Here is a 229451-nt window from a genome sequence, read left to right as displayed (position 1 = left end):
CAACGGTAAACGCTGTAGTGAAAGCGCCCTGGCGTCAGGCAGCTGCGGCAACTACTGATTAGTTGACCAGATCCGCCAGTTTATAAGTCAGCGTATGCTGGCTGGTTTCCAGCACCAGCGTCTTTTGCGACTGGCTTACTTTGGCGCCCTGCGTCAACATTTCGCCAATCAGCGTATCCAGCTCGTTCAGGCGTGGCTCGGCACAGAGCATCCGCGTTGAGGCCATGCCTTTTACCTTCAACACATCACCGTGCAGTTCGCCCTGGCCCATAAAGCGGTTACACATGCTGCCTGCAACGTGAAGGTTCTCGCCAAAGCTGATTTCCGGCATGCGGGTAGAAGCGTCGAGCGGCGCGCCATCCACGGTAGAAAGCACATAGCGGTGGTGAACCAGCTGCTGTGCTGTAACGTTAGCTTTATGACCCGGCGTCGCGCATCCCGCCAGAACAACCGCGGCCAGTGCCGGAACAACATACTTTTTCATATCGCCTCCATGATATTCATATCATCAATGATTCACGCCAGTCTGCCTGCCAGCTGACGCGAATACATCGGATATATTCTTAAAAATCAGTACAACGCGTTTGGACAAGCTTCGCCTTTTTCCAGCTGGCGCAGGTTTTCAAGCGTAGTCTGGGAAATGCTGATGAGCGCCTCTTCGGTTAAAAACGCCTGATGACCGGTAAACAGGACGTTGTGACAGGCGGAGAGGCGACGGAATACGTCATCCTGAATCACGTCGTTAGACTTGTCTTCAAAGAAGAGGTCGCGCTCGTTCTCATACACGTCCATGCCCAGCGCGCCGATTTTTTGCATCTTCAGCGCTTCGATGGCGGCCTGCGAGTCGATAAGCCCGCCGCGGCTGGTGTTGATGATCATCACGCCATCTTTCATCTTCTCAAACGCAGTGCGATTCAGCAGATGGTAGTTATCTTTAGTGAGCGGACAGTGCAGGGAGATGACATCCGACTGAGAAAACAGCGTATCGACATCGACATACTCCACGCCAAGCTCAAGCGCCGCCGCGCTGGGGAAAGGGTCGGACGCCAGCAGACGCATGCCAAAACCTTTCAGGATGCGCAGCGCCGCCACGCCGATTTTCCCGGTGCCGATAACCCCCGCAGTTTTGCCGTACATCGTAAAACCGGTGAGTCCTTCCAGCGAAAAGTTAGCGTCGCGCGTGCGTTGATAGGCGCGGTGAATACGACGATTAAGGCACATCATCATGCCGACAGCATGTTCAGCAACCGCTTCAGGCGAGTAGGCCGGTACGCGTACCACCTGCATTCCCAGTTCTTTCGCCGCGTCCAGATCGACATTATTAAAGCCTGCGCAGCGCAGTGCGATAAATTTCACGCCATGCTTTTTCAGCTCTTCCAGCACCGGACGGCTGCCGTCATCGTTAACGAAAATGCAGACCCCTTCACAGCCGTTGGCGGTTTTAGCGGTTTTTTCCGTTAACAGGAAGTCGAAAAATTCAAGTTCAAAGCCAAACTCTTCGTTAACATGCTGCAAGTACTTTTTATCGTACTGCTTTGTGCTGTAGACGGCCAGTTTCATAAGACTTTCTCCAGTGTTGTACTGCATTCACGGTAGCATAGTTAAAATAATCTTACAAAGTTTAAAAAATAATTAATATTTCAGGCGCTTATCGCTGTTTTAAGCATAATAGTTTAGTTCAATGACGGTCGGCTTCACCTGCAGCGGCTAAACTGACACAATACGGCGCTCTGGCGCGTAATTTTATCAAAGAATCAGGATATTAACGGCCCATGAAGGGTAAATACAGAGCGGCTATCGCCTTAGCGCTATTGCTTATCTTATTGCCATTAACGCTGGTGTTTACGGTGGGTTACTGGCTGCCCGGCTTTGCCGGCATCTGGCTGCCGCCGGGCACCCGCATTGCGCTGGAGCAGCCCCCGCGCCTGACCCGCCACGCCATTATCCTTCCCGACCTACGTTACCTTGCAGGCGACTGCGAACTGGCTAAAGTGGATAACGCCATTCTCACGCATCCGAGCCGCTGGCAGCTTAATGTCGATGCCTTAACGCTTAACCCGGAATGCTTCAGCGACATGCCCGCCGGCAATGAAAACCCCGCCGCGCCGCGCACGCTCGCCGAATGGCAGGCGATGCTGCCGATGAGCTGGGTCACTATCAAAAAGCTGACGCTCACGCCCTGGCCGCAGTACGCCGGCGCGCTGGAAGCAAGCCTCACGCCTGAGCGGCAGCGCCTGCGTTTCGCAGGCGATAGCATTGCGTTCGACGCGCAGTTGCAGGGGCAGGCGCTGCGCGTAACAAAACTTAACCTTAACGTGGCGGACGCTCTCCCGCCGATTACGCTACTGGGCGATTTTACCCTGCCGCTGGTGCCAGACGGCCTGCCGACCCAGGGGCGCACCGTGGCCCGTCTCCATCTGCCTTTTGCGCCTCAGGAGGCCCAGGCGGAGCTGGAGTGGCAGGATAATCGCGGTCAGTTGCTGATAAGTGCGACAGGCGATGCGGACCCGCTGCTCGACCTCCCCTGGACCCTCACGGCACAAACGTTCACCCTGAGCGACGGGCGTTGGCGCTGGCCTTACCAGGGGTTCCCGCTAAGCGGCAGGGTGGCGCTTAAGGCGGAAAACTGGCGCGCAGGGCTGGAGGGCGCGCAGCTTAGCGGGCGCATCAACGTACTGACTGAAGGCGCGGCGGGCAAAGGCAACGCGGTCATGACCTTTGGGCCGGGGCGCTTAAGCATGACGCAGAGCGAGATGCCGCTGCGCATTACCGGCGAAGCCAAGCAGGACGCCATGGTGTTTTACGCGATGTTGCCTGCTGACCTGAACGGTCCGCTGCTTGCTCCACAGGTGCGTTTTCAACCCGGCGCGCTGTTGCGCTCACGCGGGCGGGTTATCGATTCGCTGAATATCGACGAAGTGCGCTGGCCTTTAGCGGGCGTAAAGCTGACTCCGCAGGGCGTAGATGGCCGTTTGCAGGCTATCCTGCGCGCGCACGAACAGGCCATGGGAGATATGGCGCTGCACCTGGATGGCCGCGCTGACAATTTCCTGCCGGATGCGGGCGTGTGGCGCTGGCGCTACTGGGGAGAGGGTAACTTCAAACCGATGCAGGCGCGCTGGGATGTGGCCGGGCGGGGCGAGTGGCGAGACAGCGTTATTGAGCTAAGCGAGCTTGCAACCGGCTTCGACAAACTGCAGTACGGCGCGATGCTGATGAGCAAACCGCGCCTGCGGCTCACCTCGCCGGTGCGCTGGGAGCGGCAGGACGCCGCCACGGACTTTAGCGGCGCGCTACAGCTTGACGCCGGACCAACAACCTTCAGCGGCGGCAGCGTCTTGCCGCCATCGACCTTAACGTTCAGCGTGAAAGGCAGCGGCCCGACCGCGTTTCAGTTCAAAGGCGACCTGCACGCGCAGGCTATCGGCCCGGTGCGGGTGCATGGCCGCTGGGACGGCGTACGCTTGCGCGGACAGGCGTGGTGGCCGGCGCAGCCGCTGGCGGTGTTTCAGCCCCTCATTCCGCCCGACTGGAAAATGGCGCTGCGCGACGGGCAATTTTACGCCCAGGTCGCTTTCTCCGCCGCAGGCGATCAGGGCTTTGAAGCGGGCGGGCACGGCGTGGTGAAAAAGGGCAGCGCCTGGACCACCGATAACAAAATCAACGGCGTCGATTTTGTGCTGCCCTTTCGCTACAGCGACGCCGTCTGGCAACTTGGCGCGCGCGGCCCGGTGCGGCTGCGCATAGACGACATCGAAAGCCAGGTCACGGCGCGCAACGTCACTGCGGATTTGCAGGGCAGCTACCCCTGGAGCGAGGCGCGGCCGCTGCTGTTGAGCAACGTCAGCGTCGATATGCTGGGCGGGCAAATTTCGCTACAGCAGTTGCGCATGCCGCAGCACGACGCGGCGCTGCTGCGCCTGCACAATCTTTCCGCCAGCGAATTTATCACCGCCACCAAAGTGAAGCAGGTCGCGCTCTCTGGCGCGGTTAACGGCGCCTTGCCGCTGTGGCTGGAAAACCCGCGATGGATAATCAAGGATGGCTGGCTTACCAGCCCCGGTCCGCTCACGCTGCGCCTCGATAAAGAGATGGCGGACGCAATGGCGAAAGACAACGTGGCGGCGGGCGCGGCGATAAACTGGCTGCGTTACATGGAGATTTCACACTCATGGACGACGCTGACTCTGGATAATCTCGGGGTGCTGTCGATGAGCGCGGAGCTGGAGGGCACCAGCCGCGTGAACGGGAAAAGCAACGCCGTGAGGCTTAATTACCGCCATCAGGAAAACCTCTTTACCCTGTGGCGCAGCCTGCGCTTTGGCGACAATTTACAGACCTGGCTTGAGCAGCACGCGCAGCTTCCCGGCGCGCCGTGTCAGCCAGCGGGTGCGGTATGCGAGGAAGAAAAATGAAAATAATGATGCTGGCGCTGCTGCCCGCAGCGCTTTTAACCGGCTGCACGCCGCGTATCGAGGTGGCGGCGCCTGAAGAGCCCATCACCATCAATATGAACGTTAAAATTGAACATGAGATCCATATCAAGCTGGATAAGGATGTCGAAGCGCTGCTGAAAAACCGCAGCGATCTCTTCTGAGGGGACGATATGGCCAAAAAAGCGCTACTTCTGCTGGCGATGCTGATGCTCACGCCGCCCGCGTTCGCCCTGACGCTGGAGGAGGCGCGCCAGCAAGGGCGGGTGGGCGAAACGCTGAGCGGCTACCTGGCCCCCATCGCACAGGACAGCGAAACGCTGACGCTTGTGAAAAACATCAACGCCGCGAGGGCTGAAAGCTACCAGCAGGTGGCGGACAGCAACCATCTGCCGGTGGATGACGTGGCGAAAATGGCAGGCGAGAAGCTGGTCGCCCGCGCGCGGCCTGGCGAGTACGTGCGCGGCCTCAACGGCCAGTGGCTGAAGAAATAGGCCCTTACCCCGCAGGGATAACAGACGTTATCCGCAATTTGTGTCAGGCTGAGGGCAGACAGGAGGAGACAACCATGGCAACGCAAACCTATACCCTGCCGCTTGACGGCGCGGCGGCGAACGATACGGCCTCGCTGGCGCGCTTGCTGCGCGAAAACGCGGCGCTGTTTAACAAGTTTGTCATGTCTGAATACCCGGAAGATATGCGCTATGCCTATCAGCCGGAAACGTTCGACGTCACGGCGATGGACGAGCGCCACTTTACCTTCCGCTGCATGATTCACTATTTCGAACCCTGCTGCGACCGGAACATGCACGACCCGCATACCTACACCGTGCCTTATGAAGTTCGTGATAACGCGCTGGTTTTTACGCTGGATGAAACGCCCTGGACGGTGGCGTAAGGCGGCTACCCGCTAGCAGCAAGCTGCCGCCGTTAAGGCCCAAAATCACGTTTTTACACCGCAAGCGCCGTAAAGCGCGCTCGCCGGGTCAGAAAGGATTACACAAGCTTCTTCATTGCTGACAGTAGGTTTGGGCTAAGCAGGGTAGGGGGAGGGGCAAAAATTATGGCTCTGTATCCCACTACGCCGGGCGGACGGCGCTTTTCCGCCACGGAGTACAACATTCTCTGGCGCCTCCATGCCGCTCCCGCGGCATTCAGGGGCGGGCTGCGCTGCCAGCCTGATCGTGCAGTACTAAGTAATGTCCGCTTTGTGCCAGGAGCGGACCTTGATTTTGGCTGCTACTAAATAACAGTTTTTTTAGATTATCTACGAAGACGTCGTCCAAATGCTTAAGTTTTTCATCGACAGAAATGTCTGATCTAACTTAAGCTTTACTAATGAGCTTTTAAACAGCGGGCGGTGGGCGCAAAACCGTTCCTGCAATTACCTATTTTGGTAAATGTGTCTAACAGTAGTTGAATGAGCTTAAGTTGAAAGTTTGCTTTCTTTGGGTAAAATTCATGAAAGAAGGCAACAAATATTTCGTCTAACGGTTTTTGCCGTTGAAAATAATGTTATATCAATAGGAGTTTCGTCCATTGAAAGAATTTAGGTTCAAAATCCTCCGAGAGGGAGACTGTTTGTACGGATTAACTGAAAACGAAATCGTTATTGTTTCAGGTGATGGAGACTACCGTATTTATAAAATTTTTGGATTTGACTTTGGGGAGCCAAATTTCTTTAAGGATTTTGAAAAAGTGACTATCCACAAAGAAGTTTCTTTTCCTGAAAATGTTGGAGTTGTCAAAACCGAAGGTGAATATCGAATATACAAAGTTTCTGAGCTGAGGAACGGCCTTCCTGTGTTTGATGATTCGTTCTGTATTGTATTGAAGCATGGAGTCGGAAAGCTTCAAATTTTTGACGTGGATAGTGAGGTGACGTTTAACCTCCCTGCCAAGGAGGGGAAGTGATGTCAGGTGATAAGAAGTGGGCTGCTAATATTGCGTTTGTAGGAAGCAAGGATAAGGTAAAAAAAATTCTGGAAATGGTTGAGCAATTAGAAGATGCGGGTGAGATTGAAGATTACACTGGGATCGAGGGGCCATATGATTCTTTGCAGCTAATGCTCAAAAGAAGGGTTGAGAATCTTTCCCTGGAAGCAAAAGGTGAACCAGAACCTCCGCAGCAAGACAGTCTTAAAGACGAATCTGACAGCGAAAGCTAGGAGAGCGTAATGAGCAGGCCAAGCGACCATCGTAGGTCACAAAACGAGCGCAGATTAAAAGATCTAAAAATGTGTCAGCTCTGCGCCTCAACAAACAGGGTGCAGGCTCACCATATCTTTGAGTATGCAAAGGGAGGCCCTTCAACTGTTGAAGGGATGATAAGCCTCTGTTTGGATTGTCATCAACGTATGATTCACAAAGATAGCGAGATTAGAATAAAGAAGAAGGAAAACCATATCACGACATTTGGGCGTGGTGGAAAATAATATAACGAAGACAAGCGCGCGGAAATATTAATCGCTGCAATCCTAGTTTTCCGGTGTGGGCTCTGTTGATGTCCTAGATTCGCTCATAGCGGATCTTCAGCATCATGCATATGTCCGTTCTTTGAATCGGACATATTTTTATTGACCTGCTCCCCGTTGATTAATACACCCCGATGTTAGTAATGTCTTCATAAGCCACATGAAGACATCCCTATGAAGAAGCGTTTTTCTGACGAACAGATCATTAGTATTCTCCGCGAGGCTGAAGCAGGGGTTTCTGCCCGGGAACTCAGCCGTAAGCATGCTATTTCAGACGCTACTTTCTACATCTATGGACTACCTCCGTTTTGCAAGTACTGAATCTGGTTTTGGGTTGTTGCTTACATCTATCCGGCATCAGGAAAATCAGTGCCCAAATGGGTGATCCGCACACAATCGCCTCAACAACTGGACGGCCTCTGAGGCCAGTATAAAAATCAGGTTCCGATTGTGCAGGTGCAACCTGTAACCATTTCTCAGTACGCTGCAACTTTTGCTGACAGGGTATTAATTTCATACTACCTGATACTCGGTCTCATTTCTCAGCTTCGACCAGATTATTCTCGCGTTTTTGTTAGCGACCGCCACGGTCGTTTTATTAAATCCGCGCCGTTCCTTTAACTGGTTAACCCGCTGATTCATATAACCATCATTGTTATTCGTAGCAACCCTGACGACAGCGCGGGCACCATGAATAAAAAGTGTCCGTAGATGCTTGTCGCCTTTTTTCGTCATATTCATCAGCACCTGCCTGTCGCCACTCGAGGGGATGGGGCTACGAAATACAACTCGGTTTTTTTCATTGCCCCGTTCTCTTCACAATGCTTAACAGTTTTGTTTACAACGGTCATAAAAATTAAAAATGCAAATATAATAATTCTATCTTTAATAAAATGTAATTAAACGCCCGAAAAATTAAATGAATTGATTAATCACCTCCTTATCGGAATTGCTTTTCAATGGATTGTACGTTATCAGTTTTTCAGGGTCTAGTATCCACATATCTCGCGGACCATAATTAGTAAGCCTTCGGCCCGATAAATATATGCTCGGTTCACTATCCATCCTGTTCATCCATAGAACACCAAGTTTTTGACTTGATAAATGTTCATAGATTTTTAGGGCTTGGGGCGCACCTCCAATTGATGAGTTTTTGAATTCATAAGAACTTTCATTAACCTTGTAAAGCATGTCTCGAATAACTTCAAATGGTTCCCATTCAAATTTAACAGTATTTTTTATGCCTCTTTCTAAATTATCCAGCTTCCCTCTTGATTTTAATTTTTCACGAAGCATCGCATTAGCTTTAATTACATGTTCTTCATCACCAGTAAATACAACAGGTGATCCATATATTTCACGTGCAGGATCCGCACGAAAACAGTTGGTACTCTTTTGGTAGGTGATGTGCCAAATCATGAATTTTTTTCTTATCCATGAATATCCCCCGAATATGAATTTTGCATCGGGTATATCCATGTCACCTATGGCATCGTGAATTTGCTCTCTCAGTCGTTCAAAAATCTTAAGAATATGGGTTTTGAGTTCTTTAATATCTTGGGTTCGTGAGGAGCAACGATCATATATATCAATTGCTGATGCCACTTGATGCATCAAAGGATATGCCCAACTAGTATCACCCGCGAAACAGATGAAAGCATCTGAACGAGGCAGAGTTATTATCTTCTGCCCACAATCCATTTTCATACCACCATTTAATCTACTATCTGATACTACAATCAATTCTTTGCAATTTCTTAAAGTTCTTACCCAAGCTGCGGCTATAGTCATCTCAAAATCCTTAATTAATTGATTTTGTAGCCTACTCCAGTTGTTAAACATAACACAATGCTTGGTTAGATTCTCACTCAGGACAGGCTTTCACCCCAAATGCTTGCCTAACTCGTACCAGATTGTGGTGCAAGATTGCGATCTGACCGCTTCTCGCTCATAGCAGACCCGAGGCAGCGCTGCTGGGTGCCAGAAGGAGCGTTTATAGAAAATTGAAGTTATTCGCAGAAGTAGCCGAAATATGTTGATTGCTTCAAAGAAGCATCGCCAGGAATACCAGGCAAAGTAGCAGCACATATATTCGCGCATGCAAAGTATCAGGTACAGCAGGAATAGCCCTGCGACTAAAAACAATACCAGCCCAGCCCGACAGTATTAGAATGCACAGAATTTTCAGACTTATAAACCCTATAAACCCGCTTCCGGGAATAGTGTGCCAACCGATAATTGCATACATCACGGCGCCACACAGCGCCACGGGCAACGAAAGCGGATTGGCTGCGCTGATGCAGTCACGCATCGCGTAACCATGTCGTCGCAGCAGTGGTACTGTCATAACGCTGCCGCCCACGCCAAGTAACGCGGCAATCATGCCGATCGCTATTCCGCCGCCTGTTGTTATAAAAGGCGACAGGCGACGCGGTGCTGTACCACTGAAAAAACCTTTGCGCAGCAGACAATCCCCAATTGTCACTAGCATGTAAAGGATAAACAGCGCGCGAACAAGACCCTCACTCAACATTCCCGCCAGCCAGGAACCTAAAAAAGCGCCGATGGCAATAAACCATAACAACGGGAACAACGTCTGTGATGATAGTTTACCGGCCCGCCAGTTTCGATAGCTGACCCAGCCCGCGTTAAATATCATCACCGCCGTTGAGGTGGCAACAGCGATATGCATCGCGTTTCCTGTCAGTTCAGGCTGGCGCCGCAGCAACTGGTAAACAAAGGGAACCACCACGAAGCCCCCACCAAAGCCAAACAGCACCGTAGTGACGCCGGTAGTGAAGCCTGCCAGCGCAATGATTACGATATCGTTCAAGATAATGTCCCGATCTGAAAAATGAGCCAGCAGCTTATACCGCAAGCGCGTTGCTTCCCATTTGCGCTGCGCTCAATTACCTTTGCAAATCGTTCAGACGGAGGCAGATGTGCGTAACGTAAAAATTGACGAAGTGGATGAGCTCGACCGTGACGTGGTGGCGTTAGGTAATGACTATGCGCAGGGATTTACATTGCCGCCCCATAAACATCGCCGCGCACAGCTGCTGTATGGCGCAACGGGCCTGATGTACGTCTCAACCCGTAACGGAGAGTGGGTGGTTCCGCCACAGCATGCGGTATGGATCCCACCCGACACGACGCACGCCGTCCGGTTTGTGGGCGTCACTACCCGTAGCTTGTATATTGAACCCGCATGCGTGACGGGGTTTATCAAACACCGTCGCTGTGAAGTGATAAGCGTATCGCCATTGTTACGTCAGTTATTGCTTGAAGCAGTTGATTTGCCACCGCTGTATGAAAGCGCACGTGACCGTGCGCTGGTAAATCTGATGTTACTGGAACTGGCGGCAATGCCGGTTCGCGAATTCGATATTCCGCTGCCGCAGCATCCGGCCCTGCTGACGCTATGTCAGGCGTTTTTAATCGCCCCGTCTATCCACGACCCGGCTGAGCGGTGGGCCAGTGCGCTGTTTATGAGCGCCAGTACCTTTCGCCGCCATTTCCTGCGGCAAATCGGTATGTCATTTTCCGCCTGGCGCCAGCGAGCCTGTGTCGTCAGCGCATTGGCGTTGCTGATAACAGGTAAACCAGTGAATGAAGTTGCACTTTTTCTTGGTTACGACAATGCCTCATCCTTCGCAACAATGTTCCGACGCGTTACGGGCCAGCCACCTTCATTTTATCACCCGACTTAATCTCAGAAGCGCTACGCATTCATTACGTCCGCTTCTCGCTCTTAGCAGATCATGCTTCACGCAAATGTCCACTCCGCGCCACAAGCGGACAAGGACGACGTTGAACGGCGCTCATCAATAACGAAACAGTCAGGCATAGCCATCATTTTTCAGCGTAGGAAATGCGGTATCCACTACCATTCCTGAGAACGCTGGCAAACCCGGCCTGACTTAAGTGCATGCCTGCAATGAGCAGTTTTTCGCTGACCGCTTTTTCCATCATCGATTTCCTTGTTTCCTCGGCCTGAGCGGGATCGGTGTCGAATAAAATAGAAACCGCCGGTTGTGCTGACTGAATATGGGGGTAATGGACGATGTCTCCCCATATTAATAAACATTGATCATCCGAATCGATGCGAAAACCTGTATGCCCGGGCGTATGGCCCGGCAACCATACCGGGAGAATGCCTTCTGCTATTTTATCCCCGTTAAAAAAACGCACCTTCCGGGCATAGGCGTGCAACATTTGGCGGACCAGCCGAAAATTACGTTGGCCACGCTCATTCGCTATGTTGAGTTTTTTATCATCCTGCCAGTGTTGCGCTTCGAGAGGATGAAGAATAATGTCAGCGCGTTTAAACACGGGCTGTTTTTCAGGATCCAGAAGGCCGCCAATATGATCCGGATGACAGTGCGTCAATAAAACGCTATCGACATCGTCAGGGCTGACCCCCGCTGCGGCAAGGTTTGCTGTGAGTTGGCCTCCCACGTTATTCAGCGGCCCTGCGCCGGCGTCGACCAAAATGACTCGACCCCGACCGCGGATAAGGTAACAGTTTATATGGATATCGCCGGGCCGATCGATTCCGGCACGGTATTGAATGACGTCGGCATCAGCTTTTTCAATGCCTGACAGTAAATCCAGACTGGCGGCCATATTGCCGTCACTCAGCGCAGTTATCTGAAAATCGCCAATCTGACGGAACGGAAGGGGATGGCTCATCAATACCTCAGAATTAGTTGCGGGCGAACAGGTGTTCTGCTGGGAATCCAAAGCAGCGGATACGGGTCGACAGACCAGAGGCCTCGTGAGTGGCGCAATCCAGTTCACGCATAAAGTTCTCCATTACTTCATGCGTTCGCCATGTTGTCAGACGATAAAAGAGTTCGGCATACACCGGTTGCCCGCATCCCGGCTTTACATCGACAAAAATGATATGAACATTTTTGGGTTCTGCGCCGAGCGTGGCGCAACAGAGGGCGCTGCATTGACGGGTAAAATCGGAAAGGTTTTTAAACTTGTCCGCGTGATTTTCAGAAATATAAAAAGTGAGATTAGGCATGCGTTATCACTTCCCTTTTTCAGCTGCCTGCAACTGCGGTGTAAGAGGCTCGTAGAGGTACACCCCGGGTATATCGGTAAATAGCGAGGCAATCTTAACCGGCAAAACATACGCAACCCGATATTCAGGAGATTTATCCAGCCCCACTGCAGCCATTTCCAGCCCCTGATATCCCAATTCTCTTTCTAAATAATCTACTGGCTTTGCGCTCAGTAGCAGAATTTCATCGCAAGACAGGGCTGGCGCGAGGCCTTCACCTGCATACAGATTACGATGCCAGTCAGTAATGCAGGCCTGCCAGCGAGAGAAATTACCTCCTCCTTTTAAACGGTAATTATCACTGCTGAGAATATCCGCATCATTAATGGTATGGATGGCAAGGTAAACAGGGCAGCCAGATTTGACGGCACGAAAGCGCTGAGAGGTGGTGAACCCGGTAACAGATATTAATGCGGGTAATTTTTGCTGGCTGTAAAACGCATTCCATTCTGCCTCGCTTTCAGGATCGTTATACGAGCATTCCACGATATAGAACATCCGCTCATCTCCAGATAAGTCATAAACGCAAGCAAACAGATTTGCTCAATGATTTTTCATCATGCTACACGCTGTATTTCCCATCTGAAATCGATAATATGTCACAGTTCAGTGACTTTAAGTCAATGAGCGCAGGTTACAGGCACAGGGAAAGGAACACGTGTTATGCGTAGAAAAATACCCAGTAGCGCTTCTCTGCAGGCTTTTGATGCCGCCGCAAGGCACGGTAATTTTGCCCGGGCCGCAGAGGAGTTGTCGTTAACGGAAGGGGCCATTAGCCGTCAGATTGCCCGTCTTGAAGCTTTGCTGAACTGTAAATTGTTTGACCGCGTGGGAAGCCGCGTAAAGCTTAATCCTGTCGGCGCGCGCTATGCACATCACGTGCGTGAAACGCTCGATCGGCTCGAAAGAGATACACAGTACATCATGGGAATGCCTGAAGGCAGTAAGAGTCTGGATATCGCTGTCCTGCCGACCTTTTCCAGCCGTTGGCTTATTCCCCGCCTGAACGGCTTTAACGCGTTGTTCCCGGACATAACGTTAAATATTGCGGCCAGAACGGATCCTTTTATTTTGCCCGGCAGTGGCTTTGACGCGGTCATTCATTTTGAACATCCCGCATGGGCAGGCATGCGTATGCAGTTTCTGTTTCAGGAAACGCTGGTGCCTGTTTGCCATCCGGCACTGTTAACAAAGAGTGACGTCAATCAACAGTTAAACGAACTCCCGCGGATTCACCGTCGACAGAATCCTGATGCCTGGCATCGCTATGCCCGGGAAAGTGGAATTGTCCTCGATAACCCGGCTCAGGGCGTGCGGTACGATCTTCATGAAATGGCAATCGCTGCCGTCATGGCCGGACAAGGCGTAGCATTGGTTCCACGTATGTATATTGAGAATGAACTGAGTAGCGGCATGCTTGTTTCACCCTGGCCTGCATCAGAGGGCCTGAGCAAAAAATTCTGTTTAGTAAAATCGAAGGAAACGGGAATAAATGAGGCTGCGCTGGAGAGTTTTGAGCACTGGTTGCTTGTCGAACTGAATACGCTCACCAGTACCGCTTAATGCCGGGCGATGACGTTGCGTCCGTTCTTCGCTGTGAGTTCAACGGGTCGATGCAACGCTATCCTTAATCAAGGGGGACGTTGCCATGAAACGAAGAACGCGCATTGACTACGCGCCAGAACAGAAAGCGATTATCCGGGACAGATATAAGCAAGGTGATTCCCTGCATGATATCGCCAGAATGTTCGACAGAAATCATTCTTCTATCATGCCCACTATCCACCAGACTGGTGGATACCGTCCCCCCTGTCCGAAAGCGGCACAAAATCAGGGACAACAAGACCATAACGGTTATATCAGCGCTCATCAAACAAGCACGGGAATTGCCTGTTGAGCTTTATAAAACATTAACATGAGATCGTGGCGCTGAAATGACCAACCACACTCGATTTACGGTAGCGACAGACATTCAGATTTATTTCTGCGATCTTCAATCCCCCTGGCAACGTGGCTCTAATGAAAATACGAACAGATTGCTCAGGCAGTATTTTCCAAAAGGAACTGACTTATCGGTTCACAGCCAGCAAAGACTGAACAGTGTTGCCGGGCAGCTCAACGAGAGGCCAGGAAAAACGCCAGACTAAGAATCACCCACAGAGCGGTTCAATAAGTGTGTTGCATCCATCGGTTGAACTCACAGCCATAAGCGGACATTAGAGAAAATGCGATACGTTAATTTATGAAGATTAGTTTATGCTCAGCACCCACTGTTGTATGCAGCATCCCGCTCAGAATCCTGTCAATAACATGCATAGTTTCAGTAACTTAATTCTGGCCCGCTTTGAGCCGGTTGCTTCGCATAGCACCCGGCGGATATCCATTGATACGTTTGAAAGCTCTGCTAAATGCTGCCTGTGAGGAATAGCCGAGACGTAAAGCTACCGTGTCGATTGAGATCTTATCGTGAATGATCCAGTGACCAGCGAGGCGCATTCGCACTTCCCTTGCATAGCGCTGGGGAGGTATCCCAATGATTGATGTAAAACGTTCAGCGAAAACAGAACGTGACATATGAGACTGGGCAGCAAGCTCAGCAACAGACCACTCCCGACTTGTATCGCGATGGAGAGTCAGAATCGCACGGGCAAGCCGCGGATCACGTAGTGCAGCGATAAGGCCAGCGGCATTCTCGCTGCCGTTTTCGATCCATCCACGCACAATCATGGCAGCAGCCACTTCTGCAAGGCGTGCCAGAATGCCCGCGAAGCCAGCGCGTCCGGAACAGATCTCAAATTTCATGGCACCCAGAATGGGAACCAGCCCTGGATATATCTGTTCGTTTGCCTCAACCACTATGGCTTGCGGCATCAGTTTACCCAGGCCCTGCATTCCACCGAGATCGAACTCCATACAGCCATAAAAGAGAACTGTGCTGGGGGTTGGATGTGTACTGGGGCAGGTATTGATTCCGCTGACGGCCTCGCCTAAAGGCGCAGAGCCTAGCGTATCGATATGCTGAATTGCACAGCCGATATCCGATATAAGCTGATGCTCGTCACCCTGTGGCATAAATACCATGCTTCCGGCTTTCAGCTCATGAATCGCACCTTCGTTTGTACGAAGCAGAGCCGTTCCCACAGCAACATAGTGAAAATAGGCATGGCCCGGTCTATTGCTAAAACTGACACCAAACTCAGAGCCAGTCTGTAAACGGCGGTACTGTACGCCACGCAGGCGCATTTCAAGCAGCAGTTCACTGATGAGTTCGGATGACAGAGCAAAATGTTTATTCACATCTATTTCCGGCGTTTCGGGTAAATAATCAGGATGTGACATCATAGATCGTCCGGCTTCTCAGCTCTAGACTTGGAACCTGAATTTTCCCTGAAAAGAGCGTGTTATGAGAAATGAAGCAACCGAAGCGATATCCGCTAGTCTGAATAGTTCAGAACCCAAAGAATCCGCATGGATGGCTGTTATTTCACTGACCATGGGAGTGTTTGGGTTGCTGACTGCAGAATATCTTCCTACCAGCCTGCTGACACCTATGGCCGCCGATCTTGGTGTGACCGAAGCCCTTGCAGGTCAGGCTGTGACGGTAACAGCAGTGGTGGCACTATTTGCAGGTCTGATGGTTCCCCGCCTGACGCGTAATTATGATCGCCGAAATGTGTTGCTTGGTTTTACCGTGCTAATGATTGCTTCCAACCTGCTTGTGGCACTTTCATCAAGCCTGTCAATCCTGCTGGTAATGCGTATTTTGCTGGGCATCGCGCTGGGAGGTTTCTGGAGTATGGCGGCCGCCGTAGCTATGCGGCTGGTCCCTGCAAAGAGCGTCCCGCGTGCTCTCTCCATTATTTTTAGCGGTATTGCCGTAGGCACCGTTGTTTCGATTCCTCTGGGAAGTTACTTAGGGGGGCTTTACGGCTGGCGCAGTGCTTTTATCGCTGCAACCGCAGTAGGCGTGCTGACACTGATTTTCCAGCTGTTTACGCTTCCTGGTATGGCTCCGCGCAGAATAATGGTAACAGCGTCAGTCATGGATGTTCTTCGCCGCCCAGGTATTGCAATCGGAATGACAGGATGTGTTATTGCCCATACTGGTCAGTATGCGTTGTTTACCTATATTCGTCCGGCTCTTGAAAATATTACGCATCTTGATATAGACCATTTGTCTTTAATATTGCTTGGATTCGGCGTGGCTAATTTTATCGGGACGCTGCTGGCCGGTTGGCTGATGGAAAGAAGCCTGCGTTTAACGCTTATAATGATGCCGGCACTTGTCGGTCTGGCAGCACTGGGCATGATTTTATTGCCACTTGAAGAAAACGGATTGATATTGTTCGTTGCGTTATGGGGGATGGCCTTTGGTGGCGTACCCGTGGCGTGGTCAAACTGGGTAGCACGTTCCGTTCCGGATCAGGCCGAAACCGCAGGGGGTATGGTAGTGGCAGCTGTACAGTCTTCAATTGCTGCTGGAGCTGCGTTGGGAGGCTTACTCTTTAGTATCAGCGGCGTAACGGGAGTTTTCATCACGGCTGGTTGCATAATGTTTCTTGCCGCACTTGTTATTGGACTGAAAGTGAAGGTCGCGAGATCCTGATTATTTCGAAAATGGCCCCGCTTTAAATAATGGCCAGCAGAATCCAATGGCTGGCCTGAATAGAAATATTGAAATTTCCTACGGCTTTGCGTTCAATTTAATGTCTGCAATTCGCTAATAAGGGACAACCATACTCAAATCTCCCATATTGCAGGAGATTTGAGTATGAATATGTCACCGTGGAACAAACGCGGTATCCAGATCGATGCCCAGTGCCGGCGTCAGACCATGATTAACGGCCTGCTGATAAGCGAAGCTCTCGTCGTCGAAGCCAAACAGCGCATCCGAACGCGGATTAACGGTGACGTTAACGCCAGCTTCGGCCAGCAGCTGCCATGTCTCCTGCGGAACCCGAGAACAATGGTTAAAGATGTTGTGCGTGCCCAGCACGCCCGGTTTGGCAAATTCAGGGCCGAGCCTTGCCAGATCGCCGATAAACTCCGTCAGAATACGCATGTCGAGATCGCGGGCGGCCTGCCACCAGTCCAGATTAAGCTGACCAAACAGGCCCACACGCACCAGGCTTTCTGCGGTATTCCAGCGCTGCGCCAGTCGTGGCAGATCGCCCGGCAGATGCGCGGCTGATGCTTGCTTATCCATCGCCGCACCCACCATATGTAATGCGCGAATGCCGCTCTCCTGCAGAGCATTCAGCGCGGCATCAGTGTGCGCAGGGCTGCGCGAATTGTGGCAAGCATCAATAACCGTGGTGATGCCCGCGTCCAGAGAGGCCGCCGCGGTCAGTCTGGTGCTCAGATACATGTCCAGCGGCCGGTAGTGGGCACCTAGCTTCTCAGCGACAACATCAATGTAAGCAAACAGATCATCCACATCCGGCATCATGCGTCGCATGACACCCAGCCACATGTGATGATGGGCATCTATCAGGCCTGGCATAACGATATGGCCGGTTGCGTCGATCACCTCAGCGTCATCCGTCTGCAGGACCGGACCAACCGCAGCGATCCGGTCGTCTTCGACAAGCACATCGCCGATGTCAAGATTGGGAATATTGGCATCCAGCGTAAGGATGATGCCGCCTTTGAAAAGAGTGCGCTTCGTTGACATATCGTATTCCTCAGAATTAAGGGGTGCCGTTCGTTGCGGAATTACCCGGCCTCAACCAGGTAAACTGCGAGTCGCAACGATGTGGACGACACGATAGGTTGCGCACCATCTTTGATAAAGGTAGTTTCATTAAAATTATATTTGCTAAAAATCAAAGGTGGATTCGTATGAGTTTTGACGGACGACTTCTGTCTGGACTGAGTGTGCTGGCCGCAGTTGTGGAGGCTGGCAATTTTAGCCGCGCTGGCGAGGTGCTGGGGCTATCTGCTTCCGGCGTAAGCCGATCCATAGACCGGCTTGAAGAGCGACTCGGTGTGCGCCTGCTGAACCGCACTACGCGCAACCTGAACCTGACGAGCGAAGGCAGAGCCTTATATGAGCGCGCCGCGCCGCATCTGCAAGGCATTGAGGTAGCTGCAAGCTATGTCTCAGGTGCAGCCGTGGCGGTGCGTGGAGCATTGCGCGTCAGCGTTAATCCCATCTTCGCCCGCTACATTCTGGCACCGAAAATGCCGCTGTTGCGCCAGCGTCACCCGGATCTGACGCTGACGGTGGTGCAGCAACCGGATGTCGGCGATCTGGTAAACGAGGGGATTGATATTGCGGTTCGCTTCGGACCCCAACTGCCCTCCACCATTACATCAAAGCTGCTGCTGAATACGCGCGTGCTGACGGTAGCAGCGCCGGTTTATCTGGCACAGCACGGAAGACCACAGCATCCCCAGGACCTTACCGGGCATGAATGCATTCAATATATTGATCCGCGCAGCGGTAAGCCGTTCGGGTGGGAATTTAGACGTGGTCGGGAGCGACTGTCAGTAGCAACACAAGGACATCTGACTACGACAGATGTCGATCTTATGGTACAGGCTTGTGTGAGCGGCACCGGCATTGCGCAGGTGTTGTCACTAAGCGTCGCGCAACTGATAGCGGATGGAAAGCTGGTAGAACTGTTTCCGGAATGGCCAGGCGAGACCTACCCGCTATATGTTGCCCGCCCATCACGTCGTCTGGCACCAGCAGCTGTCGAAGCCTTTCTGAATTTTTGCACTGAAATCTGTAGCGATTTTGAATAGTTCCAGATCTAAGCCAGAATAATCTGGTAATGAGAATAGACCCGGTCTGCTTCGATGGAGGTAGCTATTTAGCCGGAAGTCTAAGAAAGTCCTCTAAGACTGGGCCTGCGGAAGGGGGGCTGGTTCACGCTGCTTCACAGGGTGGTAGCGAATCACCACGCAGTGTTAGATAAAAGGAAGGGGCGAAAACAAAAACCGCCCCGGGCGGGGCGGTTTTAAGCAGGGTTGCGGCTTATGCAGCAACCAGACTGTCGATAGCGGTTTTCGCGTCGCTCTGCGCTTTCGCCGCCACTTCCGGACCGTACGCCACGCCTTCGGCGAAGACGAAGTTAACATCGGTAATGCCAATGAAGCCCAGGAAGAGTTTCAGGTACGGGACCACCAGGTCGGTCGGGGTGTCTTTATGGATGCCGCCGCGGCTGGTGAGGATCACTGCGCGTTTGCCGGTTACCAGGCCTTCCGGACCGTTTTCGGTGTAGCGGAAGGTCACGCCCGCGCGGGCGACCAGGTCAAAGTAGTTCTTCAGCTGCGTCGGGATGTTGAAATTGTACATCGGCGCCGCAATAACAATCACATCGTGCGCTTTGAGTTCAGCAATCAGCTCGTCAGAGAGGGCCAGCGCTTCCTGCTGACGCGGAGAGAGCGCCGCATCGCTCGGACGCATCGCGCCTACCAGCTCGCCATCCAGCACCGGGATCGGGTTAGCCGCCAGGTCGCGAACGGTAATTTCATCCGCGCCGTGCTTCTCGCGCCACTGCTCAACAAAATAGTCGGAAAGCTGGTTGGACTGGGAGTAACCTGCCAGAATGCTGGACTTCAGAACGAGTACTTTGCTCATGGGTAGTTCCTTTATTTGATTTGGTTGTCAGGGCCGTTGCCCCCGTTGCTTATTCACAACTCTATTCACAAACCGATTGCAGTGATAGCGCAATATATCGAAGTCTATGTTCGAAATTATTGAACAAGGCGCACCTGAAAGCAGTGTGGTACTCTACGCTTAATGAATTCCTTTGATTTGACAGGCCGTGTACAGGCCGCATAACCCGATGATGGAAAAACAAAATCTGACCCTTTCCGCGCTAACGTCTCGTCTGGAGTCGCTGATGCTGCGGGACAAATCACGCTTCTCGCGCCGTCTGCATGGGGCGAAGAAGGTTAAAAATCCTGAATCTCAGCAGGCGCTTTTCGCCGCGCTCGCCCAGGAGATAGACCAGGCGGCAGGGAAAGTCCTGCTGCGCGAAGCGGCGCGACCGGCCATTACCTACCCGGAAAACCTGCCGGTCAGCCAGAAGAAACAGGCGATCCTTGAGGCGGTACGCGACCACCAGGTGGTTATCGTCGCCGGTGAAACCGGCTCCGGTAAAACCACGCAGCTACCGAAAATCTGCATGGAGCTTGGCCGCGGCCTGAAAGGGTTGATTGGCCACACCCAGCCGCGTCGCCTCGCCGCGCGCACGGTGGCGAACCGCATCGCCGAAGAGCTGCAAACCGAGCCGGGCGGCTGCGTTGGCTACAAGGTGCGTTTTAGCGACCATGTCAGCGACAACACCATGGTCAAGCTGATGACCGACGGCATCCTGCTGGCGGAAATTCAGCAGGATCGTCTGCTGATGCAGTACGACACCATCATCATCGACGAAGCGCACGAGCGCAGCCTGAACATTGACTTCCTGCTCGGTTACCTGCGCGAGCTGCTGCCGCGTCGCCCGGATCTGAAAGTCATTATTACCTCGGCGACCATCGACCCGGAGCGTTTCTCGCGCCACTTCAATAACGCGCCGATTATCGAAGTCTCCGGCCGCACGTATCCGGTTGAGGTGCGCTATCGGCCGATTGTCGAAGAGGCGGATGATACCGAACGCGACCAGTTGCAGGCCATTTTCGACGCCGTGGAAGAGCTGGGGCAGGAAGGGCCGGGGGATATTCTCATCTTTATGAGCGGCGAGCGCGAAATTCGCGACACCGCCGACGGCCTGACGAAGCTCAACCTGCCGCATACCGAGGTGCTGCCGCTCTATGCCCGCTTGTCTAACAGCGAGCAGAACCGCGTGTTCCAGCCGCATACCGGGCGGCGCATCGTGCTGGCGACCAACGTGGCGGAAACGTCGCTGACCGTGCCTGGGATCAAATATGTCATTGACCCGGGTACGGCGCGCATCAGCCGCTACAGCTACCGCACCAAAGTGCAGCGCCTGCCGATTGAGCCGGTTTCTCAGGCTTCCGCCAACCAGCGTAAAGGGCGCTGCGGACGCGTTTCTGAAGGCATTTGCATCCGGCTTTATTCAGAAGATGATTTCCTCTCGCGCCCGGAATTTACCGATCCGGAAATTCTGCGCACCAACCTGGCTTCCGTCATTCTGCAAATGACCGCGCTGGGCCTTGGCGATATCGCCGCGTTTCCGTTCGTCGAAGCGCCGGATAAGCGCAACATCCAGGACGGCGTGCGCCTGCTGGAAGAGCTGGGCGCGATCACGACCGATGAACAGGCTTCGGTTTATAAGCTCACCCCGCTTGGCCGTCAGCTTTCCCAGCTTCCGGTGGACCCGCGCCTGGCGCGCATGGTGCTGGAAGCGCAAAAACATGGCTGCGTGCGCGAGGCGATGATTATCACCTCGGCGCTCTCCATTCAGGACCCGCGCGAACGCCCGATGGACAAGCAGCAGGCCTCTGATGAAAAGCACCGCCGCTTCCACGACAAAGAGTCCGACTTCCTGGCGTTTGTGAACCTGTGGAACTACCTTGGCGAGCAGCAAAAAGCGCTCTCCTCGAACCAGTTCCGCCGCCTTTGCCGCACCGATTATTTGAACTACCTGCGCGTACGCGAATGGCAGGACATCTATACCCAACTGCGCCAGGTGGTAAAAGAGCTTGGCATTCCGGTTAACAGCGAGCCGGCAGATTACCGCGCCGTACACACCGCGCTGCTCACCGGTTTGCTTTCGCATATCGGCATGAAAGACGCCGACAAGCAGGAATACACCGGCGCGCGCAATGCCCGCTTTGCCATCTTCCCAGGGTCCGGCCTGTTTAAAAAGCCGCCCAAATGGACGATGGTCGCGGAGCTGGTGGAAACCAGCCGCCTGTGGGGGCGCATCGCCGCCCGCATCGAGCCGGAATGGATAGAGCCGGTGGCGGGGCATTTGATTAAGCGCTCGTATAGCGAGCCGCACTGGGAGCGGGCGCAGGGCGCGGTGATGGCGAGCGAGAAAGTGACGCTCTACGGCCTGCCGATCGTGGCGGCCCGTAAGGTCAATTATAGCCAGATAGACCCGGTGCTCAGCCGCGAGCTGTTTATTCGCCATGCGCTGGTGGAAGGCGACTGGCAGACCCGTCACGCTTTCTTTCGCGAGAACCAGAAGCTGCGCGCGGAAGTGGAAGAGCTGGAGCATAAATCTCGCCGCCGCGACATTCTTGTCGATGACGACACGCTGTTTGAGTTTTACGACCAGCGCATCAGCCATGAAGCGATTTCCGCTCGCCACTTCGACAGCTGGTGGAAAAAGGCGAGCCGTGAAACGCCGGATCTGCTCAACTTTGAGAAGAGCATGCTCATCAAGGAAGGGGCAGAGCAAGTCAGCAAGCTCGACTACCCTAACTTCTGGCATCAGGGCAACCTGAAGCTGCGCCTGACCTATCAGTTTGAGCCGGGCGCCGACGCCGACGGCGTAACGGTGCATATTCCGCTGCCGTTGTTAAACCAGGTGGAAGAGGCGGGCTTTGAGTGGCAGGTGCCGGGCATGCGCCGCGAGCTGGTGGTTGCGCTGATTAAGTCGCTGCCGAAGCCGGTGCGGCGTAATTTCGTTCCCGCGCCGAACTACGCCGAGGCGTTTTTAGGCCGCGCCACGCCGCTTGAGCTGCCGCTGCTGGAGAGCCTTGAGCGCGAGTTCCGCCGCATGACCGGCGTGACCATCGACCGTGAAGACTGGCAGTGGGATCAGGTGCCCGATCACCTGAAAATGACCTTCCGGGTGGTGGATGAAAATAACAAGAAGCTGCGGGAAGGGCGCTCGCTTGAAGCGCTAAAAGCCGGGCTGAAAGAGAAAGTGCAGGAGACGCTCTCCGCCGTGGCGGATGACGGCATCGAGCAGAGCAACCTGCATATCTGGAGCTTCGGCCAGTTGCCGGAAAGCTACGAGCAAAAACGCGGCAACTACCGCGTCAAGGCGTGGCCGGCGCTGGTGGATGAGCGCGACAGCGTGGCGATTAAGCTTTTTGATAACCCGCTCGAGCAGCAAACCAACATGTGGCGCGGCCTGCGCCGCCTGCTGCTGCTGAACATTCCGTCGCCTATCAAATACCTGCACGAGAAGCTGCCGAACAAGGCGAAGCTTGGGCTTTACTTCAACCCTTACGGCAAAGTGCTTGATCTTATCGACGACTGCATCTCCTGCGGCGTGGATAAGCTGATTGCCGAAAACGGCGGGCCGGTGTGGACGGAAGAAGGCTTCGCGGCGCTGCACGATAAAGTGCGCGCAGAGCTTAACGACACGGTAGTCGACATCGCAAAGCAGGTAGAGCAGATCCTCACCACCGTGTTTAACATCAACAAGCGGTTGAAAGGGCGCGTGGATATGACGATGGCGCTGGGGCTGTCCGACATCAAAGCGCAAATGAGCGGGCTGGTTTATCGCGGTTTTGTCACCGGCAACGGTTATAACCGTCTGGGCGACACCCTGCGTTATTTGCAGGCGATTGAACGGCGTCTTGAGAAGATGGCTGTCGACCCGCACCGCGATCGCGCGCAGATGCTGAAAGTGGACGCCGTACAGCAGGCCTGGCAGCAGTGGCTTAACAAGCTGCCGCCAGCGCGGCGTGAGGATGAGGATGTCAAGGCGATCCGCTGGATGATAGAAGAGCTTCGCGTGAGCTACTTCGCCCAGCAGCTCGGCACTCCGTATCCGGTTTCCGACAAGCGCGTGTTGCAGGCGATGGAGCAGATAAGCGGCTAGCATAGTCCGCGGTTCTGGCTTTACGGGTGGGTGGCGCTGCGCTTACCCATCCCCTGCAAAACGCCCCTGGATTGGATAAAGATTTTCCCCGCCGCGCCGATGTCACCCTGACAGGCCCAGGGAAGCGGGTTCCCGAACGGGCCTAAAAGGAATGACTATGAACAATCGTCGCGTCCTGCTGTGGACGCTGGTGGGATGGGCTGGCATTGCATTACAGGCCAGAGCGGAACCAGCCTGCGATAAAACCCAGTATGCCATTAACAGCGCTAACGCTTTCATCCTCACCAATAACGCCTCCTCGCCGGACGATGTGGAAATCGCATCGTGGGTGGTAAAAGGCAAAGGCAAGGATATTAACGCGCAAATCGAGGCGGAAACGACCTTCGGGCGCTGCAATGTGCTGACGCATTCCACGGCCGACGTGCGCCGCGACGACGGCACGACGCAAATGGCCGTGCATACCGAAACCGCGTACAACGCAGGCGACTGGCAGCAAACGCAAATAATAAAGCTGGAATTTAAAGGAAAAATATTGACCCAGGGGAGCAGCACGAAGCGGTTTATCCGGGACGAGCGGGGGCGTATTACCGATGCCATAGAGCAGTTCACGCTGGACGAACGTCCGGGCGAAACGCGAACGCACTTTGACTATGACGGTGCCAACCGGGTTGTGCGCTCCGTTGCTCACAGTACGCTGCAATTCTTTGAAGAAACCATTGAATATCAGTACGACGAGAAGGGGCGGCTGGTTCGCGCCGCCAGCGGTAAAGAAATCAGAAAAACCATCTGGGATGAAAAGGGCGCTGGCTGCGGTCAGAGAAAGAAACCAATCACGCTTACAGCGTGCTGTTCACGGTAGATACGTGCGAAAAATGGGATGAGCACCAAAACTGTCTTTCCGGCATCAGTCAGGAGACAGAAAAGTACCCTAAAAAGACCACGCAATACCATACGGCCTTGCAGAACGAATACCGCTACTACTGAGCGCGTCGCTACAACCGTTTCAGAGCAGGGAAGCGTCAGGGCTAAAAAAAGATAGCGCGGCGCTACCTGCCGTTTTCAAGCGCGGCATTCGTTACAACGTCACTTAACTCTCGCCAGCGTAAACCCGTCCCACCCCTTGCTGCCCACGGTTTGCAGGGCTGTGACGGTGAGGCGCGGGTCCTGGCCAAGCATCTCAATAAACTTCCGCACGCCCTGAACCCGCTCGTCCGGGCTTTCAGGGTTAGTCACTTCGCCATCGCGCACCACGTTATCGCCAATTATCAGCGTACCGGAACGGCTGTATTTCAGCGCCCATTCAAGATAGAGCGGGTTATTGGGTTTATCCGCGTCGATAAAAATCAGGTCAAAGGGGGCAAGCGCGGCAAGGCCGGGCAGCGTATCCGCAGCCGGCCCCACGCGAATCTCGACGTTGTTAAGCCCGGCGCTGCGAATATTTTCCTGCGCCACGCGGGCATGATGCGCATCCGCCTCAAGCGTCACGACGCAGCCGTCCTCTGGCAGCGCTCGCGCCATCCAGACGGTGCTATAGCCGCCCAGCGTGCCTATCTCCAGCACCTTGCGGGCGCCTGAAATTTGCACCAGCAACGCCAGCAGTTGCCCCTGGTTAGGCGCGACGTCGATGGGAGGAAGACTGGATTGCTGATTGTGCAACAGAAGATTATCTAAAACCGGATCGGCAGGAAGGAGGGTATTAACCAGGTACTCATCAACAGCAGACCATTTCGCGTGCATCGTCAGGCTCCTCGGTTGTGAATTAACACAATCATAACATCGAGGCGGCGGAATAAGGCGCTGAAAAAAGGGCCAGAGTGTCAGACGCGGCGAAGAATGCGCGCTTTGCCGCGCCTGACGGAAAATTACGACGTCGCCAGCCCACCCCAGCCGCCGCCGAGGGAACGATACAGATCGATCTGCGCCTGCAGCAGGTTGTTTTTCACCTGCGCCAGGTTTAGCTCAGCCGAAAAGAGCGTGCGTTGGGCGTCCAGCACGTCAAGAAAAGAGGAGTAACCATTGCTGTAGCGGTTCTGCGCGATGCGCAGCGTCTCCTGCGCCACGTCCACCTGGCCCTGCAGTTCCGTCATCTGTTCCCGGTAGCGACGAATGGCGTCGAGACTGTCGTTTACTTCCCGGAAAGCGTTGCGCACCGTCGATTCATAGCTGTAAAGCGCCTGATTACGTTGCGACATCGCCACATCCACGCCCGCGTTAAGCGTTTCACGGTTCAGCAGCGGCGCCAGAATGCTGCCGCCGATGCTCCACAACCGCAGCGGGTTATCAAGCAGGCCTGCCAGGGTATCGTCCTGCAGGCTGCCGCTGGCGGTCAGGTTAATGGAGGGCAGCAGTCTGGCGCGCTGCGCGGCGAGCGAGGCGTCCGCCGCCACCAGCGTTCGCTCCGCCTGGACGATATCGGGGCGGCGATTCAGGAGCGTGGAGGGCAGTTGACCAGGCAGCGCAAGCGGCGTCAGCGTGTTGATATCGCCGCCGCGCGCCACCGCGCCCGGGTTAACGCCCAACAGCACGCTGAGCGCATTTTCCTGGCTTGCTATCTGGTGCTGTAACGGCGGGATTTGCGCCCGGGTGGCGCGCCGCTCGGAATCGGTCTGCATCAGCTCAAGGCGCGAGGTATAGCCGGTTTCATATTGCCGCTTCGCGAGCCGGAACGCCTCGTCCCACGCTTTTAGCGTCTCCTCTGTGACGCGCAACTGCTCGTCCAGCGCCAGCAGGGTGAGATAGCCGGAAGCGACCGAGGAGGCGACGGTTAAATCCGCCGCCGCCGCCGCGGCTCTTTGCGCCTCAAGGCTTGCCTGGGCGGCGTCGCTCGTCCGACGGTTCGCTCCCCAGAGATCCACATCGTAGCTCGCCGTCAGGCTGCCCCGCCAGAGCGTGCTGTGCGTCGGCAGGCCGGTGGCGGCAGACTGCGAGCGGCTGCGCGTGCCGCCCAGCTCTGCGCTGAGCGTCGGCCAGAGCGCGCTGTCGGCGGCGTTCAGCCGCGCCTGATATTCATTCACCCGCTCGCGGGCGGTCAGTACGTCGCTGTTATAGCGCAGCGCCTGGTCCACGTAGCGGTTAAGGGCGACATCGTGAAAATTTCGCCACCAGAACCCTTCGGCGGAGGATGATGGCCCAACGGCTTCGCGCCACTGGGCCGGGATTTGCAGCGACGGCTTAGCCTGCTGCACTTCAGTGCTCTGACACCCCGCCAGCAGAAGCGCGAGCGCAACCAGTGAGAGACGACGCATTACTCCGCCTCCTCACCGGTGTTGATATGCACCTGTACCGACATGCCAGGGCGCAGCCGCTGGCGCTGTTCATTGTCGCCAAGCACTTCAATGCGCACCGGAATGCGCTGGGCGATTTTTACGAAGTTGCCGGTGGCGTTATCCGGCGTGATGGCGCTGAACTCCACCCCTGTCGCCGGCGAGATACTCTGTACGCGCCCCTGGAATTTCTCGCCGTGCAGCGCGTCCACGCTGAAGGTGACAGGCTGGCCGATGCGCAGGTTCGCCAGCTGCGTCTCTTTGATATTGGCGATAACCCAGTTCTGCGGCGGCACCAGCGACGTCAGATGCGTGCCGGCGGTAACATAGGCGCCAAGGCGCACGGCTATCTGCCCAAGCTGGCCGTCGCGCGGCGCGATAATCCGCGTGTTTTGCAAATCGATTTGCGCCAGCTCCAGCGCTGCTTTGGCGTTTTCCACATCCGCCTCCAGCGCGGCGCGGTTGACAATCACGCTCTGCAAATTCTGCCGCGACACGTCGAGCTGCGCCCGGGCTTGTTCAACCCCCGCGCTGCCCTGAGCGGCGCTCGCAAGCGCCGCGTCGCGCTCGCGCACCGAAAGCGAGCCATCGGACGCCAGCTCCTGAACGCGGCGCAAATCCGCCTGGTTGCGTTTGTACTGCGCCTGGGCGTTGAGCAGCGTCGCTTTATTCTGGGCGATAGTCGCCTCAGCGCTGCGGCGCTGCTGAATGTTATTCGCCAGCGCCGCTTCGCGCATGGCGAGGGTCGCCTGCGCCTGATGTACGCGCTGGCTGTATATGCGATCGTCAATGGTCATCAGCACATCTCCCTTTTTGACGACCGCGAAATCCTGCACGTTCACGGCGGTGATATAGCCATTCACCTGCGGGCTGATAAAGGTCGTCATGCCTCGTACGTAGGCGTTATCGGTAAACTCCACGTTGCGGGTGAAAGGGGGAAATTTCCAGGCGTAGAGGATAATCAATACGCCAAGAATGCCGATGGCGGCGGCGGCGAAAAATGAAACCACGCGTAAATTGTTGCGTTCCGGGGTTTGAGCGGGCGTAGCGTCTTGCTGGCTCATAACTGCTCCATACAGGTGAACATTATGGGTTCTTCTCTTCAGGTTTAGCGGACATCGCCTGCTTCAGGGCCTTGCGCGCAGCGATGCGCAGGCGGATAAGCCGCCAGAAAATCCACAGCAGCGTTGACGCGGCGATAGTGGCGGTCAGCAGATAGGTGTCGTTATAGGCAAGGATAGTCGCCTCCGTGGTGCTGACGGTCTGCAACTGCTGTGAAGCCTGTACGCTTAACAACGCAGGGTCATTAATGCGGCTTTGAAATAGCTGGCTGTAAAGCTGTAACCGTTCGGTCACCAGAGGATTGAGCGTAGTGAGCTGATCGGCCAGCAGGTTTGAATGGTACTTCTCACGCCAGGTCTGGAAGGTGCCGAGCAGCGCTGAGCCAATCAGCCCCCCCAGGTTCTGGCTCATGCCGAACAGCACCGAAAAGCTCACCAGGTTGCGCGGGTCCGCGATGACGCCGCCAATCGCCGCCAGCGTCGCGGGCCCTAAGAAAAAGGCGCTGCTGAAGCCGAACAGGAACTGGCTAAGCAGCAGCTGGTTCGGACGGGTAAGGCTCGTGGAGTGGCTGTCCATCAGCGAGGCGATGACCATCAACACCAGCGACGTGACGATAGGCCAGGCGGTTTTTTGCGGATTGATAGTCAGCGCGCTTATCACGATGCCGCAAACTGTGCCGGCGAGAATAGAGAGCGCGAGCGTTGTCATCTGCTCATTTTGCAAGCCGACATACTGCAGCCAGCCGATAGCGCCGGTGTTCTGCTCCGCCAGCGCAATGCGAATCAGCACCATCACCAGCCCGAGCCGCACAATACTGCCGCTGGAGAGCCAGCGCGTGTTCAGCAGCGGGTTCGTGCGATTATGTTCAAAGGTGATGGCAGCGATAATCAGCACCACGGCGCCCGCTAGCGTCCAGCCAAGCCACGGCGTTTCAAACCACCACTCAATACGGCCTAGTGAAAGCACCGCGCAGAGCATCGCCATGCCCGGCGCCAGCAGAAAGAAGGTGAGAAAATCTTTTTTCTCAAAGACTTTACGCCGGTCGCCCGGCGGCAGCTTCAGCGCGATAACGCAGGCGAGCGAAATCAGCGCCAGCCCCAGCTCGAAGAGATAAAGCCCGCGCCACTCGTCAAGCTCCAGCAGTTCCGAGGAGAAGAGCCGGGCGATGGGAATCGCCAGTTGCGAACCGGTGATGCCGATGGTCAACGCCTTCAGGCGGTGCTTCGCGGGCCAGGCCTGGATTTGGTAATAAATGCCAAGCGAACTCAGGGCCGCCCCCACCATGCCGTGGGCGGCGCGCACCATGAGCGCTGATGAGAGATCGTTAACGAACAGGTGGAAGAAGGTGACCAGCACGTAGAGCACCAGAAAGCCTTCGGTAAACGCCCGCAGCCCGTACTGCTGGCGAAACTTCACCAGCAACAGGTTGATGGAGATATTGGTCATCACATAGACGGCGGGAAGCCAGGCTATCTCCGTCGACCAGGCGGCGAAGGTCCCCTGTAAATTTTGCAGGTTCGCCGTCACCATGGCGTTGCCAAGGCCGCCGGTCAGGCAGACCAGCAGACCGACAATGCCATAAGCAATGCGTCTGGGCGTCGGATGAACAGGCGTTGAGGGAGAGCCGAGCAGCATCGGCTTTTCGTGCGGCTGCCACTCGCGCGGCGCGTACGGGTCTGATTTCGGCAAACGCATTACTGTTTTTCCACTTCCTGCAGCAGGCGGCTCAGCACGCGGCGCGTGACGGCCTGGTCTTCGGGGCTAATCAGCGTTAGGATCTCTTCGCGCAGGCGGTCCGCCTCGACTTTCACTTTTTCATAAAGCGCCTCACCTTCGGGTGTCGCCACCAGCAGGCGTTTACGTTTGTCGCCGGGCGTAATGCGCGTTATCAACCCTTGCGCCACCAGCCGGTTCAGGAGCGGCACCAGCGTGGCGCTCTCAACGCCCAACTCCTGTGCAAGCTCGCTTTGCGAGAGCGGCGTTTCATGGCGGGCAATCGCCGAGACGGCGACCCAACTTGCCTGGCTCATTCCGAGCCCTTTAAGGCGTTTGTCAACCGCGCGGCGCCAGTGATGAGCGGTCAGATAAAGCAGGTGAGAAAAAGAAAGCCGATCGTGATCCACAAGACATACTCAATCGTTAGATATCTAACGAGTTTAGAGCCTGACTAATTCATAATTCAAGTGAATGATAAGAGGTATTGAATGGTTTGGCGTGAATAGCAGATAAATCTGCCTCCCCTGGTGGTGTAGAAGTGACGTTGTCACATATCCCGGTATTGTGCATGCCCCAACGCGTCCTGCATGAATGTAAGGGCTGAAAAAAGCGCAACTCGCGTCAGGCCTGCGTTTGCGGATACTGGCGGGCAGTTACACAACCCTGGCACGCTGGTCATCGCGATGAAGCAGAAAGAAGCATAAGCCCGCTTTGGCGAGACGTTATTTTTGCGCTATGTTCCTTGCAAACCCTGAATGAGGAAATGTGATGACGGAGTTCACCATTGAAAAGGCCGACCCTGAACACCCGGACGCGATTGTCCTGCAGGCGGCGCTGTCAAAAACTCTGGAGGCGATGACGGGCAGCTCCGGCGCCCAGTCGTTTAACCATCGCGACGTCAAGGTGGAAGGCGCCCGGTTTTTACTGGCGCGTGACGCTGGCGGCAGGGCGGTTGGCTGTGTCGCCTGTCGGCCGCTTGAACCTGGGATCGTTGAGATTAAACGCCTTTTCGCCTTACCCGGCAGCCGGGGCGCAGGCCGCGCGCTGCTGCGGCATATCGAAGCGTTCGCCCGGGACTACGGCTATCGCGAGGCCTGGCTCGAAACCCGCCGCAGCAACCCGGCGGCAGTCGACTTCTACCTGCGTAACGGGTATCGCATTATCGAAAACTATGGCCGCTACGTGGGTCAACAGGACGCGGTCTGCTTCGCCAGAACGCTCGGGGAGACAGACTATGCTGAGCGGGCTTAATCACCTGACGCTTGCCGTGCGCACACTGGATAACAGCCTCGCTTTTTATGTCGACCTGCTGGGGTTGAAACTGCATGCCCGCTGGGATAAAGGCGCCTACCTGAGCTGCGGTTCGCTGTGGCTGTGCCTTTCGCTTGACGACGCGGCGGGCGCCGCGCCCACCGATTACACGCATTATGCTTTCACGGTGAGCGAGACGGATTTCCCTGCGCTTGTCGAAACCTTAACCCAGGCAGGCGTGCGGATATGGAAAACTAACCGCAGCGAGGGCGAGTCATTCTATTTTCTCGACCCGGACAACCATCAGCTGGAACTGCATGTCGGGTCGCTCGCTTCGCGTCTCGCCGCCTGCCGCGAGAAGCCCTACGCCGGCATGCGCTTCTATCCCTGAAGCCCTCTTACAGCGGGCTGGTTTCGCCATTCAGGGGCGTTTTGCGCCCGATGCGGCTGGCGAAGAATATCGCTGCCAGCGAAATCGCCACGGTTACGCCCAGATACCATGCAACCGGCGTCCAGTCGCCCCCTGAATGGGCAAGCAGGCCGGTGGCGATAAGCGGCGCGGTGCCGCCCGCCAGCGCTGCGCCAAGCTGATAGCCGAGGGTAATGCCGGTGTAGCGAACGCGCGCTTCAAAAATCTCTGAACAGAGCGTGCCGAGCACGGCGGTGACCGGCGCCCACAATATGCCAAAGGCGACAACCGTTGCCAGCACGATGCCCCAGGTGGTGCCGGTATCCAGCAGCCAGAACCACGGCACAATAAACAGCCCCAGCAGCACAACGCTACAGGCGTACATCCGCCGACGTCCCGTTTTATCGGAGAGCAAACCCATCAGCGGGATCATCACCGTTGCTACCAGCGCGCCCAGCGTGACGGCTTCCAACGCCTGGGATTTTTGAAAGGCGAGCGTCGTGGTGGCATAACTCACTACGAACGTGGAGAAGATATAAAACGGCGCGGTTTCCACGACCTTCAGCCCGGCGGCGATCAACACTTCACGCCAGTGGTGCTTTACCGTGATGCTGAGCGGCGCTTTGCTAACCTGTCCGGCGCGTTTGACCTGCTTAAAATCAGGCGTTTCGTCGATATCTTTTCGGATCCACAGCCCCAGCAGCACCAGCACGGCGCTCAGCAGAAACGGGATGCGCCAGCCCCAGGAAAGAAACGCATCTTCGCTGAGCAGCGTCATCAGCGAGACGATAAACGTCGCCATCAGCATGCCGATGGTCACGCCTGCCTGCGGAATGCTACCGAAAAAGCCTTTGCGGTTCGCCGGCGCATACTCATAGGCCAACAGCAAAGCACCGCCCCATTCGCCGCCAATGCCCATGCCCTGGATAATACGCATCAGGATTAGCAGCACCGGCGCCCAGATGCCGATGGTTTCATAGGTCGGCAACAGGCCAATCATCACCGTCGCGCCGCCCATCAGCGAAAGCGTCAGCACCAGCGTTTTTTTGCGCCCGATCCGATCGCCGATATGCGCGAAAATCACGCCACCGATGGGACGGATAAAAAAGGTCAGCGAGAAAGAGAGATAAGAGAGGATAAGCCCGATAACCGGGTCCACCATCGGGAAGAACACCTTGTTGAACACCAGCGCAGCGGCGGTGCCGTAAAGAAAATAATCAAACCACTCTATGGCGCTGCCGGTGAGGCTGGCAATCAGCACTTTTTTGTTTTCCCGCAGAATCGCGGCGCTGCTTTTTTGCGTAGTCATAACAGGTAAATCCTCGCAGGTGAAAGTAGGCGAGGTGTCACCTGACGCGACAGGTGCAACCTCAGGCGGCAATAAAGTTGTAAATTTGTTAATTAAATAAGGGAGAGGTGTAACTTTTGGCAAGCGCAAGAGACGCGTTTCAGGCATTAAAGTGATTATTTATGCAGATATTTGTGCCAGGTCGTCGCTTGTAAAGCAAACAGTATGCGCATCTGGCTGGCGTTATCAGAATGGGCTACAGGTGCAACCTGTCGTTTTTTAGACAATTAACGTTATTTTCCAGTAACGCGACATTCTGCGCTTTTTCATACCCGGCTTGCAGGCTGCCCGGACAAGGAAAAGGAAAAACCGCTGGGCGTAGGATGCAAGGGGGGGCCTGCTAACGCGCTGCGCATTGAAAAGAGATACAGCCTGTATACGGCAAAGGAGGGCTGATAAACTTACGTCAATTGTTTAATTATCATGTAATAAGCGAAAAGATCGGATGCAAACAATAAAAGATCTGGCGACAGGGAGAATAAGCCTGGCGCAAACCTTCTGGGGGTATGGCGTCTGCGGGAATATTATTTTAGGCCTCGTCGGAACCTCGGCAATAAATAATGAATTTTTGGGATTTTTTATTCTCACGCTTATCTTAAAGTTTCTGCTATTCGCCACGGTGCTCTCGGGCATCACGTTTATCATGCGTAACGGTAAGATAACCGTCTGGCGCATACTGGCTTTCGCCGTGGTGCTTATTGAGGTTATCGTCGGGCTGATCATGGCCGCGGCGCTCGCCTCTGTCGCGTTCTGAAACCAATTTTTTCTGTGGGTTACAGCGATTTGTTTTATTTTCCCGCCATGCGGTGACAGTGGGTTTGCGCCCCTGCGCCTTTAAGGTTGATCCGATAGGGGAACAGCACAAACCTCGTTACTCTGGCGGCAGAATAGCAATTAAGGAGGCACTATGGAGCTGATGCCCATGCCAAAACTTTCTGAAAGCACGCTCAATGCGATCAATACGCTGGGCCAGTGGTTGGCGCAAACCGACATGGCTTCGCCTGCCGACGCCAGCGCAGCGCAACTGGTCGTGCTGGCGGGCAACGCGGCGCTGCCGACCCTGGAAACTGCCGCGCAGATTTCAAACGCCCACGCGCTGCCATTGTTGATTACCGGCGGGATCGGCCACTCCACCACCTTTCTTTACGCCGCCGTGGCGCGCCATCCCCGTTACAACAGCTTGCGCACTACCGGGCTGAGCGAGGCGGATTTGCTGGCGTCTATCGCCAGAAAGTACCTTAAAGTGCCTGAGGAGAGGCTGATAATCGAGCGACGCTCCACCAACAGCGGAGAAAACGCCAGCTTTACCCGCCAGCTGATGGAGGATAAAGGGCTGAAGCCGCAGCGCGCGGTGTTGATTCAGGACCCCACCATGCAGCGGCGCACGGCCGCCACCTTCGCGCGCGTCTGGCGTGACGCGCCAGCTAAGCCGCAGTGGTTAAGCTTTCCCGGTTTTGTGCCGCAGGTGATGAACGGCGAGCGGAACCTGACGTTCGCTAACCCTCAGGATGGGTTGTGGGAAGTGGCGCGTTATCTTTCCCTGGTGCTGGGCGAAATGCCGCGTCTTAACGATGATGAGCAGGGGTACGGCCCGCGCGGAAGAGGATTTATCGAACATGTCGATATGCCTGCCGACGTGCATGAAGCGTGGGAACAGGTGCAAAACGACGCGGCGCTGACGGGTCCCTTGCGCAGCCGCTCGCTCATTTAATTTCCCTGCCCGCCGTTTACAGCGCGCCGCTGTAAACGGTTTTCGCGACTCCTCGCCAAATTTTCTGCAACAGCGTTTCTTTTTTTAGATTTCCTTCACACATTCCTTTTTTTCACCGCGCCGGGTGAGGCAATGCCGTTTAGTTTTTAACAAACTGTTTACTTCTAACACACATCAATAACCTGACAAGGGAGTAAGGCATGACACGACCTGTGCAACACCCGATGTATATCGATGGCCAGTTCGTCAACTGGCAGGGCGATAACTGGCTTGATGTCATTAACCCGGCCACCGAAGAGGTGATTTCACGTATCCCGGACGGCACGGCGGAGGATGCGCGTAAGGCTATCGAGGCGGCTGAACAGGCACAGGCGCCGTGGGAAGCGCTGCCCGCCATTGAGCGCGCCGGGTGGCTGCGCAAAATCGCCGCCGGCATCCGCGAGCGGGCCGGGGAAATCAGCGCCATGATTGTTGCTGAAGGCGGAAAAACGCAGCAGCTGGCCGAAGTGGAGGTGGCTTTCACGGCGGATTATCTGGAATACATGGCGGAATGGGCGCGCCGTTACGAGGGCGAAATTATCCAGAGCGACCGCCCTGGCGAAAATATTCTGGTATTCAAACGCGCGCTCGGCGTCACCACCGGCATCCTGCCGTGGAACTTCCCGTTCTTCCTGATAGCGCGCAAGCTCGCGCCGGCGCTGGTGACCGGCAATACCATTGTGATTAAACCGAGCGAATTCACGCCAAACAACGCCATCGCCTTTGCGGAGATCGTTCATCAGGTGGGGTTGCCGAAAGGGGTGTTCAACCTGGTGCTCGGGCGCGGCGAAACGGTAGGACAGGAGCTGGCGGGCAACCCGAAAGTGGCGATGGTCAGCATGACCGGAAGCGTTGCAGCCGGGGAAAAGATCATGGCGGCGGCGGCCAGGAACATCACCAAAGTCTGCCTTGAGCTGGGCGGTAAAGCGCCGGCGATTGTGATGGACGACGCGGATCTGGAGCTTGCGGTGAAAGCGATTGTCGATTCCCGCGTTATCAACACCGGGCAGGTATGCAACTGCGCCGAGCGCGTCTATGTGCAAAAAGGCATTTATGACCGCTTTGTCAGCAAGCTTGGCGAAGCCATGAAAGCGGTGACCTTTGGCGACCCGGCGCAGCGTAACGATGTCGCGATGGGGCCGCTTATCAACGCCGCGGCGCTGGAACGCGTGGAGCAAAAAGTGGCGAAGGCGGTGAGCGAAGGGGCGAAAGTGGTTTTTGGCGGCAAAGCGGCGGAAGGCAAAGGGTACTTTTACCCGCCCACGCTGCTGGTGGACGTCAACCAGCAGATGTCCATCATGCATGAAGAGACCTTCGGCCCGGTGCTGCCGGTGGTGGCGTTCGATACCCTCGACGAGGCGCTGAAGATGGCCAACGACAGCGACTACGGGCTGACCTCATCGATTTACACCACCAATCTCAACACCGCGATGAAAGCCATCAACGGGCTGAAGTTTGGCGAAACCTACGTGAACCGCGAAAACTTCGAGGCGATGCAGGGTTTCCATGCCGGGTGGCGCAAGTCCGGCATCGGCGGCGCCGACGGCAAACATGGCCTGCATGAATACCTGCAAACGCAGGTGGTGTATCTGCAAGCGTAATAAAAGGGGGCATGGCCCCCCTAGTGGTTCTCAAGCTTTCGCGCCAGCCAGCGCATCAGCAGCTGCGGCCACGCCTGGGCGGGCAACCCTTCGGCATCGCGAATGCCAAAGCCGTGGCCGCCCTCCTCAAAAAGATGCAGCTCGGCGGCCACCCCTTTTTCACGCAGCGCGCTAAACATCGCCAGGCTGTTTTCCACTTTCACCGAAGGATCGTCCACGGCGTGAAACAGAAACGTGGGCGGCATCGCCTCCGGCAGCGATTGTTCTGGCGAATAACGTTTTATGTGGACGCTATCGGGATCCTCGCCCAGCAGTTGCTGGCGAGACCCGGCATGCGCAATGGGCGGAGTCATGGAGATGACCGGATAGCCGAGGGCCAGAAACGCCGGGCGGGCGCTCAGGTGGTCAATGTCATCAAGCTGCGCGCTGATCGCCTCGTCATAGCGGGTGGCGAGGCTTGCCGCCACATGGCCGCCTGCAGAGAACCCCAGAACGCCAATTTTTTCAGGCGTGACGCCAAACTCCGCCGCCCGGTGGCGCACCAGCCTTAGCGCGCGCTGCGCATCGGCGAGCGGCGCATCCGCCCCTTCGGCATGGCCGTCGCCGGGCAGACGATAGGCCATAACAAAAAGTGTATATCCCGCGTCGGTAAAGGCGGGGGCGAGCGCGCTGCCTTCTTTATCCAGCACAACGCGACGATACGAGCCGCCCGGCATGACCAGCAGTCCGATGCCATTCGGTTCATCAGGCTGGTAAACCGTGATTTGCGGGGCGCGCACGCCGGTCACGGCCCGGTCGAGCAGCGTTTCGCCGGTGTGTTGTTCTTCAAGGGTAAAATGGGCGTGTGATTGCCGCGCCCCAGGCGCTTCGCCGTCAGGCCACACGGGAAACGTGTCGGCGTGGGCGACGGCCTGCGCCATACGGTCGGAGAGTTCTGTCATAGGCTTTTGCCGTTACGATAAGGTCTTTTAAAGATAACGCATGCGCGCGATGACGCAGAAAAAAACCCGCGCGAGGCGGGTTTTATGTCACTAATCGGTCACCGTTTTAAGGCAGCCGCTCATAAAGGTTCGGCGGGCATCGCCGGAGAGCGACTGGTTGGTCGCCTGAGCGTTGCAGTCTTTCATTTTCTGCTGCTGCGTCATCGGTTTTTCATCGGGGGTTGTGGGGCTGTTTTTCAGGCAGTTGCCCATAAAGGTTTTACGGGCATCGCCGGAGAGCGACTGGCTGGCGGCCTGGGCGTTGCAGTCTTTCATTTTTTGCTGCTGAGGGTTGACGCTTTTTTCCACCTTAGCCGCGGCGCTGTTTTTCAGGCAATTGCTCATAAAGGTTTTACGATCGTCGCCGGAAAGCGACTGGGTTACGGCCTGAGTATTACAGTCTTGCATTCTTTTTTGCTGCGGCGTAACGGACTTTTCCGCCGCATGCAGCGCCGTTGCGCACAGCAGCGTGGCCAGAAACGTCGTTGTCGTGGTGAGTTTCATCATGTCGTCCTTTTTATGTTGAGGGGCACAGGATCGGGGCGCGAAGGCAAAAAAGCGATTTGCTGATTTCTGATTTCTTTTTTACCGGCGCCTGATAGTAGTTTACTCACTGTCGGAAAAAGCGCGTTTTCAGGTGCAAAACTTATTCATTTACAGGGGATTATCCAAATAAAGTTAATGAATTCTTAATCTACTCCCGCTATGGTGAGGCAATCCTCGCCTTGGTTCAGGATTTTCTTATGCGCAGCAAATACACCTCATCGCAAATTACACTTCACTGGCTGGTCTTTTTACTGGTGGTGGTCGCGTACAGCGCTATTGAGTTACGCGGGCTGGTGCCGCGAAGCGTAGGCCGTATTTTTATCTATACCCACTTTAGCTGCGGTATCGCCATTCTGGTGTTGATGGTGAGCCGGTTGCTGCTGCGGGCGAAATATCCTGAGCCGCCTATTGAGCCGAAGCCAAAAGCGCTCTATACCGGCCTTTCTCATCTCGTTCACGTGATTCTCTACCTGATGTTTATCGCGCTGCCGCTGCTCGGCGTGGCGGCGAAATATTATGGCGGACGCGAATGGTTCGCTTTTGGCGTCAGCATGCCGGTGGCGGCGGAAGGGGATGAAGATGTCGAAATGCAGCTGCGGGCGATTCACGCATTTATCGCCAATAGCAGCTATTTTGTGGTCGCGCTTCATGCCGGGGCGGCGCTGGTGCACCACTATTTCTGGCGCGACAATACGCTGCTGCGCATGATGCCCGGTAAACGCAGCCGGTAAAATGGACGATCTGTCTCTTTTTTGAACATATTTTCCATTGCAGTTCACACTTTACGCACTGCGCATTCGTGAAGTCCGCTCCGTTCGGCCTACAACTATATCTATTATAGAAACACTCAGGTGAGCGGGGGAGCTATGGCGCAGTCGATTCAACGTCCGGTAACAGAGGTAGCGATGCAGGAAGAAGCGCATGAGGCGCGCAGGCTGCGTAAGGTCTTGCTGGCGACCGGCGTTGGCCATTTTGTCGAGTGGTTTGACTTCGGCCTTTACGGGACGCTGGCCGCCATCATCGGCATGCAATTTTTCCAGTCGAGCAGCCCGGCGGCTGCGCTGCTCTCCTCATTTGCAGTATTTGGCGCGGGCTTTGTGATGCGTCCTCTCGGCGGGCTGTGGTTCGGATCGCTCGGCGACAGGATCGGGCGCCAAAAAGTGCTGGCGAACGTCATCCTGCTCACCTCGGGGGCTACCTTTGTCATGGGGTTGCTTCCCACCTGGCAGCAGGTGGGCTTGCTGGCGCCAGCGCTGCTGGTGATCACCCGTCTGGTGCAGGGGTTCGCCGCAGGCGGCGAGACCTCCGGCGCCACCACCTATCTTGCCGAATTCGCGCCCGCGCGGCGGCGCGGCTATTTCACCTGCTGGATAGACAACTTTGGCTTTATGGCGTTTGTTGCCGGCTCCGGCCTGGTTTTTCTGCTCACGGCTTCGCTTGGCGAAACGGCGATGAACGAATGGGGCTGGCGCATTCCGTTCCTGATTGCCGGGCCGCTCGGCATCGTGGGGCTTTATCTGCGCACCCGTCTTGAAGATTCCCCGGAGTTCACCGCCGCCGTTCGGGCGGGCAAAACTGCGCAGACGCCGCTGCGTACGGCGGTGACGTCCGCCTGGCGGGCGCTGCTGTTCTGCGTCGGGTTTGTGGTTATTAAAGCGGTAGGCCACTGGACGCTGCAAACGTTTATGCCAGGTTATCTCTCGACGGAGCTCCATTTCAGCAAGCTTGATTCCTACGCCATTACCACCCTCGGCCTGTTCGCTATCGCCGTGATGGTGCCGTTTATGGGCTATCTCTCGGACCGCTTCGGGCGCAAGCCGTTAATGCTGGCGGGCTGCGGCGGGTTTATTCTCTTCACCTGGCCCGCGATGATGGTGATGGCGCAGGGCGATATGCTCTCCGCCATGCTGGCGATGCTGGTGCTCGGCGCGTTTATCGCCGCCTTCGACGGCGCCTGCAGCGCGGCGATGGCGGAGCTTTTTCCCACCGGCGTGCGCTACGGCGGCATGTCGATAGCCTACAACTTCGCGGTCGCCTTTTTCGGCGGCATCACCCCCTGGTTTTCGGCTTACCTCATTACCACCACCGGCAATCCTTTCTCACCGGCGTTTTACGTCATGGGCGCGGCGCTGGTAACCTTCCTGACGGTGATGCGGGCGAAAGAGACGGCGGGTCAACCGCTGCGGCGATAAACAAAAAAAGCGCCTGCGGGCGCTTTTTTTGTCGCCGGGACTCAGGCCGCCGTTAAAGCTCTGGCTACAGCTGCGGCTTCCTAAAGCGCCGTCAAGGCGTGATCTTTTTACTTAAGCATCCCACCGGATCAAACGGCCTGTACGTCACTTCAGGTTTACACAGCATAATAGCGTGATATACCATACCCCCCTATAGTATATGGAGGCGTCTGATGCCGCATTCCCCTGAAGATAAAAAACGTATTCTCACCCGCGTGCGCCGCATTCGCGGCCAGGCCGAGGCGCTGGAGCGGGCGCTGGAGGCGGGCGAACCTTGTCTTGCCATTCTGCAACAGATTGCCGCCGTGCGCGGCGCCGCGAACGGCCTGATGGGCGAGATGGTGGAAATCCACCTGAAAGACGAGCTGGTCAGCGGCGACACGACCAGCGCCGAGCGCGCGGAGCGCATGGCGGAAATCGGCCAGCTTCTGCGCGCCTATCTAAAATAACAATGACCATCCACTCGAACGGAAAAGGACAAGTATGAAATCACGTGCAGCAGTTGCATTTGGTCCCGGCAAACCGCTGGAGATTGTTGAAATTGACGTCGCGCCGCCGAAAAAGGGCGAAGTGCTGGTGAAAATCACCCACACCGGCGTCTGCCATACCGATGCCTTTACGCTTTCCGGCGACGATCCGGAAGGGGTCTTCCCGGCGGTGCTCGGCCACGAAGGGGGCGGTATTGTGGTGGAAGTGGGCGAAGGCGTCACTAGCCTGAAGCCTGGCGATCACGTCATTCCGCTCTATACGGCTGAATGCGGCGAATGTAAGTTCTGTAAGTCTGGCAAAACCAACCTTTGCCAGGCGGTGCGCGCCACCCAGGGCAAAGGGCTGATGCCGGACGGCACCACCCGTTTCTCCTACAACGGCGAGCCGGTGTATCACTATATGGGCACCAGCACCTTCAGCGAATACACCGTCTGCGCGGAAATTTCGCTGGCGAAGGTCAACCCGCAAGCGCCGCTGGATAAAGTCTGCCTGCTGGGCTGCGGCGTCACCACCGGTATCGGCGCGGTGCATAACACGGCGAAAGTCAAAGAGGGGGATACGGTTGCGGTCTTCGGTCTTGGCGGCATCGGCCTTGCGGTTATTCAGGGGGCGGTGCAGGCGAAAGCGGGGCGCATTATCGCCATCGATACCAACCCGTCTAAATTCGCGCTGGCGCGCGAAATGGGCGCGACCGATTGCGTTAACCCGAACGACTACGACAAGCCGATTCAGGAGGTCATCGTCGAGATGACCGACGGCGGCGTGGAGTTCAGCTTTGAATGCATCGGCAACGTTAACGTTATGCGCGCGGCGCTGGAATGTTGCCACAAGGGCTGGGGCGAGAGCGTGATTATCGGCGTTGCGGGCGCAGGTCAGGAGATCCGCACCCGTCCGTTCCAGCTGGTGACCGGGCGCGTCTGGCGCGGCTCCGCATTCGGCGGCGTAAAAGGCCGCAGCCAGCTGCCGGGCATGGTAGAAGACGCCATGGCGGGCAAAATCCGCCTTGATCCGTTCATCACCCACCGCCTGCCGCTTTCGCAAATCAACGAGGCGTTTGATTTAATGCATGAAGGCAAATCGATTCGCACCGTGATTCACTTCGGCGACGAATAAATTCTCTTTAATGATAAAGCGGCCGTTGCGCCGCTTTTTTTTGCGCCGTTTCCGGACGCAAATAGTGAATCTGTGAGCCAGGTAGCGATCTTCGCACTAACCCTTCGCCGCGCTCTGCCGATGGTTCTCTTAAAGGCTTATTCCTGACCTACACACAAGAGAAAACTGGCCATGACTAAAACGACAACAAAGCAACAAACGGACGTCCTGAGTTTCTGGCACCATATCCGGCTGGTTCCGCTGTTCTCAGCCATTCTTGGCGGCATCTTGCTGCTTTTCGCGCTCTGCGTAGGGCTGGCGGGGTATTTCCTCGTCCAGAGCGACAGCGCGCTTAATGATGTAAAAGAAGAGATTCAGGTGCGAAGCGGGCTTGCCGACAGCGCCAGCCTGCTGCGCACTGCGCGCATCAATATGATCCACGCGGGCGCAGCCAGCCGCGTGGCGGAAATGGACGATATGCGTCGCAACATCAGCGATGCGGAAAAGAACATCAAGCTCGCCCGTCAGGGGTTTTCCAGCTATCAGGCGCGGCAGGAGCAGACCGGCGACGCGCTGGATAACGACCTGAAAACGCGTTTCGACGCCTATCTGCAAGGTTTGCAGCCGATGCTGAAGTTCGCTAAAAACGGCATGTTCGAGGCTATCATTAACCATGAAAACGAACATGCCCGCCAGCTTGATACGGACTACAGTGCCGTGCTGCAAAAAGCGGTTGCCTTGCGTTCCGAGCGGGTACAGGCGCTGAGCGATCAGGCGGCGAAACGCACCCACTTTAGCGTCATGATGATGGCCGGCGCGTTCGCCGTGGCGCTGGTGATGACGCTACTGACGTTCGTGGTATTACGCCGCATTGTGATTAAGCCGCTCCAGCACGCCGCCAGCCGCATTGAAACCATCGCCAGCGGCGACCTGACGCTGCCGGAAGAGCCGACCGGGCGCAGCGAAATTGGCCGTCTGAGCGAGCATCTGCAACTGATGCAGCGCTCGCTGGTAAAAACAGTCGGCACCGTGCGTGAAGGCGCTAACGCTATCTATCAGGGCACCAGCGAAATTTCCGCCGGCAATACCGATCTCTCCTCGCGCACCGAGCAGCAGGCGGCCGCGCTTGAGCAAACCGCCGCCAGCATGGAGCAACTCACCGCCACCGTGAAGCAGAACGCCGATAACGCGCATCACGCCACGAAGCTCGCCGAAGACGCCTCCGGCAAGGCAAGCGACGGCGGACGTATCGTCTCCGGCGTGGTGACCACAATGGGCAATATCTCCGCCAGTTCGAAGAAAATCTCTGAAATTACCGCCGTAATTAACAGCATCGCCTTCCAGACCAACATCCTGGCGTTAAACGCCGCCGTGGAAGCCGCCCGCGCCGGCGAACAGGGACGCGGGTTCGCTGTGGTGGCAAGCGAAGTTCGCACGCTGGCGAGCCGCAGCGCCCAGGCGGCGAAAGAGATTGAAGGGCTTATTAGCGAGTCTGTGGCGCTGATTGATAAAGGCTCCACGGAAGTGGTGCACGCAGGCGATACCATGAAAGGCATTGTCGAAGCAGTGAAGCGCGTCACCGATATCATGCTGGAGATCGCCGCCGCGTCGGACGAACAGAGCCGTGGCATCGAGCAAGTGGCGCAGGCTATCGCTGAAATGGATAACGTGACGCAGCAAAACGCCTCGCTGGTGGAAGAAGCCTCCGCCGCCGCCGTGTCGCTGGAAGAGCAGGCCGCTCGCCTGAATGAGGCGGTTGGCGCCTTCCGCCTGCGTCAAAGCGCCCCGGCTGTCGGGCAGCGCGCTGCGCCGGTTGAGCCGCGTCCGGTGGCAGCGGCGCCCCGCCCGGCGTTAGCGAGCGGGGATAACTGGGAGACCTTCTGAACAGAGCGTAAACCTGCCGATCACCCTTAGCCATCGGCAGGCTGACTTTTGTCGCCCTTCGGGGCGACTTTTTTTACTTTAGGAATATACTGCAACGTTTTCTGCCTTTGCCGCCTGGCTTATTTCCGGGTTCATCGTCCAGGCTTATCAGGGTCTGGATATGACATTCTGAAATAACTAACGGAGACAACGACATGCAGATTAAAACCGCTCAAGACCTTTTCGTTCATTTACTTTCAGACACCTACAGCGCCGAAAAACAGATTACCCGTGCGCTGCCGAAACTGGCGCGCGCCGCGTCAGATGAAAAATTAGCCGAAGCCTTCAAAATGCACCTTGAAGAAACCCATGGCCAGATTGAACGTATCGATAAAGTGGTTGAAAGTGTGCCGGAGCTGAAACTGCGTCGTATCAAATGTGTGGCGATGGAAGGGCTGATTGAAGAAGGCCAGGAAGTTGTCGATGAAATCGAAAAAGGGCCAGTGCGCGATGCGGGCCTGATCGCCGCCGCGCAGAAAGTGGAGCACTATGAAATCGCCGCGTACGGTACGCTCTGCACCCTGGCGGAACAGCTGGGTTACACCGAAGCGAAAAACCTGCTTGGCGAAACCCTGGCGGAAGAAAAATCAACCGACGGCAAGCTGACGACCATTGCGGAGGCTGGCGTAAACACTAAAGCCTCGACTAAATAAGGCTAAAAAGGGTTAAGCCGCTATCCTGTAGCGTAAAAAAAAACCACTCCTTCGGGAGTGGTTTTTGCTTTTTCAACGCTCATTAAGCCAGCGCGGGGTAATCGGTGTAACCCGTTGCGCCTGGCGAATAGATCGTGTCGGCATTAAGCGGGTTATAAGGCCCGTTTTGCGAGAAGCGCTCCACCAGATCGGGGTTGGCAATATAGAGCTTGCCGAAGGCGGCGGCATCCGCTTCGCCTTTTTCAATCAGCGCTTCGGCGCTCTCTTTGGTCAGGCCGTCGTTGGCAATCCATGCGCCCTGGAATTTAGCTTTGATCTGCGGGCCGATGCGGTTCGGGAAATCAAGCGCTTCACGCGCGAAGATAAAGGCGAGACGGCGTTGATTGAGCTGCTCCAGCACGTAGCCGAAGAGCGCCGCTGGCTGCGAGTCTTCCATCGAATAGGAGTTCGACATCAGGTTCAGGTGCACGCCGAGGCGGTCGGCAGGCCATTCGCCAAGCAGCGCGTCGACCGTTTCCAGCAGAAAGCGGGCGCGGTTTTCAATGCTGCCGCCATAGCGGTCGGTGCGCTTGTTAGAGCCATCATGCAAAAACTGGTCGAAAAGATAGCCGTTGGCGGCATGCACTTCGATGGCGTCGAAACCAGCGCGCTTCGCGTTGATAGCCGCTTTGCGGAAATCTTCCACAATGCCCGGGATCTCTTCGGTTTCCAGCGCGCGCGGCTCGCCGTAGGGGCGTTTAGGGCGCACGGCGGTAACATGGCCTTCCGGCGCGATGGCGCTCGGCGCGACCGGCTTTTCGCCGTCAAGAAAGACCGGGTCGGAAACGCGGCCAACGTGCCAGAGCTGAAGCACGATTTTGCCGCCTTTGGCGTGCACCGCCTCGACAATCTCTTTCCACGCTTCAACCTGCTTTTCAGACCAGATGCCCGGCGTATTGGGATAACCCACGCCCTGCGGCGTAACGGAGGTCGCTTCGGTGAAAATCAGCCCGGCGCTGGCGCGCTGCACGTAATATTCTTTGGTCACTTCGCCCGGCGAGCGCTCATCCACCGCGCGCATGCGGGTGAGCGGGGCCATCACGATGCGGTTGTTCAGCTCAAGCGCGCCTATCTTTACGGGATCAAACAGCGAAGGCATAACAAATTCTCCTGTCAGGAATGATGCGGTTCGGTCATTAATGCGTTATTGCGCAGCAATTCGCAAGGGCAGGGAATTAGCACTTTATGCGCTTAATTATGCCCTTACGTCATACACGCGCTCAGACAGGCATGGATTTGCGAATCGAAGCCAGCAGGGTTTGCGCGCCGCTGGAGAGCGGGCTGTCCACCCGCGTCAGGATGCCGATAGGCTCGCCCGCCCCCTGGGTGGGAACCGGCAACGCGGTCAGCGTTCCTTGGCGCAAATCCTCTTTTACCGCGCCGGAAGGAACAAACCATACGTAGTTGTAATCCACGGTGAGCTGGCGTGAGAGCGAGGCGGAAAGCGTTTCAATGCAGGTGGCGGGCAAGCGGCAGCCCTGGCTTGCCAGCAGCGTTTCGGCGTTCTGGCGCGGCACGGTGCCTTTGGGCGACACCACGGCGGGCCACTCCATCACCCGGCTTAAGGTAATGTTATCGTTCAACAGCGGGTGGCCTGGGCGCACCACCAGCTTCAGCGACTCGAGAAACAGCAGCTCATAATTAAGCCCGTTCATCAGTTCCGGGTCCGACATGCGCCCGATACCCAGATCCAGCTCGCCCGATTTCAGTCCCGCCAGCAGCATGGTGTTGTTCATGGTGGCGACCTGCAGGGTAATATCGCTCTGCTGCTGGTGAAACTGACCGATCACGGCGGGAAGAATGCCAAGGGCGGCGGTGGGAAGCGCGCCGATGCGCACCACGTCGACGCTGTCGTTCTCTTTGCGGGTCAGCGCCTGGCCTGCATGGTTCAGGGCGTCGAGCACCTTCACCGCGTGGGTGAGAAACTGCTCGCCGACCAGCGTTAACTGCGCGCCGAGCCTGCCGCGTTCAAACAGGCGGGTGCCGGTGAGCTGCTCGAGTTCATTAAGCGTTTTGGAAAGCGCAGGTTGGCTCAGGTTGAGGGTTTCTGCCGCGCGCCCCAGAGTTCCCTGCTGTGCGACGGCCACGAAGGTATGAAGATGGCGCAAGCGAATGCGCTGATTAAACAGACCATTTTTTTCCATAGCTGATGTTAAAAACAGAGCGGGAAGCGTGACAAGATAAGTTGTTTAATTTTGATAACTTGCTAGCAAAATAATATTAACAATAGGCCATTATTTTCAACATCAACGCGCCTGAAACAGGGCAGATGTCCATATGCCGTAATAAGAAAACAGAAAGGGCGCGCGAGGGGCGCGCCCGGGTGAAGGGTCAGACGTCGAAAAAGACCGTCTCTTTTTCGCCCTGCAGATGAATATCAAAGCGGTAAACCACCTCGCCGCCGCGCTGCTCGCGGACGCCGATAAGCGTGTTGCGGCGCACTTCCCATTCAATCAGGTTAAGTACCGGATCTTTTTCATTCGCCGCCTGCTCATCAGAGAAGTACATGCGGGTGTTCAGCCCGATGTTTATCCCTCGCGCCACGATCCACAGGTTGACATGCGGCGCCATGATGCGCCCGTCGCGCCCCGTTACCGCGCCTGGTTTGACCGTTTCAAAGCGCCAGACGCCGCTGTCGAAATCGGAGCAGGTACGGCCCCAGCCGCGAAAATCCGGGTCGAGCGCCTTTTCGTGCTGTAAATCCGCCGGGTGGTTATAGCGCCCGGCGGCATTAGCCTGCCAGAGCTCCAGCAGCACGTCGCGCACCGGCGTGCCCGAGCCGTCAATCACCCGGCCTTCGATAACGATGCGTTCGCCTACGGTATGGCTGTTGGTCAGCACGTGGTTGAAATTTTTCTCAAAAATGTGAAACCCCGCCGCGTGCGGCGCGAGGCCGATATGCACATAGGGCCCGGCGGTCTGCGAAGCGGTTTCCGGCAGATAATCTTTCATCGGGCGGCTCCTTGCGTACGGTTTTCAAACAGCGTGGCGCGTTGGCCGCGCAGCACCAGGTCGAAGCGGTAAGCCAGGCAATCCAGCGGCACCGCCGCGTGCGTATCCAGCTCGGCAATCAGCGTGCGCACCGCGTCGTCGTTATTAATAGTGCGGACAATAGGGCACTGGCGGATAAGCGGGTCGCCTTCAAAGTACATCTGGGTGATCAGCCGCTGGGCGAAGGCGTCGCCGGAAAGCGAAAAGTGAATATGCGACGGGCGCCAGTCGCTTGCCTGGTTACGCCACGGATAGGGGCCGGGCTTGATGGTACGGAAAAAATAGTAGCCGTTTTCGTCGGTCAGCACGCGGCCGCAGCCGCCGAAATTCGGGTCGATGGGCGCCAGGTATTGATCTTTCTTGTGACGATAGCGCCCGCCCGCATTCGCCTGCCACACTTCCACCAGCGTGTTTTTCATCGGGCGGCCGAAGCCGTCGCGCACATAGCCGTGCACAATGATGCGCTCGCCAATCGGCAGGCCCTCTTTGGCGTAATTCATGATGAGGTCGTTATCCAGCGGGCCGAGATCCTGCTCGCCGAACACCGGGCCGGTTATTTCGGAAAGCGAGCTTTGCAGCGAGATAAGCGCATTGCGCGGCGAGCGCAGCACGCTGGTTTTATAGCCCGGCGCAAACGCGGGCGGATGTTGATTGTAATCGCGGTGCACGACCTCGCGCGCGGGCCATTTTTCACTCATAGGGGACTCCATCAGGCAGGGTACAGGGTAAAGTTGTTTTAATCGCCTGCAGGCAGTCTGTGTAAACGCAATGTTAAATTAAAGTGAATTTATAGCGATATTTGCATAACCGATAGTTATGAATAATGGAAAAGGCATCACTAATCGTCACTGCCGCTGTAGATCACAATTTACACATTGTTCCCACCAGGCGCGTAAGTCGTTCTCTACACTCACATCAATACTCACTGGAGGCACGAGAATATGGCGAACAGCATCACGGCTGATGATATTCGGGAGCAATTTTCACAGGCGATGTCGGCGATGTACCAGAAAGAGGTGCCGCAGTACGGCACGCTGCTTGAACTGGTGGCGGACGTTAACCTTGGGGTTCTGGAGAATAACCCGCAGCTGCATGAACAGCTGGCGAACGCCGACGAACTGGCGCGCCTTAACGTGGAGCGCCATGGGGCGATCCGCGTCGGCACGGCGAAGGAGCTTGCCACGCTGCGGCGCGTCTTTGCGATTATGGGCATGTATCCGGTTGGCTATTACGATCTTTCCCAGGCGGGGGTGCCGGTGCACTCGACGGCCTTTCGCCCGGTCGACGACGTCGCGCTGGCGCGCAATCCGTTTCGCATCTTCACCTCGCTGCTGCGCCTTGAGCTGATTGAAAACGAAAAGCTCAGGAAACGCGCCGCCGCCATTCTCGCGAAGCGCGATATCTTCACGCCGCGCTGTTACGCTTTACTCGATATTTATGACGAGCAGGGCGGCTTTACGGAAGATCAGGCGAAGGAGTTTGTGCGCGAGGCGCTGGAAACCTTCCGCTGGCACAGCCACGCCACCGTAGACGCGCAGACTTACCAGGCGCTGCATGATGAACACCGCCTGATTGCCGACGTGGTCTGTTTTCGCGGTTGCCATATCAACCACCTGACGCCGCGCACGCTGGACATTGACCGGGTGCAGGCGTTGATGCCGGAGTATGGCATCACGCCGAAAGCGCTGATTGAAGGCCCGCCGCGCCGGGAGTTTCCGGTGCTGCTGCGCCAGACCAGCTTCAAGGCGCTGGAGGAGCCGATAATGTTTGCCGGCGAAAGCGCGGGCACCCACACGGCGCGGTTTGGCGAAATCGAGCAGCGCGGCATGGCGCTCACGCCGAAAGGCCGGGCGCTGTACGATGCGCTTTTGCAGGAAGCGGGCAGCGGCAAAGATAACTTTACCCACCAGTACCATCTGCAGGAGGTGTTCAGCCGCTTTCCGGACAGCGACGCGCTGCTGCGCCGCCAGGGGCTGGCCTATTTCCGTTACCGCTTAACGCCGGTGGGCGAAACGCACCGTCACGCCATTCATCCTGGCGATGACCCGCAGTTGTTGATTGAGCGCGGCTGGGTTACCGCGCAGCCTATCATTTATGAGGATTTTCTGCCGGTCAGCGCCGCCGGGATTTTTCAGTCCAACCTGGGAGCGGATAACCGCGCCCGCAGCCACGGCAACGCCAGCCGCGAGAGCTTCGAGGCGGCGCTCGGCTGCCCGGTGTTTAACGAGTTCACGCTATATCAGGAGGCGGAAGATCGCAGCAAGCGACGTTGCGGTCTGCTCTGAGCGCGCTACGCTCTCAGCAGTGATGCTGAAAAGGAAAAGTAAATGGAGAGTTCGCCGGAAGTCGCAGTAGCTCAGGGGCTGCTGTCGGGCGTGGTAGAAGAGAATATAGCAGTCTGGCGCGGCATTCCCTACGCCGCGCCGCCGGTAGGCGAATTGCGCTGGCGCGCGCCGCAACCCCCGGCCAGCTGGCAGGGGGTATTGCACGCCGACCGTTTCGGCGCGGCGAGCTGGCAGAATCGCGACTTTTGTAAAAACCTCGCAGGCGGCGACCCGGGCGCCTTTTCCGAAGATTGCCTTTATCTGAATGTCTGGTCGCCCGTTGAACGGCAGGGCGCGCTGCCGGTGATGGTCTGGCTCCACGGCGGCGGCTTCACGCTTGGTTCCGGCGGGCTGCCGCCTTATGACGGCAGGCGGCTTGCCGCACGCGGCGTGGTGCTGGTGACGGTGAATTACCGGCTGGGGCATCTTGGCTTTTTCGCCCACCCGTCGCTCGAAGAAGAGACGCCGGTCAATAACTTCGCACTGCTTGATCAGATAGCCGCGCTGCGTTGGGTGCAGGAGAACATCGCGGCGTTTGGCGGCGATCGTGACAATGTCACCTTATTCGGGGAGTCCGCCGGCGCGCGCAGCGTCCTCTCGCTGCTCGCTTCGCCGCTGGCGAAAGGGTTATTTCACAAGGCTTGCGTGCAAAGCGGCTATACCCTTGCGGATACGCCGCGCGAGCAGGCGCTGCGAAAAGGCGTGGCGCTGGCGACCCATTTCGGCCTTGAGAACGCCAGCGCGGCGCAGCTTCGCGCCTTACCCGCCGACGCCTTCTGGTCGCTTGCGGCACCCCATAATATCGCCCCGGTTCCCATCTGTGGCGACAGCGTGCTGCCACAACCGATGCTGGAGACCTTCTTCGCCGCGCAGCAGCATCCCATGCCTGTGCTGGTCGGCAGCAACAGCGACGAGGCGAGCGTACTGGCGTATTTCGGCGTTTCGCTGGAGGCGCAGATAGCGAAGCTGCGTCGGGAACGGCGGCTGGGGTTAGGGTTGATTCGCCTGCTTTACCCCGGCGTGCGGGAAGACAGAGAACTGGGCCGCCAGGTCTGCCGCGACATGGCTTTCACCACGCTCGGATTTGTGGTGATGCAGGCGCAGCAGCGCATTAATCAACCCTGCTGGCGCTACTGGTTCGACTATGTGGCTGAGGCGGAGCGGGAAACCTACGCCAACGGCGCGTGGCACGGCAACGAGGTGCCGTATGTTTTCGATACGCTGCGCCTCACCGAGCCTGCCTGCCAGTATGTCACGCCCGGCGACCTCGCTTTCGCGTCGCAGGTGGCGGACTACTGGGCGCGTTTCGCTCACTATCAGCCCGGCACGCCGCCGGTGCTGGAAGGGCCGGTGCGCTGGTGGGCGAGCCTGCGCGGGCGCGAGCGGCTGTTGCGCATTGGGCTTGATAAGCGGGCGGGGTTTAAGCTTGAGAACCGTTTTATGCGCGCCCGCATGCAGCTTTTTAAACGGGTGATGAAACACCACGTCAGCTTAGAGTAAGCAACTGTTCGCGAAAGGCGAGCAGCGGCGCCGCGTCCTCTGGCTGCTCGCGGATCACCAGTCGGTAAGCGGCACCGGTTTTTACGCTGCCAGGAAACGGGCGTAATAACCGGCCCGCGCGTAAATCCTCCTCCACCAGATTAAGATCGGCAATCGCGATGCCGAAGCCCTGGATTGCGGCGCTGATGGCGAGATCCATGGTGTCGAAGTGTTGATTTTTTCGCATGGCGGGCAGCGGCGCTGTTTGCTGAGAAAGCCATAGCGTCCAGTCGGTTTTATCGCGAGTGGGGTGCAGAAAAGTCAATCCTGAGAGCGAATCAAGCGCGATCGGGTTTTCGCCCGCCAGCGCAGGGCTGACGACGGGGGTGAGCGCCTCTTCAAACAGCAGATCGCCGCCCCGGTTGTGCGAGCCGAAAATAATCGCGGCGTCGAAAGGCTCGGTTTTAAAGCTCACGCCGTGGCCGATAGTGGTGGTGAGCGCCACCTGCATATCGGGCAGGCTTTTTTCGAGCCGCATCAGCTTTGGCAACAGCCAGCGCATGGCGCAGGTGGGCGCTTTAAGGCGCACCACGCTCTGCTTGTGCCGCGCCTGCTCCGCCGTGCGGATGAGCTCGCCATACGCCTGTTGCAGGTCGGGCAACAGCGCCTCGCCTTGCGGCGTCAGGTGCAGCCCGCGGGCGTGACGCTCGAACAGGGCGAAACCGAACCAGGCTTCCAGCGCGGCGATTTTTCGGCTTACTGCGCTCTGCGTCAGACACAGCTCGCGAGCGGCATGGGTAAGATTAAGAAAACGGGCGGTGACAAGAAAGGCATCCACCGCTGTGAGAGGAAAAGTGCGCCGCGACATGCTTGCTCCAGCTATGCGTTTTATGCATGGCTATTATGACAACAATTCGGTTGTGGCGGCAAACCATTCTGTTGAATAGTTATGCATATTTTGTGATTAAGTGAAGGTGTGATGATGCAAACTCCGGTACAGAGCCGCTCGAAACTGCCCGACGTGGGCACCACGATTTTTACGGTGATAGGCCAGCTTTCAGCGCAGCATAACGCCATCAACCTCTCTCAGGGCGCGCCCAATTTCCCCTGCGACCCGCAGCTCACGGCGGGCGTCACCCGGGCGATGCAAGCTAATCATAACCAGTATGCGCCGATGACTGGCCTGCTGCGCTTGAAGGAGCTGATTGCTGAAAAAGTGGCGCGCCTCTACCAGGCGCGCTATGACGCCGCAAGCGAAATTCTTATCACCGCCAGCGCCAGCGAAGGCCTCTACTCTGCAATAAGCGGTCTGGTGCATCCGGGCGATGAGGTCATCTATTTTGAACCCTCCTTCGACAGCTACGCGCCCATCGTGCGGCTGCAGGGCGCGACGCCCGTCGCCATCAAGCTGACGGTGCCCGATTTCAGCGTCGACTGGGATGAGGTGCGCGCCGCCATTACGCCGCGCACCCGCATGATAATCGTCAACACGCCGCACAACCCGAGCGGGCAGGTTTTCAGCCGTGCGGACCTGGAGCAACTGGCGGCGGTAACGAAGAACACCGATATCATTATTCTCTCTGACGAAGTGTATGAGCACATCGTGTTTGACGGTGAGCGTCACCATGGCATGGCGACGCACCCGCAGCTTGCCGAGCGCAGCGTGATTGTCTCCTCGTTTGGCAAGACCTTTCACGTTACCGGCTGGCGCGTGGGCTACTGTCTGGCCCCGGCGGCGCTGATGGAGGAGGTCTGCAAGGTCCATCAGTTTTTAATGTTTTCCGCCGACACGCCAATGCAGTACGCTTTTGCCGATTACATGGCTAACCCGGAAACCTATCTGGCGCTGGGTGACTTTTATCAACGCAAGCGCGACCTGATGCAGCAGTTGCTGGCGGCCTCGCCGTTTACACTGCTGCCGAGCGGCGGCGCGTTCTTTTTGCTGGCGAGCTACGCGCATTTCAGCGACGAGGCGGACAGCGAACTGGTCAAACGGCTTATCACCGATTACGGCGTGGCGACCATTCCGCTTTCCGCGTTCTACGCCGACGGAACCGATAACAAACTCATTCGCCTCTCTTTTGCCAAAGATGAAGCGACGTTAAGGGCAGGCGCGCAGGCGCTCTGCCAGGTAAAGCCACGTTAAGAAGGGGTGAAGATGAACAAAGTGAAAGTGTTGTGCCTGACGCTTGGGATGTTTTCCTGTGCGGCCTTTGCCGCAGACGAACTGCGCTATGGCATCGAAGCCGAATACCCGCCGTTTGAAAGCCGCAACGCTGCGGGCGAGCTGGAAGGGTTTGACGTGGATCTCGGCAACGCCATCTGCAAGGCGGCCAGGCTTAAGTGCTCATGGGTGGAAACCTCATTCGACGCGCTGATCCCGGGGCTGATGTCGAAAAAGTTCGACGCCATTAACTCGGCGATGAACATTACCGACCAGCGCCGCCAGAGCATCGACTTCACCCAGCCGATTTATCGTATTCCTTCACAGCTGGTGGGGAAAGCGGGCAGCGCGCTGGACGCCACGCCGCAAGCGCTGAAAGGCAAAACCATCGGCGTGCTGCAAGGCTCCATTCAGGAGACCTACGCCAGAGAGCATTGGGAAAAGCAGGGCGTGACGGTCATTTCCTATAAAGATCAGAATATGGCGTGGGGCGATCTGGTGAACGGGCGTATCGACGCTTCGCTGGTGATGTCCGCCGCAGGCCAGGGCGGTTTCCTCAGCAAGCCGCAGGGCAAGGGCTTTGGTTTTATCGGCAAGCCGGTAGAGGATGACAAGATCCTGGGTAGCGGCATCGGCTTCGGCCTGCGCAAAGGCGACGAGGCGACGAAAAAACAGCTCGACGCCGCTATCGATAAAGTGCGCGCCGACGGCACCATCGACCAGCTTGCGAAAAAGTATTTTCCCGGCATCGACGTCAGCGTGAAGTAACCTTCATAAAATTAAAAACCCCGGTTCGCTGAGCGCCGGGGTTTTTTTATCGGTGTTTCTCAAAGAGAACCCGGCCAGGCCGGGCCACCGCGAGCTATCATCATTAAATTCAGGTGTTATCCGGCGAGATTTTTATTGTGGCGCCGGACCCTCCCAGCGGGAGGAATAAAAGGCATATACAGCCGGTGCGATGACGGCGCATCACGCCGGACTGCGTCGCTGAAACTACCCTTCGGCGCTTCGTCTGGCAAGAGGAGCAGACATATTTTTTTTGAATACGTGCATGCTGCCATCGATGACGCGCAACCAGGAGGAATCGTCTGATAACGAAGCTGGTTTTCGCGTTTTATCCGGCGCTTTCCCGGCCGTCGCGCTGTCCTGAAATTCCTTTCACAATTAAGACGTTAGACTTAGCCCGTGCGGACGTTAGCTTGCCGTTTGCTGACAAATAACTTTCTGAAAAGTAAAAGAAAAATAAGTTTTCGGCTGGCTATTGGCTTCATTCTGAATTTTGTCTACAGTGTGCGGTCTGATCGCTTAACACTTGCCGTGTTCTGCCCGTGGGCAGGACAACCTGTATCGACAACTAAGGACGATTTCTCAGGCATGAACCGCAGACGTTTTATCAAAGCCTCATTCGCACTCGCCGCGGCGTGTGGCGCGCCCGGCATGGCCGGTCTCTTTTCCCGTACGGCCTGGGCGGACGAGGCCGGTATCGCCGACGGGCAGACCCGCGCGTTTGATTTCTCTGAGTTGCAGAACATGGCGAGCAGCCTTGCAAAGAACCCCTGGGGCGGCGCGCCACGACCGCTGCCGAACACGCTCGCTACGCTTACGCCGCAGGCCTATAACAGTATTCAGTACGACGCGGGTCACGCCTTGTGGAACAACATTGAAGGCCGTCAGCTCGACGTGCAGTTCTTCCACGTCGGCATGGGTTTTCGCCGCCGCGTGCGCATGTTCTCGGTCGACCCCTCCAGCCGCCAGGCGCGCGAAATTCACTTCCGGCCGGAGCTGTTTAACTATCATGACGCGGGCGTGGATACCCGCCAGCTGGAAGGGCAGACCGACCTCGGGTTCGCCGGTTTTCGCGCGTTCAAAGCGCCTGAGCTGGCGCGACGCGACGTTGTCTCTTTCCTCGGCGCAAGCTACTTCCGCGCGGTGGACAGCACTTACCAGTATGGCCTTTCCGCCCGCGGCCTGGCGGTAGACACCTTCACCGACCAGCCGGAAGAGTTCCCTGATTTCACCGCTTTCTGGTTTGAAACGCCGAAAGCAGATGACACCACGTTCGTGGTTTATGCGCTGCTCGACAGCCCCAGCATCACTGGCGCTTACAAATTTACTATCCATTGTGAGTCGACCCAGGTGATGATGGAGGTGGAAAATCACCTCTTCGCCCGTAAAGACATTAAACAGCTCGGCATCGCGCCGATGACCAGCATGTTTAGCTGCGGCACCAATGAGCGCCGCATGTGCGACACCATCCATCCGCAAATTCACGACTCCGATCGTCTCGCCATGTGGCGCGGCAACGGCGAGTGGGTCTGCCGTCCGCTGAACAACCCGCAGCGTCTGCAGTTCAACGCGTTTATGGATGAGAACCCGAAAGGGTTCGGTCTGTTGCAGACCGACCATAAGTTTGAGAGTTATCAGGACATTATGGGCTGGTATAACAAGCGCCCGAGCCTGTGGGTGGAGCCGCGCAACCGCTGGGGCAAGGGCACCGTTGGGCTGATGGAGATCCCGACCACCGGCGAAACGCTGGATAATATTGTCTGCTTCTGGCAGCCGGAGAAACCGGTCAAGGCGGGAGATAAGCTTAACTTCGAATACCGTCTTTACTGGAGCGGCGACGCGCCGGTCCATACGCCGCTTGCCCGCGTCTACGCCACCCGCACGGGCATGGGCAGCTTCCCGGAAGGCTGGGCGCCGGGCGAGCATTACCCGAGCCAGTGGTCGCGCCGCATCGCCATCGACTTTATCGGCGGCAAGCTGAAAGAGTCGGCGCCGAAGGGCATCGAACCGGTGATAACGCTCTCCAGCGGCGAAGCGAAGCAGGTGGAGATCCTCTACGTCGAGCCTTTCGACGGCTATCGCATCCTGTTCGACTGGTATCCGAATTCCGACTCGGTTGATCCGGTGGAAATGCGCATGTTCCTGCGCTGCCAGGGCGAGGCCATCAGCGAAACCTGGCTTTATCAGTATTTCCCGCCCGCGCCGGATAAGCGCAACTACGTCGACGATCGCCAGATGCGATAAGTTGACGACCGCCAGATGCGATGAGCTGACGCTCGCGAGAAGCGTTAAAAAAGCCCCGGCAGCGGGGCTTTTTTTCGTCTCAGCGCAGCTTCATGCGCCTCGCCAGCGTATCGACAATAAAACTGTTCACCGACATGTTTTGCTCAGCGGCGGCCACCGCCAGACGTTCGCTAAACGAGGCAGGGTAGCGCAGCGTGAATGTTTTTAGCTTATCTGCGCGCTCAAAAGGGGCGACTGAACGCGCCTCGCAATCCGCCAGATATTCAGCGAGCGAAATTTCCCCTTGCTCCTGCAATCCCTTCAGGCTGTCGGCCATAAAATCGCAGTAGCCTGTCAGCCCCAGAAAACGGCCGCGAAACAGCCGCAGCTCGGGCTCATAGGTGATGAGCGCTGGCTGGCCCTGAATCAGCAGCGTGTTGGGCGGTAACGTAGTGGTCATGGCATAACTCCTTGTTCCTGTAGCCAGTAGCGTAAACCGAGCACCGCGCCTTTGTCCGTTGTCGGGTCGGGGTGCGGGCGATGAAAATGGGCTACCGAGTCGTTGAGCAGAAACCGCACGCGCGAGCCTCGGCCCATGTTCACTTCGCCACCGAGCGCAATGATGAGCATTTCAATATCCTGCCATTTTATCGCCGTCGAAACCGGCGAGGCGAAAACCTGACATAACGTATGGTGGTGCTTTTTCCTTAAATATTCTTTGCCATAGCCCATAGTTCCTTCCGTGGCGTCAGTTTATGAAGTCATAGTAGCGTACAAAAAAATGACGTCAATTGCTGACGCCATTTTGCGAAGAGGATTCAGATTCTAACTACAACATGGGTGCAACGATGTCAGGCCAGCGGTCCGCCGAGAATGGTTTCCCGCATGCCCGCCAGAATGCGGTCGCCGGTTTCGCTCTTTAGCTCCTCATACCAGCCAGCAGTGACGCTCATCTCTTTGCCATGCGTGACGTCGCTGCGCTTGCGCGCTTTCAGCACCAGGTCTTTTACCCGCCAGGCGCGTTTGTCCTGATAGCGCAGCAGCGCGTCCTCTATGCCAAGGGAGTTTGTCTGCAAGGCTATCGCCAGCACCACCGCGTCCTCCATCGCCGCGCAGCCGCCCTGGCCGATATCCGGCGTGGTGCTGTGCCCGGCGTCGCCGAGCAACGCCACGCGCCCGCGCACCAGTTGCATAAAGGGTTCAATATCATGGATCTCAATGCGGTTAGTGGTTTGCGGATCGATTGCGTTAATCAGCTTTTGCACCGGCGCGGCCCAGCCGGAGAAGTACCGCTTAAGATCCTCGCGCACGGTAGTGCGATCTTCCGCCAGCCCTTTGGGCAGCGGCACGTCGAAAAAGAAATAGAAACGGTTGCCCGCCACCGGCATCAGCGAAACGCGTTTGCCCTCGCCGACAAACGTGGTCCACTGGTTCGCCGGCGCAATGGATTCATCAATCTCCACCAGCCCGTTCCAGTTAACATAACCGGCATAGCGGCGCTCCGTTTGATGGCCCAGCACCCAGGGGCGAATCACGGAATGGGTGCCGTCAGCGGCGATCAGCAGGTCGCCTTCGGCGATATGTCCGTCGCTAAAAAAGGCGCGAACGCCGCCGGGCGTCTCTTCAATATGCGTTACGCGTTTGCCAAACTGCACCGCGTCGCGACCATAGGCGGCGAGCAGCATAGCCTGCAATTCCGCCCGCGCCACGGGGTAGGGGCGCTCGCCCACGCTTTTCACTAAAGGATCAAGACTAAAGCGCGTCAGCGTCTGGCCCTGGCGGAACTCCTGATAAGCCATAAACTCCATCGGTCCGCCGAGGGAGGCTAAAGGTTCTTTCATGCCTAGCCAGTTAAGACACTTTACGCCATTCGGCCAGATGGATATGGCGGCGCCAACGGGTTTTATCTCCTTTACCGCCTCGTAAACTTCGGTGCTGATGCCGCAACGCTTGAGCGCTATCGCCGCGCTAAGGCCGCCTATGCCGCCGCCAATAATGATCGCTTTCATTCTTCGTCTCCTTCGTGGTTACGAAAACGTTAAGCAATTTCTATACCAGCCAGCCGCAGCCATAAGCGGGCACAATAGCGGCGCAAAGGCGTCGGCGCTGCGCCAGTTTGGTGAGCGAGCCTGGTGCAGTTGCCGCTTTTTACAGCAAACCATAAATTCTGGTGGTGTTGCTGCTCGCCAGGCTATGTTAACTATCAGGTTTATTCGCACGCATTCAGGAGCGCTCCCTTGCAGGACATCCCAAACTGGCAGGATGAGGTAATCATCGTAAACGACCATCTTAAGCTTCATTCCGTGAACGAGGCGTTTTCCGAAGCGCTGTATGACCTGGTAGTGCGCAATAAAGCCGCGCTGCAAAAAGCGATGGACTGGCCAAAGCAGGTGAAATCGGCGGAAGACACCCGCAAAACGCTCCAGGGCAACTATCTTTTGCACCACCGCGGCTATGCGAAAATGTTCATGATTCTACAGCAGGATCGCTTGATAGGCGTGCTGTCGTTTAACCAGATAGAGCCTTCCAACAAAACGGCTTACATTGGTTACTGGCTGGATGAGGCCTGGCAGGGTAAAGGGCTGCTGTCACAGGCGCTACAGGCGTTTATCGCCCGCTATGCGGATTCGGGCGAGGTGCGGCGCTTCGTTATAAAATGCCGCGTCGCCAATGAGGCGAGCAACCGCGTGGCCCTGCGCAACGGCTTCCGGCTGGAGGGCACGCTGAAAGAGGCGGAATACCTCAACGGCCAGTTTTACGATCAGAACATCTATGCTCTGATCGTCGACAAGCGGCGCTAGAGCGCGCCCAGCATCGGGGTGCGGGTAATATGCTGGTCGCCGTTGAGGGTTCTGCGCCCCCGCAGATGCAGCGGGTCGCCGTTGTAAGCTTCGACGACGGCGTTATCAAAAACCTGCACGCCATCTTCAATCAGCACGTTGCCTTTGATTTGCGCGTTACCGAAAATGCGCGCGCCGTCGTCCAGCATCAGCGGGCCGCCTGAGAGGCGGGCGTGGTCAAAAACTTCCACATGGTGCTTAAGCACGCAGTTGCCTTCCACGACGGCATGCCCGTAAACCTGCGCGCTGTAGCGAAGCGTCGGCACATCCTCTTCGCCTTTTCCCGCCACGATGCGGGCGTTGCCGTAAACCTGCGCGCAGTCGCATACCCAGACATCATTCTCTTCGTTGCCTTCCAGCATGGCGTTTTCATACACCTCCGCCCGATGCTCAACAAAGGCGTAGCTGAGCAGCGCATGGCCATAGATTTGCGCCTGATGCACCACCCGGGAAGCATTGACCGTTGCGTGCCCGTAGATATGCAATTGTTGCTCGCGATCGGGCGTCAACCCTTTCGCCGCCAGCACCAGGCTGCCGTTCATCACCCGCGCTTCGCCGAAGATGTGGCATTCGCCCCGCACCTGGGAGCGTTGCACCATGGCGTTGCCGCTGACGTGGGCATGGTCGCTTATCTGCGCGTGGTCAATCCAGGCGTTATCGCTGATTTTAGCGCCGTCGCGAATATCGCAGGGCTGGGTGAGGCGCGCGTTGCCGCTGACTCTGGCGCCGCCAAACACCACGCTGTTTTCATCGTAGATCCAGCAGTCGCCCTGCTGGCTGAGGCTGGCGTCATCCTCCACCCAGCCGCCAGGCGCGCCGGCTTTAACATCGGCAAAGTCGCGCAGGGCGCGGATCTGGCGCAGATCAACGCTCTTTTTCTCGCCCCCTTCAGACCAGGTAAACTTACGTATTTCGTGGCCCAGCTCATATTTGCTCATGGTTCCGCTTTCCTCATCACGCTCTGCAATAAACGTAGCAGAGTTTTTAGCGCTGGCGGCGCGCTGCCCGCTTCCTTAAAATGCAGATCAAATACATCTTAGAAACGACGCAGGAACCCTCGTAATGACTATTCGCGACGAAAATTATTTCACTGAAAAATATGGCCTGACCGCCACCCATTCAGAAGTGCTGAACGCCGTGCGCTATGTGCAGCCGGGCAAAACGCTCGATCTCGGCTGCGGCAACGGGCGCAACAGTCTCTATCTGGCGGCGCGCGGCTTTGACGTGACCGCATGGGACAAAAACCCGATGAGCATTGCGAATCTGCAACGCATTATTGAAGCGGAATCTCTGGCTAACCTGAAGGCGGATATCGCCGACCTGAACGCCATGACCTTTGACGGCGACTATGACTTTATCCTTTCTACCGTAGTGCTGATGTTTCTGTCGCCCGCCACCATTCCACGGCTGATAGAAAATATGCAGCGTTGCACGAAACCGGGCGGATATAACCTGATTGTGGCGGCGATGAATACTGAAGATTACCCCTGTAATGTCGGGTTTCCTTTCGCGTTTAGTGAAGGGGAATTAAAAAACTATTACGCCGGTTGGGAACTGATTAAATATAACGAGAACCCGGGCGAGCTTCATAAAACGGATGAAAATGGCAACCGCATTAAACTGCGTTTCGCCACGCTTCTTGCCAGAAAAGCATAATGGCAGGGCGGGCAAGCCCTTGCGTGCCCGCCATATTTATTGTTTTTGTGAATGTGTTATTTTGATTTATTAATTAAATAAATCTGGCTGCATTGAAAGTATTCAGTTAGCCTGAATTTATCAGTAAACCGCATTATTACGCCGTAATCCCGCCGCGCTTTTGCTATAACGTCCCGGTTAATTCGTCATAACAGGGAACAAAAAATGCGTAATAAATGTTTTATTAAGGCGACATTGCTTTCTTCGCTGCTGGTTCTGGCTGGCTGCGCGTCAAAAGTGGCTGAGCCTGAAAACTATTCCGGTTTTTTAAAAGATTACTCCAGCCTGCAGGAAACGAAATCGGCGACCGGCAAACCGGTGCTTCGCTGGGTGGACCCTGCCTTTAACAGCGCCAGTTACGACAGCATTGTCTATAACCCCGTGACCTTCTACCCCGAAGCCCGCCCGACAACCCAGGTGGGGCAGCAGGTGCTGGATGGGTTGCTCAATTACACCAACAATAAGCTGAAAACCGCCGCGCAGCAGCGCAAACCGCTGGTGACAACGCCGGGGCCGCGCAGCCTTATCTTCCGCGGCGCCATCACTGGCGTGGACAGCAGCAAAGAAGGGCTTCAGTTCTATGAAGTGGTGCCGGTGGCGCTGTTGGTGGCGGGCACGCAGATGGCGACCGGGCACCGCACCATGGATACACATCTCTATTTTGAAGGCGAACTGATTGACGCGGCCACCAACAAGCCGGTGGTGAAAGTCGTGCGCAAGGGCGAAGGCGAAACGCTCAACAATGAAAAAACGCCGATGACCCTGGCAACGCTTAAGCAGGTGGTGGACGACATGGCCGCCGACGCCGCCCTGTTTGATACAAAAAGCGGCGACAGCAAATAAAATAAAAGGGAGCCGCGGCTCCCTTTTTCATACCTGTTTCTCTTGTTTTAACGCCGGGCCACGGCGTGTCGTTGCCAGCACCGCGTAGCTTATTCCGCCCGCCATCAGCCCCCAGAATGCCGAGCCGACGCCCAGCAGCGTCACGCCGCTCGCGGTCACCAGAAAGGTAATAATCGCCGCGTCGCGCTCGTTTTCTCTCACCAGCGCCTGGTGCAGGCTGCCGCTGATGGTGCCAAGCAGCGCCAGCCCGGCAAGCGTCTGTATCCAGGGCAGCGGCAATGCGGCAAGCAGTGAGGTAATTGAAGCGCCGCACAGGCCCGCCAGCAGGTAAAAAACGCCCGCTGCCGCCGCCGCGAGCCAGCGCCTGTGGACATCCGGATGGGCGTCGGGGCTCTGGCAGATAGCGGCGGTAATGGCGGCGATGCAGATGGAAAAGACGCCGAAGGGCGACAGCAGCATCGCCAGCCCGCCGGTCATCGCCATAAGCGGCGAGACAGGTAAGCGGTAGCCCGCCGCCTGCATGGTCGCAAGCCCCGGCGCGTTTTGTGACGCCATGGTCACCAGGAAAAAGGGCAGACCAATGCCGGTCAGTGAAGCGAATGTAAATTCAGGCGCGGTAAAGGCGGGCGCCGCCACGCTGAAGTGCAACGCGGCGCTATCTACTTCGCCGCCAAGCCAGGAAACCGCGAGCCCCGCCAGCAGCGCAGCCACAATGGCATAGCGCGGCATCAGCGCTTTCGCCGCGAGCCACACGGCCAGCATGCTGCAGCACAGCCAGAAATGATCTTCCATCGCGCTGAAGGCCTGCAGCCCAAAGCGCAGCAGAATGCCGGCCAGCATCGCGGCGGCAAGCGAGGGCGGGATAATTTTCATAAGCCGTGCAAATAACCCCGTCACGCCGCAAAGCACAATCAGCAGATTGGCGAAGAGAAAGACGCCCACCGCCTCATTCAGCGTGCTGCCCTGCAGGCTGGTGGCAAGCAGCGCCGCGCCGGGCGTAGACCAGGCCGTCAGCACCGGCGCGCGATACCAAAGGCTCAGGGCAAGCGTGCTGACGCCCATGCCGATACCGAGCGCCGTCATCCAGCCCGCAATCTGCGCGATGTTCGCGCCCGCCGCCGCCGCGGCCTGCCAGATAATAGCGGCGGAACTGGCGTAACCGACCAGCACCGCCACGAATCCCGCCAGTACGGTGGGAAGAGGAAGAGAAAACTGACGCATGAAAGCTCCACTGTGCGTTATAACGTCCATGCAGAATAACATTGTGCGTTATAACGCACAATCCGGGCTGACTTTCAGCAGCTACGCGTCGCCAGGCGTTTATTTGCAAAAAACAGGCGGAGCGGGAAATAAATCGCAGGGCAAACGGCAATATTACTCGGATAACGTTTTTTGGTTACGGCGGAATTATCGTCAGGCTTATTCAGTTGAATACTAATAATAAGACGGGCAATCCCTTGCCGGGGTTTATTTACGCTCCTGGGGCGGATCGTTTGGCGGAGGCGTTGTTTTACCCGCTTTTTGCCCCGCATCGACCGATCTTTCATGGGTATTTTTGTAGCCAACGCCATCTTTATTGCCGCGCCGCCCGCCGGCGTGCAGCGGCAGAGGTGCGTACCCGGCAGAGTTTTCTGAACGGATTCTGTTCTCAGTCATACCAACCTCCTGAGAGTCATCGCTTCATTGCATAAACGCGCCGCGAAGTAAAAGTAATTGCGCGCGCATGAGTAACTAACTATAGCAGTCGAATTATCATGCGTAAGAATAATAGCCCGCCGCCTTAAGCGGCAGAGGGAATAATTTCCCTGAAGCGTCTGTAAGGTAAAAATATATTTTTTTCGTCATTGTTTTTGCGCCAAAAGATTTACGTTTATTGACTGGTCAGTAAAAGACGTGGCGGGGTAAACGACACGTGAAAAAGGGCGGCACGGCGGCGAGGGTTGCCAGCGGGCTGGAAGCAGACTGCGGCGCAGTGGTATCGTTAACGCCTCATCAACCCGCCCTGGAAGCCAGCCACCTTATGGATATCGCCACTTATCTTGCCGCCACGCTGAAAACCCTGCGCCTGAGCCGTAGCCTGAGCCTGACGCAGGCGGCGGAACTCACCGGCGTTTCAAAAGCGATGCTCGGGCAGATAGAGCGCAACGAGTCGAGCCCGACGGTGGCGACGCTTTGGAAAATCGCCACTGGCTTCAACGTGCCGTTTTCGCTCTTTATCGCGCCGCCCGCCGCGCACGCGCCCACCGCCTACGATCCGCAGCAGCAGGCGATGATCGTCACGCCGCTCTTCCCCTGGGATGAAGCGCTGCGCTTTGAGCTCTTCGCCATCACGCTTGCGCCGGGCGCCGTCAGCGAATCCACGCCGCACGAAAGCGGGGTGATTGAGCACGTGGTGGTGATAGAAGGCGAACTGGAGATGCAAACCCAGGGGCGCTGGCAACGCCTTGCCGCTAGCGAAGGGCTGCGGTTTCGGGGCGATGAGCCGCACGCTTACCGCAACGCCAGCGCGCTGCCGGTGCGCTTTCACTCGCTCATCCATTACGTGAAAACGGCATAAAAAAAACCGCAAGCAAGCTTGCGGCAAGTGACAACGACAAACTACAACGACTAGCGATACTGAGGTGAACAATCAGGAATACCGCCTCAGCATACCCACCGCGCTTTCCCGCAGGAAATAACAAATCCGCCCATGCTTTGCCGCCCTGTGCAATAGCCCGTAAAGCCAGGCGGCGAAACTATTTCTGATCTGCCGGGGTTCTGACTACAATAGCCGCCTTTCCATGACCAATAATGAACAAAATTTATGCGCCTGCAATCTCATCATCTCGAACTGCTCAGCCCCGCCCGTGACGCCAGCATCGCCCGTGAGGCCATTCTGCACGGCGCAGACGCGGTCTATATCGGCGGCCCCGGCTTTGGCGCGCGCCATAATGCCAGCAACAGCCTGAAGGATATCGCCGAGCTGGTGCCGTTCGCCCATCGCTTCGGCGCGAAAGTGTTTGTCACGTTGAACACGATTCTGCATGACAACGAGCTGGAGCCCGCGCAAAAGCTGATTACCGATCTCTACCAGACCGGCGTGGATGCGCTGATTGTGCAGGATATGGGCATTCTGGAGCTGGATATTCCGCCGATTGAGCTGCACGCCAGCACCCAGTGCGATATCCGCACGCCGGAAAAGGCGAAGTTCCTTGCCGATGCCGGTTTTACGCAGATTGTTCTGGCGCGCGAGCTTAACCTGAACCAGATTCAGGCTATCCACGACGCGGCTGACGCGACTATCGAATTCTTTATCCACGGCGCGCTGTGCGTCGCTTATTCCGGCCAGTGCTATATTTCTCACGCGCAAACCGGGCGCAGCGCTAACCGCGGCGACTGCTCCCAGGCTTGCCGTCTGCCTTATACGCTGAAAGACGATCAGGGCCGCGTGGTGGCATATGAAAAACATCTGCTGTCGATGAAAGACAACGACCAGACCGCGAACCTGGCGGCCCTTATCGACGCGGGCGTGCGTTCCTTCAAAATTGAAGGGCGCTACAAAGACATGAGCTATGTGAAGAACATCACCGCCCACTACCGCCAGATGCTGGATGCGATTATTGAAGACCGCGGCGACCTGGCGCGCGCTTCTGCAGGCAACACCGCGCACTATTTTGTGCCTTCCACCGAAAAAACGTTCCATCGCGGCAGCACCGATTACTTCGTCAACGCCCGTAAAATCGATATCGGCGCGTTCGATACGCCGACGTTTGTCGGCCTGCCGGTGGGCGACGTGCTGAAGGTGGGTAAAGATCATCTGGACGTGGAAACGACGGAGCCGCTGGCGAACGGCGATGGCCTGAACGTGATGATCAAACGCGAAGTGGTGGGTTTTCGCGTGAACGTGGCGGAGAAAACCGGGGAAAACCGCTACCGCGTCTTCCCGAACGAGATGCCGGAGGCGCTGAAAACCCTGCGTCCGCCTCATCGTCTGAACCGCAACCTGGACCACAACTGGCAGCAGGCGCTGCTAAAAACCTCCAGCGAGCGTCGCGTGGGGGTGGATATCGAGCTGGGCGGCTGGCAGGAGCAGCTTATCCTGACCGTCACCAGTGAAGATGGCGTGAGCGTAACCCGCACGCTGGAAGGGCAGTTCGACGTGGCGAACAACGCCGAGAAAGCAATGGCGAACCTCAAAGAGGGGCTGGCGAAACTCGGACAGACTATCTATTACGCCCGAAATATCACTGTTTCGCTGCCGGGCGCGCTGTTTGTGCCAAACAGCCTGCTGAACCCGCTGCGCCGCGAAGCGATGGACGCGCTGGACGACGCGCGTCTGGCGAATTACCAGCGCGGGCGCCGTAAGCCGGTTTCCGTACCGCCGCCAGTTTACCCCGAAACGCACCTGACGTTCCTTTCTAACGTGTACAACCAGAAAGCGCGCGATTTCTACCAGCGTTACGGCGTGCAGCTTATCGATGCCGCCTACGAGGCGCATGAAGAGAAAGGCGACGTGCCGGTGATGATCACCAAACACTGTCTGCGTTTTGCCTTCAACCTCTGCCCGAAACAGGCGAAGGGCAATATCAAGAGCTGGAAGGCGACGCCGATGCAGCTGGTGCATGGCGACGAAGTGCTGACGCTGAAGTTCGACTGCAAACCGTGTGAAATGCACGTGGTCGGCAAAATTAAAAATCATATCCTGAAAATGCCGCAGCCCGGCAGCGTGGTGGCATCCATCAGCCCTGACGAGCTGCTGAAAACCCTGCCGAAGCGTAAAAACGCCTGACGAAAAAGCCCGCGAAAGCGGGCTTTTTTATTGCGCGTGGCGGCCAGGCTTGCGTGAGCTGAACCAGCCGTGATGCTCGCGCAGGGTATCGGCAGATTCCTGCGCGGCGGCACGAATTTCATCGCTGTCTGCTTCATGGCGCAACTGCGAGTCGGGGTTCTTCACATTAAAGAATTCATGTGCGCCCGCGTGGGCGGCATATTGTCCGGAAAAGAGCGCGCCGCAAAGCAGCAGAGCGCTTAACGCCTTCTTTAGCATTTCTTTGTGTCCCTTTCTAATCAGCGGTGCGCGCACTATCGCAATAATAACGTCTGGTTATTATTGCGAATTTAAAAGCGATGAAAAGGCGTGTCAGGAATGCAAAGTTTCCACGGCAATCGTCTTTGTTGCATGCGGGTTTAACCGCGCTGTGCTTAGTGCGCCACGGAGCGGGAGAAGAGGTTTATCACCAGCACGCCCGCAATAATCAGCGCCATGCCGATAATTGCCGGCCAGTCCAGCTTTTGCCCAAGCAGCAGCCAGCTCACCACACCAATCAGCACAATGCCGACGCCTGACCAGATGGCATAAATGACGCCGGTCGGCAGCGTGCGCATGGGAAAAGTCAGGCAGTAGAACGACAGCGCGTAAAAGACCACGGTGGCGATGCTCGGCAACAGTTTCGTAAAGCTGTCGGAGAGCTTAAGGCAGGTGGTGGCGATAACTTCGCAAATAATAGCGACGCCGAGCAGTAAATAATGCATTTCACAGGCTCCGTTGTAAAAAAGAGTGGAAAGGATAGCGGAGGGGGTGGGAGAGGGGCAAGGCGAGAGACCCTGGCTGCATCAGGTGAAAACGTTGTTCTTACGCTTATTTTCCCACTTGAATCGGTAAGTTGTTGTAACGGGGCATCTGCAGTAGGCTTTGGCAAAACAAAACTGGGGTCGCTACCGTGGCAAAGCTGAACATTTTCTTTTCTGAAAAAACAACGCTGGCGCAAGAGGATGGTTTATACCTTGTGCCAGATAACGCTATCTCCGGCTACGCCAGACCCTGGAACGATTTTGGTCATGAAGTGCTGTTTGGGCTCTATTACAAAAAGCAGGCGTACCAGGAGCGGGTGGGCATGACGAAAATACTGCACAGGGATAATCCCGTTACCGCAGAGTATTTTCGCAGCGGTCGCGTGCAGGCGGATTCAGTCTGGAATATCACGTCGCTTATGTCGTCAGACAACGTAGTCTCGCTTGGCACAAAAATCGATTTTTATAAAAACATTAATTACCTGAGAACGCATTACGCTATTTCTGCGACGCAGGTTCTGCAATCGCTCTGCGACGCCAGCTTTTTAAAAGAGAGAGGAATTCAGGGCTGGCAACAGTGGAATGGTTACGAATTAGCGCTCATGCGCAATACCACCACCGCTGAGGCGCTGCTGGAAAAAGGGATGGATATCGCGCAGGGTATCGATAGCGGCCCCGCGGATATAACATTAAGCGGGATGCATTTACCTGCGTCGTTTGACTGTATTGAATTCGTTTTTGCCAGAAACTTCAGCATTAACCGCAGCAATATTAATGTGCTGATTGGCAAAAACGGCCTGGGTAAAACCCGTATCTTGCAGGAAGTCATTGATAGCGCGACGGGACTAAAGCCCACGCCTGAAGTAAAAGGAAAATTTCTGAAGGTGGTGGTGGCGGCATACAGCCCTTTCGAGGAGTTTTATACGCAACAGCAGTATATTGACTTAAAAGATAATGCTGCCGGCGATGTGCAGGATTCCAATGAGGATAAACTCAAACGCCAGAAAGAGATGCTGGACTCCTATACGTACATCGGCTTTAAAAATCCGCAGGGGCAGTTTGATAAAACCTGGCCGATGCAGCAAGCGGCGGCAGCGCTAAAAACGATTCTTGACTACGACGCCGTTAATAAACGCTGGAATCGACCCTCGCGCTTCACACTCCTTACCGACACACTTGGCCTTGCGCTGAAATTTGACGATATCGCGTTTATCTCTGCCGAAGAGAGTCTGGTTTCTGTTCATCAAGAGAATATCGATTTTTCAAAAATAGATCTGACGGCCGGGTTAATTTTTTTACGCAACGGCGAAGCGATTAAACTCAGCGCAGGGCAACGTATTTACACTTACCTCATCCCGCCGCTGATTGCGGAAATCGTTGACGAAACGCTGGTGGTGCTGGATGAGCCAGAGCTTTACCTGCATCCTGAGCTTGAGATCGGGCTCATCAATATGCTCAAGTCGTTGCTGAGCGAAACGCGCTCTTACGCGCTGATTGCCACGCATTCCGCGCTGATGGTACGGGAAACGCACAGCGACAGGGTAACGATATTGCAGCAGGGGCAAAAAGAAGAGGATGATAAGTCCGCGACCCGCGCCGTGAAACCGCAAAGCGAAACCTTTGCCGCGTCGCTGGAAAAGATTATTGGCGAGGCGTTCAACGACTATTACCAGAAAAAGCCGTTTGAAGACGAGATTGATAAAAAGGTAGCCGCCTACGGTTCGCTGGACGAAGCGATTGCGGAACTTTATCAAGAGGTGGGATCTTCAGGCCAACTCTATTTATTATCTAAACGCAGCGACACACCGTGGAAACTGAAAAATAACGATGAAGAATCTCACTGAACTGCGCACAAGTAGCGGCAGCGACTGGTTAACGCTGGCGATTGAATCAGATAAAGAGGAACGCGCAAAGCTCAAGGCTATTGAGCAGCAGTTACTCACGCGTTATGGCGACTACAAGGGAATAATAGATAACTTCGATAAGCAACCGGCGAAAAGTATCTATCTCCAGGCTAACGGCGAGTTCACCGCCGAGAAAAAACTATTAATGGATTTTTATAAGTGGCCGCCCGCTAAGCTTAAAGCCATATTTTATGATTTACGCAATAAAAACAAAATGAGGGAGTGCCCATACTGTGGCAACCCTGTCAGACCAAATACCCTGGACCATTTTGTTCCTGAGTCACACTGGCCGGAATTTGCGCTTTATCCGGATAATCTGGTGCCGCAGTGTCAGCAGTGCGCCAGCAAGAAAAGCAATCGCTATTATATGCTGCCCGATAAGGGCTGCTTCTTTATTCACCCCAAGTTTGTCGACGAGTTATCCCGGTTAGGTTTTAAAATTGAGATGAGGGCCAATAGCGATGCTATCGCCTACACACCCTCGATTAACATTAGTGGCGCGGTGACAGATAAATTAAAAGAGAGGATAAAGCGCCATATTACCGCCCTGGATATCCCGGCTTATATGGTGGCCTACTGCCAAAAGCAAGAGCGTGAGTTACTCGATATGATAGAGCAGGCGAACAGTAAAAAAATGCACTTCAGCGTGCAAGAGCATTGCCAGCGTCAGTACAATACGCAACGGCTAATAGCAGGCTTGTCGCTTGATGAAAACCCTGAATTTTACCCTAACTGGGCCTGTGCCTATTATTATGCATTGCTGGCTTCGCCTGTGATAATCAACGACTACCAGAAGCTGCTGAAGGCGACGCGCAATCCCCCTGTTACGAGCGCGGCTGTCGCTTCAAGCGTGCTCTTTCCCTGAGATAACCGCGCGTCATTGGCCCTCTTAACAAGATGAAGGGGGCCTGGCCCCCTTCGCATTAATGTGTTTTCAACCCCGCCGCCGTCATCAGCATGCGGAATACCATCGAAACCGCCGTGAGCGCCAGCACGCTGGCGGCCCAGATTGCCGCCATCCACAGCAGGCGTTTCCATAAAGGCGTTGACGAAGCCATCAATGGTAACCCTCCCCGTGCTGCACTTTGCCGCGAAACACGTAATAGCTCCAGAAGGTATACATCAGGATAACCGGCAGGATCAGCAGCGCGCCCACCAGCATAAAGCCCTGGCTTGCCGGCGGCGCGGCGGCTTCCCAAAGGGTAATATCAGGCGGAATAATATTCGGCCAGATGCTGATGCCAAGCCCGCTAAACCCTAAGAAAATCAGCCCCAGCGTCAGCACGAACGGCAGCGTATGGCTGGTGGGGTTGCTCAGGCGGCGCCAGAGCCCAAGGCTGAACAGCACCACCAGCACCGGCACCGGCAGCAGGAAGTAGAGGTTCGGCAAGGAGAACCAGCGCTGCGCCACGGCGGCATGCGCGAACGGCGTCCAGGCGCTGATGATGGCCAGCACTACCAGCAGCGCCAGCAGCAGCGTTTTCGCCACGCTGCGCATGCGGCTTAACAGCGGATCTTCGCTTTTCATTACCAGCCAGCTTGCGCCCAGCAGCGCATAGGCCACCACCAGACCGACCCCGCAAAAGAGGTTAAACGGCGTCAGCCAGTCAAGCGCGCCGCCGCTAAAGCGTCGGCCCGTCACGGAAAAACCGTTCAGCACCGCGCCCACCACGATGCCCTGGCAGAAGGTGGCGAGAATCGAACCGCAAACGAACGATTTGTCCCAGAAGGCGCGGTGCGCGGCGACCGCTTTAAAGCGAAATTCAAACGCTACGCCGCGGAAGATCAGGCCAATCAGCATCAGCGTCAGCGGGATGGTCAGGGCGTCGATAATCACCGCGTAGGCCAGCGGGAAAGCACCAAACAGCCCCGCGCCGCCCAGCACCAGCCAGGTTTCGTTGCCATCCCAGACCGGCGCCACGGTGTTTACCATTACGTCGCGGTCGTGCGGGTCGCGCACAAAAGGAAACAGAATGCCGATGCCCAGATCAAACCCGTCCATCACGATATACATCAGCGTGGAGAAAACGATTATCACAAACCAGATTAAAGAGAGATCGATACCCATTACGGTTTCTCCTGTTCCAGAGATTCGCCAGCCGCAGAGAGCGGGCGCGCCGGTGTACCGGTTGTGGAAGAGGGCAGGTGATCCACAGGCTCCGGGCCTTTCTTAATCAGCCGCACCATGTAGTAGTATCCCACCCCGAAGACCGCCGAATAGACCACGATAAAGGTCAACAGGCTCAGGCTCATCTGCAAATCGCTGTGGCCGGAGACGGCGTCCCGCGTGCGCAGCAGGCCGTAGACCACCCAGGGCTGACGGCCCACCTCGGTGGTCACCCAGCCCGCCAGTATCGCCACCAGCCCGGCGGGTCCCATCCACAGGGCGAAGTGATGAAAAGGCCTTGAGCGGTAAAGCGTGCCTTTATGACGCAGCCACAGGCTCAGCACGCCCATCAGAATCATCAGCAGCCCCATGCCGACCATAATGCGGAACGACCAGAAAATGATGGTGGAGTTAGGCCGCTCCTCTTTCGGGAAATCTTTCAGCGCCGGCACCTGCTGGTCCAGGCTGTGGGTCAGGATGAGGCTGCCGAGTTTGGGGATCTCCAGACCGTATTTCGTGCGCTCCTCTTCCATATCAGGCAGGCCGAAGAGCAGCAGCGGCGTCGCTTCGCCCGGCGGGTTTTCCCAGTGTCCCTCAATGGCGGCGATTTTTACTGGCTGATACTTAAGCGTATTCAGGCCGTGCATATCGCCGACGAACGCCTGTATAGGGGCGACGATAAGCGCCATCCACAGCGCCATGGAAAACATTCTGCGGATCGCCGGCGTGTTGTTGCCGTGCAGCAGATGCCAGGCGGCGGACGCGCCAACAAACAGCGCGCTGCTAAGGAAAGCCGCTATCGACATATGCAGCAGGCGGAAGGGGAAAGAGGGGTTAAAGACCACCTCGAACCAGTTCACCGGCACCACCTGGCCGTTATGGATCTCATAGCCCTGCGGCGTATGCATCCAGCTGTTGGAGGAGAGGATCCAGAAGGTCGACATCAGCGTGCCGAGCGCCACCATGCAGGTGGCGAGAAAGTGAAGCCCCGGCCCCACTTTGTTCCAGCCAAACAGCATGACACCCAGAAAGCCCGCCTCGAGGAAGAAGGCGGTCAGCACCTCGTAAGTCAGCAGCGGGCCGGTAATACTGCCGGCGAATTGCGAGAAGCCGCTCCAGTTAGTACCAAACTGATAAGCCATCACCAGCCCGGAGACCACGCCCATCCCGAAGTTTACGGCGAAGATCTTGACCCAAAAATGGTAAAGCGAACGCCATACCGGGTTATTCGTTTTGAGCCATAAGCCCTCCAGCACCGCCAGATAGCTGGCGAGCCCGATGGTAATGGCGGGGAAAATAATATGGAAAGAGACAGTAAAGGCGAACTGAATCCTTGCCAGGATAAACGCGTCTAAACCAAACATGCACACCTCATGACATAACGTTGTCTGCGACAAAGGGTACTCAGGGGCAGCAGAAACTTGCAGAAACAGAATGGCGCTATTTGACTATAACAGTTAATTAAAAAGTTGCGATTTTACGCAGCTGATCTAACCAAGCGGCAGGCAGTTGCTTTATACTCGTTAACTCTTTGTTACCACTGGCTCCCGTCGCAGGGAGGTGAGCATGAAAAAGTATCAACGGCTGGTGCAGCAGATAATCGACCAGATAGCCCTCGGCGTCTGGCACCCGGGAGACAGGCTGCCCTCCCTGCGCGAACAGGTCGCCAGCAGCGGCATGAGCCTGATGACGGTAAGCCACGCTTACCAGATGCTGGAAAGCCAGGGCGTCATCGTCGCCCGGCCGCAGTCGGGCTACTATGTCGCGCCGCAGCCCCAGGCCCGCGTGCCGCAGCCGCCCGAGCAGATACGCCGTGACGAGCAGGTGGATATCAACACCTATATCTTCGATGTCTTGCAGGCGAGCACCGATGCCTCGGTGGTGCCTTTTGGCTCCGCTTTTCCGGACCCGCGTCTCTTTCCGCTCGCCCAGCTCAACCGGTCGCTGGCGAATGTCAGTAAATACGCCAACGCCATGAGCGTTATCGAAAACCTGCCGCCGGGCAACGAGGCGCTGCGTCACGCTATCGCCCGCCGCTACGCCCAGCAGGGGGTGAATGTTTCGCCGGAAGAGATAGTGATTACCGCAGGCGCGCTTGAAGCGCTCAACCTGAGCCTTCAGGCCGTGACGGAGCCGGGCGACTGGGTCATTGTCGAGAACCCCTGTTTTTACGGCGCATTGCAGGCGCTGGAGCGGCTGCGTCTCAAGGCGCTGTCGGTGGCGACCGATGCAGAAGAGGGCATCGACCTTGACGCGCTGGCCCAGGCGCTGAACGACTACCCGGTAAAAGCGTGCTGGTTGATGACCAACGCGCAAAACCCGCTCGGTTTCACCTTAAGCCCGGAAAAAAAGCAAAAGCTGGTGGCGCTGCTTTCGCAGCACAATGTGGCGCTGATCGAAGACGACGTTTACAGCGAGCTTTACTACGGACGCGACAAGCCGCTGCCCGCCCGCGCCTGGGATGAGCAGGGGATAACGCTGCACTGCTCGTCGTTCTCGAAATGTCTGGTGGCGGGGTTTCGCATCGGCTGGGTGGCGGCGGGCAGGCACGCCAGGCGAATTCAGCAGCTTCAACTGATGAGCACGCTTTCCACCAGCTCGCCGATGCAGATGGCGCTGGTGGATTACCTCGCCACCCGGCGCTACGACGCGCATCTTCGCCGCCTGCGCCGCCAGCTCGCCGAGCGCAAGCAGCAGGCCTGGCAGGCGCTGCGCCGCCATCTGCCCGCCGAGGTGCGCATTCACCGCAGTGAAAGCGGCTATTTTCTCTGGATTGAGCTTCCCCCCGGGCTGGACGCCGGCGAACTGGGAGAGCAGGCGCTGCGCCACCAGATAAGCATCGCGCCGGGACGCATGTTCTCTACCAGCGATACCTGGCACAATTTCTTTCGCTTCAATACGTCATGGGCCTGGGGCGAGCGGGAAGAGCAGGCGGCTATCCGGCTCGCCGAGCTTATTCGCCAGGCGATATCAGCGCGCACGCCGCTTAGCGCCTGACGCCCTTTATTAAATAAACCCGGTCATTATTAATCCGTCATGGCCGGGTTTTCTCATTTCATGAAGAGGTTATTCCTGCTGAGGAAATAATTAAAAAATAAGGGTTGAGAGCCGTTTTATTATTTTTTTTACGCGGCTTGTTAACCCGGTCATAGGGAATTCTGATAGTTTTCTAAAAAGGCTTCACAAAGCTAACCCACTGTCTACACTCTGAAAAAGCGCCCACTTATTTCTGCAACTTTCTTCGTAGAGAACAAAGAGTGCGCGGCTTGTCACATCCTTAACAAAATCTTTACACCCAGCGAGAGAAACCTCTTCGCTACGTATATGTTTATTTCGGGAGATATTTTTACGGCAAGGCGGCCGGCTAATTAATTCAGACAGGAGTAAGAGAACCATGAGCAAATCTTTCGCGCTTAGCACGCTCTCTGCGCTGTGCCTGACCGTGCTCACCGCCCAGGCCGCAGAACCTCCCAAAGAAATCGGCCAGGGCGAGGGCCGCCTCGATATCATCGCCTGGCCGGGCTACATCGAAAGCGGGCAGACGGATAAAAATTACGACTGGGTCACCGGCTTTGAGAAAGAGACCGGCTGCAAGGTAAACGTAAAAACCGCCGCCACCTCAGATGAGATGGTCAGCCTGATGGCGAAAGGAGGCTATGACCTGGTGACCGCCTCCGGCGACGCCTCGCTGCGCCTCATTATGGGCAAACGCGTGCAGCCCATTAACACCGCGCTTATCCCGAACTGGAAAAACGTCGATCCGCGTCTGGTGAAAGGCGACTGGTTTAACGTGGGCGGCAAGGTTTACGGCACCCCTTACCAGTGGGGGCCGAACCTGCTGATGTATAACACCAAAACCTTCCCGCAGCCGCCGGACAGCTGGGCGGTGATTTTCGAAAAACAGAATTTACCGGACGGCAAAACCAATCAGGGACGCGTGCAGGCTTACGACGGGCCGATTTATATCGCCGACGCCGCGCTTTATCTCAAGGCGAAACAGCCTGATCTGGGCATTACCGACCCCTACCAGCTCACCGAAGCGCAATACAACGCGGTGCTCAAAGTGCTGCGCGATCAGCATCAGCTCATCCACCGTTACTGGCACGACACCACGGTACAGATGAGTGATTTTAAAAACGAAGGGGTGGTGGCCTCCAGCGCCTGGCCCTATCAGGCGAACGCGCTGAAAAACGAAGGCCAGCCCATTGCCACCGTGTTCCCGAAAGAAGGGGTGACCGGCTGGGCGGATACCACCATGCTGCACGCCGAGGCTAAACACCCCAACTGCGCCTATAAATGGATGAACTGGTCGTTAACGCCGAAAGTGCAGGGGGATGTCGCCGCCTGGTTTGGCTCGCTGCCCGCCGTGGTGGAGGGGTGCAAAGCCAGCACGCTGCTTGGGGATAAAGGGTGCGAGACTAACGGCATGGGCTTCTTCGACAAAATCGTCTTCTGGAAAACGCCGGTCGCTCAGGGCGGAAAATTCGTACCCTACAGCCGCTGGACGCAGGACTACATCGCCATTATGGGCGGCCGTTAACCCGGGAGTTTTTTATGTCGTACGCAGTTGAGTTTGATAACGTCTCCCGGCTGTATGGCGAGGTGCGCGCCGTGGACGGCGTCACCATCCAGATAAAAGACGGCGAGTTTTTCTCCATGCTGGGGCCTTCCGGCTCCGGCAAAACCACCTGCCTGCGGCTTATCGCAGGCTTTGAACAACTCTCTTGCGGCGCTATCCGCATTTTTGGTCGCGAAGCGAGCGAGCTGCCTCCCTGGGAGCGCGACGTCAACACGGTGTTTCAGGATTACGCGCTCTTTCCGCACATGTCGGTGCTGGAAAACGTCGCCTACGGGCTGATGGTGAAAGGGGTGGCGAAAAAAACGCGGCTTGCCCAGGCGCAGGAGGCGCTGGAGCGGGTGGCGCTCGGCTTCACCCATTCGCGCAAACCGTCGCAGCTCTCCGGCGGCCAGCGCCAGCGCGTGGCCATCGCCCGGGCGCTGGTGAACCAGCCGCGCGTGCTGCTGCTGGACGAACCCCTCGGCGCGCTGGATTTAAAACTTCGCGAGCAGATGCAGGTCGAGCTGAAAAAACTGCAGCGCGAGCTTGGCATCACCTTTATTTTCGTCACCCACGATCAGGGCGAAGCGCTGTCGATGTCGGACCGCGTGGCGGTCTTTAATAACGGCCGCATTGAGCAGGTCGATTCCCCTCGCGCGCTTTACATGCGCCCGCGCACGCCGTTCGTGGCGGGGTTTGTCGGCACCGCCAACGTGCTTGACGACGGGCTGGTGCAGCGCCTGTGCGGTACAGAGGGCGCGTTTTCGCTGCGCCCGGAGCATATCCGGCTTAACGACGCCGGGGAGATTCAGGTAAACGGCACCGTGCAGGAGATCCAGTATCAGGGCGCGGCTACCCGGCTTGAGCTGCGTCTTGCAAGTGGCGAGAAACTGCTGGTAAGCCAGGCGAACCTGCACAGCGCCTTGAGCGAAGGGGACTTTCGCATCGGCCAGCAAGTGACCGCCTCCTGGGCGCGCGAGGCGATGATCCCGCTGCGCGGGGAGGGGTAAGATGGAGATGACCGTCATGCCCGCGACGTCTCGCGAAGGGGTGCTGCGCCGCGTCACGACGCTGCTCTGGCAGCGCCCGACGCTGTGGTTGTTTTTACTGCTGCTGCCGCCGCTGCTCTGGTTCGGCATTATCTATCTCGGGTCGCTGCTGACGCTGCTCTGGCAGGGGTTTTACACCTTTGACGACTTCACCATGTCGGTGACGCCGGACTTAACGCTCGCCAACCTGCAGGCGCTGTTTATTCCCTCCAACTACGACATCATCCTGCGTACCCTGACGATGGCGATTGCGGTGACGATAGCCAGCGCCATTCTTGCCTATCCCATGGCCTGGTACATGGCGCGCTATACCAGCGGCAAGATGAAAGCGTTTTTTTATATCGCCGTCATGCTGCCGATGTGGGCGAGCTATATCGTTAAGGCCTACGCGTGGACGCTGCTGCTGGCGCGGGACGGCGTGGCGCAGTGGTTTTTACAGCATCTGGGGCTGGAAGGGGCGCTTAACGCCGTGCTCGGCATACCCGGCATCGGCGGCAACACCCTTTCTACGTCGGGCCTTGGGCGCTTTCTGGTCTTCGTCTACATCTGGCTGCCGTTTATGATCCTGCCAATTCAGGCGGCGCTTGAACGGCTGCCGCCTTCGCTGCTGCAAGCCTCGGCGGATCTCGGCGCGCGTCCGGCGCAGACCTTCCGTCATGTCATTTTGCCGCTCTCCATCCCCGGCGTGGCGGCGGGTTCAATCTTCACCTTCTCGCTGACGCTGGGCGACTTTATCGTGCCGCAGCTGGTGGGACCGCCGGGGTTCTTCATCGGCAATATGGTCTATTCCCAGCAGGGGGCGATTGGCAACATGCCGATGGCGGCGGCCTTTACCCTCGTGCCGATTGTGTTAATCGCCGTTTATCTGGCGTTTGTGAAGCGCCTGGGAGCCTTCGATGCACTCTGAACGCCCGCCGCTGTTTTTGAAAATCGCCGCCTGGGGCGGAGTAATTTTTCTGCACTTTCCGCTGGTGATTATCGCGCTTTATGCCTTTAACACCGAAGACGCCGCGTTTAGCTTCCCGCCGAAAGGCTTCACCCTGCACTGGTTCAGCGTGGCGGCAGGGCGGTCCGATATTCTCGACGCGGTAATGCTCTCCGTGAAGGTGGCGGCGCTTGCCACCGCGCTTGCGCTGGTGCTGGGCACGCTTGCGGCGGCGGCGCTCTGGCGGCGGGAATTTTTTGGTAAAAACGCCATCTCGTTGCTGCTTCTGTTGCCTATCGCCCTGCCGGGGATAATTACCGGCATCGCCCTGCTGACGGCGTTTAAAACGCTAAACTTTGAACCAGGGTTCCTGACAATTGTGGTCGGTCACGCCACCTTCTGCGTGGTGGTCGTGTTTAACAACGTGATTGCGCGTTTTCGCCGCACTGCCTACAGCCTGGTCGAAGCCTCGATGGATCTCGGGGCCGATGGCTGGCAAACCTTCCGGCATGTGATCCTGCCGAACCTCAGTACGGCGCTGCTGGCGGGCGGCATGCTGGCTTTCGCGCTGTCGTTCGATGAGATTATCGTCACCACTTTCACCGCCGGGCATGAACGCACGTTGCCGCTCTGGTTGCTCAACCAGCTTGGCCGACCGCGCGACGTGCCGGTGACTAACGTGGTGGCGCTGTTGGTTATGCTGGTGACAATGATCCCCATTCTGGCAGCCTGGTGGCTGACCCGCGACGGCGAAATGGTCGCCGGCGGCGGTAAATAACTTTTCGTTCAAAGGAAAACGCTATGCAGAATCAACTACTGATTAACGGGAAACTCCTGAGCGGCGAAGGGGAGAAGCTGCCCGTTTACAACCCGGCAACCGGCGAAGTGCTGCTGGAGATTGCCGAAGCGACGCCTGCGCAGGTGGACGAGGCGGTTAACGCCGCCGACGCCGCCTTTGAGCAGTGGGGGCAAACCACGCCGAAAGAACGCGCCGAAGCGCTGCTCAAACTTGCGGACGCCATTGAGCAAAACGCGGAAACGTTCGCGAAGCTTGAATCGCAAAACTGCGGCAAGCCGCTGCACTGCGTCATTAACGACGAAATCCCGGCGGTGGTGGATGTGTTTCGCTTCTTTGCGGGCGCGGCGCGCTGCCTGAGCGGCCTTGCTGCGGGCGAATACCTGAGCGGCCACACGTCGATGATCCGCCGCGATCCGGTAGGCGTGGTGGCGTCCATCGCGCCCTGGAACTACCCGCTAATGATGGCGGCCTGGAAGCTGGCGCCGGCGCTGGCGGCGGGCAACTGCGTGGTTATCAAACCTTCTGAAATCACGCCGCTTACCGCGCTCAAGCTCGGGGAGCTTGCAAAAGAGATTCTGCCGCCAGGGGTGCTCAACGTGCTGTTTGGCCGCGGCCAGACGGTAGGCGACCCGCTCACCGGGCATGAGAAAGTGCGCATGGTTTCGCTGACCGGCTCGATAGCCACCGGCGAGCACATCATCCGCCACACCGCCTCGGGCGTTAAGCGCACCCATATGGAGCTTGGCGGCAAAGCGCCGGTGCTGGTGTTTGACGACGCGGATCTCGACGCCGTGGTGGAGGGCATTCGTACCTTCGGTTTCTATAACGCCGGGCAGGACTGTACGGCGGCCTGTCGCATTTACGCGCAAAAGGGCATTTACGAGCAGCTGGTGGAAAAACTGGGCGCGGCGGTGGCGAGCCTGAAGCAGGGCGCGCCGGAAGAGGAAACCACCGAACTCGGCCCGCTCAGTTCGCTGGCGCATCTGGAGCGCGTAAGCAAGGCGGTCAACGAAGCCAAAGCCTTGCCCCACGTTAAGGTGGTGACCGGCGGCGAGAAGCTCGACGGTCCGGGTTATTTCTTTAAACCGACGGTTATCGCCGGCGCGAAACAGGAAGACGCCATTGTGCAGCGCGAAGTTTTCGGCCCGGTAGTCAGCGTGACGCCGTTTGACGACGAAGCGCAGGCGCTCGCCTGGGCGAACGATTCGCAATACGGACTGGCTTCCTCTGTCTGGACGCAAGACGTAGGCCGCGCTCACCGCTTAAGCGCGCGATTGCAGTACGGCTGCACCTGGGTCAACACGCACTTTATGCTGGTCAGCGAAATGCCGCACGGCGGACAGAAGCACTCCGGCTACGGCAAGGATATGTCGATGTACGGGCTTGAGGACTACACGGTCGTAAGGCATGTGATGATAAAGCATTAATTTGCCCATGAGTCCTTTTTAAAAAGGGGTTACGCCGCGTGTAAGAATAACGTCGCGCGGCGTAAGCCAGCGCCTTGTCATTAAGACAACATCGTTAATGTTGTTTGTGAACTGTCACGCTGTTTCTTAAAAATATTTCCATTGTCGGCCTCTGGTTTTTTATGCATCTTTTATAATTTCAACGTGAAATAAACGCGGCAATAATATCACTCGGAGGCACCATGGTCGTCACCACGAAGTTATCGCTAAGGCTGGGCGCAATATTACTGACCTGCGCGCTCGCAGGCTGCTCATCAAAGGTTGCGGAAACTAATCAGTACTCCGGATTCCTGCAAAATTATTCTGACTTAAAACCGGCGAAAACGCCTTCAGGACACGAGGTCTTGCGCTGGATTTCACCCGATTTTCGCGTCAGCAATTATCAAAGCGTTTATTTCGCGCCCGTTGTTTATTATCCCGCCGCAACGCCTGACAGCCGGGTTAGCGCCCAGACGCTTGAGCAGATTCGTTCCTATACCGAGCAGCGTTTGAAAACCGCCGTCGGCTCTCGCCTGCAGCTCGTCCCGCAGCCCCAGCCGGGAGGGCTGATATTTAAAACGGCCATCACTGCCGTTTCGGCAGAAAATAAAGACGTAAGATTTTATGAAGTATTGCCTGTCACGGCTGTGGTCGCCGGCACCATGGCGTTAACGGGTAAGCGTTCGCAAAACGCATTGCTGTTTATTGAGGCGGAAGCAATTGACGTTTCAACAAACAAGCCGGTATTAAAAGTGGTAAGAAAAGGCTATGGCCGCTCGGTTTCCAATAGCACTACGCAAATCACTGAAGCCGATGTAAAAAGCGCGATTGATGAAATGGTCGCCGACGTGGGCGCATTTCCCGCCAACTAACGGTTGAATATTAAATTAAGCTTAAGGCGAATCCCGTTATGGGACTCGCCTTTATTAGCAGGCTAGTTATTTATCCGATCATGAACCGTCATTGTTTCACCCGCGCCAGAATAACCTTAATGTAAATACTACCTGTGAATGGCAGGAATGAATGATGGATATTAATGATCAAGATACAAATAGTGCATCCAGCTGGTCATTCGCAGCAGGACTTTACGCATGACGGACACATGCGTGAAATGCTGAGAATAGATAGCCACCTGGGCGAAAATGCCATCCGGCAGGGCATCCACCTCCGCATCAGGTGCAAGCTCAATCACCGCCAGCACGCCATCGCTGCCGGGTTGCAGGGTGAGCGATTGCAACGTGCCCTGCGCCTGGTAAGCGCCGCCGGGCACCACGGGAAGGATTTCAATCAGTTTTCCTGCAAAGACCTGACCTGGCAGGGCGGTAAAAACCACTTCCGCTTCATCGCCCGCCTGCAAACGCAACAGCGAGTTTTGCCGGAACTGCGCGATAATTTGCCGCTTTTGCTCGGGTATGAAAACCATCACCGGACGCAGCGGCAGGGCGGCGGCATAGGTGCCCGGGCGAATTAACACCTGCGTAACATAGCCGTCGCCAGGCGCGCGAACCACCGTTTGGTTGAGGTTATAGGTGGCCTCCGCCAGTTGCGCCCGCAGGCTTACAATCTGCGACTGTTCGCCGTTGAGCGTGCTCTCAAGCTGGCTCTGAATTTGCGCCTGTTCGGCAACGGAAGCTTTTACCAGCGCCTCTTGCGCCAGATAATTTTGGCGCGCGTTATCAATATCGCTTTCTGAGAAAGGATTCACTCTCGCCTGACTGCCCCTGACATAGCGCTGGTAATCTTTATATAAACGATCTCGCTCCGCCGTAATGCGCGACGTGTTGGCGATAGCTTCATCTAATTGTCCTTTCAGGGCGCGAATATTGTGTATTGCTGTGACCAGGTCGGCCTGTAATCTTTCCACCCGGGCCTGATATCGGCCTTTATCAAGCTCAAAAAGCATTTCGCCTTTTTTTATCAGCTTATTCTGTTTATCCGTCACCTTCGTGACGACGCCCGTAACCTGCGGCGTTATCGGCACCGAGATCACGGCTTTCTGAGCAAGGTAAGTATAAGGGTGGTTATAGTTCATCAATAAAATAAGCGCGCCAATTAAAAACACGCCGCCGAGCGCCGCTGTCGGCACGGTCCATTTATTTACCGGTATTTTGAAAATCTTAAAAATCGACCAGGCGATGGCGACATAAGTGAGAATGATGAGCAAGTCCATCTCTTACTCCTGCGGCGGTGGTGTAATATGGCCAAGCTTACGCTCCAGCTCCTGTACCCGTTGCTGCAACTGCGCAAGCTCAGCTTCATCTTTTTGCTGCATGCCCCAGCCACGCTCCGGGCGGTATAAGGTCGCCCAAATCCACAAAAAGGGCCAGATTACGTGAAGCGTAAATAAACTTACCCAGCCTGCCACATGAATAGCATCGGCGTGCGGATGGTTGCGTGATTTTGCAATCAGATAGGGGATATCGTGCAGGATAATAATCCCGTAAAAAATAATCAGGAAAACAAAAATAAGTACACCCAGCGCAAAATAGTTAAGGAACATAGCCGCCTCGAATAAACGATGTACTGTTCAATAATAATATAGTCGCTAACGCCATCACCCTGTTAAAAAAGTAAATGATTTTTGCGCGTTATCGCAGAGATTAAAATGGGCTATCAGAAACAAGCAGCAAAGGAAATAATGCATTCATGGCATTTTGCGGCGCGCCCTGTTTTATTATGTTGATTTTTTAAACCAATTTTTTTTGCCGCTGCGAAGAGTAGGTTCTTAATGGTTTAAAAAATAAGCGGTGAGTCTGTCAATACGCCGAAAGTAGAGAACAGCGCGCGTGTCGCTCAGACACAGCTTTTTACCGAACCGGTGGCGCGGTGAAAAATTAACCTGTTTCATTGTTGGCGGCAGGCGCTGGAAAAAGAAACCTCTGAAGGTAGAAATCCAGGCACCTTCAGAGGCGATGCAAGGCATCATTCGTTACCTGTGACCAACGTCACGGAGCAAAAATGTAGATAAAGGTGTGAAGGTTCTCAAGGCGACAGGTTTAACATTTTGTGTGGTAATACATGTGGTTAAAATACGCCTCGGCCCTGGCACGCTGCGTTCTCTGCGCATTGTCTTTTTTTTAAGCGAAATATTCATGGCGAGACAGCAACAGTAAAAAATAAACGTCAGAGCGGGTTATTCATCAACCATGAAAAGTGACCAGGGGCGATAAACGAAACCGGGTAGCTTACGCTACCCGGCTGAGCTTTATTCCCTTAATGCTGACTTGCTAAATAGCTGAGGTAGAACTGATAACGTTTAACGAACCATACTCTACTGTCGCTATCCATATTTCCTGTGATGGTATCTATATCGAACTGCCTACCGTGAACGCACATTTGAGCAAAACTGCGTGCCAGAAAATCAAAATTACCAGATAACATAATGCTTTGTTGTTCAACAGACTGCATCAATTCCTCCTTCATCAGTGGGTGGGGATAAAGAGGAAAGGGATCATTATAAAAAGTATTATTCAAAAGCGTTGAAACAGCCAATTCTATAATGGCTCACTTTTCAGTATGTAATAACGAAACGAAAAAGAAAAAGAGGCGATAATATTATTTTCTGCCGCCGTTATCGCTTCGATTATTTTTTAAGCGGCGGTGCAAATTTTATGCTTAGCGCCGCAGACTGTCAGAAGGCGCAACGCGCATCATCTACACATCTGCTTACCTTTTAACGACATAACAGGTTAAAAGCCATGCAGTTAATCGGTTAGGATGCTAACTATGTTAGTCACGACGCGCCTGTCAGCCTCGCTGGCTATGGCGCACTATCTTCTTTGAGTTGCGATGAAACCTCTGTTATTCCTTATCCTGCTTGCGCTTACCTTCTCCTGGGGCATTGCCCGTGCTGGTGATAAGCGGATTTTGATATCCGATCTCCATTTTGTAAAAACAGTCAAAGGGCATATGCGCATTGAGGGACTGGTCAAAAACCTGACCAACCATCCGCTGCGCCAGGTTTATGTCGCGTTCAACCTACTAAAAAACGGCATGGTGGTAGGGTACAGCACCGATATAGTCTTTAACCTGCAACCGAAGCAGGAGTGGCTTATCAACGCGCGCTGCCATACGCGTATTGTCAAACCAGACCATTTCCGCCTGGCGGAGCTTTCCGCTATTCCTTAACGCCTTCAGGACGTTGAAGGCGATCGCACCGACGCGTTGTTTTATCCTTGCGCGCCGCATGCCGGCATCGTAATGCAAAAAAATACTCTACCCTTTGAGTAAACACGACTTAAAGGAGGATGTATGTCACTGTCGATCGATAAAAAGCAACAGCCGGAAGGGGAATATGTCTATACCGCCACCTGCCGCGAGCAAACTTACCACTTCACCGTCACCGGCAAAGGGGAAACCGCCACCGAGGCGGACCAGAATCTGCTGCGCGCGCTGGAGGAAATGAAACAGCGGCTGGATGAAGTCGCCCAGACCGGCAAACTCTCCGCCTGAATCTCTTCTGCCGCCTGCCGGGTCTGCGGCAGGCCACCTTTAATTAGTTACAACATACTTTTAAATACGCATTCATCCTTAACCTCACCCTTAGCGTATGCCTGGTCTGGCAGCATCGGCAGGCCCGTTGTCATTAATCTGTCACAGCGGCTCTTTATAACAGGGGCATCTTTAAAATGGACGCTATGCTGATGAAAAATAAACCTCTTGCTCTCCTGCTTGCTTCACTTTTTTCGATAACCGCCAGGGCCGCCGAGCCGGACGTGCATCGTTACGTTGTCACTTTCCCGCAGGGCGATCGCGTGGCTTACCAGGGCGACTACGCCAGCGCTTTCCCGGATGGGCTGCCTGTTGGCGTCGGCTCTGGCCTGCAGTTTCTGCGTAAAGAGGGCGACACGCTGGTTTTCGCGACCGTCACCGACCGCGGCCCGAACGCCGATTCGCCGAAAGCCGGTAAGCGTGAATCAAAAATTTTCGCAAGCCCCGGTTACGCGCCGCAGTTGATGACTCTGCGCGTGAGCGGCGATAAAGCAGAGGCGGTAGCGGCAAAACCGCTGCACGACGCGCAAGGGAATATCACGGGTCTGCCGCTGCCTGAAGGGCTGATTGGCGCCACTAACGAGCTTGCGCTTAACGACGCGCTGCAACCGCTGCCAGGCGACCGCCGGGGTCTTGATACCGAGGGTATTACCCCGGATGGCAAGGGCGGCTACTGGCTGTGCGACGAATATGGGCCGTTTATCATTCATGTCGACGCTAACGGCAAGATCCTTGAAAAGCATGGGCCGCAGGCGGAACAGGGTGAACAGGCTGTCGCGGGCGGCCTGCCGAACATCGTCAAATGGCGCCAGCCCAACCGCGGTTTCGAGGGGCTGACGCGTATGCCCGATGGCCGCATCATCGCGGCGGTGCAGAGCACGCTGGATATCGACGGTAAAACCAAAAACAGCGCGCGTTTTACCCGGCTGGTGAGCTTCGACCCGGCGAGCGGTAAAACGGCGATGTACGGTTATCCGATTGATATCGACCGCTACAAAAAAGCGAAAGACGCCAAAATCGGCGATATCGTGGCGCTGGATAACCACCGTTTGCTGTTGATTGAGCAGGGCGGCGATAAAAACAACGCCATGCGCAATCTGGTTTACGTCGTGGATTTACGCGACGCGACTGACCTCAGCCGCTTCGATAAAGAACAGCCGCCGGAGTTTAACGACGCCAGCAGCCTCAACGCGCGCGGCATTACGCTTGCGAGTAAATCGCTGCTGGTGGATTTGCGCAAGCTCGGCTGGCAGCAAGAAAAGGCGGAAGGGTTGACGATTGTCGATAAGCACACCATCGCGGTGATTAATGACAACGACTTCGGCCTGCAGGCTACGCTTGAAAAACCGCAAGGCGACAAGCAGGAGGCCGATGATTACCAGGTTGACGGTAAAGGCCACCTGACGCTCGACGGCAAAAGCGTGGCCACCCGCATCGGCATCAAACCGCTGGAAAAACCGCAATCAGAAAACGATCTGTGGGTGATTAAGCTCGATAAGCCGTTGTGATCGTATTTTCTCAGCCGGCTTAAGCCCGGCGCTAGAGGGCGGGTAGCGCAGCGCCACCCGCCAGTTCCAGCCGATGACAACGCAGGCTACAAGGTCTGGCGCAGCTGATACTGCTGGATATTTTGCTCGCGCCAGCCGTTGCGCTCAAACAGGCCGCTGAGCTCGTCCGGCACCGCGCAGGGGGCGATAATGCCAGGAAAAGCGGCGGCAAGCTGCGCCAGCAGGCGCGAAGCATAGCCCTGACCGCGCGCCTCAGGCGTAACATACAATGCCCGCAGCTGCGGCTCTTTGAAAAGCGTATTCACAATGGCGAACGCGTTATCCTCCAGCGCCACGCCTACGCCGGGTAGCGCCAGCGCGGTCAGCGGATGAATAAGCCAGGGCAGGGCGTGCGGCTCCCCCATCATCATTCCGGCGACCCTTTCCGGGTCGAACGGCTGTAGCGTAAGGCTTGCCGTTTGTTCAGCCGCGCCAACGCTTGTGAAAGACCGCAGACGATATTCCCTGGTAAAGCCCACGCTTTCATAAAGCCGCTGCGCCGGATCGTTGCCCTTGATAACCTCGACAATCATCTCGTTATCGCCGCGCGCACGCGCCTCAGCAAGCAGGCTCTGCATCATCGCCTTGCCGTAGCCGTTGCCGCGCCATTGCGGACAAATAGCGAACACTGCCAGGCGGGAGCGCCAGCCGCGACGCGTAATCAGCGCCAGCGCAATGGGCGTTTCGCCCTCAAACCAGATGCGGCTATCGGCAAGCGAAAGCGATTCAGCGGCGAAGCGCGAGGCGAACATCTCGCCATCCAGCGTAAACGGGACAAGATAGCCTTCAAAGCAGCGGTTGAGGATCGTCGCAAGCTCATGGCTGTTGAAATGGGTGGCGTCAGAAACGCGCAATTTCTGAAGGGTCATGGTGGCTCCTTTCGCGGCGGGAAAGGGCATCATAGCATGGCAACAACGTGAGGAAAGGCGAGGTAAGCCCCTGAAATCTGGTGGGGAGGTGCGGACAGGCCAAGCCTGTCCGCCTGGGTTGTTAAAGCTTAAACACCGCGACCGACGTGTTCAGCAGTTGCGACTGCTCCTTAAGGGAATGCGCGGCGGCGGAAGCTTCTTCCACCAGCGCGGCGTTTTGCTGCGTGACCGAATCCATCTGCGCTACCGCCAGGTTAATCTGCTCAATACCGCGGCTCTGCTCGCTGGTAGAAAGGGCAATTTCCGACATCAGCTCTGAAACATGCTTAATGGAATTAATGATGCCTTTCATGCTCTCGCCAGCGCGGCTTACCAGCGTGCTGCCCTGGTTTACCTGTTCGCCCGACAGCTCGATAAGCTCTTTAATCTCCTTCGCCGCGACCGACGAGCGCTGGGCAAGGTTGCGCACTTCGCTTGCCACAACGGCGAAACCGCGACCCTGCTCGCCCGCGCGCGCCGCTTCCACCGCGGCGTTAAGCGCCAGAATGTTGGTCTGGAAGGCGATGTCTTCGATAATGCCGATGATGTTTTCAATCTTACCGGCGCTGGATTCGATTTTGCCCATTGAGGAGATAACCTCTTCGACAATGGCGTTACCTTCCTGCGCTGCGTTGCGCATGGTGCCGGCGAGGCTGTTCGCTTCGTGGGCGTTGCTTGAGGTCTGCTTCACGGTTGCGGTTAACTGCTCCATGCTGGCCGCCGTTTCGCCAAGGGAAGCGGCCTGCTCCTCGGTGCGTGCGGAAAGATCGGTGTTGCCCGCCGCAATCTCTTCGGAGGCGAACGCCACGGTCTGGCTCGATTCGCGCACCTGGCCGATTATCTGCGTCAGCGACAGGCGCATGTTTTCCAGCGCGCGCAGCATTTCGCCGATTTCATCTTTGGTCTTCGAGAGCACCGGGGTATGCAGATCGCCTGCCGCCATTTCGAGGCAGTGGGCGCGGGCGGCATCCAGCGGCTTCAGCACGCGGCGCTTCAGCAAGGCAAAAATCACGGCGATCAGCCCGAGGAACAACAGCGAGAAGAAGCCTATCAGCATCAGGCCGGTAACGAAGCTCGCCTGCACGTCTTCATTCTGTTTATGGGCATAATCTTCACGGAACGCCAGAAGCTGGTCGAGGGAGACCTCAAACTGGCGGTCCAGCTGCGGCAACGTGTTGGTCACCAGCTGAACGTAGCTCGTGTTGTCGTTGCGCGCCACCGCGTCCAGCAGCGGACGCAGCCCCTGATCGCGGTAAGTCTGCCAGTTGCGGCGATAACTCTCTACGAGCGTCGCTTCGCCAGCTTGCTTAGGCGCAGAGAGATATTTGTTAAAAGCGCCGTCGGCTTTACCCAAAACCTCCCGTGCACTTTCTAAAGATTGCCGGGCCTGTTGCGACTCGCCCACCGCCTGGCTACGCATTGCTTCCATAGCGCGCACGCGCAGCGTGCGGCTGTGGTTGATTGGGTCGATGACGGAAAGCACTACCCGAATCTCTTTGTTCACGCTGTCGAGCGACTGGTTGCTGCGAATAAGTGAATGAAGGTTGGATAGGGTACTGGCAAGAAAAATAATGATTAACGCGCTAAACACAATAAACGAAAAACGTCTGACTGACATGTAAGGTCCTTACCGGGGAGAGTACACGGAAACGCCGCCAGCGCCGTGCTGGCGTTAAGAGCGTTATCGGCATAAACGGCAATGAATTTAATTTAAAACAACAAATACGTTGTAAAATGTCACAGCGTCAGCAAAACAACAGGTTAACGAAATTTATAGGTTGCCCTTCAGCCTGCCGCGCGACGCCAGGCTATTCTTAAGCCTCACGCATAGCGCAACAGGAGGCAGGAAGATGAAAACGCTGCAGGGACCCTCAATTTTTCTCTCCCAGTTCATTAGCGAACGGCCGCCCTTTAACGCGCTGGAGAGCATGGCCGCCTGGGCGGCGGGGTTGGGCTATAAAGCGGTGCAATTGCCCACTCATCTGCCGCATATCTTCGATTTGAACAAGGCGGCGGAAAGCGTGGACTATTGCGCGCAGGTTCGCGAAACGTTACGCAATCTGGGCGTGCAGATAAGCGAGCTTTCCACGCATTTGCAGGGACAACTGGTGGCGGTCCACCCGGCCTATGAGCGCGCGTTTACCGGCTTTGCCCCTTCTTCGCTGCGGCTGGACAGCCATGCGCGCCAGCAATGGGCGGTCAGCGTGCTGAAAAAAGCGGCCAAAGCCTCGCAAAACCTTGGGTTAAAAGCGCACGCTACCTTTTCCGGATCGCTCGCCTGGCCTTTCTTTTATCCTTGGCCGCCGCACAATGAAGTGATGTTTGAAGAGGCGTTCGCCGAGCTGGCGGCGCGCTGGCGGCCCATCCTAGATAGCTTTGACGAGGCGGGCGTCGATCTCTGCTTTGAACTGCATCCGGGTGAAGACCTGCACGATGGGGTGACCTTTGGCCGCTTTCTTGAGCTGGTGAACCATCACCCACGCTGCAACATTCTTTACGACCCAAGCCACATGCTGTTGCAGCATATGGATTACCTTGGCTTTATCGATAGCTGGCACTCGCGTATTCGCGCTTTTCACGTTAAAGATGAGGAGTTTAACCCCTCAGCCCAGAGCGGCGTCTATGGCGGTTACCAGAACTGGCCGCAACGGCCGGGACGTTTTCGCTCATTGGGGGACGGACACGTCAATTTCAAAGGGATCTTCAGCAAGCTTGCGCAATACGACTACCCGGGTTGGGCGACGCTTGAGTGGGAATGCTGCCTGAAAGAGGGCGAAACGGGCGCACGCGAAGGCGCGAAATTTATCAGCGAACATATTATTCGCGTTTCAAAGCACAATTTTGACGACTTTGCCGTGCAGAAGCATGAGCGCGAAGCGGCGCGGGCGTTACTGGGGCTGGACAATAAAAGTGACAAATAAAAAGGGCGGGCGCGGCAGGCGCTTCCCGCCCGGTCCATAAGCAAGAAATTAATCGAATACGCCGTTAATAATGGCGGTCACCACGGCGGTGCTGAGCGCAATCAGCACCAGGTCGTCGCCCACCATTCGCCATTCGTAACCCGGGTAATAAGGCAGATCGCGCAGCATGTCGGCTGGCACCGCTTTTTTCGCAATGCCTGGCGGTAACGGCTTGCCGCGCGCCAGGTTTTTAGCGATGCCCGGCGGTAATGACTCATAGCCCGTCAGCCCATAATTCACCGCCAGCTGGCGCGCGCGGGAAGGGCTGATATCTGCGTCAACGTGATCCGGCTTGCCATAGTTTTTGCCATGGGAAGCGGCTTCTTTTCCGCTTTTGTCGTTGTCGTTGTCGTTGTCATTACCGTGGTTACCGCTATTGCCGTGGTTTCCGCTGTTACCGTGGTTTCCGCTGTTACCGTGGTTTCCGCTGTTACCGTGGTTGCCGCTGTTGCCGTGCCCACCGCCGTTGCCATTTCCATTACCCGGGTTTGCCAGCGCCGGAGCGGAAGCCATCGCCATGCAGCTTGCCAGCAGTGCTGCTACTGAAACCAGTTTTCTTGCTTTCATAAGGTGATCCTTACTTTTCTGGGGTATTCGAGCCTATTTCAGCACAACGGCAGCATGATGCCATTTCCTTTAATCTGGATTTCTTTACGCCGCTGCGTTTTCTGGAGATACCGCGCAAAAACAAGGCCCGCGCTGGCCTTATGCCAGTAAAAGCTGTATATATAATCAGTATTTAGAGCGAGGAGCGCACAGATGAAAACCTTTTATTCACGTCATGCTGGCTGTTTTGTTCGTTATCACGATTTCCCGGGCGACGGCGAGCCGTTGCTGATGGTGCACGGCCTGGGCTGCGCTTCATCTTATGACTATCCGCGCGTGGTTATTGACCCGGCTTTCGGCGGACGGCGCGCTGTGCTGATTGATTTGCCTGGCAGCGGCTACAGCGAAAAGCCGCGCCATTACGCGTACGGCACCAGCGACCAGGCACAGGTGGTGATGGAGCTGGCGCAGACGCTGAACCTGAGCGCCTTCTGGCTGTATGGTCACAGCATGGGCGGCAGCATCGCCATTGAGGCTGCGCAACAGGCGGGAGAGCGCCTGCTGGGGCTGGCGGTTTCCGAGCCGAATTTCCACCCGGGCGGCGGGCAGTTCAGCCGCATTATCGCGGCTTACAGTGAAGAGCAGTTCATGCATGAAGAATACCCGCGCATGATTGAGCAATATCCGCGTCTGCCCGAAGAGGAAGAGGCCGCCTGGGCCGGAAGCCTGCTTAGCAACGCGCCGTGGGCGATGTGGCGAGGCGCAACCGCGTTAGTGAAGGGCAGCAGCGTTGACTGGTATCACGCCTTTCTGTCGCTCAATAAGCCGAAACAGCTCATCTTTGGCGAACGGTCGCTGCCTGATGATGATTTTTCCTCGCTTGCCGCCGCGGGCGTGTCGACTGCGGTCATTCCTGCAGCCGGGCACTCGATGTCATGGGAAAACCCGTCGGCGCTGGCAAAAGCGCTACAGGGGTTTTGTCAGCCGTAGCGCAGGACGGCTATCGCTTGCGAGCGGCACACTATGCGGGCAAGCGAAGTTATCAACTACATTATTAAAATGCCGCTCCCGCAGAGAAAGAGAGCATAACAGGAACGTTGTTTATGGCAGATTCAGGCTAAGCGAGACCTGACAGTAAACCTTTTTGACAGGGTCCCGGTAATGCGCCGACGCTGTTTTTCAGGCTACCGTAATCAGGTTGATAAATCGGCCCAGGAAACGTTAAAGAGCAGCCACTTATCCCGAGGTGATGCACATGAAAAAGCCGCAACTCATTCTGACCTTATTATTACTGGCCATGCCAGCCGCCGTAATGGCTCAGCATCCGAACTCACCCATGACGCATGACATGAATATGTCAGCTGCCGCAAAAGAAAATATGGCGGCAATGCAAAAGATGCATAGCGACATGATGAACGCGATGAAGGAATCCGATGCGGATAAAATGTTTGCCAGATCGATGTTAGAGCACCATAAAGGTGCGATAGCCATGGCCGAGACGGAACTCAAATACGGTAAAGACCCGGAAATGAAAAAAATGGCGCAGGATATTATCAAAGCGCAGAAAGCGGAGATAGAACATCTCGAAACCTGGCTGAAAAAATAACAGTCCCGGCTTTTTTACTTACAGACGGCTACCTGTGCTGGCGCGGCTTTTGTGAACCGCTTCGCTTCCCGGTGCGCCGCCGCGCGTCCTTTCAGGAGACGTGTGGCGGCGCACCGGGAACATGATGAGGTGGGATATAACCGCCAGCTTTGGGAATGCGTCAGAAGGGCAAAGGGCGCGGCGCGGTTTGCATCGTTATCCAGCGCAATTCGGTGAACTCACGCACTCCCGCGAGGCCGCCAAAATGTCCATAGCCGGAATCTTTTACGCCGCCAAAAGGCATCTGCGCTTCGTCATGCACCGTTGGCCCGTTAATATGACAAATGCCGCTTTGCAGCCGCTGCGCCACCCGCCAGGCGCGCGCGGTATCCTGGCTAAAGACGGCGCTGGAAAGGCCAAACTCGCTGTCGTTAGCCACGCCTATCGCTTCTTCTTCATCGCGAACGCGAACGATGGCTTTTACCGGTCCGAACGACTCTTCATGGTAAATGCGCATAGACGACGTGACATTATCCAGCACCGTCGCGGGCATCAGCGTCGTTTCCGCTTTGCCGCCAGCCAGCAGCACCGCGCCTTTCGCCAGCGCATCGTCTATCAGCGCGTTGCAGCGCGATACCGTCTGCCTGTCCACCACTGAGCCAAGGACGGCAGGCCCGTTGCGCGGGTCGCCGCAGGGCAGCGAGGCCGCTTTTGCCGCAAACTGCGCTGCAAACGCGTCGGCTATGCGCGCATCCACCACAATACGCTCGGTGGACATGCAGATCTGCCCGGAGTTCGCGAATGCGCCAAAAGCGGCGCAGTTAACAGCGAGCGTGATATCGGCGTCGTCCAGCACCAGCAACGGCGCTTTGCCGCCGAGTTCCAGCACCACCGGCTTGAGGTGGCGGGCGCAGGTTTCAGCGATGATCCGGCCGACCCGCGTCGAGCCGGTGAAGTTGACGCGCCGCACGGCCGGGTGAGCGATAACGGCCTCCGTTACCGCCGCCGCCTCTTCCGGCGCGCTGGTAATGAAATTGACCACGCCGGGCGCAAAACCCGCTTCATGCAGCGCCTCGATAATGAGTCCGTGCGTCGCCGGAGAGAGTTCGCTGCCTTTAAGGATAACGGTGTTGCCACAGGCGAGCGGCGTGGCGATGGCGCGCACGCCGAGAATAATCGGCGCGTTCCAGGGCGCCATGCCAAAAACCACGCCCGCCGGCTGGCGCACCGCCATGGCGAGGCTGCCCGGCACGTCGGAAGGGATCACTTCGCCTGTAATTTGCGTAGTGAGCGCCGCCGCTTCGCGCAGCAGGCCTGCGGCAAGATGTACGTTGAACCCCGCCCACTGCGCCGACGCCCCGGTTTCCGCCGCCATAGCGGCGACGAACTGCGACTCCTGCGCTTCAAGCCGCTCAGCCGCCTTCAGCAGCAGCGCCCGGCGAACGCCCGGACCGGTGTCACGCCAGCGCACAAACGCCTGCGCGGCCGCGTCCGCTGCCGCCAGCGCATCCTCCGGCGCGGCGGCTGGCGCCAGGGTCGCCGTTTGTTCATCCAACGGATTCAACCGGGTAAACGTGCGTCCGTCCGCGGCGGCGCGGCGTTCGCCGTTAATAAGCAGGGCGGGAGTTAAAGGAGCAGCAGCCATCAGACACCTCAGTTGTTATGGAAATGTAAAGCAGTGCTGAGAGTGTAAAGGGAGGAAGCGGAAAAACCAGCGGCGGGGCGGATATCGCACGCTATTTTAACGAGGTTGCGGCCGGCTCACGTTTTGCGAACCGGCCTGCGGTTTTTACTTCGCGAAGAGGTCCGCGAGGGCCTGACGATCGCGGTCGTTGACGTCCAGCGGGTGGCGATAGCCGACGTTGTCGCAGGCAAGCGTATAGAGCGCCACCAGCCAGTCGTAAACGTAGCGCGTGGCGGCGTGCACCGGCTGGTCCGCGAGGCGTGTCAGGCGCTGTCGGCTGCTGGCGACCGGGGCGAAAATCGGCGCGCCTTTATTGATGCGGCTTGCGGGGCGCTGCGCCAGCGGCGTTTCAGCGTAGCCAAGCCAGCTTATGAAATTCGCCAGCGCGGCGTGGCGCTGCGCTTCATCATTTGCCAGCGCATCGAGCTGCTCGTCAAGCTTCAGCCGGTAGCTGGCGACAGCCAGCGTTTCGCCAAGCCAGCGCAAGGTTGTCGGCTCCAGACCCAGCGCCGCCGCGTTATCCGGCTGCTGCGCCCAGTGGCGCACATGATTAACCCAGCGGCGGTGCGGGTTTTGCTCGCTTTTACTCATCTGGCGCTCAGGCGCCGGGGCGCTCGCGGTTTCATCACCAAAAAGATCTATGCTCTCGCTAAAAATCGCCTGCGTGGTTTCGATAATACCGGGCGGCGTATCGTCATCAGCGCTTTGCACACGCCCGGCAGGCAGCAGCGCTTCCAGCACATCGCCGTGGCGCGAAGCCTGGCGCTGCAGCGCGCGCACTTCCTGCTCCGCGCGGCTGCGGGCTTCCTCGCCGCTTTCTGTCCCGAGATAACGCTGAAATAGCGCCTGCGCAGAGGCCGTTAGCGCCGTTTCCAGCGCCGCATGGCGCGCCTGGCGGTTCTCATCGTCAAGCGCTGCGCCAAGCCACTCGACGAGGCGCTGCACGTTGCGGGCATCCAGCGCCTGTAACGCGCCCCAGCGAGCACCGGGTTTGCCGAGCAGCCGCTGCACGCCTTCATCCAGATGCTGACCGCCCTGGAAACGCGCGTCGAAAGGCGTTATCGCCCAGACCAGATTCGGCTGCGTCTGCGTTTGTGGCTGCGTGTCGTCCACCCAGCGACGAAGCGCGCGGGCGGCGGGAATAATCGCGGCGCGCTCAGGGGCGGCGTTGCACACCAGCAGTACGTCCGGCTGCTGGCGCTGACGGTAGCAGGTAAGCAGCCACCGCGTTTTGCAGGACGCAAGGCTGTGGTCAGGCTGGGCGCCAGGAATATCAAGCAGGTCGGTATCGTGCGGCTGCGTGGCGTCCACCAGCGGCAAGACCAGTTCGCGGGTCAGCAGGGCGAGCGTGGCGACCGGTACGCTTAGCGCAGGCTGTTGGCCGTTTGTCTCAAGCGGGCAGACCTGTACGCGCTCATCCGCGGCGCCGCCAGGCAGTAAAAATCCTTCCGCAGGCAGGGAGAACGCATCCACCAGCAGACTCAGCGGCGCGGCGACCTCTGGTGCGTTGCCAAGCAGCTCCAGCGCTTGCGCCAGGGCCAGCCACTGCTGGGTCAGCTCCTGATTTTCCCCCCACAGCAGGGCGTAAACGCGCACGCGTTCGTTAAGCGTGAGCGCCGGGAGCAGCGTCGCCAGCTGATGCCAGCTCGCTTCTGTCAGGCTCTGCTGGCGCTTCGGCGTTGTCTCGCGCCAGAAGTCAGTCAGGGCGGCGACATCATCAGCATGCACGACCGGGTGCGCCTGCGGCTGGCAAAGCGCCCGCAGCGGGGCCAGACGCTGTTGAATCTGGGCGTCAGTCAGCGTGCGCACCGCGCCGTTGGCGTAGTAGTGAGCAATAAAAATCTGCACCAGTTCGCTTTCGCTTAACAGGCGCAACCGCAGCGCAAAACGATCCGGCAAGTCGCCCTCATCGCGGGTAAAGCGGACCGCCATCGCCGTGGCGCTGTTGCCCGGGTTGATATGCGTAAGGTAATCAAGATGTTTGCCGCCGGGCGCGACGTTCAGCCGCTCCGGCTGGCTGCTGGCAAGCGTTGAGAGTAAAAACGCTTTGCCCGCGCCGCAATAGCCGTAAAGCCCCAGCGTGCGCGGCGCATCGCTGAGGTTCGAAATGGCGCTGGCCTTGCTCTCAAGCTGCTGCAGCCGTGCCAGCAGAGCATCGGCTTCGTCATCCAGCAGCGGCGCGCGATCGCGGGTGCGCTCAACCCAGTCGGTCAGGGCGCTCAGAGTGCGTGAAGTGAGGTTCTGGCGACTCATTTTAAATAAACGCTCCCGCTGTCTATCCAGTAGTGGCTGCCGCTGCTGCGGCGGTCAGCCAGCGTATTGAGTTTGAAAGTAAGCTGTTCGGTAGGTACCCGCGTGCCGTCGGAAAGCCAGGCTTCCGCCAGGCTGAAGGCTTCCGGCGCGCGGTTTTTACCGCCGCCCGCAAGCTGCAGGCGAACGTTAAGCACGCCGTCGCCAGCTATCGCTTTCGCCAGCTCCGGCGCGTTCACCGACAGGGTATAGAGCGGCGTAGCGGGCCAGCGCACATTGTCGAGCTGGCGGAAGCCGAGCGTGACGTTGCCGCGCAGCGGGAAGTGCAGGCGGGCGTCGAGCTTCTCGCCGGCGTTATCCAGGTCTATCTCGCGGTACCAGACATTTTCGTCGCTAAGCAGGTTCGCCACGCTGTCGAGCACGCCCAGGTAGCGCACGGTGGAATAGGCGCCGATATCCGCCGCCTTGAAGTTAAAGCGCGGCAGGCGTAAATCGAGCGCCAGCGCACAGAGCATCGCGCCGACGGCGGCGGTGGCTTTCGGGTTGCCCACGCGGCCATGCTGGCTGAACGGATACCATTCGTGCACTTCGTAATTATCCAGCCAGACAATACGGTTGACCGGCACCGGCTGAAGGTGGCGGACAAGCGCCTGCACGCCCGGCAGGCAGCCCGGGCGGCCAGTGACCAGTAAGACGTCGCAGGCATAGTGGGTGATAGCTTCGCAAAGCGCATGCAGCGGCGCGCAGAGGCTGAATTTGCCGCCCAGCATCGCCTCCTGCAGCTCGCTGAAGCGGATCTGCAGGGGCACGTCCAGCACCGTGAACGCCGCGGCGTCGCCCGGCAACGCGTGGCCGATGGCCTGGTGCAGATAGTTCAGCACGTTGGCGGTCGGCTTGCGGGTCAGCAACTCGCCGAGCGTGGCGTGTAGCCCCGCGAGCGGATCGTTAACATCGCTCTCCTGCCAGGCCTGCAAAATGGCGTGGCCCACCGGCATCAGTAGTTGCAACGCGGTTTGCTGGCGCAGAATCGCCTGCGTATCCATACGGCCGGAATCGCCGAACAGGGTGGACATCAGCGTCACCGCATCCGGCGCGCCCGCCTTTTGCAGGCTCTCCTGCAGAGCGGGCAGCACGCAGCGCTGAATGATATCCAGCAGCAGGTCGTCGCCCGCCACTTTAAACCCTTCACGAAACAGCAGCTCGGGCGCGATTTTGACGTTGCTGCCTACGCCGTCGTCAAGCCGGTAGTCGGTAATCGCCATGTCGGTAGTGCCGCCGCCAATGTCTATCGAGGCGACGCGAAGCTGGCGGCCCGGCTGTTCGCCGGGCGGGGTTTCGCGGTCCGGGCGGGCGAAGCTTGCGAAAAAGCGCTCGGTCTGGCCGTTGAAGCGCACCATCGCTTCGTTGTAGAGCCAGACCAGCTGGCCGCAGCTCGCCTCGTCCCAGTCCATCTGCACCAGCGGCGCGGGCACAAGGCTCTTCTGCTGGCCTTTCGGGGAGGTGAAATCGTCATCCTGCGGATGCCAGCCGAGCGCTTTCCAGACCAGCGCAATCGCCTCCTGCATGCGGCGGCGGAATATCTCGCGCTCCTGTTTCGGCATCGCCGAGGGGAGGGTGAGGATAAGCGTGCGCAGCTGGCGCGGCGAATGGGCGTTACCCATGCGCAGGCGGCTCGCCACGCTGTTAATCTGGCACAACGCCTGAGAGAGCAGCTCGCAGAGCATATGGGTCATCAGCGAACTGCGGCTGTACTGCGGCGAGAAGACCGGCAAGCGCTCGTCCGCCGGCAGCTCCCACAGCGGCTGGCCTTCGTCGTTCATCAGGTTCATCAGCGGGAACGCCGTGGCGAGGGGCTCGCGCTGGGTTTTTGGCGTCAGCAGGTTAAAGCGCCAGGCCTGCGAGGCGGGGGTTTCATCCCACAGATAGCGGCGCGGGCTGGAGATGCCGCTGCTGCCGTCGGTGCCGAGGCGCTGCATCGCCAGTTTTCGCGCTTCGTCGCCCACGCGCACGATAGAAGGCCAGGTAAAGGCGTCGTCGCGGCCGCTTTCCACGGAGAAGTGCTGTTTGCCAAAACGCGCTTCGGCAAACGACAGGCGGCTGGTGAACATCGGCTCGTTAAGAAATTGCGGTTCGCTGAGCGAGCGTACCTGCAACTCCATCGTCTGGCGCAGGCCGTCGTTCGCTTCGCCATGATCTTCGATAATGACGCCGCAGGTGTGCGTGTTGCCAACGTCCAGAATTAAATCCACCGGCACGGCCGGGGCATTGAGGGTGGCGGTAACGATTTTCAGCTCCGGCACGCTTATCTGCTCGCCAAGCATGGTCAGCAGGTTCAGCCAGTGGCCCTGATACTCAAAGCCTTTCATGGCGCGGGTCAGCGCCTCTTCGCTGCGCGCCTCGTGCAAGGTGGCGTACTGGGTAAAGGTTTCGCGCAGCCAGCCGTCAACCCACGTCTGGTCAAGAAAGTCGGCCACTTCGTCATCGCGCCAGGCGAGGGCGAAGCGGGTGCCGTTGCGCACGTCGTTTGCCACCGGCGCAAGCTGTCCCTGTTGGCTTTCGTCACTCTGGATTTGCGTATCGAATGCCAGCGTCACGCGGTGCGTATGGCCTGCGCTGTCGGGCGTTTCGAGGCGGCGGACCTGCATTCGCGCCCAGTTATCCGGCCCCTGCACGAAGGTGCGCGGCGGGTTGAAGCGCAGCACCGGCAGCGGCAGCCAGACGCCGTCCAGCGCTGCCAGCGACTGGCTAAGCGCCAGAGTGCTTTCCGGGCGCACCACTTCAGGCTGACCGCCGTTCGGCGAGGGCAGCGTAAATTTGCCGCCCGCGCTGTCGTAATCCAGGCGCAGCAGTGGGCCGTTGGCGGTTTTACGCACGAAGCGTCCGCCGTGCGGCGCATCCACAGGCGTTACGCCAAAATCTAAAAACTGCACACCGCTGTTTTCAATCAGGGTGACGCTCTGTTTGTAATCACACAGGTTTGCCAGCATAGGATCAGGCGCTCACTTTCTTAAACGTCAGGGGCAGCACGGTCTTCTCATCGTAACGGCCCGTGCACTGGGCTACATCCCGCTCGCCTGCTTTACAGGCCACTTCCGGCACCGGATAGCGGGTGCCGTCGCTGCAGCGGGCGTTGCCCCGGCTTTTGATCATCAGCGTGCCGGACTGGTGCAGCCCGGCGTAAAGCTCGGCGCGACAGCTTACGCCGCCGCGGGTAATGCGCACCGTGCCTTTATTATCGTTAAGTTCATAGCGCAGGGCGGGCGGTTTGCCGGTCACCGGATCGTTCACGTCGACGGTAACGCGCCATACGCCATTCAGAAAACGGGTTGAACCGGCTTTCACCTGGCCTGGGTCCATCACCATCAGCGCTTTCGGCGGTTCGGCGGGCGCGGCCTCAGGCTTTGCCGCTTCCTCAGGGGGCGTGATTTGCGCTTGCGCAAGCGGCAGCGCCGCGGTGGGCTGCGGCTGAACCGGCGCCGGCGTTTGCGCCGCTTTTGCGGGCGCTGGCGCATCTGCGGTTTGCACCGGCGCAGGCGCGATCTCCACGGCTTTGATATCAGCGACGGACACCGCAGGTTTCACGGCGCTATCGGTATGCAGCAGTTTCCAGCCAGCAGGCGCGCCGATGGCCAGCGCCACGGCGGCGGCAAGCGGCAGCAGCCACAACGTGCGGCGTTGACGGGCAGGCGCAGGCGCAGGCGCAGGGGCGGCAGCGGCCACTGGCGCGGGCTCAACGGCGGCAGGTTCCGCGATAAAGGGCGCAGCGGGAGCGGGTTGCGGCGCTACGGGCGCAGGGGCGACAGCCAGCAGCGGCGCGTCCGGCTCGCTTAATACAATGCGGGCCGGTTCCGGCTCCTCTTCCGGTTCCTCTGGCAGCATCACGATTTCCGGCTCGCGTTCTTCTTCCGCCAGGCAGTCGAGCACGTCGTCGCGCACGCTCTGGTTAAGGTTCACAAAGCCCCAGAAGGTAATGACTGGCTTGCCGTCGACCAGGTAAATGTGGTTCGCGGCTGGAAACTGCAAGGCTTTGGCGAGCAGCGCGCCGAATAACTGCTGCGCGGTCTTTTCCGATTGCAGGCAGCGCTGGCTCAGCGCGCGGGCGCTGGCGACAGCGCTCTCCAGCAAGCGCCGGGCGCGACGGCGCTCCTCTTCGTTTGCCGCCGCCCAGCTCATCACCTCGCCTGTCACTGGCGCATACCAGTCTACCCGGTCGCCGTCATCGTTAAGCTGCGGGATGGCGAGACACGCCTCCAGCGGCTGTTTGCGAAGGCGCAGGGTTTCACGGATTTGCAGCGCGGAGTCAAACACCGCCTGGCCGTTTTCGCCAACGCCCTGGAAGTCATCCAGAAAACCGCTGCGCAATAGAATTTTTGCCACGTCACACTCTCTGCAGAAAAACTTTTTTCACCGCTCCACTTTACCAGGGGCAAGCGCAAGCAAACGGAAAAAGAAAAGCGAAAAGGGGCGAATTCTCGGGCTATTGAACCTTAGGAATTTTCTTGACTTGTGGCGCAACCGCCTGGCGGCAAAGAGGATAATGGCGAGTTGCGAAGTTTCAGGCTGGATCTGGCGGCGTATTGAGCGAAAACGGCTAAAAATGCATAACCAGCCAGTTTTTTGTTATTTGCCAGTGGCATAAGCGTGTGTTGTGATTACCATTCATAATATTTACCTTAATAATAATTGGTGTTTTTATGGCAAAGATGACGACCACTAAGACGCTGCTCGGGCTGCTGCTCGGGGCGGCGTTGCTGCCGACCGCCGCGCAGGCGGCCTCCAGCGACACGATTATCTACTGCTCCGAAGCCTCGCCGGAATCCTTCAACCCGCAGATAGCCAGCTCTGGCCCGACTTTCGTGGCGAGTTCGCAGGTGCTCTATAACCGCCTGGTGACATTTGACCCGAAGACCAACACTCCGGTGCCTTCGCTCGCGACCGAATGGAAAGTGAGCGATGACGGCAAAGTCTGGACCTTCACCCTGCGCCAGGGAGTGAAGTTCAACAGCAATAAATACTTTAAACCAACGCGCGACTTTAATGCGGACGACGTGATTTTCTCCGTGATGCGCCAGAAAGATCCGAAGCATCCGTATCACAACGTGTCGCAGGGCAACTACGAGTATTTCAACGACGTCGGGCTCGATAAACTCATCACCGACGTGAAAAAGCTCGACGATTACCACGTGCAGTTCACCCTGAGCGAGCCGAACGCGGCATTCCTGGCTGACTGGGGCATGGATTTCGCCTCGATTCTGTCAGCCGAATATGCCGACGCGATGATGAAAAAGGGCACGCCGGAGAACGTGGATAACTGGCCCATCGGCACCGGTCCTTACGCGCTTCAGCAGTACAAGGTCGACTCCCTGATCCGCTACATCGCGAACCCTGACTACTGGGATGGCGACGTGCCGACCAAGCATCTGATTTTCTCTATTACCCCGAGCGTGGAGACCCGCCTCGCCAAACTCAAAACCAACGAGTGCCAGATAATCCCGGCGCCGAGCCCGGTGCAGTTTGCGCAGATCAACGCGGATAAAAACCTAACGCTGCACAGCGTGGAAGCGCTGAACGTCGGCTATCTTGCATTCAACACGCAGAAAAAGCCGTTCGATAACGTGCTGGTGCGCCAGGCGCTGAACTATGCGGTGGACAAGAAAGCGATAATCAACGCCGTGTTTATGGGCAGCGGCAGCGTGGCGAAATCGCCCATTCCGCCGAACATGATGGGTTTTAATAAAGATTTGCCAGAGTACGGCTATGACCCGGAAAAAGCGAAGGCGCTGCTCAAGCAGGCGGGGCTGGAGAAGGGATTTGAAACCGATCTCTGGTCGATGCCGGTGCAGCGTCCTTATAACCCTAACTCGCGCCGTATTGCTGAGATGATCCAGAACGACTGGGCGAAGGTCGGCGTGAAGGCGAAAATCGTCAGCTATGAGTGGGGCGAATACCTCTCCGGCCTGCGCAAGGGCGAACATGCCTCCGCGCTGTATGGCTGGATGTCCGACAACGGCGACCCGGATAACTTCGCCGACGTCCTGCTGAGCTGCGACAGCATTCAGAGCGGCTCCAACGCGGCGCGCTGGTGCGACAAAAAATATACCTCGCTGATTGACCAGGCTAAACGCGAGAGCGACCCCGCTGCGCGCGCTAAGCTTTATCAACAATCGCAGGAGATTTTCTGGCAGCAGGCGCAATGGATTCCGTTGGCGAACGGAAAAACCTTCTTCGCTACCCGCAACAATGTCAGCGGCTACAGCGTCAGCCTGATGGGTAGCGATTTCTCGAAAGCGAAGCTTAACTGAGGTTTACGCCGCGGCGCGAAGCCGTGGCGTGGTTAAGGAGTTCTCATGTCCCATCTGGATCAAGTAAAAAGCCGCGTCGACGCGGCGATTGGCGAGAGCGTTATCGCCCATATGAATGAACTGCTGGTCGCCCTGAGCGAAGATACGGCGCTCGGGCGCGAAGAACGCTACGAACAGCAGCAGCGGCTGCGTAACGCCATTGCTCACCACGGCCGTCAACATAAAGAGGATCGCGAGCGCGAAGCGGTGGAGCGGGTGGCGGCGTTGACCAAAGGCGGCAGCATAATTTAACGGAGGGAGCATGCATATTGCTTTTTTGGGCCTCGGCGGCATGGGCCAGCCGATGGCGAGCAATCTTTTGAACGCCGGTTATGAGGTGACGGTGTGGAACCGATCGCCTGAACCTGCGCAGAAGCTGGCGGAGCAGGGCGCGACGCTTGCGGCAAGCCCGGCGGATATCGCGTCCGCGACCGTGCTTATTACTATCCTTGCCGATGATGTCGCCACCGAACAGGTTGTTTTAGGGCAGGGCGCGCTGGCGGCCCTTGCGCGTGGCGCTATCTGGATCAACATGGCGACCGTGTCGGTCGCGTTCACCGAAGAGATGGAAAGACGCGCCCATGAAAAAGGCGTCTCTTATATCGCCGCGCCTGTGCTGGGCCGTGTTGATGTGGCGGCTGCGGGCAACCTGAATATTTTGACCGCAGGCGATGCAGCCCTGCTCGATAACGTGCAGGAGATCTTCGACGTACTGGGGCAAAAAACCTGGCGCTTCGGCGACAGGCCTGCCCAGGCGGCGACGGTTAAACTGGCGGCGAACTTTATGATAGCGAGCGCCATCGAGGCGATGGGCGAAGCGTCCGCGCTGGTGGAAGCGTATGACGTGGGCAAGGGCGATTTTCTCGGCATGCTTACCAGCACGCTGTTCGCCGCGCCGGCGTACAAAAATTATGGCGCGATGATCGCCGAAGACCGCTACTCGCCGGCGGGCTTTACCATGAAGCTTGGGTTGAAAGATGTGCGTCTCGCCCAGCAGGCGGCGGAAAGCAAAAACGTGCCGATGGGCATCGCCGGCGTGCTGCGCGACAACTACCTTGATGCGCTGGCGCACGGCGACGAAAAGCTCGACTGGGCGGCGCTGGCGACCGTCAGCGCACGGCGCAGCGGACAGCAGTAATCTTGCGCGCCCGGTTTGCGGCCGGGCGCGGTTACTTATCCTTTCGATTTTAAGCCTCCACGTTGTTTCTCTTTTATTATTCTGAATAGTTGCCTCCACTACCGATAAGCGCTTGCTCCATCTATGCCCACCTGTATCCTCGGCCAGAGAATATGAAAAGGCACTGCGGCAGGGAGGCTGTTACGTGGTTAACGCAATAAGCTGGCGGCATCCATTTAATGAAGCATTTGGCGACGGCATTGTTTTTCGACTCTTTGAAACCGCCGGAATAGCCTATGCGGTTGGATTCGAGCACATTAAGACGATGCACGAGCTTTTAACGAAGGGGGTAGATATTTATCATGCCTGCCCGGATTTCCTCTTCCCTGTGAATGGGGTATGGACCGTAATTTTTGACAGGATAGATCCGCTTACACAACAACTATACGGATATCAGCACGTTGAGCATACCGGCGTAATGGGTGGGCGAGTTTTGTTTAACGTTGCAAGCATAATTTTTGACCATTACACTGTATCCTGCGCTGCAGCCTATGTTTTTTCGGCAGCGAATGATTGTGAAAATCAACGTAAAACAGATTTAACAGAACTCTATTCCGCCTTGCTCGGTCTGGATGGACATCCTCGTAGCAGGTTATTTCAAAGGTTTGACGGCTGGTGCGCCTGGAGCGATACGGCGATAGGAGGAAGAAGTTATGTCGTCACAACAAAAAGTTATAAGTCCTTATAGCGCTTCGTCTGACTGTCTGAAACTCGAAATGGGAAGACGCCTTCAGGCAGTAGCCGGGCAAGCGTTAAAAAACAAACTCGAATCGGGTGAAGTGAAAGTCGCAAATGGGCGCGTTGACTTAGGCTCTGAACTGAAAGTTAAGCGTTCTGCTAATCTTCGGGCCAATAACGGCAAGTTATAAAGTTAGTGTAAAGCCCATGCTGGATGGGCTTTATTTTTTAGTCACACCGCATCAAAACTGCCGTCTCGCCACCAGCCAGGCACCGATAACCAACAAGACCGCGCCGGCCACCGGGCCTGCGAGCGTGCGAAAAGAGAGGCCGTGGCTGCGTACGATATCTAATACCAGGCCGCCTACCAGTTGGCTTGCGACCAGCACCGCGATAGTGGTGGCCGCCCCCACGTACTGATAGCCGCTAATGCTGGCGAACACAAAAAATGACCCCAGCAGCCCCGGGATCAGCGTCCACCAGCGCACCGTCGCAACCAGCTCGCTAAAGCCGGCCAGCCCGTTTCTGAACAACAAAATGGTGGTGAACAACACGATGCCGACCAGCGAGTTCAGCAACATGGCGATAAGAATGGTCGATGCGGACTGGGTGATGCGCACCATAATCGTGTTTTGCACCACCAGCCCGATACCTGCGGCAGTAAGGAACAGCAGGGTTAAGGAGGCGTTCATGGCATCAGGTCCGGCTCGCTTCGGTTATCGAGCTGCAGTTGCATAAACGTGAGATCCAGCCAGCGGCCAAATTTAGTGCCGACCTGCGGCATCTGCGCGGTAATGGTAAAACCGAGCTTATGGTGCAGGGCGATGGAGGCGGCATTCTGCGATTCAATGCCCGCCACCATCACATGTTTGCCAATCTGTCGCGCCTCGACGATAAGATGTTCCATCAGCGCTCGGCCAATTCCTTTCCCGTGGTGGTCAGGGTGAACATAGACGGAATGCTCTACGGTATGGCGAAAACCATCAAACGCGCGCCAGTCGCCAAACGAGGCGTAGCCCACCACGAGGTTGTTTTCCTGCGCGACCAGCACCGGGTAACCGGCATTGCCGCGCTGATAAAACCAGGCGAGACGGTTTTCCGTGTCGACCGTGGTGTCGTTCCAGATAGCGGCAGTATGCACCACCGCATAGTTAAAAATATCGGCAATAGCGGCGCAGTCTTCTGCAGTGGCGCGGCGGATTATCATCGTTGAACCTCGGCGTTCGTACACTATAATGTTCAGCTATGAATAATATCATCGACACATTAAGTCAACGGATTGGTGAGCGCATTCGCACGGAACGCGAGACGCGCGGCTGGTCGCAAAGCGAGCTTGCCGAGCGGGCAGGGGTTTCCCGCGCCATGATCCATAAAATCGAACGCGGCGACAGCAGCCCGACCGCCACGCTGCTGGGGCGCCTGTCCGGCGCGTTCGGGCTGAGCATGTCAACGCTGATTGCCCGGGCGGAAATGCAGGAAGGCAAGCTGTTGCGCTTTAACGATCAACCCGTCTGGCGGGACCCGCAAAGCCACTACCTGCGCCGGCATGTCTCGCCGCGCTCCGACCTGCCGCTCGATCTGGTGCAGGTGGAATTGCCCGCAGGCAGCGACATTCCGATGCCCGCGTCCGCCTACGCCTTCGCCCGCCAGCTTATCTGGGTGCAGTCAGGCGAACTGGTGTTCGTGGAGGGCGAGGCGCGCCATCAGATGCAGACGGGGGATTGCCTTGAGCTGGGGCCGCCTAACGAATGCCACTTCATCAATGAGAGCGACAGCCCCTGTGTTTACCTTGTTGTGCGGCTTAACAACGCCGCACCCTGAGGATGTTCTACTATTGGGACAGGTCTTGTCATCAGGAGAGCATTATGAGTCAACAACAAAACCGTCGCTGGGTGCTGGCTTCCCGTCCTCACGGCGCGCCGGTCGCGGAAAACTTTCGTCTTGAAGAGGATGTGATTGCCGAGCCAGGCGAAGGACAGGTGCTGCTGCGCAACGTCTATCTTTCACTCGACCCGTATATGCGCGGGCGCATGAGCGACGAACCTTCTTATTCCCCGCCGGTGCAGATTGGCGAAGTCATGGTCGGCGGCACTATCGGGCGGGTAGAAAAATCGCTGCATCCCGACTTTTCCGAAGGCGACTGGGTAGTGGGCTACGGCGGCTGGCAGGATTACTGCATCGCCAGCGGCAAAGAGCTCACGCCGCTTGGCAAGCAGCCGGAAAATCCCTCGTGGTATCTCGGCGTGCTGGGCATGCCGGGCTTTACCGCTTACATGGGGCTGCTGGATATCGGCAACCCGAAGCCGGGTGAAACGCTGGTGGTCGCCGCCGCAACAGGTCCGGTGGGCGCCACGGTAGGACAGATAGGCAAGCTGAAAGGCTGCCGGGTGGTGGGCGTTGCGGGCGGCGAAGAGAAGTGTCGCCATGCGGTGGAAAACCTGGGCTTTGACGAGTGTATCGACCACCGCGCCGAAGATTTTGCCGGGAAGCTGAAACAGGCGTGTCCGAACGGCATCGACGTTTATTTTGAAAACGTGGGCGGCAAAGTCTTCGACGCCGTTCTGCCGCTGCTTAACACCGCAGCCCGCGTCCCGGTTTGTGGTCTGGTGTCGGGCTATAACGCCACGGATTTACCGCCAGGCCCTGACCGGCTGCCGCTGTTGATGGGGACCATCCTGAAAAAACGCATCCGCATGCAGGGCTTTATTATTAATCAGGATTATGGCCATCGCATCGAAGAGTTTCGCGACGCCATGGAGCCGTGGGTGAAAGAGGGCAAAGTTCACTACCGCGAGCAGGTGGTGGAGGGGCTTGAAAACGCGCCGCAAGCTTTTATCGGCCTGCTGCAGGGGAAAAACTTCGGCAAGCTGGTTATCCGTATTGACGGTGAAGAGGCGTAACCGGGAGGCGGCGGCTCCCGCCGCCTTTATTTCTCGCCCGGGCGCCGTTAAAAACAGAGCAGCCAGTCGCGCAGCGAACGCTGAAAACGCGCCAGCCCTTTTAGCGTAATAAATTCATTTACGCCGCAGGCGTTGCCGCCGCTGCCGAGACCGCCCATCACAAACGCCGGAGCGACAGGCGCGAAGGCGCTGGCTGGCGCGCATTCCGGCGACCAGGGCCCGATTTGCGCCCGCGCCTGCTGCTGTTGATAGCTCATCAGCAGCTCCATCACTCCCGGTTCCTCCGCGCTAAAGCGCATACCCGGATAGCTCTCGCCGCAATGAAGCTCTGCGCCGACGAGGTCCGGCAGCATCAGCCGTTCGCGCAAACGCGCCAGTAAGGCTTGCGGGTCGCTGCCCGGCGGCGTACGCAGCGTAAACGCCGCGCAGGCTTCAGGCGCGATAACGTCCTGCCCACCAGAGGCGGTTTTCAGTTCGCTTATCGTGAGCACCGCGCTGCCAAGCAGGTGCGCCAGCGCTTCATAAGCGCTGGCGTTCAGCGCGAGGCGAGCGTTCTGGCCCAGTTGCGCTTCCGGGTTACACTGCTGCGCCAGTTCATCGAGCCATTCAGCCGCTTCCACATCCAGCGGACGCGTTTCCAGCACGCCGTTGGCCTGCGCTGGCGCGATGGCGTTCAGCGCCTCGACCAGCCGCCAGGCGGGGCTGGCGACCCAGGCGGCGTGGCTTGCGTCAATCGCCGAGCGCGGGCCGCCCCAGTCGCCACCCTTAACCCGTACGGCACCCTGCGTCATGCCGGTAAAGCCGAGATAAACCCGTGGAACGCCGCCTTCCTGCTCGCAAAAAGCAGGGAAAAGCACCGCTTCGGCGGGCGGGATTGGGCAGGAAGCTTGCGCAAGATAACGGCGCAGCGTAGCGCTGCCGCAGGCCTGCTCGCCTTCCAGCACAATCTCCAGGTTCACATGCAACAACCCGTTTTGCCAGAGGTCGCGCACGGTCATTAACATGCCTGCCAGCGGCCCTTTATGCTTTTGCGCGCCGCGGGCGATAAACACGTCGCCCCATTGCGGCCAGTGACGCACGCCCCCCAGGAAAGGATCCACCTCCCAGCCTTCGGGCGCGGCGGGCGCCACGTCGTAACGGTTATAGAGCACCACGGTTACCGCTGCGCCCACGTCAATACGGGCGTGCACCAGCGGCGGCGAGGTGAGCGGCTGGTCTGCAACCGGCAACACGACGCGCGCCTCCACCTCATCCACCAGCCATTGCTCAAGCCAGGCGGCCAGATCGCGTTGGCGGGCGGGATCGCTCGCGTCGCTGCGCCACGGCGTCAGGCTCTCCAGCAGTTCAAGCGTCAGGTCAAGGGCAGGATGGGGCAGGCCGGTCATAAACGGATCCTCGATTTCAGTACAAAATGGTTCACTTTTAAACGGGCTGATCGCCGCGATCAGCAACGCCTGCGGGCTAACCTACGCCCGCGTAAAACGGCAGTTATGCTGTGCCGGTCAACTCCTGTGGTCTGTTTAATCGCCTCCGTACGCGCGCCGCATAAGGGTGTTTCCTCTGAGGCCGCCTGTTCGCATCAGACAGCCACCGTTCGCCGTCGCTAACGCGGCGAAAGTTTCCCGTTTTTCGCTTTGCCTTAAATAAGGTCTTTTCTGATAAACGCCGGAGATTAATGGTTTTCGTGCAAATTCTGTAACAACGACTTTACTTACATAAACTGGCGTAACGACATAAGCCGGACAGCAATTCGTGCGAAATGGCAATAAGGCGACTGAATGAGACGCGCCAGACGGCATATCGCGCGCGAAGCGTAGTACGCGTTATGACGGGCCGACAGCATACATTAGCAGCGGATAAGTAAACCCGGCGGCAACGGTAAAGTCAAAAAAGCGAATATACCGCCCGGCACTTGCGGCTTGCTCCTGTGACAAGTCGTTATTTTTAAAGGTTATGCTATGCAATCTGGCGTCGCTACAGCAGTATGTCTCACCAGGATAGATCGTGCTTGTTATATGGCAAATAAGACGGTTAAGCCTGCTAATACTAAGAAAAATTGAAGATAGGAAATAAACATGCTTGATCTGGAAAAAGCGCAACGCATGAGTCTCACCATGCAGGTTGAAGTTAAACTTAAAAACGCGCTGATCGTCGGCAGCTTGCGTCCCGGAGCGCGTCTGGTGACCAAAGAGATTGCCGACCAGCTCGGCACCAGTATTACGCCTGTGCGCGAAGCGCTGTTGCGTCTGGTCTCTTGCGGCGCGCTTAACGCTACGCCGGCGCAGGCGTTTCTGGTGCCGGAAATGAGCCTTGAGCGTTACGAAGAGATAAGCCAGATCCGCAAGAACCTGGAAAGTATGGCGGTGGAAGCGGCCATTCCGCGTCTTTCGCGCGGCCAGCTCGCATCGCTGCGGGAAATATACCAGCGCTTTCACGCCGCGAAACTGGCGGGCAACGTGGAAGAGGCGCTGCATACTAACCACCTGTTTCGTTTTCAGCTTTACGCCTGCGCGGAGATGCCTACGCTGCTGGACCTGATAGAACAACTCTGGGTGCGCATCGGCCCCTGCTTTAATTTTCTCTACCCCCAGTCGCCTGACTATGTGAAAAAGCATCACGACTACGATGACCTGCTGGCGGCGCTGGAGGAGGGCGATACCGAGCGCAGCGTCCAGGCCATCCATTACGCTATCGACGACGCCACCTATATTCTCAAAAAGCAGTATTTCGCCTGACGCTCCGCGGTTAGCCAATTTTTCGCTAACGACTGTTGAAATGATTGTTTCCCTTTGCGCCTCCCCGACGCTTTACTGATTGTCAATGCATCAGAAACAGGAGGAGGCGATGGCTTTCTTAACCGCACAGACCTCGCGCAGGCTGACCCGGCGCATACGCCGCGCCGCACGGGCGTTGCTGCTGCCACGCAGCAGTAACGACAGCACCCGTATGCTCGAATCTTTTATTCCCACAGGGCATCTCTATGGCATTGATTTCGGCAATATCGATCCGGTCTGGTATCGCAATCGATAGCGCGTTGCGACGCGGGATCCGGCTGCGCTACTGGAACGAACTGTGCGCGGCGGCAAAAGGGCCTTTCTCCGGCGGCGTCTGACGACGCTTTCGGGCGAAAGGCCTTTTTTTCACCGCTTTGCACGAAAGATACTCAATATTCTGGCCACGCAACCGATAACCTTTCCAGGCGCTAAAAAGCGTCCGCACAATAACAAGGAGAGGCAGGATGGCTGGTCTGGTATCCCGATTACGAAATATCCGCATCGCGCGCAAGCTGTCGCTGGGTTTCGGCCTGGTGCTGTTGTTGGTGGCGTTAGCCACGGCGCTGAGCGTGGTTCGCTTCATGGCGATCCGCGACGTCTATCAAAAAACCAACCTGGTTTATGAAATCAACATTGAAATCTTTCAGGCCAAAATCAATCGCCTGAAATACTTCTACAGCGGCGACGACAAAGCCCGCCAGACCATGGCGAACTATGTTCAGCATGCCCGCGAGCTGACCGCAGGCGCGCAGGCGCTCTCCTGGGATGCGGATGAAAAAACAATTATCAGCGATATCGACCGCGCGCTGGCGGCCTTCGACAGCAGCATTGTGGCGATGGCGAAAGCCACGGATGCGCTCAACGGTGTGCGGGCGTCGCTTGATGAGATGACGGCGAAAGAAGAGGCTGAGCGCTTCGGTCAGCTTATCCGCACGCCCGTCGCCGACCCGGCGCAGTCCTATAAAATTTATGATCTGCTGTTTGCTATCAGCAGCGTACGCGACCACGCTCTGGCGCTGCGACTCGGCGGCAATGAAGCGGCGCTCCAGGGGCTCAGGCAAAGCTACAATGCGGCGCAAACGCAGCTTAATACGCTGATGAGCGAGCTGGACCCGTCGCTGCAGGCGCCGTTCCAGTCCTTATGGAGCGACACCACGCGCTATCGCGATCTCAGCACGCGTTACTATGAAGGCTGGAGCCAACTGAAAGCGGCGGAAGACACGGTGAAAACCGCAGGCGACCAGAGCAGCGCGGCCATCAAGCAGATTATCGCCCAGGTGAAAGTTCAGAACGACGAACTGGCGTATAACTCATCCACAACCGCCATTATTATCGGCGCGCTGGCTATCCTGTTCGGCCTGCTGGTGGCGGTTTACATTATCCGTCAGATAACCCGTCCGCTGACGCATAACCTGGCGCTGGCGGAACGCATCGCCAGCGGCGATCTGAGCGCAGAGATTCAAACCGATCGCAAAGACGAACTGGGTCAGCTTACCCACGCGATGGGCGGTATGAACGCCCGTCTGCGGGCTATCATCGGCGATGTACGCCAGAGCGTCTCCCGCGTCGCCAGCGCCGCCAGCGATATCGCCACCGGCAACAGCGATCTCTCTTCGCGCACCGAGCAGCAGGCGGCAGCGGTTGTGCAAACCGCCGCCAGCATGGAGCAGCTGACCGCGACGGTGAAAAACAACGCCGACAACGCCCGCCACGCCAGTAAAATCGCCGCAGAGGCGTCGCAAACCGCGAGCCAGGGCGGCGACGTGGTGCGCGATGTGGTGAAAACCATGGGCGACATCTCCGCCAGCTCGCAGAAAATTGCGGATATCACCGCAGTGATTAACAGCATCGCCTTCCAGACCAACATCCTGGCGCTCAACGCCGCGGTGGAAGCGGCGCGTGCGGGCGAGCAGGGGCGCGGCTTTGCGGTGGTGGCGAGCGAAGTCAGAAGCCTTGCGAGCCGCAGCTCGCAGGCGGCGAAAGACATCGCCCTGCTGATTGACGAATCGGTCAATCGTATCAAAACCGGCAGCGAACGCGCCGCCCGCGCAGGCGAAACCATTGAGCAGGTGGTGAGCTCCGTTACCCGGGTGAACGACATTATGGGCGAAATCTCTTCCGCCTCCGAAGAGCAGAGCCGCGGCATTGAGCAGATCTCTCGCGCCGTGAGCGAACTGGACGCCACCACCCAGCAGAACGCGCAACTGGTCATGGCCTCGTCCACTTCCGCCCAGGCCCTGGAAGAGCAGGCGAGCCTGCTGGCGCAACTGGTGGCGACATTCCGTCTGGCGGAAAACGACGCAGCGGCCAGGGCGGCGCGCGCGAAAGCGCCGCTAAGCCCCCCAGCGCCGCAAAGCCGCCCGGCGGCCCCGCAGCCTGCAGCGAAACGCGCCGCTACGCTGGATGAGGGCTGGACGACCTTTTGATCTGAACGCCTCTGAAAACGCCCGGTTCGCCGGGCGTTTTTTTCTGTTTTTTCCGCTCGCGGCGTCGCGGTTGTCCGGGGCGCGACGTCCCCTCCTGTACTAAGCTTTTGTTACCTTCAATAAATCAGGATAACGACATGACAAAAAACGCCTTTGTCGCTGTCGTGACCGGCGGAAGTTCAGGTGTCGGACGCGCGACGGCAGACTATTTTGCGGCTTCAGGCTATGACGTCGCGGTCATTGCCCGGGGAGAACAGGGTATTGCGGATACGGTAAAGGAGCTTGAGCGCCACGGCGGCAGGGCGCTTGGCGTCAGCGCCGACGTGGCCGACCCGCAGCAGATAAGCAACGCGGCCCAGCGCGTGGAAGAGGAGCTTGGCCCCATCGCGGTCTGGATAAACTGCGCGATGACCACGGTGCTGGCGCCGGTGGAAGAGATGAGCGCCGATGAGTATCGCCGCGTAACCGAAGTGACCTATCTTGGCACCGTCAACGGCACGCGCGCGGCGCTGCGCTACATGCAGGAGCGCAACAGCGGCACCATTGTGCAGGTCGGCTCCGCGCTGGCGCTGCGCTCCATCCCATTGCAGTCCGCCTACTGCGGCGCGAAGGCGGCGGTGCGCGCCTTCACCGATTCGCTGCGCTGCGAGCTGCTGCATCAAAAGAGCGGCGTGCGGCTAACCATGGTGCAGTTGCCAGCGGTGAACACTACCCAGTTCAACTGGGCGCGTAATAAATTTCATCACCGGATGCAGCCCGTGGCGCCGGTCTATCAGCCGGAAGTGGCGGCAAAAGCGATTTATAACGCCGCCGTGGCGCGACTAACGCCCCGCGAGGTCTGGCTTGGCAAAAGCACCATCATGTCCATTGTCGGCAATATGTTTTTCCCCGGCCTGCTGGACCGTATGCTGGCGAAAAAGGCCTGGCAGGGGCAGCTTACGGATGAGATAGAACCGGCAATGCGTGACGATTATCTGTTCCGCCCGCTGGAGGATGGGCACCAGGCCCACGGCCGGTTCGACCGCCAGGCCCGCGCAAAAGCGATATCGGTAGATTCAAGGGTCATGGGCGTGGCGGCGGTGGCGGTAGTCGGGCTGGTGCTGCGCGGGCTTTGCCGCCGCCGTTAACTTAGCGCAGGCGCAGCCAGCGGTAACCGTGGCCGTTTAGCGCCAGTTCACGGGAAACTGGCGGATATTCCCCGTCCGCCAGAATTTCCACCGCCTCTTGCAGATTCAACTCTCCCAGCTCGACGACAACCGGCTCAGCGCTCAGGTTGGCGAACATCAGCGTGGCGTAGCCTTCGCCCTGATAGCGGGCGGCGAAAACGCTCTGCTGCGGCACGGTGAAAGGGTGGAAATGGTGGTAACAGACTTCCGGCAGCGTGCGCCAGGTTTCAGCAATGCGGCGGATGCGGTGCAGCAGGGAGTCTTCCCGCGCCAGTTGCTCCTCAACATTAATTTTTTGATAACCGAACGGCCCGTCCGTAATCAAGGGCGAGACAAAACGCGCCGGGCGGGCGGTGGAAAAGCCGGCGCCGGGTGAATCGTTCCACTGCATCGGCGAGCGTACCGATTCACGCTCCGGCTGGCTCAGGTTATCCCCCATGCCTGTCTCCGCGCCGTAGCGAACAGCAGGCGTGCCGGGCAGCGAAAAGAGCAGGGCGTGGGCCAGCGCCTGGTGGCGCTCGTCGCCATCAAGCATCGGCGCCAGACGGCGGCGGATGCCGCGCCCGTAGATGCGCATATTCTCGTCGGGGGCGTATTTATCCATGACGAAGTTAAAATCTTCTTCGCTCAGGTCTTCCATATCCAGTTCGTCATGGTTGCGAAGCCAGAAGCAGTAGCCGCCATGCTCCGGCGGCAGCGGCAGCTCGTTGAGCGCGGTGACCAGCGGCTGCGCGTTTTCCCGCGCCAGCGCCAGAAAGATATTTTTGTTGATCCAGAAATTAAGCAGGGTGGTAAGACGGTCGCCGTCGCCGAAATAGTGGGTGAACTCGTCAACGTTAACGTCCACCTCACCCAGCAGCATCAGCTCCGGACGGTGACGTTCCAGCAGGGCGTGAACGTGGTTGAAAAATCGGTAGCCCTTTTCTTTATCGCCGTTACCCGCCTGTTCCACCATGTGCGACGCGGCATCGATGCGAAAACCCGCCACCCCTTTTTCTACCCAGTGTTCGAGAATGCGGTCAACCTCGTGCAGCACGTGCGGATTGGCGAGGTTAAGGTCCGGCTCGTGGTGATAAAAGAGGTGACGGTAATGGCTTTGCGCTTCGTCGTCCCAGCGCCAGATATGCGGCTCAACGGTGGGAAACATCGGCCTGGGCTCATCCGGCCCGCCGTTTTTCGACCACAGGTAGTAGTCCCGGTAGGGGCCGCTTTCGTTTTTACGCGCTTCCTGAAACCAGTAGTGGGTGTCAGAGGTGTGCTGTGCCACCAGTTCGATAATCACCCGCATATCCCGCTTGCGCGCTTCGGCCAGCAGCCAGTCGATATCCTCCGGCTCGCCAAGACGCGGGTCGATGGAGAGATGGTCTTCTACGTCGTAGCCGTTGTCCCGCCGGGGCGAGACATAAAAAGGCGTGAGCCACAGCGCCGTGACGCCGAGCGAGGCAATGTAATCCAGCTTCTGGATAATGCCGCGAATATCGCCCCAGCCATCGCCGTTGCTGTCGTAAAAGCGGCTGGGATCTATCTGATATATCACTGCGTTCTGGTGCCAGACGCGCCCCATAAGCGGCTCCTTCACAATAAAAGAGGGAAGGTTTCAGTATAGGCGGTGCTGTGAACCAGGCAGGGAAGACGGGTGTCGGCTGAACATTGTTTACCTCCGTTTTCACCGCCATTTCGTGAGCTGTACACCAGATGGACACAGATCTGTACAGAAAAACGGCATATCAAATCACATTTATTTAACTTTTTATTTGCATAATGAACCAGTTGATACAATTCTGAATCTCACCCTTAAGCTGTGAGAGATCAACATGCAACGTTCAATTGCGACCGTTTCTGTCTCCGGAACGCTGCCGGAGAAACTTAACGCCATTGCCGCCGCCGGGTTCGACGGCGTAGAGATTTTTGAAAACGACCTCCTTTATTACCCCGGCTCGCCCGCCGACGTGCGCCAGATGTGCGCTGACCTGGGACTTACCATCACGCTGTTCCAGCCGTTTCGCGATTTCGAAGGCATGTCGCGCCAGCAGTTTGCCGCCAACCTGGAGCGCGCGCGCCGCAAGTTCGACCTGATGCAGCAGCTGGGCTGCGACAAAATGCTGCTGTGCAGCAACGTGTCGCCGCACACCTCATCGAGCTTTGATTTGCAGGTTAGCGATCTCGCGGTGATCGCCGCGCTGGCGCAGCAGTTTGCGATAGAAGTGGGCTACGAAGCGCTGGCCTGGGGCACACACGTAAACCGTTTTCGCGACGCCTGGGCGCGGGTGAAGGCGGTCGACAGCCCGGCGCTCGGCATCGTGCTCGACAGCTTCCATATCCTCGCGCGCGGCGACCGGCTTGGCGCAATGGAAGATATTCCGGTGGAGAAAATCACCTTTTTGCAACTTGCCGACGCGCCGCTGATGAAAATGGATGTGCTGGAGTGGAGCCGCCATTTCCGCTGCTTCCCGGGTCAGGGCGAGCTGCCGCTGGCGGAGTTCGCCCGCGACCTCACCGCCAAAGGCTACCGCGGCCCCTGGTCGCTGGAGATCTTCAACGACGGTTTTCGCGCGTTTCCCACCGCGCCCACGGCGAAAGATGGCTACCGCTCGCTGCTCTGGCTTGAGGAGCAGACCCGCAAGCGTCTGCCGGAGAGCGACGCGCCGCTCTTTTCCTCGGCGCCGCTCGCCCGCTACGACGGCGTGGAGTTTATCGAATTCGCCGCAAGCGAAGATGACGCTTGCGCCCTTGGCGCGGCGCTGCGCCCGCTCGGTTTTGCCCAGGCGGGCGAACATCGCTCGAAAAAGGTTGAGCTGTGGCGCAACGGCGGAGCCAACGTCATTATCAACCACCAGCCCCACAGCTGGGCGGATAACTTCTACCAGCGCCACGGCGTATCGCTATGCGCGCAGGCCTGGCGGGTGAAGGGCGCGGCGCAACTGCTTAAGCGGGCGCAGGATTATGGCTATCCGCTCTGGCAGGAGGCGCACGGGCCGGACGAGCGCGAGCTGCCCGCCATCTGCGCCCCTGACGGCAGCTGTATCTACCTGATTGAATCGGCAGGCGAAGAGGGCTGGCACGCCGATTTTCATCTGCAACCGACGCCGAATAAAGATTTCACCGGTATCGACCATCTGGCGCTTGGCCTGCCGGAAGGCAGCCGCGACAACTGGGTAATGTTCTTTCGCTCGGTGTTCGGTTTTGAGCTCGACAGCGAGTACAGCCTGCCGGACCCGTATGGGCTGGTGCGCAGCCAGGTGCTGCACAGCCCGTGCCGCACCATCCGGCTGCCGCTCAATATGTCCCAGAGCCGCGACACGCAGATTGCCCGCTCGGTGGCGAGCTATCAGGGCAGCGGGCTTCAGCACGTCGCGTTCGCCGCGAACGATCTGCTGACCACCGTGACACGGCTGAAAGCGCAGGGTATGCAGCCGCTTGCGGTGCCAGCCAACTATTACGACGACCTGCTGGCGCGCTACGGCGAGAGCGGCGGGCTGCTGGCGACGCTGCCTGCGCTGCAGGCGCTTTATGAGCGCGACGATCGCGGCAACGCGTTTTTGCATATCTACACGCCGCCATTTCGCGAGGGGCGCTTTTTCTTTGAAATAGTGGAGCGTAAGGGAGATTACCAGCAATACGGCGCAAGCAATGCCGCCGTTCGGCTTGCCGCCATGCAAACACATCAGTAGCATAACCCGCCGTGGACCAGAAGGTTCAGGGCGGGCGAGAAACAGAACATCGCATAACAATAACTCTGTAACCTGCATAAAAAGGATAACAACATGACAACCTTGCAACCGGGCGATATCGCCGCCCCGCAGGCGGGGAGCGTGAAGCGCACCCGCACGCGGCTTGGGATCCTCGCCCTGCTGGCGGTGGGGACGATGATTAACTATCTCGACCGCACCGTGCTTGGCATCGCCGCGCCGGAAGTGAGCCGCGACCTCGGCATCAACGCCGCCACCATGGGCATCGTCTTTTCCGCCTTCGCCTGGACCTATGCGGTGATGCAAATTCCGGGCGGCATGTTTCTCGACCGCTTCGGCAACAAAATTACCTATGCGCTTTCGCTGGTCTTCTGGTCTGTGTTCACGCTGCTGCACGGCATGACCCTGGGCCTGAAAACGCTGCTGCTTTGCCGCCTGGGGCTGGGCATCAGCGAAGCGCCCTGTTTTCCGGTCAACAGCCGGGTGGTGGGGAAATGGTTCCCGCAGCATGAACGCGCCCGCGCCACGGCGGTTTACACCGTGGGGGAGTACGTTGGCCTGGCGGCTTTCGCGCCGCTGCTGTTCTGGATAATGGAGAGCTTCGGCTGGCGGGCGCTGTTTATCGTCACCGGCGTGGTGGGCATTCTCTTCGCCGGGGTGTGGTGGGTCAGATACCACGAGCCGGAAAACTCCCGCAGCGCCAACCAGGCGGAGCTTGAGTATATCGGCGGGCGCGGCGAAGCCGGGCCTGAACCGAAAATGCATTTCGACTGGAGCAATGTCGGCAAGCTGCTGAAGTGCCGCCAGATGATAGGCGCGGGCATCGGCCAGTTTGCCGGCAACACCACGCTGGTCTTCTTCCTTACCTGGTTTCCTACCTACCTCGCGACCGAGCGGCAACTGCCATGGCTGAAAGTGGGGTTCTTCGCCATCATGCCGTTTCTTTCCGCCGCGGTGGGCGTACTGGCGGGCGGCTTTATCTCCGACAAGCTGCTGAAGGCAACCGGCTCCGCCAACGTGGCGCGCAAGCTGCCCATCGTTACCGGGCTGCTGCTTGCCAGCACCATCATTCTGGCAAACTGGATGCCGACGGATGCGGGCGTTATCGCCATCATGTCGCTGGCCTTTTTCGGCCAGGGAATGGTTGGGCTGGGCTGGACGCTGGTTTCCGATATGGCGCCGAAAAACCTCGCCGGGCTGACGGGCGGCCTGTTCAACTTCTGCACTAACATGGCGTCGGTCGTCACGCCGCTGGTGATTGGTTTTATTGTCGCCGGCACCGGCAATTTCTTCTATGCGCTGATTTATGTCGGCGGCGCGGCGTTGCTGGGCGTCGTCTCCTACCTCTTTATTCTTGGCGATGTGAAACGCATCGAGCTGGATTAACGCAGTGCGGCGGCGCGCTGCGCTGCCGCGTAAGGATGCTTATGATTAGTGGACACACTCGCCTGATAGCGCACCTCGGCTTTCCCACCGAGAGCTTCAAAGCACCGATGATTTACAACCCGTGGTTTGCGGCGAACGGTCTGGACATCAACGTGATGCCGATGGGCGTTAAGCCGGAAGCCTATCCGGAACTGCTGCGTTCGCTGTTTCGCACCACCAATGTGATCGGCGCGCTTATCACCATGCCGCACAAAGTCGCCACCACCGCACTGGTGGACAGCCTTAGCCCGACGGCGCAGATAGCGGGCGCCTGCAACGCCGTACGCCTGAATAAAGCGGGCGAGCTGGAAGGCGACATGTTTGACGGCGAAGGCTTTGTGCGCGGCATGCTGCAAAAAGGCCAGCCGGCGCAAGGCAAGCGCGCGCTGGTAGTGGGCAGCGGCGGCGTGGGGAGCGCGATTAGCGCGTCGCTGGCGGCGGCGGGCGTGACGGCGTTGACGCTGTTCGATACCTGCCGGGAGAGCGGCGAGGCGCTGGCGCAGCGCTTGCGAAAGCACTATCCGGCGCTTCAGGTGACGGTTGGCGAGCGCGACCCGCAGGGGCATGACATCGTGGTTAACGCCACACCGCTCGGCATGCAGCCAGGCGACCCGCTGCCGCTGGATGTCTCGCGCCTTACCCCCGGCTGTTTTGTCGGCGAAGTGGTGATGAAAAGCGCCGTGACGCCATTTTTACAGGCCGCCCGGGAGCGCGGCTGCGTCACCCAGCAGGGCGTGGACATGCTGTTTGAGATGATCCCCGCTTATCTGGCGTTTTTCGGTTTGCCTGCGGCAACTGCCGAAGAGCTGCGCCAGACGGCGGAGATTCGCTATTAGCGGTTGCGTAAAAAAGGGGCGCTTCGCTACCTATTCTGCGAACCCATGCCGCGCTTTTTTATTGCCGGTAAGCCTTTTTGCGCAAGCGCCGTCTTCGCAAGGCCGTCCAGCCACGCCTGATGGGCATTCAGCATCGGGTTTGGCGTGGTGGCCGCAAGCTGCTGCGCCGGTTTGCCTGTCTGGCTCTCCTGGGTAAGGATGCGCACGCGTGCCCCAGGTAACTCTTCAATCAGCCAGGCGTGCAGCGCATCGAGCGCCTTATCTTCATCGCCTTCCACCCAACCGCGCCAGGCGAGGCGGGCAGGCTGGCCCTCTGCGGGCGGTATAAATTCAACAACCTGCGCCTCTACCGGAAAGCGGAACGTGGTGAAGCGAAAGCGGCTGTTGGCTGCAAGCTGCGGGCCGGTCGCATCGTAAAAATGGATATCTGACACGTTCTCGTAATAACCCGGCCACCAGCGGGTATCGACCAGATATGTCCAGACCTCGCAGGCGCTAAGATTCGCCACAATCACTTCGTTGGAAACAAAATTGTCGGTGGTTCCGGGGGCATATTTTTCCGGCCAGATAATGCTGTTCATGGTCGCTTCCTCATCTTCGTTGGAGGAGGGCATCTTAAAAATGGCTGTGATATAAAACCAATCGTCAATTTTAATATCAGGTATAACCTGAATTTATTTCTGAAAAGAGGCGAGCGATGCGCGACCTTCATCATCTCGATCTTAACCTGCTCATGACGCTGGATGCGCTGCTGGATGAGCGGAACGTTACCCGCGCGGCGGACCGGCTGGCGCTGACGCAGCCTGCGGTGAGCGCCATGCTCACCCGCCTTCGCGAAAGCTTTAACGACCCGCTTTTTGTCCGCGCCCAGCGAGGCGTTATCCCCACCGCCCGGGCGCTGGAGCTGGCGCAGCCGGTGAAGCGCATCCTGCATGACATCCAGGCGCTGCTTCAGCCGGAGGATTTCGACCCGCGCACCTCTACGCTCACCGTCACCCTCGCCGCCACCGACTACGCGCTGCGCGCCATCGTCGAGCCTTTTACCCGCGAACTGCGCAAGCGGGCGCCCGCCATGCGCCTGGCGGTGCGGCAGATAGACGAAATGAACGTGCGTCAGCTGCTGGAAAAAGGGGAAATCGACCTCGCCATTGTTACCACCCAGACCGCGCCGCAAGCGCTGCACGCCCGCAGGCTTTACGATGAAGAGTATGTCTGCGCGATGCGCGCCCAACACCCGGCGGCGGGCGAGCAGCTGAGCCTTAAGCGCTTCTGCGAACTCGACCAGGCGCTGGTCTCTTATTTTGGCGATCCGTTCCACGGCGCGGCCGACCGGGCGCTGGCGGAGAAAGGGTTAACGCGGCGGGTGAGCCTGTCGGTAGACAGCTTCTTGTTTCTGGTTTCGTTACTCAAAGAGACCGACCTGCTGGCGGTGGTGCCGCGTCGGCTGCTGCGTGAAGAGGACAAGCTGCTGACCTTCGCGCCGCCGCTCGCCATTCCCGGCTTCACGAAAGCCGCCGCCTGGCATGAACGCACGCACCATCACCCCGCGCACCGCTGGCTGCGGGAAGTGCTGTTTGAGGTGTGTGGGGAAGGAGAATAAAGCGAGGCGGCAGGCGCAAGCGCCATACCGCCTCTGAGGGTTTTCGGTGGGTTATTCGAAGCTGTAGGTCACTGCCGCGCCTACGCCGTAGTTACGGCCCGGAGTGGGTTCGTAGTAACGGCCGTTGCCTTCGTTCACGATAACGGAGCCGACGTAATCGCGGTCAAACAGGTTGTCCACGCGGCCAAACACGTCCAGCATCCAGTTGCCTTTTTTCACTTTGTAGCCGGTGTTCAGGCCAACCGTGGTGTAGGAAGGCGCTTTAGCGGTGTTTTCGTCATCGGCCATGATGCTGCTCATGTAGCGCACGTCGCCGCCCGCGTACCAGCCGGTTTCCGGCTCGTAACCCATGGAGGCGTAAACCATATTGCGCGCAATGCCCGGCATGCGGTTGCCGTTACAGTTAACGTCGCCGTTGCACACGTCGGTGCGGTAGGTGGCGTTGAGATAGGTCCACGCCGCTTTCAGCTTCCACGCGTCACCAAACTGCTGATCCAGCCCCAGCTCCACGCCCTGACGACGGGTTTTCCCGGCGTTCTTGTAGGTGGTGCGCCCACCGCTGCTGGTGTCGGTCACAATCTCATTGTCAGTATCAGTCTGGAACAGCGCGGCGGTCAGCAGGCCGTTGCCGATGCGGGTTTTGCTGCCTATCTCCACGGTGTCGCTGGTGGAAGGCTTCAGATCCAGGTTCAGGCCGTTGATGCCGCCTGCCCGGTAGGAGAGCTCGTTGATGGTCGGCGTTTCGAAACCGCGACCGGCGGAAACATAGACGTTCCACGCGTCGGTGACTGCATATTTCAGCGAGCCCGCCGGCAGCCACTTATGGTAGTTCGCTTCGCCGCTGTCGTCGCCGTTGCGGGCGGTAACGTAATGATCGTTAGAGTCGAACCAGATGTTGCTGTAACGCACGCCCGCGTCCAGGCTCAGCTTGTCGGTGAGCTGCCAGCTGGTTTGCAGGTACGGGTCGACGTTCCACATCAGGTTGCGCTCGTCGCGGCGCAGGCTGCCCTTTTCGCCAAAAACCGGCGCGCCGTTCACCATTGAGAAGTTCTCGTAGCCTTTACGCTTCTCGATGAGGTTTTCGTAGTTAAGGCCGGTGGTGAAGCTGAACGGCACGTCGCCCAGGTCGCCGCGGTGCGTCCAGCGGCTGTCGATCCCCTGGTAATGACGGGTGAGGTCGATAACGCCGCCAGGGTGCGTCGGGTTCAGCTGCGGCGCCCGCGGAATAGACTGATACTGTACGGTTTCACGTTCGCCGGCGTAAGCCATCACGCTGATGTCATCATTTTCGCTCAGCGCGCGATCGTAGCGCAGGCCCGCCTGGGTCTGTTTGGTGCTCTTACGCGTGTTGTACTGATCGCCGCGCGGCGACTGGCGCGGGTTCTCTTTCCATTCGTCACGGCTCAGACCGCCCGGATCGTTGGCTTTGATATCGACGCTGTTGAAAATCAGCGTCAGCTTGCTGGCGTCATCCAGACGCACGCCAAGCTTCGCGTTAGCGAGGTTTTTACGCGCGCCGCTGTGGTCGCGGTAGCCGTGCGTGGTGAAACGGGTCGTGGAAACCGAGTAATCCACATCCCCCGCCTGGGTGCCGTCGCCCGTCGCTCCCGTGGCTTTCAGGCCGTAGCGCACGCTGCCGTAGCTGCCGTACCAGGTGCCCGCTTCGATTTTCGGCGGCTGGGCGCCGGTTTCGGTTTTCACGTCAATCACGCCGCCGGAGGCGTTGCCATAGAGCGCGGAGAAGGGGCCGCGCAGCACTTCCACGCTGTCGATGCTGTTTAAATCGAAGTTAGAGGTATAACCCTGGCCGTCCGGCATGGTGGCCGGAATACCGTCAACATACATGCGAATGCCGCGCACGCCATACGTGGAGCGGGAGCCAAACCCGCGCATCGACAGCTGTAAATCCTGCGCGTAGTTTTGACGGTTCTGGATTTGCAGACCCGGCACGCTGCCGAGATTTTCCGACAGGTTGACGCGCGGCGCGGCGTGACGCAGGTCTTCGCCGGAAACCACGCTCACCGCCGCTGGCGTATCCAGCTCGGAAACGGTGCCGGGGGTGGCGGTAACAACCATCGTCTGTTCATCAGCCGCGGAGGCGCTGGCGATAAAGCAGGGTGAGAAAACGGCGGGCAGCAACCACAGAGGCGCTTTCGCGGCACGGGAGATTTTCATTCAACAAACCGGGTTAGGGGTTCAGGGACGAACCAGATGGAACATACGTTGCTATGTTAAACTTTATGTAAATTTTTGAAAAGCCAAACGGCACATATCGTTAACAGCTATGTGCAGTCAGCAAAGTGTAGCCGAAACTTCCGCAACGGCCATTCTCGTCCGGGTTTTGTCCTGTACAGGGCGATACGGCAGAAAAAGATCCCCTTTTAATAAAATAATGATTATTATTCTCAACAAAATAGCCCGGCGGCAGGCACCCCGGCGACCCGTACGGAAGCAATGTGACATCACCACTACCGCCTATTTTAAAAGGGAGTCTTTATGCAATTATCTCATCTGACCGCGCCGCGTGCGCTGCTGGGCGCGCTGCTGTTCGCCACCGCCTTTACTACCTTCACCAGCCACGCCGCGGATGCGCTGCTGCGCAAGCCGGTAGGCAAAGGCGCCTATGAGATGGTCTACAGCCCGACAGAGCAGGCGCTTTATCTGGCGACGTCGCAGAGCCGTTCGCTTGATAAAGGTGGCGTGGTCTACCGTCTGGACCCCGCCACGCTTGAAATCACGCAAATTATTCATAACGACATCAAACCGTTCGGCGCGGCTATTAACACCAAAACCAATACGCTTTACTTCGGCAATACGGTGAATGGCGCGGTGACGGCGATTGACGCAAAAACGGCGGAGGTGAAAGGACGCCTGGTGCTCGACCCCACTCAACGTTCAGAGACGGCGCGCCCTTTGCAGCCGCGAGAGCTGGCCGTGGATGAAGCGACGAATAGCGTTTACATCGGCGGTCTCGGCAAAGCGAGCGTGGTGTGGGTGGTGGACGGCGAAACGCTGACGCTTCGCACCACCATTACTGACCTTGGCAAAATGAATACCGGCCTGGCGCTGGATGCGGCGGCGAAACGCCTTTACACCACCAATGCCGACGGCGAGTTCATCACCATCGACACCAGCAACAACCGCGTCGTTTCCCGCAAAAAATTGCAGGAAGAGGGCGAGCACATGTACCTGAACCTGGCGCTTGATACCGCTAACCACCGCGCTTTCGTCACCGATGCGAAGCAGGCGCAACTGCTGGTAGTGGATACGAAAAACGGCAACGTGATACAGAAAATCGCCGCGCCGAAATCGCTCGCCGTGCTGTTCAACCCGGCGCGCAATGAAGTTTACGTAACGCACCGCGAAGCGGGCAGCGTCAGCATCATCGACGCGAAGCATTATAAAGTGATAAAAACCGTCGAAACGCCGACCCATCCAAACAGCCTGGCGCTTTCCGCTGACGGCAAAACGCTGTATGTCAGCGTGAAGCAGGCTTCCAGCCGCCAGAAAGAGGCGACCAGCCCGGATGATGTGGTGCGCATTGCGCTGTAAGACGGCCTGAACGGCTGCCCGGGTTCATTGTTGGGCGCTCACGGGTGTTCTCTCTCGCCCCGTTGGGGAAAGCGTGGCGGGGTGAGGAGCGACAGGCTACGCCGCTCGCCTTGTCATCCACCACGCATAAAGCGTAAAGGCGCCGCACAGCGCCGCCGCGAGCCAGGGCAAGCCGTGAGCGCCGGCATTCATGGCGAGCCCGGCAAGCGAAGGGCCGACCAGCGCGCCGGCGCCCCACATTATCGACATGGCCGCATAAACGCCCGTCAGCGCCGTGCCGCAGAAGCGTTCGCCCACCTGCGTGATAACCAGCGTGTAAATGGCGACAAACGCGCCGCCCCAGAGAAACATCAATACCCAGGCGAGCGGCGCCACGCGCAGCGCCCACGGCCAGGCCAGCGCGCCGAGCGTCGAAACGGCGGCGAACAGCACCACCAGTCGAGCGCGATCGAACCGATCCGCCAGCCAGCCTACCGGCAGTTGCAGCACAATCGCGCCGAGCATCAGCACGCTGAGCAGCGCAGTGGCCAGCTTTTCGCTCCAGCCAAGGTTCATGGCGTAAATCACCAGCAGGTTCATGCCTGCCGCTTCCAGCGCGGCATTCAGCAGCGTGGCGGCCATCGCCAGCGGCGCGAGAGCCAGGTAGCGCCAGAATGCGCCCGCTTTTTCCTGCGCCAGCGGCGCCTCGGTTCTGCGCCGCAGCAGGATAAGCGCCGCCGCCAGCGCCAGCAGCGCGCCATAGAAAAAGGGCAGCGTGCCGCTGCCCGCCAGCAGCAAAAACGGCCCGAGCGCAAAACCCAGCGACAGGCTCGCCATATACCAGGCCAGGGTGGTCGCCCGCGCGCGCTCCACGCTCACGTGATTAAGCCACGTCTCGGTGACTACCAGAATAATTTCGCTGAAAGCGCCCAGCAGCAGGCGCAGCGCGAACCAGCTTGCGAGCGGCAGAAAGGGGAACAGGCAGAGCGTGAGAAAAATAGCGAACAGGGAAAAGCGCATCAGCGCCTGCGGCGAGAAGCGGCGGCAAAGCGTGGGCAGTAGGGGGGCTATGGCGAACACCCCCACCGCATGCATCGCCGCGTTCAGGCCAATCCAGCTTTCGCTGTAGCCCGCCGCGCTCAGTCGCAGGGAGACCAGCGGCGCGGTTAAGCCATAGGTCAGCCCAAACACCATCACTGCTGTAATAACGCCAGCTTTTCTCCGCAACGCCTGCATGGTTTTCTCCCGCCGCTTTCCTTTGAGCATAGATGACAACGGCAGAGCAGACGTACAGCGAGCGGATTATCCGGGCCGCACGGTAAGCATTACGGGCGCACCCGTTGCCCTTTCTCATCAATCACCACTTCGCCATCCTCTTTGGTAAAAGGGCCGCGCTGCGGGTCGGGGAGAATATCCAGCACCGCTTCAGACGGGCGGCAAAGCCGGGTGCCGAGCGGGGTTACCACAATCGGACGGTTGATAAGCACCGGGTGCGCCAGCATGGCGTCCAGCAGCGCCTCGTCGTCCAGTTGCGCGCTGGCAAGTCCCAGCGTTTCATAAGGTTCGGTATTTTTACGCAGCAGGTCGCGCACGCTTATCCCCATCGCGGTGATGAGCTTACGCAGTTCATCACGCGTTGGCGGTGTTTCAAGATACAGAATGATAGTGGGCTCCACGCCGCTGTTGCGGATCAGCGCGAGGGTATTTCGTGATGTGCCGCAGCCGGGGTTGTGATAAATCGTGATGTCAGTCATGAGAACCTCTGAAGGGGGACGTCCCCGTATTGTTACTAAAGCAGACGCAACGCCAGCGCGCTTAGCGTGACGAAAAGAATGGGCAGCGTCATCGTCACGCCTACCTGGAAATAATATCCCCAGCGGATAGTGATATTTTTTTGCGCCAGAACATGGAGCCATAGCAGCGTCGCGAGGCTGCCAACCGGCGTGATTTTCGGCCCTAAGTCGCAGCCGATGATGTTGGCGTAAATCATCGCCTCTTTTATCACGCCCTGCGCGCTGCTGCCGTCGATGGAAAGCGCGCCTACCAGCACGGTGGGCATGTTATTCATTACCGATGAGAGAAAGGCGGTGAGAAAGCCGGTGCCAAGCGTCGCACCCCAGAGGCCATGCTCCGCCATGCGATTAAGGGCGAGGGAGAGCCACTCCGTAAGCCCCGCGCGCGCCCTTCAGCACTTTACGGGTGTCGATGACCTCACCCCGGCGAGCCACCAGCCAGAGGATCAGCGCCGCCGTCGCCGCCACCAGGCTTACGGGCACCCCGAGCGGCTCCAGCGCGAAAAAGCCAACCAGCAGCAGAACCAGCACTATCCACCCCGTTCTGAAGGTGCGGCGGTCGCGAATCGCTTCGCGGGGCGCTTTGAGTTTTGCCATATCATAGACGGCGGGGATTTCTCGTCGAAAGAAGAGATGCAGCATCACCAGCGTCGCCAGCACGGAGGCGGCGTTAACCGGCAGCATCACCGACGCGTAATCGCTGAAGCCAAGCTTAAAGAAATCTGCGGTGACGATATTCACGAGGTTCGACACAATCAGCGGCAGACTGGCGGTGTCGGCAATAAAACCCGCCGCCATGACAAACGCCAGCGTCGCGCCGTGGCTGAAGCCCAGCGCCAGCAGCATCGCAATAACGATAGGCGTCAGGATAAGCGCCGCGCCGTCATTGGCGAAGAGGGCGGCCACAGCGGCGCCGAGCAGGATAATAAACGTGAAAAGCCTTTTGCCACGGCCATTGCCCCAGCGGGCGACAAACCGCGATAAAAGTCGCCGTGGCGTTCCAGACAATCTGCCAGACGGTGGGTATATCGCCAATGCTGACCACCCCGGTCAGCAGCGCCAGCGCGGCGCCGATAAGCGCGCTCCAGCCGATGCTAAGCCCTTTGGGCTGCCAGATAACCAGCGTCAGCGTGAAAACGAAAATGGCGCCTGCCAGTAGCATAGTTTCTCCTTTGCCCGTCAAATGAACAACGCGCGCGCTATTCCATCAAATATGAATAAGTGAATGTGTTTTTACAGACAAACAGCTTTGCCGTTAGTGGTGGCGTTCTCTTTTTCTGCCTGTCGGCTTAAGCGGCGAATATCCTCACGCTGACACTGGTACGCCTGTTCTATTACGGCGGCGGCCCAGGCAGGCATGTGAGGCGAGAGCCGATAGTAGATCCATTTTCCATCGCGCCGGTCGCAAAGCAGCCCGCATTCCTTCAGCAAAGCCAGATGTCTCGACGTTTTAGGTTGCGGCTCTTTCATCACGCCAGAGAGTTCGCACACGCACAGTTCGCCTTTTTCTCGTAACAGTAAGACCAGCGTCAGGCGCGTGTCGTCCGACAGGGATTTAAACAGTTTAAGGGGGGTAAGTGAATTCATCGCGCCTCCGCATTCAGAGCGCCAAGTCTCGTCTTCAGGCATGATAATGTCAACATCACATTTGGATAGGCGTATATGTTAATGCTGCCGCCTGCGCCAGGGCAGCGAAGGCGCGCAGGCTGAGCTACGCTTGAAAAACTGAAATCGCAGGCGTTGAACGGTCCACAAAAGAGGGCGTAATGGTACGGTTGATTCTGATCCTGCTCGGCGTCGATTTTCTCCGTTCCCACTGGCGCGGCCTGCGCCGGTTCGGCGCGTTTACGCTGCTTGCCGGCACCGTGATATTTATCGATGCGCTGGATGGCGTGCTCTATTTTCCCATTGAGCCTTTTGCGCTTTTGCTGCTGATTGAGGGCGGTGCCACGCTTCTGGTGGCGGGCAGCGGCATCGGCGGTCAGAAGGGGCTGCGCTATGTGAAAGGCGCCGCCTTCGTTATCTCTGCATTGCTTATCCTTGCGGGCAACCATGAAGGCGACCTGGTGCTGTCGTTGCTATTCGGCACGCTGTTTCTCGCCGACGGCGCGCTGCAAATCGCTTCAGCCATCGTGGTGCGCTACCCCAACTGGCGGCTGGCGCTGGTTGGCGGCGTCGTGGAAGTGTTGATTGCCGTGTTCTTTTATCAACCCTGGCCGACGCATTATCAGGGCGTGGTGCCCTATTGCCTGGGACTGGGGCTCGCTTTTACCGGCTGGAACCTGATGCTGCTGGCGCGGCGGGCGAAACGGGCGAAGCGCAACCCGGCGATGGACGACCCGGCGGCGCAGGCGGGCATTCCGGGCGCGCCGCTTATCACCCAGTGGGAGGGGCCGCCCGCGGCGGATGAGCCGGCGCTGACGGTGCATGTCTGGACGCCTGCCGGCACGGCCGCAGGCGGCGCGCGCCAGCGGCCGGTTATCAGCCGCTATATCGCCGCGGTGGATGAACAGGGCGTCATCTCCACGGGCCATGCCGCGCTGGCCTCGCCGGAGGGCGTTTACATTAGTCTTTATCCGGCGCAGGAGATTGACCGCTCGCCGGATGAATTTGGCCGCCTGCTGCGCGCCACCAAAGAGAACAACGTGGCCGGGCGGTTTCTCAGCGACTACGCCAGCGAAGCGGCGCAGTGGTGCCCCTCAACGCGGCAGGTGCGCATTCGCAATTACAGCCCGGCGCGGCTTGAGCGCTTCTGGCGGCGCTACCGGCAGGACAACACCTACAATCTTACGCATCGCAACTGCTCAAGCAGCGTGGCGAAGGGGCTGGAGGCGGCGCTGGAAGGGTGCGTGGGGCGGCTGTGGCAGCGTAAAGGCTTCTGGATAGCCTTTGGCAAACTGATGACCACGCCGGAACTGTGGGTGGCTTTGCAAATTCGCAAGCGCGGCCAGACGATGGCCTGGACGCCGGGGCTGGTGCTCGATTACGCCCGGGCGCTAAGCATGCTGGCGGACCCGCGCCCGACCGGGTGGATTAATACCGCCCGCCGGGCGCTCACCAGGATATGGCGACGACGAAAAGGCATGCGCGTCGTGAGCTAGCGCTGCATTCCCCAGCGTTTTACGGTGGCTTTTTCAAGGGTGGCGAAGACCAGCCCTTCCACTAACAGGCCAATCACGATCACCGTGGCAAGACCGGCGAACACGCGGTCGGTGAAAAGCTCGTTGCGGTTCTGGAAAATGTACCAGCCCAGACCGCCGTCGCCGCTGGAAGCGCCAAACACCAGCTCGGCGGCGATAAGCGTACGCCAGGCGAAGGCCCAGCCAATCTTCAGCCCGGAAATAATCGACGGCAGCGACGCCGGGATAAGAATATTAAGCACCAGCCGCGGGCCGCTTAAGCCGTAGTTGCGCCCGGCCATGCGCAGCGTTTCCGGCACGCTGGTAAAGCCAGACCAGGTGTTGAGCGCAATCGGCCACATCACCGAGTGCACCAGCACGAAAATCAGGCTGGCCTTGCCAAGACCGAACCACAGCAGCGCCAGCGGCAGCAGGGCAATGGCCGGCAGCGGGTTGAGCATCGCGGTCAGCGTGCTCAGCAAGTCGCGCCCGAACCGGGTCGAGATAGCCAGCGCGCTGAAGAGCAGCGCCAGTACGCTGCCAATCAGATAGCCCTTCAACAACGTGCCGAGGGAGTTGGTTATCTTGCCAGGCAGTTCGCCGCTTTGCATATCCTCAACCCAGGCGCGCAGCGTCTGCACCACGCCCGGCAGCATCAGGTCGTTGTTTTGCAGCCGGGCGACCACTTCCCACACCACCAGCAGCAGGGCGACGATAACCGTTTTGCGCAGCCACGTCTGGTTCCACAACCGGGTGGCGAGGGGCAGCGGCACGTCCAGCCTCAAGGCGGCCGGGGCGCTCAATTCACGCTGATACTCGGGACGGACGGGCGGCTGCGGCGACATAACCAGGCTCCTTGTGTGACGAGGGCGCGTGCGGGGTGACCGCAGGCGGGAAAAGCAGATCGTGAATATGTTGCGCTGCATGCTGAAACTCAGGGCTGCCGAAATCGTCCATGCCGAACTGGTGGCAGTTCAGCTCAGAGCGCACCTGGCCTGGGTGCGGCGAAAGCACCAGAATACGGCTGCCGACCACCAGCGCTTCTTCAATGGAGTGGGTGACGAACAGCAGCGTAAAGCGCGCTTCGTCCCAGAGCGTGAGCAGCTCTTCCTGCATTTTTCGCCGGGTCAGGGCGTCCAGCGCGGCGAAAGGCTCATCCATTAACAGCACTTTCGGCTTCATCGCCAGCGCGCGGGCTATCGCCACCCGCTGCTTCATGCCGCCGGAAAGCATATGCGGCAGCGCGTCGGCGAATGTCGCCAGCCCGACTTTATCAAGAAAGTGCAGCGCCACCTCCCGCGCTTCGGCCTTGCTGGCCTTGCGGCTGGCGACCAGCGGAAACATGACGTTCTCCACCACCGTTTTCCAGGGCGGCAACTGGTCGAATTCCTGAAAAACCATCATCCGCTCCGGCCCCGGTTGCGTGACAGTGTCACCCTCAAGCTGGATAACGCCGCCCACCGGCGACATAAAGCCGCCGATAGCTTTCAGCAGGCTCGACTTACCGCACCCGGAGGGGCCAAGCAGAATAAACCTGTCGTTGGGCCAGACGTCGAACGTGACCTCATGGGTGGCGCGCACGCGTCTTTGCCGGTTGCGGTACTCCAGATCGACATTGTTAACGGACAGCAGCGGCCCGCTCGGGTGGGTTACGGTCATGCTTGCCTCCTTCAGAACGGCGCGTCGCCTTCGATAGTGGTGCGGTAGAGCTTACGGCGCAGGTGATCCGGGCAGCCGGTGGCGAGGTGGATAAGCGAGCGGTTATCCCAGAAAACCATGTCGCCGTATTGCCAGCGGTGGCGATACAGATGCTCCGGGCGAATGCTGTGGTCGTAGAGCGCCTGCAGAATGTCGCGGCTTTCGTCTTCGGGCAGCCCTTCAATGTGCGTGGTGAAACCTTCGCTAACGAACAGCGCCTTGCGCCCGTTTTCCGGGTGCGTGCGGACCACCGGATGCGACACGGCTTGCACTTCGGCGAGCTGCTGCTCGGTCAACTGCGGGCGCCACTGCGCGCCAAATTTCGGCTTGCTGTAAGTCGCGGTATAGGAGTGTACCGCCCGTTTGCCTTCCACCGCTTTTTTTAGCGCCACGGGCAGTGTCTCCCAGGCTTTATGCATATCCGCAAACAGCGTATCGCCGCCTTCTTCCGGCAGCTCCTGGGCGTACAGCATGGAGCCCAGGCTCGGCAATGCCTTGTAAGAGAGATCGGAGTGCCAGTATTTCCCGGCGTCGCCAAGGCCAATCGGCTGGCCGTTCTCAACGATGTTGGAGACAATCAGGATCTCGGGATGATTCGCCAGTAAGAACTGCTTCAGCACATGGATTTGCAGCGGCCCGAAGCGACGGCTGAAATCAATCTGCTGCTGTGGGGTAATGCGCTGGTTACGGAACACCACCAGATGATGGTCGAGATGCGCCTGCTTTACGCGGGCGAAATCCGCCTCGTTCAGCGGCAGGCTCAAATCAAGCCCGGTAATTTCCGCGCCCAGGTTTTCAAAAGGGCTAATCACAAAATCCTGCGAGCGAAGCGGGGCGTCGAGCGTCGTGGTCATGAGGTTATCCTTACAGGTGAATTAGCTGCCCGGGTTCTGCCAGGCTTCGTTAAAGAAATAGTCTTTCCAGGAGTCCGCTTTATTTTTTAATACGCCAAGCTCATTAAGCTTTTGCGCATAAATAAAGGTGCGCTCGGGCGAGACGGTAAAGCTAATCTCCGGGTCGTTAACAATCTTTTGCACCAGCGGCAAAGGCAGGCGCGATTTTTCTGCCCGAATATAGGTTTCCGCGGCTTTATTTTTATCGGCGTTAATAATCTGCGCCGCTTCGGCTAAAGCGTCATAAAAGGCGCGATAGGTTTTCGGGTTTTCGTCATGAAATTTCTGCGTGGTATAGAGCACATTGAAGGTGGCCTGGCCGCCCAGCACGTCGTAAGAGCTTAAAATCTTGTGGACGTTTTTATGTTCCAGCGCCTGGTATTGAAACGGCGGGCTGGAGAAATGGGTGGAGATCTCCGAGCCGCCGGCAATCAGCGCCGCGCTGGCGTCCGGGTGCGGCAGGCTGACGCTGATTTTGTCAAACCGCTTGTAATCGGCGTTGCCGAAGAGCTTTGCGGTTTCAATCTGTAGCGTGCGCGACTGGAAGCCGACGCCTGCGGCAGGCACCGCGATGCGGTCTTTGTCGCTTAAGTCTTTTACGCTTTTCACCGACGGGTTGTTGCTGAGCAGGTAGTTAGGCATGGAGCCGAGCGAGGCGATGGCCTTGACGTTCTGGCGGCCTTTGGTGCGGTCCCAGAGGGTCAGCAGCGGCGGCACGCCCGCCGAGGCGACATCCAGCGCGCCGGAAAGCAGCGCTTCGTTCATCGCCGTGGCGCCAGAGAGGGTGCGCCAGTCTACTTTAATATCCAGCCCCTGTTTCTTGCCCTGTTTTTCAATTAACTGCTGGTCGCGAACCACATCCAGAATTAAATAACCAATGCCAAACTGCTGCGCGATGCTAATTTGCCCTTCCGCCTGCGCTGCGCTCGTGGCGAATAAGAGCGCCAGCGCCATGGCGCTTTTTGTCTTCGTTATTGTCATGGTTATTCCCGCAAGTGATAAGTGAATGGTTTTATATATATCGATGGCTTTATCGTGCAGGCGGAAGAAGAAAAAACAAAAGTGTTTATTGGAATAAGTTAGTCACAATGGATAAATGCTTTTTTTTGCTTTGCTAATGCGCAGAGAGGGAATAAAAGGCGAAAAGGTGTGGCTAAGGGGGGTTATGGAGAATGTATATTCCTTGCCAGGGCCTTCTGCTTTGCCCCTTTTAAGAAAGGGTAAAAAGCGGCGCAGGCGTTCAGGCTGTTTTGTCGTATTTTAGAGCGGCTACGCGAGGCGTCACCCGCCTTTGTACGCGGCGGCGCGCATAAAAAAACCGCCCAAAGGGCGGTTTTGCGTGGCGCTGAAGCAGCAAGAAAACTTAGCGAGAATGCTCTTCTTTCAGCGTCACCGTCTCCACGTCATCCGGGTTTTGCGGCGCGGCGCTGTGAATTTCGTTCACGCGCTTGCGCACGCCGAACCAGCCCAGCGTCAGCAGGATGGCGATAAGCGGAATGGAGCCGATAGTCCAGGTGCCGTTCGGGTAGTCGAACGCCATCAGCACCAGCACCGCCAGCAGGAACAGCAGCGTCAGCCAGGAGGTGAACGGCGCGCCCGGCAGCTTGAAGTGCACGTCCGCCGCTTTGCCTTCTTTAATCGCTTTGCGCAGGCGCAGCTGGCAAACCACGATAAACGCCCAGGAGGCGATAATGCCTAACGAGGCAAAGTTCAGCACAATCTCAAACACCTGAGACGGCACCAGATAGTTCAGGAAGACGCCCACGACGTAAACGGCCATGGTCACCAGGATACCGGCGAACGGCACCTGCTGTTTGCTCATCTTCGACATAAACTTCGGCGCGGAGCCGCCCATCGACATAGAGCGCAGAATACGGCCGGTCGAGTAAAGGCCCGAGTTGAGGCTGGAGAGCGCCGCCGTCAGCACCACGATATTCATCACGCTGCCAATGTACGGCACGCCGAGTTTCGAGAAGAAGGTCACGAACGGGCTCTGACCCGCCTGATAAGCGTTCCATGGCAGCAGCAGCACCAGCAGGATAACTGAGCCGACATAGAACAGGCCGATACGCCAGATAACACTGTTGATGGCTTTCGGCACCATGGTTTCCGGGTCTTTACATTCGCCCGCCGCCGTACCCACCAGCTCGATAGAGGCGAAGGCGAAAACTACTCCCTGCACCAGCACCAGCGCAGGCAGCAAGCCGTGCGGGAAGAAGCCGCCGTTATCGGGTATTAAGTGGAAGCCGGTCGCGCCGCCGTCCAGCGGTTTGCCGGTGCCGAGGAAAATTGTCCCCACCACAAGAAACAGCACAATAGCCAACACTTTGATCAGCGCGAACCAGAACTCCATCTCCGCGAACCACTTCACGCCGATCATGTTCATGGTGCCGACGATCGCCAGCGCGCCGAGGGCAAAGACCCACTGCGGCACATCGCCAAACGCGCCCCAATAGTGCATATAGAGCGCCACGGCGGTGATATCCACGATGCCGGTCATCGCCCAGTTGACGAAATACATCCAGCCTGCGACATACGCCGCTTTTTCACCGAGGAATTCGCGAGCGTAAGAGACGAAGCTGCCGCTCGACGGACGATGCAGCACCAGTTCGCCCAGCGCGCGCAGAATAAAGAAAGAGAAAATCCCGCACACCAGATAAACAATGGCGAGGGAGGGGCCGGCCGCCTGCAGACGCGCGCCAGCGCCTAAAAACAGACCTGTGCCGATAGCGCCGCCGATGGCTATCATCTGCACCTGACGGTTGCCCATCGCTTTGTGGTATCCCTCTTCGTGGGAGTTCAACCAGCGTCGTTTCGCGGCCTGATGGTCCGCCGCGCTTTGCTTCGTTGTCTTCATTGTGTTCCTGTTATCCTGTCTTCTAACTGGGAAACCCCGTTGCTGACCAATCGTTTGCTTTTGCTGGTCTTCTGTACGGGAAATGTTCGCTTTTCCAGTGAATAGCTATGCGTTAAAAGCGAAACATGGCGCAGCATCCTACCCGCAAATTCGGGTCTAAGCAAAACATACCAGTAAGGGTGTGACGCCGCCCCGGGCACGTTTCAGCGTGCCAGTACAGGAAGGAAAGAACAGAAGGGAAAAGGCCGCCGCAGGGCGGCCTGAAAACTTACAGCAGGGTGATAACCTGGTCGGTGTCGAGTCGGGATTTCGGCAAGGCGGCGTTGAAGTCGGCGTCGCTGTGGTAACCCACCGTCGCGATCACCACGCTTTTCAGTCCTTTTGCTTTCAGACCCAGCGCGTCGTCCATTTTCTCCGGCGAGAAGCCTTCAATAGGGGTGGCGTCCAGCCCAAGGCTCGCGGCGCCAAGCAGGAAGAAACCGAGTGAGATGTAAGCCTGGCGGGCCATCCATGCCTGCTGGCTTTCTACGGAGTGGCTGTTCAGGTCAACGAAATAGCGGCGGCCTTTGTCCTGGCCCTGGCGCATCTCGTCGCTGATAAAACGCCCGTCCTGCTGTTCTTTATCCAGCAGCGCCTGCAGATGCTCTTCGGTTATCTGCTCGCGAATGGTGAAGACCACGACCATCGCCGCTTTCTGGATTTTACCGGCGTTCGCCTCCGCAACCGCGGGCAGCAGTCGCGCTTTGCCTTCGTCAGAGGTCACGGCGAAGAAATGCCACGGCTGAGAGTTCACCGACGATGGGCTGTAGCGCAGCACGTCGAGCAGTTGCTGCTGTTGAACCGCGGTGAGCTTGCGGGTTTCGTCATAGGCTTTGCTGGTAAAGCGCGTGCGGATAATTTCATCAAGCGTCATTGTTATGTTCCTTAGTAAACGGGCGGCAGGAGAAACAGGCTTTTACCGCACCGGGAAAATTGACCGTGTGCAAGCCTACCCGATCTTAATGTCAGGACTCCACAGGGTTTGGCGATGGCGAGGGTAAGCCGCAATAAATGTGAAAGAGGGGTATAGCATCGTCCGCCGTTATTTCCTGTCTTCTGGCTAATGAACAGATAAATAACGCTCGCTGTTATTCATCCTTATTGAACTTACGGTCGGGGTTGTATTTCTGTTTTTTAACTTACTTAAGGAAAATTATTTGTTTCCCGGCGCGGCGCGACGACTTTAATAATGAAGCCACGTTACTCGTCAAGGGAATAAATAATGACTTACCGACTGAGCCTGCTGGATAAAAGCCCGGTGGCGGAGGGAGAAACCGCTGGACAGGCGCTTGCGCGCACCCTGGAACTGGCGCAGCGCGCGGAGGCGTGGGGTTATCATCGCTTCTGGGTGGCGGAGCACCATAATACCTCGCGCCTGGCCAGCCCCTCGCCGGAAATTATCATCGCCTGGCTTGCCGCGCAGACTCAGCGCATTCGCCTCGGCTCCGGCGGCGTCATGCTGCAACACTACAGCCCTTATAAAGTGGCGGAAAATTTCCATTTACTGGCGTCGCTGGCGCCGGGCCGCATCGACCTTGGCGTCGGCAAAGCGCCGGGCGGGCTGCCGCTTTCCACCCGGGCGCTGCAAAAAGGGATACGCCCGGAAGAAAAGGGCGATTTCGCCGCCCAGCTTGCTGAGCTGACCGGCTGGCTCACCGAACGCGGCGGCGATGAAGATGATTTCCACGCCCTGCGCGCCACGCCGTTGCCGTCCCACAAGCCGCAGCGTTTTCTGCTGGGCGCAAGCCCTGAAAGCGCGGCGCTCGCCGCAAAGCTCGGCTGGCATTTTGTCTTCGCCGGGCACCTGAACGGCGATAAGGCACTGCTGGGTGACGTCGTGCGCCTCTGGCGCCAGCGCGCCCGCGGCGACTTTTTGCTGGCGGTGCAGGCGGTGGTGGCAGAGAGCCGGGAAGAGGCGGAAACGCTCTCGCAGGCGGTTCAGCTATGGCTGGTGGAGCTGCAAAACGGCCAGAAGGTGACGGTCGCGAGCGAAGCGCAGGCGGAGGCCTTTATTCGCCAGGCGGGCAGCCCGGCGGCGCGCATTACGCCGCGTACGCCGTCGCTGCTTAAAGGCACGGCTGCGGACGTGCGCGCAGCGCTGGAAGCGTTGCATCAGCAGTTCGGTATTGAGGAGTTTGTTATTGATACCCCCTTTGCCGACGGCGCGGCGCGTCTGCGCTCGCTGGCGCTGCTGGCGGCACCTGAGAAGGAGCTGGCATGAGCGCATTCGCAGAACAATTAATCGCCTGGCGGCGCGAGCTGCACCAGCATCCGGAGCTTTCCGGCAACGAGGTCGCCACCACTGCGCGGCTGCGCCGCTGGCTTGAGCAGAACGGCCTGCGCCTGCCCGACCTGCCGCTTCACACCGGCGTGGTTGCGGAAGTGGGCCAGGGCGAGCCGCTTGTCGCCCTGCGCGCGGATATCGACGCGCTGCCGATTGATGAGCAGAGCGGTGTGGCTTTTAGCTCAGACACCCCGGGCGTGATGCACGCCTGCGGCCATGACATTCACACAAGCGTGATGCTCGGCGCGGCGCAGCTTCTAAAAGCGCGTGAAAGGGAATTGTCGGGGCGCGTGCGGATTATCTTCCAGCCGGCAGAAGAGAACTTCACCGGCGCGAAGGCGGTTATCCGCGCCGGCGCGCTGCAGGGCGTCAGCGCGATTTTCGGCATGCATAACGAACCCAGCCTCCCGGTAGGCGTTTTCGCCACCCGTCCCGGCGCCTTCTACGCCAACGTCGACCGCTTCGTGATTCATATCAAAGGCAAGGGCGCGCACGCCGCCCGTCCGCAGGAGGGCAAAGACGCCATCGTACTGGCGACGCAGCTTGTCGGCGCGTTGCAGACCATCGCCAGCCGCGACGTCAGCAGCCTGCATTCCGTGGTGGTGAGCGTTACCCGCATTCAGGGCGGCAATACCTGGAACGTGCTGCCGGAGACGGTGGAGCTTGAAGGCACCGTGCGCACCCACGACCGCGAGGTGCGCAGCAAAGTGGCCCAGCGCCTGCGCCAGCTCGCCGCCGGGTTCGCCGCCGCCTTTGATGCGCAAATCACTATCGACTGGCGCGACGGCCCGCCTGCGTTGATCAACGATCCGCACTGGGCGGCGTTTACGGAGCAGGTCGCCCGTGAAGCCGGGCTGAAAACGGAGCCTGCGGATCTGCACATGGGCGGCGAAGATTTCGCTATCTATCTGCAACAGATCCCCGGCGCGTTCATAAGCCTCGGCAGCGCCAGCGAGTACGGCCTGCACCATCCGGCCTACAACCCGGACGACGCGTTGCTGGAAGGCGCGGCGCGCTACTTCGCACGCCTTGCGGAAAAAGCGCTGCGCCAGCTAAGCCAGCATTAAACCTTTTATCACCTTCGCTCCGCCAACTGGCGGGGTAAGGGTAGCTATGGCCTGAAAACGCGAAGAGAGGGGATAAGCATGACTTCAGCACGACAGCTGCGCCTTGGCACCATACTGCACGGCGCCTCAGGAAACATGTCCGCCTGGCGGCATCCCGCCGCAGTGGCGGACGCCAGCATCAATTTTGATTTTGTGAAGGCGACGGCGGAAAAAGCCGAGCAGGGCAAGCTCGATTTCCTGTTCGTCGCCGACGGCCTGTATATCAACGAAAAGTCTATCCCGCATTTTCTTAACCGCTTTGAGCCGATAACCGTGCTGTCGGCGCTGGCGACCGTCACCCGCCATCTGGGGCTGGTGGGCACGCTCTCCACCTCCTACAGCGAGCCGTTTACCGTGGCGCGCCAGTTCGCAAGTCTTGATCACCTGAGCAACGGCCGGGCGGGCTGGAACGTGGTGACGTCGCCGCTGGAGGGTTCGGCGAAAAATTTCTCGCGCGAGAAGCACCCGGATCACGCGCTGCGCTACCGCATCGCCGATGAATACCTCGAGGTGGTGAAGGGGCTGTGGGATTCATGGGAAGAGGATGCCTTTGTGCGCAACAAAGAGACCGGGCAGTTTTTCGACCGGACGAAGCTGCACACGCTCGACCACCACGGCGATTTCTTCCAGGTGCAGGGGCCGCTCAACATTGGCCGCACGCCGCAGGGCCGGCCGATTATCTTTCAGGCTGGCGCCTCTGAGGACGGTAAAAAGCTCGCCGCCCGCCACGCCGACGCCATCTTCACCCATCAGGAGAGCCTTGAAGAGGCACAGGCGTTTTACCGCGACGTGAAAGGGCAACTGGAAAAATATGGCAGAACGCCGGACGAGCTGCATATCTTCCAGGGCGTCAGCGTGATTGTGGGGCGTGATGCCGATGACGTGGAGCGCCAGTATCAGACTACCGCCGCGCTGGTCTCCATCGACGACGCGCTGAACTATCTGGGCCGCTATTTTGAGCACCACGACTTCAGCCAGTATGAGCTTGATGCACCGTTTCCGGACATTGGCGACCTGGGGCAGAACAGCTTTCGCAGCACCACCGATGAGATAAAGCGCCGTGCCCGCGAGCACCACCAGACGCTGCGCCAGGCGGCGCTCGAAGCCGCCACGCCGCGCCCGCGCTTTCACGGCACGCCAGAGCAGGTGGCGGACGGCCTGCAGCAGTGGTTTGAAGGCTTCGCCGCCGACGGTTTTATCATTCAGGGCGGCACGCCGGACACCTTCCCGCGCTTTGTCGACGAGGTGATTCCGCTGCTGCAACAGCGCGGACTGTTCCGCCGCGACTACCCGGGCGCGACGCTTCGCGAAAGCCTGGGGCTGAAAACGCCTGCTAATTCCTTCACACAACAATAAAAGAGCCGATGCTATGCAGAAAACCATGCTTATTCTGGCGCTGGCCGTCGCGTTTGGCGGCCTGAGCGCGGGCGCGATGGCCCAGGACGTGACCATCAACGGCAAAGGCGTGAGCCTGGACGCCAACAAAACGCCCGTCAACACCGCGAAAAACGCCGAAGCCGCGGCGCAAATCCCGCAAGGCTACCGTTTCGCCCAGCCGGGCAAGTTCACCGTGGCGGTGGCGGCGCTTAACTCGCCGCCGCTGACGGTCTTCGCCGACGACAACAAAACCCTGCTTGGCAGCGAGGTGGATATCGCCCGCCTGGTGGCCGACAGCCTGGGGCTTGAGCTGAACGTGGTGCCCACTTCCTGGGAAGACTGGCCGCTCGGCGTCGCTTCCGGCAAGTATGACGCCGCCATCAGCAACATTACCGTCACCAAAGCGCGCAAAGAGAAGTTCGACTTCGCGACCTACCGCAAGGACTCGCTGGGCTTTTACGTGAAGGACACAAGCGCCATTAAATCGCTTGAGAAAGCGGAGGATATCGCCGGGCTGCGCATTATCGTCGGCTCGGGCACTAATCAGGAGGCGATTCTGCTGGCCTGGGATAAAGCGAACCAGGCGAAGGGACTGAAGCCGTTTACGCCGGTTTACGCCAAAGATGACGCTGCGCAGACGCTGGCGTTGCAGTCGGGCCGCGCTGATGCGTACTTCGGGCCGAACGTTATCGGCGCATGGAAAGCGGCGCTGACCGGCAAAACGCGGCTGGTGGGCAGCGTGGATGGCGGCTGGCCGAAGGCCGCGCACATCGCCGTGACGCTGAAAAAAGGCAGCGGGCTGGCGCAACCGGTGCAAACCGCGCTGAACGGGGTCATTAAAAACGGCGACTACGACAAGGTGCTGAACCGCTGGGGCGAGGGCGTGGAGCGCATCCCGTCTTCTGAAATCAATCCGCCGGGCCTTGGCGACTAAGGAGGCGAGATGAGCACTGAATTCTTTCGCGACGTCTCACCGCAGGCGCCGGAGCTGGAGCCGATTATCACCGGGCTGTTTGGCGAGTACGCTGCCCGCTACGGTGATTACTTTTCTAAAGACGCCGAAGTGGAGCTGACGGAGTGGTATCTGCCGCCGCAGGGGCTGTTTATTGTGCTGGAGCGCGACGGCGAGATTATCGCAACCGGCGCCTATAAACCTTTTGACGACAACACCGCGGAGCTTAAGCGCATCTGGACGCGCAGCGACCTCAGGCGCCAGGGGCTGGCCTGGAAAGTGGTCAGCGAACTGGAGCGCCGCGCGCGGCTGGCGGGCTACAGCCAGGTCTATCTCACCACCGGCTTTCGCCAGCCGGAAGCGGTGCGCCTCTATTTAAGCCACGGGTATCAGCCGCACTTCGACCTGACCCGCGACCCGGAGGAGTACAGCCTGCCGCCTTATGACGGGCGGCTGCGCTTTACCAAATCCCTTGTCGAAAACCATGCGAAAACGGCCTGAGGAGGCAACATGACTCTTCCCGCAGAAACCCCCGCCGCTGCTGTCAACGTCGTGCCGGCACGCTATCCCTTGCGCATCGTCGGGGCGGCGGTCGCGCTCTTCTTACTCGCCGTGGTGGCGCAGTCGGTCGCCTTCAACCCGCGCTGGGAGTGGAGCGTCTTCGCCCGTTGGTTCTTCGACCCGGTGATTCTCGAAGGCGTTTTCCAGACGCTCCAGCTTACCGTGCTGGCCACCTTATTGAGCATTCTGTTCGGCGGCGTGCTGGCGATGGCGCGGCTCTCCGACTCGTGGCTGTTGAGCAGCCTTGCCTGGGGCTACATCTGGCTGTTTCGCTCGCTGCCCCTCATCGTGGTGCTGATTATTCTTTATAACTTCTCCTACCTCTACGACACGCTGTCGGTGGGCATCCCCTTTACCGACATGACCTTCGCCAGCTACCCGACCATCAACGTGCTGGGCCAGTTCGCCACGGCGGTGGTGGGGTTGACGCTGGTGCAGAGCGCTTACACGGCGGAGATTATTCGCGGCGGCTTTTTGGGCGTCGACCACGGCCAGTACGAAGCGGCGGCCGCGCTGGGGCTGCCCGCGTGGCGGCGTACGCTGCGCATTATCCTGCCGCAGGCGCTGCGCACCATCCTTCCGGCGGGCTTTAACGAAATCATCAGCCTCGCTAAAGGCACGGCGATGGTTTACGTGCTGGCGATGCCGGAGCTCTTCTACACCATTCAGATGATCTACAACCGCACCCAGGAGGTTATCCCGCTGCTGATGGTGGGCGCCGCCTGGTATCTGGTCCTGACCAGCCTGCTTTCCCTGCTGCAATACGGCGTGGAACGCTGGCTTGCGCGCAGCCAGCGCCGCTCGGCGGTGGACCGCCCGGCGCGTAAATGGGCTTTCGCCACGCCAAAAACCCAGGAGACTGTCAATGCTCAACTCCCCTAGCGCCGCAGGGCATATTGCCATCACCCGCGTCAGTAAATATTTCGGCAAACATAAAGCGCTGGATAATGTATCGCTGGAACTTAAGCCTGGCTCGGTGACGGTGATTATCGGGCCATCCGGCTCCGGCAAGTCGACGCTGCTGCGCACCATCAACCACCTCGAACGGGTAGACGAAGGTTTTATCCAGATAGACGGCGATTACATTGGCTACCGCCGGGAAGGCGACAAGCTCTATGAGCTGAAGGAGCGCGAGATCCTGCGCCAGCGGGTGAACGTGGGCTATGTCTTTCAGAACTTCAACCTGTTTCCCCACCTGACGGTGCTGGAAAACCTGATTGAAGCGCCCATCGCGCACGGCGTGCCGCGGGAGCAGGCTGTCGCCCGGGCGTATGCGCTGCTGGAGGTGGTAGGGCTTCGCCATAAGGCGGAGGCCTGGTCGCGCCATCTTTCCGGCGGCCAGCAGCAGCGTATCGCTATCGCCCGCGCGCTGGCGCTGGAGCCAAAAGTCATCCTGTTCGACGAGCCCACCTCGGCGCTGGATCCGGAGCTGGTGGGCGAGGTGCTGGACGTAATTAAAAAGCTGGCGCGCTCTGGCACCACGCTCGTGGTCGTGACGCATGAAATCGGCTTTGCCCGTGAAGTGGCGGACAACGTGGTGTTTATGGTGGATGGCAGGATTGTAGAGCAGGGCAGCAGCGAGGCGGTGTTAAACCGTCCACAGCACCCGCGCACGCGCAATTTTCTTTCCCGCGTACTCTAAGGAGCAAGGATGAAAGCACTGCTGACGCTGCTGCTGTTCAGCGCAGGCCCGTTCGCCATGGCGGCGGGCATCGACCTGAAAGCGAATGAAACGCCGATCCACACGCCCGCCAACCCGGCGGCCATCGCGAAGATCCCGTCGGGCTACCGCTTTGTTGAACCGGGTACGCTGACGGTGGCTATCTCCGCGCTCAACTCGCCGCCGCTGGCGAGCGATAATCGCACGCGCATCGGCAGCGACCCGGATATCGCGCAGCTGCTGGCCGACAGCCTCGGTCTGAAGGTGAAACTGGTGCCGACCGCCTGGGAGGACTGGCCGCTCGGCATTAGCGCCGGCAAATATGACGTGGCGCTGGTGAACATCGCCGTGACCGAACAGCGGAAAATGAAGTTTGATTTCGCCACCTACCGGGTGGATACGCTCGGCTTTTCGGTGAAATCGATCAGTGAGATCCAGTCAATCAACACGCCGCCGGACGTGGCGGGCAAAAGGGTCATTGTGGGGTCGGGCACCAATCAGGAGAAAATTCTGCTGAAGTGGGATAAAGAAAACCGGGCGAACGGACTCAAGCCGGTGCAGCCGATTTACCTGACCGACGATGCTTCCGGCAACCTCTACCTGCAATCGGGGCGCGCGGACGCGATATTCGGCCCGCATTCGGTGGGGGCGTACAAAGCCGCGCTCACCGGGAAAACGCGGCTTGTGGGCAAAGGGCCGCTGAAGGCGTATGTCGCCACCACGACCAAAAAGGGCAACGGGTTAGTTTATGCGCTGCAGGAGGGTATAAACGGCGCCATTCACAGCGGCGCTTATCAACAGGTGCTGGCCCGCTGGGGCGAACAAGAGGAAGGGGTAGCGGCGTCGGTAGTGAACCCGCCGGGAATTGCGTATTAGGGGCGCGCGGTGCGGCGTTTTTCAACGCAAGCGCGGCGCCCGTTGCGCTCTGGCCTTACCGTGCTCGCGGGTTTTCTCCCTCGCCCCTTTGGGAAAGGCCGGGGTGCGAGGAACCAGCGGATGAAAAGGCAGGTCAAACCACGCGCGCCCCGCCGGGGGGTGCCGGGAAAGCTTACGCCGCTTCCCAGGCTTCCAGGACGGGCAGCAACGCGCGGATCTGTTGTTGTTCTTGCGCGGGCAACATTTTTAGCGGCGCAGGCAGCGGCGGTTCGTCGAGCAGGCCAGAGAATACCGCCAGCGCCGCCATCACGCGCAGGCTGCCGTGACGTCTGAAGAGCGTCCACAGCGGCTCGAGGTCTGATAAAAAGTCGGCGTCCTGCTGCCCGTCTTCTCGCGCGCCGCGTAGAAGACGCAGCGCTAAACGGGGATAAAGCCCGCCCACCACCGAATACCAGACATCGCAACCGGCGCGTAAGCCCGCCTGCGCAAACATATCGCCGCTGACGCCAAGTTTTATACGTGAAGGCAGCAGGGCGCGAAGCTTCTCCACGCGCTCGCGGCCCGCCGGTGCGGCAGCGGTGAACCGGGAAGCTTAATGGAGCAAACCGCAGGCAACTGCGCCAGCCGCTGGTACAGCGCATCGGTGAAGGTGAAATGGGTGGTCGCGGCGTTGTCATAAATACATAGCGGCACGTCGCAATGTTGCGCCACCGTTTGATAAAGACTGAAAACTTCATCCTCCGTCAGCGGCTGATAAGACACGGGGGCGAGCAGCAGGGCGCGAACCCTGGCGCGCTGCGCGCCTTCGGCAAGCGTCAGCACGTCGCGGGTGCGAACAGCGCCCACGCTCACCATTACCGGTACGCCAGCGGCATGGTCAACCGCGATTCGAGTCATCCGCAGCCGCTCCTCCAGCGTCAGATAAGCGTAATTGCCCGTTGAGCCGAGCGCGCTGATACTCTGCACCCCGGCGTCAGCCAGCCGTTCAACCAGCCGGATAAACCTGTGTGAATCGGGGGCGTCGCCCCGCATCGGCGTTAAAGGAAAAGCGCTAAGACCTGAAAACATGCCGGCTCCCTGTCAAAAAAGGTAGTGGGTTCATCAAAAACTGTATTTTTCTGACAACCTCAATAACATAGCGGCTCGCGGAGCGTTTAAAAACAGCAAAAAGAGGGCGGAGGAGATGAAAATTAATGTGGTCGGCACCAGCGGCAGCGGCAAAAGCACCTTCGCCCGCCGTCTGGCGCAGCAGCTTAATTTGCCTTATATCCAGCTTGATGCACTTTACTGGCGCGCCAACTGGCAAGGGACGCCGGATGAGGTGTTTATGGAAAAAATTCGGCAACAACTGGCTGCGCAGCCGCAGGGGTGGGTGCTGGACGGCAACTATAACCGAACCAGACCGGTGAAATGGCGCGAGGTGGAGTGCGTAGTCTGGCTTGATTACGGTTTTACCCGCACCTTCTGGCAGGCAGTGCGCCGCGCCGCCACCCGCGCCTGGCGTAAAACCGAACTCTGGCCCGGCACCGGCAACCGGGAGAGCTTTCGCCAGAGCTTTTTCAGCCGCGACTCCATTCTGCTCTGGACGCTGAAAACCTGGCGCAGCAACCGGGTGCGCTACCTTGCGGATATGCAGAACCCGGCCTGGTCGCATATCCGCTTTGTGCATCTGCGCTCGCCCGCTGAAAGCGAGGCGTTTTTAAAAAGCCTGACGGAACAGCGCGCCGCCTCTTAATCCGGGCTAGCTGTTCGCCGGAAAGCGCGCCGTGGCGCGGCTTCCGCGCTCGGGCGCGCGGTTTTCAAGCAGGAATTCGCCCTTGTGTAGCTGAACGATGCGGCTGACGATATTCAGCCCCAGCCCGATGCCGCCGTAACGGCGGTCCATGCGCACAAAGGCTTTGCTCAGCTCGCCGACCTTGCTTTCATCCACCCCGGCGCCTTCATCTTCCACAATGAGCGAAGCCACGGGCGTCGCCGCCACGCTTACGGTAATCACGCTGCCTTGCGGACTGTAGCGATGCGCGTTTTCCACCAGGTTTCGCAGCAGCACCTGCAAGAGCGTCGTGTCGCCGCGCACGCGCGCCTGCGGCGAGAGCCGCAGACGAAGCGTCTGATCGCGCTGCGCGAGCATCGTGCGCAGCTCGCTTTCCGTCGCCAGCACCACATCTTCCGTCAGCGAGACATCCTGATAGTTGCCGGAGGTGAACGACTGCCCGGCGCGAGCCAGTTGCAGCAGCTGCACTACGCTTCGGGTCATCTGGTCGAGCCGCGCAATCAGCGGCTGCACCTGCACATGGTTGTTGCGCTCCAGCAGTTCGAGATGCAGGCGCAGCCCGGCCAGCGGCGTGCGCAGCTCATGGGCCACGTCGGCGGTGAACAGCCGCTCGCGCTCAAGGCTTGTGGTCAGACGGGAAAGCAGTTGGTTGATGGCGAGCGTGACGGCGTCTATCTCCTGCACCGAGCTGAGATACTGAATCGGCTCAAGGTTATCTTCGGTGCGGTTTTCAAGATGGTCCTGCAGTTTACGCAGTGGCCGGGTTATCCATTTAACGGCCTGCAGGCAGAGCACCAGCGCCAGCCCGATAATCACTAAACTCGGCACCGCGAGGCTCGCTATCGCTTCGCGGATCTCGCGCTCAATATGCCGGTGGTTGTTGTCGCCGCGTACGGCGGCGTCCACCAGCAGGTGGATCTGTTCTTTGCTTTCATGCCACAGCCACAGCACGCTGATGGCCTGACAGACGAAGAGGATAAGGCCGATAGCTAACAGCAGGCGGAAGCTCAGGCTGTTGCTGTTGCGGCGAAGGCGTTCACGCAGCGTCATTCCGGAGCGCCGTCCGCTTTAACCAGGGTATAGCCAAAACCGCGAACGGTGCGAATGGCGGACTTGCCGATTTTGTCGCGCAGGTTATGAATATGCACTTCCAGCGTGTTGGTGGAGGGTTCCGACTCCCAGTTATAAATATCCTGATAAAGGATTTCCCGGTGCACCGGGTGGCCCGCCTTGAGCATCAGGCGCGAGAGAATAGCGTACTCTTTTGGCGTCAGCTCCAGTGGCTCGCCCGCCAGACGGATCTGGCGATGCGTCATATCCAGCGCCAGTTCGCCCACCTCCAGCAGGCTGTCTCCCTGGTTAACATGACGGCGGATAATGGCGCGAATGCGCGCCAGCAGCTCATCCAGCGCGAAAGGTTTAACCAGATAGTCGTCCGCGCCCGCATCAAGCCCGGCGATACGCTCGCTTACCGTATCGCGGGCGGTAAGGATGAGCACAGGCTGCATGCTTTTCTCGCGGCGCAGCCGTGTGAGTAATTGCAGCCCGTCTTCATCCGGCAGGCCAAGGTCCAGCACAATCAGGCTATAAATGCCGCAGGCCAGATGCGCCTGGGCCGCTTTCACCGACGTGACACCGTCACACACGTAGCCTTCGCCCGCCAGCGCCAGCATCAGCCCTTCAAGCAGCAGGGCGTCATCTTCCACAACCAGTATCTTCATTACGCTTTGCTCCGACACGCTGCCAGAATATCATCGCCCGGCTTATATTCACGGGTCTGTGTGCCGGTCATGCCGAGCACGGTGGAAAAGAGATTATCCTGCGAAAAGGCGTTCGATGCTGCGAGATGGCTCAGACAGCTCGCCTCCACACCGAACCGCTGCTGATAATCTGGCGATAACCATAACAGCATCGGCACATGTTTTTGTTGCTCCGGGGCAATAGCGTAAGGCAGTCCGTGCAGATATTCGCCGTTTTCCCCCAGCGATTCGCCATGATCGGAGAGATAAATCAGGCTGGTGGTGAAGTTATCCTGATGCGCCTTCAGCACGCCAATCGCCTTATCGACAATATAGTCCACATATAACAACGTGTTGTCATAGGTGTTCACCAGTTGCGCCTGGCTACAGGTCTGGATCTCATTGGTATCGCAGGTCAGGGTGAAGACCTTAAAGCGCGGCGGATAACGATGGTAATAGGTCGGGCCGTGGCTGCCGATAGTGTGCAGCACGATGATCCCGTTGCCTTTGAGGTTGCGGATATAGTCATCAAGCCCGTGGAACAGCACCTCATCGTAGCATTCGCCTTCCTGACACATGCCCGGCAGGTTCAGCGCCGTCATGTCCTGATGCGGCACCCGGTCGCAGGCGCCTTTGCAGCCGCCGTCATTTTCATTCCACAGCACCTGCAGGCCCGCCCGCTGCAGGATATCCAGCAGCCCCTCCTGATGGCTTGCCAGCCCCTCGTCGTAATGCGAGCGCGGCATATTAGAGAACATGCAGGGCACGGAGACCGCCGTCGCGGTGCCGCAGGAGGTGGTATGCGGGAACCAGAAAACATCGTCCTTCGCAAGCTTCGGGTTGGTCTGCCGCCCGTACCCCTCAAGCGAAAAATTGTCCGCGCGCGAGGTCTCGCCGACGATCAAAATCGTGAGGCTCGGCTTGCCGGTCTGCCGGTTAGCAAGCAGCTTCGCATCTTCGCCGATGCGCACCAGCGGCAGGTTCGCCTGGCGGTGATGCGAATAGTAAGACCAGCTCGCCGCAATGCTGCTGGAAGGGCTGAGGGTTTTCACCAGCTCGCGGTTATTACGAAACAACGAGGCGTAATCTTTATAGAAAAGCAGCGCCACGATGACTATCGCCGCGCAGCAGCCCAGCACGCTCACGAGGCGCCACAACACATCCTTCCAGCGCGAGGCGGCGGGACGGATGCGGATCCAGAACATCGCCGCAACCGCCGCCAGGCCGCTAAACAGCAGCGTAACGACCAGTTGCGGCGTGAGCAGAGCGAAGCTTTCCGATGCGGTGGTATCGAGGATATTCGCAATCATATTGCGATCCATGATGATCCCGTAGTTCAGCATGAAATACTGTACCGCCGCTGAAACGAGAATAAATACCGCGATAACCAGCCGGGTGAGCCAGAAGAACGAGGCGAGCGTCGCCACGATAAAAATGACGCTGAAGGCGACCACCGGCATGGAGAGGAAAACCAGCGCCTCGTGAAGCGAGGTCACGGGCATGGCTTTCAGCACCTGGCGGTAATAAGCGAGGTTCAGAAAGAGCGAAATGTAGAGCGAAAAAATCGCCAGAAACGCGAGCCGACCGAGCGTCGGTCTTTTTTCATTCAGCAGAGACATAAAGCGGGCCTGATAACCAATTAGGCGCACAGGGTGACAGAGCAAAATTAGGAAAACCTTAAGCGTATCGGGGACACGCGCATTACCCGTCCCGGCGCGCAGCTTCTACACTTATCTCAAACCCAGGAGGTGACGATGCTTACGCTCTACGGTGTGCCCGGCTGGGGGTCGGCTATCAGCGAAATCATGCTGGCAATGACCCGTGAACCTTATGATTTCATCAACGTCGAGGGCTTTGATAAGCCCGGCCCGCAACAGGAGCTGCTGATTGCGCTGAACCCGCTCTGCCAGGTGCCGACGCTGCTGCTGGACGAGGGCGGCGTGATGACTGAAAGCGCTGCCATCGCGCTGATGCTGCTCGACAAACACCCGCAGTTCGCCCCGCGCCCTGGTACGCCTGCGCGCGACAGGTTCTGGCGGCTGCTGGTCTGGCTGGTGGCGAATGTCTATCCCACCTTTACCCTGGCCGACTACCCGGAACGCTGGGTCGATTCGCAGCCCGAAGTGCTCAAGGCAAGCGCGCAACGCCAGCGCAAAACGCTCTACCAGTGGCTTGAGCAGGAGATGGGCGAGGGGCCTTATGCTTTCGGCGAAGAGATAACCCTGCTTGACGCGTACTGGCCGGTGCTGCGCTGCTGGGGCCCGGGCCGCGAGTGGTTTGCCGCAAACGCGCCGAAGCTTAACGCCATGGCGGATGCCGTGTGCGGACACGTGGAGCTGACGGCGGTGCTGAAAGCTAATAAGCTCTTGTAAAGCAAGGCGGGATAACGCAGGCTGTAAGCCCATTTTGTCAGTTAAGGAGCAGACCATGCCGCATGTCGACGTCAAATTTTTCCCGCGCGGGTTATCGGAAGAAGCGCAGCAGGCGCTCGCCGCCGAACTGAGCGACGTTATCGTTAAGCATCTGCAAAGCAAAGAAAGCTCCGTTTCGGTGGCGCTGGAAGAGGTGCAGCCGGACGACTGGAAAGCGCAGGTTTGGGACAAGGAGATTGCGCCGAACCTCGATAAGCTCGCTAAAAAACCGGGCTACAGCATGTAATGCGAAAGAGGGTGTTTTAGTCATTCAGCAGGGTTATCGCTGTCCTTTTGACTATTCACCCGCCTGCCGCTGTGGCATCCTTTGTGGTCTGCCTGGCCACAAAGGAGCGCCTGAATGAGCCTGTCGGTCAACCTTCTCGCCACCATCGCCATTGCGCTGCAACGCGGCATCAGCCATCAGGATCGCTTTCAGCGGCTTATCACTACGCTTCGCCAGGTGCTGCGTTGTGACGCCTCGGCGCTGCTGCGCTACGAACAAGGGGCGTTTCGCCCGCTGGCGACGGACGGCCTCTCGCCGGATGTGCCCGGACGGCGCTTCGCCATTAACGAACATCCGCGTCTCGAAGCGATAGCCCGCGCAGGCGACATCGTGCGTTTTCCGGCGGACAGCCAGCTTCCGGACCCGTACGACGGCCTGATCCCGGGCCATGAGCAGCTCAAAGTACACGCCTGCGTCGGTCTGCCCCTGTTCGCCGGGCAGACGCTTATCGGCGCGCTGACGCTTGACGGCATGGACCCTTGCCAGTTCGATAATTTCAGCGATGAAGAGCTGCGGCTGCTGGCGGTGCTGGCGGCGGGCGCGCTGAACAACGCGCTGCTGATTGAGCAGCTTGAACGCCAGAACCCGCTTGTCGCCCCGCTGCGGTCGGCCGCCGCCGACGGCCCGGCGGGCGAAATCATTGGCGAATCGCCGCCGATGCGGGAGCTTAAGCAGGCGATAGCCATTGTCGCGCCCTCCGATTTAAACGTGCTGATAAGCGGCGAAACCGGCACCGGTAAAGAGCTGGTGGCCCGCGCCATTCATGAAGGCTCGCCGCGCGCCGCGAATCCGCTGGTCTACCTCAACTGCGCTGCGCTGCCGGAGACGGTGGCCGAAAGCGAGCTGTTCGGCCATGTGAAAGGGGCGTTTACCGGCGCTATCAGCAACCGCAGCGGCAAGTTTGAAATGGCGGACAACGGCACGCTGTTTCTTGATGAGATTGGCGAGCTTTCGCTGCCGTTACAGGCAAAACTGCTGCGCGTGTTGCAGTATGGCGATATTCAGCGCGTGGGCGACGACCGCAGTCTGCGGGTCAATGTGCGGGTGCTCGCCGCCACTAACCGCGATCTCAAAGCCGAGGTGCTGGCGGGGCGTTTTCGCGCCGACTTATACCATCGTCTGAGCGTTTTTCCGCTGGTGGTGCCGCCGCTGCGCGAGCGGGGCGAAGACAGCGTGCTGCTGGCGGGCTTTTTCTGCGAACAATGTCGCGCGCGCCTGGGACTCTCCCGCGTGGTGTTAAGCCCCGGCACGCTGGCGCCGCTGCGCGCCTACGGCTGGCCGGGCAACGTGCGCGAGCTGGAGCATGCGATTCACCGCGCCGTGATCCTCGCCCGCGCGACCCAGGCGGAGCCGGATGTGGTGCTGGAAGCGCGCCATTTCGCCCTTGCGTCCGCGGCTGACGCTGACGCGCCGCCGGTCGCCCGGCAGCCCGATGCGCCGGTAGACGCGGCAAACCTGCGCGCCGCCACCGAGGACTTCCAGCGCAAGCTGATTAGCGAAACGCTCCTGCGCCATCATCACAACTGGGCCGCCAGCGCCCGGGCGCTGGCGGTGGATGTGGCGAACCTGCACCGGCTGGCGAAGCGGCTCGGCCTCAAATAGCCCGGGCGCGGCCCTGCCTTAACCGCGCACCCCGGCGCGGCGTTGCAGCGTAAACACCGCCTCCTGCGCCTGGCGGCCCAGCGCCGCGAGGTCGAGACCCGGAATGCGGTCCTCTTCCACCGCCACGCGACCGCCCACCAGCAGCGCTTTTAAATACGCCCGGCCGCCGCAGGCCACCGGGCCGATGGCGATGTCGTGCAAGCCGAAGTAGCGCGGGTCGTCGAGCCGGTAGAGCGCGATATCCGCCGCCTGGCCGGGGGCGAGGGTGCCCGTGCCGGTTAAGCCGAGCACCTGCGCGCCGCCTGCGGTGCCCCAGCGCACCACATCCTCAATAGTCGCCGCATCGCCGCCGCCTTCAAATTCGCCGCCCTCGTAACGCGGCTTCGCCAGCATCCCTTTGCGCGCCCGCTGTAAAAGCCAGGCGGCGTGAGTTTCGCTCTGCATATCCGCCGCCTCGTTGGAGGCGGCGCCATCCACGCCAATCGACACCTTCACGCCCGCCGCCTCCAGCGCCACGAGATCGGCGATGCCGCTGCCTAGCCGCCCGTTGCTCTGCGGGCAGTGGGCGATGCCGCTGCCCGTCTCGCCAAGCAGGCGGATCTCTTCGGGCAACAGCTTCACCAGATGCGCGAACCAGACATCCTCGCCGGTCCACTCCAGCTCAGCGCAGAACTGCAGCGGAGTCATGCCGAATTTCGCCCGGGCGGCGTCCAGGTAATCCACCGTTTCGCTCAGGTGGCTGTGCAGCCGAATGCCGAGGCTTCGCGCAAGCCGGGCGCTTTCGCGCAGCTCCTGCGGCGTGGTGGAGTGCAGGGTGGTGGTCGGCGCCATCACCACCTGGCGAAAGGCCTGCGTGCCCGGCTGATGGTATTTCGCCGTCAGCCGCTCGACGTCCGCCATCCAGGCGTCGAATTTTTCCGGGCGCAGTGCGGTGGGCAAGTCGCTCTCCAGCCCGCGCGTCTGCGTGGCGCCGCCCCGGCACAGCACAAAGCGCATGCCGAGCGCGTCCGCCTCTTCAAAGAGCACGGCCGCGCCGTCGAACGGCATGTCCGGCCAGTAAAGGTAGTGGTGATCCGCCACCGTGCCGCAGCCGGAGCGCAGCAGCTCCACCAGCCCAATGCGCGCGGCGATGCGAAACGTCTGCTCGTCAAACGCGCCGCGAAAGCGGTAGGGCGTGGCGGCAAGCCACGCGGAAAGGCTCTGGTTCAGCCCCTGCGGCTCGCCTTTAAGCAGCGACTGGAACAGATGATGATGGGTATTCACCCATGCCGGGTAGGCCACGCAATCGCGGGCGTCGATGACCCGCTCGTTAGCCTGCGGCGTCAGTTCGCCCATTTCCAGAATCACGCCGTCGCGGATGCGAATATCCCGCGCCGGGCTGCGGGGGGCATGGCGCGCGCCGGTCAGCATCGCCGCGCAGTTTTTGATAAGAATAGCGCTCATGGGATCTCCTTATGCCAGCGCGCTGTCGTGCCAGCGGCGTAAAAAAAAGTGGCTTAGCAACGACATCAGGCAAAAGAGCGCCAGCCCGCTGCAGGTGATGAGGAACAGGGCGGCGAACATCAGCGGCAGGTTGAGCTGAAAGCCCGCCTGCAAAATTTGCCACGCGAGGCCCGCGCCGCTGCCGCCGGTCCCGGCGACAAACTCCGCCACCACCGCGCCAATCAGCGCCAGGCCGCTTGAAATACGCAGCCCGCTGAAAAAGTACGGCAGGGCGTTGGGCAGGCGCAGGCGCAGCAGGATCTGCCAGCCGGAAGCCTGGTTAATATGAAAGAGATTCAGCAGCCCCGGGTTTACGCTGCGCAGGCCGAGGGTGGTGTTAGTCAGCACCGGAAACACCGCCACCAGCATCGCGCACACCACCAGCGCAAGCGTGGTATTGTGGATCCAGATGATCACCAGCGGGGCGATGGCCACCACCGGCGTAACCTGAAACAGAATGGCCCACGGCATCAGGCAGGACTCAATCAACCGGCTTTGCACAAAGAGAAACGCGATTAGCGTGCCAATGGCTATCGCCATTAAAAATGCGAGCACGGTGACTTTCAGCGTGGTGAGCAGGCTGCCAAACAGCGCGTCGCGCTGGCTGATAAGCGTGGAGAGAATATCGCTCGGCTTCGGCGCCAGGTAAACCGGCACCGCGAACTGGCGGAACAGCAGCTCCCAGAGCAGCAGCAGGGCAAGCGCGGATACCAGCGGCCAGACCGCGCGCTGCGCCTGCGGGTAGGTCATCAGCGGTTTACGCATGGTCGCCTCCTGCGCTCGCTTTTTCGAGCAGGGTTGAAAGGGTGGCGCACTGGCGGATAAACGCATCCGAGGTGCGAAAGCCGTTATCCCGCGCCTGCGGACCGTCGATGGCGACATCCGCCACCACACGCCCGGGACGCGCGCCCATTACAATCACCCGCGAGGAGAGATAGACCGCCTCATAGATGCTGTGGGTGACAAACACCACCGTCAGCCCGCGCTTCGCCCACAGCCTGCGGATATCGCTGTCGAGCTTGTGGCGGGTGAACTCATCCAGCGCGCCGAAGGGTTCGTCCATCAGCAGCAGGTCGGGCTCGGTCACCAGCGCCCGGGCCAGCGACACGCGCATCTGCATGCCGCCGGAGAGCTCGCGCGGCATGGCGTGAAGAAAGTTCTCCAGCCCTACCGCCAGCAGCGCCTGCATCACCTGCGGCGCGCTCGCTTTTTTACTCACGCCGCGCAGGGTGAGCGGCAGGCGGACATTTTCCTCCACGGTGGCCCAGGGCATCAGCGTCGCCTCCTGAAAGACCATCGCCATGCGGCACTCCGCCGCCATTTCCGCTTTGCCGTTCCAGCGCACCTGGCCCGCCGTCGGGCGCTCCAGCGTGGCGAACATTTTCAGCAGGGTGCTTTTGCCGCAGCCGGAGGGGCCGAGCAGCGAAACTATCTCGCCGCGCGCGATATCCAGGTTCAGCCGCTGCAGGGCCAGCGTGCCGTTGGGGTAGACTTTCTCCACGCCGCGCGCCATTAAAAAGCGCGGCTGCTGGCTTTCCTGCGCCGGGGGAACGGCGTCAAACGACAGTACAGTACTCATAGTGCGCTCCAGGATAACGGCGGCTCTTACATGGCCGCTTTAGGGTAGAACTGCGTGGTGAAGGCGGCTTTATAATCCGTGGCGGGGTTAAGCAACCCGGCGCTGACCATAAAATCACGCGTCGCTTTCCAGCGCGGGTCGGTCATCACGCCGAGCCCTTTTTGCGCCGCGTCGCCGCCGTCAATCAGGTGCAGCGCCTTAAGCTGCGCCACGCCGAAGGCGAGCACCGCGTCGCTCATCTGCGGGTTCTCCTGTTTGATGAGTTTGTTGCCCGCCGTTGGGTCAGCCAGATAGCGCTGCCAGCCCTCCATAGAGGCGTCGACAAACCGTTTCAGCACGTCCGGTTTTTCCGCCAGCAGATCGTTGCGCGTCACCAGAATGCCGCCGTAGGCGGGGTAGCCGTGCTCGGCAAAGAGGAAGAAACGGCTGTCGGGCTGCGCCTGTTTCGCCTGCTGCACTTCAGAGGTAGCGTAGGCCTGCTGCGCCGTGTTGTTGTCGGCGAGGAAAGGCTGCATGTTGAAGGTATAAGGGCGAACCTGGCTGTCGCTGAGCTGGTATTTCGCCTTCAGCCAGGGCCACCATGACGCCTGACCGCTGGCCGAGACCAGCACCGTTTTGCCTTTCAGCCCGGCGAGATCGGCGACGTTGCCGTGGGTCAATATCCCCTGCGGGTCGAACTGGAACGGCGCGGCGATGGCTTTCAGCGGAAAGTTCTGCTCAATGCCTTTCAGCACCTGCAGGTCGTAGCTCACTATTACATCCGCCCGCTTCGCCAGCAGCAGCGTCATGTTGTTAAGCTGCGGGCCGCCGGAGCGGACTTCCACATCGAGACCATATTTTTTATAGATGCCTTCTGCCACGGCCTGGTAGTAGCCGCCCTGTTCGGCCTGCGCCACCCAGGTGGTTTGCAGAATGAGTTTATCGGCGCCATGCGCGGCGCCGCAGAGCAGCAGGGTGGAGAAAAGCGCGGTAAAAGCGGTGCGAGATGCCATAAAACCCCCGGTTAAGCGTCAGTTTGGTCTGCCATCAGGGGGTGAGCGGTTCTCCCGACGCGGTGTACGGCGTCGTCCCCTGACGAGGAACAGCGTTGCGCTGTAGAGCAATGTCCCACGCGAGGCCGAAGCCAGCGCGCTAACCGCTTATACTCTGCCGTGGGTTTTGCAAAGGCTGTGCCAGCCCGCTGCTCTGTGCGTTGCAGGCCTGACGGCGTGGTCTGCCGCCCGGGCGCAGGCGTCACGACCAAATGAAACGGTGGCGCGTGATGCACAATTGTGAAGCAAATGTAAATTTTTTGCCCGAAAGCGGCACATCCCGGCGTGGCGCCGCCACACTCTCTTCGCCGCCTGCGCTTTATTCTGCGCGGTTTCTGATTCTGGTACGGTGATTGCTTAGGAGAAAGCGAGTAGAAGCGTTCAGCCATTCTTTACCGATGGCGGGTCATTGCTCATGGGACAGGCGCCTTACGCGCCTGCGCCAGTGACGTGGCCCGCCGCTGTTGTCGGGCCACCCGTTTATCAGCACACAAAAGGGTGAACCATGACCATCGCAAACGCAGCATTTTCCCTGCACGAACTCACGAAAGAATCCCGCATGGGCGCGACCGGCACAGAGACCAGCCGGGAGGTGCGCATCATTGATATTTCTGACTTCGCCAACCGTAAAGAGGATATTGCCGGGGCGCTCTGGGACGCCGCGGTAGAGATCGGCTTCTTTCAGGTTTCCGGCCACGGCATCGCGCCTTCGGTGATTACGGATGCCTTCAGCCGTGCAGAACAGTTTTTCGCGCTGCCGGATGACGTTAAAGCGCAGTACCCGCTTAACCGCAACGCGGGATGGGAGAAACGCGCGCAAATCCGGCCCTCCACCGGTACGCCGGATGAAAAAGAGTCGTATCAGATAACCCGGCCGCGGATGGCGGGGCTATGGCCGCAGGAGGCGGAGCTGCCGGGCTTTCGCGATGCGATGCTGGGCTTTGAGCAGCAGTGCTGGCGGGTGGGCATGCAGATCCTCTCCTGCTTCGCCTGGACGCTCGGCTTTGACGATGACTTTTTCACCAACGCGCACGACCCGGCGCAGCCGTCTTACCAGAGCACGCTTCGCATGCTGCACTACTTTGCGCTTAAAGGCGAAGCGCACGGGCCGTGGCGCGCAGGCGCGCATACCGATTTTGACTGTCTGACGCTGCTTTTCCAGCGCGAAGGTCAGAGCGGGTTGCAGGTTTGCCCGGGTAAAGAGATGGAGGAGCAGGAGTGGACGAGCATTGAGCCGCATGATGAACTCATCACCTGCAATATTGGCGATATGTTAATGCGCTGGAGCGACGACCAGCTTCCTTCCAACTTTCACCGCGTGCGCAGCCCACTGCCAGGGGAATGCGTGGGAGATCGTTACAGCCTCGCCTTTTTCTGTCAGGCTAATGAGGATGTGGTGATTGAGGGACCGGCCAGGAAGCACCCGCCCATCACTGCAAAGGACTACCTGCACCAGCGCATCAGCGCTAACTTTTCCGGTAAATATTAATGCAAAAAGCCCTGCCGGAAGGCAGGGCTTTTTTTCAGGTGGGGCTTATTTCTTGCCCGGTTTGCCCTTAGACGGGCGTTCAACCGGCGGCACTGACGCGCCCATTTCGGCGCCGGTCACCGGGTCGATATCCGGATTAGACTGCGTGCGCTGCGCCATCGCCAGCACGGTCGCCTGCTGGTCGGACGGCAACTGAATATCCGCCAGACCGTCGCCGCCGTCCACTGCCGGTTGCGGGTCAGCCACGTACTCGAAGTTTTCGTCGCTGTTCCAGCTGCCGCGCAGGTCGTCGCCTTTCGACATGTTGTAGTAAACGTTCGCGTACTGTTCCACCGGCGGCAGTTTGCCCGGCGGGAAGTTATTACGAATGGAGTAAAGCGCTTTTTCAAAGGAGATCTGGTGCGCCACTTCGCGGGTCATCAGGAAGCCCAGCGCATCTTTCACACCCGGATCGTCAGTGACGTTAATCAGACGTTCATAAATGATTTTCGCCCGCGCTTCGGCGGCGATATTAGAACGCAGGTCAGCGGTGATTTCTCCGATGGTGTCGATATAGGCCGCGGTCCACGGCACGCCTGCGGAGTTAGTGAGCGCCGGGCCGCCGCCATAGAGCAGGGCGGTCGTGTGGCTGTCGTTGCCATGACCGGTGAGAGAACGATACAGTTCCGCTTCTTGTTCAACGCCTTCGGCGAGATCGCCTTTTGCGCCTTTATTCAGCATGCCGACCAGCGAACCGATTATTTCCAGGTGGCTTAATTCTTCGGTAGCAATATCCATCAGCATCTCTTTGCGCGCCGGATCTTCATCACCCAAACCCTGGGTGAAATAACGGCACGCGGCAGCTAATTCTCCCTGCGGACCGCCAAATTGCTCCAGCAGTAAATTCGCCAGACCCGGATTCGGTTCGGCTACGCGAACCGTATATTGCAGTTGCTTAACATGACGGAACATAAATTTCTCCTGCTCACAATTTATGAAAAGAACCTGCCATTGCTGGCAGGTTAATTGAGATTCACTTTATTTTTTAGCTTCTACGCCAGGCTCGGCGGAGCGCGTCAAATATTGCTGGGTTACGTCAGGCAGATGGTCGATACACCATTTCGCCATGGCGATCTCTTGCTCGCGGATCTGCTCGAAAATTTTCGCGCCGTGTTCATCGCCAGCCGCTTTGGCTGCCGCAATCAGCGAGGTGTAGCAGGCGATTTCGAACTGCTCAAAAACGTAGCCGCTGATAGCGCCTTTCACCACTTCGTCAGAAGCGAACATGCCGCCCATTGCCTGACCCATGGCGGTGACTTTGCTCACGGTGTCTTTCAACACGGAACGAGAGATGTTGAGGTTATCGAAAACCGAGTCCAGAAGCTGTTGCTGCTGGCGGGTCTCTTCAATGTGCTGTTCGATACGCGCTTTCAGATCCGGATAGTGCTCAAGACGAGAAGCCTGGGCCTGCAGCATCTTTTCCGCCTGTTCTTCCATGGCGTGAGCGTCGCGTAGCCAGTCGTGATAATTCTCTTCGTAGGATGTCGCCATAATTTACCTCTTCCGGAATAAATAGTTATATGAGTCGGTAGTCACGTTACGATAATGTAAAAGCCATATTTGCAAATTGCTTTAGCTTTAGAAGCTTAGCAGAGAATTTCGCACAGGCCGGGTAAATATAAGATTATTCGATTTTAAGATTTGTCCTGGTTAAGCGAATCGTGAAACGTTTACCAGCAATATAAATAGGATTTCGCGGCGCAAAGATTAATTTTTCGCCATCATCATCGTGGGCGATTTTTAATTATTTGGTTGCCGTTTCGTTTGCTGTAAATAAATGCGAGTTAAACTCCGCTAGTTTATTTTTTAAGTTTTAACAAGCGAGACGGGAATAAAGGCTTGTTATTTGATCATTAAAGAAAACTTCATGGCGGCTAATTCTTTTCTATAGTGACTATTGCTTTTGCAATGATTAGGGGCGTGCGGCACAATCCGACATCCGCCCTGGTGCGAAAAAGGCTATATAAAGAGGGGAAACCTCTGGAAGGAAAATGGCTATGGCTTTTACGCTTGAACACTACCTGGCTCGCATTGGTTTTAACCGCGAGGCGCGCGTTGATTTCTCGACGTTACAGTCGCTGCACCGCCGCCATATCGCGGCTATCGCTTTTGAAAATCTGGATGTGCTGCTGGGGCGTGAGATCCTGCTTGATGACGACAGCATTTTTGAAAAACTGGTGACCGCCGGGCGGGGCGGGTACTGTTTTGAGCACAATGCGCTTTTTACCCGCGCGCTGAATGAAATTGGCTTTGAAACGCAAAACCTCGCGGCGCGGGTGCTGGTGGCGAAACCTGATGAGATGCCGCCGCGCACCCACCGGCTGGTGATGGTGAAGCTTGAAGAGGCGACGTGGATAGCCGACGTCGGTTTCGGCGGCCTGACCTTAAGCGTGCCGCTTCCCCTTAAAGACGGCGCGGAGCAGGCCAGCGCGCAGGGGCTCTACCGGCTGGAAAAGAAGCAGAACGAATTTTTACTGCTGCTGCGCCAGCACGATCACTTTCAGCCGCTCTACCGGTTCGACCTGGAAAAGCAGTATCCGGCGGATTATCTGATGGCTAACCACTTCATCGCCCACTGGCCGGATTCCCATTTTCGCCATCACCTGCTGGCGGCGCTGCATCCCCTCGACACCTGTCGCCTGACGCTGGTGAACCGACGCGAAACGGCGCACGAGAAGCCACCGCGCCAGCAGGAACTGAAAGATAACGACACGCTTTACGATAGTCTGCAACAGCGGTTCAACATCCGACTCGATCACCCGCGCCACGGCGTTACGCGGGATTCGCTGAGCAAAGTGATGGAAAAGGTCATGGCGGAAGAAGGGGCAGAAAGTAAGTAGCGGCGCGTGGGTTCACTATGCTGTCGCAATGCAGGGTTACCTTCCCGTGAAAGGCGATGAAATAGCCAGGCAACGTTCTGACGAGTGTACTGTGCAAGAGGCGGCGCAAGAGGGGTAAATGCGTTACGCCGCCTCTTCCCGCAGGCGGAACTGGCCGGGCGTAACGGCGTAGCAGCTTTTAAACGCCCGCGTAAAGGCCGCCTGGGTCTGGTAGCCGCAGGCTTCCGCCACGCGGCCTACCGCCATGTCGCCGTTTGCGAGCAGACGGGCCGCCAGCGCCATGCGCACCTGCGTCAGCCAGACTTGCGGCGTGACAGCGTAACGGCTGGCGAAGTGGCGGGCAAAGGTGGCGCGGGAGAGAAAACAGCGCTCCGCCAGCCCTTCCAGCGTCCATGGCGCGGCGGGCTCGCTGAACACGGCCGCTACCGCCGGGGCGAGGCGTTTGTCCGCCAGCAGCGCCAGCATGCCGGGCGCGTTCTCGTGAAGCAGGGCGCGCAGCAGCAGCGTCAAAAAGGTGGCGGTGAGCTCGCGCACAATGGCGGCGGCGCCCGGCTTGCCGCTGAGACTCTCTTCACCCAGCATCGCCAGCAGGGCGCGCAGCGAACCGCAGTCGTCGCGCGCTGCGGTTTCCACCCGCACTACGCCGTCTGCGCCATCAAAAAGCAGCGCGCCGTTTACCCCAAAATGAAATTCGCCGCAGAGCAGTTCTAGCTCGCCGCCTTCGCCTTCGGTCATCACTTCGGTAAGCGTGCCGTTGTGCCGCCGGGTTTTTGTCGCAAGCGCGCCTTGCCGCGCCAGGCTGCTGAGTAAATGCGGCGAACCGTGGGGCAGCAGTAAGACATCGCCTGCTTTAACCCTGATGGTTTGACCCTTCGTCTCCAGTAGCGCTTCACCTGCAAGGATAGCGTGCCAGGGCATAACCCCTGCGGGCGTTTGCGGGTGGTCGGCTTCCCAGTGCCCGGCGAAGCGGCAGTGCTGGTCCACGGCGCCGTGCGGCGCAAGCAAGGCAATAAGCTGACTGAGCGTATCCATAATCCTTCCTGAGACGATAAGACAAAAAGCTAAGACGATGGGCGGCAGAAGTGCGCGGGCGGCAGGGGTAATCTACAGCCATCGCCAACAGGGCGGAAACCAACAACTTAACAGGAGCATATCATGAGCCGTTTACAATCCATCAACCCGGAACAGGCCACTGGCAAAACCGCGCAGCTTTTCGGCGCCATTAAATCCGCCATGGGCAAAGTGCCGAATGCCTATGTGACTATCGGCGCTAACTCGCCGGAAGTGCTTTCCCAGGCGTTGCAGCACAACGCCGCGCTGCGCAAAGGGGCGCTGAGCGCGAAAGAGCTGGAGGCGATTAACCTTTCGGTAAGCGAAGCTACCGGCTGTGATTATTGCCTGGCGGCGCATACCCTGATGGCGAAAAAAGCGGGCTTTACGCCTGAACAGATTAAAGCGCTGCGGGCGGCTGACTACGCTGAAGACAGCCATTTCGACGCGCTGACCCGCTTCGCCCGCACCGTGGTCACGACCCGCGGCACGCTGCCCGCCGCAGACGTGGACGCCCTGCGCGCCGAAGGGTTTACCGATCAGCAGGTGGTGGAAATTATCAGCGCCATCAGCGCGATTTTGTTCACCAATATGATTAACCGCGTGAACGACACGGTGGTGGATTTCCCGAAAGCGGATTGAGTTGCCTGCAGGGTGCAGGTGAGGTGAGTGAAAGGGTACGCGGGTTTTCTCCCTCGTCCCTTTTGGGGTGAGGGGGGTAGGCGGCTCAGGCCCTGAGCCTTACTCTCTCAGGAGATATGCGCCGGCGGTAGGGTTACGTTCGCCAGAGCGTTGTCTTTATATGTCACCTCCTCTCACGCGAACGTGTTAAGGGGGCTCGCCGCCGCCCCCTTAACAATCCCGGCTCCCGGCGCGCAAAATCGCCCGCTGAAGCGGGAAACCTCATCTTTTCCCCGCTGGCTTCGGGTCGGGCATGACGGCACGTCCCTGTGCCGACATGCCCTCGCACCGGGTCCGACCGGTGCGCCCCGGCCACCGTGAAAAAGCTGAGGCGATTTTGAGGCCGGACTTGCCTCCGCTTCAGCGTTTGATTCTGTTGCAGGAATTGTTTCGCTTTAACGGCTATGCGGGGAGTTTGCAGGGCCAGTCAGCAAAGCGCCACTTGCCCTGCAATGTGATACGGCCATGCCGTCATTTCCCCATACCCCGGCCCTCGCCCCCGAGGGAGGAAACCCCGCGAGTGGCGCCGCATTTGTTCACCAATGAACCACCAAAACGCATCCTGCCTTATAGCGACAACACTATGACTTTTTTCATCAGCCTGTCAGCGGCGGTATTTATCCGGCCTCAAAATCGCCTTCCGGGCGGGCAGATGGCCGGGGCACGCCGGTCGGACCCGGCGTGAGGTCATGTCGGTGCAGGGATGCACCGTCAGGACCGACCCGAAGCCAGATGACAGACCGGAAGGTTTGCCCCGAAGGGGTCGATTTTGCGTGCCGGGAGCCGGGGTCGCTAGGGGGCTGGCGGCGAAGCCCCCTGGCACGTTCGCGTGAGGGGAGACGATATATAAAGACAACGCTCTGGCGAACGGAACCCTTCACCGCCCACGTATATTCATCTCAGAAAACGCCAACCCGTCCCAGGAAACTTAACACCTGAGCCGCCTGCGCCCCTCACCCCGGCCCTCTGCCCAAAGGGGTGAGAGGGAAACCCACGCGGCAGCGAAGCCCTTGGCACGTTCGCGTGAAAGAAGGGTACATATGAAAACAACATTCTGGCGAACGGAACAGTTCACCGCCCGTGCATATATCCTGAAAGAGTAAGGCCCAGCGCCTGAGCCGCCTGCGCCCCTCAAGCCCCTCCCATTTATAAAACTGGTTCATAAGACCATGCGAAGTTATCGGCCTAATTCCGCAGGCCCGGCTTTGTTAGGGTAGAAGAGGGTTTAAGCGCTTTTAAGCAGCAGAAAATGAAAATTACCCACAGCGGTTCACAACCTTCCATACGCGGACCTGAAGAATGGTTTACCGGCCAGGTGCGCATAGACTCGCCATTCCGGGTGCCCGGGCAGGCGACGCGACGCCCGAAGCCGCCATGACGCATATCGCTATCGCAGAAAAAGTAAACGGCAGCCCCGTAGAATGAATGGAAAAGGTCAGTGCTGAGCAGTATAAGAAATGAGCAGTGGAAAAATTAATCATCGTCTCGTTTCCTGGAGGAGAAGGCCATGACTAAGAAAGTGCTCAGCTATGCTGTCCGGACTGCAAAAAGTCCGCTCGGACCGCTTGAAATCACCCGTCGCGATCCGCGCCCTGATGATGTGGTGCTGGAGATACTCTACTGCGGCGTTTGCCATTCGGATTTGCACCAGGCGCGCAACGACTGGGGATTCAGCCACTATCCCCTCGTGCCCGGACATGAAATTATCGGCCGCGTCAGAGCGGTGGGCAGCGAAGTATCTAAGTTCAAAGTGGGTGAGTATGCCGCTATCGGCTGCATGGTCGACGCCTGCCGCGACTGCGAGCCCTGCAAGAAGGGGCTTGAGCAATACTGCGTAAAGGGTTGCACTCAGACCTATAACGGTTTCGACAGGCATGATCATCAGCCGACCTATGGCGGCTACTCTCAGTGTATCGTCGCCTCTGAAGCGTTTGTGCTGAAGATCCCTCCCGGGATGAATCTGAAGTCGGCCGCGCCGCTATTATGCGCGGGCATTACCACCTGGTCGCCGCTGCGGCACTGGAACGTGGGCGAGGGCAGTAAAGTCGCGGTGATAGGGCTTGGCGGCCTGGGACATATGGCGATAAAGCTTGCCCGCGCGCTGGGCGCAGAGGTGACGCTGTTTACCCGTTCGCCCGGGAAAGCAGATGACGCCCGCCGCCTCGGCGCGCACAACGTGGTAATTTCCACTGTCCCGGGGCAGATGGAGTCGGTATGGGGAGCGTTTGAACTCATCATCGACACCGTGCCTTATGAGCATGACATCAACCCCTATATCATGACGCTGCAAGTAGACGGCACGCTGGTCTTTGTCGGTCAGTTAGGCAACATCAACCCCACCGCCAATACGGTGGCGATGATCATGGGGCGAAGGGCGCTGGCGGGCTCCGCCATCGGCGGCATTGCGGAAACCCAGGAGCTGCTCGACTTCTGCGGCGAACACGGCATTACGGCGGAGGTAGAGATGATCCGCATCCAGGATATTAACGAAGCGTGGGTTCGTTTGGAGAACAGCGATGTGAAATATCGCTTCGTCATCGATATGGATACACTGAAAATCCCCTGATGTACGCCGCTTCCTTCAGGCCCTGCGTCGCGCGGGGCTTCTTGTTATTGCCTCGTCTGCGTTATATCCCTTCGCTATAAACGTCGGCTGCGCTGGCATATCTTCCTCCTGGCGTCCAGGCTTAAGGGCGTGTTCAATCACAACAGGAGAAATGTATGTCCTTACAATATGCGGAATGTATCGAAGCCTGTTACGACTGCGCCGCGGCCTGCGACTATTGCGCCGCATCCTGCCTGAAAGAAGAAGACCCGGGCATGATGCGCGACTGCATCCGTCTGGATATGCAGTGCGCCAACCTCTGCCGCCTGGCGGCGCAGTTTATGGCGATGGGAAGCACCTGGGCGAAATCAGTTTGCCAACTGTGTGCCGAGATTTGTGAAGAATGCGGCAAAACCTGCCGTCAGCACCCGATGGATCACTGCCAGAAGTGCGCCGACGCCTGCCTGCGTTGCGCCAAACTCTGTCGCGACATGGCCTGATGAGCATGCGCCCCCTGCGGGCGCGTTTTCATGCTTTCGTCGCTTCTCACGCCTTGCGCAAATCAGCCTGGGTTTAGCTTTTCTCTGTCAAATCAGCCAAATGTCTTAAAGCGCGCGCTTTACGTTCAGTGCTTTACTTTCTCTTGCCCCTGAAAAACACAGTCGACGTGATTAACCCTCACCGAATGCGGCCGGCTGCGATTACAATGAATAAAAAAGGAAGCGAAGATGAGCCGAAGCCGAGCTGATGTCATTATTGATCGCATACATAACGCGCTGAGCGGCGACCCGCTCTACGCCACCAATTTGCTTTACCAGAGCCTGGAGTCCGCCTCTTTTGGCATGGTGAAGGTGGTGGTGTTTTTCTTTCAGGTGGCGGATAACGATCTGAGCGCGGATATGTCTGCCCGTGAAGTGCTGGCGCGGCTGCATGATGAAGGTATTTTTGTGGCGTTTCACAAGACCCGTCGCCGCGAAGGCGAGCGGCTGCTCACCGTCAGCCAGGCGCTGAATACGGAAAACTTCAACTATACCTATGGCAATTTGCAAGGGTTCACTCGCCTGTGGCTTATTAAAACCACCGAAGCGGAGAGAGCGCTGCGCGACATGAAAGCGCAGCAGAAAAACGTGGTATTCAGGCACTAATTGTTATCGAACCGCGATCGGTTCACTAATCTTTTACTACGCTATTTCAGGCACCTTTGCGGTTGCGTGGCCCGGGAGGAAGCAGGCGGCGCAACGGCTCTCCTTCATTCCACTGGAGCCTGATATGGAAAGAGACGCACCGTCACGTCGTTCAGCGCTTGCGCTGACGCTCTATGAGCTGCTCAACCCGCTGCCGCTCGGTTTTTTCGCCGCCGCCTGGCTATTCGACATCCTCTATATGAAAACCTTTCAGGTGTTCTGGAACCAGGGCGCCAGCTGGTTAATTCTGTTTGGGCTGCTTATCGCCATTCTTCCCCGGCTCATTAACCTGGTGCAAACCTGGTGGGGCCGCAACGGCGCTTATGTGCGCGCTTACCGCCTCGACTTCTGGCTGAATCTGCTGGCCATCCTGCTCGCTATTCTCAACGCCTTTATTCATAGCCGCGACGCGTATGCCGTGGTGCCGTTGGGCGTTATTCTCTCCACGCTGGTGGTGCTGCTAATCAGCATCGCTAATGTTCAACTGGCGCTGCGCACCCGCGCATAAGGAGCAACGATGAGAGCGTTAGCGATTGCTGTGTTGTCCGCGCTGCTTGTGACGGGCTGTAATGATGATTCCGCCATCGACCCGGCAAAGCAAATCGGCCCGAACCCGGCGCTGCCCGAGGCGAAGAACTTTCTGATGCCGCCGATGCAGGTGCCTGAAGGGGTGCCGTGGAAGGCGGGCGAAATGCCGAAAGTCGCCGAAGGGTTGAAAATTGAAAAAATCGCCGAGGGGCTGAAGCATCCGCGTCAGGTTTATGTGCTGCCAAATAATGATGTGCTGGTGGTGGAGGCCAACGCGCCGAAAGGCAAACCGGTGGGATTCCCGAAATCGCTTATCATGGGCATCGTGCAGAAGTCCTCCGGCAAAGGGGGCGAGGGCGGCGACAGCATTACGCTGCTGCGCCCGACGGCGGGCGGCTGGGAAAAACATCGCTTTCTTGAAAACCTGCATTCGCCTTTTGGCGTGCAGCTTATCGGCAACACGCTGTATGTGGCGAATGCCGACGGGCTAATGACGTTCCCTTATCAGACTGGCCAGACGCGCATTACCGCGCCCGGCGCGCTGCTGACGGAACTGCCCGGCGGGCCGATAAACCATCACTGGACGAAGTCGCTGCTGGCGAGCCCGGACGGCAGCAAGCTTTACGTGGGCGTCGGGTCGAACAGCAATATTACCGAAAACGGCATCGGCGCGGAGTACCGGCGCGCCGCGGTGCTGGAAGTGGACGCCGCCACCGGCGCAAGCCGGATTTACGCCAGCGGCCTGCGTAACCCAACCGGCCTGCAGTGGGAGCCGCAAAGCGGCAAGCTGTGGGCGATTGTCAACGAGCGTGATGAAATTGGCTCGGACCTGGTGCCCGATTACCTCACCTCCGTGCAGGAGCATGGCTTCTACGGCTGGCCGTGGAGCTATTTCGGCCAGCATGTCGACGAGCGCGTACAGCCGCCGCGTCCCGATATGGTTGAAAAAGCGATCAAGCCCGATTACGCAATCGGCTCTCACGTGGCGCCGCTGGGGCTCGCTTTTTCCGGCGCGAACGGCCTGCCGGGCTATGAAAACGGCGCTTTCATCAGCGAGCATGGCAGCTGGAACCGCAAGCCGCTTAACGGGTATCGGGTCATCTGGGTGGCGTTTCGCGACGGCATGCCGGTAGGGACGCCAAAGACGGTGGTCTCCGGTTTTCTCACCGATGACGAAAAAGAGGTTCGCGGTCTGCCGGTGGGGCTGGCGATGGACAGCCGCGGCGGATTGCTGATTGCGGATGACGCCGGAAATATCGTCTGGCGCGTGAGCGCGGCGGGCGGCTAAACCCGGTTTCGCCGCTAACGTCTGCCATAGAATAGACTGACCGGGGGAGGGGAGGGGCGTACGGCAGTCCCACAGGAAAAAACACCTGAGCGCCCGTGGCGGGCAAGCATAACGCTGCCCGCCGATGCGCTGCTTGTTCGGCTTAACCAACCTCGGGCAGCAGGCCCGCTGCCATCAGCGCCTGGATCGCGATGATGCCCACGCCGCACGCCACGACCAGCGCCAGCAACGGCTTACCCCCCGCGACTCGCCATGGCTGGCGCGGCGTTTGCTCGCGGCTTTTCCAGACCAGCAGCGCCGGGATAATCAGCGCCAGTATGGCGAGCGCGACCCCGGCGTAGCCGAGCGCCATCACAAACCCCTGCGGATAAAAGAGCGCGAACGCGAGCGGCGGGAGAAACGTAATCAGCCCGCTTTGCAGGCGGCCGCCCACTTTACGGCTGCGCTGGAACATGTCGCTCAGGTAATCAAACAGCCCGAGCGATACGCCAAGGAAAGAGGTCGCCAGCGCGAGATCGGCAAACAGATGCACCGCCAGCTCCACGTGCGGGGAGGCCACTACCTGACGCACCGCCTGTAACAGGCCGTTAAGCCCGGCGTGGTTCGCCAGCAGGTGGTTGAAGGTCGCGGAGTCGATGGCGCCAAGCGTTGCCAGTTGCCAGAAGAGATAGGCGACAAGCGGAATGGCGCTGCCGGTAATAAAGACCAGGCGCAGCTTGCGAATATCGCCGTTCAGATAGCTGACGATGCTCGGCACGCTGCCGTGAAAGCCAAAAGAGGTAAAAATCACGGGAATAGCGGAAAAGGCGAGGCCTTGCTCAAGCGGCATCGACAGCAAGTTCGCCTGGTGTACATGCGGCATCAACAGCGCCAGCATGACCAGCAGCAAAACGATCTTGGCGCTAAAAAGCAGACGGTTAAACAGGTCTACCATGGTGGTGCCGATACAGACTATTGCGCCAGCCACTACCGTGAAAAGCAGTACGCCTGTGGAAGGCGAGAGCGGAATAGCCAGCCAGTCGCTGAAGCTTGCCGCCAGCAGCTCGCCCGCGCCGCTGATATAGGCGGCGGTCAGGGCGTACATTAAAAACAGCATACTGAAGCCCGTCAGCCACTGTCCGGGCCGACCGAGATAGCGCCGCGCCAGCGAGCCAAGTCCCGTATCCGCCGGTACATGCTGATACACTTCCACCAGCAGCAGGGCGGTGTAACACATCAGCGCCCACATGCCTGTCAACAACAGCAAAGTGATACCCATTCCTACCCCGGCGCTGGCAAGCGGCATTGCCAGCATACCGGCGCCAATAGTGGTGCCCGCCACGATAAAAACACTGCCAAGAGTGCGATTCTTCACGCTTCCCTCTGAAACTACGCTCACAAAAAATAATGGCGCGAAGGGTAAGGGATTCACGTCCGGGCGTCAAACCGCAGTGACAAGTATTGTCACTCCAGCTTTACAGCTACAGACGGCGAACCAGCTGGAACAGGGAAGGGGAATGCGGTAATCTTTGCGGCGTTTACGCTTCGTTAAAATCACTACTTTCCCGATAAACCTACCGCTTCGTTAAATTAACCAACTTTCACATTGGCGGGATGTCACTTTTTTGCCCTCCGCATAATCCAGAGCGATCCAGCCTGTGCTTAAAGCCCGCCGTCTGCGCAGGGCAGGGATCGAAAAGGATCTTATTTGCCGCTTAAGCGGTTAAAAAGTAGCCCACCGGATCTGTTAGATAACAGCCCTGACTGTGGATAAAGTGTTGGTAAAAGCGCCTGTGGATAAACTGTGTTGAAAATTTGCGCTGAGCACGCGAGAACGAGAAAGGTGCAACCCCGACGTCGCCGCCAGGGTTGTTCAGAAAACGGTACAAACCCGGGGTCGTCAGTAACGGCCTGGTGGCGTGAAAAGACGCAACGGCGAGCGTAACAATCGCCCGGGGGTTTGCGCACGGTCATCGTTTAGCGCGCTGAGAAAGGCGTTAGCCCACCAGTGATGGTTGTAGTGGCAAACCTGCTGACGCAGCTGTTGATGGCGCCTTTTGCGTTCCGCCAGCGGCATGGAGAGCACGGAATGCAACGCGTCGCAAAGTTCGCCGGGGTCATAGGGATTAACGAGCAACGCTCCGCTAAGCTGTTCGGCGGCCCCGGTAAAGTGCGAAAGGATAAGCACGCCGGGGTCCGCCGGGTTTTGCGCCAGAATGTACTTTTTCGCCTCAAGCGACATCCCTTCGCAAAAGGGCGTAAACAACGCGACGCAGGATTGCGCGTAGAGCGTTTCCCGCCACGCCGGCGCCAGCGGCTCGTTATGCAAATAGTTGACCGGCGACCAGTTGAAATCGCCGTAGCCGCCGTTGAGTTCGCCGCAGAGCCGTTCAAGCTGCTGGCGCAAGCCTGGCGTGAAGCAGGGCGATTCCCTCGCCAGGTCGCAGACCTGAACCAGCGTAACGTCATGCAAATATTGCGGGTGCTGCTCCAGCAGCTGACGCAGCGCGGCAAGCCGCCAGGCGATGCCGCTGGCGTCGCTTATCACATCGGTGCTGACTATCCAGCGGGGTTTATGCTGGGGCGTCGGGACGGGCGGCGCTGACGAAGGCGCTACGCCGCAGGGGAAAACGCCTACCCGCAGCAGGTGGCCGTTTACGCGAAACAGCGTCTCCGTCACCTTTTCCGTGCGGTAACGGCGTGAAAGCCAGGTAATGAAATGGCTGGCGTCGTTACGGGACTGAAAACCCAACAGGTCGTAATAAAAGAGCGACTGCATCAGCCAGTCATGCTCCGGCAGGGCGCGAAAAATTTCGCCTGGGGGGAACGCATGGTGCAAAAAGAAGCCGCAGCGGTTTAAGTACCCTGCTTCCTTCAGATTCCTCGCTACCGCCATCAGATGATAGTCGTGCGCCCATACCCTATCGTCCGGGCAGAGGTGCTCCGCTATTCGTTCCGCCACCTTTTCGTTGTAGCTGCGGTAAGCCTGAAAGGCGCCGGGCTGATAAACCGCGAGATCGGGACGGTTGTGAAATACTGGCCACAGCTGCTTATGCACATAGCCGTGATAGTAATCGCCATATTCCTGGTCTGAAAGGCGCCAGTTAACCAACTCACAGTCAGCCAGCTCGCGCTGGCTGACGGCGTTTTGCTCATCTTTGCCTGTCTCGCCATTCCAGCCCAGCCACAGCGCTTTGTGCTGTTTCGCCACGCCATAGAGCGTTTCGGTTAACGGGCGGACGGGCGCCTTGTGCAACACGTCGCAATGGTTGCTCGCCATAATAAGTCGGGACATCATTTCTCCTGATGAGGATCTCGCGCCGCGCAGGCGACGGTTCAGAGCCGCCAGGCTTTTTCCGCCTCGGTGACTTCATGTTCAAAACGCGCCAGCGCTTCCCGCTTGCTGGTCAGCCACAGGCGGGCGAAATCGTCGCCCAGCTGTTCACGCAGCCAGGGCGAGAGCGCAAAAAGCATTAACGCGTGCGGCTGGTTGGTTGGCAGCGGCGGCGGGGCGGCGTCCGCAGGCGGTAGCCCGGGCGCCTTATCAAGCCCGTAGAGCATGGCCGCAAGCAGCGTGGCGACAACCAGATACGGGTTAGCGTCCGCGCCCGCGAGGCGGTATTCAAAACGCCGGGCTTTAGGAGATGAGCAGGGGACGCGTATCGCCGTGGCGCGATTGTTATACCCCCAGCCGGAAAAACGCGGCGTGGCGAGCATCGGGCGCAGGCGCCGCCAGGCGTTAACGTTGGGCGCGATAAGCGCCAGCGAAGCGGGCATCAGCGCCAGCACCCCGGCCATGGCGTGCAGCATGATTTCAGGTAACGCCTCCGGCGGCCCGGCGAAGAGGTTCTCACCCCGGGCGTTATTCATACTGATATGAAAATGCATGCCGCTGCCTGCTTTGTCGCTGTGGGGTTTGGCCATAAAAGTGGCGCTATGGTGGTGCGCTTGCGCAAGCTGGCGAATCAACCGTTTCATCGCCAGCACGTTATCGCAGGCGGCGAGGGGGTCATCGGTATGGCGAAAGTTAAGCTCATATTGCCCGCTTCCCGCCTCGGCCACGATGCCGGTCAACCCGCGGGCCTGTAACCCGGCATGACGTTCAATGTCGGCAAGCAGGGCGGCCACCGACGGCGCGCCGTCAATCTGGAAGAAAGGCCAGGCGTCTGCCGCCGTCTCTTCCGGCGTTTCGCTGAGATAAAACTCCATTTCAGGGGCGATGACCGGATAAAGCCCGCGCTGGTGAAACGTATTCAGCACCCGCTGGAGGATAACCCGCGGCTCCAGCGGGCAGGGCGCGCCATCCTGCTCGCGCATGCTCAGCTGTAACTGCGCGTAGCGTTTCGGGTCTTTCGCGCAGGGTTTTAAGGTGCCCGGCACCGGCAGACACAGGCGATCCGGCTCGATGGCGGAAAGGGCGTCATCGCCGGCTTGAACAATCTGGCCGTCAATCTCCGTGGCGTAGAGCGAAAGCGGGAAGTAGCACCCCTCCTCAAGAGATAACAGCGCCTCGACGCCGATTTTTTTGCCGCGCGGTCGGCCATGACAGTCGTACAGATAAATATCGATAAACTCCGTCTCAGGATGTTCGCGCAAATAGGTCATTGCCTCCTGTGCGAAAGTGACAGTGGGCGGCGCGTAGTTTTCCGCCAGCAGCCTTGAGTGAAACATCATGGAGAACATGGCGGGCTCCGGTGAAGAGAGGGTTTCGGCCGCGGCGGCAGCCGGTTTTCGAAAGCGGCCTCGCACGATTTTTGTCGTCATAGCAGGGTCTTTGAGTGATGCCTTTCGGCGGTAAAACTAGTCTGGCGTTTTCTCAGGCAGGTTGTTGTAAAAAAAGCATAAAAAGCGCGTTCTGGAATATAAACGCGATATAAACGCGGCGGGGAACGGGCGAAAAAAAAGCGGGCTCGCGTCGCATGCCCGCGTTAATAAAGGGAGGTCTAACGTTGCGGCGCCTTGTCTCTTTCATCACGCATGGCGAAAGAGAGCGTCTGGGACGGCTCAAAAAGCGACAGGCTTTCAATCTGGTCGAGCAGGATAACCTTACGGAAATCCAGCGCGGTGCGCGGTTTCGAGGTCAGCGTAATATTATGACGCTCATACCAGGCGCTGTAGTTATGCTCCACTCTTAAGTCCAGCGTCTGGTGGTCGCGGTAGCCGCTCAGCATCGGGATTAACACGATGTTGTTGGCGTCTTCGCGGTCAAACGTCGCGGTGTGGATCATCCCAATGTAAATGCGCTGCGATTTCATCGTCACCCACGCCAGTTCGCCTTGCTCCATACACTGATAGAGCAACCCTTCCACGCCGTTCGCCCGGGACAGATGCTTGTAAAGCTCCCGACGCCCGGCGCTGTCGAGCCTTGCGCTGCGCGCCCAGTTTGAGCGGTAAAGGCAAAACAGTATGGCGAAAGCGAGCATGATAACCACGGGCGCCTGGATACCAAGAAAGCTCCAGTTCATAAACGTCATGTGGTAACGATGATCTTCTGGGCCGAACCATTGCGGAAACTCGTTCATCGTCATTGACGTCAGCAGCAGCAGCAGCCAGAGAATGGCGGTGGCCAGAATACCCTGAAGCACGAAAATACAGCCGTTCAGCGCCACCAGAAAGTAAACGTCCCAGCCGGACGTGCGTTTAAACTGAAACCGGGTAGAAAGATCCCGGCTGGTGTACCAGTAGCCGCACACCATCAGTACCATAAAAATTGCTGTTCCCATCTCAGGCTCGCTTTAGCGCTTCAACATGGCGGGCAAAATCATCCTGCACCGCCTGACAATGAATATTCACCGACGCGTTGCCGTCTTCATCGATAAGAATACGATCGCCGTCATCGATAGAGTCTTGTATCTCCTCATGGCTAATGACCTGCAGCAGTTTTTCCGGGCTATTAAAAAGCGATAAAAAAAGTCGTTTCATCTTTTCCTCCGACCAAAAAGTATAGAGAGCCTGCATTAAGCAAGGGAATGGCCAGCCTGCTTTTTAAGAGATATCTCCGTCCGCCGGGCTTTTTCCCGCCTGTTTTTACGCTTTAAATAGTTAATGATTATGAGTATGATTCTCATTTGATGTGAAAAGCGGTTTCACTTCTGTTTTGTAGGGCGCTAACAACAACGAACGCCGCGCTGGCGGCGAATAAGGCACGCTGTGCCGCTATTTAAAAAGGAAAAAGCTGTTATGACCATGAAACCCTGCGCGCTCGCGCTGCTGGCGGCGTTCGCCCTTGGCGGCTGCGCGGCGCAAAAACCGGCTCAACCGCAGGCTGCCGCCGTTCCCGCCGCGCAGACAGCCCAAAAAACAGATTTACTCCAGCGTGAGCTGGCCTATGGCGTTTATGAGCTGGTGGAAAACCCGCAAGACCACGCGATTTACGTGGCGACGGCGCAATCTTTCAAAGAGGTGCAGGGCGGGGTTATCTACAAGCTGGACCCGAAAACGCTCAACACCCTTGGCGAATCGCATACCGATCTGAAAAACTTTGGCGCGGCGCAGGATGCTGAAGGCAAAACCCTGTTTGTTACTAACTCGCTCGATGGCGGCATCAGCGCTATCGATACCGCTAACGGCAAGGTCAAAGGCCGGCTGTTGTTCAGCGAGCGCAACGAGAAAGGCTTCCCCTACGGCGCGCGGGAAATCCTCTGGCGCGATGGGCTGCTTTATGTGGGCGGCGTGGGCGACCCGGCCGTTATCTGGGTAGTGGATGCTGAAACGCTGAAGCTGAAAGCGCGCATTAAAAACGCCGGCAAGTGGGTGACTGGCCTGCACTTCTCGCCCACCACAAACCGCCTTTATGCGGCAAACGGCGGCGGTGAAATACTCGTGATTAACCCGCGCACCAACCGCATCGAAAAACGCTGGAAGCCGCTTGGCGAAAAAGAAGCGCTGCTGCTGAATATGGCGGAAGACCCGGCAACCGGTCGCCTCTTCGTCACCGATAATTCCAAAGCGAAAACCACGCTGGTGCTGGATATCCGCACGGGCCATCTCATTAAACAACTCGATACCGGCGACTCGCTGGCGGTGAAATTCAACGCTAAGCGTAACGAGCTTTACCTTACCCAGCGCGAATCGGGCAAGCTATTGAGCCTCGACGCCACCACTTATGCGCTGAAGCAGAGCTGGGATTTGAAGCCGAACCCCAACAGCCTGCTGGTTTCCGCCGACGGCCAGACGCTTTACGTCACCGTCAAACAGCCGTTTAACAAAGACCACTCCACCAAAGGGCTGGACCGCATCGTTCGCATTTCGCTTTAAACCGTCATTTTTTCGGCCCGGCGACGGGCCTTTTTGCGCACTTTTACAGCAAGGTAAACACCAGAAATGAAACGCACACCGTTACGTAAAACGCTGCTGGCGCTGGCTATCGGCGCGGCAACCCAGGCGGCTTACGCCGCTGCCGTTACAAATGAAGCAAATAACCAGGAAGATACGGTCGTGGTGCAGGCCGCCCCAAAAAGCGATTTTAAACCGGGCGGCGATACCCCGGTGCCAGCTTATCTGGATGGGCAAGTCGCCCATGGCGGGCGTGTCGGGATGCTCGGCGAGCAGAACGCAATGGATGTGCCTTTCAACGTCATCAGCTATACCTCGAAACTGATTGAAGATCAGCAGGCGAAAACGATAGCCGACGTGGTGCGCAACGACGCCAGCGTGCAGAACGTGCAGGGCTTTGGCAACTTCCAGGAAACCTACCGCATTCGCGGTTTCCAGCTCAACGGCGATGACATCACAATTGGCGGCCTGGCGGGTGTGATTCCGCGCCAGGTGGTGGGGCTGTCGATGATCGACCGGGTGGAGGTCTTTAAAGGGGCGAACGCGCTGGTCAACGGCGCCGCGACATCCGGCGTGGGCGGCATGATCAACCTTGAGCCGAAGCATGCCGATGAGTTACCGCTCACCCGCGTTGGCGTGGATTACACCTCGTCATCCCAGGTGGGCGGCTCGCTCGACGCGGGGCGCCGCTTTGGCGATAACAACCAGTTCGGCGCGCGGGTTAATCTGGTTCACCGCGAAGGCGACACGGCCGTTCATGGCGAACATCGTCGCACCACCCAGGCGTCGCTGGGCCTGGATTACCGCGGCGACCGGTTGCGCACCTCGTTTGACGCAGGCTATCAGAAGCAGACGTTTCATGGCGGCCGGCTGGGCGTCAATGTGAGCGGCGTGAATTTTATCCCTGAGGTGCCGGACGCCACCCATAATTACAGCCAGCAGTGGGCCTATAGCGATATCGAAAGCGAATTCGGCCTGGCGCGCGCGGAATATGATCTCGTCGACGGCTGGACGGCTTACGCAGGCGTTGGCGGTCAACACTCCCATGAAATCGGCCTCTACGGCGTGCCGAAAATCACTAACGCTGATGGCGACGCCACCATCAGTCGTCTGGATACTAACCGGATCATTGATAACTTCAGCGGTATGGTGGGCGTGCGCGGCAACTTTGATACGGGGTTTGTCAGCCATAAGACGAATGTCGGTTACTCGGCGATGACGCACCGGGATAAAATCGCCTGGCGCTCTTCGAAAGTGAACCCGACTACCAACATTTATGATACCAACCCGGTAAGCGTGCCTGTTAACGCCTCTTTCGCCGGTGACTATGACGACCCGCTGACTACCGGCCGCACCCGCAGCCAGGGCTGGTTGTTGAGCGATACGCTCGGCGTGCTGGACGATACCGTTCAGCTCACCCTAGGCGCGCGTTATCAAAAAGTGGTGGTGCGCAGTTACGACAACAACACGGGCGCTGAAAAACAAGATTCGCGCTTTAACGAAGATCGCTGGATGCCGACCTACGGCATTGTGTATAAACCCTGGCAGGAAGTTTCGCTCTACGCTAACCATACCGAGGCGCTGCAGCCTGGCAGCAACGCACCGCAGGGCGCCGCAAACTATGGGCAGAGCACGGGCATCATCCATTCGAAACAAAACGAAGTCGGCGTGAAGGTCGATTTCGGCCGCGTTGGCGGGTCGCTGGCGTTGTTTGAAATCAAGCAGCCTTCCGCTTTTCAGGACAGCGTCACCAAAATCTATGCGCTGGATGGCGAACAGCGTAACCGGGGCGTTGAGTTCAACCTGTTCGGCGAGCCAGTGGCGGGCCTGCGCCTTAACGGCAGCGCCACCTGGCTTGATCCAACGCTGACCAAAACCAAAGACGGCCTGAACGACGGCAACGACGCAGTGGGCGTGCCGAACTTCATCGCAGCGCTGGGTGCGGAATATGACATCCAGCCAGTAGAAGGGTTAACGGCGACCGCCAACCTCAACCATAGCGGTTCGCAATATGTGAATGCCGCCAATACCAAAAAACTCGACAGCTTCACCACGCTCGACCTCGGCATGCGCTACACCATGCGCCTGAACCAGGATCAGAACAACATGGTCTGGCGCGTGGGGCTGGATAACGTGACTAACGAGAAGTACTGGTCGAATGTCGAGACCAACGGTTTTTACATCTATCAGGGCGAGCCGCGAACGCTGAAGGTGTCGATGAGCTACGACTTCTAATAAAAAAGCTCCCGTCTGCGGACGGGAGCAAAACGGCCTTACTGGTGGAGTCAAACGTCATGACGGCGGGCCGCGCTTGCGCGTTACCTGAAAAGCGTAGCCGGCTGGTGATAGTAGGTTGTGATGCCAAGATAGCGGGTGAAGGCTTCATGCAGCACTTGCGCCGTGGAGGAGTGGTTCATGGCCACGTGATGTTCAAAACCGTTATTACAGATCCACGCCAGTAAATTCTCCAGCTGCGGCACCTGAACCACCGCGCGGCAGCCCACTGTATCAAGCTCGTCGTCCACCGATTTCCCTTCGCCCACGTAGGCGCGTATCTCACCCGTTAAGTCGTCCGTGCTCAGGCGGAAGTAGGTCATCGGTCCGCTCTTCAGGCGACCATGCACCGCGCCGCAGGTGTTTTCTTTACCCACCGTGGTGCCAATGATATCCGCTGTGCCCATCGCCGGGCTTTCCAGGCTAGCGCTTGGGAAGTTTCCGCAGTGGAACAGCACGCATTTGTCGCGCTCCTCGCCGAAGTTATTGTTCCAGTCGGCAATAGAGGCGGGGTTGAGCGAGCAGCTCGCCAGCGCGTACATGGAGAGCGCGCCCATAACATCCACTTCGCAGGCGCTCGGCATCAGCTGGCCCGACATTACGCTCATAATGGAACAGACGTTAATGCCGAGGTTCTCCTGCAGTGAGGTCCAGCACTGGATTGCGGTGGTGTCGATATCATTGGCGATAACCCATTCGCTTATCACCACGAAAAGCTTCGCCATTGTGACCACTTTTTCCGCCGGGATGGCGCTGGCGTCGGCGTTATCCAGCAGCACGCGGCGCTTTTCTTCCACGCGGATATCGTCATCGCGCAATAGCTTCACGCGGGTGAACACTTCTGACAGATCCAGGGTTTCCACCGCCACGCCCATTCTCTCCAGCAGTTTTTCGCTGTAGCGCACGGTATTAAAACCGGCAGGGCGCGCGCCGATAGCGCCGACGCGAACGCCGCGCATGGCTGTCACCACCCGGCAGAGCTGCTCAAAACGCCGTAAATCGTTTTCAAACACGTCGCTGGTCAGAGCGCAGACGTGCTGGGTGGTGAGGGTAAAAGGAATGCCGTACTGACGAAGGTTATTGCACAGCGATATTTTGCCGCAGAAGCTATCGCGGCGGGTGGCAAGGCCCATTTTATCGAGGTTGTCTTCTTGCGCTTGCACCAGCACCGGGACATTTAACCCGGAAAGGCGAATGGCTTCCGCCACCGCTTTTTCATCGCCAAAGTTAGGCAGCAGCACCACAATGCCGTGAATACTGTCGCGATGCTGGCGAAAAAGCGCGGCGCACGTTTTCGCTTCCTGCCGGGTTTCCACGCCGCCAAGCTCGGTCTGGTTTTCATCCACCATCACCGTATTGATGCCCAGACGGTCGAAAAGCGTGATGGCCTGCTGGCGGGCTTCGGCCACCAGATAGCTCGGGAAAAAGCCCCGGTTGCCGATAATAATGCCCATGGTCAGTTGTTGTGGGATACGGGTCATAACAATGCTCCAGTAAGAGGGTTAGCTTTCTACTGCCTGTTATTCTTGTTCTGCTTTGGCGCACAGCTGTTCGGCATGACGCGCAACGCTTGCGGCATCGATTTCATGGCGCTTGCGCGTCGCCGCGCGGTCGGCGGCGATAGCATATTCGCCATCGGGGATGCCGAGCCGGCGCAGCGGAATCGCGCAGCCGGCTTCAGCTAACACTTCCGCCACCAGGCTGCCTACACCGCCGTTGATGTTGTGCTCTTCCACGCTTATCACCGCTTTGCTGCGCTTAAGCGCAGCCAGCAGCGTTTGCGTATCGCAGGGGCGTATTGACGGTACACTGATTACCGCAGCGCTAATACCTCTGTCCGCCAGGTGTGCGGCGGCATCGACAATTTCATGCACCGTAGAGCCCATCGCCACCAGGGCAATATCTTCGCCCTCACGCAGCACATCGATATTGCCCGGGACGAAGCGATAACTTTCGTCATGCAAAAACGGCAGCGCTTTACCATCAAGCCGGATGTAGACCGGTCCCTGGTGTTCCAGGGCGTAATCGATTATCTGGCGGCACTCCACCGGGCAGGAGGGGGCGTAAATTTCAATATTGCCGAAGCCGCGCATGATGGCGATGTCATCAATACTGTGATGGGTGCTGGCGAGCGGGCCGTAGCTGGCGCCCGCGTTCAGGCCGAACAGCTTCACGTTGGTGTTGTTGTAACAAACGTCAACTTTGATCTGCTCATTGGCGCGCGAAATTAAAAAGGGCGCGGCGTTGCAGGTGACGGCGATTTTGCCGCCAATGGCAAGCCCGGCCGCGGCGCCCACCAGCGTTTGCTCAGCGATGCCGACGTTGACCAGCCTGTCGGGGAATCGCTGAATAAAGGGCGAGATTTTGGCGGTGGAGGTGGAGTCCGCCACCACCGGCACCAGATCGACGCCGCGTTCGACGGCGTCGATAAAGGCGTTAACCATGACCGTTGCGAGATGTTCGCTGTTACTCATCTTTCAGTTCCTCCAGCGCCAGTTCCACTTCATCCTCTTTCGGCACGCGGTGATGCCACTCCGCGCGTCCCTGTATAAAGGAGACGCCCGCGCCCTTGGTGGTGTGCGCAATAACCACGTTAGGCTTGCCGTTCGGCTTCAGGTTTTCCAGGGTATCGACAACGTCCTGCATGCTGTTGCCGTTGCATTCGGTCACCGCCAGGCCGAAGGCGCGCCATTTGGCGTCCAGCGGGTCGGTGTTCATAATCTCTTTCGTCGGGCCGGCCAGCTGCAGGCTGTTTTTGTCGTTGATGATAATCAGGTTGTCGAGCTGATAATGGGCCGCGACCAGCGCCGCTTCCCAGTTGCTGCCTTCCGCCAGTTCGCCATCGCCAGTCACCACAAAGACGCGACGCGTGCTGTTGCTGCGTTTGGCAGCAAGCGCGATGCCGACCGCGACCGGCAGGCCATGGCCGAGTGCGCCGGTGTTAAGCTCAATGCCCGGGGTTTTGTGACGCACCGGGTGGCCCGGGAGGTGAGAATCAGCGTGCTGATACGTTGAAAGCCACTCGACAGGAATAAACCCGGCCTCCGCCAGCACGCAGTAGTAGCCGCCAACCGCGTGGCCTTTGGACTGGATATAAATATCCCGCTCGTCGCTCGCCATGTTCTGCGGCGCGCAGTTCAGGATGCGAAAGTAAAGGGCGGTGAGCAGCTCGACCTGCGAGAGGTCCGCGCCGGTATGTCCGCCAGCCGGGCTTTGCGCGTTCAGCACGATGATACGGCGACGAACCGCGCGGGCTTTCTTTTCAAGCTCAGCGACCGTGAGCATAAAAGGATTCATAACGGCACCTCGGGTGAATTCCTCGTGAATTTAAAATCCACCTTGAATATATATTCAGGTGGGGTGTAAAAGCGCGACGTCGTTCAGAGCTACCTTTAGACGCTTTTATTGGCTTCTCTAAAAAGGCGGGAGCTCTGTTTGCCTGTCAATGAATATATATTCATACATGATTTTATATTCATGAGGTAAAAATATGCCCCTCCGCCGTGTTTGTCCACCATCGTTAAGGCAATTTTGGGAAAAAGCGACCAGGCTCACATTCGGTTGGCGCAGCGGTAAAAGCGTGCCTTGTTATCTATTCAGTCATGAATAAAAATAACCAAAGACAAATCAAGGGGCACATTATGTCAAAGCAGGATGAGCAGCGTTTACTGGTCAAGATAGCCACGCTTTATTATATGGAGGGCAAGAAGCAGTCCGATATCGCGTCGCTGCTTCATCTCTCGCAATCTTTCGTCTCGCGCGCGCTCACTCGCTGTCAGAAAGAGGGGCTGGTCAAGATAACGGTCGTGCAGCCAGGCAATATTTTCGTTTCGCTGGAAAAGGCGCTTGAGCAGCAGTATGGCATTCGTCAGGCGATTGTGGTTGACGTGGGCGATAGCCCCAACAGCGCGCAAATCAAGCATGCTATCGGCAGTGCGGCCGCGCATTATGTGGAAACGCGCCTGCGGCCTGAAGATATTGTCGGCATCTCCTCCTGGAGCAGCACCATTCGCTGCATGGTGGATGAGATGCATCCGCAGAACATCCGCGCCCGCGGGGTCATTCAGCTGCTGGGCGGCGTAGGGCCGAACGGTAACGTGCAGGCGACTATCCTTACGCAACAGCTGGCGGCGCATCTTGATTGCCCGGCCTGGCTGCTGCCTTCCCAGAGTATCGAGCGCTCCGTGGAAGAGAAAAAACGCCTCCTTGAAAGCCCGGAAGTGGCTGACGCGGTGTCGCGTTTCGCGCAGGTGGACGTGGCGATTGTGGGGATAGGGGACCTGGAGCCTTCACAACTGCTGAAAAATTCCGGTAACTATTATGACGAAGAGATGCTGAAACTGCTGGCGAAGCGCGGCGCGGTAGGGGATATCTGCCTGCATTATTACGATGCGCAGGGCAAACCGGTGCTGAGCCGGGAAGAAGATCCGGTTATCGGCATGGAGTTGCAGCAGATCCGCGATTGTAAACATGTTATCGCGCTGGCTGGCGGCGAAGAGAAGCGCAACGCCATACACGGCGCGCTGGTGGGCAACTATATCGACGTGCTGATAACGGATTACCCGACGGCAAGAAGCCTGGTAAAAAGCGAAGCGTAAAACAGGGCGGATCGCGGTCCGCCTTTTTTATATCTACTTTAGTTACAACATACTTATTGTTTTTAAATTAACGCATGGTTAAACCTCAGCGCTAAACATCGCCTAACAGAGAAAAAAAAGCGCGGTGAAACCACTAGTGGCGCTTCGCCTGACATGTCGTCTGGCTTGTTAAGCGCGGCAGCAATCCGTTGCGCATAGGGCGTCAATAAAAGCGCAGTGAAAGCCGCCGTCTAACGAGCATGACCTTTTTTCCCCTGGAAGGCCGTTCGCCATTCAGGCCTGGGCGGCGTCAGTTTTGACCGTTACGCACCTTCGCGACGGCCGCCTGCCATTCTTGCCAGCGTTTCTGCAATCTACCGTTACAGCTTCTGGGGCGAAATTTACGACCTGGTGCTGGCGTTCCATATCGCGCTGCCGACTGCCGTGACGATGCTCTTTCCGAAGCGCGGCAAGTTCAACGTCACCGATAAAGGCGCGTTGCTCGATGTCGGCTATTTCGATTTTCGCGTGGTGCGCCCGCACCTGATTATCGCCATTCTGCTGGCCGCAGGGGTGGTCGCGGGGATTGTGCGTGCCTGCGCGCATGACTATTTCGGCGTCGACCCGTGGGTTATTGCCCTGAACGTGGGCTGGGGCATTTACTGCCTCATCTTCCTGCTGGGGGCGATTGCCGTTGCCAGAGAGACGCGTCAGGTGCGTAAAACCATCCGTATCGACGTGGAAATTCCGGTGTTGCTCCATTACGCCAGCGGCATCGTTTCGCGCACTACGACGCAGGATCTCTCCATGGGCGGTTGCCGCATCGCCGCGCCGGACGACCGTCACCTGAAGGATGAAATAGAAGAAGTGGAACTCTTGTTGCAATCCGAAGCCATCACTATTCCGGTGCAAACCGTAACGGCGGATGAAAACACCATCCGCCTGATGTTTGAAGAGATGCCGCTGGCGCGTCGTCGCGAACTGGTTCGCGTGGTGCTGGCGCGCGCCGACGCGTGGATTAACCCGCCGAAACCGCAGGATAACCCGTTCCGTTCACTGCTGACCATTCTGCGTAGCGTGTTCGAACTCTTCTGGCTTAGCTGGACACAGCGCCGTAAAAACCGTCGCCTGGCGGAGCAGGAGAATCGCGCAGCATGAAACGATTAACGCTTGCGATCCTCATCGGCTCCCTGTTTGTCGCGCCGCTGCGCGGCGAGGAGCCTGCAACCTCAGGAGCAGCACTGCCTTTTGACCTACCGGCGCCGACGCCCGAAGCGGCGGCGGCAGAAGCGACACCGCCTGCGCCGGATGCCGGGCAGACGACCGAACCGATGCCCGCCGCGCCGGAAGCGGTAACCGACACAGCGCCGCAAACGATGCCGGAGGCGAGCAGCTCGCCAGACGCCGCCGACGTGTCCGCCACCTCCACGGCGGGCGCGTTTGTGCCGTCTACCGTTTCCAGCATTACCGTGGCGCAGATGGGCCAGCCGCAGGGCGTGTCGCTGAGCGGCGGGCAATTACAGGGTGGCGTAACCTTCACGCTGCCCACCGATCAGGTCATCACTAACGCGCAGCTGGCGCTAAACCTTCGCGTGTCGCCCGCCATGGCGGCCCGTAACGCCACAATGCAGCTGATGCTGAACGGCCAGCCGCTTGGCACCGTGCCGCTGGGCGCAGCGCAGACGGATGTCTCGCACTTCCAGCTCGACGTGCCGGCGGCGCTGATGGTGTCGAACAACAATATCAGCTTTAAAATCATCGATGGCGACGCGCAGCTCTGCCAGCGGGATCTCACCGACAAATACCGCGTGACCATCCTGCCGGATTCGCGTTTCGACCTGGAAGGCCAGCAGCTTAATATCGGCGCCGATTTAAGCCATCTGCCGCGGCCTTTCTTCGACGATATGCAAATGACGCCCGCCTCGATTGAGTTCGCCTTTCCAGCGAAGCTTTCCACCGACAGCCTCAGCGCCGGCGCGCTGGTCGCCTCCTGGTTTGGCATTCAGGCGGACTACCGCGGCATTAACTTTAATGCGCTGCATGACCGTCTGCCTGAGAAAAACGGCATTCTGATAGGCCATCCCGGCGAGCAGATTGGCGGACTGAGCTTGCCGCAGGCAGACAAGCCGACGTTGCAGATTATCGATAACCCGGCGAACCCGGTTTATAAGCTGCTGTTGATTGTCGGCAAAGATGAAACCGCGCTGCGCAGCGCCGCGTGGCGGGTGACACGCGGCGGTTTCAACCCGCAAAGCGCAAGTGACGTTGTCACGCCAGGCGCCATTCCGGCGAGCCAGCCTTATGATGCGCCGCGCTGGATAACCACCGACCGCCCGGTAAAGCTCTCCGAGCTTATCCGTAAAGATCAGAGCCTGACCACCACTGGCATCTGGCATGAGCCGCTGCGCGTGGCATTTCGCGCCGCGCCCGATCTCTTTCTGTGGGATGGCGAAACCATTCCGCTGCGCATCAACTACCGTTTCCCTTCAGAGTCCTGGATTGATGAAGAGAACTCGTTTTTGAGCATGACGCTCAACAACACCTTTTTGCATAACCTGCCGGTTAACAAACAGGGGATTCTCGAACAGCTGTGGCACCGCCTGGGCGGCGACGCGCGCCAGGAGCATTACAATATGCCGCTTGAGCCGTACATGATTTACGGCGACAACCAGCTACAGCTCTATTTCAACATCAAGCCGAAAGAGAGCGCGCCGTGCAGCGTACTGCTTAACAACAACATCAAGAGCATGATTGACGACAGCTCGACGATAGATTTAAGCCACACGCGCCACTTTGCGCTGTTGCCCAATCTTTCCTATTTCGTCGGCGCCTCGTTCCCGTTCTCCCGTCTGGCGGACTATTCCGAGACCGTACTGCTGTTGCCGGAAAACCCGTCGGAAACGCAGATAGCAACCCTGCTTGATCTCGCAGCGCGTTCCGGCAACGCCACCGGTACGTCGCTCAACCACAACCGCGTCGTGCTGGGCGTGCCGGCAGGCGGGGCGGACCTGGAGGCGCTGCGCCATCGCGATGTGTTAGTGGTCAGCGGCCTGGAGCAGACGGCCTTCAACCGCACCGTGCTGAACGGTTCGCCGTTTGAGACGCAGGCGCAAAGCTTCGGCGTGCGTACGCCGACGACCTGGCAGAAGGCGCAGCGCTGGCTGCTGGGCGACTGGAACGCCGACGGCCTTGAGGCCGACCGCTATTTCTCTTCCAACGAAGCCTGGCGCGGCTTCGTCAGCTTCCGTTCCCCATGGAATGAAGATCGCCTGGTGGTGATGGCCATCGGCAGCAATGACGACCAGCTCTCACGGCTGCATGGCGACCTGGCATCGGCGCGCATTAACGCCGCCATTCGCGGCGACGCCGCGATTATCACCAATGAAAACGGGGTACGAAGTTTTCGCGTCGGCCCGCAGTTCCCGAGCGGCCAAATGCCGCCTCATATGATGATAGTCTGGTACGCCAACCAGCACTCCGGGCTGCTGGCCGCGCTGGGACTGGGCTTTGCGATTGTGGCGGGGCTTCTGTTGACCGCCATGATGAAACGGCGCGCAAGAAAACGCCTGTATCTGGATAATAAAAAATGAAAGCGCAGACAAAATTGACACTCAAGCAAGGCCGCCGCATATCGACCCTGTGCCTGACCGGGGCTATCGCACTTGGTGCGTCTTTCGCCGCGCAGGCCGCGCCCGCCAACGACGCCGCGCTGAAGGCGCTCTTTGACCAGGCGAATTACTGGCATGACAAATCCAACGATCAGCTGGCGATGAGCTCGCTGCAAAAAGTGCTGATGGTGGATCCGGACAACACGCAAGCGCTCTACCTGATGGCGCTCTGGTCGCAGCAGAGCGGCGATTTGAAAGCCTCCGCCAGCTGGCGCGCCCGCCTGGCGCAGGTTTCACCGGGCGATGCGAAACTTCAGTCGCTGGACAACGCCAAACAGCTAACGCAGGTGCCGCAGGGGCAACTTAACCTTGCCCGTCAGCAGGCGCGCAGCGGCAACGTGCCCGGCGCGCTCGCCACCTGGCGCAGCCTGTTTAACGGCGCTACGCCGCCTGCAAGTCTCGCCCCGGAATATTATCTGACGATGGCGGGCGACAAAACGCTCTACCCGCAGGCGATAAGCGAGCTTCGCAGCTTCGTGGCGCAAAATCCGCAGGATAACGGCGCCCGTGTGGCGCTGGGCAAGGCGCTGACCTGGCGTGAGGAGACGCGTCGCGAAGGCATTGAAATGCTGGAGCCGATGGCCGCCAGCAATAAAGAGGCGGACAGCGGCCTGCGTCAGGCGCTGCTCTGGCTCGGCCCGGCGGCCGGGGATGAGCATTACTATGAAACCTGGCTGCAGCGTCATCCGCAGGATAGCGAGGTTCAGGCTTATTACCGCAAAAATATCGGCGGCGCAGCGAAAGGCGAAGGCTACACCTCACTTAACAGCGGCAATCTGGAAAATGCGCGCCGTCAGTTTGAGCAGGTGTTACAGACCAACCCGGAAGATGCCGACGCGCTCGCGGGCATGGGGTATATCGCCCAGCGCAGCGGCGATTATCAGGCGGCGGCGCAGTACCTTAACCGCGCCGCCGCGCTGGGCGGCGACGCCTCTGCCGAACGCAAAGCGCAGGCGGAAGACGCCACTTTTTACAGCCAGCTGGCTCAGGCGCAGCAGGCGCTGAAAGCGGGCAACGTCAGCCAGGCGCTGGCGCTCTCCGCGCCGCTTGCGCAGGCGAGCGGCGAACGCGGTACGGCGGCGAAGCTCTTTCGCGCCGACGTGCTGCGCCATAACAAAGATTACGCGCAGGCCGAGCAGACGCTGCGTTCGGTACTGAACGACCAGCCGGATAACGCCGCGGCGCGGGAAAATCTCTATTACGTACTGCGCGAGCAGAATAAAACCGCTGACGCGCAGGCTGTACTGAGCACATTGCCGGCGAGCCTGCAGGCGCGTTTGCAGCCGCGAACCGTCACCGGACTGCCGGGCGACCCGATCCGCCGTCAGGCGCAGCAGGCGGCGGCAAACGGCAATACGGCGCAGGCGATCTCTCTTCTGCGTGACGGTGTCACGCGCTTGCCGAACGACCCATGGCTGCGTCTCGATCTGGCTCGTCTGTTGCAGAAAAACGGCAATGAGAGCGAAGCGTCCGCGGTGATGGCTCCGGCGTTTCGGACCGGGGCGAGCAACAGCGAGCTTTATTCCGCCGCGCTCTTCTCCAGCGAGAACGGCGGCTGGCAGCAGGCGCAGCAGTTGCTTTCCCGTATTCCGGCCGGCAGCCAGAACCGTGAGATGCGCGAACTGGCGCAGCGGGTGAATTACAACCTGCAAATGACCACCGCCGAGCGCTATCTGGCGCAGGGCAACAGCATCGCCGCCGCCAATACCTTAAAAGCGCTGGCCGCCGCGCCGCCGCAAAGCCCGGCGGACGCCGGCAAGCTTGCGCGTTTGCTGGCGCAGAGCGGCGATTTAACAGGCGCGGTCGCGGTGGTGCGTAACAACCAGCGGCTGGGAATTAAAGGCAATGCAGGCGATTACGCCGACCAGGTGGCGGTGCTCAACCAGGCGGGACTGACCAGCGAGGCGCAGACGCTGCTGGCGAACCCGGAAGTACAGGCGAGCAGCACGCCGACGCAGCTCGCGGGCTTGCGCAACGGCTATGTGATCAACGAAGCTGACCGTTTACGTGAGCAGGGCAACTACGCCGCCGCCTATGACAAGCTTATTCATGCGCTGCAAAACGATCCGCAAAACACCGACCTGATGTTCGCCATGGGCCGCCTCTATCAGAGCGGTAAAATGAACAAAGAAGCGGGCGTCGTTTATGACTACCTGATGACCCGCGACACGCCGGACCAGGCGGCGCGGGCAGGCGCTATCGACGTGGCGCTGGCGCAGGACGACGTAAACAAAGCGCGCTCGCTCGCCGCAGGCCTGCGAAACGACAATTCGCCGGAGAGATTGCTGTTGCTGGCGCGTCTTGAAGAGGCGCAGGGCAACCATCAGCAGGCGATGACCTATCTGCGCAGCGCGCGCGGCAGACTGCTTGGCTTACAGGAAGGCAGCGGCGGCACTCCGGTTGTGGGCGGCCTGCTGGCCTCCGACAACCCGTTTTTGAAAAACAGCCGCGGCGCGGAACGCACGGCCTCGCCGTCGCTCTATGGCCGCGCCATGCCGTGGCAGGTCGCGCCGACCACCGTCGATCCGGCCGGCTCGCTGCCGGGCACCTACCGTACTGATATGCCGGTGGATACGGCGCAAAACCGCACGCTGCGCCAGATTGACGAGATGATGCAAACGCTTGACGACCAGACCGGCGCCTGGCTGCAGGGCGGCGTGCAGGTGCGCGGGCGCGACGGCGAGTCGGGCCTCAGCAAACTTACCGAGGCGAAAGCGCCGCTCACCTGGTCCAGCTCGCCCTTTGGCGAGTCGCGTTTTGAGTTTACCGCCACGCCCATTACCCTTAGCGCAGGCAGCGCGGGGGGCGACGCCTGGCGTCGTTATGGCTCAAACCCGCTCTCGAACGGCGTAACAAGCCTTGCGACGACAATTGCTGGCCAGCAGAACGCCATCAAAACCGCAACGGCTACCATGACCGACGAACAGCGCGCTGCGTATTTCGCGGCGAACCCGGGAGCCTCGGAAATCGCCGCGCTTGATCTGACGAATGTCAATCTGAACGACTATAACCCCACCGGCGCCGCGGGTCTGGAAAACCTGGCCGCTTTTGCTGAAGGGTTGAGCCAGGATGCCAGAAACTACCTGATTGCCTCCGGCGTGAAGCCGAACGTCAACGATCCGGGCGATGTTTCCACCGATTCGCAGCGCGCCGACGGCGTGGAGCTCAACATGGCGCTGAGCGGCAAGGATTATAAGCTCGATATCGGCACCACGCCGCTGGGGCAGGATCTCAGCACGCTGGTCGGCGGGGTGAAATGGTCGCCGAAACTCACCGACTATTTGACGCTTATCCTTACCGGCGAGCGCCGCGCGCTCACCGACAGCCTGCTTTCTTATGTCGGGCTGAAAGACAGCTATTCCGGCAAAACCTGGGGGCGCGTGACCAAAAATGGCGGCAGCGTCATGCTGAGCTATGACGACGGCGACGCGGGCTTCTATGTGAGCGGCGGCGGCTACAGTTATCTGGGCGAAAACGTCGCCAGCAACACCAGCATGAACGCCAGCGCCGGCGTCTATCTGCGTCCTTATCATGACGATTACCGCGAGCTGAAAACCGGCCTGAACACCTCGTGGATGGACTACTCAAAGAACCTGAGCCATTTCACTTTCGGTCAGGGCGGCTATTTCAGCCCGCAGAATTACGTCAGCGTCTCCTTGCCGGTGGATTACACGCAGAAATTTGACAACTGGAAGCTGAGCCTTGGCGGTTCGGTGGGCTATCAGTCCTACACCCAGGACGGCAGCGACTACTTCCCGACGAAGTCTGACTGGCAGTCGACGCTGGAAGATTTCGCGCAGGCAGGCTTTACCAAAGAGGCGCACTATAAGAGCAGCTCGGAAAACGGCATTGGCTATACCTTCCGTGCGGCGGCGGATTATAACGTCAATAAACAGATGACCATTGGCGGCCAGGTAGGCTATGACACCTTTGGCGATTACAACGAAAGCACGGCAGGGCTTTACTTCCGTTATATGTTAGGGAACCACTGATTATGGCACTCGATACGAGCAATTCCGTCCTGATGGCGTATTTTCAGCAGCAGCAAACGCCGCCAGGCTGGTTTGATTTGCTGACCATCATGGTAGACGGCATGGTCACCAACGTGGGGGAAACGGAAAGCCAGCCTTTTCTGAAGCAGATGGGCGAAACCATGGCGGATCGTTTTCCGCTGCCCGTTTCGCAAACGGTGGGCGAACTGGAGGCGGCGATGAACGCGAAGCTCGCCGCTTTCGGCTGGGGCGTGGTGGATATCGCCGCAAACGACGACGGCATGCTGCTGCGCCACCAGGCGCTGCCGGTTTACCGCGACGCCGCCGGGCAAACCCGTTGGTGCAACGCCCTGTGCGCCATACTGGAAGGGCTTTACGGCCGCTGGCTCTATGCCCAGGGCGGCGAGGCGAAACTGGTGGTTAAACGCCATCGTCTCTTTTCCGTTTCGGATGTGCAGTTCCGTTATTTCAATCCACAGTGAGAACGCTCATGGTTAAACAGCTTTTCGCAGGGGCGGTGGTTATCGCCAGCCTGCTTTCCGCTCCGTTCGTCCACGCCTCCGTCGCCTGGGAGAGCTATAAAAGCCGCTTTCTGATGGCGGATGGCCGGGTGGTGGATACCGGCAATAAAAACGTCTCCCATACCGAGGGGCAGGGATACGCCATGCTGATGGCGGTGGCGAATGACGATCGCGCAAGTTTTGACAGCATGTGGCGGTGGACAGAAAAAACGTTAAAAGACAAAAAAACCGGTCTGTTTTACTGGCGCTACAACCCGGTCGCGCCCGACCCGGTGGCGGATAAGAACAACGCCTCCGACGGCGATGTGCTGATCGCCTGGGCCTTGCTCAAGGCGGACCAGCGCTGGCATGACCCGCGCTACAGCGCCGCTTCCGACGCCATCGCTAACGCCATCATTGAACATAACGTTGATAACTTCGCCGGTTATGTCGTAATGATGCCAGGCGCCAGCGGCTTTAATCACAACAGCTCCATGGTGCTTAACCCCTCCTATTTTATCTTTCCGGCATGGCAGGCCTTTTCCGACCGCAGCCATCTGGTTGTCTGGCGCAACCTGATGCGGGACGGGGAGAAACTGCTGGCGAAAATGGGCTGGGGCGAGTCCCGGCTGCCGACCGACTGGGTCGCGCTTGCCGCCGATGGCTCGGTGACGCCAGCGAAAGAGTGGGCGCCGCGCTCAAGCTACGATGCGATTCGCATTCCGCTGTATGTCAGCTGGTATAACCCGCAAAGCCCGCTGCTCACGCCGTGGCGCGCCTGGTGGCAGAAGTTTGACCGCAATCAGACGCCCGCCTGGGTGAACGTGACGACCAACGAACGCGCGCCTTACAACATGCAGGGCGGCCTGCTGGCGGTGCGGGATTTAGCCACCGGCCAGCCGCAGGGCGAGCCGCAAATCACCGACCAGGATGATTACTACTCCGCCAGCCTGAAAATGCTGGTCTGGCTGGCGCAGCAGCGCTGATTCGCCTGACTAAAAGGGGCCATCCGGCCCCTTTGTTATTTCAGCGCGCGTAATCCTTCAAGCAACGCGTTATGGAACCGCACCGGGTCCTGAATTTGCGGCGCGTGGCCCATATCGTCAAACTCCACCAGCGTGGCGTGCGGAATGCGCTTCGCCGTCTCTTTGCCTAACACCGCGTAATTGCCCAGCGTTTTCTGCACGTCGGGCGGCGCAGCGTCTTTGCCGATGGCGGTATTGTCTTTTGTGCCGATGAGCAATAGTGTCGGCATCGTCAGGTTGCCAAACTCATACACCACCGGCTGGGTGTAGATCATGTCGTAGAGCAGCGCGGAGTTCCACGCCACCTGCTTTTTCCCGTCGCCGTTGTTCAGCCCGGCGAGCATGGTGACCCAGCGCTCATATTCCGGTTTCCACTGCCCGGCATAATAGGTTTTTTGCTCATAGTTGCGGATGCTCTGGGCGCTGGTTTTCAGCTCTCGCTGATACCACTGGTCAACGCTCAGATAAGGCACGCCTTTGCTTTTCCAGTCCTCAAGACCAATTGGGTTGACCATCACCAGCTGTTCAACCTGGTCCGGATAAAGCAGGGCGTAGCGGGTGGCGAGCATGCCGCCGGTGGAGTGGCCAATCAGCGTGATCTTATCAACGCCGAGCTTTTCGATTAGCGCATGCGTATTGGCGGCAAGCTGCTGAAAGCTGTACTGATAATGTTGCGGCTTGGTGGATTTGCAAAAACCTATCTGATCCGGCGCAATCACGCGGTAACCCGCGCTGCTCAGCGCCCGGATGGTCTCTTCCCAGGTGCCGGCGCAGAAGTTTTTGCCATGCATCAGCACCACCGTGCGGCCGTTGGCTTTTGCTGGCCGGACATCAATATAGGCCATCTCCAGCGGCTGGTTCTGCGAGGTAAAGGTAAAACGCGCCGCGGGCCATGCATAATCAAAACCTTCCAGCTGCGGGCCATAGTTGGGTTCGGCGGCGAGCGAAGAAAACGAGAGCGCCAGCAGCGAGGCGGCGCAGGTCAGACAGCGTACAGACATAACGGTCTCCTGAGGTGAAAGCAGTCAACGTCAAACTGTAGAGCAGCGCGCCGGGCATGGAGGTAAAAGCGTGTAAAGCGGGCAGGTTTGCCCGCAGAAAGTTTCAGGAATCGATATTCAGATTCAGCGATTCGCCGGTGGCGTAAAACTGTCCGCCTGCAACGTAATGCAGGCTGCGCAACGACGCGGGCGCCTGCTCAAACCGCCAGTGGCCGTCCTGAAAGACACGGCTGTCAGCCCAGGCGGCGGTCACTTCGCCGATAAACAGATCGTACTGCTGCTGGTTGTGCGGTTCAGGGATAAGCCGACACGCCAGCCACGCGGCGCAGCCCGTCACCAGCGGCGCGTCGACGTCGGGCAGAGAGAAAAGCTCAACGCCCGCACGCTGAAGCTTATCCGGCTCTTGCGCCAGCGTATGCGTGCCAAGATAGTGGGTGAGCGCAATCTGGGCCGCTGTCGGCACCTGAATCACAAACACGCCGCTCTGTTCGATGAGCGACCGCGTTTTCGCGATTTTATCGATTACGACCGTCAGCTTCGGCGGCTGAAAATCGAGCCCGCAGACCCAGGCGGCGGACATCACGTTCTCAACGCCGTTCGCGCGGGCGGAAACCAGCGCCGTCGGCCCGTGGTTAATTAAGCGGTACGCCTTTTCTAAAGGCACGCGGGTGACATACTCGTTCATCCTTATCCTCATCGTCTGACCTGAACCCGCTTATCATGGCGTGAAAGGCGCCGCCGGGGAATGGCAAGAAGAGCTTTCGCGCTCCTGAGCCACGCGCCAGCGGCATCTCCGACAGGGTAGAAATGCATCCTCAAGCGCTTCGTTACGTTGTCACTAAACAGGGGCGCTGTTACGCACGGTTATGCATCGAAAACGGCGAGCTGCTCATGGCTCGCCGGAAAAAGGCGCTGGCAGAGAGACAGTAAAGACGTTCCAGCCCTGCCGGTGATGAAACGCGATTTCCCCGCCGTGGAGTGTGACAATAGCCTGCGAGATGGCGAGACCCAGCCCGGCGCCTGGCGTCTGGCGCGCGTTATCGGCCCGCCAGAAGCGGCGGAACAGCTGTTCCGGTTCGGTTATCGGCTCGCCGGGGTTCGCCACGCTGAGCGTCGCCGTTGCATCCGTACTGCGGGCCGTAATGCTGATTTGCCCATCTTCCGCCGTGTGGCGCAGCGCATTGGTCAGCAAATTGGTTAAGGTTCGCTGGAGCAGCAGCCGGTCGGCGCAGAGTTCACCCTGCGCATCAATCTCAACGCGGATGTTCTTCTCCTCGGCCAGCGGCTCCAGGAAATCAACCGTGGACTGTATAAAGGTCTGCGCGTCGAGCCGCTGTTTATCCAGCACCACGTTGCGGTGGTCGGCCCGGGAGAGAAACAGGATGTTTTCAATAAGCCGGGTCATGCGCTCCAGCTCTTCGATATTGCCCGCCAGCAGCGCCTCATACTCCTGAGCGCTGCGCGGACGCTGGAGCATCACCTGGTTTTGTCCCAGCAGAATATTGACCGGCGTGCGCAGTTCGTGGGCGAGGTCGTCGGCAAACTGCGTAAGCCGGGTGAAATCCTCCGCCAGCCGCTGGCGCATAATGTTCAGCGAGCGCCCGAGGGGCAGTAATTCCACGGGCAGGGTATCCAGCGGCAGCGGTTCCAGCGCCTGGCTATGGGTTTGCGCGGTCTGCCGGCTGAGTTTTTTTATCGCCCCGAGGCTTTTACGAATCAGCAGCGGGCTGATTATCACCGCCAGTACGATCGCCGTCAGGCTGATAAAGAGGCTTTTACGCCGGTACGCTTCCAGAACCTGCTCGCGTTCGGCGGCGACGCGCGCCACCATAATGATGACCGGACCCTGCGCGTCGCGCCCGGTCAGCGCCATGCCTGTCGCCGTCACGCCTTGCGGTGTTTGCCATGCGTGAAGCAGCGCATCCGACAGCGCGGCGCTGGTTGCCGAGGGGGCTATTGGCGGCACGCGAACATTCGCCTGGTTGACATCCACGATGACGCTGCCGTCCGGGCGGCTGATGCGCAGAATATCCTGACGCGTGTCCATCATCCGGTTGAAATAGAGCGGCAACGAGCGCGGCTCCGCGCCATCAAGCAGCAGCTGGCGCAGCTGGGCGCCGCGGTTGAGCAGCGTCTGGTTATCGCGCCAGATCAGTTCCCCGGAAAGGGCGCGGTAGAGCGAAACGCTGACCAGCGCGCTGCAAAGCGCAACCAGCAGCGTGAAGGCGAGGGTGAGACGCAGCGTGAGCGAAGGGCGGCGCATATCAGGCGTCTCCCGTGTTCAGGCGATAGCCCATGCCGCGCACCGTTTCCACAAGCTTAAGGGGAAACGGATCGTCAATTTTTCTGCGCAGGCGGCGGATAGCGACATCAACCACGTTGGTCTCGCTGTCGAAGTTGATGCCCCAGACTTCGCTGGCAATCAGCGTGCGCGGGAGGATCTCCCCGGCGCGGCTGGCCAGAAACCAGAGCAGCGAAAACTCCTGCGGGGTCAGGGCTATCTCCTCGCCGCCGCGCTTGACCTGGTGGCGCACCGCGTCCAGCTGGAGATCCGCGACCTGCAGCAGGTTCGATGCGCTGTTATGGCGGCGCAGCTGCGCGCGAACGCGCGCCAGCAGCTCGGCAAAAGAGAAGGGTTTTATCAGGTAGTCATCCGCGCCAAGCTCCAGGCCTTTGACCCTGTCGCTTACCGCGTCGCGGGCGGTAAGGCAGAGCACCGGCGTCGCTTTGGCGGTGCGCAGCATTCTCAACACCTGCCAGCCGTCCAGGCCCGGCAACATAATATCAAGCACGATCAGCGCATACTCCTGCTCCAGCGCCAGGTGCAGGCCATCCCGGCCATCCGCGACGGCGTCCACCACCAGCCCCGCCTCCCGCAGGCCTTTCACCAGCCAGGCCTGCGTCTTTTCATTATCTTCAATCAGTAAAATTTTCATTCGGCGATTTTGACAGAATTACAGGCCAGGGTGACAGCGCAAACTGGCAACATGACAACATTGTAATCTGCCGGTCAGCTTTTTTACGCCTGCGTTGGGCGAGGATAGCGTTCATTAACCCAGAAGGAGAATACGATGAACATGAAAACCCTGACGGCGATGAGCGCCGCCCTGATCCTGACCGGCGCTTCGCAGGTTTATGCCGCCGAACCCGCCAACCTGCTGAGCGTCCACGTGCTGAATGAACAGACGGGGAAACCTGCCGCAGGCGTGGGCGTTACCCTTGAGCAAAAAACAGAGGGGAAATGGGTGCAGCTCAACCACGCCACGACGGATAACCAGGGACGAATCAAGGCGCTGTGGCCCAACAAGCCGGCGGCGAGCGGCGATTTCCGCGTCGTGTTTGAAACCGGCGCCTGGTTTGCTTCTCATCAGCAGCAAAGCTTCTTCCCGGAGATCCCGGTGATGTTCCACATCGATAACCCGCAGGAGCACTACCATATTCCGCTGCTGCTGAGCCAGTACGGCTATTCTACCTATCGCGGCAGTTAAGCTATTCCCGGCAACCGGCCCTGAAGGGCGGGGCCGGTTGCCGGAGTTCGCCTCGCTTAACCTTCCCGCGTCTCGCTGCTTTCTTTGCGCGCCCCGCCAATCCTGCATCCATGGTCTATGATTGATGTTCGTATGCTGCCTGGATCCGGACAGTCGGGCACCGCTTCAACACCACTTCTCCAGGGAACCGCTTCCTTACAGGCAACCCAGGGGGCGACGCCCCGTTACGGCATCCGGATCGCACTACACGTTTACGCTACTGGAGCTCGGCATCCCGCACCCGCAGATGTCGTGCATTGCTCACTTTTGGGTTAAACGAGGCACTGAATGGAGTCCAGATCATTCCTTAAGAGTTGGGGGGCCGACTACGAGGCCGACGGTGTTGTGCGCTTTCGTCTGTGGGCGCCAGGCCAGGAGCGCGTGACGCTCAGGCTCGCCGGTACCGACCACATCATGCGCAAAAGCGAAGAGGGCTGGTTCGAGGCGCGGGTGACCGACGTTGAACCGGGCACGGAATACCATTATGTGCTGGCCGACGGCATGGCGGTGCCAGACCCCGCTTCCCGGGCGCAGAAGGCGGACGTCAACGGGCCTTCGCTGGTCATCGACCCGGCCCGTTACGAATGGCAACACCGCCAGTGGAAAGGACGCCCGTGGGAAGAGACGGTCGTCTATGAAATGCATATCGGCACCTTTACCCCAGAGGGAACGTTTAAGGCCGCGATGGCGAAATTGCCTTATCTGGCGGAGCTTGGGATAACCATGATTGAAGTGCTGCCGGTTTCCCAGTTCGGCGGCGAACGCGGATGGGGATATGACGGCGTCTTGCTCTACGCGCCGCATTCCGCCTACGGCACGCCTGATGATTTTAAAGCGTTTGTCGATGCCGCCCACGGCTACGGGCTTTCCGTGGTGCTGGATATTGTGCTTAACCACTTCGGCCCGGAAGGAAACTACCTGCCGCTGCTGGCGCCGCAGTTTTTCCATGAGGAGCGGATGACCCCATGGGGCCCCGGCATCGCCTATGACGTGGACGCCGCGCGTCGCTATATCGCCGAGGCACCGCTTTACTGGCTGAAAGAGTACTACCTGGACGGCCTGCGCTTCGACGCCATCGACCAGATTGAAGACACGTCGGAAAAGCATGTGCTGATTGAGATTGCCGAACGCATCCGCGCGGCCGCCCCCAATCGTTACATTCACCTGACCACCGAAGACAGCCGCAACGTAACCTTCCTGCATCCGCGTGAAGAAAATGGCGCGGTGCCGCTCTTTACCGGCGAATGGAACGACGATTTCCACAATGCTATTCACGTGCTCGCCACCGGCGAGACGCAGGCCTACTACCAGGACTTCGCCGAAGAGCCGGAAAAGCTGGTGGCCCGCATTCTGACTGAAGGGTTTGCCTATCAGGGCGAAGTCTCTCCGCAGACGGGAAAAAAGCGCGGCGTGAAGAGCGCTGGACAGCCGCCGGTCGCCTTTGTCGACTTTATTCAGAACCACGACCAGACGGGCAACCGCGCGCAGGGAGAGCGACTGATTTCTCTCGCCGGTCCTGACCGCACCCGCGTGCTGCTGGCCACGCTGCTGTTCTCGCCGCATATCCCGCTGCTCTTTATGGGTGAGGAGTATGGCGAGACGAACCCGTTCCTCTTCTTTACCGATTTTCACGGCGAGCTCGCTAAAGCGGTGCGGGAAGGCCGCGCGAAAGAGTTTGAGGGCCACGGCGATTTTGAAGACGAAAGCGTGCCGGACCCGAACGCGCAGAGCACCTTTATGGCCTCGAAGCTCGACTGGCAGAAGCCGAACGGGGAAGGGAAAGCCTGGCTCGATTTCACCCGCCAGCTGCTGGTGTTGCGTCATCAGCATATTGTACCGCTGCTGGTCAGGGCGGGCGGTCATTCCGGCACGGTGCTGAAAACGGCGAAAGGCTTTGTGGCGGTTAGCTGGACCTTCCCGTCAGGCACGCTCTCGCTGGCCATGAATATCGGCGAACAGTCGCAGCCGCTGCCCGAGATGCCTGGAGAGACGATTTTCGCCTGGCAGGCCGCGGGCAGCGAACTGCCGCCAAACGCGATTATTGTCCGCCTTGCTTCGGGAGACGCCGCATGATCCCAACTTCTACCTATCGTATTCAGTTTCGCAACGGCATGACGTTCGACCGCGCCGCAGCGCTTGTTCCGTATATTAAACGGCTCGGCATCAGCCATCTTTATGCTTCGCCGATTTTTACCGCCACCGCCGGCTCCACGCACGGCTATGACGTAACCGACGCCAATGAAATCGACCCCGCCATCGGCGGCCGCGAAGGGTTTGATCGGATGGTCAACGCGCTGAAGGCGGTGGGGCTGGGGCTGATTCTCGACATCGTGCCGAACCATATGGCCGCCTCGCTTGAAAACCCGTGGTGGCGCGACGTTATTGAAAACGGGCAGCAAAGCCGCTACGCCCGTTATTTTGACATTGACTGGACGCGGCGTCTGACGCTGCCGTTCCTTGGCGACACGTTTGAGGCGGTGCTGGAAAACGGCGAGATCAGCATTAAGCCCGACCCGCAAACCGGCAAACCCGCCTTCGCCTACTATGAAAGCTACTATCCGCTCACGCCCACCAGCTGGCAGGGGCGCGAAGAGACCGTGCTGAAGATGACGGATAAAGCGCAGCTTGCGGCGCTGCATGACCAACAGCCTTACCGGCTGATGTCCTGGCGCGACGCGCCGCGCGAGCTTTCCTACCGTCGCTTTTTTGAAATCACCGGGCTTGCCGGGGTGCGCGTTGAAGATAAAGCGGTGTTTGACGATTCGCATCGGCTGATTCTTGAGCTGGTGCGCTCCGGCGCGGTGGACGGGCTGCGGGTGGATCATGTGGATGGTCTGGCCGATCCGAAAGGTTATCTGGAGCTGCTGCGCCAGGAGGCGGGACCCGACTGCTACATCACGGTTGAGAAGATCTTAGGGGAGGGTGAACAGATCCCGTCCGACTGGCCTGTCTCCGGCACCACCGGCTATGAGTTTATCGCCGCGCTCTCCGACGTGCTGGTGGATGGCGATAAGCTTGGCGACCTGCGCAAGGCTTATGAAGAGGTGGTGGGCAAGCCGGTGAATATGAAAGCGGAGCTGCGCGATGCGAAGCTGCTGATGGCGGACCGCAATTTCGAAGGGGAATTCACCACGCTGCTGAAGCTTGCGCTCGCTATCGGACAAACCGAGAGCGTCCCGCTGGAGGAGCAAGCGGTACGCGCGGCGCTGCGCGAATTGCTGGTGGCCTTCCCGGTCTACCGCACTTACGGCACGGTGAATGGCCTGCCGGCAGAAGGGCATGCGCTGTTGCAGAAAGTGGTCAACAAGGTGAAGGCGAGCGAGAACGCGCCGCAGCCCGCCGCACTCGATTTCATTACCCGTATTTTCAAAGGCGAGGTGGCTGAAGCGGCGGTGAACAGCGCCGCCACGTTCCGCACCCGCTTCCAGCAGTTGACCGGCCCGCTGATGGCCAAATCGGTTGAAGATACGCTCTTCTTTCGCCAGAACATGGAGCTGGCGCTGAATGAAGTGGGCGCCGAGCCGCTGCCGCGCACCTTCTCCGTTGAGCGTTTCCATCGGGAGATGACAGCGCGGCTGACGCATCAGCCCGATGCGCTTTCCGGCACCTCGACCCACGACACTAAACGCGGCGAGGACGCGCGAGCGCGGCTCTATACGTTAACCGAAGCGCCGGAGCGCTGGGCAGACTGCGTCGCCCGCTGGCGGCAGATGAATCAAACCAAAGTGGTCTTCCTGAATGACGGCACGGCGCCGAAAGGGGTGGATACCTGGATGCTCTACCAGGCGCTGGCGGGCGTCTGGCCCGCGACGCTTGCGCCTGGCGACGAGGCGGGGTTGAAAGCGCTTGAAGAGCGGTTCCTGCAGTTTGTCGAAAAGGCGCTGCGGGAGGCAAAGCTGCGCACCGACTGGGTGGACAGCAATGACGCCTATGAAAACGTGGTGCTGGATTACGCCCGCCATCTGTTGTCGCCAGCGAACCAGGAATTTTTGCAGGATTTCTCCCGCTCGCTGCAACCGTTCATTAATGCCGGGCTGGTTAACAGCCTGACCCAGACGATGATCAAGCTGACTGCGCCCGGCGTGCCGGATATCTACCAGGGCAGCGAAGGGCTCAATTTCAGCCTGGTCGACCCCGATAACCGGCGCGAGCCCGATTTCGCCGCGCTGACGCACTGGCTCGATGAAGAAGCCAGCGCCTCCTGGCTTAGCGAAGAGGCCTGGCTTAGCGGCGAGCTGAAACAACATGTCATCGCCAGAGCGCTGCGCTTACGGCAACAGAAACCCGCGCTGTTTCGTCGCGGCGACTATCTGCCGCTTTCAGCGACGGGCAATCGCGCGGAAAACGTTATCGCTTTTGCGCGCGCCAGGGAGAGTGACGCGCTGATTGTCATCGCGCCGCGCCTGGTGCTGGGCGTGCTGGAAGGCCGCCTTGCCGCGCCGCATGCGGAGCTGTGGGCGGATACCGAAATCGCCTTGCCCGCTACGCTCGCGAACCGCCGTTATCACGACATCCTCAGTGGAAAAGAGGTGGTTGTAACTGACCGGATAGATGTGCAAACCCTCAACGGTTACGCTTCTGCCATACTTATAACTGTCTAACTTTGTTGCTTTTAAAGATGTCATGTATCGCTGCTGTATATGAAAGCTCTGCACATCCATGGAGAAGAATGCATGTCACACGGTAAGCCTTTTGAAATAACGTCAGGGTATAGCCATCGTCTCGGCGCCAATTACGACGGCGAAGGGGTTAACTTCGCGCTTTTTTCAGCGCACGCGGAGCGCGTTGAGCTCTGCCTGTACGCGCCGGACGGTAAAACTGAAATTGCCCGTCTTGAGCTTCCGGAATATACCCACGAGGTGTGGCACGGCTATGTGCCGGGGCTGAAGCCCGGCGCGCTTTACGGCTATCGCGTTCACGGTCCTTTCGATCCGGAGAATGGTCATCGCTTTAACCCTAATAAACTGCTTATCGACCCATACGCACGCGAGCTGGTTGGCGATATCGAATGGAATGAAGCCCATTTCGCCTATGATTTGCTGCATGAAGATAAGGACTTAACCTTTGACACCCGCGACAGCGCGCCCTATACGCCGAAGTGCCGGGTTATTGACCCGGAGGCATTTGACTGGCAGGACGACAACCGCCCCTCCATTCACTGGCCGAACTCAGTCGTGTACGAGACCCATGTGAAAGGCTTCACGCAGCTTAACCCGGCAATTCCGCCTGAACTGCGCGGCACGTTTGAAGGAATGGGGCACAAGGCGTCCGTTGATTACATTAAAAGCCTTGGCATTACCTCCGTAGAACTGCTGCCGGTACACTGGTTCCCGGACGATCAGCATCTGCTTGATAAGGGACTGAAAAACTTCTGGGGTTATAACTCGCTCGGCTTTTTCGCGCCGGCTTCACGCTATTACGGCCCGCGGGGCATTCAGGGGTTTCGCGACATGGTGCGCGCTTTCCATGATGCCGGTATCGAGGTGATCCTGGATGTGGTTTATAACCACACGGCGGAAGGCAACGAGCTTGGCCCGACGCTGTCGTTCAAGGGGATCGATAACTTCTCTTATTATCGCACCATGCCCGACATGCACCGTTATTACATTAATGACACCGGCACCGGCAACACCGTCAACACCTCGCATCCGCGAGTGCTGCAAATGGTGATGGATTCGCTGCGCTACTGGACCGAGTCGATGCATATCGACGGCTTCCGCTTTGACCTTGGCACCATCCTGGGCCGCGAGCCGGAAGGCTTTGACCAGCGCGGCGGCTTTTTCGACGCCATCACCCAGGACCCGGTACTTTCACGCGTGAAGCTGATAGGCGAGCCCTGGGATATCGGTCCGGGCGGCTATCAGGTGGGCGGCTTCCCGCCAGGCTGGGCGGAGTGGAACGATAAATACCGCGACACGGTGCGCGAATACTGGAAGGGGGACAATGTCTCTTCCGAATTTGCCGCACGTCTGCTGGGTTCCGGCGACCTCTACGACCAGCGCGGTCGCCGCCCATGGGCAAGCGTCAACTTTATTACCGCGCATGACGGCTTCACGCTTAACGATCTGGTCTCTTATAACGAGAAACACAACGACGATAACGGCGAGGACAATAACGACGGTCATAACAATAACCGCTCCTACAATTATGGCGCCGAAGGTCCAACGGAGGATGAAGGCATCAATGCGGTGCGCGAACGGCAAAAACGTAATTTCCTCGCCACGCTGTTCTTCTCACATGGCACGCCGATGCTGCTGGCGGGCGATGAATTCGGCCGCAGCCAGATGGGTAACAATAACGGTTATTGCCAGGACAGCGAGATTTCCTGGGTTCACTGGGAAAACCTGCCGGAGAGCGCCGAAACGCTGCGCGAATTTACCCGCCAGGTTATCAAGCTGCGTGCCGAGCAGCCGCTATTGCGGCGTGAAAACTGGCGCGATGGCATGGTCATCGAATGGTTCAACGCAGGCGGCGGCTATCAGCAGGCGGAGCAGTGGGATGAAGGCTCGACGCTCGGCGTTTATATCGGTCGGCCCGATCTGCAAAAAGAGGAGGGCATCTGGCACGATGTGCTGATGCTGATAAACCCGTATGAAGGCACCGTGCCGTTTCGCATTCCTCAGTTGGGCGAGGGCGGCTGGGTGCTGGAGTTCAGCACCTCAGATAATGCGAAACGCGGCATCGTCATTAATAAAGAGAAAGATTTTGAGCTTGAAGGCCGCAGCCTGGCGCTATTCAGAAGGCCATAAGTAAACGATAAAAACAGGGTGCCAGATAATGCTGAGACAGGTTATCTGGCTTTTTTTCGCCTGCTTTATCCGTAGCAAGGAAATAATAAAGCGCGTCAGGATAATATTTGCAGGCCACAACCACAAATTTATCATTATTTTTAAACGCAGAAACAGAAACGCATTCATGAAACTGGATTTCAGTCTTTTTATCTTAAAAAAACGGCTTTAAATACAATAAGTAAAATTGCAGAAAACCATCCCTTTAAAAAAACAAAGCCAGCAGGTCATTTTCCCCGAATAATACGAAGCGCGGGCCATGTCTCGCTTATCATTTTATTCCTACTACTATTGAATAGGGTTGCTCTTCTTTAATAAACGAATCGCGAACGTTTTTTAACCGTACGTGAAGAAGTGGAGAGTCATTATGTTCGATAAACACACACATTCAGCCAGAGAACCAGACGGCGAATATCGGGTGGATAATTACGGCGTTCCGTTAAAGCGAATTTCCTGGAGCGCGGTTTTTGCCGGCGTGATCGTTTCCATCGTTATTTACCTGTTACTTGCTATCCTGGGTACGGCAGTGGGCACTACCACCATCGATCCGATGGAGGAACAGAATCCCGTAGAGGGCATTGGCATGGGTGCGGCGATATGGGGCGGGGTAAGCATGCTTATTTCTATCGCCGTCGGCGGCTATGTGAGCGGCAGACTGGCGCAGCGTGAAGGCGCGTTGCATGGGCTTTTAATGTTTGGCGTAAATACGCTGATTTTTACCTGGCTGTTAGTGACCATCGCCAGCAGCGCCGTGACCGGCACCATGAACGTGCTTGGCACTGGATTACAGGCAGTCAGCAGCGGGGCGAAAGCGCTCGCGCCGCAGGCGGTTGAAATGGCGAGAGATAAGCTCGCTGAAAACAATATCAACCTGGACAACCTGCAAAACGAACTTGAAACCACGCTAAGGCAAACCGGTAAGCCGGAGCTGCAGCCGGAAGCCTTACAAAACCAGGCGCAGGGGGAAGTAAACAACGCGCAGAACCAGGCGGCGGGCGCGGCTCAACCGCAACAACAAGCGCCAGGCGCTGGCAACACCGATCTGGCGAATTTCTTTAAAGGCCTCGTGGAAAGGAATCAGGCGACATTCCAGGCTGCCGATCGCGAAGCGCTGAAAAATATCATTCAGGCGCGCACGGGTAAAACGGATGCCGAAGCGGAACAAATCGTGAATCAGACCGAGCAAAATTATCAGGCTGCTCGCGCGAAATATGAAGAGCTGAAACAGCAAGCCGAACAGAAAAGCCGTGAAATGGGCGAGAAAGCCGCCGCCGCCACAGCCAAAGCGGCGTGGTTTGCTTTCTTTATGATGATTGTCGAAGCGGTGCTGGCAGGCGTGATGGGCATGGTTGGCCGTCGCACTCAACCGCGGCCGGTCACCAGTGAGCAACGTCCGGGCAGATAAGGCGCAGTGAATGGCTACGCCGGGCTGCACGCCCGGCGTAGCGATCAGCAGCGGGTGGTGTCAATCCACAGAGAGGTATAGTCAGGCATACACTGCGGGCCGCATTTGACTCCCTGAACGGAATCAGGGTAGCGCAGGGTAAAATTTTTCAGATACAGCGGCGTGATTATCTCATGACGAATAGCATGCCTTAATAACCTGATAAGCAGGGCGCGATGATGGGAGACGTCGCCCATCGCCGAACGTTGCAGCATCGCCCCGATGAGGCGCTGCGTTTTTACAGGCCAGAACGCTTTCACCATTCTGCTGTGCCGCCAGCGCTCTTCAACCGTGAAGACGGCCGCACGGCGGCTGCTAAGATAGCCCAGCGCTATATCCATATGTTCCCAGTTCTTTCCGGGAGCGTGCCAGTGCCCATTGTAGATGGGCGTCAGCGCCAGGCGGCAACCCCTACGGCTCAGGTTTCTGGCGAGCGCATCGGCAAACTTGTCCGTATCCGGCGTGCTTAAATAAGCCATCGAAAGAGAAGGCGGCAGAGGGGCCGGGCTAAAGCTGCTGGCAGAGGGCAGGGTAAGCCAATCTGGAACAGGCAGGATATCCGCTTCTGCTTCGATAGTGGATTGCGCGATGCTTCTGGCGATATGCAACACCAGCGCCCGCTGCGGCGGCGTCAGCGCAGCGCGCTTAAGCTGGTTGAATGTCATAAAGGAAAAGATATCGGCGGATGAGAGTGTATTAACTGGCTCAGCCCGCAGCTTAGAACGCGGCGTTTCCATATTAATGAGCCCCCAGTCGTCGGCTCTGCGCAGCTGTGTTTCTACCGTAACGGTGGCGGCCAGCGGTTTCTCACCGTACCAGAAAGCGAAACGCGCCAGCTTTACGCACTCGTCAGTATGCTCAATGACTCTGAATGGCCCCAGACCTACGGTTGGCTCTTCAGGATGCGCCAGCGAACAGGCCGGGTGAGCAAGGCGATGCAATAGCATTTCATCCGGTTGGGTTAAGTGAAAGACAATGAGTTGATCGTTGGCCGTTATACGTTCGACATAGGGGAGCAGCGGCGTTCCCGCCAGACGTTGTAACTGGCTTAGCAGCTGTGCAGCGCTTACGCTTTGCTCGTTATGCCAGACCAGCCCCTGACGAATATAGAATCGCCAGCTCAGGCCATCGTCGGATTTTATATTGTGGTGAGCTAAAGCAGGGACAGGATCGGTACAGCCATGCGGAAAACGCATTACGCCGACATGCACCATACGCATCAGATGACGCCTGTAGTGCACGGCAAAAAACGCCGGAACAATTGCCGGGATCGGGCGAGGGGAGGAAAGCGTAAAATGATAACCTTCGGGCGCAGCGGAAAAAACCACGCCTTCACTGGCGCTGGTATGAGGAGAAGAAAAACGCGGATGGAGTTTTTCTTTGAGCCCATTGTCATCCAGCATGCACTGGATCTGGCTTATTTTTCCCCTGCCTGGCAATGATGACCAGTTGATCCAGCCTCGTTGCTTCATCTCTTTTAACAGTGTGCGCGTGTACCGTGGCGTACAGGCAAGCACCTCTGCGACGTCCTGGAGTAAAACATCGCATCGCCTGTTCTGATATTGCTTCAGTAATCTTTCATATTGCCTGGCTAAACGCGACATTTTTGCGTTAAGCGAAACGGAAGGGTATTGCCCGGTCACATAAACACCCCGTTAGGTTTTCGTTAAGATTTTACTTAGCGCGGTTAATTAATTGACTTCAAAAGAGTATAGCCTCCAGACAAATTAACACAATCACAGATTAATAAGGCGGGCCTTTCTGGGTATATATTTTCGAAATATTTACACCTTCGATAATCAAATAGCAGCACTGTTAACATGCATTAAACATAATTATAAAAACCAAACATCATAACAACATTTAAGACTGGATTTATCTGTAAAAATAGAGTTTAACTCTATCTAAATTAAACAAACCAGATGATAAAACCGGATATCTCTGTTCAGTTAGCGCTAATGCAAGATATCTGCTTTAATAAATTCATATTTCCATAAACAATTCAATGAGTTACCAATTAAAAATATATTATGGGTTTTATTGGCAAAACAGGATCCAGCCTTTACAATTGGCCTTCTTCAAAAATGGTTCAAAAAATACACAGGCGAAACAGTTAAAAGGAGGCAATAAGTCGCACGACTAAAAAGCCGTTTAAATGTTTCATTCATCGATTCGCTCCTGTGACAGTGTCAGGGCAGCTTTTGTCTGCTTATAATTGTGCATGACTGATGTAAATTATATGAGACCACAAAAAGAGATTTTTATTCCTTATATTTTGCTAATTATTTCATCGCTTTCTTTACTGTGCGTTTTTTATTTGAACGCCACCGAGTATGCAAGAATCAAAGATCTCCTGAGAACCTCTATCTTGCAACATCGGGAGCTCGAAAGAGAAATATCCAGCAGCATGCTTCTGCTCTGTGCGGAAGAGGCGAGTAAGCGCACTGAAGATCGGCAAATGGGCCCAACGCAGCCGCACGTTCGTCGCCAGATCTCCTGCCGTCATATGCAGGATGAATATGCACGAATATTTAAAGCCAAACACGTCAATGAAGTTAAAGTGCATGAGATAGAGGAAAGCCTGCAAGCGTTGCATGGCATCAACCTGGTGTTTTTGCTACTTTTACCGGTGACCTTCGCAGTCTGGCGCACCGTGGTCTATATCCGGCTGGTGCGCGAACGCAAAAAGCTCTATATCGATTCGCTCACCGGAGTTTATAACCGTCGGTACCTGGAACGGACGGTCATGGAATATGAGCCTGACTATCTGGTCATGCTGGATTTGGACGATTTTAAGCAGATAAATGATACCCATGGTCACCTGGTAGGCGACGCGATTCTTATCTCGTTTACCGAGCAGTTGCGCAAGTCTTTACGGGAGACGGATATCATTATCCGATTTGGTGGCGATGAGTTTATCGTCCTGCTTTATTGCATTGAGTTTAACGATGCCAGAACGCTGGTGGAGCGGCTCCGTTATATTTCACGGCACTCGATTGTCGCTAAAAATGATCAGCGGATCGCGTTGCCGACTTTCTCCGTGGGGCTGGCGAAGTATGAAGTTTCTGTTGAGAATACCATCCAACGCGCCGATGCAAGTTTATATAAGGTAAAACAAGCGGGCAAAAATGGTTTTAGCGCCGCAAACTGACCTCATTGAAAATACGTACCAGACCTGTGCTGCCAGCAACGGCAGCACAGGCGCGTCAGAGGGAAAGTCATCAATTTGCAGTAAAGTAGAAATCAATCGTTGAAGATTACCGATTAGCGTACCCATCCTTTATGAGTGGTTTAAGAATGAACTTACATAATAAGTTTAAACTAAATACGCCTACGCTATTTAGAATGTTAGTTGCTACAACCATTCTGGTTTTGATTGCTAACTATACCATAATAAAATTCCAGGCCAGAGAGCAGATTGCTTACACAAAACAAATCCTCAGACATTCAGAATCTGTATCTACTCAGATTCATGAATCGCTCAACAGGGTGGTAGAAGCTAACATCAATAACTGTAACGATAGCAACATCAACAGGTTAAGAGAGATCCTCCTCGATTATCAGGACGTCATTGATGTTGGCATTACGCATAAAGGTAAGGTTATTTGCACGGCGGGATGGGGGCTTTTTGACAAAAGCAGAGGCTATGTGAAAGAGGAGTATTCGACTTCTGACGGCTATATCTTTGACGGTTCAGACAACAATTTTCATAATAAAAAAATCCATGTAGATGCCACAATCTATAAAACCGCCATTGCTTTTACCTCTCCGTTTGCCTTTAAGAAAATAAAAGAGATGTATCCACAATTTGATGTGGTTATCTCAACTCATAAAGGATGGCATGATTTTTTAATCTTGCCCGGAACGCATCATGGCGGCGCAGGTTTCGCTGTTAATAATGCGGTGCATGCAAAAATTTGCAGCAAAACCTTCGATCTCTGCGTATTAACCCGTAATGGGATGGTAGGGTTCTTATCACTGGATCCGTTGCATCAGGCGCTTGTCGTTTTGATTTGTCTCTTACTTGGCGTATTTTTATCGTGGTTTGCTTATTTCTACCTCAACTCCAGAAAAAGCTTCGAATATCGTTTAAAGAAAGCTGTCCAGGACGAACAACTCTATCTGGAGTATCAACCTGTCGTCAGGATGAACGATGAGAAAATCGTCGGTGTTGAAACGCTCATCCGCTGGCAGGATAAGCTGTACGGCAAAGTCTCACCGGAGCTTTTTATCGATGTGGCGGAAAAAATAGGGGTATACGGACAAATTTCTGAGTTTGTTATTAAGCGGCTCACTGAAGAATTGTCGCATTATCTCACACGTAACAGTAGCTTTACCGTCTCTATCAATATCGGTGGCTACGAGATAGAGCATTGTAATTACATAAATTATCTGTATGAGCAGTGTATTCAATACCGGATCAAGCCGTCGCAGATAAAAATTGAAATTACGGAACGAAGCACATTACCGCATGACGTTATTGCGGATTTTTCGCGGCGCGCCAGAGCGAAAGGGTTTTGCGTATCGATAGATGATTTCGGAACAGGGACAGCCAACCTTATCTGGTTAACCGAGATTGATTTTGACGAGATTAAAATTGATAAGTTTTATGTGAAAGGCTTGCAGGAGGAGTACAAGCGCAACATCCTGACATGCATTTCGGGCCTGGTCATCGGCATTGGCGCGCAAATTGTCTTTGAAGGCGTGGAAGATATTGTTGAACTCAATTATCTGAAAGGCCATAACGAGAACGCTTATGCTCAGGGATGGTTTTTTTACAAGTCCATGAACATTGATGAGCTTTGTCAGAAATTGAATGCGGCATCGCACGATTGACCGACGTCGGTGCTGGAGAGAGCCAGGGCGTTAACGGCGGCACTTACAGAAGCGGCACGATGGTTCTTTCGAACCGCGGGTAAAAGCTGCCGTTTACTCATCACTGATACAGCAGGGCAGGAGCACGCATGGCCGGGTCGGTTGATAAACTCAGAGTCCAGTCCTTAAACGCCAGGCCATGTCAGCTCGAAAAAGTAAAGGCGGCATACAGGGATACACGGGGCGCAGCAGCATACGACGATAGAAGCATGAGACTCTGAATCCAATTTAACATAATATACATTATGCGCACTAATGTTGTAGACGCAAAGTTGTAATGTCCGTTCTGGGCTAAGTTAACGTAGATTCACCCTCAAGGGATTCTGATGACGGCTCATGAAGTCGCAGGTCTTGCCCGGTTTACGCTCAACATAATCCGCGAGCGCTATAGCGACTTCGGGCCGACGCTGGCATGTCAAAATGTGCCAATACCAGCTCTGTCAAAGGACGCGTGGAACGCGCTCATCTGACGCTTCAGGATCGTCTGGTAAAGGAACTCCGGCTCAGGGGAATTTCTTCTGTGGACGCAGCCAATGATTATGCTGATGAGTTCATGGCAGATTATAACCAGCGCTTTGCCAAAGCTCCCCGGCATGACTTTGATGTGCATCGGCCGCTTGAAACGATGATCATCTGGCAGCTTTTTTCACATGGCGGGAACCGCGTCGCGTTTCAAAATCTCTGACCGTGCAGTATGACAAAGTGCTCTATCTGATTGAAGATAATGAGTTAAGCCGAAGACCTATAGGAAAATGTATCGGGGTCTGGCACTACCCGGATGGACGGAAAGAATTCCGGCTTAACGGGGTCGTTCTTCCCTACTCCACCTATACCCACCCTTTATATAACTGAAATGCCAGAGAGCTTAATGTCCGCTTTGAGCGAATAGCAGATCGGGTATCAATTATGGGGCTGGGTTTTAACACGCGTCAGTGTCTCAGTCTGTAATCGATTTACTCATATTGACACCTGTAACCCCGAATCCGCTGGTTTCATAAACATGCCGGGCGCGAGCATTATCACCTGCAACACGCAATCTGATCTCTTTAAACCCCTTTTCCTGCAGATACTCTTCAAAAGCACGTAGAGATTGTTTGCCAAGTCCTAACCCCTGGCTGGAGTTGAAAATATGAAAATCGTAGATAAAAACAGTGCGCTTAGTCGAGTCTGGTTTGTACCAGAGATAACCTACATGGTTGTTCGCCTTGTCCGACTGAACAACAATACACATTAACACTTGCCCGAGCGTGTTAACTCCCGCGGGAAGCATTTCCGCAATCTCCTGCCTCGCTCTGGCGAGAGAATCATGAAGGGATAACCCGTAGTTTGATTCTATTTCACATGCATAATCATTCACAAAGTATTCGACATAAGCAGGATACTCATCTTTTGTCATCGGTTGGAAAGAAATCACATTGGGCCTCTCAATTTTATAGTAGTGGAAGTATTAATAACGATGAAGTCCTCCATCGTCAATAGCGTTCATTTCTGAATAGGCATTCAGATAAGGTGATAAAACTAGCTGGCTGTGAATTCTTCTAATGTTTCAATTGTGGTTTCATTGTTTGGGGAAATGAGGATCACGAAAATGAAGATGCGCAGAAACTAGTTGGACTGCCCAACGTTAAGCTACGTAGCACTGGTGAGCGTCCATTACACAAGCCAAATTTCTTTACAATTGGTAGAGCTCAGAAACCGAAAATCTTCATACAATTTTGCCGCACCTGTTCGACCATTCATGAATGGATACTCCCGAAAAGCGATGAAGCAAGTTGATGGATGATGAGTGTTAACAATCTCCTGTGCCTGGACAAGATTTGCTAAATTGCTTCGCTTAGAGCAAATGGGTTCGAAGAACTGGGCTAGCCTGCTACAAGCCATTAGCCACCTACTCTTCTTTATAAAATTGCATCTCTGACTGATTCACACATGCAAACCTGAAGTGTCTTAATAAAAGGATTTTTTATGAAAAGCTCTTATCTGACTAAGAATCTTGCGTTCGCCATACTTATTATCAATCTGGTTATAACTATATTAATTTGGTTCTTTATCATTGGGACCAATGATTCACTGTTAGTTATCTTGGCTGAAAGCTACTCTATTGACGTCAATACAGTAAAAATTGTTGCAACTATCATTCTTGGCTTCTGGATGGTTAAAAGTATTACGTCTTATGAAACAAGAATTGTTTTATTTGCTCAGGCTGATTACTTGAAGGCAATACTTGAAGAGCTGAGAAGCCAGAAGCAAGCAAAGAGAATTAATGACTTGGATGATATGAAAGACGAATTTAAAATCAAGTTTAACTAAATTGCCAGGGCCAGCTGCAACGCTGGCTTCTTTGTCTGGTGCAAACACTTAACAACTGAGTCGCTCTAAGACATTGGCTGTATATGAGATAAAAAAATAACAGCATTATAAAAACTCATTTTTTTCCTTGTAAGTAATAAGAAATGCTACAAGAATTGCTGAATTTACGATGGCCAACCCGCTAATGTCTGATTAATTATCGCTTCGAGCTTATCGCGTCCGAATCCCGCTTTTGCCTGAATGGCCATGCCGTGCAGCACGGCGCAGATAAACGCGGCCAGGGCGGTGCAGTCGACCGTCTGCGGCAAATCGCCTTCCGCTTTCGCGCGTTCGAATCGCTCACGCAGCTGCGTTTCGCCATCCTCACGCGCGGCAATCAACGCTTTTTGTATCGGCTGCGCGTCATCCGAACAGGCCAGCGCCCCGTTGATCCCAAGACAGCCGGTATGCTCCGGATAGCGGGTATGCAAATCTGCCGCAGCGCGCAGAACCGAGGCCGCGACCGCTTTCGCGGTTGGCTGCGCCAGCGCGGCGGGAAAGAAATCTAGATAATGCGTGTAATAATGATCAAGCGCGCGCAGGAACAGCGCCTCTTTGTTGCCGAAAGCGGAATACAGCGCAGGCCGCTCCACACCGGTCGCTTTGGTTAAATCAGAGTATGACGTCCCTTCATAACCCTTACTCCAGAACACGCCCAGCGCGGCGTTCAGCGCCTTTTCTACATCAAACTCGCGATTACGTCCCATCACCTGACCTCATTATTTCATAACGATCGATATTAAATCGCTTGACGACGTAAGTCTAATTCCATAACGTTCATTACGATAATGGTCGTTATGAAATTCTCACTCTCCCCGGATGGGGTAACTTATTAACAGAGAGACTGTGGTTATGCAGAAATCGTTAGCAGGTAAAGTGGCGCTCGTTACAGGCGGTTCTCGCGGGCTTGGCGCTGTTATTGCTGAGCAGTTCGCAGACCAGGGCGCGGATGTGGCGATTACGTTTGTGGCTTCTGGCGCAAAAGCCCAGGCCGTGGTGGAAAAACTGCAGGCTAAAGGTGTACGGGCCATCGCGATTCAAAGCGACCAGGCGGATATGACCGCCGCTAAGCCGCTCATTAATGACGTTATTTCTCACTTCGGCAAGCTCGATATTCTGGTGAATAACGCCGCCATTGCGGTTCAGGGCAAAACGGTGGACGACCCCGAACTTGATACGGTCAACCTTGACCGTCAGTGGCAGACCAACGTCATGGGGCCCGTCGCCGTGACCCGCGCCGCGGCGCAAGTTTTATCCCGGGAAGGCCGGATTATTTTCATCGGCTCGCTGCTGGGCGGCCATGTGCCGTTTGCGGGCGCCGCTGATTATGCTGGCACTAAAGCGGCGATCGTCGGCTATGCAAAAGGCGTGGCGCGCGATCTTGGCGGGAAAAATATTACGGTAAACGTTATCCAGCCAGGCGTGATGCCGACGGATATGTCTCGTGAAGCATTAGGCGAATCAGTTCCAGATGCGCTGATGGAACTTCACACTATCCGCCGCATCGCCACGCTTGAGGAAGTCGCGGCGATGGCGTCGTTCCTGGCAGGCCCACAGGGCGGCTATATTACCGGCGGCGTGATTGATATCGCCGGCGGTCTGAGCATTTAACTCCCCTCCTCGGCCGGACAGCGTTCCGGCTGAGGTTATAAATCCGTGAAATGCTCGATTGTCGCCCTCACCGTTTTCAGCCCCGTTTCCAGGTTCGCCATGCTGACGGAGCCAAGCGCCAGACGAATGGCATGAGGAACAAAAGGCGAAGTACAAAACGGTTCAGCAGTGGAAACGGAAATACGCTTTTTCAGCAGCTCGCTCACTACACGCTCCGCGCGCATCTCTTCTTGCAAGGCTATCCAGCCAAAATACGCATTCGGATGCGCCTGCCAGGCCATTTTGCCGAACACCTCCCTTGCCAGCCGCTGGCGCTTATGCGCATCCTCTCTTTTTAACGCTTCGAGGCGCAAAACCGTGCCGTCGCGCAGCCAGCCGCAAACCAGCGAGGTCAGCACGGCAGGCGTGTTCCATGTCGTCGCCCGAATGGCTCTTTCTATCCTTGCGCGTTGCTTTTCCGGCGCCACGACCATGCCGACGCGTAACCCCGTAGCCACGTTTTTCGAAAAGCCGGAAACATAAACCGTATGCTCGGGGGCATAGTATCTGAGCGGTTTCGGCGGTGCAGCCTCAAGCCATGCATACGCCGCGTCTTCAATCAGCGCTAACCCGTAGCGTTCCGCTAAAGCGGCAAGCCGGACACGCCGCGTCTTGTCCATTACCCAGCCCATCGGATTATGCAGCGTCGGCATGGTATAGACCGCTTTAACCCGGCGGGACTGACAATATTTTTCCAGCGCATCCAGATCCATCGCGCCAGAAGCCGCAGGGATAGCCAACAGCTCAAGGTGAAGCTGCTGCGCGAGGATCTTAAAGCCGGGATAAGTCAGCGCATCCACCGCCACGACATCGCCAGGCTGCAACAGGGCCATCAACGTCACGGCAAGGCCATGCTGCGCGCCGCTGACGATAATGACCTCCTCGCCGCCGCACTCGACGCCTTTGCCGGCAAGATAATGGGCGAAGGCCTCGCGCTCATGCGCTCTGCCCGCGTGTGGCTGATAGCGCAGCAGCGCGTCGATCTCCCCTGAAATCGCGAGCTGTTTCAGCCCCTCTCTCAGCAGATCGGCCTGTTCGGGCAGCGCAGGATAGTTAAAGTTGAGATCAAGCACATCGGAGGCGACGGCGAGTTGATCAACGCCCAGCCCCGGCGGCAGCGTCTGCTCCCGCACAAAGGTGCCCCGCCCTGTTTCGCCGCTGACCAGCCCCATCGCCTCCAGTTCAGCATAAACCCGCGTTGCCGTGGCAAGAGAAATACCGCGCTGCGCAGATAACTGTCGGTGCGTGGGCAAACGGCTGCCCGCAGCCTGCTTGCCGGTCCGGATCGCCTGGGCGAACTCATCCACCAGGGTTTTATAACGCGCTTTCATACTATGTATCTATGACAATAATTTGATTGTCATAAATGTGCGCCGTAAGGTTTTGCCCGTCAACGCTCATTTATAAGAGGTACGGTTCATGCAGGGATCAAACAATGCGGTCAACGGCTGGGTAAATGGTTTTCTTGGCGTTCTGATTTTTAGCGGCTCGCTGCCAGCCACCCGTGTGGCGGTGATGGATTTCGATCCGTTTTTTCTTACCGTCGCGCGCGCTTCAATAGCGGGCATGCTGGCGCTGATGCTCATTGGCTTGATGAAGAGCGCCAGACCACATAAATCCCACCTGCTCGCGCTGGGGTTGGTCTCGTCTGGCGTGGTGATTGGCTTTCCGCTGCTGACCGCCCTCGCCCTTCGTCATATGACCTCGGCGCAGTCGATTATTTTCCTCGGCCTCTTGCCCTTAGCCACCGCGCTGTTCGGCGTGCTTCGCGCGAACGAAAAACCGCGTCCGCTGTTCTGGATCTTCTCTCTCGCTGGCAGCCTGCTGGTTGCAGGATACGCGCTTTCACAGGGAATCGATGTTTCATCCGTCGGGGGGCTTTATATGCTGGCGGCGGTGCTTGTCTGCGGACTGGGGTATGCCGAAGGCGCCCGTCTTACGCGCACGCTTGGCGGCTGGCAAACCATCAGCTGGGCGCTGATCCTCGCCTTACCGCTCATGCTTACGCTGACTTTTGTTACGCGCCCGGTGAGTTTTAGCCATATCAGTACGTCCGCATGGTGCGCCCTGGGCTACGTTGCGTTGTTCAGCATGCTGATTGGCTTTATCTTCTGGTACAGAGGTCTGGCGCAGGGCGGCATTGCAAGCGTAGGCCAGTTGCAGCTGTTACAACCCTTTTTGGGCCTGGCCATTTCCGCCACGCTGCTCGGAGAACCCGTAAGCTTTACGATGCTCGCCGTTACGCTCGCTATCCTCCTTTGCGTGGCGGGTTCCCGGCGGTTCGCCCGCTGATTAAAATCGTCCTTTATTGTCGCGTAAGAAAGCCAGTTCCGCTTCGGTACTCTCCCGGCCAAGCGCCTCGTTGCGATGCGGGTAACGGCCAAACCGGTCGATGATGGCTTTGTGCTTGCGTTCCGAATCGCTAAAAGCGGGCTCATTAAGCGTTTCAAACAGTTTTAGCGCCTGCTCGTGAATACGCGACGATTCTGAATGCGTCCACGGCATCAGGCTGAAGGCTTTTTCCGTGACGTTCAGGGCGCGCCAGTCTGGCTGGCGGAGGATCTCCTGTGACAGAACCAGCGCCATGCTGTCCTGCGCATAAGCCGCGGCGCTTTCACGGTGCAGGTTGCGGGAAAACTGATCGAGCACGATTATCTCAGCAAGCCGTCCTCTGCTGCTCTCCCGCCAGGGGTAAAGCTCGCCGCGACAGGCCGCCTGCCAGGTGTCGTAAAAGGTTTCGCGGATCTGCTTATCAAGCGCGGCGTCTTGTTTAAACCACTGCGATGAGGGTGTCTTTTCAAACCAGAACGCAAGCACCGTGTCGTATTCCATTCTTTCCTCACCTGTTTTCAATGGATTAAAGAGAACTCATTACTTATATGTATCGATTTTATGTCGATTGCCGTGGCGTTGTGCAATACCATAGGCAGACGTGGTGTTTCGCGTGCGGTCACAGCCCGGACAGTTGCGTGCAGGCGGTGTCAGCGCAGTAAAAAAATATAACTGAGTAAGCCAAATGGACATGAAGCAGAAAAAAAATCGCTCCCTTTATATTCCCTATGCCGGTCCGGTACTGCTGGAGTTTCCCCGCCTGAACAAGGGCAGCGCCTTTAGTATGGAAGAGCGCGCTAACTTTAACCTGATCGGTTTGCTGCCTGAAGTGGTGGAAACCATCGATGAACAGGCTGAGCGCGCCTGGCGACAATATCAGGAATTTAAAACCGATATTGATAAGCACATTTACCTGCGCAATATTCAGGACACCAACGAAACCCTCTTCTACCGGCTGGTGGAAAACCATCTCGACGAGATGATGCCGGTTATTTATACCCCCACCGTCGGCCTCGCCTGCGAACGCTTCTCTGAAATCTACCGCCGCGCGCGCGGCGTCTTTATCTCCTGGCCTAATCGCCAGTATATGGACGACATCCTGCAAAACGTGCCGAACCACAATATCAAAGTGATTGTGGTTACTGACGGCGAGCGCATTCTGGGCCTTGGCGATCAGGGCATCGGCGGCATGGGCATTCCTATCGGCAAGCTTTCGCTTTACACCGCCTGCGGCGGCATCAGCCCGGCTTACACGCTGCCGGTGGTGCTGGATGTCGGCACCAATAACCAGCAACTGCTGAACGACCCGCTCTACATGGGCTGGCGTCATCCGCGCATTACCGATGAAGAGTATTACGCTTTTGTGGATGAGTTTATTCAGGCAGTGAAACATCGCTGGCCGAACGTGCTGCTGCAGTTTGAGGACTTTGCGCAGAAGAACGCGACCCCGCTGCTCCAGCGCTACCGCAATGAAATTTGCTCCTTTAATGACGATATCCAGGGCACGGCGGCGGTAACCGTAGGCACGCTGATTGCCGCGAGCCGTGCGGCGGGCAGCCAGCTCAGCGAACAGAAAATCGTCTTTTTGGGCGCTGGCTCCGCCGGCTGCGGCATTGCCGAGCAGATAGTCGCGCAGACTCAGCGTGAAGGGCTCACCGAGGAGCAGGCGCGCCAGAAAGTCTTTATGGTCGACCGTTTCGGCCTGTTGACCGACAACATGCCGAACCTGCTGCCGTTCCAGACTAAGCTTGTGCAAAAGCGCGAAAACCTGCAGGGCTGGCAGACGGACAGCGACGCGATCTCCCTGCTGGATGTGGTGCGTAACGTCAAGCCTGACATTCTTATCGGCGTATCCGGCCAGACGGGACTCTTTACTGAAGAGATCATCCGCGAGATGCATAAACACTGCCCTCGCCCAATCGTTATGCCGCTCTCCAACCCGACATCCCGCGTGGAAGCGACGCCGCACGATATTATTCACTGGACCGAAGGCAATGCGCTGGTGGCGACCGGCAGCCCGTTCCCGCCAGTGGTCTGGAAAGACAAAACTTTCCCTATAGCGCAGTGCAACAACGCTTACATCTTCCCTGGCATTGGTCTTGGGGTGATTGCGTCCGGCGCGTCGCGCATTACGGACGAAATGCTGATGGCGGCGAGCGAGACCCTGGCGCAGCATTCACCGCTGGTGAATACCGGTTACGGGCTGGTGCTGCCGCCGCTGTCGGAAATTCAGAATGTCTCTCGCGCTATCGCCTTTGCCGTCGGCAAAATGGCGCAGGCGCAAGGCGTGGCGGTGGAAGTCTCCGCCGAGGCGCTCGAGCAGGCTATTGAAGATAACTTCTGGCTACCGGAGTACCGCAACTACCGCCGCACCTCAATCTGACAGCGGCAGACAAAAAGCCTCGCGGTTAACCGCGAGGCTTTTTTCGTTATTGGTCGCCCTTCTTGCTTCGCCAGTTGCTCCAGGGGCTTTCAGCGGGCGGCGCGTCGTCCTGCTCGTTTAACGAATCGAGGTAGAGTGCTTCCACCTCTTTTCGCGCCCAGGGCGTGCGTCGCAAAAACTTCAGGCTCGATTTCACGCTCGGGTCGGTTTTAAAACAGTTGATGTTGATGCGCCGGGCCAGCTCTTCCCAGCCATAGCGGTTAACTAACGCGGTAACCAGCGCTTCCAGCGTTACGCCATGTAGCGGGTCTTTAGATGCATGCATGTGAAGGTCATCCCTTAGCCTGAAAATTTTGCCCACACCATAAGCGTTTTTTGGCTTTACGTCGCCTGTTTGCGCAGGAAAAAGAAAAGGCCCGTCTTGCGACGAGCCTTTTGCGCTGCGGAAATACTCAGTTGAGCTGGTAATCGAGCGTGATTTCCGCTTTCAACACCTGGGAAACCGGGCAGCCCGCTTTCGCTTTCTGGATAATTTTGTCAAAAGCCGCCTCTTCGATGCCCGGCAGTTTTACCGTGCTGTTCAGGGCGATTTTCGTAATGGCGAACCCGCCTTCGACTTTATCCAGCGAAACATCGGCAGTGGTATCGATGCTTTCAGGGGTATAACCCTCTTCACCCAGCATCAGCGACAGCGCCATGGAGAAGCAGGCGGCGTGCGCCGCGCCGATAAGCTCTTCCGGGTTGGTGCCCGGCGCGCCTTCAAAGCGGGTATTAAAGCCATAAGGCTGCTGCTTAAGCGCGCCGCTCTCGGTAGAAACGGTGCCTTTGCCGCGTTTGATATCGCCTTCCCAGTGCGCCTGGCCTTTCTTATGAATGGTCATCGTTTTCTCCTCTCTGTTAACTGCAAAGTGTTCAGTATAGAAAAGAATTCAGCCCCTTACTGACGAACGGCTCAGACTGAGAATAGTCCGCGAAGGTGATGCGGCTCGCTGCGCTGGTACTGCGGCGCCACTGCAATCTTGCTGCCAAGCTTCGCCGCTGCGTGCCACGGCCAGCGAGGGTTAAAGAGAATGCCGCGCGCCAGCGCGATAAACTCCGCCTGGCCGGTAGCGATTATCGCCTCCGCCTGTTCCGGCTCGGTAATAAGCCCCACGGCGATCGTCGGAATAGACACCTGATGCTGGATCTGCTGCGCGAAAGGCACCTGGTAGTTCGGGCTGACCGGGATCTTCTGCGCAGGCGTCAGGCCGCCAGTGGAGACGTGGATATAGGCGCAGCCGCGCGATTCCAGCGCTTTTGCCAGCTGAATTGAGCCTTCAATATCCCAGCCCCCTTCCGCCCAGTCGGTAGCGGAGATGCGCACGCCCACCGGCAGCGAGACCGCATTTTTGACATCATCGAAAATCTCAAGCACCAGACGCAGGCGGTTTTCGAGGCTGCCGCCATATTCATCGGTGCGCTGGTTGGCGAGCGGCGAAAGGAACTGGTGCAGCAAATAGCCGTGCGCGGCGTGCAGTTCGATAAGATCAAACCCCGCTTTTTGCGCGCGCCGCGCGCCGTCGACAAACGCCTGCCTGATGTGGATGATATCTTGCGCGGTCATCGCTTTCGGCGTTCTGTCCTGACCGAAGGCCAACGCAGAGGGTGCGATAGTTTCCCAGCCGCCTTCGCTGTCGGAAAGCGATTTGCCGCCCTGCCAGGGGGCGCTGACTGACGCCTTGCGGCCAGCATGGCCTAACTGAATGCCGAGCTTGATGGGCGACCAGTGGCGAATTTTTTCCACTTCTTTTTGCAGGGCATCGCCGAGCTCGTCGTTCCAGATCCCCAAATCCCCGGGGGAGATACGCCCTTCCGGTGTGACGGAGGTCGCTTCAACAATCAGCAGCCCCGCGCCAGACTGCGCCAGGGTGCCCAGGTGAACGCTATGCCAGTCTGATGGCGCGCCGTTTGTTGCGGAATACTGGCACATCGGCGCGATAATAATGCGGTTAGTTAATGTCAGCTCACCGAGGCGGCCTTCGGAAAACAGGTGACTCATTTTTACCTCCTAAGCGTGATATCCCCAATGCGGTGAAATCTGTTGCCAAGTATAGAAAGGAACTGCCTGTTTCTGTTGGCGATTTCTGCTGCTAACTCCCCTGACGCTTGTTTTCCCGTAACTTTATGTTTCCGGTCATCGAACTACTTTTACGAATTTATAAGTGTTTGTAGAAAAAGTTGCTTGATTTTCCACCAGGCAACGGCGTTACAATTATCACCTTACTTGAAACGCCCGAGCGAGCGGCCGGGTGAGCCAGGGTCGATTATCAGATTATTTCCCCACGCAGAGCAAAAGTGGCGGAATGCACTGAATTACGGCCCTTTTTTGTTTATGACGCACCAGTACTTTCGGCTTTAGCGCCCTGAATTATTGCCGCTTCCCGGCCCGACGAACCCATTTTGCTAGACTTAAGAGTAACGCTTTAACCAAAAGCTACTCTGGAGGTTTTTATTAGTATGCTTAATCAGACATCTCGACTCACAGTACCGGAATCAGAAGCTTACGACGAAGAAGTTCGGTATGAGCTCGATCCATGTGAGCTCAAGCTGGATGAGATGGTCGAAGCGGAACCGCTGCCCGAAACAATCGAGGGCATGCCTGCTTCCGATGCGCTGACCCCGGCCGATCGCTACCTGGAGCTTTTCGAACATGTCCAGTCGGCGCGAATTTTTCCGGACAGCAAAACCTTTCCTGACTGCGCGCCGAAAATGACGCCGCTGGCGATCCTGCTTAACTATCGCCGGGCTAAACGCTACCCGGGATTCGATTTAAAAGCCTTCGTGCACGATCACTTCTATTTGCCGAAGGATTACAGCAAAGAATATGTCGCTGACCCGAACCGTAGCCTCAAAGAGCATATCGACAGCCTCTGGCCCGTGCTGACCCGCGAGCCGCAGGAACATATTGAGTTCTCTTCACTGCTGCCGTTGCCCCAGGCGTATATTGTTCCGGGGGGACGATTTCGCGAGACCTATTATTGGGACTCTTATTACACCATGCTGGGGCTGGCCGAAAGCGGCCGCAACGATCTGCTGCGCTGCATGGCGGATAACTTCGCGTGGATGATAGAAAACTACGGTCATATCCCTAACGGCAACCGCACCTATTACCTGAGCCGCTCGCAGCCGCCTGTCTTTGCGTTGATGGTGGAGCTGTTTGAAGAAGACGGCGTTCGCGGCGCACGCCGTTACCTTGATCACCTGCTGATGGAATACGCCTTCTGGATGGACGGCGCCGAGAGTCTGGATATGAACCAGGCTTACCGTCATGCGGTGAGAATGCCCGATGGCGCGCTGCTTAACCGCTACTGGGATGACCGCGACACGCCGCGTGATGAATCCTGGTATGAGGATGTGGAGACTGCCAAGCTTTCGGGCCGACCGGCAAGCGAGGTGTATCGCGACCTGCGCGCCGGCGCGGCTTCCGGCTGGGACTACTCTACCCGCTGGTTGCGTGACGCGGACCGCCTGGCGAGCATCCGCACGACGCAGTTTATCCCGGTGGATCTTAACGCGTTTCTCTATAAGCTCGAGACGGCGATTTCAAACATCGCCGGGTTGAAAAAAGATGCGGCGCTCGCGGCGCAGTTCCGGGAAAAAGCCTTCGCCCGTCGCGCAGCGATGAACCGCTACCTGTGGGACGAAACCTCCGGCACGTTCCGCGATTACGACTGGCGTCGGGAATGCCTGGCCTCTTTCTCCGCCGCTTGCGTGGTGCCACTGTATGTCGGCATGGCGACGCATGAACAGGCGCAGAAAATCGCCGTGAACGTTCGTGAACGGCTGCTCACCCCCGGCGGCATTCTGGCGACCGATGTCGAGAGCGAACAGCAGTGGGATAAACCCAACGGCTGGGCGCCCTTGCAGTGGATGGCCATCCAGGGGCTGAAAACCTATGGCGAAGATGCACTGGCCGATATCATCGCCCATAACTGGATGCGCACTGTGAAGCGCGTTTACATGGAAGAGAACAAGCTTATCGAGAAATACCACATCGCAGACTATGCGCCCAAGCCGGGCGGCGGTGGCGAGTATCCGCTGCAGGACGGTTTCGGCTGGACCAACGGCGTCACGCGCCGGTTAATCAGTCTTTATGGCGAGCCCTAATTAAGCGATAACATATAAAGGGCTGGTGGCCGATGCCGCCAGCCCTTTTTTATTAAAACGAGGCGCTAATACCGAGGTTATAACGCGTCTGCTCGCCGCTGCTTAAGCCGCCCGTTTGCGAAACCGCAGCAAATGCGGAGACCTGCTCACTCAGCGGCAGGCTGGCGCCAATTGTGGTATCCACCCAGTTGGTATCCTCTTTCGCGCCGTCGCGGCTGAAGGTTAGCGCCGTATTTTTCAGTCCGCCCTGACCCACCCAGACATTATCGCCAAACTGGTGGCGATAATTCACCTCGGCCCAGGGCTTCACTACGCCAAAGCGGCCATCGATGCGCCAGCCTGCGCTGCCTACCTGCGAATGATAATTTTGATCGCGATAGCGCATTGCCGTGCTGTCGTCGCCCTGCTCGCGATAGCCATCGACATGGCTGTAGTCCCAGGCGTATTGCAGCGTCGGCCCGGTGGTTATTTCGGGCGTCACGGGAATGTCGAATCCGGCCGTCAGCCGCGCCCCCCAGAGCGTCGCGCTGGTATCGCCTTTTTCAGTGCGCGTCAGCGGGCCAAGCTCAACCTGGCGCTGGATATCATTATAATCCGCCGTTAAGTAATGCACGTCGGCGCTAAGCCAGGCGGGACCGTACTCCAGCGCGCTGAACAGCCCCACCTGGAAGGCGTCGGCGTCGTACTGAAAATTATCGGTCGGATAGTGCTTATCCAGCGAACCGGCAATCAGGCCGCCGACCAGCCAGTTCTCTGTCAGCTGATAATCAACGCCAACGGTGAGATTATTGGTATTGGCGCGCCCATCTCCGCCCGCCGCGTTATCTGAATATTTCCGGTACTGGCCGCTGTAACCGCCAAACACCCCAACGCTGCCCGCTTCTTTTGGCCCGTTGCGCAGCTGATTGTAACGGCTGTCGAGCGTGGCCCGGCTGTCCTGCACGGCGGCTAGCGTCCCTTTGTTTAAGGTGGAAACCTGCGCGGGCGCGGCAATAATCGACTGAATATAGTCGGCGATTAACGCATGGACCGCTGGCGAGGGGTGAAGGTGATCGGCAAACAGCCACGCCTGGCTTGCATTGAAACCGGGACTTTGCGACGTACATTCCGCAGCGGAAAGCCCGGGCGGACACGCCATTCCGGCCGTATTGGTGATGCCGAACGGCGCCGGGTTGGCGAGGATCTCATTAAAAATACCGTTAATATCCGCCCGGACGATATTGCCGCCCTGTTGCGCCAGCGACTGCTCCTCTGCCATGTTGTACAGCGTCGTTAGCTGCGAAACCTGGCCGGCCAGCGTGTCATAGGCGGTAACCAGCTGAGCACCAATCGCCTGCTGAACCGCCGGAATGGGGCTGGCGGCGGAAGCGGCGGCGTACAGCGCCTGGTGAATGGCCTGCTGGCGCGCCGCGAGACCAGGCGTCTGCACGCTGTTGAGCGACGCATACGCCGCCTGCAATGCGCTGACAGCTACGGGCGCAAGCCCTAACACAATAACCGACTCCATCATGGTAGGCGTCGCGCTGACATCCGGCACCGTCGGGACAATAACCGTCCCGGCGCCAGCGTTAAGCAGCGTTCGCACCTGTGTAGCGGCAGCCTGGGCGCTGGTTCGCGCTATAGTGGCCGCCTGCAGCGGATTAAGCGCCGCAGCGGCTAAATCATTTCCCCCTACCCAGTGAATATAAAGCCCCTCGCCATCGGCAAGCCCATTTACCCGCGCCAGATAGCGTTGCACCTGCTCCTGCGTATTGTCCTGAGGGTTGATAGCGGGAATGGCCACAGCGCTGCCCGCCGCATAGTTATTGCCGCCTGCGTCTGAAGGCGCAAGCGTTAAACCATAACGGCCAGCGAGGATTTCATCGTAAAGCGGGTTCTGGCTGCTGTTAAACGTGTAGCGGCCATTGTTGCCGGTATCGCTCAGGCTGTCCCCGAAAACATAAAGATTGCTGAAATCTGCGGCCTGCGCGTTCCAGGCGCAGGCAATGCCCAGTGCAAAGCCAACCTGACGTGAAAGACGTGAAAGCGTAAAAGACATGCGAAGCTCCTGATGGCGAGTTTTTATTGTCGCGCTTTCAGTGTAGAGAATTTCGGCTGCCTGAAAGGGTTTTCGTTCTGTTTCTGCGACGTTGACCATGGGCCTTACACCACGGGCGCGTAGCGCTTCACTGCCTTCCAGGAGAGCGACCCACCTGCGCCAGCCTCCGCCATTTTTGTCCTGTATGGCAATGACAACACTGACGCCATGCTATCGTAATCATTATGTATAAAATGTATGTTGTAACTAAAGGAGTAAAATAACAATAAAAAACCCGGCGCAAGGCCGGGCTTGGTGATACCACACACCGCCATCAGCAAAGCGGTTTGACCGCCTCGCGCATCCCTTTTTCGAGAATAGCGGTTAAATCAACGGTGACCTGCTCGACCAGACCATTCACCTGGGTTAGATCCTGCTCCCAGTGTTCAGCGTCAGCCAGTACGGTCTCAACCAGTTCACGTACGGTAATTTGCTGGTCGCGCTGCTTGGCCCATAACTGCTGATAACGCTCAAGCCAGTGCGCATCATCCTGCAGCGGGTAGTTTTCACCGTTGCGCTCGCCACGATAGAAAGCAATCAGCGCTGCCAGCGCAAAGGTCAGGCGCGCTGGCAGCTTGCCGCTGGTCTCCTGCCCTGCCAGCAACTGCGGCAGAATGCGGGTGCGGAATTTGGTCATGCCATTAAGGGCGATAGAGAGCAGTTGATGTTTGATGTAAGGGTTGCGAAAGCGGCTTACCACTGCGCTTGCGAAGGACTCCAGCTCGTCGCGCGGCAAATCCAGCACCGGAATTATCTCTTCATGGATCGCTTTTTCCACGTAAGCGCAAACCTGCGGGTCATCCATCGCCTCGCCCACGGTATCCAGGCCCGCCTGGAAGGCGACCGGCACCAGAGCCGTATGCGCGCCGTTCAGAATGGCCACTTTGCGCGCTTTATAAGGCTTGATGTCATCGACGATAAGCACATTCAGCGCCAGTTTATCAAGACGCAACGCCTGCGCCAGCCACTGCGGCCCCTGAATCACAAACAGATAGAAATGCTCGGCGGTATCCAGGAAAGCGTCATGATAGCCAAGCTTTGCTTCCAGCTCCGCCACTTCATCACGCGGATAACCGGTGACGATACGGTCAACCAGCGTTGAGCAGAAGGTATTGGCGCTGTTGAGCCATGCAACGAATGCCTGCGGCAGCGCCCATTCCTGGGCATAACGCAGAACCAGCTCGCGCAGCGCTTCGCCGTTGTAGTCAATCAGCTCGCAGGGGATCAGCACCCAGCCTTTATCCTGCGCGCCGTTAAAATGGGTATAGCGTTCAAACAGCAGGCGAGTCAGCTTCGCCGGGTAGCTTACCGCCGGCGCGTCCTCAAATTTATCCCCGGCGTGGAAGCTGATGCCCGCTTCAGTGGTATTGGAAAAAACAAAGCGGATATCCGGGTTATGCGCCAGCTTCAGGAACTCATCGTATTGTGAGTAAACGCTGATTTCACGGTTGACTGAACGGATCAGCCGCGCGTCGCTCACCGCTTCCCCTTTTTCATTCAGGCCGCGAATGATAGTGGTGTACAACCCGTCCTGGGTGCTGAGCGATGGCGGGAACGTACTGTCGATGGGGCGAACCACAACCACGCCGGCGTTAAGGTCCGTATGTTCATTGAGAAGATCGATCTGCCAGTCGACAAAAGCACGCAGGAAGTTTCCTTCACCAAACTGGATGATGCGATCGGGAAAGCTGGCCCCGGGAAAATCACGACGATTCAATGTGTTCACAATAAGTTCCTTGGTGGATTTTTATCAGACAACCTGTTTTCGCACTGCCTGCTCACCGTAGCAGAAACTTTTTTTATGAAACCCCGTTTTGATCAATTTGGGCCGACTTATTAAAAAATTTTATAGTTGCTTAAAAAAGTATGTAGTAGCGCAATAACTGCCGTCCGGATTCAGCGCGTAGCGGGGGATTTCCCCTACTCTCTGCCATTCATGGCGTAGATAAAAACGCTCGGCGTCGCTGCCCGTAGCGGTATCCAGAACCAGCACGTTTTTGCCGCGTTTGCGCGCCTCGGTTTCCAGTAACGCCATCAGTTCGCGGGCTGCGCCGCCGCGCCGCGCTTGTCGGTGCACCAGTAACTTCGCCACGTCAGCCCGGTGCGGCTGGTTGTCCGGCTGCGCGGTGATAAGCTGAACGGTGCCAACAATGCGCCCCGCGTCGTTTTCAGCAACGAAAACGACACGCTCTTCTCGCGCCGCGCTTTGCGCCACGCCGTGCCAAAAATCCCGCGCCTTGTCATGCGAAAACGGCAGCATAAAGCTGACCGACGCGCCGCCCTGCACGCAATCCACCAGCACCTCCGCCAGTTCATCAATGCGGCTGGCGAGCGAGGCTGCGCTCAGAAGAGAAACTCGAAAGGGAAACGTCATCTGATCTTTCCTTAAGTCGTTATATTACGGAAGGAAATATCATGAATGTAACAAAGAAATAACACAACGCGGCGGGTCAGAGGAAAAACTGATGACCCGCCGCTGAATAATCAATGCCCTTTGGGAGGCTTGATGGCGTATGTTCGCTTATCCGCGTGCGCAATAAGCTGCGCGAGCGACCCGCGTTCCTCGTCATACTGGGCGACGCCCCAGGAGACAGAGAGTATCCAGCCCTTCTGGCGACGGCTGTTGAACTGCTCCACCAGCTCCGCCAGATATTGCATCGCTATCCATGCGCCCTTCTCATCGGTGTCGGCAAACAGGATAGCAAACTGGTTATTCTCAAGGCGCGCCAGCAGATCGCTGCCGCGAAATGCGCCCTTCAGCACGCTGGTGAGATCGCGCAGCGCACGCTCTGCCTCTTCAATGCCGAGGCTCTCGGTGATTTGCGGGTAATTATCCAGCGTAATAAAACCAAGCGTCATCGATTCGCCGCGGCGGCGATGGGCCGAAAGTGCGTAATCTGCCAGCGCATGGAAGCCGTGGGTATTCAGCAGTCCCGTCAGTTCATCGTGAGTCGCCGTATTAAGCAGCGCAAACTCATCTTCCACAATGGCGGCGAAATCGCCCAGCAGCGTCAGCTGTTCGTTGGTAAAGTCGCGCGGCTCGGTATCCATCAGGCAAAACGCCCCCGCCTGAGACCCATCGGGCAGCTTCACCGGGTAACCGACGTAAAAGCGGATGTGCGGCGCATTTACCACCAGCGGAAGCGTCTGAAACCGCATATCATCATGCGCATCGCGAATAATCAGCGGCGCGTCCTGCAATAAGGTATGAGTGCAAAAGGAGACCGCGCGGGGCATCTCCCTTTGCGAGGCGTCCAGCCCGTCGCAGGATTTGAGCCAGAGCCGGTTTTCATCCACCAGGCTCAGTTGCGCGACCGGAACGTCAAAAAGATGTTTAGCAAGCCGCGTCAGACGATCAAAACGCTCGGCGGGGCCGGTATCCAGCAAGCCGGACGCTTTCAGCGAAGCGAGGCGCTCGGTTTCATTAGGCGGGGTTTCGACTATTTTCATCACACTACCTGTATGGCAAGTCACAATTAGAGCATAGCGTAACGGAGTCCAGTTGGTAGCCCCGCCGCGCCGTCAACACGCAAAGATCCGGTTTTTCCCCTCTCGTTTTGCGTTATAGAGCGCGTCATCAGCCGCTTTCAGCCAGTCCGTTACCGAGGCCATCTGGGCGGTGGCGCAGGCGATGCCGATGCTGAGCGTACAGTTCAGCGCATTATCCGGAAAAACGCGCACCTGGGCCGCGCGATCCATAATCGTCCGGGCGATAGCGCTGGCCTCCTCTGCGGAGGTATTGGGCAGCAACACCACAAACTCGTCGCCGCCAAGCCGCGCGGGCGTGCCGTTATCGCGCGTAACGTAACGCAGGATATCGGAAACCGCCACCAGCAGCGTATCGCCCGCCTTGTGCCCGAAGCGATCGTTTGCCTCTTTAAAATTATCAATATCAATAAACATCAGCGCGGAGCTATGACAGCTGTCGGTAAGCTTACTCAGCTCATTATGAATACGCAGCTCCAGCAGCCTGCGGTTAGCGATATCCAGAAAAGGATCGGTCATGGCGATGCGTTCGAGCTCGCGGGTTTTGCGGCTAAGCTGACCAGATATGGCGTTGGTCAACAAGCTCAACGCCAGAATATAGATAGCGATAAGCGGCAGCGTGGCGTAAAGGGTCGTGACGCTCACTTGCGGGCGAAACGGCATCCCCTGGGCAAGCCATGTCACCAGAAACGCCGCCGTCATGGCCAGCAGCGCTTTGCGCATCAGTTTTATGCCGCCAGCGGAAAGGCGGTCGCATACCAGGATGGTGGCGATAACCACGCTTGGCAATGAACAGAGCGCAATGGTGGCTATCCAGAATCCGCCTGCGGCGGCATCCAGCACCAGATGCTGATACTCTCGCGTCTTCGGGGTAACGGCGCGGCGTGCGCGAAGAAAAGCGACCGTCGGCCAGACAAAGGCGTTGGCGCTAAGCAACAACAGCCAGACCGGCGAGCGCTGCTGTTCAAGCAAGACAGAGAGGATAGGCGAAAAGCAAAGCAAGGTGCCCAACATGCGCATTAAATACATACGCCTGGCAAACCTGAGGCCAGTCAGAGGTTGGCTACTTTTCAGCTGCTCAGGTAAGCGTCTCATGCAGAGTTTCCGGTGATAAAACCCCGCCATCTTATAAACCACTAAAATGAGTAGCAAGGGATTTAATCAGCCTTTTTAATGAATAGCTTGCTTTATGAAAACAACGCGCTAAAACCCCCTGGAATTGGTAGTGAAACCACGTGTGACAACGTCACCTGTCGGTCTGAATAGCTTCTCCTGATTGCTCCGCTTCGCCATGCGCCCGACAGGAGGTGCGGTTGCGTCCGGCGCGTTTGGACTGGTAGAGAAAGCTATCCGCTTCACGCATCAGCATATCGAAGGTCTCTCTCATCGCCGTTACCGGCGCCTCATCAAACCCCATTCCGATACTGACCGTGAGATGCAGCTGCTGGCCCTGCCAGTGAAACGGCTCGGCGGCGAGCGTGGTGCGCAGCATTTCGGCAAAGCGCAGCCCCTCGTTAAACGCGATGCCGGAGCGGATCACCACAAACTCTTCGCCCCCCATTCTCGCCACCATGCCATTCATCCCCACCAGCGCCAGCAACCTTTCGCCAAAATTGGCCAGCGCCGCGTCGCCGCACTCATGGCCGTAGTTGTCATTAATGCTTTTGAAATAGTCGATATCAATGAGCAGAACGCAGAGCGAGGTAGGCGCGCGAGGTCTCTGGCTTAGCGCTTCATAAAGCCCGGAGCGGGAATAGACGCCGGTGAGATGATCGTAATCCGCTCTACGCGAGACCTGTTGCATCACCGCGTTCAGCGCCGCGACGCTGGCGCCCACGATGAGCGGACATATCGCAAGCGTAGCGATGCCAAGGCGCGTGGAAAACATCTGGTTTGTGCCGAGCGGCGAGACAGCATTCATATCGATAACGCCATAGGCCACCAGCACAATTTCCGTCGCCCCGGTGCAAAAGGTAATAAAAGCGCTGGTTGAGAAGGAATAGCGCAGCGCGCACCAGATAAGCCCGATCAGCGGAAAGACGAGGCTCCCCGCCCCGCCTACCAGTACCGACACGCCCAACGAGACAATCACCGCCAGCAGCGGCCAGAGATCGTCTTTAGCAGGCAAATGTCGAACGCGCGGCCAGCTGAGCGTTAAAACCCAGGGCACCAGCAGTACGCCGGTAGAGAATTGTTCGCTGAACCAGTCGGCGTAGAGCGGCATAAGCTGCCTTTTATCGATGCCGACCGAACCGACCGCGCCGCACAGCGCGCAAAGCAGCGCGGCTATCAGGCAGTAGCCAAAAAGCCGCAACGCGAACATCGCCTGGGGCAGCTGCGGCTGACGCGATTTATCGCGCAGCACCAGCATCGCCACGGTGACGATAAAAATCAGGTTCGACAGGTTAATGGCCAGCGACGCCACTCCCCAGCTCGTCGTCACCGCGTCCCAGGCCAGCATCGCCACATAGCAGATAGCGTAATAGAGCGGTTTGTTGAGAAAAGCATGACGGGCAAAGACGCCCGCCATTATCCCATTCAACGGCCAGAACAGCGATAGCTCGTCCACCAGCCGCAAGGAGGCGCCGAACGTATAAAAAATCGTGGTGAGAATAAAAACGCCCAGCGCATTGGAGAGCGTCTTATCTTCGCGGAAACAGAACAGCGTTACCGGGTTAGCCATAACGATTCGCTTAAAACTGACATTACCTGCGGCAATGTTCGGCGTGACAAAAAGTGTCCCCAGCTTAACACGAATTTACCCAGTGTTCATAAATGGACATTTCACTTAACGCGGCGGATTCATCTCCGCCACCAGCCAGCGATGGATGACCGCAACGACATAAGCCTGCTGCTGCGCATTAAGCGCAACGCCTGCGGGGATCGCGTGCCATTTAGCAAGGCATCCCCGACAACAGGTGGCCGTGGCGTGCTGGGCGATAAAGACCGGATGGCCGCGCATTGGCGTCTGTTTGCCGTCATTCTTCGGCTCGGCAGGCGCCAGCCTTTTGGCGATAAAATCCGCCGCATGGCTGTCAATCGTCTCCGGCCCCTTATCCAGGCAATACTGCCGCTCTTTAGGCCCCAGATGAAAGCGGCTGCGGAACGTGGAGCG

Annotated in this window: 202 protein-coding genes and 7 pseudogenes (2 of these 209 running past the window's edge); 110 read left to right on the top strand and 99 right to left on the bottom strand. The window is 57.7% G+C overall.

Annotation, left to right across the window (positions count from 1 at the left end; genetic code table 11):
- On the top strand, positions 1-58 hold the 3' portion of the coding sequence (locus IEX01_RS07550) for a putative hemolysin (RefSeq protein WP_024557703.1). 209 nt of this gene lie to the left of the window's left edge; only the last 58 of its 267 coding nucleotides appear in the window; the start codon falls outside the window, past its left edge; the stop codon is at positions 56-58.
- Here the strand turns inward: IEX01_RS07550 and hslJ are convergent, their stop codons facing one another.
- Positions 59-484 (bottom strand): heat shock protein HslJ, encoded by a 426-nt coding sequence (hslJ, locus tag IEX01_RS07545; RefSeq protein WP_024557702.1) that lies wholly within the window; start codon positions 482-484, stop codon positions 59-61.
- Positions 485-570: 86 nt separating this feature from the next.
- The gene (locus tag IEX01_RS07540) at positions 571-1560 is read right to left on the bottom strand and encodes a 2-hydroxyacid dehydrogenase (protein ID WP_048887477.1); all 990 of its coding nucleotides are present in this window, start codon (positions 1558-1560) and stop codon (positions 571-573) included.
- Positions 1561-1772: 212 nt separating this feature from the next.
- Between IEX01_RS07540 and IEX01_RS07535 the strand changes: the two genes are divergently transcribed.
- From IEX01_RS07535 to IEX01_RS07500, 8 genes and pseudogenes are all read left to right on the top strand, one after another.
- The gene (locus tag IEX01_RS07535; protein ID WP_188723587.1) at positions 1773-4415 is read left to right on the top strand and encodes a YdbH family protein; all 2643 of its coding nucleotides are present in this window, start codon (positions 1773-1775) and stop codon (positions 4413-4415) included.
- Complete coding sequence (locus IEX01_RS07530; protein ID WP_444542681.1) at positions 4412-4597, top strand: YnbE family lipoprotein; 186 nt, start codon at positions 4412-4414, stop codon at positions 4595-4597. Before IEX01_RS07535 ends, IEX01_RS07530 begins: the two co-directional genes overlap by 4 nt.
- Before the next feature lie 9 nt (positions 4598-4606).
- Entirely contained in the window at positions 4607-4927 is a 321-nt protein-coding gene (locus IEX01_RS07525) for a YdbL family probable chaperone protein (protein WP_024561656.1), read from the top strand.
- Positions 4928-5001: 74 nt separating this feature from the next.
- Complete coding sequence (locus IEX01_RS07520) at positions 5002-5331, top strand: hypothetical protein (protein WP_024561657.1); 330 nt, start codon at positions 5002-5004, stop codon at positions 5329-5331.
- A 683-nt stretch (positions 5332-6014) separates the two neighbouring features.
- Positions 6015-6347 carry a hypothetical protein gene (locus tag IEX01_RS07515; protein WP_048887480.1) on the top strand — a complete coding sequence of 111 codons (333 nt, stop codon included), beginning with the start codon at positions 6015-6017 and terminating at the stop codon, positions 6345-6347.
- Positions 6347-6601, top strand: a complete 255-nt coding sequence (locus IEX01_RS07510) for a hypothetical protein (RefSeq protein ID WP_048887481.1) — start codon at positions 6347-6349, stop codon at positions 6599-6601. The genes IEX01_RS07515 and IEX01_RS07510 overlap by 1 nt, the downstream gene beginning before the upstream one ends.
- Positions 6602-6610: 9 nt before the next feature.
- The gene (locus IEX01_RS21820) at positions 6611-6868 is read left to right on the top strand and encodes an HNH endonuclease (RefSeq protein WP_082167031.1); all 258 of its coding nucleotides are present in this window, start codon (positions 6611-6613) and stop codon (positions 6866-6868) included.
- Between the two features lie 213 nt (positions 6869-7081).
- Positions 7082-7201 (top strand): annotated as a pseudogene (locus tag IEX01_RS07500) (transposase); the annotation flags it as partial.
- A 219-nt stretch (positions 7202-7420) separates the two neighbouring features.
- Here IEX01_RS07500 and IEX01_RS07495 read toward each other — a convergent pair.
- From IEX01_RS07495 to IEX01_RS07485, 3 genes and pseudogenes are all read right to left on the bottom strand, one after another.
- Positions 7421-7672 (bottom strand): annotated as a pseudogene (locus IEX01_RS07495) (transposase); the annotation flags it as partial.
- A 150-nt stretch (positions 7673-7822) separates the two neighbouring features.
- Positions 7823-8698 carry a hypothetical protein gene (locus tag IEX01_RS07490; RefSeq protein ID WP_188723585.1) on the bottom strand — a complete coding sequence of 292 codons (876 nt, stop codon included), beginning with the start codon at positions 8696-8698 and terminating at the stop codon, positions 7823-7825.
- A gap of 253 nt (positions 8699-8951) precedes the next feature.
- Positions 8952-9740, bottom strand: a complete 789-nt coding sequence (locus IEX01_RS07485) for a sulfite exporter TauE/SafE family protein (protein ID WP_048887568.1) — start codon at positions 9738-9740, stop codon at positions 8952-8954.
- Positions 9741-9849: 109 nt separating this feature from the next.
- Here IEX01_RS07485 and IEX01_RS07480 point away from each other — a divergent pair, with 109 nt between their 5' ends.
- Positions 9850-10617, top strand: coding sequence for an AraC family transcriptional regulator (locus tag IEX01_RS07480; protein WP_048887482.1), 768 nt, complete (start codon positions 9850-9852; stop codon positions 10615-10617).
- Positions 10618-10759: 142 nt separating this feature from the next.
- On the opposite strand, the gene IEX01_RS07475 is transcribed toward IEX01_RS07480, so the two are convergent.
- The 3 genes from IEX01_RS07475 to IEX01_RS07465 are packed head-to-tail and all read right to left on the bottom strand — an operon-like array spanning position 10760 to position 12476.
- Positions 10760-11599 (bottom strand): MBL fold metallo-hydrolase, encoded by an 840-nt coding sequence (locus tag IEX01_RS07475; RefSeq protein WP_188723584.1) that lies wholly within the window; start codon positions 11597-11599, stop codon positions 10760-10762.
- A 13-nt stretch (positions 11600-11612) separates the two neighbouring features.
- Positions 11613-11939 carry a hypothetical protein gene (locus IEX01_RS07470; RefSeq protein WP_188723583.1) on the bottom strand — a complete coding sequence of 109 codons (327 nt, stop codon included), beginning with the start codon at positions 11937-11939 and terminating at the stop codon, positions 11613-11615.
- Positions 11940-11945: 6 nt separating this feature from the next.
- A complete protein-coding gene (locus IEX01_RS07465; protein ID WP_188723582.1) occupies positions 11946-12476 on the bottom strand; it encodes a type 1 periplasmic-binding domain-containing protein in 531 nt (176 codons plus the stop codon).
- Between the two features lie 165 nt (positions 12477-12641).
- On the opposite strand from IEX01_RS07465, the gene IEX01_RS07460 reads away from it, so the two are divergent.
- Positions 12642-13541 (top strand): LysR substrate-binding domain-containing protein, encoded by a 900-nt coding sequence (locus IEX01_RS07460; RefSeq protein ID WP_048887485.1) that lies wholly within the window; start codon positions 12642-12644, stop codon positions 13539-13541.
- 85 nt (positions 13542-13626) lie between these two features.
- Positions 13627-14125: pseudogene (locus IEX01_RS21905) on the top strand (IS30 family transposase).
- A 181-nt stretch (positions 14126-14306) separates the two neighbouring features.
- Here IEX01_RS21905 and IEX01_RS07450 read toward each other — a convergent pair.
- A complete protein-coding gene (locus tag IEX01_RS07450; protein WP_048887486.1) occupies positions 14307-15320 on the bottom strand; it encodes an AraC family transcriptional regulator in 1014 nt (337 codons plus the stop codon).
- Between the two features lie 61 nt (positions 15321-15381).
- Between IEX01_RS07450 and IEX01_RS07445 the strand changes: the two genes are divergently transcribed.
- Positions 15382-16584 (top strand): MFS transporter, encoded by a 1203-nt coding sequence (locus IEX01_RS07445; protein WP_188723581.1) that lies wholly within the window; start codon positions 15382-15384, stop codon positions 16582-16584.
- Between the two features lie 174 nt (positions 16585-16758).
- On the opposite strand, the gene IEX01_RS07440 is transcribed toward IEX01_RS07445, so the two are convergent.
- Positions 16759-17652: an amidohydrolase family protein gene (locus tag IEX01_RS07440; RefSeq protein WP_188723580.1), complete on the bottom strand. Its 894-nt coding sequence runs from the start codon at positions 17650-17652 to the stop codon at positions 16759-16761.
- A 167-nt stretch (positions 17653-17819) separates the two neighbouring features.
- Between IEX01_RS07440 and IEX01_RS07435 the strand changes: the two genes are divergently transcribed.
- On the top strand, positions 17820-18728 hold the full coding sequence (locus IEX01_RS07435) for a LysR family transcriptional regulator (protein ID WP_188723579.1): 909 nt from the start codon (positions 17820-17822) through the stop codon (positions 18726-18728).
- Positions 18729-18960: 232 nt separating this feature from the next.
- Here IEX01_RS07435 and azoR read toward each other — a convergent pair whose 3' ends face one another.
- On the bottom strand, positions 18961-19566 hold the full coding sequence (gene azoR, locus IEX01_RS07430; protein WP_024557488.1) for an FMN-dependent NADH-azoreductase: 606 nt from the start codon (positions 19564-19566) through the stop codon (positions 18961-18963).
- Positions 19567-19774: 208 nt separating this feature from the next.
- Between azoR and hrpA the strand changes: the two genes are divergently transcribed.
- Both hrpA and IEX01_RS07420 read left to right on the top strand, forming a co-directional pair.
- Complete coding sequence (gene hrpA, locus IEX01_RS07425; RefSeq protein ID WP_188723578.1) at positions 19775-23677, top strand: ATP-dependent RNA helicase HrpA; 3903 nt, start codon at positions 19775-19777, stop codon at positions 23675-23677.
- 157 nt (positions 23678-23834) lie between these two features.
- The gene (locus IEX01_RS07420) at positions 23835-24536 is read left to right on the top strand and encodes a hypothetical protein (RefSeq protein WP_188723577.1); all 702 of its coding nucleotides are present in this window, start codon (positions 23835-23837) and stop codon (positions 24534-24536) included.
- A gap of 224 nt (positions 24537-24760) precedes the next feature.
- Here IEX01_RS07420 and IEX01_RS07415 read toward each other — a convergent pair whose 3' ends face one another.
- The 5 genes from IEX01_RS07415 to IEX01_RS07395 all read right to left on the bottom strand — a co-directional run bounded on the left by IEX01_RS07415 (position 24761) and on the right by IEX01_RS07395 (position 30125).
- Positions 24761-25414, bottom strand: a complete 654-nt coding sequence (locus IEX01_RS07415) for an O-methyltransferase (RefSeq protein ID WP_024561391.1) — start codon at positions 25412-25414, stop codon at positions 24761-24763.
- Between the two features lie 125 nt (positions 25415-25539).
- Entirely contained in the window at positions 25540-26922 is a 1383-nt protein-coding gene (locus tag IEX01_RS07410) for an efflux transporter outer membrane subunit (protein ID WP_188723576.1), read from the bottom strand.
- The gene (locus IEX01_RS07405; protein ID WP_188723575.1) at positions 26922-28004 is read right to left on the bottom strand and encodes an HlyD family secretion protein; all 1083 of its coding nucleotides are present in this window, start codon (positions 28002-28004) and stop codon (positions 26922-26924) included. The genes IEX01_RS07410 and IEX01_RS07405 overlap by 1 nt, the downstream gene beginning before the upstream one ends.
- A 22-nt stretch (positions 28005-28026) precedes the next feature.
- A complete protein-coding gene (locus tag IEX01_RS07400; protein ID WP_024557494.1) occupies positions 28027-29697 on the bottom strand; it encodes an MFS transporter in 1671 nt (556 codons plus the stop codon).
- Entirely contained in the window at positions 29697-30125 is a 429-nt protein-coding gene (locus tag IEX01_RS07395) for a MarR family winged helix-turn-helix transcriptional regulator (RefSeq protein ID WP_024557495.1), read from the bottom strand. Before IEX01_RS07395 ends, IEX01_RS07400 begins: the two co-directional genes overlap by 1 nt.
- A 361-nt stretch (positions 30126-30486) precedes the next feature.
- Here IEX01_RS07395 and IEX01_RS07390 point away from each other — a divergent pair, with 361 nt between their 5' ends.
- Positions 30487-30969 (top strand): GNAT family N-acetyltransferase, encoded by a 483-nt coding sequence (locus IEX01_RS07390; protein WP_024561389.1) that lies wholly within the window; start codon positions 30487-30489, stop codon positions 30967-30969.
- The gene (gene fos / locus IEX01_RS07385) at positions 30953-31360 is read left to right on the top strand and encodes a fosfomycin resistance glutathione transferase (protein ID WP_024561388.1); all 408 of its coding nucleotides are present in this window, start codon (positions 30953-30955) and stop codon (positions 31358-31360) included. Before IEX01_RS07390 ends, fos begins: the two co-directional genes overlap by 17 nt.
- Before the next feature lie 7 nt (positions 31361-31367).
- Here the strand turns inward: fos and IEX01_RS07380 are convergent, their stop codons facing one another.
- Positions 31368-32687 carry an MFS transporter gene (locus IEX01_RS07380; RefSeq protein ID WP_024557498.1) on the bottom strand — a complete coding sequence of 440 codons (1320 nt, stop codon included), beginning with the start codon at positions 32685-32687 and terminating at the stop codon, positions 31368-31370.
- A gap of 484 nt (positions 32688-33171) precedes the next feature.
- Between IEX01_RS07380 and IEX01_RS07375 the strand changes: the two genes are divergently transcribed.
- The 3 genes from IEX01_RS07375 (at position 33172) to aldA (ending at position 36077) form a co-directional block, all read left to right on the top strand.
- Positions 33172-33480 carry a hypothetical protein gene (locus IEX01_RS07375; RefSeq protein ID WP_024561386.1) on the top strand — a complete coding sequence of 103 codons (309 nt, stop codon included), beginning with the start codon at positions 33172-33174 and terminating at the stop codon, positions 33478-33480.
- Positions 33481-33633: 153 nt separating this feature from the next.
- Entirely contained in the window at positions 33634-34437 is an 804-nt protein-coding gene (locus IEX01_RS07370; RefSeq protein WP_188723574.1) for a YdcF family protein, read from the top strand.
- A 200-nt stretch (positions 34438-34637) separates the two neighbouring features.
- Positions 34638-36077 (top strand): aldehyde dehydrogenase, encoded by a 1440-nt coding sequence (gene aldA, locus IEX01_RS07365; RefSeq protein ID WP_188723573.1) that lies wholly within the window; start codon positions 34638-34640, stop codon positions 36075-36077.
- Between the two features lie 20 nt (positions 36078-36097).
- Here aldA and IEX01_RS07360 read toward each other — a convergent pair whose 3' ends face one another.
- Positions 36098-37018, bottom strand: a complete 921-nt coding sequence (locus tag IEX01_RS07360; RefSeq protein WP_188723572.1) for an alpha/beta hydrolase — start codon at positions 37016-37018, stop codon at positions 36098-36100.
- 90 nt (positions 37019-37108) lie between these two features.
- Complete coding sequence (locus tag IEX01_RS21810; protein WP_073859857.1) at positions 37109-37561, bottom strand: PsiF family protein; 453 nt, start codon at positions 37559-37561, stop codon at positions 37109-37111.
- 239 nt (positions 37562-37800) lie between these two features.
- Between IEX01_RS21810 and cybB the strand changes: the two genes are divergently transcribed.
- The 6 genes from cybB to IEX01_RS07325 all read left to right on the top strand — a co-directional run bounded on the left by cybB (position 37801) and on the right by IEX01_RS07325 (position 43991).
- Positions 37801-38334 carry a cytochrome b561 gene (gene cybB, locus IEX01_RS07350; protein WP_024557504.1) on the top strand — a complete coding sequence of 178 codons (534 nt, stop codon included), beginning with the start codon at positions 37801-37803 and terminating at the stop codon, positions 38332-38334.
- A 135-nt stretch (positions 38335-38469) separates the two neighbouring features.
- On the top strand, positions 38470-39795 hold the full coding sequence (locus tag IEX01_RS07345; RefSeq protein ID WP_028019914.1) for an MFS transporter: 1326 nt from the start codon (positions 38470-38472) through the stop codon (positions 39793-39795).
- Between the two features lie 212 nt (positions 39796-40007).
- Positions 40008-40283 carry a metal/formaldehyde-sensitive transcriptional repressor gene (locus IEX01_RS07340; protein ID WP_024557506.1) on the top strand — a complete coding sequence of 92 codons (276 nt, stop codon included), beginning with the start codon at positions 40008-40010 and terminating at the stop codon, positions 40281-40283.
- 34 nt (positions 40284-40317) lie between these two features.
- Positions 40318-41436 carry an S-(hydroxymethyl)glutathione dehydrogenase/class III alcohol dehydrogenase gene (locus tag IEX01_RS07335; RefSeq protein WP_048887501.1) on the top strand — a complete coding sequence of 373 codons (1119 nt, stop codon included), beginning with the start codon at positions 40318-40320 and terminating at the stop codon, positions 41434-41436.
- Between the two features lie 171 nt (positions 41437-41607).
- Positions 41608-43299 carry a methyl-accepting chemotaxis protein gene (locus IEX01_RS07330; RefSeq protein ID WP_024557508.1) on the top strand — a complete coding sequence of 564 codons (1692 nt, stop codon included), beginning with the start codon at positions 41608-41610 and terminating at the stop codon, positions 43297-43299.
- 194 nt (positions 43300-43493) lie between these two features.
- Positions 43494-43991, top strand: coding sequence for a YciE/YciF ferroxidase family protein (locus IEX01_RS07325; RefSeq protein WP_188723571.1), 498 nt, complete (start codon positions 43494-43496; stop codon positions 43989-43991).
- 82 nt (positions 43992-44073) lie between these two features.
- Here IEX01_RS07325 and IEX01_RS07320 read toward each other — a convergent pair whose 3' ends face one another.
- The 4 genes from IEX01_RS07320 to pcaH all read right to left on the bottom strand — a co-directional run bounded on the left by IEX01_RS07320 (position 44074) and on the right by pcaH (position 47719).
- Positions 44074-45129 (bottom strand): alkene reductase, encoded by a 1056-nt coding sequence (locus IEX01_RS07320; protein WP_024560760.1) that lies wholly within the window; start codon positions 45127-45129, stop codon positions 44074-44076.
- 121 nt (positions 45130-45250) lie between these two features.
- Entirely contained in the window at positions 45251-46174 is a 924-nt protein-coding gene (locus tag IEX01_RS07315; protein WP_024560761.1) for a LysR substrate-binding domain-containing protein, read from the bottom strand.
- 187 nt (positions 46175-46361) lie between these two features.
- Complete coding sequence (gene pcaG, locus IEX01_RS07310; RefSeq protein WP_188723570.1) at positions 46362-46982, bottom strand: protocatechuate 3,4-dioxygenase subunit alpha; 621 nt, start codon at positions 46980-46982, stop codon at positions 46362-46364.
- A complete protein-coding gene (gene pcaH, locus IEX01_RS07305; RefSeq protein ID WP_024560763.1) occupies positions 46979-47719 on the bottom strand; it encodes a protocatechuate 3,4-dioxygenase subunit beta in 741 nt (246 codons plus the stop codon). Before pcaH ends, pcaG begins: the two co-directional genes overlap by 4 nt.
- A gap of 243 nt (positions 47720-47962) precedes the next feature.
- Here pcaH and hglS point away from each other — a divergent pair, with 243 nt between their 5' ends.
- Both hglS and IEX01_RS07295 read left to right on the top strand, forming a co-directional pair.
- Positions 47963-49306 carry a 2-oxoadipate dioxygenase/decarboxylase HglS gene (hglS, locus tag IEX01_RS07300; RefSeq protein ID WP_024557514.1) on the top strand — a complete coding sequence of 448 codons (1344 nt, stop codon included), beginning with the start codon at positions 47963-47965 and terminating at the stop codon, positions 49304-49306.
- Between the two features lie 42 nt (positions 49307-49348).
- Entirely contained in the window at positions 49349-50845 is a 1497-nt protein-coding gene (locus IEX01_RS07295) for a carboxylesterase/lipase family protein (RefSeq protein WP_188723569.1), read from the top strand.
- On the opposite strand, the gene IEX01_RS07290 is transcribed toward IEX01_RS07295, so the two are convergent.
- Entirely contained in the window at positions 50832-51692 is an 861-nt protein-coding gene (locus tag IEX01_RS07290; protein WP_188723568.1) for a LysR substrate-binding domain-containing protein, read from the bottom strand. The two genes, IEX01_RS07295 and IEX01_RS07290, sit on opposite strands and share 14 nt — an antisense overlap.
- 108 nt (positions 51693-51800) lie before the next feature.
- Here IEX01_RS07290 and IEX01_RS07285 point away from each other — a divergent pair, with 108 nt between their 5' ends.
- From IEX01_RS07285 to IEX01_RS07275, 3 genes are all read left to right on the top strand, one after another.
- Positions 51801-52970, top strand: coding sequence for a pyridoxal phosphate-dependent aminotransferase (locus IEX01_RS07285; RefSeq protein WP_048887507.1), 1170 nt, complete (start codon positions 51801-51803; stop codon positions 52968-52970).
- 12 nt (positions 52971-52982) lie between these two features.
- A complete protein-coding gene (locus IEX01_RS07280; protein WP_188723567.1) occupies positions 52983-53756 on the top strand; it encodes an ABC transporter substrate-binding protein in 774 nt (257 codons plus the stop codon).
- A gap of 606 nt (positions 53757-54362) precedes the next feature.
- A complete protein-coding gene (locus IEX01_RS07275; RefSeq protein ID WP_024557519.1) occupies positions 54363-56018 on the top strand; it encodes a glucan biosynthesis protein D in 1656 nt (551 codons plus the stop codon).
- Between the two features lie 79 nt (positions 56019-56097).
- Here IEX01_RS07275 and IEX01_RS07270 read toward each other — a convergent pair whose 3' ends face one another.
- The 3 genes from IEX01_RS07270 to hpxO form a co-directional block, all read right to left on the bottom strand.
- Entirely contained in the window at positions 56098-56457 is a 360-nt protein-coding gene (locus IEX01_RS07270; RefSeq protein WP_188723566.1) for a type II toxin-antitoxin system HicB family antitoxin, read from the bottom strand.
- Positions 56454-56729, bottom strand: a complete 276-nt coding sequence (locus IEX01_RS07265) for a type II toxin-antitoxin system HicA family toxin (protein WP_188723565.1) — start codon at positions 56727-56729, stop codon at positions 56454-56456. The genes IEX01_RS07270 and IEX01_RS07265 overlap by 4 nt, the downstream gene beginning before the upstream one ends.
- A 119-nt stretch (positions 56730-56848) precedes the next feature.
- Positions 56849-58006, bottom strand: coding sequence for an FAD-dependent urate hydroxylase HpxO (gene hpxO, locus IEX01_RS07260; protein WP_188723564.1), 1158 nt, complete (start codon positions 58004-58006; stop codon positions 56849-56851).
- A gap of 228 nt (positions 58007-58234) precedes the next feature.
- On the opposite strand from hpxO, the gene rimL reads away from it, so the two are divergent.
- Positions 58235-58798 carry a 50S ribosomal protein L7/L12-serine acetyltransferase gene (gene rimL, locus IEX01_RS07255; protein ID WP_281732651.1) on the top strand — a complete coding sequence of 188 codons (564 nt, stop codon included), beginning with the start codon at positions 58235-58237 and terminating at the stop codon, positions 58796-58798.
- On the opposite strand, the gene ydcK is transcribed toward rimL, so the two are convergent.
- A complete protein-coding gene (gene ydcK / locus IEX01_RS07250) occupies positions 58795-59775 on the bottom strand; it encodes a YdcK family protein (RefSeq protein ID WP_188723563.1) in 981 nt (326 codons plus the stop codon). The genes rimL and ydcK overlap by 4 nt on opposite strands.
- Before the next feature lie 124 nt (positions 59776-59899).
- Between ydcK and tehB the strand changes: the two genes are divergently transcribed.
- Both tehB and IEX01_RS07240 read left to right on the top strand, forming a co-directional pair.
- Positions 59900-60493 carry a tellurite resistance methyltransferase TehB gene (gene tehB / locus IEX01_RS07245; protein WP_188723562.1) on the top strand — a complete coding sequence of 198 codons (594 nt, stop codon included), beginning with the start codon at positions 59900-59902 and terminating at the stop codon, positions 60491-60493.
- A 204-nt stretch (positions 60494-60697) separates the two neighbouring features.
- Positions 60698-61375 carry a DUF3313 domain-containing protein gene (locus IEX01_RS07240; RefSeq protein ID WP_024557526.1) on the top strand — a complete coding sequence of 226 codons (678 nt, stop codon included), beginning with the start codon at positions 60698-60700 and terminating at the stop codon, positions 61373-61375.
- Between the two features lie 27 nt (positions 61376-61402).
- On the opposite strand, the gene IEX01_RS07235 is transcribed toward IEX01_RS07240, so the two are convergent.
- Together IEX01_RS07235 and IEX01_RS07230 are read right to left on the bottom strand one after the other, a co-directional pair.
- Positions 61403-62626, bottom strand: coding sequence for a benzoate/H(+) symporter BenE family transporter (locus tag IEX01_RS07235; protein ID WP_195826143.1), 1224 nt, complete (start codon positions 62624-62626; stop codon positions 61403-61405).
- A gap of 216 nt (positions 62627-62842) precedes the next feature.
- On the bottom strand, positions 62843-63031 hold the full coding sequence (locus tag IEX01_RS07230; RefSeq protein ID WP_024557528.1) for a hypothetical protein: 189 nt from the start codon (positions 63029-63031) through the stop codon (positions 62843-62845).
- A 364-nt stretch (positions 63032-63395) separates the two neighbouring features.
- Here IEX01_RS07230 and IEX01_RS07225 point away from each other — a divergent pair, with 364 nt between their 5' ends.
- Complete coding sequence (locus tag IEX01_RS07225; protein ID WP_188723737.1) at positions 63396-63932, top strand: helix-turn-helix domain-containing protein; 537 nt, start codon at positions 63396-63398, stop codon at positions 63930-63932.
- A 246-nt stretch (positions 63933-64178) separates the two neighbouring features.
- Positions 64179-66143, top strand: coding sequence for a peptidase U32 family protein (locus IEX01_RS07220; RefSeq protein WP_048887513.1), 1965 nt, complete (start codon positions 64179-64181; stop codon positions 66141-66143).
- A gap of 27 nt (positions 66144-66170) precedes the next feature.
- On the opposite strand, the gene IEX01_RS07215 is transcribed toward IEX01_RS07220, so the two are convergent.
- Positions 66171-66401, bottom strand: coding sequence for a DUF2554 family protein (locus IEX01_RS07215; protein ID WP_188723560.1), 231 nt, complete (start codon positions 66399-66401; stop codon positions 66171-66173).
- 155 nt (positions 66402-66556) lie between these two features.
- Entirely contained in the window at positions 66557-66886 is a 330-nt protein-coding gene (locus tag IEX01_RS07210) for a DMT family transporter (protein ID WP_024560774.1), read from the bottom strand.
- Positions 66887-67074: 188 nt separating this feature from the next.
- On the opposite strand from IEX01_RS07210, the gene IEX01_RS07205 reads away from it, so the two are divergent.
- Together IEX01_RS07205 and IEX01_RS07200 are read left to right on the top strand one after the other, a co-directional pair.
- Positions 67075-68769, top strand: coding sequence for an ATP-binding protein (locus tag IEX01_RS07205; RefSeq protein ID WP_188723559.1), 1695 nt, complete (start codon positions 67075-67077; stop codon positions 68767-68769).
- Positions 68753-69694 carry an HNH endonuclease signature motif containing protein gene (locus tag IEX01_RS07200; RefSeq protein WP_188723558.1) on the top strand — a complete coding sequence of 314 codons (942 nt, stop codon included), beginning with the start codon at positions 68753-68755 and terminating at the stop codon, positions 69692-69694. The genes IEX01_RS07205 and IEX01_RS07200 overlap by 17 nt, the downstream gene beginning before the upstream one ends.
- A 58-nt stretch (positions 69695-69752) precedes the next feature.
- Here the strand turns inward: IEX01_RS07200 and IEX01_RS07195 are convergent, their stop codons facing one another.
- Genes IEX01_RS07195 through IEX01_RS07185 form a run of 3 tightly spaced genes read right to left on the bottom strand, consistent with a single transcriptional unit; the run spans position 69753 to position 72300 of the window.
- Entirely contained in the window at positions 69753-69887 is a 135-nt protein-coding gene (locus tag IEX01_RS07195) for a DUF2474 domain-containing protein (RefSeq protein WP_071788478.1), read from the bottom strand.
- Positions 69887-70897, bottom strand: coding sequence for a cytochrome d ubiquinol oxidase subunit II (gene cydB / locus IEX01_RS07190; RefSeq protein ID WP_024557534.1), 1011 nt, complete (start codon positions 70895-70897; stop codon positions 69887-69889). The genes IEX01_RS07195 and cydB overlap by 1 nt, the downstream gene beginning before the upstream one ends.
- Positions 70897-72300, bottom strand: coding sequence for a cytochrome ubiquinol oxidase subunit I (locus tag IEX01_RS07185; RefSeq protein WP_024557535.1), 1404 nt, complete (start codon positions 72298-72300; stop codon positions 70897-70899). The genes cydB and IEX01_RS07185 overlap by 1 nt, the downstream gene beginning before the upstream one ends.
- Positions 72301-72502: 202 nt before the next feature.
- Between IEX01_RS07185 and IEX01_RS07180 the strand changes: the two genes are divergently transcribed.
- The 7 genes from IEX01_RS07180 (at position 72503) to IEX01_RS07150 (ending at position 80584) form a co-directional block, all read left to right on the top strand.
- A complete protein-coding gene (locus IEX01_RS07180) occupies positions 72503-73933 on the top strand; it encodes an aminotransferase-like domain-containing protein (protein WP_024560778.1) in 1431 nt (476 codons plus the stop codon).
- A 397-nt stretch (positions 73934-74330) separates the two neighbouring features.
- Positions 74331-75476, top strand: a complete 1146-nt coding sequence (ydcS, locus tag IEX01_RS07175) for a putative ABC transporter substrate-binding protein YdcS (RefSeq protein WP_024557537.1) — start codon at positions 74331-74333, stop codon at positions 75474-75476.
- A gap of 14 nt (positions 75477-75490) precedes the next feature.
- Positions 75491-76504, top strand: a complete 1014-nt coding sequence (locus IEX01_RS07170; protein ID WP_048887518.1) for an ABC transporter ATP-binding protein — start codon at positions 75491-75493, stop codon at positions 76502-76504.
- Between the two features lies 1 nt (position 76505).
- Positions 76506-77450: an ABC transporter permease gene (locus IEX01_RS07165; RefSeq protein ID WP_024557539.1), complete on the top strand. Its 945-nt coding sequence runs from the start codon at positions 76506-76508 to the stop codon at positions 77448-77450.
- A complete protein-coding gene (locus tag IEX01_RS07160) occupies positions 77440-78246 on the top strand; it encodes an ABC transporter permease (protein WP_188723557.1) in 807 nt (268 codons plus the stop codon). The genes IEX01_RS07165 and IEX01_RS07160 overlap by 11 nt, the downstream gene beginning before the upstream one ends.
- 23 nt (positions 78247-78269) lie before the next feature.
- Complete coding sequence (patD, locus tag IEX01_RS07155; RefSeq protein ID WP_188723556.1) at positions 78270-79694, top strand: aminobutyraldehyde dehydrogenase; 1425 nt, start codon at positions 78270-78272, stop codon at positions 79692-79694.
- A 221-nt stretch (positions 79695-79915) separates the two neighbouring features.
- Positions 79916-80584 carry a DUF3313 domain-containing protein gene (locus IEX01_RS07150; RefSeq protein ID WP_024557542.1) on the top strand — a complete coding sequence of 223 codons (669 nt, stop codon included), beginning with the start codon at positions 79916-79918 and terminating at the stop codon, positions 80582-80584.
- Between the two features lie 161 nt (positions 80585-80745).
- Here IEX01_RS07150 and IEX01_RS07145 read toward each other — a convergent pair whose 3' ends face one another.
- The 3 genes from IEX01_RS07145 to IEX01_RS07135 all read right to left on the bottom strand — a co-directional run bounded on the left by IEX01_RS07145 (position 80746) and on the right by IEX01_RS07135 (position 83120).
- On the bottom strand, positions 80746-81882 hold the full coding sequence (locus IEX01_RS07145; RefSeq protein ID WP_188723555.1) for an HlyD family secretion protein: 1137 nt from the start codon (positions 81880-81882) through the stop codon (positions 80746-80748).
- Between the two features lie 3 nt (positions 81883-81885).
- On the bottom strand, positions 81886-82212 hold the full coding sequence (locus tag IEX01_RS07140; protein ID WP_024557544.1) for a DUF3302 domain-containing protein: 327 nt from the start codon (positions 82210-82212) through the stop codon (positions 81886-81888).
- Positions 82213-82925: 713 nt separating this feature from the next.
- Positions 82926-83120: a hypothetical protein gene (locus tag IEX01_RS07135; protein ID WP_024557546.1), complete on the bottom strand. Its 195-nt coding sequence runs from the start codon at positions 83118-83120 to the stop codon at positions 82926-82928.
- 381 nt (positions 83121-83501) lie between these two features.
- On the opposite strand from IEX01_RS07135, the gene IEX01_RS07130 reads away from it, so the two are divergent.
- The 3 genes from IEX01_RS07130 to IEX01_RS07120 all read left to right on the top strand — a co-directional run bounded on the left by IEX01_RS07130 (position 83502) and on the right by IEX01_RS07120 (position 85711).
- Positions 83502-83840 carry an FxLYD domain-containing protein gene (locus tag IEX01_RS07130; protein WP_188723554.1) on the top strand — a complete coding sequence of 113 codons (339 nt, stop codon included), beginning with the start codon at positions 83502-83504 and terminating at the stop codon, positions 83838-83840.
- A 123-nt stretch (positions 83841-83963) separates the two neighbouring features.
- The gene (locus IEX01_RS07125; RefSeq protein ID WP_188723553.1) at positions 83964-84164 is read left to right on the top strand and encodes a hypothetical protein; all 201 of its coding nucleotides are present in this window, start codon (positions 83964-83966) and stop codon (positions 84162-84164) included.
- A gap of 191 nt (positions 84165-84355) precedes the next feature.
- Entirely contained in the window at positions 84356-85711 is a 1356-nt protein-coding gene (locus IEX01_RS07120) for an esterase-like activity of phytase family protein (protein WP_188723552.1), read from the top strand.
- Between the two features lie 86 nt (positions 85712-85797).
- Here IEX01_RS07120 and IEX01_RS07115 read toward each other — a convergent pair whose 3' ends face one another.
- Both IEX01_RS07115 and IEX01_RS07110 read right to left on the bottom strand, forming a co-directional pair.
- The gene (locus IEX01_RS07115) at positions 85798-86619 is read right to left on the bottom strand and encodes a GNAT family N-acetyltransferase (protein WP_188723551.1); all 822 of its coding nucleotides are present in this window, start codon (positions 86617-86619) and stop codon (positions 85798-85800) included.
- A gap of 121 nt (positions 86620-86740) precedes the next feature.
- Entirely contained in the window at positions 86741-88276 is a 1536-nt protein-coding gene (locus tag IEX01_RS07110) for a methyl-accepting chemotaxis protein (protein ID WP_024557551.1), read from the bottom strand.
- A gap of 232 nt (positions 88277-88508) precedes the next feature.
- On the opposite strand from IEX01_RS07110, the gene IEX01_RS07105 reads away from it, so the two are divergent.
- Positions 88509-89579, top strand: a complete 1071-nt coding sequence (locus IEX01_RS07105; protein ID WP_188723550.1) for a sugar phosphate isomerase/epimerase family protein — start codon at positions 88509-88511, stop codon at positions 89577-89579.
- Between the two features lie 48 nt (positions 89580-89627).
- Here the strand turns inward: IEX01_RS07105 and IEX01_RS07100 are convergent, their stop codons facing one another.
- On the bottom strand, positions 89628-90185 hold the full coding sequence (locus tag IEX01_RS07100) for an anti-virulence regulator CigR family protein (protein ID WP_188723549.1): 558 nt from the start codon (positions 90183-90185) through the stop codon (positions 89628-89630).
- Between the two features lie 192 nt (positions 90186-90377).
- Here IEX01_RS07100 and IEX01_RS07095 point away from each other — a divergent pair, with 192 nt between their 5' ends.
- Both IEX01_RS07095 and copM read left to right on the top strand, forming a co-directional pair.
- Positions 90378-91154, top strand: coding sequence for an alpha/beta fold hydrolase (locus IEX01_RS07095; protein WP_188723548.1), 777 nt, complete (start codon positions 90378-90380; stop codon positions 91152-91154).
- Positions 91155-91419: 265 nt separating this feature from the next.
- Complete coding sequence (gene copM / locus IEX01_RS07090) at positions 91420-91770, top strand: CopM family metallochaperone (RefSeq protein WP_024557555.1); 351 nt, start codon at positions 91420-91422, stop codon at positions 91768-91770.
- Between the two features lie 160 nt (positions 91771-91930).
- On the opposite strand, the gene IEX01_RS07085 is transcribed toward copM, so the two are convergent.
- From IEX01_RS07085 to IEX01_RS07070, 4 genes are all read right to left on the bottom strand, one after another.
- On the bottom strand, positions 91931-93394 hold the full coding sequence (locus IEX01_RS07085) for an aldehyde dehydrogenase (RefSeq protein ID WP_188723547.1): 1464 nt from the start codon (positions 93392-93394) through the stop codon (positions 91931-91933).
- A 144-nt stretch (positions 93395-93538) separates the two neighbouring features.
- Positions 93539-95686, bottom strand: a complete 2148-nt coding sequence (locus IEX01_RS07080) for a virulence factor SrfC family protein (protein ID WP_188723546.1) — start codon at positions 95684-95686, stop codon at positions 93539-93541.
- The gene (locus tag IEX01_RS07075) at positions 95683-98670 is read right to left on the bottom strand and encodes a virulence factor SrfB (RefSeq protein WP_188723545.1); all 2988 of its coding nucleotides are present in this window, start codon (positions 98668-98670) and stop codon (positions 95683-95685) included. The genes IEX01_RS07080 and IEX01_RS07075 overlap by 4 nt, the downstream gene beginning before the upstream one ends.
- A gap of 4 nt (positions 98671-98674) precedes the next feature.
- Positions 98675-100060, bottom strand: coding sequence for an SrfA family protein (locus IEX01_RS07070; RefSeq protein WP_188723544.1), 1386 nt, complete (start codon positions 100058-100060; stop codon positions 98675-98677).
- A gap of 326 nt (positions 100061-100386) precedes the next feature.
- Between IEX01_RS07070 and IEX01_RS07065 the strand changes: the two genes are divergently transcribed.
- The 5 genes from IEX01_RS07065 to IEX01_RS07045 all read left to right on the top strand — a co-directional run bounded on the left by IEX01_RS07065 (position 100387) and on the right by IEX01_RS07045 (position 104070).
- Positions 100387-101985: an ABC transporter substrate-binding protein gene (locus IEX01_RS07065; RefSeq protein ID WP_188723543.1), complete on the top strand. Its 1599-nt coding sequence runs from the start codon at positions 100387-100389 to the stop codon at positions 101983-101985.
- 45 nt (positions 101986-102030) lie between these two features.
- Complete coding sequence (locus tag IEX01_RS07060) at positions 102031-102276, top strand: DUF2526 family protein (protein WP_048887532.1); 246 nt, start codon at positions 102031-102033, stop codon at positions 102274-102276.
- A gap of 10 nt (positions 102277-102286) precedes the next feature.
- Complete coding sequence (locus tag IEX01_RS07055; protein WP_188723542.1) at positions 102287-103162, top strand: NAD(P)-dependent oxidoreductase; 876 nt, start codon at positions 102287-102289, stop codon at positions 103160-103162.
- Between the two features lie 184 nt (positions 103163-103346).
- Positions 103347-103889, top strand: coding sequence for a hypothetical protein (locus IEX01_RS07050; protein WP_125454202.1), 543 nt, complete (start codon positions 103347-103349; stop codon positions 103887-103889).
- Positions 103855-104070 (top strand): hypothetical protein, encoded by a 216-nt coding sequence (locus IEX01_RS07045; RefSeq protein ID WP_024557563.1) that lies wholly within the window; start codon positions 103855-103857, stop codon positions 104068-104070. Before IEX01_RS07050 ends, IEX01_RS07045 begins: the two co-directional genes overlap by 35 nt.
- 51 nt (positions 104071-104121) lie before the next feature.
- Here IEX01_RS07045 and IEX01_RS07040 read toward each other — a convergent pair whose 3' ends face one another.
- Positions 104122-104571 carry a DMT family transporter gene (locus IEX01_RS07040; protein WP_024557564.1) on the bottom strand — a complete coding sequence of 150 codons (450 nt, stop codon included), beginning with the start codon at positions 104569-104571 and terminating at the stop codon, positions 104122-104124.
- Complete coding sequence (locus tag IEX01_RS07035; RefSeq protein WP_188723541.1) at positions 104568-105086, bottom strand: GNAT family N-acetyltransferase; 519 nt, start codon at positions 105084-105086, stop codon at positions 104568-104570. The genes IEX01_RS07040 and IEX01_RS07035 overlap by 4 nt, the downstream gene beginning before the upstream one ends.
- A 38-nt stretch (positions 105087-105124) precedes the next feature.
- Here IEX01_RS07035 and IEX01_RS07030 point away from each other — a divergent pair, with 38 nt between their 5' ends.
- Positions 105125-105700, top strand: coding sequence for a helix-turn-helix domain-containing protein (locus IEX01_RS07030; protein ID WP_024557566.1), 576 nt, complete (start codon positions 105125-105127; stop codon positions 105698-105700).
- 44 nt (positions 105701-105744) lie between these two features.
- The gene (curA, locus tag IEX01_RS07025) at positions 105745-106779 is read left to right on the top strand and encodes an NADPH-dependent curcumin/dihydrocurcumin reductase (RefSeq protein WP_188723540.1); all 1035 of its coding nucleotides are present in this window, start codon (positions 105745-105747) and stop codon (positions 106777-106779) included.
- A 47-nt stretch (positions 106780-106826) separates the two neighbouring features.
- Here the strand turns inward: curA and IEX01_RS07020 are convergent, their stop codons facing one another.
- Positions 106827-108164: a M20/M25/M40 family metallo-hydrolase gene (locus tag IEX01_RS07020; protein WP_188723539.1), complete on the bottom strand. Its 1338-nt coding sequence runs from the start codon at positions 108162-108164 to the stop codon at positions 106827-106829.
- Between the two features lie 690 nt (positions 108165-108854).
- Between IEX01_RS07020 and IEX01_RS07015 the strand changes: the two genes are divergently transcribed.
- The 4 genes from IEX01_RS07015 to IEX01_RS07000 all read left to right on the top strand — a co-directional run bounded on the left by IEX01_RS07015 (position 108855) and on the right by IEX01_RS07000 (position 113106).
- A complete protein-coding gene (locus IEX01_RS07015) occupies positions 108855-109514 on the top strand; it encodes a GntR family transcriptional regulator (RefSeq protein WP_024557569.1) in 660 nt (219 codons plus the stop codon).
- Between the two features lie 109 nt (positions 109515-109623).
- Positions 109624-109809, top strand: coding sequence for a hypothetical protein (locus IEX01_RS07010; protein ID WP_024557570.1), 186 nt, complete (start codon positions 109624-109626; stop codon positions 109807-109809).
- Positions 109810-110017: 208 nt separating this feature from the next.
- Positions 110018-111979, top strand: a complete 1962-nt coding sequence (locus IEX01_RS07005) for a methyl-accepting chemotaxis protein (RefSeq protein ID WP_024557571.1) — start codon at positions 110018-110020, stop codon at positions 111977-111979.
- A gap of 137 nt (positions 111980-112116) precedes the next feature.
- Positions 112117-113106: an SDR family oxidoreductase gene (locus IEX01_RS07000; protein WP_188723538.1), complete on the top strand. Its 990-nt coding sequence runs from the start codon at positions 112117-112119 to the stop codon at positions 113104-113106.
- Position 113107: 1 nt separating this feature from the next.
- On the opposite strand, the gene IEX01_RS06995 is transcribed toward IEX01_RS07000, so the two are convergent.
- Positions 113108-114709 carry an alpha-amylase family protein gene (locus IEX01_RS06995; RefSeq protein ID WP_188723537.1) on the bottom strand — a complete coding sequence of 534 codons (1602 nt, stop codon included), beginning with the start codon at positions 114707-114709 and terminating at the stop codon, positions 113108-113110.
- Positions 114710-114959: 250 nt separating this feature from the next.
- Between IEX01_RS06995 and IEX01_RS06990 the strand changes: the two genes are divergently transcribed.
- The 3 genes from IEX01_RS06990 to IEX01_RS06980 all read left to right on the top strand — a co-directional run bounded on the left by IEX01_RS06990 (position 114960) and on the right by IEX01_RS06980 (position 119095).
- Positions 114960-116816, top strand: coding sequence for a bifunctional sugar phosphate isomerase/epimerase/4-hydroxyphenylpyruvate dioxygenase family protein (locus IEX01_RS06990; protein ID WP_188723536.1), 1857 nt, complete (start codon positions 114960-114962; stop codon positions 116814-116816).
- A 93-nt stretch (positions 116817-116909) separates the two neighbouring features.
- Positions 116910-118220: an MFS transporter gene (locus IEX01_RS06985; protein WP_188723535.1), complete on the top strand. Its 1311-nt coding sequence runs from the start codon at positions 116910-116912 to the stop codon at positions 118218-118220.
- A gap of 35 nt (positions 118221-118255) precedes the next feature.
- The gene (locus IEX01_RS06980) at positions 118256-119095 is read left to right on the top strand and encodes a shikimate dehydrogenase family protein (RefSeq protein ID WP_229701813.1); all 840 of its coding nucleotides are present in this window, start codon (positions 118256-118258) and stop codon (positions 119093-119095) included.
- Positions 119096-119121: 26 nt separating this feature from the next.
- Here the strand turns inward: IEX01_RS06980 and IEX01_RS06975 are convergent, their stop codons facing one another.
- The gene (locus IEX01_RS06975; RefSeq protein WP_188723533.1) at positions 119122-119676 is read right to left on the bottom strand and encodes an SRPBCC family protein; all 555 of its coding nucleotides are present in this window, start codon (positions 119674-119676) and stop codon (positions 119122-119124) included.
- Between the two features lie 116 nt (positions 119677-119792).
- Here IEX01_RS06975 and IEX01_RS06970 point away from each other — a divergent pair, with 116 nt between their 5' ends.
- Complete coding sequence (locus tag IEX01_RS06970; protein ID WP_188723532.1) at positions 119793-120695, top strand: LysR family transcriptional regulator; 903 nt, start codon at positions 119793-119795, stop codon at positions 120693-120695.
- A gap of 51 nt (positions 120696-120746) precedes the next feature.
- On the opposite strand, the gene pqqU is transcribed toward IEX01_RS06970, so the two are convergent.
- The gene (gene pqqU, locus IEX01_RS06965; protein WP_188723531.1) at positions 120747-122870 is read right to left on the bottom strand and encodes a TonB-dependent receptor PqqU; all 2124 of its coding nucleotides are present in this window, start codon (positions 122868-122870) and stop codon (positions 120747-120749) included.
- Positions 122871-123191: 321 nt separating this feature from the next.
- On the opposite strand from pqqU, the gene yncE reads away from it, so the two are divergent.
- Complete coding sequence (gene yncE, locus IEX01_RS06960; RefSeq protein ID WP_188723530.1) at positions 123192-124247, top strand: 7-bladed beta-propeller protein YncE; 1056 nt, start codon at positions 123192-123194, stop codon at positions 124245-124247.
- 96 nt (positions 124248-124343) lie between these two features.
- Here the strand turns inward: yncE and IEX01_RS06955 are convergent, their stop codons facing one another.
- The 4 genes and pseudogenes from IEX01_RS06955 to IEX01_RS06940 form a co-directional block, all read right to left on the bottom strand.
- Positions 124344-125462, bottom strand: coding sequence for an MFS transporter (locus IEX01_RS06955; protein ID WP_188723529.1), 1119 nt, complete (start codon positions 125460-125462; stop codon positions 124344-124346).
- Between the two features lie 89 nt (positions 125463-125551).
- Positions 125552-125980: a glutaredoxin-dependent arsenate reductase gene (gene arsC, locus IEX01_RS06950; RefSeq protein ID WP_029591696.1), complete on the bottom strand. Its 429-nt coding sequence runs from the start codon at positions 125978-125980 to the stop codon at positions 125552-125554.
- Between the two features lie 35 nt (positions 125981-126015).
- Positions 126016-127181, bottom strand: a pseudogene (locus IEX01_RS06945) (arsenic transporter).
- A 71-nt stretch (positions 127182-127252) separates the two neighbouring features.
- Entirely contained in the window at positions 127253-127606 is a 354-nt protein-coding gene (locus IEX01_RS06940; protein ID WP_188723528.1) for a metalloregulator ArsR/SmtB family transcription factor, read from the bottom strand.
- Between the two features lie 179 nt (positions 127607-127785).
- Between IEX01_RS06940 and IEX01_RS06935 the strand changes: the two genes are divergently transcribed.
- Entirely contained in the window at positions 127786-129120 is a 1335-nt protein-coding gene (locus tag IEX01_RS06935) for an HdeD family acid-resistance protein (protein WP_188723527.1), read from the top strand.
- On the opposite strand, the gene IEX01_RS06930 is transcribed toward IEX01_RS06935, so the two are convergent.
- From IEX01_RS06930 to nfsB, 6 genes are all read right to left on the bottom strand, one after another.
- A complete protein-coding gene (locus tag IEX01_RS06930; protein WP_188723526.1) occupies positions 129117-129983 on the bottom strand; it encodes an ABC transporter permease in 867 nt (288 codons plus the stop codon). The genes IEX01_RS06935 and IEX01_RS06930 overlap by 4 nt on opposite strands.
- The gene (locus tag IEX01_RS06925) at positions 129943-130797 is read right to left on the bottom strand and encodes an ABC transporter ATP-binding protein (protein WP_188723525.1); all 855 of its coding nucleotides are present in this window, start codon (positions 130795-130797) and stop codon (positions 129943-129945) included. The genes IEX01_RS06930 and IEX01_RS06925 overlap by 41 nt, the downstream gene beginning before the upstream one ends.
- An 11-nt stretch (positions 130798-130808) precedes the next feature.
- Positions 130809-131690, bottom strand: a complete 882-nt coding sequence (locus IEX01_RS06920) for a TauD/TfdA dioxygenase family protein (RefSeq protein ID WP_188723524.1) — start codon at positions 131688-131690, stop codon at positions 130809-130811.
- 21 nt (positions 131691-131711) lie between these two features.
- Positions 131712-132710, bottom strand: a complete 999-nt coding sequence (locus tag IEX01_RS06915; protein ID WP_188723523.1) for an ABC transporter substrate-binding protein — start codon at positions 132708-132710, stop codon at positions 131712-131714.
- Positions 132711-133092: 382 nt separating this feature from the next.
- The gene (gene ansP / locus IEX01_RS06910; protein ID WP_024557590.1) at positions 133093-134586 is read right to left on the bottom strand and encodes an L-asparagine permease; all 1494 of its coding nucleotides are present in this window, start codon (positions 134584-134586) and stop codon (positions 133093-133095) included.
- 268 nt (positions 134587-134854) lie between these two features.
- Complete coding sequence (nfsB, locus tag IEX01_RS06905; RefSeq protein WP_024560562.1) at positions 134855-135499, bottom strand: oxygen-insensitive NAD(P)H nitroreductase; 645 nt, start codon at positions 135497-135499, stop codon at positions 134855-134857.
- Between the two features lie 348 nt (positions 135500-135847).
- Between nfsB and IEX01_RS06900 the strand changes: the two genes are divergently transcribed.
- From IEX01_RS06900 to IEX01_RS06865, 8 genes are all read left to right on the top strand, one after another.
- A complete protein-coding gene (locus IEX01_RS06900) occupies positions 135848-136846 on the top strand; it encodes an LLM class flavin-dependent oxidoreductase (protein ID WP_024557592.1) in 999 nt (332 codons plus the stop codon).
- A complete protein-coding gene (locus tag IEX01_RS06895) occupies positions 136843-137976 on the top strand; it encodes an amidohydrolase (RefSeq protein WP_024557593.1) in 1134 nt (377 codons plus the stop codon). Before IEX01_RS06900 ends, IEX01_RS06895 begins: the two co-directional genes overlap by 4 nt.
- Before the next feature lie 78 nt (positions 137977-138054).
- The gene (locus IEX01_RS21940) at positions 138055-139371 is read left to right on the top strand and encodes an LLM class flavin-dependent oxidoreductase (protein ID WP_024560560.1); all 1317 of its coding nucleotides are present in this window, start codon (positions 138055-138057) and stop codon (positions 139369-139371) included.
- 13 nt (positions 139372-139384) lie between these two features.
- Entirely contained in the window at positions 139385-140326 is a 942-nt protein-coding gene (locus IEX01_RS21935; RefSeq protein WP_188723522.1) for an ABC transporter substrate-binding protein, read from the top strand.
- A 9-nt stretch (positions 140327-140335) separates the two neighbouring features.
- On the top strand, positions 140336-140845 hold the full coding sequence (locus IEX01_RS06880) for a GNAT family N-acetyltransferase (protein ID WP_024557596.1): 510 nt from the start codon (positions 140336-140338) through the stop codon (positions 140843-140845).
- Positions 140846-140854: 9 nt separating this feature from the next.
- Positions 140855-141787, top strand: coding sequence for an amino acid ABC transporter permease (locus IEX01_RS06875; protein ID WP_188723521.1), 933 nt, complete (start codon positions 140855-140857; stop codon positions 141785-141787).
- Positions 141771-142547: an amino acid ABC transporter ATP-binding protein gene (locus tag IEX01_RS06870; protein ID WP_024557598.1), complete on the top strand. Its 777-nt coding sequence runs from the start codon at positions 141771-141773 to the stop codon at positions 142545-142547. Before IEX01_RS06875 ends, IEX01_RS06870 begins: the two co-directional genes overlap by 17 nt.
- 57 nt (positions 142548-142604) lie before the next feature.
- Positions 142605-143441 (top strand): transporter substrate-binding domain-containing protein, encoded by an 837-nt coding sequence (locus tag IEX01_RS06865; RefSeq protein WP_229701834.1) that lies wholly within the window; start codon positions 142605-142607, stop codon positions 143439-143441.
- A 172-nt stretch (positions 143442-143613) separates the two neighbouring features.
- Here the strand turns inward: IEX01_RS06865 and IEX01_RS21805 are convergent.
- Positions 143614-144509, bottom strand: a pseudogene (locus tag IEX01_RS21805) (dihydrodipicolinate synthase family protein).
- A gap of 115 nt (positions 144510-144624) precedes the next feature.
- Here IEX01_RS21805 and IEX01_RS06855 point away from each other — a divergent pair.
- Positions 144625-145176: a shikimate kinase gene (locus IEX01_RS06855; RefSeq protein ID WP_024561693.1), complete on the top strand. Its 552-nt coding sequence runs from the start codon at positions 144625-144627 to the stop codon at positions 145174-145176.
- 6 nt (positions 145177-145182) lie between these two features.
- Here the strand turns inward: IEX01_RS06855 and pmrB are convergent, their stop codons facing one another.
- From pmrB to eptA, 3 genes are read right to left on the bottom strand one after another with little or no spacing between them, the layout of a single operon-like run.
- Positions 145183-146265: a two-component system sensor histidine kinase PmrB gene (gene pmrB / locus IEX01_RS06850; RefSeq protein WP_029697071.1), complete on the bottom strand. Its 1083-nt coding sequence runs from the start codon at positions 146263-146265 to the stop codon at positions 145183-145185.
- Positions 146262-146936 (bottom strand): two-component system response regulator PmrA, encoded by a 675-nt coding sequence (gene pmrA / locus IEX01_RS06845; protein ID WP_024557603.1) that lies wholly within the window; start codon positions 146934-146936, stop codon positions 146262-146264. The genes pmrB and pmrA overlap by 4 nt, the downstream gene beginning before the upstream one ends.
- Positions 146936-148573, bottom strand: a complete 1638-nt coding sequence (eptA, locus tag IEX01_RS06840; RefSeq protein WP_188723519.1) for a phosphoethanolamine transferase EptA — start codon at positions 148571-148573, stop codon at positions 146936-146938. The genes pmrA and eptA overlap by 1 nt, the downstream gene beginning before the upstream one ends.
- Positions 148574-148708: 135 nt before the next feature.
- On the opposite strand from eptA, the gene IEX01_RS06835 reads away from it, so the two are divergent.
- The 3 genes from IEX01_RS06835 to norR all read left to right on the top strand — a co-directional run bounded on the left by IEX01_RS06835 (position 148709) and on the right by norR (position 151253).
- Complete coding sequence (locus tag IEX01_RS06835; RefSeq protein ID WP_024557605.1) at positions 148709-149326, top strand: glutathione S-transferase family protein; 618 nt, start codon at positions 148709-148711, stop codon at positions 149324-149326.
- Between the two features lie 55 nt (positions 149327-149381).
- Entirely contained in the window at positions 149382-149612 is a 231-nt protein-coding gene (pptA, locus tag IEX01_RS06830) for a tautomerase PptA (RefSeq protein WP_024557606.1), read from the top strand.
- 114 nt (positions 149613-149726) lie between these two features.
- Complete coding sequence (gene norR, locus IEX01_RS06825) at positions 149727-151253, top strand: nitric oxide reductase transcriptional regulator NorR (RefSeq protein WP_188723518.1); 1527 nt, start codon at positions 149727-149729, stop codon at positions 151251-151253.
- Between the two features lie 18 nt (positions 151254-151271).
- Here the strand turns inward: norR and IEX01_RS06820 are convergent, their stop codons facing one another.
- From IEX01_RS06820 to IEX01_RS06805, 4 genes are read right to left on the bottom strand one after another with little or no spacing between them, the layout of a single operon-like run.
- The gene (locus IEX01_RS06820; protein WP_188723517.1) at positions 151272-152696 is read right to left on the bottom strand and encodes an amidohydrolase family protein; all 1425 of its coding nucleotides are present in this window, start codon (positions 152694-152696) and stop codon (positions 151272-151274) included.
- A gap of 9 nt (positions 152697-152705) precedes the next feature.
- Positions 152706-153500, bottom strand: coding sequence for an ABC transporter permease (locus tag IEX01_RS06815; RefSeq protein WP_188723516.1), 795 nt, complete (start codon positions 153498-153500; stop codon positions 152706-152708).
- Positions 153493-154314: an ABC transporter ATP-binding protein gene (locus IEX01_RS06810; protein WP_024557610.1), complete on the bottom strand. Its 822-nt coding sequence runs from the start codon at positions 154312-154314 to the stop codon at positions 153493-153495. The genes IEX01_RS06815 and IEX01_RS06810 overlap by 8 nt, the downstream gene beginning before the upstream one ends.
- Positions 154315-154340: 26 nt before the next feature.
- Positions 154341-155306 (bottom strand): ABC transporter substrate-binding protein, encoded by a 966-nt coding sequence (locus IEX01_RS06805; RefSeq protein ID WP_024557611.1) that lies wholly within the window; start codon positions 155304-155306, stop codon positions 154341-154343.
- Positions 155307-155850: 544 nt separating this feature from the next.
- Here IEX01_RS06805 and IEX01_RS06800 point away from each other — a divergent pair.
- Positions 155851-156834, top strand: a complete 984-nt coding sequence (locus tag IEX01_RS06800) for an isopenicillin N synthase family dioxygenase (protein ID WP_188723515.1) — start codon at positions 155851-155853, stop codon at positions 156832-156834.
- Between the two features lie 45 nt (positions 156835-156879).
- Here IEX01_RS06800 and IEX01_RS06795 read toward each other — a convergent pair whose 3' ends face one another.
- Together IEX01_RS06795 and IEX01_RS06790 are read right to left on the bottom strand one after the other, a co-directional pair.
- On the bottom strand, positions 156880-157785 hold the full coding sequence (locus IEX01_RS06795) for a manganese catalase family protein (RefSeq protein ID WP_024557613.1): 906 nt from the start codon (positions 157783-157785) through the stop codon (positions 156880-156882).
- A gap of 66 nt (positions 157786-157851) precedes the next feature.
- Positions 157852-158364 carry a ferritin-like domain-containing protein gene (locus IEX01_RS06790; protein ID WP_024557614.1) on the bottom strand — a complete coding sequence of 171 codons (513 nt, stop codon included), beginning with the start codon at positions 158362-158364 and terminating at the stop codon, positions 157852-157854.
- A 506-nt stretch (positions 158365-158870) separates the two neighbouring features.
- Between IEX01_RS06790 and IEX01_RS06785 the strand changes: the two genes are divergently transcribed.
- A complete protein-coding gene (locus IEX01_RS06785) occupies positions 158871-159713 on the top strand; it encodes an arylamine N-acetyltransferase family protein (protein ID WP_188723514.1) in 843 nt (280 codons plus the stop codon).
- A 123-nt stretch (positions 159714-159836) separates the two neighbouring features.
- Here the strand turns inward: IEX01_RS06785 and IEX01_RS06780 are convergent, their stop codons facing one another.
- Entirely contained in the window at positions 159837-160745 is a 909-nt protein-coding gene (locus tag IEX01_RS06780) for an AraC family transcriptional regulator (RefSeq protein WP_188723513.1), read from the bottom strand.
- A 123-nt stretch (positions 160746-160868) separates the two neighbouring features.
- On the opposite strand from IEX01_RS06780, the gene IEX01_RS06775 reads away from it, so the two are divergent.
- The 6 genes from IEX01_RS06775 to IEX01_RS06750 all read left to right on the top strand — a co-directional run bounded on the left by IEX01_RS06775 (position 160869) and on the right by IEX01_RS06750 (position 166989).
- Positions 160869-161405 (top strand): carboxymuconolactone decarboxylase family protein, encoded by a 537-nt coding sequence (locus IEX01_RS06775; protein WP_048888847.1) that lies wholly within the window; start codon positions 160869-160871, stop codon positions 161403-161405.
- Between the two features lie 1546 nt (positions 161406-162951).
- Positions 162952-164010: an NAD(P)-dependent alcohol dehydrogenase gene (locus IEX01_RS06770; RefSeq protein WP_188723512.1), complete on the top strand. Its 1059-nt coding sequence runs from the start codon at positions 162952-162954 to the stop codon at positions 164008-164010.
- Between the two features lie 155 nt (positions 164011-164165).
- Complete coding sequence (locus IEX01_RS06765) at positions 164166-164489, top strand: four-helix bundle copper-binding protein (protein WP_024555652.1); 324 nt, start codon at positions 164166-164168, stop codon at positions 164487-164489.
- A gap of 228 nt (positions 164490-164717) precedes the next feature.
- Positions 164718-165134 (top strand): hypothetical protein, encoded by a 417-nt coding sequence (locus IEX01_RS06760; RefSeq protein WP_024555651.1) that lies wholly within the window; start codon positions 164718-164720, stop codon positions 165132-165134.
- A gap of 124 nt (positions 165135-165258) precedes the next feature.
- On the top strand, positions 165259-165681 hold the full coding sequence (locus IEX01_RS06755) for a DUF2231 domain-containing protein (RefSeq protein WP_188723511.1): 423 nt from the start codon (positions 165259-165261) through the stop codon (positions 165679-165681).
- Between the two features lie 9 nt (positions 165682-165690).
- Positions 165691-166989, top strand: coding sequence for a PQQ-dependent sugar dehydrogenase (locus tag IEX01_RS06750; protein WP_188723510.1), 1299 nt, complete (start codon positions 165691-165693; stop codon positions 166987-166989).
- 142 nt (positions 166990-167131) lie between these two features.
- On the opposite strand, the gene tyrP is transcribed toward IEX01_RS06750, so the two are convergent.
- The 5 genes from tyrP to IEX01_RS06725 form a co-directional block, all read right to left on the bottom strand.
- Positions 167132-168343, bottom strand: coding sequence for a tyrosine transporter TyrP (gene tyrP / locus IEX01_RS06745; protein ID WP_188723509.1), 1212 nt, complete (start codon positions 168341-168343; stop codon positions 167132-167134).
- Between the two features lie 525 nt (positions 168344-168868).
- Positions 168869-170263: an alpha,alpha-trehalose-phosphate synthase (UDP-forming) gene (locus tag IEX01_RS06740; RefSeq protein WP_188723508.1), complete on the bottom strand. Its 1395-nt coding sequence runs from the start codon at positions 170261-170263 to the stop codon at positions 168869-168871.
- 41 nt (positions 170264-170304) lie between these two features.
- Positions 170305-171651, bottom strand: a complete 1347-nt coding sequence (locus tag IEX01_RS06735) for a glutamine synthetase family protein (protein WP_188723736.1) — start codon at positions 171649-171651, stop codon at positions 170305-170307.
- Between the two features lie 260 nt (positions 171652-171911).
- Positions 171912-172691, bottom strand: a complete 780-nt coding sequence (locus tag IEX01_RS06730) for a hypothetical protein (RefSeq protein WP_024555645.1) — start codon at positions 172689-172691, stop codon at positions 171912-171914.
- A 1-nt stretch (position 172692) separates the two neighbouring features.
- Complete coding sequence (locus IEX01_RS06725) at positions 172693-172890, bottom strand: hypothetical protein (protein WP_024555644.1); 198 nt, start codon at positions 172888-172890, stop codon at positions 172693-172695.
- 258 nt (positions 172891-173148) lie between these two features.
- Between IEX01_RS06725 and IEX01_RS06720 the strand changes: the two genes are divergently transcribed.
- Positions 173149-174225 (top strand): YncE family protein, encoded by a 1077-nt coding sequence (locus IEX01_RS06720; protein ID WP_188723507.1) that lies wholly within the window; start codon positions 173149-173151, stop codon positions 174223-174225.
- Positions 174226-174291: 66 nt separating this feature from the next.
- Entirely contained in the window at positions 174292-176478 is a 2187-nt protein-coding gene (locus IEX01_RS06715) for a TonB-dependent receptor (RefSeq protein WP_188723506.1), read from the top strand.
- 83 nt (positions 176479-176561) lie between these two features.
- On the opposite strand, the gene IEX01_RS06710 is transcribed toward IEX01_RS06715, so the two are convergent.
- Genes IEX01_RS06710 through IEX01_RS06700 form a run of 3 tightly spaced genes read right to left on the bottom strand, consistent with a single transcriptional unit; the run spans position 176562 to position 179814 of the window.
- Positions 176562-177998, bottom strand: coding sequence for an L-fucose/L-arabinose isomerase family protein (locus tag IEX01_RS06710; RefSeq protein ID WP_024561336.1), 1437 nt, complete (start codon positions 177996-177998; stop codon positions 176562-176564).
- A gap of 39 nt (positions 177999-178037) precedes the next feature.
- Entirely contained in the window at positions 178038-178991 is a 954-nt protein-coding gene (locus IEX01_RS06705) for a transketolase family protein (RefSeq protein ID WP_188723505.1), read from the bottom strand.
- Positions 178984-179814 carry a transketolase gene (locus IEX01_RS06700; protein WP_024561334.1) on the bottom strand — a complete coding sequence of 277 codons (831 nt, stop codon included), beginning with the start codon at positions 179812-179814 and terminating at the stop codon, positions 178984-178986. The genes IEX01_RS06705 and IEX01_RS06700 overlap by 8 nt, the downstream gene beginning before the upstream one ends.
- 344 nt (positions 179815-180158) lie before the next feature.
- On the opposite strand from IEX01_RS06700, the gene IEX01_RS06695 reads away from it, so the two are divergent.
- From IEX01_RS06695 to IEX01_RS06670, 6 genes and pseudogenes are all read left to right on the top strand, one after another.
- Positions 180159-181115, top strand: a complete 957-nt coding sequence (locus IEX01_RS06695; protein WP_024555638.1) for a sugar-binding transcriptional regulator — start codon at positions 180159-180161, stop codon at positions 181113-181115.
- A gap of 354 nt (positions 181116-181469) precedes the next feature.
- Positions 181470-182252, top strand: a pseudogene (locus IEX01_RS06690) (PilZ domain-containing protein); the annotation flags it as partial.
- Positions 182249-184684, top strand: coding sequence for a cellulose biosynthesis cyclic di-GMP-binding regulatory protein BcsB (gene bcsB / locus IEX01_RS06685; RefSeq protein ID WP_188723504.1), 2436 nt, complete (start codon positions 182249-182251; stop codon positions 184682-184684). The pseudogene IEX01_RS06690 and the gene bcsB, both read left to right, overlap by 4 nt.
- Positions 184681-188754: a cellulose biosynthesis protein BcsC gene (locus tag IEX01_RS06680; protein ID WP_188723503.1), complete on the top strand. Its 4074-nt coding sequence runs from the start codon at positions 184681-184683 to the stop codon at positions 188752-188754. Before bcsB ends, IEX01_RS06680 begins: the two co-directional genes overlap by 4 nt.
- A gap of 2 nt (positions 188755-188756) precedes the next feature.
- Positions 188757-189236, top strand: coding sequence for a cellulose biosynthesis protein BcsD (gene bcsD / locus IEX01_RS06675; protein ID WP_024555627.1), 480 nt, complete (start codon positions 188757-188759; stop codon positions 189234-189236).
- A gap of 8 nt (positions 189237-189244) precedes the next feature.
- Positions 189245-190240, top strand: a complete 996-nt coding sequence (locus IEX01_RS06670; RefSeq protein ID WP_024560208.1) for a family 8 glycosyl hydrolase — start codon at positions 189245-189247, stop codon at positions 190238-190240.
- 35 nt (positions 190241-190275) lie between these two features.
- Here the strand turns inward: IEX01_RS06670 and IEX01_RS06665 are convergent, their stop codons facing one another.
- The 4 genes from IEX01_RS06665 to hprR all read right to left on the bottom strand — a co-directional run bounded on the left by IEX01_RS06665 (position 190276) and on the right by hprR (position 194216).
- On the bottom strand, positions 190276-191280 hold the full coding sequence (locus tag IEX01_RS06665) for an alpha/beta fold hydrolase (protein ID WP_188723502.1): 1005 nt from the start codon (positions 191278-191280) through the stop codon (positions 190276-190278).
- A 103-nt stretch (positions 191281-191383) separates the two neighbouring features.
- A complete protein-coding gene (locus IEX01_RS06660; protein WP_024555624.1) occupies positions 191384-191965 on the bottom strand; it encodes a flavin reductase family protein in 582 nt (193 codons plus the stop codon).
- A gap of 204 nt (positions 191966-192169) precedes the next feature.
- Positions 192170-193543 (bottom strand): heavy metal sensor histidine kinase, encoded by a 1374-nt coding sequence (locus IEX01_RS06655; RefSeq protein ID WP_048888467.1) that lies wholly within the window; start codon positions 193541-193543, stop codon positions 192170-192172.
- 1 nt (position 193544) lies between these two features.
- Complete coding sequence (gene hprR, locus IEX01_RS06650) at positions 193545-194216, bottom strand: response regulator transcription factor HprR (RefSeq protein WP_188723501.1); 672 nt, start codon at positions 194214-194216, stop codon at positions 193545-193547.
- A gap of 135 nt (positions 194217-194351) precedes the next feature.
- On the opposite strand from hprR, the gene uraH reads away from it, so the two are divergent.
- From uraH to IEX01_RS06625, 5 genes are all read left to right on the top strand, one after another.
- A complete protein-coding gene (gene uraH / locus IEX01_RS06645) occupies positions 194352-194768 on the top strand; it encodes a hydroxyisourate hydrolase (protein WP_024555621.1) in 417 nt (138 codons plus the stop codon).
- A gap of 327 nt (positions 194769-195095) precedes the next feature.
- Entirely contained in the window at positions 195096-196880 is a 1785-nt protein-coding gene (treZ, locus tag IEX01_RS06640) for a malto-oligosyltrehalose trehalohydrolase (protein ID WP_188723500.1), read from the top strand.
- Complete coding sequence (gene treY, locus IEX01_RS06635; RefSeq protein WP_188723499.1) at positions 196877-199408, top strand: malto-oligosyltrehalose synthase; 2532 nt, start codon at positions 196877-196879, stop codon at positions 199406-199408. Before treZ ends, treY begins: the two co-directional genes overlap by 4 nt.
- 72 nt (positions 199409-199480) lie before the next feature.
- Positions 199481-201556 (top strand): glycogen debranching protein GlgX, encoded by a 2076-nt coding sequence (gene glgX, locus IEX01_RS06630; protein WP_188723498.1) that lies wholly within the window; start codon positions 199481-199483, stop codon positions 201554-201556.
- Positions 201557-201962: 406 nt separating this feature from the next.
- The gene (locus tag IEX01_RS06625; RefSeq protein WP_024560215.1) at positions 201963-203000 is read left to right on the top strand and encodes a TIGR04086 family membrane protein; all 1038 of its coding nucleotides are present in this window, start codon (positions 201963-201965) and stop codon (positions 202998-203000) included.
- Positions 203001-203044: 44 nt separating this feature from the next.
- Here IEX01_RS06625 and IEX01_RS06620 read toward each other — a convergent pair whose 3' ends face one another.
- Positions 203045-204643: an SgrR family transcriptional regulator gene (locus IEX01_RS06620; protein ID WP_229701833.1), complete on the bottom strand. Its 1599-nt coding sequence runs from the start codon at positions 204641-204643 to the stop codon at positions 203045-203047.
- Positions 204644-205278: 635 nt separating this feature from the next.
- Here IEX01_RS06620 and IEX01_RS06615 point away from each other — a divergent pair.
- From IEX01_RS06615 to IEX01_RS06605, 3 genes and pseudogenes are all read left to right on the top strand, one after another.
- The gene (locus IEX01_RS06615) at positions 205279-206190 is read left to right on the top strand and encodes a GGDEF domain-containing protein (RefSeq protein ID WP_160170547.1); all 912 of its coding nucleotides are present in this window, start codon (positions 205279-205281) and stop codon (positions 206188-206190) included.
- Between the two features lie 194 nt (positions 206191-206384).
- On the top strand, positions 206385-207875 hold the full coding sequence (locus tag IEX01_RS06610; RefSeq protein ID WP_188723496.1) for an EAL domain-containing protein: 1491 nt from the start codon (positions 206385-206387) through the stop codon (positions 207873-207875).
- A gap of 460 nt (positions 207876-208335) precedes the next feature.
- Positions 208336-208745 (top strand): annotated as a pseudogene (locus IEX01_RS06605) (transposase family protein); the annotation flags it as partial.
- Positions 208746-208851: 106 nt separating this feature from the next.
- On the opposite strand, the gene IEX01_RS06600 reads toward IEX01_RS06605, so the two are convergent.
- Positions 208852-209328, bottom strand: coding sequence for a GNAT family N-acetyltransferase (locus IEX01_RS06600; RefSeq protein ID WP_188723495.1), 477 nt, complete (start codon positions 209326-209328; stop codon positions 208852-208854).
- A 551-nt stretch (positions 209329-209879) separates the two neighbouring features.
- On the opposite strand from IEX01_RS06600, the gene IEX01_RS06595 reads away from it, so the two are divergent.
- Positions 209880-210224, top strand: coding sequence for a hypothetical protein (locus tag IEX01_RS06595; RefSeq protein ID WP_188723494.1), 345 nt, complete (start codon positions 209880-209882; stop codon positions 210222-210224).
- Positions 210225-210388: 164 nt separating this feature from the next.
- Here IEX01_RS06595 and IEX01_RS06590 read toward each other — a convergent pair whose 3' ends face one another.
- Entirely contained in the window at positions 210389-210970 is a 582-nt protein-coding gene (locus IEX01_RS06590) for a TetR/AcrR family transcriptional regulator (RefSeq protein ID WP_188723493.1), read from the bottom strand.
- Between the two features lie 145 nt (positions 210971-211115).
- Here IEX01_RS06590 and IEX01_RS06585 point away from each other — a divergent pair, with 145 nt between their 5' ends.
- Entirely contained in the window at positions 211116-211874 is a 759-nt protein-coding gene (locus IEX01_RS06585) for an SDR family NAD(P)-dependent oxidoreductase (RefSeq protein WP_188723492.1), read from the top strand.
- A 35-nt stretch (positions 211875-211909) separates the two neighbouring features.
- On the opposite strand, the gene IEX01_RS06580 is transcribed toward IEX01_RS06585, so the two are convergent.
- Positions 211910-213244: an aminotransferase-like domain-containing protein gene (locus IEX01_RS06580; protein ID WP_188723491.1), complete on the bottom strand. Its 1335-nt coding sequence runs from the start codon at positions 213242-213244 to the stop codon at positions 211910-211912.
- A gap of 88 nt (positions 213245-213332) precedes the next feature.
- Here IEX01_RS06580 and IEX01_RS06575 point away from each other — a divergent pair, with 88 nt between their 5' ends.
- On the top strand, positions 213333-214205 hold the full coding sequence (locus IEX01_RS06575; protein ID WP_188723490.1) for a DMT family transporter: 873 nt from the start codon (positions 213333-213335) through the stop codon (positions 214203-214205).
- Here the strand turns inward: IEX01_RS06575 and IEX01_RS06570 are convergent, their stop codons facing one another.
- Positions 214206-214745: a DUF924 family protein gene (locus IEX01_RS06570; RefSeq protein ID WP_188723489.1), complete on the bottom strand. Its 540-nt coding sequence runs from the start codon at positions 214743-214745 to the stop codon at positions 214206-214208.
- A gap of 184 nt (positions 214746-214929) precedes the next feature.
- Between IEX01_RS06570 and IEX01_RS06565 the strand changes: the two genes are divergently transcribed.
- Positions 214930-216627: an NAD-dependent malic enzyme gene (locus IEX01_RS06565; protein WP_188723488.1), complete on the top strand. Its 1698-nt coding sequence runs from the start codon at positions 214930-214932 to the stop codon at positions 216625-216627.
- 46 nt (positions 216628-216673) lie between these two features.
- Here IEX01_RS06565 and IEX01_RS06560 read toward each other — a convergent pair whose 3' ends face one another.
- The 3 genes from IEX01_RS06560 to IEX01_RS06550 form a co-directional block, all read right to left on the bottom strand.
- Entirely contained in the window at positions 216674-216952 is a 279-nt protein-coding gene (locus IEX01_RS06560) for a VF530 family protein (RefSeq protein ID WP_024560227.1), read from the bottom strand.
- A gap of 127 nt (positions 216953-217079) precedes the next feature.
- A complete protein-coding gene (locus IEX01_RS06555; RefSeq protein ID WP_024555603.1) occupies positions 217080-217508 on the bottom strand; it encodes an OsmC family protein in 429 nt (142 codons plus the stop codon).
- A gap of 71 nt (positions 217509-217579) precedes the next feature.
- A complete protein-coding gene (locus IEX01_RS06550; RefSeq protein ID WP_188723487.1) occupies positions 217580-218665 on the bottom strand; it encodes an NADH:flavin oxidoreductase/NADH oxidase in 1086 nt (361 codons plus the stop codon).
- 458 nt (positions 218666-219123) lie between these two features.
- On the opposite strand from IEX01_RS06550, the gene IEX01_RS06545 reads away from it, so the two are divergent.
- Complete coding sequence (locus tag IEX01_RS06545) at positions 219124-220773, top strand: alpha,alpha-trehalase (RefSeq protein WP_024555601.1); 1650 nt, start codon at positions 219124-219126, stop codon at positions 220771-220773.
- A gap of 52 nt (positions 220774-220825) precedes the next feature.
- On the opposite strand, the gene IEX01_RS06540 is transcribed toward IEX01_RS06545, so the two are convergent.
- The 7 genes from IEX01_RS06540 to IEX01_RS06510 all read right to left on the bottom strand — a co-directional run.
- Positions 220826-222811, bottom strand: a complete 1986-nt coding sequence (locus IEX01_RS06540; protein WP_188723486.1) for an autotransporter outer membrane beta-barrel domain-containing protein — start codon at positions 222809-222811, stop codon at positions 220826-220828.
- Positions 222812-223124: 313 nt separating this feature from the next.
- Positions 223125-224576, bottom strand: a complete 1452-nt coding sequence (locus IEX01_RS06535; RefSeq protein WP_188723485.1) for a tagaturonate reductase — start codon at positions 224574-224576, stop codon at positions 223125-223127.
- 120 nt (positions 224577-224696) lie between these two features.
- The gene (locus IEX01_RS06530) at positions 224697-225224 is read right to left on the bottom strand and encodes a GNAT family N-acetyltransferase (protein WP_188723484.1); all 528 of its coding nucleotides are present in this window, start codon (positions 225222-225224) and stop codon (positions 224697-224699) included.
- 110 nt (positions 225225-225334) lie between these two features.
- Positions 225335-226300 (bottom strand): GGDEF domain-containing protein, encoded by a 966-nt coding sequence (locus IEX01_RS06525; protein WP_188723483.1) that lies wholly within the window; start codon positions 226298-226300, stop codon positions 225335-225337.
- A 72-nt stretch (positions 226301-226372) separates the two neighbouring features.
- Positions 226373-227365: a sensor domain-containing diguanylate cyclase gene (locus tag IEX01_RS06520; protein WP_048888483.1), complete on the bottom strand. Its 993-nt coding sequence runs from the start codon at positions 227363-227365 to the stop codon at positions 226373-226375.
- 217 nt (positions 227366-227582) lie between these two features.
- Positions 227583-229019, bottom strand: coding sequence for a GGDEF domain-containing protein (locus IEX01_RS06515; protein ID WP_188723482.1), 1437 nt, complete (start codon positions 229017-229019; stop codon positions 227583-227585).
- A gap of 105 nt (positions 229020-229124) precedes the next feature.
- Positions 229125-229451 carry the 3' portion of a DUF4186 domain-containing protein gene (locus IEX01_RS06510; RefSeq protein WP_024560235.1) on the bottom strand. 36 nt of this gene lie beyond the right edge of the window, so only the last 327 of its 363 coding nucleotides appear in the window; its start codon lies off the right edge, out of view — the gene reads right to left on this strand; its stop codon occupies positions 229125-229127.

Source organism: Franconibacter daqui, from assembly GCF_014644275.1.
GTDB classification, from domain to species: domain Bacteria; phylum Pseudomonadota; class Gammaproteobacteria; order Enterobacterales; family Enterobacteriaceae; genus Franconibacter; species Franconibacter pulveris.
The sequence above is the reverse complement of the archived record's forward strand: the minus strand, read 5'-3'. Positions and strand labels throughout refer to the sequence as shown.

Bases quoted from the DNA above. Each gene is read 5' to 3' on its own strand.
- hslJ (WP_024557702.1), bottom strand. From the start codon at position 484: ATGAAAAAGTATGTTGTTCCGGCACTGGCCGCGGTTGTTCTGGCGGGA.
- IEX01_RS07540 (WP_048887477.1), bottom strand. From the start codon at position 1,560: ATGAAACTGGCCGTCTACAGCACAAAGCAGTACGATAAAAAGTACTTG.
- IEX01_RS07535 (WP_188723587.1), top strand. From the start codon at position 1,773: ATGAAGGGTAAATACAGAGCGGCTATCGCCTTAGCGCTATTGCTTATC.
- IEX01_RS07530 (WP_444542681.1), top strand. From the start codon at position 4,412: ATGAAAATAATGATGCTGGCGCTGCTGCCCGCAGCGCTTTTAACCGGC.
- IEX01_RS07525 (WP_024561656.1), top strand. From the start codon at position 4,607: ATGGCCAAAAAAGCGCTACTTCTGCTGGCGATGCTGATGCTCACGCCG.
- IEX01_RS07520 (WP_024561657.1), top strand. From the start codon at position 5,002: ATGGCAACGCAAACCTATACCCTGCCGCTTGACGGCGCGGCGGCGAAC.
- IEX01_RS07510 (WP_048887481.1), top strand. From the start codon at position 6,347: ATGTCAGGTGATAAGAAGTGGGCTGCTAATATTGCGTTTGTAGGAAGC.
- IEX01_RS21820 (WP_082167031.1), top strand. From the start codon at position 6,611: ATGAGCAGGCCAAGCGACCATCGTAGGTCACAAAACGAGCGCAGATTA.
- IEX01_RS07490 (WP_188723585.1), bottom strand. From the start codon at position 8,698: ATGACTATAGCCGCAGCTTGGGTAAGAACTTTAAGAAATTGCAAAGAA.
- IEX01_RS07475 (WP_188723584.1), bottom strand. From the start codon at position 11,599: ATGAGCCATCCCCTTCCGTTCCGTCAGATTGGCGATTTTCAGATAACT.
- IEX01_RS07470 (WP_188723583.1), bottom strand. From the start codon at position 11,939: ATGCCTAATCTCACTTTTTATATTTCTGAAAATCACGCGGACAAGTTT.
- IEX01_RS07465 (WP_188723582.1), bottom strand. From the start codon at position 12,476: ATGTTCTATATCGTGGAATGCTCGTATAACGATCCTGAAAGCGAGGCA.
- IEX01_RS07460 (WP_048887485.1), top strand. From the start codon at position 12,642: ATGCGTAGAAAAATACCCAGTAGCGCTTCTCTGCAGGCTTTTGATGCC.
- IEX01_RS07450 (WP_048887486.1), bottom strand. From the start codon at position 15,320: ATGATGTCACATCCTGATTATTTACCCGAAACGCCGGAAATAGATGTG.
- IEX01_RS07445 (WP_188723581.1), top strand. From the start codon at position 15,382: ATGAGAAATGAAGCAACCGAAGCGATATCCGCTAGTCTGAATAGTTCA.
- IEX01_RS07440 (WP_188723580.1), bottom strand. From the start codon at position 17,652: ATGTCAACGAAGCGCACTCTTTTCAAAGGCGGCATCATCCTTACGCTG.
- IEX01_RS07435 (WP_188723579.1), top strand. From the start codon at position 17,820: ATGAGTTTTGACGGACGACTTCTGTCTGGACTGAGTGTGCTGGCCGCA.
- azoR (WP_024557488.1), bottom strand. From the start codon at position 19,566: ATGAGCAAAGTACTCGTTCTGAAGTCCAGCATTCTGGCAGGTTACTCC.
- hrpA (WP_188723578.1), top strand. From the start codon at position 19,775: ATGATGGAAAAACAAAATCTGACCCTTTCCGCGCTAACGTCTCGTCTG.
- IEX01_RS07420 (WP_188723577.1), top strand. From the start codon at position 23,835: ATGAACAATCGTCGCGTCCTGCTGTGGACGCTGGTGGGATGGGCTGGC.
- IEX01_RS07415 (WP_024561391.1), bottom strand. From the start codon at position 25,414: ATGCACGCGAAATGGTCTGCTGTTGATGAGTACCTGGTTAATACCCTC.
- IEX01_RS07410 (WP_188723576.1), bottom strand. From the start codon at position 26,922: ATGCGTCGTCTCTCACTGGTTGCGCTCGCGCTTCTGCTGGCGGGGTGT.
- IEX01_RS07405 (WP_188723575.1), bottom strand. From the start codon at position 28,004: ATGAGCCAGCAAGACGCTACGCCCGCTCAAACCCCGGAACGCAACAAT.
- IEX01_RS07400 (WP_024557494.1), bottom strand. From the start codon at position 29,697: ATGCGTTTGCCGAAATCAGACCCGTACGCGCCGCGCGAGTGGCAGCCG.
- IEX01_RS07390 (WP_024561389.1), top strand. From the start codon at position 30,487: ATGACGGAGTTCACCATTGAAAAGGCCGACCCTGAACACCCGGACGCG.
- fos (WP_024561388.1), top strand. From the start codon at position 30,953: ATGCTGAGCGGGCTTAATCACCTGACGCTTGCCGTGCGCACACTGGAT.
- IEX01_RS07380 (WP_024557498.1), bottom strand. From the start codon at position 32,687: ATGACTACGCAAAAAAGCAGCGCCGCGATTCTGCGGGAAAACAAAAAA.
- IEX01_RS07375 (WP_024561386.1), top strand. From the start codon at position 33,172: ATGCAAACAATAAAAGATCTGGCGACAGGGAGAATAAGCCTGGCGCAA.
- IEX01_RS07370 (WP_188723574.1), top strand. From the start codon at position 33,634: ATGGAGCTGATGCCCATGCCAAAACTTTCTGAAAGCACGCTCAATGCG.
- aldA (WP_188723573.1), top strand. From the start codon at position 34,638: ATGACACGACCTGTGCAACACCCGATGTATATCGATGGCCAGTTCGTC.
- IEX01_RS07360 (WP_188723572.1), bottom strand. From the start codon at position 37,018: ATGACAGAACTCTCCGACCGTATGGCGCAGGCCGTCGCCCACGCCGAC.
- IEX01_RS21810 (WP_073859857.1), bottom strand. From the start codon at position 37,561: ATGAAACTCACCACGACAACGACGTTTCTGGCCACGCTGCTGTGCGCA.
- cybB (WP_024557504.1), top strand. From the start codon at position 37,801: ATGCGCAGCAAATACACCTCATCGCAAATTACACTTCACTGGCTGGTC.
- IEX01_RS07345 (WP_028019914.1), top strand. From the start codon at position 38,470: ATGGCGCAGTCGATTCAACGTCCGGTAACAGAGGTAGCGATGCAGGAA.
- IEX01_RS07340 (WP_024557506.1), top strand. From the start codon at position 40,008: ATGCCGCATTCCCCTGAAGATAAAAAACGTATTCTCACCCGCGTGCGC.
- IEX01_RS07335 (WP_048887501.1), top strand. From the start codon at position 40,318: ATGAAATCACGTGCAGCAGTTGCATTTGGTCCCGGCAAACCGCTGGAG.
- IEX01_RS07330 (WP_024557508.1), top strand. From the start codon at position 41,608: ATGACTAAAACGACAACAAAGCAACAAACGGACGTCCTGAGTTTCTGG.
- IEX01_RS07325 (WP_188723571.1), top strand. From the start codon at position 43,494: ATGCAGATTAAAACCGCTCAAGACCTTTTCGTTCATTTACTTTCAGAC.
- IEX01_RS07320 (WP_024560760.1), bottom strand. From the start codon at position 45,129: ATGCCTTCGCTGTTTGATCCCGTAAAGATAGGCGCGCTTGAGCTGAAC.
- IEX01_RS07315 (WP_024560761.1), bottom strand. From the start codon at position 46,174: ATGGAAAAAAATGGTCTGTTTAATCAGCGCATTCGCTTGCGCCATCTT.
- pcaG (WP_188723570.1), bottom strand. From the start codon at position 46,982: ATGAAAGATTATCTGCCGGAAACCGCTTCGCAGACCGCCGGGCCCTAT.
- pcaH (WP_024560763.1), bottom strand. From the start codon at position 47,719: ATGAGTGAAAAATGGCCCGCGCGCGAGGTCGTGCACCGCGATTACAAT.
- hglS (WP_024557514.1), top strand. From the start codon at position 47,963: ATGGCGAACAGCATCACGGCTGATGATATTCGGGAGCAATTTTCACAG.
- IEX01_RS07295 (WP_188723569.1), top strand. From the start codon at position 49,349: ATGGAGAGTTCGCCGGAAGTCGCAGTAGCTCAGGGGCTGCTGTCGGGC.
- IEX01_RS07290 (WP_188723568.1), bottom strand. From the start codon at position 51,692: ATGTCGCGGCGCACTTTTCCTCTCACAGCGGTGGATGCCTTTCTTGTC.
- IEX01_RS07280 (WP_188723567.1), top strand. From the start codon at position 52,983: ATGAACAAAGTGAAAGTGTTGTGCCTGACGCTTGGGATGTTTTCCTGT.
- IEX01_RS07275 (WP_024557519.1), top strand. From the start codon at position 54,363: ATGAACCGCAGACGTTTTATCAAAGCCTCATTCGCACTCGCCGCGGCG.
- IEX01_RS07270 (WP_188723566.1), bottom strand. From the start codon at position 56,457: ATGACCACTACGTTACCGCCCAACACGCTGCTGATTCAGGGCCAGCCA.
- IEX01_RS07265 (WP_188723565.1), bottom strand. From the start codon at position 56,729: ATGGGCTATGGCAAAGAATATTTAAGGAAAAAGCACCACCATACGTTA.
- hpxO (WP_188723564.1), bottom strand. From the start codon at position 58,006: ATGAAAGCGATCATTATTGGCGGCGGCATAGGCGGCCTTAGCGCGGCG.
- ydcK (WP_188723563.1), bottom strand. From the start codon at position 59,775: ATGAGCAAATATGAGCTGGGCCACGAAATACGTAAGTTTACCTGGTCT.
- tehB (WP_188723562.1), top strand. From the start codon at position 59,900: ATGACTATTCGCGACGAAAATTATTTCACTGAAAAATATGGCCTGACC.
- IEX01_RS07240 (WP_024557526.1), top strand. From the start codon at position 60,698: ATGCGTAATAAATGTTTTATTAAGGCGACATTGCTTTCTTCGCTGCTG.
- IEX01_RS07235 (WP_195826143.1), bottom strand. From the start codon at position 62,626: ATGGACGTTATAACGCACAGTGGAGCTTTCATGCGTCAGTTTTCTCTT.
- IEX01_RS07230 (WP_024557528.1), bottom strand. From the start codon at position 63,031: ATGACTGAGAACAGAATCCGTTCAGAAAACTCTGCCGGGTACGCACCT.
- IEX01_RS07225 (WP_188723737.1), top strand. From the start codon at position 63,396: ATGGATATCGCCACTTATCTTGCCGCCACGCTGAAAACCCTGCGCCTG.
- IEX01_RS07220 (WP_048887513.1), top strand. From the start codon at position 64,179: ATGCGCCTGCAATCTCATCATCTCGAACTGCTCAGCCCCGCCCGTGAC.
- IEX01_RS07215 (WP_188723560.1), bottom strand. From the start codon at position 66,401: ATGCTAAAGAAGGCGTTAAGCGCTCTGCTGCTTTGCGGCGCGCTCTTT.
- IEX01_RS07210 (WP_024560774.1), bottom strand. From the start codon at position 66,886: ATGCATTATTTACTGCTCGGCGTCGCTATTATTTGCGAAGTTATCGCC.
- IEX01_RS07200 (WP_188723558.1), top strand. From the start codon at position 68,753: ATGAAGAATCTCACTGAACTGCGCACAAGTAGCGGCAGCGACTGGTTA.
- IEX01_RS07195 (WP_071788478.1), bottom strand. From the start codon at position 69,887: ATGGCTTCGTCAACGCCTTTATGGAAACGCCTGCTGTGGATGGCGGCA.
- cydB (WP_024557534.1), bottom strand. From the start codon at position 70,897: ATGGGTATCGATCTCTCTTTAATCTGGTTTGTGATAATCGTTTTCTCC.
- IEX01_RS07185 (WP_024557535.1), bottom strand. From the start codon at position 72,300: ATGTTTGGTTTAGACGCGTTTATCCTGGCAAGGATTCAGTTCGCCTTT.
- IEX01_RS07180 (WP_024560778.1), top strand. From the start codon at position 72,503: ATGAAAAAGTATCAACGGCTGGTGCAGCAGATAATCGACCAGATAGCC.
- ydcS (WP_024557537.1), top strand. From the start codon at position 74,331: ATGAGCAAATCTTTCGCGCTTAGCACGCTCTCTGCGCTGTGCCTGACC.
- IEX01_RS07170 (WP_048887518.1), top strand. From the start codon at position 75,491: ATGTCGTACGCAGTTGAGTTTGATAACGTCTCCCGGCTGTATGGCGAG.
- IEX01_RS07165 (WP_024557539.1), top strand. From the start codon at position 76,506: ATGGAGATGACCGTCATGCCCGCGACGTCTCGCGAAGGGGTGCTGCGC.
- IEX01_RS07160 (WP_188723557.1), top strand. From the start codon at position 77,440: ATGCACTCTGAACGCCCGCCGCTGTTTTTGAAAATCGCCGCCTGGGGC.
- patD (WP_188723556.1), top strand. From the start codon at position 78,270: ATGCAGAATCAACTACTGATTAACGGGAAACTCCTGAGCGGCGAAGGG.
- IEX01_RS07150 (WP_024557542.1), top strand. From the start codon at position 79,916: ATGGTCGTCACCACGAAGTTATCGCTAAGGCTGGGCGCAATATTACTG.
- IEX01_RS07145 (WP_188723555.1), bottom strand. From the start codon at position 81,882: ATGGACTTGCTCATCATTCTCACTTATGTCGCCATCGCCTGGTCGATT.
- IEX01_RS07140 (WP_024557544.1), bottom strand. From the start codon at position 82,212: ATGTTCCTTAACTATTTTGCGCTGGGTGTACTTATTTTTGTTTTCCTG.
- IEX01_RS07135 (WP_024557546.1), bottom strand. From the start codon at position 83,120: ATGCAGTCTGTTGAACAACAAAGCATTATGTTATCTGGTAATTTTGAT.
- IEX01_RS07130 (WP_188723554.1), top strand. From the start codon at position 83,502: ATGAAACCTCTGTTATTCCTTATCCTGCTTGCGCTTACCTTCTCCTGG.
- IEX01_RS07125 (WP_188723553.1), top strand. From the start codon at position 83,964: ATGTCACTGTCGATCGATAAAAAGCAACAGCCGGAAGGGGAATATGTC.
- IEX01_RS07120 (WP_188723552.1), top strand. From the start codon at position 84,356: ATGAAAAATAAACCTCTTGCTCTCCTGCTTGCTTCACTTTTTTCGATA.
- IEX01_RS07115 (WP_188723551.1), bottom strand. From the start codon at position 86,619: ATGACCCTTCAGAAATTGCGCGTTTCTGACGCCACCCATTTCAACAGC.
- IEX01_RS07110 (WP_024557551.1), bottom strand. From the start codon at position 88,276: ATGTCAGTCAGACGTTTTTCGTTTATTGTGTTTAGCGCGTTAATCATT.
- IEX01_RS07105 (WP_188723550.1), top strand. From the start codon at position 88,509: ATGAAAACGCTGCAGGGACCCTCAATTTTTCTCTCCCAGTTCATTAGC.
- IEX01_RS07100 (WP_188723549.1), bottom strand. From the start codon at position 90,185: ATGAAAGCAAGAAAACTGGTTTCAGTAGCAGCACTGCTGGCAAGCTGC.
- IEX01_RS07095 (WP_188723548.1), top strand. From the start codon at position 90,378: ATGAAAACCTTTTATTCACGTCATGCTGGCTGTTTTGTTCGTTATCAC.
- copM (WP_024557555.1), top strand. From the start codon at position 91,420: ATGAAAAAGCCGCAACTCATTCTGACCTTATTATTACTGGCCATGCCA.
- IEX01_RS07085 (WP_188723547.1), bottom strand. From the start codon at position 93,394: ATGGCTGCTGCTCCTTTAACTCCCGCCCTGCTTATTAACGGCGAACGC.
- IEX01_RS07080 (WP_188723546.1), bottom strand. From the start codon at position 95,686: ATGAGTCGCCAGAACCTCACTTCACGCACTCTGAGCGCCCTGACCGAC.
- IEX01_RS07075 (WP_188723545.1), bottom strand. From the start codon at position 98,670: ATGCTGGCAAACCTGTGTGATTACAAACAGAGCGTCACCCTGATTGAA.
- IEX01_RS07065 (WP_188723543.1), top strand. From the start codon at position 100,387: ATGACGACCACTAAGACGCTGCTCGGGCTGCTGCTCGGGGCGGCGTTG.
- IEX01_RS07060 (WP_048887532.1), top strand. From the start codon at position 102,031: ATGTCCCATCTGGATCAAGTAAAAAGCCGCGTCGACGCGGCGATTGGC.
- IEX01_RS07055 (WP_188723542.1), top strand. From the start codon at position 102,287: ATGCATATTGCTTTTTTGGGCCTCGGCGGCATGGGCCAGCCGATGGCG.
- IEX01_RS07045 (WP_024557563.1), top strand. From the start codon at position 103,855: ATGTCGTCACAACAAAAAGTTATAAGTCCTTATAGCGCTTCGTCTGAC.
- IEX01_RS07040 (WP_024557564.1), bottom strand. From the start codon at position 104,571: ATGAACGCCTCCTTAACCCTGCTGTTCCTTACTGCCGCAGGTATCGGG.
- IEX01_RS07035 (WP_188723541.1), bottom strand. From the start codon at position 105,086: ATGATAATCCGCCGCGCCACTGCAGAAGACTGCGCCGCTATTGCCGAT.
- IEX01_RS07030 (WP_024557566.1), top strand. From the start codon at position 105,125: ATGAATAATATCATCGACACATTAAGTCAACGGATTGGTGAGCGCATT.
- curA (WP_188723540.1), top strand. From the start codon at position 105,745: ATGAGTCAACAACAAAACCGTCGCTGGGTGCTGGCTTCCCGTCCTCAC.
- IEX01_RS07020 (WP_188723539.1), bottom strand. From the start codon at position 108,164: ATGACCGGCCTGCCCCATCCTGCCCTTGACCTGACGCTTGAACTGCTG.
- IEX01_RS07015 (WP_024557569.1), top strand. From the start codon at position 108,855: ATGCTTGATCTGGAAAAAGCGCAACGCATGAGTCTCACCATGCAGGTT.
- IEX01_RS07010 (WP_024557570.1), top strand. From the start codon at position 109,624: ATGGCTTTCTTAACCGCACAGACCTCGCGCAGGCTGACCCGGCGCATA.
- IEX01_RS07005 (WP_024557571.1), top strand. From the start codon at position 110,018: ATGGCTGGTCTGGTATCCCGATTACGAAATATCCGCATCGCGCGCAAG.
- IEX01_RS07000 (WP_188723538.1), top strand. From the start codon at position 112,117: ATGACAAAAAACGCCTTTGTCGCTGTCGTGACCGGCGGAAGTTCAGGT.
- IEX01_RS06995 (WP_188723537.1), bottom strand. From the start codon at position 114,709: ATGGGGCGCGTCTGGCACCAGAACGCAGTGATATATCAGATAGATCCC.
- IEX01_RS06990 (WP_188723536.1), top strand. From the start codon at position 114,960: ATGCAACGTTCAATTGCGACCGTTTCTGTCTCCGGAACGCTGCCGGAG.
- IEX01_RS06985 (WP_188723535.1), top strand. From the start codon at position 116,910: ATGACAACCTTGCAACCGGGCGATATCGCCGCCCCGCAGGCGGGGAGC.
- IEX01_RS06980 (WP_229701813.1), top strand. From the start codon at position 118,256: ATGCTTATGATTAGTGGACACACTCGCCTGATAGCGCACCTCGGCTTT.
- IEX01_RS06975 (WP_188723533.1), bottom strand. From the start codon at position 119,676: ATGAACAGCATTATCTGGCCGGAAAAATATGCCCCCGGAACCACCGAC.
- IEX01_RS06970 (WP_188723532.1), top strand. From the start codon at position 119,793: ATGCGCGACCTTCATCATCTCGATCTTAACCTGCTCATGACGCTGGAT.
- pqqU (WP_188723531.1), bottom strand. From the start codon at position 122,870: ATGAAAATCTCCCGTGCCGCGAAAGCGCCTCTGTGGTTGCTGCCCGCC.
- yncE (WP_188723530.1), top strand. From the start codon at position 123,192: ATGCAATTATCTCATCTGACCGCGCCGCGTGCGCTGCTGGGCGCGCTG.
- IEX01_RS06955 (WP_188723529.1), bottom strand. From the start codon at position 125,462: ATGCAGGCGTTGCGGAGAAAAGCTGGCGTTATTACAGCAGTGATGGTG.
- arsC (WP_029591696.1), bottom strand. From the start codon at position 125,980: ATGACTGACATCACGATTTATCACAACCCCGGCTGCGGCACATCACGA.
- IEX01_RS06940 (WP_188723528.1), bottom strand. From the start codon at position 127,606: ATGAATTCACTTACCCCCCTTAAACTGTTTAAATCCCTGTCGGACGAC.
- IEX01_RS06935 (WP_188723527.1), top strand. From the start codon at position 127,786: ATGGTACGGTTGATTCTGATCCTGCTCGGCGTCGATTTTCTCCGTTCC.
- IEX01_RS06930 (WP_188723526.1), bottom strand. From the start codon at position 129,983: ATGTCGCCGCAGCCGCCCGTCCGTCCCGAGTATCAGCGTGAATTGAGC.
- IEX01_RS06925 (WP_188723525.1), bottom strand. From the start codon at position 130,797: ATGACCGTAACCCACCCGAGCGGGCCGCTGCTGTCCGTTAACAATGTC.
- IEX01_RS06920 (WP_188723524.1), bottom strand. From the start codon at position 131,690: ATGACCACGACGCTCGACGCCCCGCTTCGCTCGCAGGATTTTGTGATT.
- IEX01_RS06915 (WP_188723523.1), bottom strand. From the start codon at position 132,710: ATGACAATAACGAAGACAAAAAGCGCCATGGCGCTGGCGCTCTTATTC.
- ansP (WP_024557590.1), bottom strand. From the start codon at position 134,586: ATGAAGACAACGAAGCAAAGCGCGGCGGACCATCAGGCCGCGAAACGA.
- nfsB (WP_024560562.1), bottom strand. From the start codon at position 135,499: ATGACGCTTGATGAAATTATCCGCACGCGCTTTACCAGCAAAGCCTAT.
- IEX01_RS06900 (WP_024557592.1), top strand. From the start codon at position 135,848: ATGACTTACCGACTGAGCCTGCTGGATAAAAGCCCGGTGGCGGAGGGA.
- IEX01_RS06895 (WP_024557593.1), top strand. From the start codon at position 136,843: ATGAGCGCATTCGCAGAACAATTAATCGCCTGGCGGCGCGAGCTGCAC.
- IEX01_RS21940 (WP_024560560.1), top strand. From the start codon at position 138,055: ATGACTTCAGCACGACAGCTGCGCCTTGGCACCATACTGCACGGCGCC.
- IEX01_RS21935 (WP_188723522.1), top strand. From the start codon at position 139,385: ATGCAGAAAACCATGCTTATTCTGGCGCTGGCCGTCGCGTTTGGCGGC.
- IEX01_RS06880 (WP_024557596.1), top strand. From the start codon at position 140,336: ATGAGCACTGAATTCTTTCGCGACGTCTCACCGCAGGCGCCGGAGCTG.
- IEX01_RS06875 (WP_188723521.1), top strand. From the start codon at position 140,855: ATGACTCTTCCCGCAGAAACCCCCGCCGCTGCTGTCAACGTCGTGCCG.
- IEX01_RS06870 (WP_024557598.1), top strand. From the start codon at position 141,771: ATGCTCAACTCCCCTAGCGCCGCAGGGCATATTGCCATCACCCGCGTC.
- IEX01_RS06865 (WP_229701834.1), top strand. From the start codon at position 142,605: ATGGCGGCGGGCATCGACCTGAAAGCGAATGAAACGCCGATCCACACG.
- IEX01_RS06855 (WP_024561693.1), top strand. From the start codon at position 144,625: ATGAAAATTAATGTGGTCGGCACCAGCGGCAGCGGCAAAAGCACCTTC.
- pmrB (WP_029697071.1), bottom strand. From the start codon at position 146,265: ATGACGCTGCGTGAACGCCTTCGCCGCAACAGCAACAGCCTGAGCTTC.
- pmrA (WP_024557603.1), bottom strand. From the start codon at position 146,936: ATGAAGATACTGGTTGTGGAAGATGACGCCCTGCTGCTTGAAGGGCTG.
- eptA (WP_188723519.1), bottom strand. From the start codon at position 148,573: ATGTCTCTGCTGAATGAAAAAAGACCGACGCTCGGTCGGCTCGCGTTT.
- IEX01_RS06835 (WP_024557605.1), top strand. From the start codon at position 148,709: ATGCTTACGCTCTACGGTGTGCCCGGCTGGGGGTCGGCTATCAGCGAA.
- pptA (WP_024557606.1), top strand. From the start codon at position 149,382: ATGCCGCATGTCGACGTCAAATTTTTCCCGCGCGGGTTATCGGAAGAA.
- norR (WP_188723518.1), top strand. From the start codon at position 149,727: ATGAGCCTGTCGGTCAACCTTCTCGCCACCATCGCCATTGCGCTGCAA.
- IEX01_RS06820 (WP_188723517.1), bottom strand. From the start codon at position 152,696: ATGAGCGCTATTCTTATCAAAAACTGCGCGGCGATGCTGACCGGCGCG.
- IEX01_RS06815 (WP_188723516.1), bottom strand. From the start codon at position 153,500: ATGCGTAAACCGCTGATGACCTACCCGCAGGCGCAGCGCGCGGTCTGG.
- IEX01_RS06810 (WP_024557610.1), bottom strand. From the start codon at position 154,314: ATGAGTACTGTACTGTCGTTTGACGCCGTTCCCCCGGCGCAGGAAAGC.
- IEX01_RS06805 (WP_024557611.1), bottom strand. From the start codon at position 155,306: ATGGCATCTCGCACCGCTTTTACCGCGCTTTTCTCCACCCTGCTGCTC.
- IEX01_RS06800 (WP_188723515.1), top strand. From the start codon at position 155,851: ATGACCATCGCAAACGCAGCATTTTCCCTGCACGAACTCACGAAAGAA.
- IEX01_RS06795 (WP_024557613.1), bottom strand. From the start codon at position 157,785: ATGTTCCGTCATGTTAAGCAACTGCAATATACGGTTCGCGTAGCCGAA.
- IEX01_RS06790 (WP_024557614.1), bottom strand. From the start codon at position 158,364: ATGGCGACATCCTACGAAGAGAATTATCACGACTGGCTACGCGACGCT.
- IEX01_RS06785 (WP_188723514.1), top strand. From the start codon at position 158,871: ATGGCTTTTACGCTTGAACACTACCTGGCTCGCATTGGTTTTAACCGC.
- IEX01_RS06780 (WP_188723513.1), bottom strand. From the start codon at position 160,745: ATGGATACGCTCAGTCAGCTTATTGCCTTGCTTGCGCCGCACGGCGCC.
- IEX01_RS06775 (WP_048888847.1), top strand. From the start codon at position 160,869: ATGAGCCGTTTACAATCCATCAACCCGGAACAGGCCACTGGCAAAACC.
- IEX01_RS06770 (WP_188723512.1), top strand. From the start codon at position 162,952: ATGACTAAGAAAGTGCTCAGCTATGCTGTCCGGACTGCAAAAAGTCCG.
- IEX01_RS06765 (WP_024555652.1), top strand. From the start codon at position 164,166: ATGTCCTTACAATATGCGGAATGTATCGAAGCCTGTTACGACTGCGCC.
- IEX01_RS06760 (WP_024555651.1), top strand. From the start codon at position 164,718: ATGAGCCGAAGCCGAGCTGATGTCATTATTGATCGCATACATAACGCG.
- IEX01_RS06755 (WP_188723511.1), top strand. From the start codon at position 165,259: ATGGAAAGAGACGCACCGTCACGTCGTTCAGCGCTTGCGCTGACGCTC.
- IEX01_RS06750 (WP_188723510.1), top strand. From the start codon at position 165,691: ATGAGAGCGTTAGCGATTGCTGTGTTGTCCGCGCTGCTTGTGACGGGC.
- IEX01_RS06740 (WP_188723508.1), bottom strand. From the start codon at position 170,263: ATGTCCCGACTTATTATGGCGAGCAACCATTGCGACGTGTTGCACAAG.
- IEX01_RS06735 (WP_188723736.1), bottom strand. From the start codon at position 171,651: ATGTTCTCCATGATGTTTCACTCAAGGCTGCTGGCGGAAAACTACGCG.
- IEX01_RS06730 (WP_024555645.1), bottom strand. From the start codon at position 172,691: ATGGGAACAGCAATTTTTATGGTACTGATGGTGTGCGGCTACTGGTAC.
- IEX01_RS06725 (WP_024555644.1), bottom strand. From the start codon at position 172,890: ATGAAACGACTTTTTTTATCGCTTTTTAATAGCCCGGAAAAACTGCTG.
- IEX01_RS06720 (WP_188723507.1), top strand. From the start codon at position 173,149: ATGACCATGAAACCCTGCGCGCTCGCGCTGCTGGCGGCGTTCGCCCTT.
- IEX01_RS06715 (WP_188723506.1), top strand. From the start codon at position 174,292: ATGAAACGCACACCGTTACGTAAAACGCTGCTGGCGCTGGCTATCGGC.
- IEX01_RS06710 (WP_024561336.1), bottom strand. From the start codon at position 177,998: ATGACCCGTATCCCACAACAACTGACCATGGGCATTATTATCGGCAAC.
- IEX01_RS06705 (WP_188723505.1), bottom strand. From the start codon at position 178,991: ATGAGTAACAGCGAACATCTCGCAACGGTCATGGTTAACGCCTTTATC.
- IEX01_RS06700 (WP_024561334.1), bottom strand. From the start codon at position 179,814: ATGAATCCTTTTATGCTCACGGTCGCTGAGCTTGAAAAGAAAGCCCGC.
- IEX01_RS06695 (WP_024555638.1), top strand. From the start codon at position 180,159: ATGTCAAAGCAGGATGAGCAGCGTTTACTGGTCAAGATAGCCACGCTT.
- bcsB (WP_188723504.1), top strand. From the start codon at position 182,249: ATGAAACGATTAACGCTTGCGATCCTCATCGGCTCCCTGTTTGTCGCG.
- IEX01_RS06680 (WP_188723503.1), top strand. From the start codon at position 184,681: ATGAAAGCGCAGACAAAATTGACACTCAAGCAAGGCCGCCGCATATCG.
- bcsD (WP_024555627.1), top strand. From the start codon at position 188,757: ATGGCACTCGATACGAGCAATTCCGTCCTGATGGCGTATTTTCAGCAG.
- IEX01_RS06670 (WP_024560208.1), top strand. From the start codon at position 189,245: ATGGTTAAACAGCTTTTCGCAGGGGCGGTGGTTATCGCCAGCCTGCTT.
- IEX01_RS06665 (WP_188723502.1), bottom strand. From the start codon at position 191,280: ATGTCTGTACGCTGTCTGACCTGCGCCGCCTCGCTGCTGGCGCTCTCG.
- IEX01_RS06660 (WP_024555624.1), bottom strand. From the start codon at position 191,965: ATGAACGAGTATGTCACCCGCGTGCCTTTAGAAAAGGCGTACCGCTTA.
- IEX01_RS06655 (WP_048888467.1), bottom strand. From the start codon at position 193,543: ATGCGCCGCCCTTCGCTCACGCTGCGTCTCACCCTCGCCTTCACGCTG.
- hprR (WP_188723501.1), bottom strand. From the start codon at position 194,216: ATGAAAATTTTACTGATTGAAGATAATGAAAAGACGCAGGCCTGGCTG.
- uraH (WP_024555621.1), top strand. From the start codon at position 194,352: ATGAACATGAAAACCCTGACGGCGATGAGCGCCGCCCTGATCCTGACC.
- treZ (WP_188723500.1), top strand. From the start codon at position 195,096: ATGGAGTCCAGATCATTCCTTAAGAGTTGGGGGGCCGACTACGAGGCC.
- treY (WP_188723499.1), top strand. From the start codon at position 196,877: ATGATCCCAACTTCTACCTATCGTATTCAGTTTCGCAACGGCATGACG.
- glgX (WP_188723498.1), top strand. From the start codon at position 199,481: ATGTCACACGGTAAGCCTTTTGAAATAACGTCAGGGTATAGCCATCGT.
- IEX01_RS06625 (WP_024560215.1), top strand. From the start codon at position 201,963: ATGTTCGATAAACACACACATTCAGCCAGAGAACCAGACGGCGAATAT.
- IEX01_RS06620 (WP_229701833.1), bottom strand. From the start codon at position 204,643: ATGTCGCGTTTAGCCAGGCAATATGAAAGATTACTGAAGCAATATCAG.
- IEX01_RS06615 (WP_160170547.1), top strand. From the start codon at position 205,279: ATGAGACCACAAAAAGAGATTTTTATTCCTTATATTTTGCTAATTATT.
- IEX01_RS06610 (WP_188723496.1), top strand. From the start codon at position 206,385: ATGTTAGTTGCTACAACCATTCTGGTTTTGATTGCTAACTATACCATA.
- IEX01_RS06595 (WP_188723494.1), top strand. From the start codon at position 209,880: ATGAAAAGCTCTTATCTGACTAAGAATCTTGCGTTCGCCATACTTATT.
- IEX01_RS06590 (WP_188723493.1), bottom strand. From the start codon at position 210,970: ATGGGACGTAATCGCGAGTTTGATGTAGAAAAGGCGCTGAACGCCGCG.
- IEX01_RS06585 (WP_188723492.1), top strand. From the start codon at position 211,116: ATGCAGAAATCGTTAGCAGGTAAAGTGGCGCTCGTTACAGGCGGTTCT.
- IEX01_RS06580 (WP_188723491.1), bottom strand. From the start codon at position 213,244: ATGAAAGCGCGTTATAAAACCCTGGTGGATGAGTTCGCCCAGGCGATC.
- IEX01_RS06575 (WP_188723490.1), top strand. From the start codon at position 213,333: ATGCAGGGATCAAACAATGCGGTCAACGGCTGGGTAAATGGTTTTCTT.
- IEX01_RS06570 (WP_188723489.1), bottom strand. From the start codon at position 214,745: ATGGAATACGACACGGTGCTTGCGTTCTGGTTTGAAAAGACACCCTCA.
- IEX01_RS06565 (WP_188723488.1), top strand. From the start codon at position 214,930: ATGGACATGAAGCAGAAAAAAAATCGCTCCCTTTATATTCCCTATGCC.
- IEX01_RS06560 (WP_024560227.1), bottom strand. From the start codon at position 216,952: ATGCATGCATCTAAAGACCCGCTACATGGCGTAACGCTGGAAGCGCTG.
- IEX01_RS06555 (WP_024555603.1), bottom strand. From the start codon at position 217,508: ATGACCATTCATAAGAAAGGCCAGGCGCACTGGGAAGGCGATATCAAA.
- IEX01_RS06550 (WP_188723487.1), bottom strand. From the start codon at position 218,665: ATGAGTCACCTGTTTTCCGAAGGCCGCCTCGGTGAGCTGACATTAACT.
- IEX01_RS06545 (WP_024555601.1), top strand. From the start codon at position 219,124: ATGCTTAATCAGACATCTCGACTCACAGTACCGGAATCAGAAGCTTAC.
- IEX01_RS06540 (WP_188723486.1), bottom strand. From the start codon at position 222,811: ATGTCTTTTACGCTTTCACGTCTTTCACGTCAGGTTGGCTTTGCACTG.
- IEX01_RS06530 (WP_188723484.1), bottom strand. From the start codon at position 225,224: ATGACGTTTCCCTTTCGAGTTTCTCTTCTGAGCGCAGCCTCGCTCGCC.
- IEX01_RS06525 (WP_188723483.1), bottom strand. From the start codon at position 226,300: ATGAAAATAGTCGAAACCCCGCCTAATGAAACCGAGCGCCTCGCTTCG.
- IEX01_RS06520 (WP_048888483.1), bottom strand. From the start codon at position 227,365: ATGTATTTAATGCGCATGTTGGGCACCTTGCTTTGCTTTTCGCCTATC.
- IEX01_RS06515 (WP_188723482.1), bottom strand. From the start codon at position 229,019: ATGGCTAACCCGGTAACGCTGTTCTGTTTCCGCGAAGATAAGACGCTC.